The organism is Pseudoalteromonas sp. NSLLW218, assembly GCF_015864775.1.
Classification (GTDB): Bacteria; Pseudomonadota; Gammaproteobacteria; order Enterobacterales; family Alteromonadaceae; genus Pseudoalteromonas.
Genome location: NZ_JADYWO010000005.1, coordinates 173,015 through 368,650 on the forward strand (window position 1 = coordinate 173,015; position 195,636 = coordinate 368,650).

General features: G+C 38.6%; 173 protein-coding genes, 1 tRNA gene and 1 other RNA gene (1 of these 175 running past the window's edge). 99 read left to right on the forward strand and 76 right to left on the reverse strand.

The features are described from left to right. Both hrpB and I6E80_RS09265 read left to right on the forward strand, forming a co-directional pair. Positions 1-1,513: the 3' portion of an ATP-dependent helicase HrpB gene (gene hrpB, locus I6E80_RS09260; RefSeq protein ID WP_197185399.1), read on the forward strand. 914 nt of this gene lie to the left of the window's left edge; 1,513 of the gene's 2,427 nt are visible here — the last part of the coding sequence; the start codon falls outside the window, past its left edge; its stop codon occupies positions 1,511-1,513. Between the two features lie 86 nt (positions 1,514-1,599). Then, positions 1,600-1,944, forward strand: a complete 345-nt coding sequence (locus tag I6E80_RS09265; RefSeq protein WP_182712553.1) for a hypothetical protein — start codon at positions 1,600-1,602, stop codon at positions 1,942-1,944. 98 nt (positions 1,945-2,042) lie between these two features. On the opposite strand, the gene I6E80_RS09270 is transcribed toward I6E80_RS09265, so the two are convergent. Further along, entirely contained in the window at positions 2,043-2,867 is an 825-nt protein-coding gene (locus tag I6E80_RS09270) for an alpha/beta hydrolase (protein ID WP_170072030.1), read from the reverse strand. Between the two features lie 32 nt (positions 2,868-2,899). Next, positions 2,900-3,115 carry a hypothetical protein gene (locus I6E80_RS09275; protein WP_170072031.1) on the reverse strand — a complete coding sequence of 72 codons (216 nt, stop codon included), beginning with the start codon at positions 3,113-3,115 and terminating at the stop codon, positions 2,900-2,902. A gap of 170 nt (positions 3,116-3,285) precedes the next feature. On the opposite strand from I6E80_RS09275, the gene I6E80_RS09280 reads away from it, so the two are divergent. From I6E80_RS09280 to I6E80_RS09295, 4 genes are all read left to right on the forward strand, one after another. After that, entirely contained in the window at positions 3,286-5,193 is a 1,908-nt protein-coding gene (locus tag I6E80_RS09280) for a DUF1800 family protein (RefSeq protein ID WP_197185400.1), read from the forward strand. A gap of 9 nt (positions 5,194-5,202) precedes the next feature. Further along, a complete protein-coding gene (locus tag I6E80_RS09285; protein ID WP_197185401.1) occupies positions 5,203-6,543 on the forward strand; it encodes a DUF1501 domain-containing protein in 1,341 nt (446 codons plus the stop codon). A gap of 108 nt (positions 6,544-6,651) precedes the next feature. After that, entirely contained in the window at positions 6,652-7,365 is a 714-nt protein-coding gene (locus I6E80_RS09290) for a DUF1499 domain-containing protein (protein WP_170072034.1), read from the forward strand. A 147-nt stretch (positions 7,366-7,512) separates the two neighbouring features. Continuing rightward, a complete protein-coding gene (locus I6E80_RS09295) occupies positions 7,513-8,559 on the forward strand; it encodes an NAD(P)-dependent alcohol dehydrogenase (protein WP_197185402.1) in 1,047 nt (348 codons plus the stop codon). A gap of 71 nt (positions 8,560-8,630) precedes the next feature. Here I6E80_RS09295 and I6E80_RS09300 read toward each other — a convergent pair whose 3' ends face one another. Then, the gene (locus I6E80_RS09300; RefSeq protein WP_007581242.1) at positions 8,631-9,836 is read right to left on the reverse strand and encodes an MFS transporter; all 1,206 of its coding nucleotides are present in this window, start codon (positions 9,834-9,836) and stop codon (positions 8,631-8,633) included. 358 nt (positions 9,837-10,194) lie between these two features. Here I6E80_RS09300 and I6E80_RS09305 point away from each other — a divergent pair, with 358 nt between their 5' ends. The 3 genes from I6E80_RS09305 (at position 10,195) to I6E80_RS09315 (ending at position 14,974) form a co-directional block, all read left to right on the forward strand. After that, positions 10,195-11,493 (forward strand): PAS domain-containing methyl-accepting chemotaxis protein, encoded by a 1,299-nt coding sequence (locus tag I6E80_RS09305; protein ID WP_170072037.1) that lies wholly within the window; start codon positions 10,195-10,197, stop codon positions 11,491-11,493. A gap of 133 nt (positions 11,494-11,626) precedes the next feature. Further along, entirely contained in the window at positions 11,627-13,762 is a 2,136-nt protein-coding gene (locus tag I6E80_RS09310) for a TonB-dependent receptor (RefSeq protein WP_197185403.1), read from the forward strand. Between the two features lie 249 nt (positions 13,763-14,011). Then, entirely contained in the window at positions 14,012-14,974 is a 963-nt protein-coding gene (locus I6E80_RS09315; RefSeq protein WP_197185404.1) for a TDT family transporter, read from the forward strand. Positions 14,975-14,976: 2 nt separating this feature from the next. Here I6E80_RS09315 and I6E80_RS09320 read toward each other — a convergent pair whose 3' ends face one another. Beyond that, positions 14,977-15,168, reverse strand: coding sequence for a DUF2986 domain-containing protein (locus I6E80_RS09320; RefSeq protein WP_083707585.1), 192 nt, complete (start codon positions 15,166-15,168; stop codon positions 14,977-14,979). Positions 15,169-15,304: 136 nt separating this feature from the next. Between I6E80_RS09320 and I6E80_RS09325 the strand changes: the two genes are divergently transcribed. Then, the gene (locus I6E80_RS09325) at positions 15,305-16,792 is read left to right on the forward strand and encodes a dipeptidase (RefSeq protein WP_197185405.1); all 1,488 of its coding nucleotides are present in this window, start codon (positions 15,305-15,307) and stop codon (positions 16,790-16,792) included. Between the two features lie 71 nt (positions 16,793-16,863). Here I6E80_RS09325 and I6E80_RS09330 read toward each other — a convergent pair whose 3' ends face one another. Continuing rightward, positions 16,864-17,649 carry a putative porin gene (locus I6E80_RS09330; RefSeq protein WP_197185406.1) on the reverse strand — a complete coding sequence of 262 codons (786 nt, stop codon included), beginning with the start codon at positions 17,647-17,649 and terminating at the stop codon, positions 16,864-16,866. 114 nt (positions 17,650-17,763) lie between these two features. Next, positions 17,764-18,531 (reverse strand): EAL domain-containing protein, encoded by a 768-nt coding sequence (locus tag I6E80_RS09335; protein ID WP_197185407.1) that lies wholly within the window; start codon positions 18,529-18,531, stop codon positions 17,764-17,766. 218 nt (positions 18,532-18,749) lie between these two features. Between I6E80_RS09335 and I6E80_RS09340 the strand changes: the two genes are divergently transcribed. Further along, positions 18,750-18,929, forward strand: a complete 180-nt coding sequence (locus I6E80_RS09340; RefSeq protein ID WP_096793523.1) for a 2TM domain-containing protein — start codon at positions 18,750-18,752, stop codon at positions 18,927-18,929. 434 nt (positions 18,930-19,363) lie between these two features. Here I6E80_RS09340 and I6E80_RS09345 read toward each other — a convergent pair whose 3' ends face one another. The 3 genes from I6E80_RS09345 to I6E80_RS09355 form a co-directional block, all read right to left on the reverse strand. After that, on the reverse strand, positions 19,364-19,801 hold the full coding sequence (locus I6E80_RS09345; protein ID WP_197185408.1) for an OsmC family protein: 438 nt from the start codon (positions 19,799-19,801) through the stop codon (positions 19,364-19,366). 130 nt (positions 19,802-19,931) lie between these two features. Then, positions 19,932-20,066 (reverse strand): DUF2256 domain-containing protein, encoded by a 135-nt coding sequence (locus I6E80_RS09350; RefSeq protein WP_076925416.1) that lies wholly within the window; start codon positions 20,064-20,066, stop codon positions 19,932-19,934. Positions 20,067-20,068: 2 nt separating this feature from the next. Further along, positions 20,069-21,580 (reverse strand): cryptochrome/deoxyribodipyrimidine photo-lyase family protein, encoded by a 1,512-nt coding sequence (locus I6E80_RS09355; RefSeq protein WP_197185409.1) that lies wholly within the window; start codon positions 21,578-21,580, stop codon positions 20,069-20,071. 115 nt (positions 21,581-21,695) lie between these two features. Between I6E80_RS09355 and I6E80_RS09360 the strand changes: the two genes are divergently transcribed. The 6 genes from I6E80_RS09360 (at position 21,696) to I6E80_RS09385 (ending at position 28,715) form a co-directional block, all read left to right on the forward strand. Next, entirely contained in the window at positions 21,696-22,304 is a 609-nt protein-coding gene (locus tag I6E80_RS09360; RefSeq protein ID WP_197185410.1) for a flavin reductase family protein, read from the forward strand. Positions 22,305-22,347: 43 nt separating this feature from the next. After that, on the forward strand, positions 22,348-24,279 hold the full coding sequence (locus I6E80_RS09365; protein ID WP_197185411.1) for a S9 family peptidase: 1,932 nt from the start codon (positions 22,348-22,350) through the stop codon (positions 24,277-24,279). Between the two features lie 75 nt (positions 24,280-24,354). Beyond that, on the forward strand, positions 24,355-26,016 hold the full coding sequence (locus tag I6E80_RS09370; RefSeq protein WP_197185476.1) for a YHYH protein: 1,662 nt from the start codon (positions 24,355-24,357) through the stop codon (positions 26,014-26,016). A 9-nt stretch (positions 26,017-26,025) separates the two neighbouring features. Then, positions 26,026-26,556, forward strand: coding sequence for a hypothetical protein (locus tag I6E80_RS09375; protein WP_197185412.1), 531 nt, complete (start codon positions 26,026-26,028; stop codon positions 26,554-26,556). Then, positions 26,556-28,001 carry an ATP-binding protein gene (locus I6E80_RS09380; RefSeq protein WP_197185413.1) on the forward strand — a complete coding sequence of 482 codons (1,446 nt, stop codon included), beginning with the start codon at positions 26,556-26,558 and terminating at the stop codon, positions 27,999-28,001. The genes I6E80_RS09375 and I6E80_RS09380 overlap by 1 nt, the downstream gene beginning before the upstream one ends. 39 nt (positions 28,002-28,040) lie before the next feature. Continuing rightward, the gene (locus I6E80_RS09385) at positions 28,041-28,715 is read left to right on the forward strand and encodes a response regulator (RefSeq protein WP_076925510.1); all 675 of its coding nucleotides are present in this window, start codon (positions 28,041-28,043) and stop codon (positions 28,713-28,715) included. A 24-nt stretch (positions 28,716-28,739) separates the two neighbouring features. On the opposite strand, the gene I6E80_RS09390 is transcribed toward I6E80_RS09385, so the two are convergent. Next, positions 28,740-29,597, reverse strand: coding sequence for a PA4780 family RIO1-like protein kinase (locus I6E80_RS09390; RefSeq protein ID WP_024604677.1), 858 nt, complete (start codon positions 29,595-29,597; stop codon positions 28,740-28,742). A 311-nt stretch (positions 29,598-29,908) separates the two neighbouring features. On the opposite strand from I6E80_RS09390, the gene I6E80_RS09395 reads away from it, so the two are divergent. Together I6E80_RS09395 and I6E80_RS09400 are read left to right on the forward strand one after the other, a co-directional pair. Further along, positions 29,909-30,184 (forward strand): EF-hand domain-containing protein, encoded by a 276-nt coding sequence (locus tag I6E80_RS09395; RefSeq protein ID WP_076925422.1) that lies wholly within the window; start codon positions 29,909-29,911, stop codon positions 30,182-30,184. Positions 30,185-30,196: 12 nt separating this feature from the next. Continuing rightward, positions 30,197-30,652, forward strand: a complete 456-nt coding sequence (locus tag I6E80_RS09400; protein WP_197185414.1) for a hypothetical protein — start codon at positions 30,197-30,199, stop codon at positions 30,650-30,652. Positions 30,653-30,740: 88 nt separating this feature from the next. Here the strand turns inward: I6E80_RS09400 and I6E80_RS09405 are convergent, their stop codons facing one another. The 5 genes from I6E80_RS09405 to I6E80_RS09425 all read right to left on the reverse strand — a co-directional run bounded on the left by I6E80_RS09405 (position 30,741) and on the right by I6E80_RS09425 (position 37,148). Then, the gene (locus tag I6E80_RS09405; protein WP_197185415.1) at positions 30,741-32,120 is read right to left on the reverse strand and encodes a VCBS repeat-containing protein; all 1,380 of its coding nucleotides are present in this window, start codon (positions 32,118-32,120) and stop codon (positions 30,741-30,743) included. Positions 32,121-32,640: 520 nt separating this feature from the next. Continuing rightward, positions 32,641-34,581: a bifunctional diguanylate cyclase/phosphodiesterase gene (locus tag I6E80_RS09410; protein WP_170072054.1), complete on the reverse strand. Its 1,941-nt coding sequence runs from the start codon at positions 34,579-34,581 to the stop codon at positions 32,641-32,643. Positions 34,582-34,843: 262 nt separating this feature from the next. Beyond that, on the reverse strand, positions 34,844-35,689 hold the full coding sequence (yghU, locus tag I6E80_RS09415) for a glutathione-dependent disulfide-bond oxidoreductase (RefSeq protein ID WP_197185416.1): 846 nt from the start codon (positions 35,687-35,689) through the stop codon (positions 34,844-34,846). Positions 35,690-35,766: 77 nt separating this feature from the next. After that, positions 35,767-36,348 carry a rhomboid family intramembrane serine protease gene (locus I6E80_RS09420; protein ID WP_197185417.1) on the reverse strand — a complete coding sequence of 194 codons (582 nt, stop codon included), beginning with the start codon at positions 36,346-36,348 and terminating at the stop codon, positions 35,767-35,769. A 116-nt stretch (positions 36,349-36,464) separates the two neighbouring features. After that, positions 36,465-37,148, reverse strand: coding sequence for a type 1 glutamine amidotransferase domain-containing protein (locus I6E80_RS09425; RefSeq protein ID WP_165721308.1), 684 nt, complete (start codon positions 37,146-37,148; stop codon positions 36,465-36,467). A gap of 157 nt (positions 37,149-37,305) precedes the next feature. On the opposite strand from I6E80_RS09425, the gene I6E80_RS09430 reads away from it, so the two are divergent. After that, positions 37,306-38,229 carry a LysR family transcriptional regulator gene (locus tag I6E80_RS09430; protein ID WP_197185418.1) on the forward strand — a complete coding sequence of 308 codons (924 nt, stop codon included), beginning with the start codon at positions 37,306-37,308 and terminating at the stop codon, positions 38,227-38,229. A gap of 31 nt (positions 38,230-38,260) precedes the next feature. Here I6E80_RS09430 and I6E80_RS09435 read toward each other — a convergent pair whose 3' ends face one another. The 5 genes from I6E80_RS09435 to I6E80_RS09455 all read right to left on the reverse strand — a co-directional run bounded on the left by I6E80_RS09435 (position 38,261) and on the right by I6E80_RS09455 (position 44,186). Continuing rightward, complete coding sequence (locus I6E80_RS09435) at positions 38,261-38,995, reverse strand: dienelactone hydrolase family protein (protein WP_197185419.1); 735 nt, start codon at positions 38,993-38,995, stop codon at positions 38,261-38,263. Positions 38,996-39,239: 244 nt separating this feature from the next. Continuing rightward, positions 39,240-40,571, reverse strand: a complete 1,332-nt coding sequence (locus I6E80_RS09440) for a glycerophosphodiester phosphodiesterase family protein (protein ID WP_197185420.1) — start codon at positions 40,569-40,571, stop codon at positions 39,240-39,242. A gap of 69 nt (positions 40,572-40,640) precedes the next feature. Beyond that, positions 40,641-41,492, reverse strand: coding sequence for a carboxylate/amino acid/amine transporter (locus tag I6E80_RS09445; protein ID WP_197185421.1), 852 nt, complete (start codon positions 41,490-41,492; stop codon positions 40,641-40,643). A 138-nt stretch (positions 41,493-41,630) separates the two neighbouring features. Continuing rightward, a complete protein-coding gene (locus I6E80_RS09450; RefSeq protein WP_076925433.1) occupies positions 41,631-43,766 on the reverse strand; it encodes a M3 family metallopeptidase in 2,136 nt (711 codons plus the stop codon). Between the two features lie 210 nt (positions 43,767-43,976). Then, a complete protein-coding gene (locus tag I6E80_RS09455; RefSeq protein WP_076925434.1) occupies positions 43,977-44,186 on the reverse strand; it encodes a hypothetical protein in 210 nt (69 codons plus the stop codon). Positions 44,187-44,386: 200 nt separating this feature from the next. Here I6E80_RS09455 and I6E80_RS09460 point away from each other — a divergent pair, with 200 nt between their 5' ends. From I6E80_RS09460 to yegD, 6 genes are all read left to right on the forward strand, one after another. Beyond that, positions 44,387-45,247, forward strand: coding sequence for a mechanosensitive ion channel family protein (locus tag I6E80_RS09460; RefSeq protein ID WP_076925435.1), 861 nt, complete (start codon positions 44,387-44,389; stop codon positions 45,245-45,247). A gap of 433 nt (positions 45,248-45,680) precedes the next feature. Next, positions 45,681-47,945, forward strand: a complete 2,265-nt coding sequence (locus I6E80_RS09465; protein ID WP_076925511.1) for a TonB-dependent receptor — start codon at positions 45,681-45,683, stop codon at positions 47,943-47,945. A 105-nt stretch (positions 47,946-48,050) separates the two neighbouring features. Continuing rightward, on the forward strand, positions 48,051-48,350 hold the full coding sequence (locus I6E80_RS09470; protein WP_007376885.1) for a hypothetical protein: 300 nt from the start codon (positions 48,051-48,053) through the stop codon (positions 48,348-48,350). An 80-nt stretch (positions 48,351-48,430) separates the two neighbouring features. Then, on the forward strand, positions 48,431-49,087 hold the full coding sequence (locus I6E80_RS09475; protein WP_165744092.1) for an HAD family phosphatase: 657 nt from the start codon (positions 48,431-48,433) through the stop codon (positions 49,085-49,087). 33 nt (positions 49,088-49,120) lie between these two features. Next, positions 49,121-49,963 (forward strand): DNA ligase, encoded by an 843-nt coding sequence (locus tag I6E80_RS09480; RefSeq protein WP_197185422.1) that lies wholly within the window; start codon positions 49,121-49,123, stop codon positions 49,961-49,963. A gap of 62 nt (positions 49,964-50,025) precedes the next feature. Continuing rightward, positions 50,026-51,390 carry a molecular chaperone gene (gene yegD, locus I6E80_RS09485; RefSeq protein ID WP_197185423.1) on the forward strand — a complete coding sequence of 455 codons (1,365 nt, stop codon included), beginning with the start codon at positions 50,026-50,028 and terminating at the stop codon, positions 51,388-51,390. Between the two features lie 9 nt (positions 51,391-51,399). Here the strand turns inward: yegD and I6E80_RS09490 are convergent, their stop codons facing one another. The 3 genes from I6E80_RS09490 to I6E80_RS09500 are packed head-to-tail and all read right to left on the reverse strand — an operon-like array spanning position 51,400 to position 53,743. After that, positions 51,400-51,864: a methylglyoxal synthase gene (locus tag I6E80_RS09490; RefSeq protein ID WP_076925439.1), complete on the reverse strand. Its 465-nt coding sequence runs from the start codon at positions 51,862-51,864 to the stop codon at positions 51,400-51,402. 38 nt (positions 51,865-51,902) lie between these two features. Beyond that, on the reverse strand, positions 51,903-52,547 hold the full coding sequence (locus I6E80_RS09495; RefSeq protein WP_170072066.1) for a LysE family translocator: 645 nt from the start codon (positions 52,545-52,547) through the stop codon (positions 51,903-51,905). Beyond that, positions 52,544-53,743 (reverse strand): multidrug effflux MFS transporter, encoded by a 1,200-nt coding sequence (locus I6E80_RS09500; protein ID WP_076925441.1) that lies wholly within the window; start codon positions 53,741-53,743, stop codon positions 52,544-52,546. Before I6E80_RS09500 ends, I6E80_RS09495 begins: the two co-directional genes overlap by 4 nt. 185 nt (positions 53,744-53,928) lie before the next feature. On the opposite strand from I6E80_RS09500, the gene I6E80_RS09505 reads away from it, so the two are divergent. Further along, complete coding sequence (locus I6E80_RS09505; RefSeq protein WP_165744095.1) at positions 53,929-54,402, forward strand: hotdog fold domain-containing protein; 474 nt, start codon at positions 53,929-53,931, stop codon at positions 54,400-54,402. A gap of 21 nt (positions 54,403-54,423) precedes the next feature. On the opposite strand, the gene I6E80_RS09510 is transcribed toward I6E80_RS09505, so the two are convergent. The 12 genes from I6E80_RS09510 to bcsR all read right to left on the reverse strand — a co-directional run bounded on the left by I6E80_RS09510 (position 54,424) and on the right by bcsR (position 74,414). After that, positions 54,424-54,906 (reverse strand): polymer-forming cytoskeletal protein, encoded by a 483-nt coding sequence (locus I6E80_RS09510; RefSeq protein WP_076925442.1) that lies wholly within the window; start codon positions 54,904-54,906, stop codon positions 54,424-54,426. Continuing rightward, positions 54,896-56,059, reverse strand: a complete 1,164-nt coding sequence (locus I6E80_RS09515; protein WP_197185424.1) for a M23 family metallopeptidase — start codon at positions 56,057-56,059, stop codon at positions 54,896-54,898. The genes I6E80_RS09510 and I6E80_RS09515 overlap by 11 nt, the downstream gene beginning before the upstream one ends. Before the next feature lie 144 nt (positions 56,060-56,203). Continuing rightward, on the reverse strand, positions 56,204-57,517 hold the full coding sequence (gene fahA / locus I6E80_RS09520) for a fumarylacetoacetase (protein WP_010555130.1): 1,314 nt from the start codon (positions 57,515-57,517) through the stop codon (positions 56,204-56,206). Positions 57,518-57,653: 136 nt separating this feature from the next. Beyond that, positions 57,654-58,700: a 4-hydroxyphenylpyruvate dioxygenase gene (gene hppD / locus I6E80_RS09525; protein WP_008134701.1), complete on the reverse strand. Its 1,047-nt coding sequence runs from the start codon at positions 58,698-58,700 to the stop codon at positions 57,654-57,656. 303 nt (positions 58,701-59,003) lie between these two features. Further along, positions 59,004-61,751 (reverse strand): metallophosphoesterase, encoded by a 2,748-nt coding sequence (locus I6E80_RS09530; RefSeq protein ID WP_197185425.1) that lies wholly within the window; start codon positions 61,749-61,751, stop codon positions 59,004-59,006. Positions 61,752-61,897: 146 nt separating this feature from the next. Beyond that, positions 61,898-63,391, reverse strand: coding sequence for a peptide MFS transporter (locus I6E80_RS09535; RefSeq protein ID WP_197185426.1), 1,494 nt, complete (start codon positions 63,389-63,391; stop codon positions 61,898-61,900). A gap of 246 nt (positions 63,392-63,637) precedes the next feature. Beyond that, positions 63,638-67,456 (reverse strand): cellulose synthase subunit BcsC-related outer membrane protein, encoded by a 3,819-nt coding sequence (locus I6E80_RS09540; protein WP_197185427.1) that lies wholly within the window; start codon positions 67,454-67,456, stop codon positions 63,638-63,640. Then, positions 67,447-68,577, reverse strand: coding sequence for a cellulose synthase complex periplasmic endoglucanase BcsZ (gene bcsZ / locus I6E80_RS09545; RefSeq protein ID WP_165721317.1), 1,131 nt, complete (start codon positions 68,575-68,577; stop codon positions 67,447-67,449). The genes I6E80_RS09540 and bcsZ overlap by 10 nt, the downstream gene beginning before the upstream one ends. Then, positions 68,577-70,823, reverse strand: a complete 2,247-nt coding sequence (gene bcsB, locus I6E80_RS09550; RefSeq protein WP_197185428.1) for a cellulose biosynthesis cyclic di-GMP-binding regulatory protein BcsB — start codon at positions 70,821-70,823, stop codon at positions 68,577-68,579. Before bcsB ends, bcsZ begins: the two co-directional genes overlap by 1 nt. Further along, entirely contained in the window at positions 70,816-73,485 is a 2,670-nt protein-coding gene (bcsA, locus tag I6E80_RS09555; RefSeq protein ID WP_197185429.1) for a UDP-forming cellulose synthase catalytic subunit, read from the reverse strand. The genes bcsB and bcsA overlap by 8 nt, the downstream gene beginning before the upstream one ends. 1 nt (position 73,486) lies before the next feature. Continuing rightward, positions 73,487-74,203 (reverse strand): cellulose biosynthesis protein BcsQ, encoded by a 717-nt coding sequence (bcsQ, locus tag I6E80_RS09560; protein WP_170072074.1) that lies wholly within the window; start codon positions 74,201-74,203, stop codon positions 73,487-73,489. A 31-nt stretch (positions 74,204-74,234) separates the two neighbouring features. After that, on the reverse strand, positions 74,235-74,414 hold the full coding sequence (gene bcsR / locus I6E80_RS09565; RefSeq protein ID WP_170072212.1) for a BcsR/BcsP family cellulose biosynthesis protein: 180 nt from the start codon (positions 74,412-74,414) through the stop codon (positions 74,235-74,237). A gap of 114 nt (positions 74,415-74,528) precedes the next feature. Here bcsR and bcsE point away from each other — a divergent pair, with 114 nt between their 5' ends. The 3 genes from bcsE (at position 74,529) to tyrR (ending at position 79,652) form a co-directional block, all read left to right on the forward strand. Continuing rightward, positions 74,529-76,151, forward strand: coding sequence for a cellulose biosynthesis protein BcsE (bcsE, locus tag I6E80_RS09570; protein ID WP_197185430.1), 1,623 nt, complete (start codon positions 74,529-74,531; stop codon positions 76,149-76,151). Positions 76,152-76,320: 169 nt separating this feature from the next. Beyond that, entirely contained in the window at positions 76,321-77,901 is a 1,581-nt protein-coding gene (gene bcsG, locus I6E80_RS09575) for a cellulose biosynthesis protein BcsG (protein WP_197185431.1), read from the forward strand. Between the two features lie 194 nt (positions 77,902-78,095). Beyond that, on the forward strand, positions 78,096-79,652 hold the full coding sequence (tyrR, locus tag I6E80_RS09580) for a transcriptional regulator TyrR (protein WP_010555118.1): 1,557 nt from the start codon (positions 78,096-78,098) through the stop codon (positions 79,650-79,652). Between the two features lie 28 nt (positions 79,653-79,680). Here tyrR and I6E80_RS09585 read toward each other — a convergent pair whose 3' ends face one another. Continuing rightward, on the reverse strand, positions 79,681-80,175 hold the full coding sequence (locus I6E80_RS09585; protein WP_165744524.1) for a hypothetical protein: 495 nt from the start codon (positions 80,173-80,175) through the stop codon (positions 79,681-79,683). A gap of 105 nt (positions 80,176-80,280) precedes the next feature. On the opposite strand from I6E80_RS09585, the gene I6E80_RS09590 reads away from it, so the two are divergent. Next, positions 80,281-80,817, forward strand: a complete 537-nt coding sequence (locus I6E80_RS09590; protein WP_024603739.1) for a thioesterase family protein — start codon at positions 80,281-80,283, stop codon at positions 80,815-80,817. Between the two features lie 84 nt (positions 80,818-80,901). Here I6E80_RS09590 and I6E80_RS09595 read toward each other — a convergent pair whose 3' ends face one another. Then, entirely contained in the window at positions 80,902-81,555 is a 654-nt protein-coding gene (locus I6E80_RS09595; protein WP_197185432.1) for an OmpW family protein, read from the reverse strand. Positions 81,556-81,818: 263 nt separating this feature from the next. On the opposite strand from I6E80_RS09595, the gene dapE reads away from it, so the two are divergent. Then, a complete protein-coding gene (dapE, locus tag I6E80_RS09600) occupies positions 81,819-83,003 on the forward strand; it encodes a succinyl-diaminopimelate desuccinylase (RefSeq protein WP_197185433.1) in 1,185 nt (394 codons plus the stop codon). A 46-nt stretch (positions 83,004-83,049) separates the two neighbouring features. Here dapE and I6E80_RS09605 read toward each other — a convergent pair whose 3' ends face one another. Beyond that, positions 83,050-84,756: a lysophospholipid acyltransferase family protein gene (locus tag I6E80_RS09605; RefSeq protein WP_170072078.1), complete on the reverse strand. Its 1,707-nt coding sequence runs from the start codon at positions 84,754-84,756 to the stop codon at positions 83,050-83,052. A gap of 129 nt (positions 84,757-84,885) precedes the next feature. Here I6E80_RS09605 and I6E80_RS09610 point away from each other — a divergent pair, with 129 nt between their 5' ends. Together I6E80_RS09610 and I6E80_RS09615 are read left to right on the forward strand one after the other, a co-directional pair. Beyond that, positions 84,886-85,806: a glyoxylate/hydroxypyruvate reductase A gene (locus I6E80_RS09610; protein ID WP_197185434.1), complete on the forward strand. Its 921-nt coding sequence runs from the start codon at positions 84,886-84,888 to the stop codon at positions 85,804-85,806. Between the two features lie 96 nt (positions 85,807-85,902). Further along, entirely contained in the window at positions 85,903-86,049 is a 147-nt protein-coding gene (locus I6E80_RS09615) for a hypothetical protein (protein ID WP_170072080.1), read from the forward strand. A 204-nt stretch (positions 86,050-86,253) separates the two neighbouring features. On the opposite strand, the gene I6E80_RS09620 is transcribed toward I6E80_RS09615, so the two are convergent. Further along, entirely contained in the window at positions 86,254-86,499 is a 246-nt protein-coding gene (locus I6E80_RS09620) for a hypothetical protein (RefSeq protein ID WP_002958222.1), read from the reverse strand. 106 nt (positions 86,500-86,605) lie between these two features. Next, the gene (locus tag I6E80_RS09625; RefSeq protein ID WP_170072081.1) at positions 86,606-87,049 is read right to left on the reverse strand and encodes a hypothetical protein; all 444 of its coding nucleotides are present in this window, start codon (positions 87,047-87,049) and stop codon (positions 86,606-86,608) included. 113 nt (positions 87,050-87,162) lie between these two features. Here I6E80_RS09625 and I6E80_RS09630 point away from each other — a divergent pair, with 113 nt between their 5' ends. Continuing rightward, on the forward strand, positions 87,163-87,546 hold the full coding sequence (locus I6E80_RS09630) for a response regulator (protein WP_197185435.1): 384 nt from the start codon (positions 87,163-87,165) through the stop codon (positions 87,544-87,546). 75 nt (positions 87,547-87,621) lie between these two features. Here the strand turns inward: I6E80_RS09630 and rpsT are convergent, their stop codons facing one another. After that, complete coding sequence (gene rpsT, locus I6E80_RS09635; protein WP_002958225.1) at positions 87,622-87,882, reverse strand: 30S ribosomal protein S20; 261 nt, start codon at positions 87,880-87,882, stop codon at positions 87,622-87,624. 253 nt (positions 87,883-88,135) lie between these two features. On the opposite strand from rpsT, the gene murJ reads away from it, so the two are divergent. The 13 genes from murJ to I6E80_RS09700 all read left to right on the forward strand — a co-directional run bounded on the left by murJ (position 88,136) and on the right by I6E80_RS09700 (position 103,123). Further along, positions 88,136-89,716 (forward strand): murein biosynthesis integral membrane protein MurJ, encoded by a 1,581-nt coding sequence (gene murJ, locus I6E80_RS09640; RefSeq protein WP_331459335.1) that lies wholly within the window; start codon positions 88,136-88,138, stop codon positions 89,714-89,716. A gap of 84 nt (positions 89,717-89,800) precedes the next feature. Continuing rightward, positions 89,801-90,751 carry a bifunctional riboflavin kinase/FAD synthetase gene (ribF, locus tag I6E80_RS09645; protein WP_076925461.1) on the forward strand — a complete coding sequence of 317 codons (951 nt, stop codon included), beginning with the start codon at positions 89,801-89,803 and terminating at the stop codon, positions 90,749-90,751. A 5-nt stretch (positions 90,752-90,756) separates the two neighbouring features. Further along, a complete protein-coding gene (gene ileS / locus I6E80_RS09650; RefSeq protein WP_170072082.1) occupies positions 90,757-93,585 on the forward strand; it encodes an isoleucine--tRNA ligase in 2,829 nt (942 codons plus the stop codon). Positions 93,586-93,597: 12 nt separating this feature from the next. Then, complete coding sequence (gene lspA / locus I6E80_RS09655; RefSeq protein WP_007376920.1) at positions 93,598-94,098, forward strand: signal peptidase II; 501 nt, start codon at positions 93,598-93,600, stop codon at positions 94,096-94,098. Next, entirely contained in the window at positions 94,095-94,535 is a 441-nt protein-coding gene (gene fkpB / locus I6E80_RS09660; RefSeq protein ID WP_002958231.1) for an FKBP-type peptidyl-prolyl cis-trans isomerase, read from the forward strand. Before lspA ends, fkpB begins: the two co-directional genes overlap by 4 nt. After that, positions 94,535-95,464, forward strand: coding sequence for a 4-hydroxy-3-methylbut-2-enyl diphosphate reductase (ispH, locus tag I6E80_RS09665; RefSeq protein WP_024598447.1), 930 nt, complete (start codon positions 94,535-94,537; stop codon positions 95,462-95,464). Before fkpB ends, ispH begins: the two co-directional genes overlap by 1 nt. Positions 95,465-95,503: 39 nt before the next feature. Beyond that, complete coding sequence (locus I6E80_RS09670; protein WP_170072084.1) at positions 95,504-96,538, forward strand: sensor histidine kinase; 1,035 nt, start codon at positions 95,504-95,506, stop codon at positions 96,536-96,538. Continuing rightward, positions 96,535-97,236, forward strand: coding sequence for a LytTR family DNA-binding domain-containing protein (locus I6E80_RS09675; RefSeq protein ID WP_197185436.1), 702 nt, complete (start codon positions 96,535-96,537; stop codon positions 97,234-97,236). The genes I6E80_RS09670 and I6E80_RS09675 overlap by 4 nt, the downstream gene beginning before the upstream one ends. Before the next feature lie 183 nt (positions 97,237-97,419). After that, positions 97,420-97,980, forward strand: coding sequence for a type IV pilus modification protein PilV (gene pilV, locus I6E80_RS09680; protein WP_170072086.1), 561 nt, complete (start codon positions 97,420-97,422; stop codon positions 97,978-97,980). Position 97,981: 1 nt separating this feature from the next. Beyond that, positions 97,982-98,977 carry a PilW family protein gene (locus tag I6E80_RS09685; RefSeq protein WP_024598443.1) on the forward strand — a complete coding sequence of 332 codons (996 nt, stop codon included), beginning with the start codon at positions 97,982-97,984 and terminating at the stop codon, positions 98,975-98,977. Continuing rightward, entirely contained in the window at positions 98,965-99,468 is a 504-nt protein-coding gene (locus I6E80_RS09690) for a hypothetical protein (RefSeq protein ID WP_024589418.1), read from the forward strand. The genes I6E80_RS09685 and I6E80_RS09690 overlap by 13 nt, the downstream gene beginning before the upstream one ends. A gap of 1 nt (position 99,469) precedes the next feature. Then, entirely contained in the window at positions 99,470-102,697 is a 3,228-nt protein-coding gene (locus I6E80_RS09695) for a pilus assembly protein (protein ID WP_197185437.1), read from the forward strand. Between the two features lie 9 nt (positions 102,698-102,706). Beyond that, a complete protein-coding gene (locus I6E80_RS09700; RefSeq protein ID WP_197185438.1) occupies positions 102,707-103,123 on the forward strand; it encodes a type IV pilin protein in 417 nt (138 codons plus the stop codon). A gap of 6 nt (positions 103,124-103,129) precedes the next feature. Here the strand turns inward: I6E80_RS09700 and I6E80_RS09705 are convergent, their stop codons facing one another. Both I6E80_RS09705 and I6E80_RS09710 read right to left on the reverse strand, forming a co-directional pair. Beyond that, positions 103,130-103,660, reverse strand: a complete 531-nt coding sequence (locus I6E80_RS09705; protein ID WP_024593581.1) for a GspH/FimT family pseudopilin — start codon at positions 103,658-103,660, stop codon at positions 103,130-103,132. Positions 103,661-103,739: 79 nt separating this feature from the next. Continuing rightward, positions 103,740-104,291, reverse strand: coding sequence for a GspH/FimT family pseudopilin (locus I6E80_RS09710; RefSeq protein ID WP_197185439.1), 552 nt, complete (start codon positions 104,289-104,291; stop codon positions 103,740-103,742). Between the two features lie 159 nt (positions 104,292-104,450). On the opposite strand from I6E80_RS09710, the gene glnB reads away from it, so the two are divergent. Beyond that, positions 104,451-104,789 carry a nitrogen regulatory protein P-II gene (gene glnB, locus I6E80_RS09715; RefSeq protein WP_008166582.1) on the forward strand — a complete coding sequence of 113 codons (339 nt, stop codon included), beginning with the start codon at positions 104,451-104,453 and terminating at the stop codon, positions 104,787-104,789. Positions 104,790-104,838: 49 nt separating this feature from the next. Here glnB and I6E80_RS09720 read toward each other — a convergent pair whose 3' ends face one another. After that, the gene (locus I6E80_RS09720; protein ID WP_024598438.1) at positions 104,839-105,603 is read right to left on the reverse strand and encodes an outer membrane protein assembly factor BamD; all 765 of its coding nucleotides are present in this window, start codon (positions 105,601-105,603) and stop codon (positions 104,839-104,841) included. 141 nt (positions 105,604-105,744) lie between these two features. Between I6E80_RS09720 and rluD the strand changes: the two genes are divergently transcribed. From rluD to clpB, 3 genes are all read left to right on the forward strand, one after another. Continuing rightward, positions 105,745-106,722, forward strand: coding sequence for a 23S rRNA pseudouridine(1911/1915/1917) synthase RluD (gene rluD / locus I6E80_RS09725; protein WP_002962209.1), 978 nt, complete (start codon positions 105,745-105,747; stop codon positions 106,720-106,722). Further along, positions 106,722-107,453 carry a peptidoglycan editing factor PgeF gene (pgeF, locus tag I6E80_RS09730; RefSeq protein WP_197185440.1) on the forward strand — a complete coding sequence of 244 codons (732 nt, stop codon included), beginning with the start codon at positions 106,722-106,724 and terminating at the stop codon, positions 107,451-107,453. The genes rluD and pgeF overlap by 1 nt, the downstream gene beginning before the upstream one ends. A gap of 96 nt (positions 107,454-107,549) precedes the next feature. Then, positions 107,550-110,126, forward strand: coding sequence for an ATP-dependent chaperone ClpB (gene clpB, locus I6E80_RS09735; protein WP_197185441.1), 2,577 nt, complete (start codon positions 107,550-107,552; stop codon positions 110,124-110,126). Between the two features lie 52 nt (positions 110,127-110,178). On the opposite strand, the gene I6E80_RS09740 is transcribed toward clpB, so the two are convergent. After that, positions 110,179-111,726, reverse strand: coding sequence for a PAS domain-containing methyl-accepting chemotaxis protein (locus I6E80_RS09740; RefSeq protein WP_197185442.1), 1,548 nt, complete (start codon positions 111,724-111,726; stop codon positions 110,179-110,181). A 587-nt stretch (positions 111,727-112,313) separates the two neighbouring features. Between I6E80_RS09740 and gshA the strand changes: the two genes are divergently transcribed. Then, positions 112,314-113,891 (forward strand): glutamate--cysteine ligase, encoded by a 1,578-nt coding sequence (gshA, locus tag I6E80_RS09745; RefSeq protein ID WP_024598434.1) that lies wholly within the window; start codon positions 112,314-112,316, stop codon positions 113,889-113,891. 145 nt (positions 113,892-114,036) lie between these two features. Then, the gene (locus I6E80_RS09750) at positions 114,037-114,648 is read left to right on the forward strand and encodes a transglycosylase SLT domain-containing protein (protein WP_010554629.1); all 612 of its coding nucleotides are present in this window, start codon (positions 114,037-114,039) and stop codon (positions 114,646-114,648) included. A gap of 48 nt (positions 114,649-114,696) precedes the next feature. Here the strand turns inward: I6E80_RS09750 and I6E80_RS09755 are convergent, their stop codons facing one another. Together I6E80_RS09755 and I6E80_RS09760 are read right to left on the reverse strand one after the other, a co-directional pair. Beyond that, a complete protein-coding gene (locus tag I6E80_RS09755; protein ID WP_024593584.1) occupies positions 114,697-115,965 on the reverse strand; it encodes an HlyC/CorC family transporter in 1,269 nt (422 codons plus the stop codon). Positions 115,966-116,026: 61 nt separating this feature from the next. Continuing rightward, positions 116,027-116,833 (reverse strand): inner membrane protein YpjD, encoded by an 807-nt coding sequence (locus I6E80_RS09760; protein WP_024593585.1) that lies wholly within the window; start codon positions 116,831-116,833, stop codon positions 116,027-116,029. A 253-nt stretch (positions 116,834-117,086) separates the two neighbouring features. Between I6E80_RS09760 and ffh the strand changes: the two genes are divergently transcribed. From ffh to tyrA, 6 genes are all read left to right on the forward strand, one after another. Continuing rightward, entirely contained in the window at positions 117,087-118,466 is a 1,380-nt protein-coding gene (gene ffh, locus I6E80_RS09765; protein WP_076925472.1) for a signal recognition particle protein, read from the forward strand. Between the two features lie 260 nt (positions 118,467-118,726). Next, a complete protein-coding gene (gene rpsP, locus I6E80_RS09770) occupies positions 118,727-118,975 on the forward strand; it encodes a 30S ribosomal protein S16 (RefSeq protein ID WP_002962192.1) in 249 nt (82 codons plus the stop codon). A 17-nt stretch (positions 118,976-118,992) separates the two neighbouring features. Beyond that, positions 118,993-119,529, forward strand: coding sequence for a ribosome maturation factor RimM (rimM, locus tag I6E80_RS09775; protein ID WP_010554631.1), 537 nt, complete (start codon positions 118,993-118,995; stop codon positions 119,527-119,529). Further along, on the forward strand, positions 119,529-120,296 hold the full coding sequence (trmD, locus tag I6E80_RS09780) for a tRNA (guanosine(37)-N1)-methyltransferase TrmD (RefSeq protein ID WP_007581405.1): 768 nt from the start codon (positions 119,529-119,531) through the stop codon (positions 120,294-120,296). The genes rimM and trmD overlap by 1 nt, the downstream gene beginning before the upstream one ends. Positions 120,297-120,329: 33 nt before the next feature. Continuing rightward, positions 120,330-120,689, forward strand: a complete 360-nt coding sequence (gene rplS / locus I6E80_RS09785) for a 50S ribosomal protein L19 (protein WP_007581406.1) — start codon at positions 120,330-120,332, stop codon at positions 120,687-120,689. Positions 120,690-120,931: 242 nt separating this feature from the next. Next, the gene (gene tyrA / locus I6E80_RS09790) at positions 120,932-122,065 is read left to right on the forward strand and encodes a bifunctional chorismate mutase/prephenate dehydrogenase (protein WP_197185443.1); all 1,134 of its coding nucleotides are present in this window, start codon (positions 120,932-120,934) and stop codon (positions 122,063-122,065) included. A gap of 127 nt (positions 122,066-122,192) precedes the next feature. On the opposite strand, the gene I6E80_RS09795 is transcribed toward tyrA, so the two are convergent. After that, the gene (locus tag I6E80_RS09795; protein WP_076925473.1) at positions 122,193-123,350 is read right to left on the reverse strand and encodes a chorismate mutase; all 1,158 of its coding nucleotides are present in this window, start codon (positions 123,348-123,350) and stop codon (positions 122,193-122,195) included. Positions 123,351-123,704: 354 nt separating this feature from the next. On the opposite strand from I6E80_RS09795, the gene I6E80_RS09800 reads away from it, so the two are divergent. Then, positions 123,705-126,719: an EAL domain-containing protein gene (locus tag I6E80_RS09800; RefSeq protein WP_197185444.1), complete on the forward strand. Its 3,015-nt coding sequence runs from the start codon at positions 123,705-123,707 to the stop codon at positions 126,717-126,719. Positions 126,720-126,731: 12 nt separating this feature from the next. Here the strand turns inward: I6E80_RS09800 and I6E80_RS09805 are convergent, their stop codons facing one another. Further along, complete coding sequence (locus I6E80_RS09805) at positions 126,732-127,061, reverse strand: translation initiation factor (RefSeq protein WP_007581414.1); 330 nt, start codon at positions 127,059-127,061, stop codon at positions 126,732-126,734. 135 nt (positions 127,062-127,196) lie between these two features. Between I6E80_RS09805 and I6E80_RS09810 the strand changes: the two genes are divergently transcribed. The 4 genes from I6E80_RS09810 (at position 127,197) to I6E80_RS09825 (ending at position 131,138) form a co-directional block, all read left to right on the forward strand. Continuing rightward, entirely contained in the window at positions 127,197-127,502 is a 306-nt protein-coding gene (locus I6E80_RS09810) for an STAS domain-containing protein (protein WP_024598430.1), read from the forward strand. Continuing rightward, entirely contained in the window at positions 127,502-129,151 is a 1,650-nt protein-coding gene (locus I6E80_RS09815) for a SpoIIE family protein phosphatase (RefSeq protein WP_076925475.1), read from the forward strand. Before I6E80_RS09810 ends, I6E80_RS09815 begins: the two co-directional genes overlap by 1 nt. A 56-nt stretch (positions 129,152-129,207) precedes the next feature. After that, a complete protein-coding gene (locus tag I6E80_RS09820) occupies positions 129,208-129,867 on the forward strand; it encodes a GAF domain-containing protein (protein ID WP_197185445.1) in 660 nt (219 codons plus the stop codon). Between the two features lie 80 nt (positions 129,868-129,947). Continuing rightward, positions 129,948-131,138: an amino acid aminotransferase gene (locus I6E80_RS09825; protein WP_024598427.1), complete on the forward strand. Its 1,191-nt coding sequence runs from the start codon at positions 129,948-129,950 to the stop codon at positions 131,136-131,138. A gap of 72 nt (positions 131,139-131,210) precedes the next feature. Here I6E80_RS09825 and I6E80_RS09830 read toward each other — a convergent pair whose 3' ends face one another. After that, positions 131,211-132,413 carry an aromatic amino acid transport family protein gene (locus I6E80_RS09830; RefSeq protein ID WP_024598426.1) on the reverse strand — a complete coding sequence of 401 codons (1,203 nt, stop codon included), beginning with the start codon at positions 132,411-132,413 and terminating at the stop codon, positions 131,211-131,213. A 215-nt stretch (positions 132,414-132,628) separates the two neighbouring features. Between I6E80_RS09830 and I6E80_RS09835 the strand changes: the two genes are divergently transcribed. Then, positions 132,629-133,522 (forward strand): DMT family transporter, encoded by an 894-nt coding sequence (locus I6E80_RS09835; protein WP_197185446.1) that lies wholly within the window; start codon positions 132,629-132,631, stop codon positions 133,520-133,522. Between the two features lie 5 nt (positions 133,523-133,527). On the opposite strand, the gene I6E80_RS09840 is transcribed toward I6E80_RS09835, so the two are convergent. Further along, on the reverse strand, positions 133,528-134,406 hold the full coding sequence (locus I6E80_RS09840; RefSeq protein ID WP_007581990.1) for an OmpA family protein: 879 nt from the start codon (positions 134,404-134,406) through the stop codon (positions 133,528-133,530). A gap of 202 nt (positions 134,407-134,608) precedes the next feature. On the opposite strand from I6E80_RS09840, the gene rnt reads away from it, so the two are divergent. Beyond that, positions 134,609-135,313: a ribonuclease T gene (gene rnt / locus I6E80_RS09845; RefSeq protein WP_024598424.1), complete on the forward strand. Its 705-nt coding sequence runs from the start codon at positions 134,609-134,611 to the stop codon at positions 135,311-135,313. On the opposite strand, the gene I6E80_RS09850 is transcribed toward rnt, so the two are convergent. Further along, positions 135,297-136,922, reverse strand: a complete 1,626-nt coding sequence (locus I6E80_RS09850) for a DUF342 domain-containing protein (protein ID WP_197185447.1) — start codon at positions 136,920-136,922, stop codon at positions 135,297-135,299. The genes rnt and I6E80_RS09850 overlap by 17 nt on opposite strands. A 263-nt stretch (positions 136,923-137,185) precedes the next feature. Between I6E80_RS09850 and ssrA the strand changes: the two genes are divergently transcribed. Continuing rightward, positions 137,186-137,542: a transfer-messenger RNA gene (gene ssrA / locus I6E80_RS09855) on the forward strand. 104 nt (positions 137,543-137,646) lie between these two features. Here ssrA and I6E80_RS09860 read toward each other — a convergent pair. From I6E80_RS09860 to I6E80_RS09870, 3 genes are all read right to left on the reverse strand, one after another. Then, positions 137,647-138,753 (reverse strand): hypothetical protein, encoded by a 1,107-nt coding sequence (locus tag I6E80_RS09860; protein WP_331459336.1) that lies wholly within the window; start codon positions 138,751-138,753, stop codon positions 137,647-137,649. A gap of 161 nt (positions 138,754-138,914) precedes the next feature. Beyond that, positions 138,915-139,211: a hypothetical protein gene (locus I6E80_RS09865; RefSeq protein ID WP_076925481.1), complete on the reverse strand. Its 297-nt coding sequence runs from the start codon at positions 139,209-139,211 to the stop codon at positions 138,915-138,917. 35 nt (positions 139,212-139,246) lie between these two features. Continuing rightward, on the reverse strand, positions 139,247-140,251 hold the full coding sequence (locus tag I6E80_RS09870) for a YHYH protein (protein WP_197185449.1): 1,005 nt from the start codon (positions 140,249-140,251) through the stop codon (positions 139,247-139,249). Between the two features lie 186 nt (positions 140,252-140,437). Here I6E80_RS09870 and I6E80_RS09875 point away from each other — a divergent pair, with 186 nt between their 5' ends. Then, positions 140,438-141,196: a sulfite exporter TauE/SafE family protein gene (locus tag I6E80_RS09875; protein WP_197185450.1), complete on the forward strand. Its 759-nt coding sequence runs from the start codon at positions 140,438-140,440 to the stop codon at positions 141,194-141,196. A gap of 34 nt (positions 141,197-141,230) precedes the next feature. Here the strand turns inward: I6E80_RS09875 and I6E80_RS09880 are convergent, their stop codons facing one another. The 3 genes from I6E80_RS09880 to mnmC all read right to left on the reverse strand — a co-directional run bounded on the left by I6E80_RS09880 (position 141,231) and on the right by mnmC (position 144,450). Next, the gene (locus I6E80_RS09880; protein ID WP_170072099.1) at positions 141,231-141,866 is read right to left on the reverse strand and encodes an NAD(P)-binding oxidoreductase; all 636 of its coding nucleotides are present in this window, start codon (positions 141,864-141,866) and stop codon (positions 141,231-141,233) included. Between the two features lie 183 nt (positions 141,867-142,049). Next, positions 142,050-142,373, reverse strand: a complete 324-nt coding sequence (locus tag I6E80_RS09885; protein WP_197185451.1) for a hypothetical protein — start codon at positions 142,371-142,373, stop codon at positions 142,050-142,052. A 67-nt stretch (positions 142,374-142,440) separates the two neighbouring features. Next, positions 142,441-144,450, reverse strand: coding sequence for a bifunctional tRNA (5-methylaminomethyl-2-thiouridine)(34)-methyltransferase MnmD/FAD-dependent 5-carboxymethylaminomethyl-2-thiouridine(34) oxidoreductase MnmC (gene mnmC / locus I6E80_RS09890; protein WP_197185452.1), 2,010 nt, complete (start codon positions 144,448-144,450; stop codon positions 142,441-142,443). Positions 144,451-144,627: 177 nt separating this feature from the next. Between mnmC and fabB the strand changes: the two genes are divergently transcribed. Then, positions 144,628-145,839: a beta-ketoacyl-ACP synthase I gene (fabB, locus tag I6E80_RS09895; RefSeq protein ID WP_004335606.1), complete on the forward strand. Its 1,212-nt coding sequence runs from the start codon at positions 144,628-144,630 to the stop codon at positions 145,837-145,839. Positions 145,840-145,942: 103 nt separating this feature from the next. Here fabB and I6E80_RS09900 read toward each other — a convergent pair whose 3' ends face one another. Next, positions 145,943-146,308, reverse strand: a complete 366-nt coding sequence (locus I6E80_RS09900) for a hypothetical protein (RefSeq protein ID WP_024598416.1) — start codon at positions 146,306-146,308, stop codon at positions 145,943-145,945. A 51-nt stretch (positions 146,309-146,359) separates the two neighbouring features. Here I6E80_RS09900 and I6E80_RS09905 point away from each other — a divergent pair, with 51 nt between their 5' ends. Further along, positions 146,360-146,902: a GNAT family N-acetyltransferase gene (locus tag I6E80_RS09905; RefSeq protein WP_197185453.1), complete on the forward strand. Its 543-nt coding sequence runs from the start codon at positions 146,360-146,362 to the stop codon at positions 146,900-146,902. Positions 146,903-146,994: 92 nt separating this feature from the next. After that, entirely contained in the window at positions 146,995-148,668 is a 1,674-nt protein-coding gene (ggt, locus tag I6E80_RS09910) for a gamma-glutamyltransferase (RefSeq protein WP_197185454.1), read from the forward strand. Positions 148,669-148,730: 62 nt separating this feature from the next. Here ggt and I6E80_RS09915 read toward each other — a convergent pair whose 3' ends face one another. From I6E80_RS09915 to I6E80_RS09950, 8 genes are all read right to left on the reverse strand, one after another. Continuing rightward, positions 148,731-149,483, reverse strand: coding sequence for a DUF3379 family protein (locus I6E80_RS09915; protein ID WP_024598413.1), 753 nt, complete (start codon positions 149,481-149,483; stop codon positions 148,731-148,733). After that, positions 149,483-150,040, reverse strand: coding sequence for a sigma-70 family RNA polymerase sigma factor (locus tag I6E80_RS09920; protein ID WP_032827217.1), 558 nt, complete (start codon positions 150,038-150,040; stop codon positions 149,483-149,485). Before I6E80_RS09920 ends, I6E80_RS09915 begins: the two co-directional genes overlap by 1 nt. A 61-nt stretch (positions 150,041-150,101) precedes the next feature. After that, positions 150,102-151,760 (reverse strand): BatD family protein, encoded by a 1,659-nt coding sequence (locus I6E80_RS09925; protein ID WP_197185455.1) that lies wholly within the window; start codon positions 151,758-151,760, stop codon positions 150,102-150,104. Then, a complete protein-coding gene (locus I6E80_RS09930; RefSeq protein ID WP_197185456.1) occupies positions 151,754-153,697 on the reverse strand; it encodes a VWA domain-containing protein in 1,944 nt (647 codons plus the stop codon). Before I6E80_RS09930 ends, I6E80_RS09925 begins: the two co-directional genes overlap by 7 nt. After that, a complete protein-coding gene (locus I6E80_RS09935; protein ID WP_197185457.1) occupies positions 153,697-154,683 on the reverse strand; it encodes a VWA domain-containing protein in 987 nt (328 codons plus the stop codon). The genes I6E80_RS09930 and I6E80_RS09935 overlap by 1 nt, the downstream gene beginning before the upstream one ends. Next, positions 154,676-155,110: a DUF4381 domain-containing protein gene (locus I6E80_RS09940; protein ID WP_197185458.1), complete on the reverse strand. Its 435-nt coding sequence runs from the start codon at positions 155,108-155,110 to the stop codon at positions 154,676-154,678. The genes I6E80_RS09935 and I6E80_RS09940 overlap by 8 nt, the downstream gene beginning before the upstream one ends. A gap of 2 nt (positions 155,111-155,112) precedes the next feature. After that, positions 155,113-156,057 (reverse strand): DUF58 domain-containing protein, encoded by a 945-nt coding sequence (locus I6E80_RS09945; protein ID WP_024598408.1) that lies wholly within the window; start codon positions 156,055-156,057, stop codon positions 155,113-155,115. A 3-nt stretch (positions 156,058-156,060) separates the two neighbouring features. Beyond that, positions 156,061-157,017 carry a MoxR family ATPase gene (locus I6E80_RS09950; RefSeq protein WP_197176719.1) on the reverse strand — a complete coding sequence of 319 codons (957 nt, stop codon included), beginning with the start codon at positions 157,015-157,017 and terminating at the stop codon, positions 156,061-156,063. 306 nt (positions 157,018-157,323) lie between these two features. Between I6E80_RS09950 and fadI the strand changes: the two genes are divergently transcribed. The 3 genes from fadI to I6E80_RS09965 all read left to right on the forward strand — a co-directional run bounded on the left by fadI (position 157,324) and on the right by I6E80_RS09965 (position 161,425). After that, complete coding sequence (gene fadI / locus I6E80_RS09955; RefSeq protein ID WP_004335629.1) at positions 157,324-158,634, forward strand: acetyl-CoA C-acyltransferase FadI; 1,311 nt, start codon at positions 157,324-157,326, stop codon at positions 158,632-158,634. Beyond that, positions 158,634-160,841: a fatty acid oxidation complex subunit alpha FadJ gene (fadJ, locus tag I6E80_RS09960; protein WP_197185459.1), complete on the forward strand. Its 2,208-nt coding sequence runs from the start codon at positions 158,634-158,636 to the stop codon at positions 160,839-160,841. Before fadI ends, fadJ begins: the two co-directional genes overlap by 1 nt. Positions 160,842-160,915: 74 nt before the next feature. Beyond that, a complete protein-coding gene (locus tag I6E80_RS09965) occupies positions 160,916-161,425 on the forward strand; it encodes a GNAT family N-acetyltransferase (RefSeq protein ID WP_197185460.1) in 510 nt (169 codons plus the stop codon). 36 nt (positions 161,426-161,461) lie between these two features. Here I6E80_RS09965 and I6E80_RS09970 read toward each other — a convergent pair whose 3' ends face one another. Next, the gene (locus I6E80_RS09970; RefSeq protein ID WP_024598404.1) at positions 161,462-161,848 is read right to left on the reverse strand and encodes an MmcQ/YjbR family DNA-binding protein; all 387 of its coding nucleotides are present in this window, start codon (positions 161,846-161,848) and stop codon (positions 161,462-161,464) included. A 194-nt stretch (positions 161,849-162,042) separates the two neighbouring features. Between I6E80_RS09970 and yeiP the strand changes: the two genes are divergently transcribed. Both yeiP and I6E80_RS20450 read left to right on the forward strand, forming a co-directional pair. Then, positions 162,043-162,615: an elongation factor P-like protein YeiP gene (gene yeiP, locus I6E80_RS09975; RefSeq protein WP_007580599.1), complete on the forward strand. Its 573-nt coding sequence runs from the start codon at positions 162,043-162,045 to the stop codon at positions 162,613-162,615. Between the two features lie 302 nt (positions 162,616-162,917). Continuing rightward, entirely contained in the window at positions 162,918-163,112 is a 195-nt protein-coding gene (locus I6E80_RS20450; protein WP_231616765.1) for a hypothetical protein, read from the forward strand. Here the strand turns inward: I6E80_RS20450 and I6E80_RS09980 are convergent. Both I6E80_RS09980 and I6E80_RS09985 read right to left on the reverse strand, forming a co-directional pair. Continuing rightward, positions 163,109-165,361 (reverse strand): EAL domain-containing protein, encoded by a 2,253-nt coding sequence (locus I6E80_RS09980; protein WP_024598402.1) that lies wholly within the window; start codon positions 165,359-165,361, stop codon positions 163,109-163,111. The genes I6E80_RS20450 and I6E80_RS09980 overlap by 4 nt on opposite strands. Positions 165,362-165,415: 54 nt before the next feature. Then, a complete protein-coding gene (locus tag I6E80_RS09985) occupies positions 165,416-168,139 on the reverse strand; it encodes an insulinase family protein (RefSeq protein ID WP_197185461.1) in 2,724 nt (907 codons plus the stop codon). Between the two features lie 192 nt (positions 168,140-168,331). On the opposite strand from I6E80_RS09985, the gene sixA reads away from it, so the two are divergent. The 3 genes from sixA to I6E80_RS10000 are packed head-to-tail and all read left to right on the forward strand — an operon-like array spanning position 168,332 to position 169,926. Further along, complete coding sequence (gene sixA / locus I6E80_RS09990) at positions 168,332-168,802, forward strand: phosphohistidine phosphatase SixA (protein ID WP_197185462.1); 471 nt, start codon at positions 168,332-168,334, stop codon at positions 168,800-168,802. 24 nt (positions 168,803-168,826) lie between these two features. Then, complete coding sequence (locus I6E80_RS09995; protein WP_076925499.1) at positions 168,827-169,180, forward strand: RidA family protein; 354 nt, start codon at positions 168,827-168,829, stop codon at positions 169,178-169,180. An 8-nt stretch (positions 169,181-169,188) separates the two neighbouring features. After that, on the forward strand, positions 169,189-169,926 hold the full coding sequence (locus tag I6E80_RS10000) for an SDR family oxidoreductase (protein WP_197185463.1): 738 nt from the start codon (positions 169,189-169,191) through the stop codon (positions 169,924-169,926). A gap of 1 nt (position 169,927) precedes the next feature. Here the strand turns inward: I6E80_RS10000 and I6E80_RS10005 are convergent, their stop codons facing one another. Together I6E80_RS10005 and smrB are read right to left on the reverse strand one after the other, a co-directional pair. Further along, positions 169,928-170,857: an AEC family transporter gene (locus I6E80_RS10005; RefSeq protein ID WP_197185464.1), complete on the reverse strand. Its 930-nt coding sequence runs from the start codon at positions 170,855-170,857 to the stop codon at positions 169,928-169,930. Positions 170,858-170,884: 27 nt separating this feature from the next. Beyond that, positions 170,885-171,442, reverse strand: a complete 558-nt coding sequence (smrB, locus tag I6E80_RS10010; RefSeq protein ID WP_197185465.1) for an endonuclease SmrB — start codon at positions 171,440-171,442, stop codon at positions 170,885-170,887. Between the two features lie 152 nt (positions 171,443-171,594). Here smrB and prmB point away from each other — a divergent pair, with 152 nt between their 5' ends. The 9 genes from prmB to I6E80_RS10055 all read left to right on the forward strand — a co-directional run bounded on the left by prmB (position 171,595) and on the right by I6E80_RS10055 (position 179,269). Continuing rightward, on the forward strand, positions 171,595-172,530 hold the full coding sequence (gene prmB / locus I6E80_RS10015) for a 50S ribosomal protein L3 N(5)-glutamine methyltransferase (protein ID WP_197185466.1): 936 nt from the start codon (positions 171,595-171,597) through the stop codon (positions 172,528-172,530). A 65-nt stretch (positions 172,531-172,595) separates the two neighbouring features. Continuing rightward, positions 172,596-173,693 carry a chorismate synthase gene (aroC, locus tag I6E80_RS10020; RefSeq protein ID WP_197185467.1) on the forward strand — a complete coding sequence of 366 codons (1,098 nt, stop codon included), beginning with the start codon at positions 172,596-172,598 and terminating at the stop codon, positions 173,691-173,693. Positions 173,694-173,813: 120 nt separating this feature from the next. Next, positions 173,814-174,191, forward strand: coding sequence for a DUF4112 domain-containing protein (locus I6E80_RS10025; RefSeq protein WP_170072111.1), 378 nt, complete (start codon positions 173,814-173,816; stop codon positions 174,189-174,191). A 106-nt stretch (positions 174,192-174,297) separates the two neighbouring features. Beyond that, on the forward strand, positions 174,298-174,945 hold the full coding sequence (locus I6E80_RS10030) for a glutathione S-transferase family protein (protein ID WP_197185468.1): 648 nt from the start codon (positions 174,298-174,300) through the stop codon (positions 174,943-174,945). Between the two features lie 62 nt (positions 174,946-175,007). Continuing rightward, complete coding sequence (locus I6E80_RS10035; protein WP_076925504.1) at positions 175,008-175,469, forward strand: zinc-ribbon domain containing protein; 462 nt, start codon at positions 175,008-175,010, stop codon at positions 175,467-175,469. 117 nt (positions 175,470-175,586) lie between these two features. Continuing rightward, a complete protein-coding gene (locus tag I6E80_RS10040; RefSeq protein WP_076925505.1) occupies positions 175,587-176,141 on the forward strand; it encodes an elongation factor P hydroxylase in 555 nt (184 codons plus the stop codon). Then, complete coding sequence (locus tag I6E80_RS10045) at positions 176,131-177,294, forward strand: ATP-NAD kinase family protein (RefSeq protein ID WP_076925506.1); 1,164 nt, start codon at positions 176,131-176,133, stop codon at positions 177,292-177,294. The genes I6E80_RS10040 and I6E80_RS10045 overlap by 11 nt, the downstream gene beginning before the upstream one ends. Beyond that, positions 177,291-177,566 (forward strand): YfcL family protein, encoded by a 276-nt coding sequence (locus I6E80_RS10050; protein WP_002962183.1) that lies wholly within the window; start codon positions 177,291-177,293, stop codon positions 177,564-177,566. Before I6E80_RS10045 ends, I6E80_RS10050 begins: the two co-directional genes overlap by 4 nt. Before the next feature lie 149 nt (positions 177,567-177,715). After that, positions 177,716-179,269, forward strand: a complete 1,554-nt coding sequence (locus I6E80_RS10055; protein ID WP_197185469.1) for an AbgT family transporter — start codon at positions 177,716-177,718, stop codon at positions 179,267-179,269. Positions 179,270-180,171: 902 nt separating this feature from the next. Here the strand turns inward: I6E80_RS10055 and I6E80_RS10060 are convergent. Together I6E80_RS10060 and I6E80_RS10065 are read right to left on the reverse strand one after the other, a co-directional pair. Next, a complete protein-coding gene (locus I6E80_RS10060) occupies positions 180,172-182,025 on the reverse strand; it encodes a DEAD/DEAH box helicase (RefSeq protein ID WP_076924790.1) in 1,854 nt (617 codons plus the stop codon). A 160-nt stretch (positions 182,026-182,185) separates the two neighbouring features. Further along, entirely contained in the window at positions 182,186-182,449 is a 264-nt protein-coding gene (locus tag I6E80_RS10065) for a GrxA family glutaredoxin (protein ID WP_197185470.1), read from the reverse strand. Positions 182,450-182,705: 256 nt separating this feature from the next. Here I6E80_RS10065 and I6E80_RS10070 point away from each other — a divergent pair, with 256 nt between their 5' ends. From I6E80_RS10070 to I6E80_RS10110, 9 genes are all read left to right on the forward strand, one after another. Continuing rightward, entirely contained in the window at positions 182,706-183,743 is a 1,038-nt protein-coding gene (locus I6E80_RS10070; RefSeq protein WP_076924791.1) for a response regulator, read from the forward strand. A gap of 22 nt (positions 183,744-183,765) precedes the next feature. Continuing rightward, entirely contained in the window at positions 183,766-184,377 is a 612-nt protein-coding gene (locus I6E80_RS10075) for an isochorismatase family cysteine hydrolase (protein WP_170072122.1), read from the forward strand. Continuing rightward, complete coding sequence (locus tag I6E80_RS10080) at positions 184,370-187,180, forward strand: PAS domain-containing hybrid sensor histidine kinase/response regulator (RefSeq protein ID WP_197185471.1); 2,811 nt, start codon at positions 184,370-184,372, stop codon at positions 187,178-187,180. The genes I6E80_RS10075 and I6E80_RS10080 overlap by 8 nt, the downstream gene beginning before the upstream one ends. A gap of 688 nt (positions 187,181-187,868) precedes the next feature. Then, complete coding sequence (locus I6E80_RS10085; RefSeq protein ID WP_002958474.1) at positions 187,869-188,159, forward strand: hypothetical protein; 291 nt, start codon at positions 187,869-187,871, stop codon at positions 188,157-188,159. A 426-nt stretch (positions 188,160-188,585) separates the two neighbouring features. Beyond that, a complete protein-coding gene (locus I6E80_RS10090; protein WP_231616766.1) occupies positions 188,586-189,398 on the forward strand; it encodes a bifunctional diguanylate cyclase/phosphodiesterase in 813 nt (270 codons plus the stop codon). Between the two features lie 108 nt (positions 189,399-189,506). Next, entirely contained in the window at positions 189,507-189,881 is a 375-nt protein-coding gene (locus tag I6E80_RS10095; RefSeq protein WP_002958476.1) for an Hpt domain-containing protein, read from the forward strand. Between the two features lie 9 nt (positions 189,882-189,890). After that, complete coding sequence (locus I6E80_RS20610) at positions 189,891-191,288, forward strand: sigma-54 dependent transcriptional regulator (protein WP_024598194.1); 1,398 nt, start codon at positions 189,891-189,893, stop codon at positions 191,286-191,288. 113 nt (positions 191,289-191,401) lie between these two features. Continuing rightward, positions 191,402-191,932 (forward strand): redoxin domain-containing protein, encoded by a 531-nt coding sequence (locus tag I6E80_RS10105; RefSeq protein ID WP_197185472.1) that lies wholly within the window; start codon positions 191,402-191,404, stop codon positions 191,930-191,932. A 229-nt stretch (positions 191,933-192,161) separates the two neighbouring features. Beyond that, entirely contained in the window at positions 192,162-192,608 is a 447-nt protein-coding gene (locus I6E80_RS10110; protein WP_007585496.1) for an Hsp20 family protein, read from the forward strand. A 60-nt stretch (positions 192,609-192,668) separates the two neighbouring features. On the opposite strand, the gene I6E80_RS10115 is transcribed toward I6E80_RS10110, so the two are convergent. Beyond that, positions 192,669-194,225: a cryptochrome/photolyase family protein gene (locus I6E80_RS10115; protein ID WP_197185478.1), complete on the reverse strand. Its 1,557-nt coding sequence runs from the start codon at positions 194,223-194,225 to the stop codon at positions 192,669-192,671. Positions 194,226-194,667: 442 nt separating this feature from the next. After that, positions 194,668-195,129: a globin gene (locus I6E80_RS10120; protein WP_197185473.1), complete on the reverse strand. Its 462-nt coding sequence runs from the start codon at positions 195,127-195,129 to the stop codon at positions 194,668-194,670. Between the two features lie 432 nt (positions 195,130-195,561). Here I6E80_RS10120 and I6E80_RS10125 point away from each other — a divergent pair. Then, positions 195,562-195,635: transfer RNA gene (locus I6E80_RS10125), tRNA-Met, on the forward strand. Position 195,636 lies beyond the last annotated feature (1 nt).

Here is a 195,636-nt window from a genome sequence, read left to right on the forward strand (position 1 = left end):
AAGTATATCGCGCTCGTCTGCTGTGCAGCGTGCTGGGCGTGCGGGGCGAATAGAGCCGGGTATTGTATATAGGCTTGGCTCAAAGCAAACCTTTGAGCGACGTAATAGCCACGACAATCCCGAAATACTCACATCAGACATAAGCCAACTTATGCTTGAGGCAAAGCAGTGGGGAGCCAGTATTGATGAGTTAACCCTACTTGATAAGCCCACGGAGCAACAAGGCGAGCAAGCAAGTAATTTACTTAACATGCTTGAAGCTATTGATAGCAAAGGTAAGCTCACACCGCTTGGCAGTAAAATGTTAGGTTTTGGCGCTGATATTCGTTTGGCGCATATGCTATTAAAAGCACAAATACTTGATGAACAACTCCCTGGTGTTTTTAGGCTCGCTATTTATTTAGTGGCATTACTTGAGAGCCGAGTAAATAGTGCAAACGAGTTGAGTTTAGCGCTGCATAGCCAACAGCAACGTCCGCATCCGGTATTTAAACAACAGTTAAAGTATTGGCAAAGCCGCTTAAAAGTAAAAGACGAAACTAGCGAATTAAATACGCATTATATAAGTTTGCTTGTGGCACTCGCTTACCCCGATCGTATTGCTAAAAAACGCGGTAATGGTTACCTACTTGCCAATGGTGCAGGTGCTGAGTTAAATACCGATTACTGGCACAACGACGACTACCTAGCCATAGCAACTATGGGCGGGCACAAAGGTGGGCGTATATTTGCCGCCACCGCGCTTAACCCATTTGAGCTACAAGAATTTTTACCGCATTTATTTAGTGACCTTACTCGTTGTGAATTTGATGAAAAATCAGCACGTTTTATTCATCAAGATGAAGTAAAGCTTGGTGCTATAACGCTCACTAGCCAGCCTAGTAAACAAAAACTAGATAAGGGCGAGCGTGCTAAAGCGTGGCTTAACTTATTTGCTAAACATGGTTTTGCATTATTTAACGAGCAACCTGATGCGCAGCAATTGCTGATACGTATGAGCTTAGCAAGTAATTTAATGCCCGATAAATTCCCGCAAATAAACGAGCAACAACTTATTCAAAATGCAGCGCAGTGGCTAGGCGTATTTTTAGAAGATATTAAAACGCTCACGCAGCTTAAAAAGTTTAACTACTTTGAAGCATTACAAAACTGTTTTGATTGGCCGCAGCAAACAGCGTTAAAAGCGTTATTACCACTTAGATTAACGGTACCGAGTGGCTCAAATATAAGAATTAATTATCAGCTAGATGGCCCTGCAAAGCTAAGCGTTCGTATGCAAGAAGTTTATGGCTTGACCAGCACGCCTATGCTTGCCAACGGTAAACTGCCACTACTTATGGAGTTGCTATCGCCGGGTAAACGCTCACTGCAACTTACTCAAGATTTAGCGCACTTTTGGGCTAGCAGTTACCGCGATGTGCAAAAGGAAATGAAAGGGCGTTACCCTAAGCATTTTTGGCCGGACGACCCTGCCAACAGCGTTGCAACGAACAGAGTGAAAAGCAAAATGTAGATGTTAGTTACTTAAAGTTATTTGTTTTATTATTGAGCACATTAATATAGTGTACCTATAAAAGAATAATTAATAAGGATATATTTATGAAACGTTTACTTATCGCACTATCAATATTAATGCTCAGTGCATGTGCTAGTACAAAAAGTGATTTTAGGTTTGATGGATCTACGCCTGAATCAACTCAGGCAGGAGTTAATAAAGTTTTAAAGGCATTAAAAACTCAAGATTCAATGCGCTTTTTAGGCGCTTTAATCGCAATTCAGTTTTCTGACGTGCAAAGCGCAGAAGATATAATAGGCGACCCTACCATGATGAATGAAGTGAATTACTTTATTATTGGTAAAAAAATTGATGGCTTAAATTATTATGAAGTACTGGATCTTGCGAGTTCGTCTCCATCAAAAGTTGAATTTTCTGTAGAAGAGTAAAATTATTTTGTTAGTTACAATATAATTTTACGCCAATGATGCAGTGCATTATTGGCGTTTTTATATGAAATTATTTATATTTAACTATTTATACTTAACTATTCGGGATGATAGTTCATTTTTTTAAAAGCGTCGTATACAGCTAAATGTAGTGTTTCAGTGTGATCTAGGTTTTCAAAATAGCCAAATTGCACTTGGCTTTTACTACTCAGAATAGGCGCTACTTTTTTATGTAATTGCTTTGCTAAACCTTCCATTAATTCGCCCTCTTTACCTACTCCAATATAAACCGATTGAGGAAAGGCAGTTGGCTCAAAAGGGCCATTCAGTAATTCATTATCGGCCCACCATAAGCTGGGGCTAATTATTACGTAATGATTAAACATTGCAGGATGATTAAATAAAATTTCGGTGGCTAGTAAACCACCTAACGATTGACCAATTAAAGTACTTGTTGAGTTGGTACGGTATGTTTTATTGATCAGTGGCCGTAGTTCGTCGTTTATAAAACTAATAAACTTTTTTGAGCCACCGTGCGTTGGCAAGTCTTTTAAATCGAGGGCATTATTACTCGGTGATGTAAAATCGTGTTTACGATCGATATTTGCTATACCCACAACAATGGCTTCGGGTATATGGTTTATCCACGGAAAAGAAGCAAATTGTACAAGTCCTGCAATATGAATAAAGTCTTCATCTTTTGAGCCATCGAGTAAGTAAATAACAGGGTAATGCTTATCGCTTGATTGCTCATAACTATTAGGCATGTAAACGTTTATAGTGCGTTGCTGCTCAAGCGTGGTTGATTTAAAGGTAAAGGTTTCACCAATACTAAAAGGTTTTGTTTTAATCGGTTCTGCATGGCTTAATAAGCTAAAAGCTAAACATATTATTGTAAATAAACTTAACACTTTATTTTTCATTAGATTGCCTTTAGTTATTGTTATCACTTAATTTAAACTTCTTTACCGCCATGCTTTTCTGCTAGGTCGTCGAGCTCTGCTGAGGTGTAGTCAAAACCACTTTCGTCGTATTCGTATGTCACTTTTACACTATCGCCGCCATTAAAAAGTCGTGTTTTTACATTGTTAACCGGCCAGTCTTTCAGCTCGTGTAAAAACCGGTTAGCAACTTGTGAAGATTCAAAACAATAGCGAATTTCTGTTTTCATAAATAATAAAGCTCTGGCTGTTTACCCCTGCAGCTGGTGCATTATTAATGGGGCGTTCATGATTCGGTTACAAAAAATAAAGAGTTAAATTGTAAATTTTGTGTTTCAATAAATGCATCAAACTCGGTACACACTAACGTACTTTAATTAACAAATGATGACGACTTTACATGCATTATAAATTTGCTCTTATCGCAAGCTCGGTTTTTATACTAAGCGCTTGCGGTGGTTCAGGCTCCGATGATACGCCAACCGTTAACGGAAATAAAATCCCCATTTTGTCAGTCGCTGATATTCCTAGTGAATTAAGTAAAGGCCAAACAATTGAGCTAACAGCAACAGCCAGTGATAAAGACGGCACTATTACATCGGTTGTATGGCAACAAACGCAAGGGCCTCAACTAATTAATGGACCTCTAGAGGCCGCAACTACCTCAGTAACACTGCTAAATGCGCAAAGTTATAAGCCTGTTGATTATGCTTTTTCGGTAACTGCAACCGATAACGAAGGGGCAAGCAGTGTAAAAACGCTAAGCTTTACTGCACGTAATAATATGGATGACATTAGCGCCGCACGATTACTACACCAAGCAACAATGGGGCCTAAGCTTAGTGAAATACAAAGCGCACAAGGATTAAGCGAGCAGCAATGGCTTGATAAACAAATAGCGCTACCTATTAATTATCACCGTGATTATTTAGTAAAGCTAAATGACGATGACGACTTTAAATACATAAGCCGCATAGACGCATGGTGGAAGGCAGCAATGCAAAGTGACGATCAACTTCGTCAACGTGTTGCATTTGCGTTAAGTGAAATATTAGTAGTGTCGGATGAAAACAGTGCCTTAAGAGGCCAACCTGAGGGCATGATCACTTATTACGATTTGCTACTAAAGCATGCTTTTGGTAATTATCGTGACTTACTCCAAGATGTCACGCTTTCGCCTATTATGGGAACTTATTTAAGCCATTTGGGGAACGAAAAAGCAGACGATGCACTTAATATTCGCCCAGACGAAAATTACGCACGTGAAGTAATGCAATTATTTACTATTGGCCTTGAAGAGCTAAACCTAGATGGTAGCGCCAAGCTTGATGCCCAAGGGAATACTATTGCCACTTACGGGCAGGACGAAATAGAGGGTTTTGCACGCGTATTTACAGGTTGGACGTTTGCCGATAGTGAAACATTTAAGCGTAAAAGTCGTGATTATATTAAGCCAATGGAAGCGTTTGACGAGTACCACTCTAGTAAACAAAAAACCTTACTAAATGGCGAGGTTATACCACAAGGTTATGCAGCAGAAGAGTCATTGCATATAGCGCTTGATAACTTATTTAACCATCAAAATGTTGCGCCGTTTATTAGCAAACAGCTTATTCAGCGATTAATTACGTCAAATCCAACACCTCAATACGTTGAGCGAGTAGCTAATGTATTTATTGATAACGGTGCTGGTGTACGCGGCGATTTAGCGGCGGTAGTAAAGGCTATTTATTTAGATGATGAAGCGCGGCATTTTGGCTCAGTGCTTAATTACCAAGGTAAAATTAAAGAGCCTATTTTAAAGACTGTACAGTTTTGGCGAAACCTCGATGCTAAATCGCCAGCGGGTTATTATAAAACATGGAATTTAATAAATAGCTACGGGCAAGGGCCCATGCAGTCGGCTTCGGTATTTAACTTTTTTAGGCCTGATTATCAAACCGCAGCTTTACGAAATGAAGGTATTGTTGCGCCAGAATTACAAATAGCAAACGATGCAACACTGATTGGCACCATGAACGCGCTTTACGCAAGTTTAGTGTGGAGTACCGCAGAAGCGCACAGTGATTTAAATTCAAATGGTATTTATGTTTATGTTCAAGACGACATGAATGTTTTAGAGAAAAACGGTGTTAGCGCGCTATTAACTCAGTACAACACGCTATATTTTGCAGGCGCAATGAGCAGTGACACACGCCAAGCATTATTTGATTTAGATGCCTATTTTAATGAAGAGCAATACCGTGAACGGGTTTCGTATTTATTATATATGATTGCTATTTCACCTGAATTTAACGTGCAGTATTAGGAGCGCATAATGAGCATTAATAGAAGAGAGTTTTTGTCGTTATGTGTAAAAGGCAGCGTATCGGCCGCCGCGTTAACAAGCCTGCAATTACAAGCGTTAACTGGAGCGACTAATGCTGTTGAACTAGGTGATTACAAAGCATTAGTGTGTGTTTATTTATACGGAGGGAATGATTCGTTAAATATGCTCGTTCCGCTTGAAGGCGAGCAACGTAGTGTTTACGAGCAAAGCAGGCAGAACCTAGCGGTAGAGAGCCCACTTGAGTTAAGTATTAAAAGCCAGTTTGCCGGTGGAGTCGGTATTCACCCTTCACTTGAACCTATACAAAGTGTATTTGAATCTCAAAATTTAGCATTTATAGGCGGGGTAGGTACTTTACTCGCTCCCACGACATTGAGTGACTATAAAAATAAAACAGTAGGCTTACCTAAGCATTTGTTTTCGCATAACGATCAGCAGGCTGCGTGGATGTATGGTAGAGAAAAACAATCACTTAACAGTGGTTGGGGCGCACGACTTTTAGAACGTTTAGAGTTACAAGATGAGTTTGCAGCTAATGTATCACTCGACGGTACTAATCTATGGCAAACGGGAAGTACAACGAGTGCATTTGCGCTTAACAAAAGCGGCATTAGTAATATCAACGCGTTTGGAGGGTATCAACCTCGAAGCGAGCACGTAACCGCTATTATGAATCGCTTACTAGGTAATACAGGGCATCCGTTAAGTACTGCTTATGCTAATGGTTTAACAAGTGCGATAAATAACACTCAAGCAATGAACAGCGCCTTGGAAAGCGCGCCTGCATTTATTACCCCATTTAGCGATAATAGCCTTAGTGAGCAATTCGCAGCAGTCGCGAAAACAATTAGCGTACAGGCAAAATTGAGTACTCAGCGCCAAGTGTTTTTTGTTTCTATGGGGGGGTATGATACGCACGACAACCAATTAACAACGCACCCTGCTTTATTAAATACGTTAGCTCAAGGATTAAGTGAATTTGATAGCGCAATGAAAGAGCTTGATATGGCTGATAAAGTGACTGCGTTTACTATGTCTGATTTTGGTCGCACGTTGACCTCAAATGGCGATGGTACTGACCATGGTTGGGCAGGAAACCAAATAGTAATGGGCGGCGCAGTAAAAGGTGGCAATATATATGGCGAGCTACTAACGCAACATTTGGATGGGCCACAAGATACCGGTGGCGGGCGTTTAATTCCTAGTGTTGCTAATGAGCAGTACTTTGCCACATTAGCCCAGTGGTTTGGTGTGCCAAGCTCTGAGCTTGTTGATATTTTTCCTAATTTAAGTAACTTTGATTACACAACATTGGACTTTTTTGTGTAATTAGTCGCTAATAGTAATCTAAAAGCGCTTGTTAGTAGTATAAGCTACTGGTTAATAGTGCTTATCTGTTTCAATAATAAAAATCACACACAATAAAGGAATTGTAAAATGAAAGTTTTAGTGAGCTTAGTTAGTTTAATCGCTTTTTTACTCGTACTACTGCCAGGGCCTTTGTATAAATTTGGTATTGTAGAATTAGGCGTTGCGTTTACGGGTTTTAAATATGGCGTTTACGCTGGTGGCGCTGCTTTGGTATTACTTATAGTACAAGTGTTATTTATGCGTAAAACATTAACGCTAAGTAGTGGTGTTATTGCACTTGTGTTTTCGGTTGTGGCTATTGCTATGCCACTTAATATGATGAACAAGGCTGAAGGGGTACCGGCAATTCATGACATTTCAACTGATTTAGTTAACCCACCAAAATTTGTAGCAATTGCGCCACTACGTGCAAATGCATCTAACCCAGTAGAATACGCGGGTGAAGAAATAGCAGTGCAGCAACGCAAAGCATACCCTGAACTGGCAACGTTAAGCTTTGCACAATCAAAAGCCGATTTAATGACAGCAAGCGAACAAGCAGTTAAAAACCTTGGTTTTGCTGTAGTAAGTGCAAATACGGCTACAGGTATTGTAGAGGCTACTGATACAACAACATGGTTTGGTTTTAAAGACGATGTGGTCATTCGTATTAAAGATGAAGGCAGCCAACGTTTTGTTGATATTCGTAGTAAGTCGCGTGTAGGGCGCAGTGATTTAGGAAAAAATGCAGAGCGCATTCATTCAATTATTAATGAACTAAATACCTTACTTGAAAAATAAAACGACTTAACCTGTATTAGGTTATTAGTGTACTAAAGCCCAACATTGTTGGGCTTTTTTTGTGCCTATTTTATATTGTCAGGTTCTATTCACGGGCTATGCACTATGCTGTTGATGATTTAAATTTTTAACCACTATGGAGTTATTATGAAAACAGTAGGGTATGCAGCAAAAAGCCAAGGTTCTGAATTAACAGAGTTTTCTTTTGAGCGCCGCGATTTACGAAATAACGATGTAGAAATTGAAATTTTATACTGTGGTGTGTGCCATTCAGATTTACACGCCGTACGAAATGATTGGGGTGGCAGTGACTACCCGTTGGTACCTGGGCATGAAATTGTCGGTAAAGTTATGTCGGTAGGTAGCGACGTTAAAAAGTATAAGCAAGGCGACACGGTTGCTGTTGGTTGTATGGTTGATTCGTGCCAAAGCTGCGACCAATGTGATAATGACGAAGAGCAATTTTGTCGCGAAGGCATGATTGGTACTTACGCAGGTAAAGACCGTATTAGTGGTGAAATGACCCAAGGTGGGTATTCTAAACATGTTGTTGTACGCGAAGAATTCGTACTTTCTGTGCCAAAAAATTTAGACCTTTCTCGCGTAGCACCGCTACTTTGTGCAGGTATTACTACTTACTCGCCACTTCATAAATGGGGCGTAAAAAAAGGTAGCCGTGTTGGTGTTGTCGGTCTAGGCGGACTTGGTCATATGGCCGTTAAAAATGCAGTTGCAATGGGCGCAAGCGTTACGGTAATTGGCCGTAGTGAGTCTAAAAAAGAGGATGCGGTTAAATTAGGTGCTCAGCACTACTTAGTGTCATCTAATGATGACGAAATGAAAGAATCGCAATCTGCCTTTGATGTCATTATAGATACCGTGCCTGTGAAGCATGATTTATCTATATACACACCGCTACTTGACGTAGATGGTACTTTAGTTATTGTTGGCCAAGTTGGTCCTGTAGATGAGCTAAGCACGGTGCCATTATTAATGGGTCGCCGTCGTATTGCAGGCTCACTTATTGGTGGTATTGCAGAAACACAACAAATGCTCGACTTTTGTGGTGAAAACAACGTACTACCTGAGTGCGAAATGATCAACATTGACGAAATTAACACTGCATACGAGCGTATGGAAAAGTCTGACGTACGATACCGTTTTGTTATTGATATGGCATCGTTAAACGCTTAGTTGTAGCGAAAATATAAAGAGAGCCGCTAATTAGCGGCTCTTTTTGTATTTCAAAGTAATCTGAACTCAAGTTAATTAGTAGCTTGCGCTGTTGGTTGCTGTTTATTTAGTTGTAAGTAACTTAGTAGCCACATACCCAAACCACCTAAAAATAATGCAGCTGCTACGTAACCTGTTTGATTAGGTGCAGCACCCTGTGCTATTGCAATTCCACCGACCCAAGGGCCTATAGCATTGGCAGTATTAAATGCGCACTGTACTAAGGCACCAATCATAGCGTGGCCTTCGGGTGCAACGTCCATTAAAAGCGTTTGAATCAGCGTAGCTAAGCCCACACTGCAACCAATAAAGAAGATCACCGCGTAAAGAGCCCAAATATTATGGCTTGCCGTTACATAAGCGAAGGCAAATACAATGGTACATACAAGCGCAAGGCCAGTCGTTTTAATTGCTGATTTATCGGCAGCTTTACCCAGTACATAGTTACCGAGCGTACAACCAATACCAAACATTACCATTGCGATAGAAATAGTATATGGGGCTGTTTTTGTTACCACTAATATGGTGTCGGCAATGTAAGTATAAATACAAAACACCCCGCCAAAGCCAATAATTACAATACCCAAAATAGACCAAACCAGCTTGTTTTTAAGGACGCCAAACTCATTTAGTAAGTTAGAAGGCTTAGCGTTATCAATATTAGGCACCACTTTATAAACAAAAATAAAAGCAATAAATGCAAGCACTGCAGCGCCGGCTAAACAATACCGCCAACTAAGGTTTTGACCCACAAGTGTTACAACAGGCACACCAACAATAGTAGCCACAGTTAAACCCATAAACACCTTTGACATAAAGCTAGCACGTTTACCTTTAGGGGCAATATCAGATGCTAATAAAATAGCCGCGCCAAAATATGCACCATGAGGTAAGCCACTTAAAAATCTAAATATAACCAACTGCTCAAGCGAGGTTGCCATTGCACTGAGCCCATTTGAGACAAACATTAAGCTTATAAAAATGAGCAATGCTTTGCGCTTTCTCATATTAGCAGTTGTTAGCATTAAAATAGGCGCCCCCACTACAACACCAATGGCATAAGCACTAATTGCATAACCACTTTGTGATGGCGTTGAGCCAAATGTTTCGCTAATTAATGGCAGCATAGGCATCATCGAAAATTCAGATAATCCTAAAATAAATGTGCCAAGCGCTAATACGAGTAAAATAGCAGTTCTGTTAAGTTGACTAGATGCCGACGTTACATCTGATGTCATAGATGATCCCTTAGGTTTAATTTAAAAATGAAACTGCACAATAAATTCTGAATAGAAAATATTATATGTATGCTTAAATTTTGGTGTGAGAGGGTAGTCTGTGAGAGCGTTATTTTAAGTTAAAAAAAGTACAGAGTCATGCATAAATTAGTGGTTTTGTTAGGTTTTTAAAATGTTAATTAGAAGAAAACACTACTTAATATTTATAAAATAAAAAAACTATTTATAAAGCAGGTGCCTATAAGGTATTAAATATTAGCAGAAAGGCTATTTAAAGCTTATATTTACAGTATAGTTACATATTGATATCACATTGATTTGCTAATGTTTGTCCTAATTTACTCCTTAAGGTTTTTATATGTTTGGTATTTCTAAAAGAAACGCAAAAATTGAAGAAATGGAGCTTCAATTAATTCAAAAGCAGTCTGTATTATCTGCAATTAATAAGCATGTAGCTTATATAGAATTTACACCTGAAGGAATAATATTAGACGCAAACCAATTGTTTTTAAAAACCATTGGTTACAGTAAAGAGAAAATAATAGGTAAGCATCATCGTATGTTTTGCGAAAGTGAGTATGCCAGCTCACACGAATACAGTAAGTTTTGGCAAGAATTAAAGGCTGGTGACTCTAAAGCAGGAGCGTTTCTAAGATATAAAGCGAATGGCGATAAACTTTGGCTTGAAGCAACTTACTTCCCGGTAGAAGAGCGCGGCGTAGTTACCAAAGTTATTAAAATAGCCTCTGATATTACAAATAGTTACATACAAAGAAAAGCGCAAGAAGCTATTGCAAATGCACTCGACAAAGCTTTAGCCACCATAGAGTTTACCCCAGAGGGTAATATTTTAAGCGCAAATCAAAACTTTTTAACGACAATCGGATATAGCTTAAAAGATATAGTAGGTAAGCATCATAAAATGTTTTGTACGGAAGTATTTTATGAGAAAAATCCACTTTTTTGGAGTGAGTTAGCGCAGGGGCAATTTAAGTCAGGGAAGTTTAAACGTATTGCCGCCGATGGTTCAGAAATTTGGTTAGAAGCAACTTATAACCCAATTTTAGATAGCAAAGGTAATGTAATTAAAATAATTAAGTTTGCGTCGAATATCACTGCCCGTATTAAAAATAATAGTGCTGTAACTGAAGCTGCTGCAATAGCATATGAATCGGCGGTATCTACTGCGCAAACTGCTAAAAAAGGCTCTGAAATATTACAAAGCTCTGTCTCAAACTCCGACGCGATTGTAAGCCAAGTACTTAAATCGGTAGATTTAATTAAAAACCTTAATGAACAATCCGCTGTAATAGGTTCCATTGTTTCTACAATTAGCAGCATTGCCGATCAAACTAATTTACTGGCACTTAATGCCGCAATAGAAGCAGCGCGTGCTGGTGACTATGGCCGAGGTTTTGCCGTAGTAGCTGATGAAGTAAGGCAGCTGGCAGCTAGTACGAGTAGTTCAACTAATGAAATAGCAACGGTTGTTAAAAATAACCAAGAGTTAACCAACGATATATCAAAGCAAATAACGTCAGTTTCAGACTCTTCAGAGCAAGGGCGAGAGCTTATTGCTAATGTGTCAGAAGTTATTAAAGAGATTGAGCGCGGAGCTGATATAGTTTCTCAAACTGTAGCAAAGTTAAATACTTAATTTATTATATGATCTTGTAGATTAAACACACCTAACAACATTCTAAATAGATAAAGTGCGACAATATGTCGCGCTTTTGCTTTTGCAGTTCACACTATAATTACGCCAATTATTACAGTGGCATAAATTAAAAATGGTTTATAAAAGCAAAACTCAAAAAATTTACTTACTTACCCCTGTCGCACTTTTTATTAGTGGTGTCTTATCACCTTTTGCATTTGCCGACGATACGTCTTTAGAAGTTATTGAAGTACACGGACATGCTCAAAATAAACATTTAGCACTGGGCTCGTCAGAATCATTATTAAGTGATTTAGGTGTCGATTTTTCAGCAGCGGGCGGCGTATCTAACCTCCCTGTTTTAAATGGTTTAATGGGCGACAGAGTTAAAGTGTTGATTGATGGCGCAGATGTTACCGCTGCATGCGCTAATCATATGAACCCGCCACTTTCGTATATCTCGGCTAATCAAATTACGTCTTACAATGTGGTAGCAGGCGTATCGCCTGTAAGCGCGGGCGGCGATAATATTGCCGGTGTAATAAGCGTTAATTCTATTTCACCACAGTATAGCGATAGCAATGAATTAGGTTGGCACTCAGGTTATGTGTCAGCAAAGTACAGTAGCGTTGATAACGGACGTAAACTTGGCGTGGGTGCACGTTTAGCAAGTGATACGTTTAGCCTTAATTATCAAGGTTCGTTTAGTGACGCAGATAGCTATGAAGACGGTAACGGCGATGTAGTGCTTGATACATTGTACCGAGCACAAAATCACAGTTTAACCGCAGCTATACGCGATGATAAACAACAATTAGTTATAAAGCTAACCCATCAAAAAATCCCGTATCAGGGATTTGCAAATCAGTATATGGATATGACCGATAACACCAGTTACGGTGCAATAGCTCAATACAAACGCTCCTTTGAAAACAGCGAGCTTGAAGGGCAAGTTAACTGGCATAGCGTAAAGCACGAAATGGGTTTTTTCAGTGAAGAAAAAACAGGCATGATGCCAATGAAAACTGATGCACAAGATATAAGTACGCAGTTAAAATGGCGTATTGCGCTAGATAAAAACAGCAGTATTTTACTCGGCCAAGAATATTACAATTACAGCGTTGATGATTGGTGGCCAGGTATTGAAGGCTCAACCATGATGGGTCCCAACGATTACGTAAATATAAACAACGGTAAACGAGAGCGGATAGCGGCATTTGCAGAATTTGAGAGCCAAGTAAATACAAAGTTATGGTTAAACGCAGGTATACGTATTGAAAGTATTAATACCCACGTTGGAGAGGTTCAATCATACAACGATGGTATGAGTATGATGAGCATGGGCGGTATGGTTATGGATACTTCTATAAATAATGCTGTTGCAGCTAAGACATTTAATGCTGGCGACAGAGATAAAACCGACACCATAGTTGATGCTAACTTATTAATTAACTACCAAATAACAAATTATGATGAGCTGCAATTTGGTCTTGCCCGTAAAAACCGAGCGCCTAATTTATACGAGCGATACAGTTGGGGTGTAAGTACCATGGCTACCACCATGATTGGTTGGTATGGCGATGGTAATGGTTATATTGGTAACCCTGATTTAGACGTTGAAACTGCGCATACAATAAGTGCTACTTATATTAAATCGGCTAAAGATGACCGTTGGCGATTAAGTACCAATGTGTGGTATACCGATGTGAGCGACTATATTGATGCTGATATTGTAAGAAGCTTCAATAGTTATGACTTGGACAACACGGCGCGTAACATTTTTCAGTTCACTAATGTAGATGCCATTTTGTATGGTGCAAAAATAGATTTAACAGCCAACATTTATGAATCTAAGGACTTAGGTAACTGGCAGTTACACGCTAATGTTACTAATACGAGAGGCAAGCGCGACGATACTAACCAGCCGCTTTATCAAATTAAACCACTGCAAACCCAGCTAGGTATTAGCCAGCAAATAGGTCGATTTGAAAATGCATTATCTTGGCAGTGGGTAGATACTAAAAGCCGTGTAGATAATAATCGTTTTGAAAACCAAACAGACAGCTACAGCTTGGTTAATTTAAGCTCTAAAGCCACATGGGATGCATTAACGCTAAGCGCAGAAGTGAGTAATGTGTTTGATGAGTATTACCAGCTCCCTCTAGGTGGTGTAAGTATTGCGGCACTTAAACAAGATAGTAGCAACGGGTTTGAACAACTTGCAGGGCAGGGGCGTTCATTTAATGTAAGTGTTAGCTACGCGTTTTAATTAACGTCATATTCAAATTTAAAATAAAGCAAAAGCCATAACCACGTTATGGCTTTTTTTGCGCTTTAATAACTAATAACTAATAACTAATAACTAATAACTAATACGTAAGCCGTAAACTTATTTTATGAAATGTTTGTACGCAAAAAGCGTTCTATTAAGCACGCTTGTACTAATTTTACAGCGTTATTATAAGGCAATGCTGTAAAAAGCAGTAACTTGTTCATCACCCAATAATTAGGAAATACAGTGTTTAAGCAATTTAAAAATAAAGTGATGGGTGCGCCAACAGCCATGGCCGGTTTAGCTTTGGGTATTGCTAGTATGGGATGGACATGGGAAAACGTTTTTAATTTAAACTCCCAAGGGCAATTTTTGGGAGCGGTACTAGCTGGCGTATTAGTTTTACTTTTGGCTGCTAAGTTTTTACTACACCCTCATTTATTAAAAGCCGATTTAGCACACCCAGTTGCAGGAAGTGTGATCCCTACATTTGCAATGGCTAATCTTGTTATTTCAAACTCAGTTGGGCAATTCAACCCATTAGCTGGTGATATTATGTGGGTTTTAGCTTTTGTGCTGCATCTCACATTTTTGGTGAGCTTTTTATACCAGCGGGCAAAAAAGTTTGATTTTGAAGATATGGCGCCCAGTTGGTTTGTGCCACCAGTGGGGATCATTATTGCAGATGTTACTTTTTCGGGTAATCCGACATTAGCGTGGTTAGCTTATAGTGCGTTAGTTATTGGTATATCAACGTACGCCATAATGCTGCCAATTATGTTTTATCGTTTTTTATTAGCCTTAAAAAGTGACTACAAAATACAGCCAACACTTGCCATTTTAGCGGCGCCTGCCAGTTTAACATTAGCGGGGTATTTTCATATTGTAGCTAATCCATCACTTGTTATAGTGGGCGCATTATTTATATTAGCGATAATAAAAACACTGATTGTTTATGTGTTATTTATAAAGTTATTACGCAGACCTTTTACGCCGAACTACGCTGCTTTTACATTTCCAATGGTTATTGGGGCAACTGCATTATTTAAAATGAAAGACTGGATGCAAAGTATAAACCTCGCAATGCCATATGTAGATACAGTTAATTACTTAGCTACGTTTGAACTTATAGTTGCCACGGCAGTGGTATGTTATGTAAGTGGTCGGTACTTTTGCCACTTTAAATTATCAAAGCAACAGGTAACGTAAAGTTACTCTTGGATTACCTGTGGCTCATTATTTTCTTGCTCAGCTAGCTTTTCGCGCTCAGCTTTTGATACATAACCAGGTTTGTTGCTTTTGTGTAGTTTAGCGTTAGTGCGTTTATCTTTCTTTTGAAATTTAGTGACGATTTTTTTACGACGGTTCACAATTAAATGCCCTGTTAATTTTAAGTCGCGCATTATACAACCACCCTATAAAAGCTGCTATATAAATATTCAGCTTAAGTTACCTGTGTGTTTAGCGTAAAGAGCTATAAGTAAGCGCTTCATAGCGTTATAATTACCGCTCTTAGTTATTAATTAAATGGGAATTGTTTTGAAAAAGTTAGCTTTAGCCAGTATTGCTTTATTTGCGTTTGGTGCTCATGCGCAGTTAAATAAAAATATTGATAGCGTTGCCGATTACGCAGTAAATACCTACCAAAATGCTCAAATACACACACTAACTAACTTAGTGGCTTTTCCGACGGTTAATAAAAGCGACATTACAGCTCCTCAAAATCCCGATTTTATTGGCTTTAAAGCACTGTTAAAAATGAAAGCCGCAGAGCTTGGTTTTGACTATCAAGATTTAGGTTACACCGTATTAATAGGTATGGGCGAGCAAAGCGAAAAAGTAACGGTAGTAACGCACGGCGACGTGCAACCGGCTAATGCCAGCAAATGGAAACAAAGTCCTTTTATTATTGATACGTCTGAGCCAGGTAAATTAGTTGGCCGTGGTACTGAGGACGACAAAGGCGCAATAGCGACAGCGCTTTACGCCATGAAAGCAATTAAAGATAAAGGCATAACGCTTAATAATCGTATTGAGCTAATGATTTATCTTGCTGAGGAGTCTGATTGGGGTCCGCTTACAGAGTTTATGAAAACGTACGAGCAGCCAAAATATGCAGTTACGATTGATGCGTCATACCCTGTAGTCGTTGCTGAGAAAGGCTGGAGTTTAATTGCACCTACTTTTAATGCAACATCACCACAGACGGGTGTGTATGTAAGTGATGTTACTGGCGGTGCATTTAGAAGCCAAATCCCAGAAGATGCAAGCTTAGTTCTGCACAATGCAGACGCGGTACTTATTGATACATTAAAGGCAAAAGCTAAAACATTAGATAAAGTTGAATTTAACTTTAGTGAAAAAAGCAATGGCTTAGCAATAAGTGTTAAAGGTATGTCGGCACATTCATCAGAGCCAGAGTCAGGTATAAATGCCATTGCGTATTTGGCTGAATTATTTAAAGGCGTGGAGCTTGAAAATAATAGCGACGGCGAGCTAATCGACTTTGTAAACCAGTTAATTGGTTTAGACATTCACGGTAAACAATTTGGCGAAATAGCCTATAAGCACGACTTTATGGGCCCGATGACGGTTGCACCAACAGTTATTGAGCGCGATGGTAATGCGCTAACACTTGCTGTAAATGCACGTCGCCCTATGGGTAAAGACGAAGCTGTACTGCAAAAGCAAATTGATGATGCACTCGCGAATTGGCAGGCTGCTAACAATGTAACGCTTGCTAACATAGAAACAATTATTGGCACTCCAATGCTACTAGATGGTGCGCCGCATGCGCAAAAGCTACTTGATATTTTCAAGCATTTTACGGGTGACGAAAAAGCTGACTTTGTATCGATTGGTGGTGGGACTAATGCAAAGCTGTTTGATAACGCGGTATCGTTTGGTCCTTCAATGCCAGGTAAGCGCTACACAGGTCACTCAGAGCATGAATTTATGACACTTGAGCAACTAGAGCTTAATTTGCGTATGTATACAGCGATGATGATAGAGCTGGGTAATATGTAAGTTATAGTTGTTTAGTAAAAGCCGCCTTGTTTGACTGAAGTGACCCCAGTAAGGCGGCTTTTTTGTACTTATTAAAATTGGGCTACAAAGCTAAGGTTGTATACATCGTAGTTATCATTATCAGTGTAATTAGCTGTAAAGTAGTAGCTATCATTGATAAAGTACTTACCTTCAATCACTAAATCAGAATCGTTTGAGCCAATACCGACTGCAACATGTTTATTGAAGTAATAGTTTGCGAGTACATTAAAAACTGAGTCGTCGCCAACATCTAGATAGTCAACATTTATAGCAAAATAGCTGTCATCATAAAGGTGGGCAAAGTAACGTGATGATAGATCCCACGACTCTGTTTCATCATCTGTTTCAACAGTAAAACCAATGTAGTCGGTGTCGTTAATCTCATGATTATACTGAGCTTTAAACAAATAAACTGTATCGCTATATTCATAATCTAACATACGTACAGATACTTTTAGTGAATCAGCAAACAAGTAACCTAAACCAAGCGAATAGTTGTCGGCATCGCCAATGTTAGGTAGTTCAAAAGTTGCAAAAGCATTGCCGTAAAAGCCTTCTCCAAAAATACCTTTCCCACTGTAACCACCTGAATTAAAATAATTTAAGCCTATATTGCTATCTGTATCCAAGTAGCCATAATCATCCCAAACACCAGAGTTTTGCTGTTCCTCAAAGTAATAGTGAGTTGATAGCCCATACACATCATCGCTGTAATAATCAGAATCAATTTTTGCGTAGTTTATAGAGTTAAACCATTGTTTTGATTCTGACTGCTCAGCGTTTGCAGACGCTGTGCAGCTAAGTGTGAGTAAAGTGAGTGGCATTAAAAAGCGCATAAGTATCCCTTCTTATAATTGAGTAAACTTGTTACTAGAATGGGTATTATATTAATGCAGTTTTATAAGGCAATTAAATGATTGTAATAAAGTGTTTGAATATTGTAGATTTTTCTAATTAAAAACGTAGGTTACCTCAGGCAAGTTTTCGAAGCTTGGTTTGGCAAATAAATACCCTTGCATAAGCTCAACACCTGCGTTTTTTAGCCACGTATATTCTTCTACTGTTTCAATTCCTTCAGCCAGTGCGGTAATGTTTAAGTCGCGAAACATATTTAAGCAATGAGTTACTATTAATTGTCGCTTTTTATCGTTGCTTATATCGCGTATTAGCGCCATATCAAGCTTGATAATATCTGTTTGAAAGTCAGCCAGTAGATTTAAACCAGAATAACCTGCACCAAAATCATCGGTAGCTGTTTTAAATCCGAGAGACTGGTAGTAATCAACAACGCGTTTAATATGTGCGGTGTCTTCTATTTTTTCTACTTCAGTAAATTCAAACATAATATTTTGAATTGGAAAGTTATACTTTTTTGCAGCTTCTAGTGTGGTGCGTATACATCGTTCTGGTTTATAAATAGCATTAGGTAAAAAATTAATACTTAGCACTGATGTTATGCCTAGCTTTGAAGCTAGTTGAATGGCTTTAATACGGCAAAGCTGATCAAATGCATAGCGGTTGTCTTCATTCACTTTTGAAATAATTGAATAGGCAGACTCGCCATTTAAACCTCTAACCAGCGCTTCATAGCCGTAAATGAGATTAGTTTTACAGTTTATAATCGGTTGAAAAGCCATAGAAAAATCAAATTCGAGATCGTTAGCGTCAGCACAGTTACTACACGTCACTTTTTCGCAATCTTTTGATTTTTCGCTCATTTAGCTCATCCTCTTATGCATATTTGTTTAGGTTAGTTGAGATTAGATTCTAACACAAATAGATTAAAGTATTGTTTTTTATGTTTTTATACGTAATAAATAACTATGTAATTAAATGAAAAATAATGACTAATGTCAGATCACTTAGTGACATTTGGCAGGTGTGTACGTTGCTTATTAAAATAATAATAGCGACATACATTACTTGGAGAATATAAATGAGCAATACAATTACAATAGGCAAAAAAATTAAAGCATATTTACTTATTTTAACTTTGCTAAGCGTTATAAATTTACTAACTTCGCCTAGTTATATCTGGGTAGTATGGCCAGCGCTTGGGATGGGAATTGGGCTAGTAGTAAGTGCTTTGAGTAGGAATAAACCTAGGGCGTGTTGATTTTTGTGGATTAAAATTTATTCAATCTAGGGGCGATTTAATCGCGGCGTGAGGTTTGTAACCTAGTGGGCTCGATAACTGCTCCTGCTTTATTCTACTGGCTTACATCCATGTAAGAATAAGTAAAAACCGAGCAAAGCTTCCGCGTCCTGCTCACGCCCCTTACCTACATCCATGTAGGCAACAAAGAGTCAATCGTCCCTAGAAAGAACCCAAAGGGCAGCGCATGTTTGGCATCTATGCTGCGTTATCATCTATTAATGGGGAATAACCACACAACATAGGCTCTGCCTAGCCTAAATATCAAGCACACTGCTGTAAATTCAACCACCAAAGAACAACACGCCTTAGAGATACTTCTTTATAATAAAAAAGCCAAGTAAATATTTACTTGGCTTGTTTAGTAAGGGACTGTAATAGTTAAGTCTAAATAGTTAAAATGCTGATTGAAGTGTCGCATCTAGTGATATTTCAGTATTTAAGAGCTTGGAAATAGGACAGTTCTTTTTGGTTTGCTCGCATAAGGCTTGGAACTGCTCACTTTGAATATCATCAATACGCGCTTTTACTTCAAGGGCAATATGCGTCACCGAAAAACCATCATCTACTTCATCAAGGCTTACAGTGGCTTTAGTATCAATTTTGTCTGCAGTAAAGCCTGCATCACCTAATGCAAGCGAAAGCGCCATACTAAAACATGCACTGTGCGCTGCACCTACTAATTCTTCAGGATTTGAGCCTGCCTTATCTTCAAAGCGGGTATTAAAACCGTAAGGTTGTTTGTTAAGCGCGCCACTTTGAGTTGATATACTACCTTTGCCTGTTTTAATGTCGCCAGACCATGTAGAACTTGCCGTTTTTTTAATAGTCATCATCTTCTCCTTGCTTGGGTGTAAGCTTTTCAGGTTAGTTAAGCGTTATTTACAAAATAAACTTATACAAAGCCTTAAAAGCACTAATTACTGATGATGTTGCAAAATAGACGCCAGTTAATTGTTACTCTTATTTATTACGTCTGCAGCGCTCTGAACAGTAAATAACGTTATCCCAGTCGCGTTGCCATTTTTTACGCCACGTAAAAGGTTTATTACAAAGAGGGCATATTTTTTGAGGTAAGTTTAGTTTTTTATGCGTCATGCTTACTTAGTCTTACTGTTGTTTTTATTTTTTACTTGGCTTGTTTTTGGTGTAATTGCTACGTGCCTCCTAAGAATTTTCCCTATGGCGCGTTTAACATCGGCTCGCTCACGATATTGCCATAAGCGTTCGCGTGCTTCTTTTGAAGCAGTGGTTAAATCAAGCATGGGTTCGGGATAATCCTCTCCTAACTTAAAGTCGTTAAAGAGTGCTTCCATTGGAGTTTGCTCCCAAGGCTGATGTAAATATTCAATAGGGAGTTTTTCAAGCTCTGGGCACCACTTTTTAATAAACGAGCCTGTTGGGTCTTGATCTTCTGACTGCTTAATTGGGTTATAGTGCCTAATGGTGTTAATGCCTGTTACCGAGGCTTGCATTTGAATTTGCGGGTAGTGAATTCCGGGCTCAAAATCTAAAAAGTAATTAGCGAGTGGAAAGCTTGCTTGCTGCCAACTTATATTTAAATGATGGGTTACAAAGCTTACAAGCATGGCGCGCATTCTAAAGTTTATATAACCGGTGGCTTTTAAGCAGCGCATGCAAGCGTCAATAATGGGAATACCTGTTTGACCTTGCGCCCAGCGTCCAATATCGTTTTTAACATGTTCATCATCGCGATACGGAAATACGTGATAACCCGAATTAAGGGCTAAAAATTCCATAGAGGATTCGCTTTCAAACTTTTGCATAAAGTGGCAGTGCCAATGCAAGCGCGATACAAACGCAGCAAGTGGGCGCTTCCAGCCTCTTTTATCGGGGTGCTTTGAGTGATATTCATCAATTGCCATTTGATACACTTGCCTAAGGCTAATGTTCCCCCACGCTAAATAAGGCGAAAGCCGAGAGCAATGGGTTTGGCTTAAACTTGGGCTCGATATTCCTTTTTGATAACCTTTACCGCGCTCGGCAAAAAAGCTCTGCATTACTTGGCGTGCATGCAACGGGCCGCCTTGTTGAAAGCTGTCGTGATCTTGCGTGTAAGCGCTTGGCAGCTCAGGTGCTTGGTAGTTATTGAGGGTAATTGTTTTTATACTCTTCCAATTAGGAACAGCAATAGGTGCTTGCATTGTTTGCTGCCAGCGTTCATTCCAATTATTACGATTTTTTTTGCCGCGAATAACCGCGCCTGTTTGCGACTCTAGCCAGTTAATGTGATTATGCTGGCACCAGGCTTTTATTGCCTTATCGCGCTCAAAGGTGTTGTTTAAGCCTATTTCTTGATGACTAAAAATATTTATTATTTCAAACTGTGCCTTTAACGATTCAAGTAAATCGTTCATATTTAAATTAAATATATAAACACAGGCATTAAAACGAGCAAGCTGATTGTTTAACTCAACTATAGATTGATATACAAAACGCCAATGTCGCTCATTGTAATGCGCATCTTCAAGCAGTAATGGCTCAAAGTTATAAAGTAATAGGGTAGGTAAGCCATTACTAAATGCATTTTTTAATGGTTGATGATCGCTAAGACGTAAATCACGTTTAAACCACACGATGTTTATTTTCATATAATTTGTGTATTGCTTTAAATGTAAAATATATTTAGTTTGTTACTAAACTGACGTATCTCATACGTAACTAATTCAAATTACGACTTAGTTTTAGATATTAAAAAGGAAAAACATGTTTTTAGATTTAACTGTAAATAAAGAGCTTAATGTTTATTCGTATTTAGTTGGCGGGATTAGTCCTCGCCCAATTGCATGGATAAGCACATTAAGTAGCGACGGTGTGGCTAATATTGCCCCTTACTCATTTTTTACAGTAGCGAGTTGTAACCCACCAGTATTGAGTGTGACGCAAGTAAATCCACGCGATAAAGCAATCAAAGATACATTAATTAACTTATTAGCGACTAAAGAATGTGTAATTAACATTGTGAGCCATCAGCAGGTTGAAAAAATGAATCAAAGCTGTGCTAATTACCCTAGTGATGAGAGTGAATTTGATGCTGCAAATATAACTAAAATTGATAGCCAAATGGTTGCAGTGCCGAGTGTTGCTGATTCAAAAGTACGCTATGAGTGTAAGCTACGTGAAGTGATTACTATTTCAAGCGAGCCAGGTGGCGGGCAAATGATGCTACTAGATATAGTGGGCATTTGTGTTGACGATGAAGTGTTTGTCGATGGTTATATTGACCCAACACTTTTAGATGCGGTAGGTCGAATGGGTGGGGATTACTATGCAACCACTAAAGACAAGTTTTTGCTTAAAAGGCCACAGTTGTGAAATAATAGTTTACTTAGGAACATAATAACAAAAGGATTTACGAATGTTTAAGTTCATTTTAACTTTGTTAATTGCTTTGCAAAGTTTTGGCTCTGTTGCCACACAAGATAAAAAATTACCTATAGAAGTTTTTGCCGGCTTAAAAGATTTTAGCCAAGTTAAGCTATCCCCCAATGGTAAGAACCTCGCTTTTGTAAGAAACCATCAAGGGACTTTAATCTTAATGGTTAAAAACTTGGAGACGGGGGTTACTACACCAATTATAAACTCAAATAACCATACAGTGTTTTTTGATTGGTATAACTGGGCAAATGATGACGTATTATTGCTTGGTGCTCGTTATATAAAGTATCAATTTGGCGGAGTTAAATATACATCAACGCTTATGTATGCGTATAACTTTAAAAATGATAAAGGCCTTAAATTAGCTTTTAAAGCCAATACAGTACGAGATGAGATCCAGCCACAATATTCAGACCGAATTGTTAGTTTTTTACCTGAAAAAGAAAATAAAATTTTGGTCGAGGGGGATTTTAAAATAGCAAATACCCCAGCAGTTTATGAGTTAGATTTAACCACATTACGTAAGACCCAAATACAAAGGCCACGCAGTAATGTAGTTACTTGGTTTGCCGACAGGCAAGGTAAAGTTCGTATTGCAAAAAAAATGGACGATACGCAATTTACTTACGATTATTTTGATGAGAATAAACAGTCGTGGGAAACTTTATTTGATTATGAGGTTTTTAGTAAGCAAAGTATTTCTATATTAGGGTTTGATAAAGACTCTAATTTTTTATATATCACTGCGTTACATGAAGGACGCGATGCATTATTTAAACTCAATTTAACGACTAAAGCTCGCGAGCTAATTTACAGTAATAGTAAATATGATTTTGATGGGGCTATTTTTTATTCACAACAAACTGGCGAAGTTGCAGGCTTTACTGATTCCCATTTAGATGATGGTATTAAATATTGGGATAAAGACTTAGATAAATTACATCGATCTTTACGCGTATCGCTCCCTAAAGATGAATATAAATTAGACATTGTAAGTACCAGTAAAGATCAGCAAAAATATATACTTTATATCAGTTCAGACAAAACCTCTGGTAGTTATCTATTTGGGGATAGAGTTAAAAAGCAGGTGAGTGCAATCGCTGATGTTTACCCGAAAATAGATGCTTCTGTATACAGAGGAAAAAAACGCATTAGCTATAAGGCAAGAGATGGCTTAAAAATAGAAGGCTATCTAACTCTACCTGTAGAATATAAAGATGGTGATAAGTTACCAACAATTATATTTCCACATGGCGGCCCTATGGCAAGAGACTATGCCAACTTTGATTACTGGACAGCTTTATTAGCCTATAACGGATATGCTGTTTTACAGCCTAACTTCCGTGGTTCAAGCGGCTATGGGTACGACTTTTTAATGCAGTCAATTCAAGGTTTCGGTTTAGCTATGCAAGATGACTTGCAAGACGGTGCAAACTGGTTAATTGACCAAGGGATAGCGCAAGCTGATAACATTTGTATAGGTGGTGCTAGTTATGGTGGTTATGCAGCGTTAATGGCTGTAATTAAGCATCCAGAAACGTTTAAATGTGCGGCTAGCTTTGCTGGAGTCAGTGATTTAGAGTATTTAGTGAGTAAAGCACGATACTTTACAAACAAAAATATTGTTAGAAAGCAGTTTGGAACTGATGATGATTTGCTAGAAGCTAATTCTCCGGTGAATTTTGCTAAAAAAATAACAAGACCAATACTACTTGTGCACGGAACTGATGACAGTGTTGTACCTGTTTATCATAGTAGAGAAATGCAGGATGAACTTGATGATGAAGGAAAAGATGTTACTTATATTGAGCTTGAAGATGGTGACCATTACTTATCTTATCAAGAACACAGAGTTAAAACTCTTCAGGCATTTTTAGACTTTTTTGATAAACATTTGAAAAATAATAAATAGCCAGACTCCAGTTAAATAGCAAAAAGACAACTTAGGTTGTCTTTTTTGATCATAACTTTCCTTAGTTTGTGCACATTGCTTGCACTTTTACTTGTTAACTTTGTTTTATTAAACGTTAAAGTAAAGGTTCAAGCATTGAAAACACTTCTTAAAATAAAAACCTCTGATATAACTAAGCTATTTGCGTTAAGTGCGCTTTGTATCGCTTTAAGCGCATGTAATAGCGATTCAACAAGTACTACAACAGACGGCGATACAGCCAGTAATAGTGCTCCAACGGTTGACGCCGGTATTGACCAAACTGTTAATGCGGGTGATACCGTTTATTTAAGTTCAACAGTTGAAGATGATGGTGAAGTATCGGTTAGTTGGTCACAAACATCAGGCACTACCGTTAGCTTATCTTCAAGTACAGCAACGTCTACAGAGTTTGTTGCCCCAGAGGTATTAACCGATGAAGCACTTGTATTTGAAATCAGTGCAGATGACGGAACAAACGATGTAGTTGTAGATACAATTATAATTAATGTTGTTGCTTCATCAGGCTCTGATAGCGGCGCAGTTGATAATAGTGCAAAACTTACCAGCTGGTTGATCAACAACGATACAACCTCTACTTACATACAAAATAATGGTGCAGTGGTTGAAGATGTTCAATTAGTTGAAGTTGTTAGCGTTACACAAGATGATGCTGACGTTGAATACATGTATGTGCAAACAACTGACATTCCTAAATATGACGTAACGCTTACACAAGACCAAGTAGATGCGTTAAATAACCGTCCGCGTGCAGCTACTGATTTTTATAACGGTGTAACCTCAGCGGCAGTAGGTCAAACTATTTCGTTTGGTGAAGATATTGGCTATAACAGCAGCACTGAAAACTGTGATGACACAGGCGGCGCAGGTTATTGGCCTCCAGGACCAGGTTGCCCAACAGAACAAGCGGTTGAGGCGTATTTTCCGATAACACCTACCGATTTATCTGAGACTGAAACTTGTGAAACAGGTTTAGGCACCGTTGGCTTAATGGTTAATGGCACCAGTATATTTAACTGGGGCGATGGTATGAGTTACGGTAATAATATCTGGTATACATTAGCGCCCATTGCTGAGCAATATGATGTTGATGTGTGTGGCGGGCATGCAGCTAACGGTGAATATCATCATCACTTTTATACGAGTTGCTTAGCTAATCTACTTGAAGATGATGGCGATGCGCATTCACCTATTTATGGGTTTGCAGCTGATGGCTATCCACTTTACGGTCCTTATGAAAGTAACGGCCAACTTGCATTAAGCGGCTGGGAAATGCGTGATTACGGCGCATCTACAAGCGAAGGTGGTTGCGGTACTGAGGGCGAGCGAAGCTGTACTTTAGTAGATCAATATGACGTTAGCCTAGGCACACAAACAAGTGATGCAGGCCCTGCTATTGGTGCAGAAGTGACTACGCTCTCTGGTAATACATTAAATGCTGACGATGGGTATTACTTTGAAGATTATTACTACGCACAAAAAACAGTAACCGGTGCGCAGTTAGATGAGCATAACGGACATAATACAAATGATGGCAAGGGTTATCACTACCATATAACACTTACGTTAGACAGCGATGGTAAATTACAGCCTTCTTTCCCTTATCAAATTGGCCCGCGTTTTAAAGGTCAATTAGCTGATAATTCAATTGGTCGCTGTGATACGGGCGAAACAATGGGTCCACCACCGGGAGTGTAAGGAGTAACTATGCGTTATTTTAAATACGCATTGATCCTAACTTCTGCTGCACTATTGAGCTTTAAGCTCTTTGCGCAGCAGGAAATGATGGATCATAGCCATATGCCTATAGCAGTGCCAAGTGATACGACAATTCCGGCATTAAGCCTTAAGTTATTAAAAGATAGTATGTCGGGTTATAACTTAATTTTAGATACTCAGCGCTATGACTTGTCTGTGCCGCCTGAGGGCGCAATGAACATGCAACAAATGATGAGCGTGACTACAAACGATGATACTGGTTTTTTACAAGGTCATGCTCATTTATATATAAATGGGGTTAAAATACAGCGAATTTACGGACATGCATTGCATTTACCTGCTAACTTATTTAAAAGTGGTATAAATACCGTATCGGTTACTTTAAATAATCATGGTCATATGTATTGGACCGCCCAAGGCAAAAAAATAGTTGCTACATTGTATGTTAACGATCAAACCAAAGAGTTTATAACATACCGATTTGAAAGCTTTCCTAGCAAGGTTGAAAATACGCATTAATGAAAATTCATAATAAACTTTTTTTAATACTATTTAGTTTTACTTTTAGTGTTATTGCAGGGCTGGTGGTACTTATACAGTGGAGTATAGGGCAAGGCGTAATTGATTTTGTTAATGCAAAAGAGGTGAAAGCGCTTGAACCACTTGTTGTGCAACTAGCAAAGCAGTACGAACAGACACCCTCATGGGAACGTGTTGTCGGCAGTGGCGAAAATTTTAGAAAACGTGTTGAAGCGCAGTTAGAAAGTAGCCAATTTTTACCTAGACCCCAAGAAGGGCCTGGTCCGCGTGGGCGAGTGATGCGACGACCGCCGCCAGATCATATGCGTTTAGGAGAGGATCGTCGCCCACCGCCAGAAAATATTGCTCACTACGCTTTGCTTGACGAAAATAAACAGCGATTAGTGGGAAAATACCTCAACGATTTAAAATATATAACAACCCCAATTATAGTTAACGATAAAATAGTAGGTTACTTAGCTGTTTCTAAAAGAGATAGCTTGGTTGATGGCTACGAACTTGATTTTTTACAGCAGCAAACTAACTACTTATGGTTTATTGCTTTAGCTGCGGTACTGCTAACATTACTGGTTACCTTTTTATTATCTCGCCACTTAGTTAGTCCAGTAAAGCAAATTGCTAACGGTATGCATCGCTTAACGCAAGGTAATTACGAGACCAAACTTACGCTTGAGCGAAAAGATGAATTAGGCCAATTAAGCGAAGATTTTAATACCCTTGCATTTACACTCGCCAAAGACGAGCAAGTGCGTAAACGTTGGCTTGCTAATATTTCCCATGAGCTTAGGACGCCAATGAGCATTTTACTCGGTGAGCTTGAAGCTATGCTACTTGGCATACGAGAACCGAACGCAAAAAATATAAGTTCGGCTAACGATGAAGCCTTGCATTTAAAACGCTTAATAGACGACTTGCATATGCTCAATAGCGCAGAGTTAGGAGGTATGCACTACACTATGCAACCTACTGACATGGCGTTATTATTAAATACTATTGAGCAGAAATATCAGGTTGTGCTTGAACAACATGGTATAAAACTTTATCTATTAAATAGCGCTAAACACATAACTGTACAAGCAGACAAAACACGCCTTTTGCAGCTACTCGATAATATTTTAATGAACGCAGTACACTATGCACAATGTACAACTATTTCATTAACGGCTAGCAATATAAGTATTAAAGGGCAAACTTATTTAGAGCTTATAATCGAAGATAATGGCGTAGGTGTAGAGCAGTCGCATTTATCGCATTTATTTGAGTATTTATACCGAGTAGATAGTTCGCGTAATCGCCAAGAGGGCGGTTCTGGCTTAGGTTTATCTATTTGCCAGCATATAGTTAAAGGTCATAAAGGTGAGATAGCTGCAGAAAAAGCCAGTTTAGGCGGCCTAGCTATTATTATTAGATTGCCAACTATTTAGTTTATAAAAATAAAGTTGAGGTTACTTACAGAGATGCCTATGAGTGAACAAATACTGATTGTGGAAGATGAAGTAAAGCTAGCTAACTTAATGAGTGACTTTTTAAGTAGCCATCACTTTATTACTCATCAAATACATCACGGGAATGATGTATTACCTTGGCTTGAAATTAACAGGCCGAGTGTAATTTTGCTAGACATAATGTTACCAGGTCAAAGTGGTATTGAACTGTGTAAAGCAATCAGGCGCTTTTCAAACGTGCCTATTATTATGGTATCGGCAAAGGTAGAAGAAATAGATAGATTACTTGGGCTTGAATTAGGTGCAGATGATTATATTTGTAAGCCGTTTAGTTATGCTGAGCTGGTGGCACGCGTAAAAGCTATTTTAAGGCGATTAAATAACGCAAGTGATGTTACAGAGTCAACAATGAAGCTTGACGAGAGCAGCTACAGCGTAAAATACAAATCAAGCAGTATAGAGCTGACAAACTTTGAATTTCAGCTATTTAAACCTTTGTTTAACAACCCAAATCGTATTTATTCGCGTGATAGTTTGATGGATACTATGTATGCCGATCAGCGTATTGTGAGCCACCGTACTATTGATAGCCATATTAAAAAGTTGCGTAAAAAACTAGATGAAGTGACACAAACTGAAAGTGTTATCCAGTCTGTTTATGGGGTTGGCTACCGATTTGTGCATCCACAGTAAAGTAGAATGAGCTATGACGATGAGTTACTCATCATCGTCAGCATTTTTAATTCGCTCTAAACGGTCAAACTCTTCGTATTCTGCTGCCTGAATTTCATCAAGAATAGAATCTACATCAGCAAGTTCGTCGCTGTCTTCAAATTCACCTGTAAGCGTTGAATTAGGCGTTAAGTTGGCCTCTTCAAATAGTGCCCACATTTCTTTAGCGTATTGAGTTTTTAGTATGCTTGGCGCAAATTCACCATAGTAGCGGCGGATGTTATTTACATCACGTGCAAACATAGCTTGCGCACTGTTATTTGCTGAAGCATTAACTGCCTGCGGTAAATCTATAATTACAGGGCCGTTATTATCTACAAGTACATTAAATTCGGATAAATCACCGTGTATTATACCTGCACAAAGCATAAGCTTAATGTAATGTATCATGAGTTTATACTGCTCAATCGCTTGCTCTTCACTAAAAACGACATGCCCAAGTTGAGGGGCTACGTTACCGTCCTCGTCCGACACAAGTTCCATAAGCAGCACGCCATCAATACAAAAGTAAGTGTCAGGAACACGTACACCTGCGCCAGCTAAACGAGATAACGCATCAACTTCGGCATTTTGCCAAATTTCTTCTTCCAATTGGCGGCCATAGCTAGAGCGTTTACCCATAGCACGCGCTTGGCGTCCACCACGTACTTTTCGGCCTTCTTGGTATTGTGCCGCTTTTTTAAAGCTACGCTTAACCGCGTCTTTATACACTTTCGCACAGCGAATGTGCTCACCACAGCGGACAATAAATACATCGGCTTCTTTACCGCTCATTAGTCGGCTTATAACTTCGTCAATAAGGCCATCATCAACAAGGGGTTGTAGGCGTTTAGGTATTTTCACAGATTGCCTGCTAAGTAGGGTTGGTTATTAATCATTATTTATGAAAGTGCTCTGTATTTGTTTGTTTAATTGGCTCAAGCAGTATATCAGCTTTGAGAATTAAGGGCAGTAACACTACTGCCTGAGAGTAATTAATCGTATTATTTTATTAGCTTATATATTGATTGCAAAGCAATCAACCAGAACTTTTTAAATAAGTATTTAGATTACTATTTTTTATTAAAATAATTTATTACTTCCTCATTATTTGCACATTGTTTGCGTTTTTAAAGCGTAAGCTTAGTTTAATTCTTAAATACGAGGTTATTACTATGAAGCATTTTTCAACTCTTGCCACTGTGGCAATATTATCTATTGCTTTTTCAGCTAATGTAGCTGCTCGAGGCGGTGACAATCCTCCTGAAAAACCTGACTTTTCAGCTATTGATACTGATGGTGATGGCGTAATCAGCTTTGAAGAGTTTAGTGCAAAAAAACCGCCGCACGGCGATGCACAAACAATTTTTGATTCTATAGATGCTGATGGTAATGGTGAAATTAGTGAGCAAGAACTTAGCGAACATAAACCACCTCGTCGTGAACGTTGAAAGGATAATAAAATGATTAATAGTATTAGTGGTAGTTCTGCGAGTTTCATATCGCAACAAAGCAGCCAAGCTTCAAAATTAACAACAGAGCAAAGCGATTTTGTTAAAGAAACGCTTGCAGAGTTTAATGCAGAAAACTTAAGCGCAGAAGACGCGCAAAGTATTCAAGCGGCATTTAAAGAACAAGGTATTGAGCCAACAAAAGAGCTTGCTGATTTAATGAGCGAACTTGAGTTTGATGCTAAAAGTATAGGTGATGCAGGACGAGTGGAAGGTCAAAGACCGCCGCCACCGACACAAAACTCATTAGAATCAGTAGATACAGACGAAGTAGTAAGCTACTTAGATGAGCTATTAACTGAGTATTCAAGCCAGTTGTCAGATGAAGATAAAGAATCAATCCTTGCATCAGTGCAAGAGAAGTTTGGTTTAAGTGAAGGCGATTCACTGCTAAATGTAACTGCTTAGGTGTTATAACTTAGAGTAAAGCTGACTGTTACTCGAAAGTCTTAAGTCCAAAGCCCAACGGTTAATTCTGTTGGGCTTTTTTAATGGCTTAATTTAAACGCGTTTCTATTTTGCTGGTGCCATCTTCTTCGGTAAATTTAAATACAAAATCTTTTTTACCGTCTTGGTTTATATCTACCAAAAGAATATCTTTATTATTCTTAGGCAGCGTTAACTTTAATTTTTTACGCTTATCATTTAGCAGTGAGTCTTGCTCACCATAATAAATATACAGTGTTTTTTTACTGTATTTGTATACTGCATCAATATAGCTGTCGCCGTTAATATCACCTAAATAGAGTGCTGGTTCGGAGTCATCGCCATTCATTCCCACTTCCATTTCTAAATCAAGTTCGATACTCGATTTATTGGCAAATGAGCCATCAGGTTGCTGCTTATAAAGATTCATTTCTACATCTACATCAGTACTGCCGCCGCCTAATGCCATAGACGCAATAGTACCTAAGCCAATATCTAAATCCATTTTTTGTAAATCAATTAAACCATCATTATTAAAATCTGTTTTGAGTAATAACTCGCTAGGGCCTTGTGTTTCAAATAAGGGAATGGGCGTATTACTAAACCCTTTAGCACTTCCTAGGTACAAAGTGTGCGCTATTTTTATATCTAACGAATCCATACCTTGCGTAGGTTTAAACTGCCTAGTTGTAAAATCTAGAAATCCGTCGTTATTAATATCAATAATTTGCTTAATTTTGCGAGTTTCGCCATTGCTTAGCTCGCCTAACTCGATGTTAAAATTAATTGAGGTGAGCTTTTGCTCAAAGCCCTCTGAATTAGCAAGTAGTACATCTGCTCCAAAGTCATTTGAAAAAACCAGGTCGTTTAATCCGTCGTGGTTAAAATCGATAACGACAGGTTTATTGTTAATATTAACTTCTAGAGAAAGCCCTTTTCCTGAAAAGTGGCCTTCATACTTAGGCGTTTGCTTAAATTGGTTAGGCTTAAAGCTGCCATCTTTATTTTGAATGTATAAAGTACTGCTTGCTAACCCAGGAATGAAAATATCACTTAGACCGTCATTGTTAGCATCGAAAACAAAGTCTACTTTTTCAAATTTATCTATTTTTAATTGATTTAGAACCGACTCATAATTAAACAACAGTGTAGGTTTACCAGCTTGGGCTTTGTATACGCCATCGCTTGTTAGTACGAGTGCTTGTTTATTCGTAATGTTAGCAAGTGTTGCCACATCAAACCCGATGGCATTTTTTGGTAAAGCAAGTTCACTACTTAGTGATGTGAGTAAATTGATGGCTTCTAATTGTTTTGATTCTTTATTATATGCAAATAAAATCTCTGAATCGGTTGATACTAATTCATCCGTTGTTTTTATTGCCATTGTTTGAGCTATAGCGCTAATGGGGGTAATTAAAGTGATGAGTGAATAGCAAAGTGGTTTTATCATGCAAATTCCTTTTTTATATTTAGTTGTATCGTTACATTTTTATTATTCACTTATATAAGCAACATCAGCGCACAACTTAACGTAGGGTCTCGCGCTGGTGATTTGCTAATTAGCGTAAATTTAAACGTAATACACTTATGTAAGTTGGTTTATATTTAGCCTACGCTAATAACTATGTATCGGGTGTAAGTAATTGTAAGATTATGTTTTAAGGAGGGCTTGTTGAACTTTCAGGATTGAAATTTGTTCAACCCAAGGAAGATTTAATCGCGGCGTGAGGTTTGTAACCTAATAACAAAGAGTCAATCTCCCCTAGGCAGAGCCATTCGGGCAGCGCATGTTTGGCATTTATGCTACGTTATCGCCTATTTATGGGGAAGTACCACACTACATAGGCTCTGCCTTGCCTAAATACCAAACAGTCTGCTGTAAATTTAACCTCGAAAGATAAACAAGTCCTAATAAGAAAGGTAGCGCAAAACTAATATGGCAGTTAAGCGCTTTTAGCGGGTTTTGGCTGTTAACTACACTGTTTATTTTGCTCATTTAAATAGGCATCTACAAAATTTACTTCCATTGGTTTTGAAAAGTAATAACCTTGCAGGTGAGATACACCAATATTAGTAAGCGTGTTTGCTTGTTCAATAGTTTCAACGCCTTCGGCAACAACCGTAAAATCTAAAGATGAGGCCATTTGTACAATTGCATGAATAATACTTAACCCTCTTTTATCCATATTTTGAATAAAACTTCTGTCTATTTTTACTATATCTACACCAATATCAAGCATGCTTGATAGTGATGAATAGCCAGTTCCAAAATCATCAATTGAAATACAAAAACCTTGTTTTTGTAGTGCTTTAACGGCTGTTAAAAATGTGAGTTTATCCTCGGCAAATACTGATTCGGTAATTTCAATGTGTAGGTTTTTAGGCTCTACTTGGTAATTGTTTACTATTTTTAATACCTTAGTTACAAAATCAGGATCTTGCAGTTGAATAACCGATACGTTCACGCTTACTGCAATTTGGGGTTGTAAATGGCTAAACTTTTTAGCTTGTATGCAGGCTTGATCAATTACCCAAAGGCCTAATTGAGTTATTAAACCGTATTGCTCGGCAATAGTTATAAACTCATCAGGGAAAATATTTTCACCGTCTAATTGCCAGCGTAATAATGATTCGAAAGAGGTTACTTTTGATGTTTTACTATCTACAATTGGTTGAAATACTAGCCTTAAACTATTTTCTTCTATCGCACTGGCTAAGCGTTGACTTAAAAGATACTCTCTTTCTTGTTTTAATTTGAGTGAATCGTTATAAATATTGATATTACCTTTAGCAATGCGTTTTTGGTGATACATAGCAGTATCAGCAGAGCGAATTAAAGTATTTAAATCACTCCCGTGTTCTGGATAAATGGCAATCCCCATCGTTGCTGATATCCACTTTTGATATTTATATGTTTCATGCTCGGCACTAATACTTTTAAGTACTTTATTAGCAAATTCGATAAGCTCAGCTTGATTTTGATAGGTTGCTAAAATTAAAAACTCATCTCCGCCCCATCGACATTTAAAAAGTTGTTGGTTACATATATTACTAATTCTCAGTGCTATTTCTTTTAATACTTTGTCGCCTACTTTATGCCCCAATGAATCATTTATTTGTTTAAAGCCATCTAAATCTACAAATAATAAAGCAAAGGGTTCTTTAGGGTTATCTGCTAGTTGTTTGTTTGCATTTTTTAAAAATGCGGTTCGGTTTAATAAATTTGTGAGTGGATCGGTATTAGACAGGTGGTAAATTTCTTCAGTGCGTTGCTCTACCTTGTTTTCCATTTCATTAAGTAGCTCTCTGTTTTGGTTTTTGAGCTTGATTGCACTGTGTGTAAATGTGGCTGATTTGTAAGATGAAGCAATCATAATGGTGGCAAAAGTTAAACCTAACAGCCCCAATACGTGTTGGTAGTGATTGTTTGAAAGCGTTAGCAAAAAAGAGTAGGGCGCCAATAAAGTAAAACTGTATAAAACAGCGGTAAAACGACTGCCAGAAAGTAAATTTGCAGAGCCACCGGCAAGCGCTGATAAAATAGCAATGGTCGTAGTAACTTCCACCGTAGATGAAGTGCTGTGAAACCAAAGAGCATAGCCACACCAAGATACGGCTGTTGATATACAACCAATAGCAAAGCGATTTAAATAACAATGTGTATTGTAAGGTTGGCTAGAATTTTGATCTTTAAAAAAAAGACCCAAATCAATAATTCGTAAAGTAAGTACGCACATCATTATGCCTAACCATACTATTTTATCGTGGTTTGCTTCCTCATTATTTATATCAAAAGCAAATACCAAAGCAACGCTGACTAATACAGAGACTGCAATTCCGGAAATAGCATTTGAGTATAAAATTTTGAGCGCTTCTTTTCGCTCATTATTACTTAAATTGTTATATGGCATTAATTAAAACCTTTTTCAAAAACAACCCCTAGGGAATTAAGTAAACCATTTAGCAAATTCCACCAATGCAATACTGGTAATACAAAGAGCTTAATAAGCTTTTACGCAGCTAAATAAAACTTTAGTGTAAAAGTAAATATAGTTTACGGAAGGGATAAAAAAAGTTTAAAAAGTAAAAAGGCTCAAAATAAATATTTATTTTGAGCCTTAAAATTATCAAGCAGGTTAAAGTCTTAAGAACTTTACTCGCTGTTCTATAGATTTAACCTTCGAAATCGCTATCGTTATGGCGCTCTGCCATTTGCTCTTCTTCAGGGCCCCATGTGCGATTTACGCGGCGGCCGCGCTTTACAGCAGGGCGATCAGCAACTTGTTTTGCCCAACGAACAACATGAGTGTATGAGGCAACATCTAAAAATTCAGCTGCATCATATAAATCGCCTAAAACAAGCGAGCCATACCAAGGCCAAATTGCAATATCGGCAATTGAGTATTCATCACCTGCCATGTATTCATTTTCGCTTAAATGGCGATTTAACACGTCAAGTTGGCGTTTAGTTTCCATTGTAAAGCGGTCAATAGGGTATTGCATTTTACTTGGTGCGTAGCTATAAAAATGGCCAAACCCACCACCTAAGTAAGGTGCTGAGCCCATTTGCCAAAATAGCCAGTTACGACACTCTGTTTTAGCTTTTAAATCTTTAGGGATGAGTACATCAAATTTTTCAGCCAAATACTGTAAAATAGAACCTGATTCAAAGATGCGAGTAGGTGGCGTGGTTGAATGATCCATTAGCGCTGGGATTTTTGAGTTTGGATTAATATCAACAAAGTCAGATCCAAACTGATCGCCATCACCTATGTTTATTAAATATGCGTCATAGTCTGCATCGGTGCAACCAAGCTGTAAAAGCTCTTCAAACATGATTGTAGCTTTTTGGCCATTAGGTGTCGCAAGAGAATAAAGCTGAAATGCGTGCTCACCAATAGGTAGGGTTTTGTCATGAGTCGCGCCTGCAATTGGGCGGTTAATGCTGGCAAACTTACCGCCACTTTCACTTTCCCACGTCCATACTTTTGGGGGCGTGTATTCGTTTTTATCACTCATAAATAACCTCTGTTAGATGAAATACATATATGGTAAATGTGGCCATAAAAAATTAATTAAAGGCCCTAATATTTAATTTACCGACCTTTTAATTTATCGGCTTTTGCTAATCTATAACCTAAAAACAATCCGCTTAGCGCTCCAAATAAATGGCTTTCAAACGATACATGATAGCGCTGAGGTAAAACACCCCATATAAAACCGCTATAAAGTACAGCCACTACAACAGCAATTATAATTGATTTTAATGAGCGTCTTACTAAGCCGTAGCATAGGATAAAACCCCACAAACCATATATAACACCGCTTAAACCAACATGTATGTTACCGCGCCCAAATGCCCAAACTAACAGCCCACCAACTAGAGCGGTAAAAATAAATACGTTATAAAAACGTTTTACGCTGTACTGGCAAATTAGCCAACTTAACACTACAAATGGGATCATATTACTGGCGAAGTGCCACCAGCTACCATGTAAAAAAGGTGCGCATAGTATGCCAATTAACCCTTGGATACTGCGTGGATATATGCCTAAACCATTTAGGTTTATGTCAGGTAGACTATTAATCACTTGTAGTACGAAGCAAATAACAACAATACTGAAAATTGCGAAGCGGGTACTAGTTAGTAATGACAGTGTGGTTGGCTTGGTTGCCATATAATTACCCTAATTGACTTTAAGAGTTGCCAGTATAGGAATTGTATTTGCTAATGAAAAGCAATTAAAAAAGCACAGCATAAAATGCTGTGCTTAATTTTAATTATTACTCACTATTAACCTAATTTAGTTAATAGTTTTTTGGCTGCTAGTTCAGAGCTTGCTGGGTTTTGGCCGGTAATTACTAAACCATCTACTAGCGCTAATACACCCCAGTCGTCAGTTTTTTGATAATCGCCGCCTTTTTTGATTAGCTCATCTTCAACTAAAAATGGCACGATATCGGTAAGTTGCACTGCAGCTTCTTCAGAGTTAGTAAAACCAGTTACTTTTTTACCCGCTACTAATGCATTGCCATCAGCATCTTTAACATTTAAAAATGCAGCACTTGCATGACATACCGCAGCAACAGGCTTTTGCTCTTTTACAAAGCTTTCGATAAGTGAGATTGAATCAGTGTTGTCAACCAAGTCCCATAATGGACCGTGACCGCCTGGGTAAAATACAGCGTCAAAATCGCTAGATTTTACTTCACTCAACACTTTAGTGTTTGCCATAAGTGTTTGTGCTGCGCTATCGGCGTCGTAACGTTTAGTTGCATCTGTTTGAAAATCAGAAAGTGTACTTGTCGGATCAATTGGTGGTTGACCACCAGCTGGAGACGCTAATGTTACTTCAACGCCTGCATCAACAAATGCATAATAAGGGGCTGCAAATTCTTCTACCCAAAAACCTGTTTTTTCGCCAGTGTTACCAAGTTCTGCGTGAGATGTAAGAACCATAAGTATTTTTTTAGACATTGAATATATTCCTTCTGATGATTTGAATTAGTTTATCTTGCTTACCAATTACTATATGCACTAACAGAGCTTTAAACAACGATGATAAATTTAACTTTATTGGTTTAATAATTGATACAATAAGTGGGTTGAATTTAAAACACGCTACGGAGCACACATGAAGGTGTCGTTTGAGCAGTTAAAGAGCATGGTCGTATTTGCGCAAATTGTAGAGCAAGGCAGTTTAACCGCTGCCGCTAAACAGTTAGGGCTTACGCGAGCCGTAGCAAGTTATCATTTAAAAAAGTTAGAAACTCAGCTTGAAGTTACTTTATTAAATCGATCAACTCGTACCATGGCACTCACTGAGGCGGGCATTGCTTACTATGAACGTTGTAGAATAATTACCGAACAAGCTAATGCGGCTAACCAACAAATAGAAAATATAAAGAGTGAGCCACAAGGTTTACTTAAAATTAGCTGCCCTGTAAATGTGGGAATGCAGCTAATTGTGCCCGCAATAAATACGTTTAAGCGCCAATACCCTAAAATTCAAATAGATTTACAGCTTACTGACGATGTGGTTGATATTATTAAAAATGGGTTCGATTTTGCAATTAGAGGCGTGGCACTTAGCGATTCGAACTTGCAAGCAACCAAGCTTACAACAATGAGTACCTGCATTTGTGGTGCACCAGATTATTTTACACATTTTGGGAAGCCTAAAACCCCTTTAGAATTGGCAGATCATCAATGGGTGGTTTATCAGCTAGGAAGTAAAACCTTAACGCTTTCAAAAGATGGTAAAACACACGATATTACAATGCAAGGCGGGTTAAGTACTAATAACGCAGCTGCACGTACTGCCTTTGTAGAAGCAGGGCATGGCATTGGGCGTATTCCGCTTTACGATGCGTGGCCTAAAGTACAAGCAGGATTACTTGAAATAGTGCTAGCTGATTATAAAAGTAAAGATATAGAGCTTTATGGTGTATTTCCGCCAGGAGCTGCGGGCTCTAAAAAACTACGATTATTTATTGATTACTTAAAAGCCTATTTTGTAAAACAGCATACCGCTTTAGGTATGCTGAAAAGTGTTTAATTATTTCGTTTTTAAAGCATTTATAAAATACTTATAAAGTACGGCTAAATAATGCCACCGCTTGTTGATACATATTAATTGCAAGGGCTGCATCGTATCGCTCACCTTCATCACGCATAAAGGCATGCTGGGCATTAACTTCTTGCCATTGGTAATTAATGCCAGTGCTTACGCATTGCTGGTATATTTTAGTGCGGCCTTCCTTTGGCACATGCGGGTCTTGTTTACCCCATATAAAGTGAATTTCGGCTTGTATATCAGCCATGCGTTCAAATGAGTTGTTTCCAGCTTGTGCAGGCAATGTGTCGCTGTGAATATCAGTCGCGTATAAGCAAAAAGCCGCTTTAATTTCAGGGTTTAGTGCCGCTCTGTAAGCTAAATGCCCTCCAATACATACGCCCATTGCGCCGACGGTGCCTGTGCAATAGCTTTGCAATCTAATGAAGTCGATCATAGTTTGTGTGTCGCTGTCGTGGTGCTCAAGTGGCTTTGCCCACTTGTCGGCATTGCCTTTGTCTTTACCTGTATCATCATAAGCAAGCACAGTGCCTATAGGATTTAACTCATGAAACACTTCCGGTACTAACACGACAAAACCATGGCTTGCTAAAATAGCTGCGCTGCGAGCAATAGGTGCAGTTTGCTGAAATATTTCAGAATAAAAAATAATAGCAGGGAACTGTCCTTGCGCCTGAGGGCGATATACTGTTGTTCGCATTAAACCTGTAGGTGTTGGCAAGTCTGCATTATGTTGTTGAATTATCATAAAAGCGCTCAGTTAAATAAAATTATATATAATGATATGGTAACTGAGCGCGATAAAATAAACGACTTTTGTTGTTGAGTATTTATACCAACCTGCATAAATCTTTGATCAATTTAACGAGTTAAATTTCACTATAACGTCGTTAAAAATTTTTTATTTAGAACAACTAGATAAAAAAATTTTTGCCTAGTTCTAGCGTAATTTTCTTAACGTTAAATAGACCCCATATATAAGCAGATTGGTATTAAATACTTGCAGGCATTTTATTACAACTAGCGTAATAACTTACGGTAGCCGGCCAATCTGAAAATATAGCCATTACCCCCACGTCTTGTGCGAGCACATCAACGACCGTCATCATATCGCCATCGTTATCTATAACATCAGCAATTGATTGATAGTAATAACCACCACCTTCATTAAGCGGACCTGAGCGCTCAAGGCTCCATGCAATAAGCTCTAAACCTGCTGCTTTAGCGTCAATTGCGTATTGTGATGGCACAATATTGCTTTCGTTATCTATTGTTAGCATCATCCAAATTGGAGGGGCTAAAATTTTAACGCCATCAGCCACTAACTCATCCATACCCGGTTGCCATGTTTGTGGGTTACTTGTATCAAATCCGGCTTCACTGTCGCGACCATCTAGGTATACGCTTTTATCTGCAAAGTCAGGGTTAGTGTTAATCCAGTATTTTACGTCACCAAGGTTAAACGATTGCGGATAAACTTTTGAGGCTGGCACGCCCATTTGTGTGTACTCGTCTAGCATTTTTTGCGCATATTGCTCTTGCGTCATTCCATCAAATGGCATGCTTACTTGTGGCGATTTAAGTTCTGGGGTCATTTTTACCCCCATCTCATTAAATAATGCAATGCTTTGCTTATGGGTCATTAATGTACCTTGGGTAGCATATAAATCAGTGCGCCAATTTGGAGTACCATCCATGTAATCAGCAATGGTAGTTGCATTAATGTTTGCACCATCCATTTTACCTTCAAGCGTTAAAAATTCCGCTAAGCTTATATCACTGGTACAGCACTTAGCTGAAGCGGCAATACCATTAGTAGGGTCTGCGGATGTAAAAGGGACACTACATTTAGCTGCAAGTTCAGGAATGGCTAAAATATTAGTTGTGGTGTGTAAGTCGCATTGAGAGTGGCGACAAACAAGCTCTTTGTCGTTTGTAAATGTAACATCGCATTCAACAATGCCTGCGCCCATTCTGGCTGCAGCAATGTAGGCTTCTTTAGTGTGTTCAGGGTATTGCATTGATGCACCGCGATGACCAATAGAAAAGTCAGTACGATAAAAAGGACCTTCTTTGCACGACTCTAATTGTGTTTTTAAAGCGCTGTCGCTCATATCATTAACTAGATAATAAGGGCGAGTGCCTAGTTGAATATCTGGCGCACTACCACTTGGTACTTCTACAATAACAGGCGTAGGTACTTCAATAATCTCAACTTCGGTGTTGGTAACAACGACTTCTTTTTCTACTATTTCTACATCGTCATCGCAGCCTGCAAGCGTGGCTAACAATATACAGCTTGTAAGTAAGGTAATACGCTTCATTGTTTATCCTTAAAAAGTAAAATTTTTACTACCTTAATGATTATTAATGACAATTTAGCTACAAGCTTATTAATTTACTTTTTTATTAATAATTTGATTCACCAATAATGCACCTAACATTATAGCTGCCCCAATACTTAACCTAACTATATCTGCATCTCTATTCCAAATAAGCACGTTAACAATAATCCCAGCTGGGATTAGTAAGTTATTCATGACTGCCAGAGCTCCAACGTTGACGAGTGTTGCGCCTTTATTCCACATAAAGTAACCAAGGCCTGATGCAACGACTCCTAAATAAATCAGTATGCCCCACTGGGTGGAAGTGGTTGGTAATTTGTTTGAGTTACCAAATAACGCATAACAAATTGTGGCAATAATAAGTGCGCCTATAAAAAACCACCCAAATACGGTTTTATCGTCAAGCTGATTGCTATTCATTAATCGTTTGTAGGTAACTTGGCCTACAGCAAAACTTATATTCGCGCCTTGAACAAGTAATAAGCCGATTATAAAATTGCTATTTAGGTTTTCGTAACGAATGGTAATTGCACCGATTACAGCAATAAGCGCGACTATAAAAAAGCGTGGGTTAAAGCGTCTGTTCAATGCATCATTTAGCAAGGTAATGTACAAAGGGGTCATTACTGTAAATAGTAGTACTTCTGGGACGGTTAAAAATAAAAATGAGTGGTAGTAAAAGCTATACATAACACCAAGTTGTATAGCGCCAATCAGCATAAGCTTTAAGGCTAAAGGTTTAGGCGTATGTTTAAGCTTTAAAAATGGTAAAAATACGAGAGTTGCTAGTGTTATGCGAATTAACACACTAAACCAAGCATCAACTTGGCCGGCTAAATACACGCCAATTAAACTAAATGAAAATGCCCAAAGTAAAGTTACTGCAAATAAGTACCGCATAGCCGTCGTCTTTAAATAATTAATGGCAGCAGTTTATCTGTTATAAATTAATGTATAAACAATAAAAGCCCGCAAGCGGGCTTTTATAAAGTCTAAAATTAATAAACTACGTTATTAATTACTCAACTAAGCTATTAATTATTCAACCAAACCACGGCGCTTAAGTAGTGCGTCGGTTGTTGGTTTTTGACCTCTAAACTCAATATAGCTTTGCATTAAGTCGCGGCTGTTACCTTTAGATAGGATTTCTTTACGGAACTTGTCACCATTTTTACGGGTTAAGCCACCATTGTTTTCCATATGTGCAAAGGCATCTGCTGCAAATACTTCAGTCCACAGGTACGCGTAGTAACCTGCTGAATAACCACCTGCAAATGTGTGGCTAAAGAAGTTTGATTTATAACGCGGTGGTACAGGGTAGTATGCAATACCATGCTTTTCTAATGCGTCTTGCTCAAACTTTTGAACGTCAGTAATTTTCTTATCAGAACCAAATGAATGCCATTCCATATCAAGTAGGGCAGCGGCTAAATATTCAGTAGTGCCGTAACCTTGGTTGAATTTTTGCGATTCAAGTACTTTATCAAGTAAAGCTTGTGGAATTGGCTCACCTGTTTTGTAATGTTTCGCATAGTTAGCAAGAACGGTTGGTTCAATCATCCAATCTTCATTTGCTTGTGACGGAAATTCAACAAAGTCACGCGCCGTTGCAGTACCCGCTAGGCTTGGGTATTTTACGTCTGAGAATAAACCGTGTGCAGCATGACCAAATTCATGGAACATAGTAGACACTTCGTCAAACGTCATTAGCGTAGGTTCACCTTCTGCAGGCTTTGGAATGTTTTGCGCATTGTAAATAACAGGTTTAGTGCCTTTTAAGCCACTTTCGCTAACGTATGCGCTCATCCATGCACCACCACGTTTGCCTTCACGTGCATATGGGTCTAAGTAAAATAAACCAATAGCGCTGCCATCAGCGTTAAATACTTCGTATACGGTTACATCTTCATGATAAACAGGAAGGTCTTTACGTTCTTTAAACGTAATACCGTAAAGTTTGTTCATCGCAAAGAATAAACCATCGTGAATAACCGACTGCATTTCAAAGTATGGCTTAACAAGTGCTGGGTCTAAGTTGTACTTTTCTGCACGTACTTTTTCAGCATAAAAAGTCCAATCCCATGGTTTAAGCTCAAAGCTTTCGCCTGAATCGTTAATCACTTTTTGAATAGCAGCCGCTTCAATTTTTGCTTTTTCAACTGCTTTTGGCGCTAGGTCATCAAGGATGCCGTAAACGTTTTCAGTTGTTTGTGCCATACGCGACGTCATTACATAAGAAGCCCAATCTTTATAGCCTAAAAGCTCTGCTTTTTGGGCACGTAGGTTGGTTTCTTTAATAATAATAGGACCGTTGGTTTTTGCTGCGCGGTTTGCAGAGGCTTTAAAAATACGCTCACGTAGATCGCGGTTTTCAAGGCTGCTTAAGATAGGCTGCTGTGTTGTGTTAACAAGCGTGATCATGTAGCCGTCTTTGCCTGCTTTTTTAGCTGAAGCTGCAAGACCGGCAATTTCACCTTCAGAAAGACCTGCTAATTCACTTTTATCTGTAACTACAATAACGTCTTCTTTAAACGATTTTAAAATGTTTTGTGAAAATTCAGTAGATAGCTGAGCTAGTTCTGAGTTAATTTCACGCATTTTAGCTTTTTCAGCGTCGTTTAACTTAGCACCCGCTTTTACAAACTGCTTGTAGTAAAAATCAACTAGGCGTTGATCTTCAGCATTTAATTTATCTTGATTGTCGTAAATTGTTTGTACGCGCTTAAATAACTCGCCATTTAGGTAAATATCATCTGAGTGAGCAGATAGTACCGGCGCCATTTTTTTGCTAATGCGTTGGTATTCGTCATCTGAGATTAAGCCTGATAAATTGAAAAACGCAGCCGATACGCGATTTAATAGCTCGCCTGACAATTCCATTTCAACTAAGGTATTTTTAAATGTTGCAGGAGCAGGGTTGTTAGCAATCGCTTGGACTTGCGCTGTATGCTGCGCAATACCAGCGTCAAAGCCTGCTTCGTAGTCTTTTGTACCAAATTTATCAAACTCTGGTGCCATGTATTGTAATGGGCTTGGCTTAAATAAAACATTGTTTGCGTTCATGTCTTGCACTTGTGCTGCACCTTCTTTTGCCATGTTTTGTGTATCGTTAGATGAACAGGCCGATAATATTAAGGCACTAGCAATAGTAGTGGCGATCAGGGTTTTACGCATAATAACTCCATAAAAAGATTAGCCGGAATAGGCTTTGCGAGTCGAAAAACCTAGTTAACTTATCAAATTTTGGAGTTTATACAATAAAGTTTATCGGTATTAAGGGGGATTTGAACGCAAATTAGCTAATATTTAGCTTTAAGGTAGGTAAAAGTAGCTCTAAAAGTAAACACTTGAGCTACTTAATTAAGCGGTCGAGCCATTGTTTACTTAGTTATATCCAAGTACAAATTTTCTCTCAGAGCCAAAACTGCTAGGTTGTTGTTGGCCAAATTCTTTGTTAATAGTTGCCAAGGCTTGCTCTTGCTCCGCAAGAAGACACAAAATTTTATTTCGATAATCTAGACTACTTTCAAATAAATGTAAGTCTACCTGTGGCTGCAATGTTGCCAACCTTTGATTTAAAGTTAGTTGTGACATAGTGATCTCCAGTGCTTGTACACTATTTATATAGCACTCGGTGCAATAAAGAGTTAATAAATTGTTCATAAAAAGCATATTGAACTTATTAACTTGGCGTTTTAGTTATATTATGACTGCTAAACTTACCCAACACTGAACCGCTTTCACTTTATAGCGATTTTAATTTAAAGCGCTCCTTTGCTTGTTTTGGAAAATAAATGACGTTAGAACACATAAACCAAATTCTTGCCTTTGTTGTATTTAGTTACAGCGATGTACACATTACCGTAGCAAAAATTATTAAAGTGCCTTTAATACTTTTCGCTATTTGGTTTATTGTGACGCGTATTGGCAAGCTAATAACAAAAACATTATTGGCAAAAAAACTAAGCCAAGATGCCGTGCATTTATTTACACGTATCTACTTTATTTTAAGTATCGCAATTTTAATTTTTACATCTTTAGAAGTATTAAGCATACCGCTGACTGCGTTTGCTTTTGTGTCGGGTGCAATAGCCATTGGTGTAGGCTTTGGTGCGCAAAACATAATAAATAACTTTATTAGTGGCTGGATATTGATGTGGGAACGCCCAATACGTATTGGTGACTTTTTAGAGGTAGGGAATGCAAAAGGCGTAGTAGAAACAATTAACACTCGCTCAACGCGTATCCGTCGAAATGACGGCGTACATATGCTTATTCCTAATTCTCAATTGCTCGAAAATACAGTAACAAATTGGACGCTAATAGATGGCAATGCACGCTCATCGGTCAGTGTAGGTGTTGCATACGGTTCAGATGTGATACTGGTTAAAAAGCTTATTCAACAAGTGCTTGACGACCATGAAGCAATATTGGTTAATCCAAAGTCGTCGGTATTATTTGATGACTTTGCTGATAGCTCGCTCGTATTTAATGCTATTTTTTGGGTGTGCGCCGAGTCTGAAACCATGCTTAGAAAAGTGCGCAGTGATATTCGTTTTAGTATTTACGCTGTATTTGAAAAGCATGATGTAGTGATTGCCTTCCCTCAGCGCGACATTCATATCGACGGTGAAATTGCGTTTAAGCGCTCATAATCCAAATACAGTAGCTATTTAAAGTCATTTTTGGATGGCTTTATTTGTATATAAGTAGATGTTTCTATTTTAGGTTAACATGTAAAACAATCCATTCTTCCTACTCCAGTTTATTAAAACCAACAAAGGACATATGTCCGCACTATTAGGTTTTTGCATCTAAATAGTGATAAAAATGCGTAATCTTGTAGTTAAATGTTGCAAAAAAGTTTCTAATTATGTCAATATTTATGCAGTAAAATTATTACAAAATGATATAATCTTAATCGTTCGTTCAGCCTTATAGCATCGTTTTTGTACTCTCGATAATAAGGTCCGCGCGCATGACGCAAGTCGCGAAAAATTGAACGAGCCCGCAACTTACCTTCAAGGTATAAGTAGCGCAACACAAAAAACCGTTGAACAAGAGTGCACAAAAAAGGTTAAACCCAACATGAAAGCAATGAAAAGATCTACGTTAGCCACCCTAATCAATGCAACGTTGTTCTCTGCAGTAGCAGGTACTTCATTTTCTTCTTTAGCCGCTGAAGAAGCAGCTAAAAAAAGTAACCAACTAGAAGTTATTCAGGTAACAGCTCGTAAACGTGTAGAAAACGCTCAAGAAGTACCAGTAGCAGTATCTGCTCTACAAGGTGATAATCTTGATGCATACAGCTCTGCCGGTATGGATATTCGCTTTTTAAATGCGAAAATCCCAAGTTTATCAATTGAATCTTCATTTGGTCGCTCATTCCCACGCTTTTACGTTCGTGGTTTAGGTAATACCGATTTTGATCTGAATGCATCACAACCAGTATCACTTGTTGTTGATGAAGTCGTTCAAGAAAATGCAATTTTAAAAGGCTTCCCAGTATTTGATGTTGAACGCGTAGAAGTATTACGTGGACCGCAGGGAACTTTATTTGGACGTAACACGCCGGCTGGCCTTGTTAAGTTTGATACTGTTAAACCAAGCCAAGAATTTGATGGTTATGGCTCTGTTTCATACGGTAGCCGTGGCGCTGTTGATACAAGTGGTGCTGTAGGTGGTGCTTTAACTGACCGTTTATCTGCTCGTGTTTCATTATTATGGCAAGATAAAGACGATTACATTGATAACCAAGCTCCAGGCTTTGAAGCTAAAGACGAGCAAGGTGGTTACACTGAAAAAGCGGCACGTGTTCAATTTTTATATGAAGGCGATGATTTTACTGCTTTATTAAACTATCACACACGTGATTTAGATGGCTCGCCAATTGCCTTTCGTGCAAATGTAATTAAAACGGGTACTAACGAGCTAGTAGATAACTATGAAAGTGATGTTGTTTATCAAGATGCGGCATCTCGCTCTACTCAACAAGTAGAATCTGAAGGTGCGAGCTTAAAGCTTGAGTGGGAACTTAAAAACCACACAATCACTTCAATTTCTGCATGGGAAAGTGCTGAAATTTATTCTCGCGCTGACATCGACGGCGGTTACGGTGCTTCTTATATTCCTGATTTCATGGGGCCTGGTTTTATCCCTTTCTCTTCAGAAAGTGCTGATGGTATTCCAGATCACGACCAGTTGACGCAAGAGCTACGTTTATCTAGTAACTTTGATGGCGATTTAAATTATCAAGTAGGTGTTTTTTACTTCGATGAAGAACTAACTATTGAAAACTACAGCTACGATACATTCTCAACACCCGATGCTGGTGCTTTAAATGGCTATGTTCGCCAACAGCAAGATACTACAGCTTGGGCTGTATTTGGTTCTGTAGATTATACTTTTTCAGATGACTTAAAAGTAACAGCGGGACTTCGTTACTCTGATGATGATAAAGATTTTGTAGCAGACCGTACACTTAGCCCAATTGGCGGCGGTGCATTACTGGTAGAGCGTGATGTTAGTGACGACCATGTTAGCTGGGATTTATCTGCAAATTATAAAGTAAACGATGATGTTAACTGGTACGGCCGTGTAGCCAATAGCTTCCGCGCACCTAGTTTACAAGGTCGTATTTTGTTTGGTGATGATGTAACAACAGCTGAATCAGAAACTGTAACATCGTACGAAACGGGTATAAAGTCAGACGTGCTAGACGGCCAAGGTCGTGTTAACGCAACTGTGTTTTATTACACTATGGACGACCAACAGCTTACAGCTGTTGGCGGTGGTGCTAACTTTAACCGTTTAGTTAATGCTGATAAAACGACTGGTTATGGTTTTGAGCTAGATACACAGTGGGTATTGAGTGATGAGTTTAATGCAACATTTAACTTAAGCTATAACAAAACAGAAATCAAAGATAACGATTTAGCTGTAGCTGTTTGTGCACAATGTACTGTAACTGACCCAATTAATGCTTCTGGGCTTGCTGTACTTGATGGTAATAGCTTACCGCATGCGCCTGAGTGGATCTCTAACTTTACGCTTCGCTACACTAAAGAACTTGCCGATGGTAACTTCTTCGCAAGCGGTGATATTTCTTATCGCAGTAAAATCAATATGTTCCTTTACGAATCGGTAGAGTTTGAAGGTAAAGAGCTTATTGAAACAGGTTTGCGTACAGGTTACACATGGTCTGAAGGCGATTACGAATACGAAGTAGCTGCTTTTGTTCGTAACTTATTTGACGAGCAACAAGTTATTGGCGCAGTAGATTTCAATAACAATACAGGTATTGTTAACGAAGAGCGTTATGTTGGTGCTGAATTTAAAGTTAACTTCTTCTAAAGATAACCTTAAATTATATTAATTTTTAAAAGCCTGCCTTGTGCAGGCTTTTATGTTTTTATAAAGCTGGTAAAGTAGCGTTAATTAATTTAAAGAGATAAGAAAATGGCTGGATTTTGGAATTACCGTGTAATTTTTTGTGAAGCAACGAAAGACGAAGCAGCGCAATATCAAATACACGAAGTAGAATATAACCTAAATGGTAAAGTAACTAACTGGTCAGAAACTGGCGCAGCCCCTTTTGGTACGACCTTAGATGAATTGAAAGATGACTCAGAACGCTTAAAAACAGCATTTGAAAAACCTGTACTTAAAGTTATGCGTAAAACGCGTGGCTATGAGCTTGTTGATGTTGATACGGGTGAAGAAGCCACTGGTGAGCCACCAGCTGGTCTAACGCAATAACTACAATTTAATAAAGGCGCTTAGGCGCCTTTTTTATTATCAAAATTTAGCTTAGGTTAAATAAGGAATAAGGAATGAGGATGACATTACAGGCAGTATTATTTGATATGGATGGCACATTAGTTGATTCAGAAAGCATGCATTTTGTATGTTGGAGTAAACTACTTAAGCCTTATGGTGTTAGTTATTTAGAAAATGATTTTTGTCAGCGTTTTTCGGGGCGCCCGACTTTAGAAGCTGCAATAGAGATTAAGCAAGAGCATAACTTATCGGTAAGTGCACAGTTTTTAGCGGATGAAAAATACCGCCTATTTGGCGAATATGTAATAACACATTTACCGCCACTCATGCCATTTACAGAGCAAACATTGAAAGCCGTAAAAGCGAGTGGCTTAAAAATGGCGCTAGTAACTGGTAGTGCTAAAAGTGAAGCCATGCCAATACTTAAAGGTTTAGGGTTTTATGAGCTGTTTGACACGGTGGTAACAAAAGATGATGTAACTAATCCTAAACCAGCAGGAGACCCATATTTACTGGCGCTTAAGCAGATAAATATACAAGCTGGCAATGCAATTGCTGTTGAGGATACATTTACCGGCGTTACGGCGGCCAACAACGCCTTGTTACGTGTTGTAGCTATTGCTAATAGCCACACTAAAGATCATGATTTTAGCCAAGCTACTTATAAAATGAGTAACTTAGATGAGTTTTGGCAATGGGCGCAATCTCAACTATAGTTTAAGCCAACTTTTACTTGCTTGGATGCGCCAATGTTTACTTTTAAACATCTGCTTTTAATTGTTGCTGTACTTTTTACGCAATGTATAAGTGCAGCACAACCCTCTGTTTTACTGGCTAAAGTATATGACGAAACTAAACATTATGATGTAAGTAAATATTTAGTCAGTGAAAAATATGATGGTGTCAGAGCTATATGGACTGGCACGCAGTTTGTTACTCGCAAGGGCAATATTATCAATTCGCCAAGTTGGTTTACAGCCACATTGCCAAATGTATGGCTTGATGGTGAGCTATGGACCAAGCGTAAGCACTTTTCTGTGCTTAGTGGCATAGTAAGAACTAAAAAACCTAATAATCATGATTGGCAAACTATTACTTATAAAGTATTTGATATGCCAGATAAAAACTTGCCTTTTAGCACTCGCTATAAAAACTATAATGAGCTCATTACTAGCCTAAACTCGCCGCATATTAGTGTTGTAGTTCAATATAGCTTTACCAATAATGAGCAGCTTACAGAGTATTTTGAAAACATAACTAAACAGGGTGGTGAGGGCGTAATGCTTCATTTGGCTAGTGCTAAGCACAGTAATGGACGGAGCAATTCATTACTAAAATTAAAGCCTTATTTAGATGCTGAAGCGATTGTAGTTGCGCATTTACCAGGTAAAGGCAAGTACCAAGGTATGTTAGGGGCATTAAGAGTAAAAACAGTACAAGGGCAGGTATTTTCTATTGGTACTGGGTTTAGTGATGCACAGCGCGCAGCCCCGCCCGAGATAGGTAGCACTGTAACATATCGATTTCATGGTTTAACAAAAAATGGTTTACCGCGTTTCGCTAGTTTTTTACGTGCCAGAGACAGTTTATAACATTTATAAATTTTACAAAGTGTGCTAAATTGCGCGGCCTTTTTGGTAATGTGTGGTGAAGTATGTTTGTAGGTTTTGATTACGGTAGTTCTAATTGTGCTATGGGTGTAATGAGCGAGGGTAATGTTCAATTAGTACCGCTAGAGCAAGGAAAACATTACCTACCGTCTACACTTTACACTCATCACAGTGCCTTGGTTGTTGACTTTGTTGCTAAGCATTTACACGGCACAGACCATGAACATAACTTTTTAACTCAGCGCGAAGCATTATTAAATACCTTACCGCGTATTAAGTCAGACCTTGATTTACAACCTTCAGATGAAACCCTATTTATTGGTCGTGAAGCGATTAGCGAGTACGTGCAGTTTCCTGAAGAAGGTTACTTTGTTAAGTCCCCTAAATCATTTTTTGGCGCAACAGGTTTAAAGCAAGGTCAAATTAACTTTTTTGAAGATATTGCAACCGCGATGATTTTAAAAATTAAGCAACGTGCTGAGCTCTCTCTAGGTAAAACACTTACGCAAACAGTGATTGGTCGCCCAGTAAACTTTCAGGCTGTGGGTGGTGAGCAATCAAATCAACAAGCGGTCGGTATTTTAGAACGCGCTGCTAAACGTGCTGGTTTTAAAGACGTAGAGTTTTTATATGAGCCACTTGCTGCGGGTATCGATTATGAGAGTGATTTAACTCAGGATCAAAAAGTACTTGTTATTGATATTGGTGGTGGTACAAGTGACTGCTCGTTTGTACAAATGGGCCCAAGCTTTAGAGGCAATAGCCAGCGCGATGGCGATTTTTTATCCCACAGCGGTAAACGTATTGGCGGAAATGATTTAGATATTGCATTGAGCTATCATGGTTTAATGCCGTTATTGGGTTTAGGCAGTACGTTTAAATCGGGTTTGCCTTTGCCTAATCAAGCGTTTTGGCAAGCGTGTAAAATTAACGATGTAAACTTACAAAGCCAATTCTATAGTGAAAGCCATACCCGAGAGCTGAATGCACAATTACGTGATGTAAGTGCGCCAGAGCTTTATAAGCGTTTAATACATTTACAGCAAAACAAGCAAGGCCATCAGTTAGTGCAACAAGGTGAATCGGCTAAAATAGCACTTTCATCTGCAAGTACATTTGATTGTGATTTAAGCTTTTTAGATAGTGGGCTGAATAAAAATGTATCGGTGAGTGACTTAAGTGTTGCCGTTGAGAGTAGTATTAGTCAAATAGTTACTTTAGCAAAACAAGCAATCAGCGACGCTGCAACCACGCCAGACATTATTTACTTAACAGGCGGTAGTGCACAATCACCATTGATCAAAGCAGCCTTAAGTGAGCATTTAGGTGATATAAAAATGGTTAACGGGGATCACTTTGGTAGTGTAACCGCTGGCCTGACTAAATGGGCCAGCATGCTTTATAAGTAGCTTAAAAATTTAAAGATCTATTTGTCGGGTTGCGAGGTATTTTTCGTAATCTGGCAATGTACGCTCAAGCTCTACGTCCATAAGCGGTGAGCTCAATAACATATCGGCGCTTACTTCATTACACGCCACCGGAATATTCCAAACAGCGGCTAAACGTAGCAGTGCTTTAACATCAGGGTCGTGAGGCTGTGATGCTAATGGGTCCCAAAAAAATATTAAAACATGTATTTCATGCTCCGCTATTTTAGCGCCTAGTTGCTGATCGCCGCCCATTGGGCCACTTAAAAGCTGAACTACATCAAGCCCTGTGGTCTTTTGGATTAAATGCCCCGTAGTACCGGTGCCATATAAAGTGTGTTTGCTTAATATGTCTTTGTGCTTTTCACACCATACTTTTAATGCTGCTTTTTTACCGTCGTGTGCAACTAAAGCAATATTCTTTTGCGCGGGAAGAGATTGTGTTTTTTGTTCCATGCTGATTCTTTTTATTAGTTAACCACTGTTTTGGTTAGTTAAAATAATAGATTGATAGCAAGGGCAATAAATACAATGCCGGTGATTCTATCAATCCAAAGTTGGCTATTTGGGTTACGTCTAAAAAACTGTGCAATTTTGTCGCCAAAATAAATATACGTGCAGTCAATCGGAAAAGCAAAAAGAGGGTAAAGTAAGCCAAAAAAAGCGAGCTGAAAAGTAGCAGATGAAAGTGTTGGATCTACAAATTGCGGAATAAATGCAATAAAAAACAGCGCCACTTTAGGGTTCAGTACTTCAGTCATCATGGCCTGAAACATGACGTTACTTTTTTTGCTGGTATTTATATGCGGTTTATCGGTTTGCGTGCCCTCAGATACAAGCTCTTGCTGCTTTAACGTGCCTTTAATCATCACAAGCCCTAAATAACATAAGTATGCTGCGCCTGCATATTGCACTGCGGCATAGGCACTAGGAGAAGCTTTTAGTACTGCGCTTAGGCCTACAACAGCAAACAGCGTATGAACAACCCCACCTAATGCAAAACCAAAAGCACTTTGCATACCAGCGCTTCGTCCATTAGCAAATGTTTGTGCCATCAAAAATGCATTTGATGGCCCAGGCGCTACTGCCATTAAAAAGCTGGCTAATAAAAATGAAACTAAAAAATCAGGATTGATCATTGAGCGCTTTTAGTTGGATGTAAAGTATGTGCTTTTTTACTCATTAAAATAATCCAAAGCGGAACTAGTAATAATAAATGAAAAGCAATTAACCACGGTGTACTTAACCCCAAATATTGGGTTAAAACAACGAGTATACTCGCGCCACTCATTTGCATAGCACCAAGTAATGCAGAGGCTGTGCCTGCTTGTTTAGGAAAGCTAGATAGGGACATACCTGCAGCAGAGCCTAAACTTAAAGCAAACCCTAATGCTGCAATTAAGATAGGTAACATAAGCGCAAATGCTGTTTCTATACCGCTAAGGGCTAGCATTAAAATGCCTGAAAAAACCAGTACACTCACACCGACACGCAAAGCGCGCTGGCTATTTCGTTTAATGTACGTTGGTAATATAAAACTTGCGACAATACTTATTACGGCATTTAACGTAAACCAAAAAGTAAAGTCGGCTACTGTGCCGCCTAAATGCGTAATAAGCCAGCCTGGTGCGAGCGTTACATAAACTAATATAGCCGACATGGCGACCATACAAATTAGACTATTAAACAAAAATATTGGTGTTTTAATAATCGGTGTAAAGCGACGCAAATCTAAAATATGGCCCTGATAATGGCTATCAGCAGGACGGGTCTCTCTAAAAAAGAATAGAGTAACAATAAGGCCTAAAATGGCAAACGCGGTTAAAAACATAAAGTTCATACGCCAGCCAAATTGTACGGTAAGCCAGGCCCCTAAAATAGGTGCCATTGCCGGAATAAAGCACACAATCCCGTTAAGATAAGTGATCATTTGCCCGCTTCGTTCACTACCATATTTGTCACGCACTATCGCAAATGCGACAACAAATGTGGCACACGCTCCAAAACCTTGAAGCGCACGTGCAATCATTAATACTTCAAAAGATGGTGAGTAATAGGCAAGTAATGCTGAGCCTGCATATAAACTAATGCCCACTATAGCCACTGGCTTTCGGCCAAATTTATCAGCTAAAGGACCTGCAATTAATTGGCCTAAACCTACTGTTAGCATAAAAATAGCAACGGTTTGCTGTACTTGTTGTTCTGTTACTGCAAATTGTTCTGCAATAGTAGGAAAAGCGGGTAAGTAAATATCGATTGCCATAGGGCAAAATATAACGAGTAACGCTAAGATAAGTAATAAAGTCATATTAGGTTTAGCGGGCTGTGTTTGCATTGAGTCTCCTTTTGCCGAGTATTTTAGGTGGGCACTCGTAAAAAAGAAAGGGCTTATGGCCCCTGCATAGATTGTCATTATTATTATTTGATTAGATTAAGCTAAAAAGGCAGTATAAATGCGCTTTTTAAAGCTGGTCTGATGTGTTAATTTGAGAAAAGTAACTGTTGATGGAAAAAATAATAATGAGTAATAAATCTGCACTTGTACAAACATGGCATAAATTTAAGCGTCTACCTTTTGGGAATTGGCTTTTTACTAAAGCTGTTTGTTTTAAAGCGCCATACTTTGGTTCGATGAAGCCTTACGTACTTGACCTTCGAGAAGGGCATTGTAGCGCAGTGGTTAAAAATCGTCGCAGCGTTCATAATCATATTGGAACTATTCATGCTATTGCGCAGTGTAACTTAGCTGAGTTGTGTGCGGGTGTGATGGTCGATGCAACAGTGCCAGTTAAAACCCATCGTTGGATCCCAAAAGGGATGACTGTCCGCTACTTAGCAAAAGTAGATACTGACGTGACTGCAATTGCGGAAATTGATTTACCACATAGGTGGATTGATAAAGAGGACTTAGTAGTACCGGTTAAGCTTTATAACACCCGCAATGAACTTGTTTTCACTGCAGATATTACAATGTACATTACTGAAAAAAGGTAACTTACGTTAAGCTGATTTGACTTAGCTTTTATCAGCGGCTTGTTTATTTACAAACGATAAGTCGCTGCCGTCTTCCTTCAACAATGCTTTAACTTCTTTTGCAGGTTTAAGTTCTTTTGAAATTAGTTCAGGCTCTTCTTTTTCAAAACGTTGCTTTAAACTGCCTTCAATTACTGCGCCTGCATCAATACTCAATGTATCGTGAAACACATCGCCATGAACATGCGCACCGCTTTGTACTTTCACTTCACTGGCATTAATTGAGCCAATAACTTTGCCTTTAACAATGACGCTTTTAGCTTCAACAATACCTTCAACAACACCCGTTGAACCAATAACTAAATGCTCCACTTTTATGTCACCATCAATGCGGCCATCAAGTTGTACTTCACCCTGGCTAATTAAAGTGCCTGTAAGGCAGACGTCTTGTGAAATAATAGACGGTGTGTGATTTACTCTTTTTAAATTAGAGCTAACTGTTTTTTGTTTTTTTCTACCAAACACGAGAAAGCGCCTTTGTTATTTTTAGAGGATTGACTTGTTTACCGTTAAGCAATACTTCGTAGTGTAAATGAGTGCCTGTGCTTCTACCTGTGCTGCCCATTAAACCAATTATGTCGTGTTTAGTGATCTGCTGACCTTTTTTCACCTTAATTTTATTTAAGTGTCCAAATCGTGTCACTAAGCCATTTTTATGCTCCAGCTCAATAAAGTTACCATAACCACCATTACGACCGGCACGAAGCACTACAGCGTCTGCTGGCGCAAATATTTCGGTTTTATGCCAACCGGCTAAATCTATTCCTTTATGAAAGGCATGATTGCTATTCATTGGATCTTTTCTGAGGCCAAAGTTGCTTGAAATATAATATTTAGCTTTAGCTAAAGGCAGGGTATTTGGTAGCTCAGTTAAAAAGTTTTCTAAATTATTTAATGCTAATAACTTATCAACGATAGCTAAAAAGTGGCTTGGGATTTTTGTTTCGTTAAATGTATCAAGTGGGCCACCTTGTGCGGTTGTTTGGTCGCTTAAGATTAAATGTTGCTCAAGCGCAGACTCAATCCCTGCACCTTTCACCATAGCTAAAATAGCTTGGTGACGTTCGCTAATTTGGTTATCTAAAAAGTTAAAACTTTGTTCATAGTGATTATTCAAATTGGCAATTCTTGCTGAGAATGGAATTGGAGCTATTAACTGCGCCTGTTTACTTTTTGGATTTTCATCGACTAATGGTTCGTGAAATTCATTGCTGCTTTCATTGATTGGCACGTCAAGATCTGAATCAAGCTTAATAACGTCTTTGCTAATCGAAGCGGGAAGGGACTCTATCATGCTTTGCAGTAGCGCCTGCTTTTGCTCAAGTATTGCAAGTTGTTCTAATTGCGTTGCTTGCAGGGCTTGCTGTTCACTGACTTTTTGTTGCCAAAGTGTTTGCTTGTTTATTTGACTTTGTTCTATATCAGATATTTTATTAGTTTGTGTGTAAACACGAAAGCTCGAAATACTCAGCCAAATAAAAGTGGCTAAAATAAGCGATGCTACAAGAAGTTGAAACCAAGAGGCTAAAACAACATGCTTAACTTCGCCATTTTGGCGAATAAGTAGCTGACGAGCTGGGAAAAATTTATGATAAAAAGACTTTATAAATACTGACATGGCATATAAACACTGGCTATTAACCGAATTAAGATAGCAATTTGAGTTAAAAAAGCTAGAAAAAAATTGTAACTGTTCAAAAATTAATAAAAAAGGGCTGCTTTTAGTAAGCAGCCCTTTTAATAATTATTTTTAATACTCGTATTACTTTGTAGGCAGTACTGTGCTCTCTACAGAGCCAAAACCTATGCGTGCATAGCCTTCTTTTTCACACCAGCCGCGCATAATAACGTTATCGCCATCTTCTAAAAAGCTACGTTGTTCGCCATTGCTTAGCGTAATTTTTTCTTTACCGCCACGAGAAAGCTCAAGTAAAGAACCCGCTTCTTCGTGCGTTGGACCAGACTGAGTGCCCGAACCTAACATGTCACCTGGCATAAAGTTACAGCCATTTACTGTGTGGTGAGTAACCATTTGTGCCACAGTCCAGTAAGAGTGCTTAAAGCTAGATGTTGATACACGCGTTGGGTTATGGCCTTCGCTACGCATTTTTTGCGTTTGGATTTTAACATCCATTTGAATATCAAAAGCACCTTGGTCGCGATTCGCTTTTGACTCTAAATAGTCCATAGGCTGTGGATCGTTTTCATCACGCGTCCAGCTTGTTCTATAAGGCGCTAGCGCTTCGGTTGTAACAATCCAAGGCGATACAGTTGAAGCAAAGTTTTTAGCTAAAAATGGACCAAGCGGTTGGTATTCCCACGCTTGCAAGTCACGTGCTGACCAATCGTTAAATACACAAAAGCCAAATACGTGGTTTTCAGCATTTTCGATAGCGATTGCATCGCCCAGTGCATTGCCTTTACCTAAGTAAATACCCAGCTCTAGTTCGTAATCAAGGCGTTTACAAGGACCGAATGATGGCACTTCTGCATCAGGCGCTTTAGTTTGGCCTTTAGGGCGATGAAATGTTTGACCTGATACGTCAATAGATGAAGAACGACCATGATAACCAATAGGTACCCATTTATAGTTAGGTAGTAATGGGTTATCAGGGCGAAACAAACTACCCACAGCAGTAGCATGATAAATAGAAGTGTAAAAGTCGGTGTAATCGCCGATACGACAAGGCAAAGAAAACTCTATATCAGATTGTGCTACAAGCGTATCGCTAAGCGCTTGTTGGTGCTCAGAGCCTGCTCGTAGTGCTTTTGAAAGCGCTAAACGCAGTGCTGACCAATACTGCCCCCCTAAACCCATAAATGTATTTAGAGTTGCTTCACTTGCTGCATCAGCGGCTGTTTTAGCGTCACCTGTTAAAACATTTAATTTACTCAGTTTTGCTAAATCAATTACTTGGTCACCAATTGCAACACCACCACGAAAGGCCTCATCAGACCCTTTACGGCGAAACTCTGCAAACGGTAAGTTTTGAATAGGGAAGTCGCAATTATCAACATTAGCTGACTCTACCCAGCTGGTTAAATTAATATCGTGGGTTTCGTTAATTAGGCTCATTACATTTCCTTTGGATTTTACTGTATGGCGACAAGGTATAGTTTATTTAATCATACTTGTACTTGGCGCCATACTTTTTAAATATTAAAACGACAAAAAGCAGCGAAGTTCGCTGCTTTTAATTTACTCAAATATTTTATAAAACGCCGCGACGCTCTTGGTCGCGTTCGATTGATTCAAATAATGCTTGGAAGTTACCTTCACCAAAGCCACCATCATCAACGCGTTGGATCATTTCTATAAAGATTGGACCAAATAAGTTTTTAGAGAAAATTTGTAATAAATAACAATTTTCACTTTGGCTATCTACGAGTATCTGGTGCTGACGAATTTTTTCTTTATCTTCAGCAACCCAAGGTACTCGGTCAAAAATAGTATCGTAGTACTCTGGGATAATATCGAGCGTTGCAATTGTTGATTTATCAAGCTTATCAAGAGAACTTACTAGGTCATCTGTTAAAAACGCTAAATGTTGAACGCCTGGGCCGTTGTACTCACCAAGGTATTCATCAATTTGGTTGTTATCGTTACCTTTACCTTCGTTTATTGGAATAGAGAAGGTGCCACAAGGTGATTTTAGTGCATACGAAATAAGCGCTGTTTTTTGACCTTTAATGTCAAAGTAGCGTACTTCAGTAAAACCAAATACGTCTTTATAAAAGTTAGCCCATTTTTCCATGGTGCCTTTATAAACGTTATTGGTTAAATGATCGATTCGGATAAAGCCTTTATCTTCTACAATATTTTGCGTTTCTAAATCTTCAAAATCACTTTCGTAAATAGTACCTTTGTCGCCAAAATTTTCAATAAAGTAAATTAGGCTGTCGCCAATGCCATAAATTGCAGGGTAAGGCATGTTTTTATGTGTTGAATCAGTGGCTGGTTTTGCACCACGCTCTACAGCAGTTTCAAATGCTTTTTGCGCATTCTCAACACGCCAACCCATTGAACAAATAGCAGGACCATGGCTTTTAGCAAATTCTGCAGAAAAACCTTCACGCTCGTTATTCAGTAAAAAATGAATATCGTTTTGGTTGTAATAAACAATGTCTTTACCTTTGAATTTTTTAAGCTTAGAGAAGCCAAAATCAGTAAATACTTTATCCATATAATCAGCATCAGGTGTTGCGTACTCGGTAAATTCAATACCGACTAAACCTAAATAGTTATTTACTTCACTCATTATTATTACTCCCGCAATTAAGCACTGCGATTATGTGTTGTTGTCATATTGCAGTAGATAATCAACCAGATTTTTGATTTGGGGAAGAGGGGGGCACTATTTAGTGTGTAGTGTATGTGTAAATTTTATAGGACGGTTATTATAAAGTTACGTGTTTGTAATACAGTTAAATAAAATGAAGTTATATGGCATAGGATTGAATAGTGGTTTTTATTCTTAATGTGTTGTTTTTAAATAACAAAAAGGAGAGTTCACTTGCGTGAAGCCTCCTTTTAGAATGAACAAGCAAAAGCTTAGTTGTATTTAATTATTTACACTTTTAGAGTTGCTACCAAAGAACTTGTTACGTTGCTCAATCCATTGGTTTGTTTTTATCGCTGGCGCAGCTTGATAGTGACGTTCAATCGTTTGATTTAACACTCGCGTTGGTTGCTCAAAGGACAACTTTTGTTGTGCGCCGCCCATACTTTTAATTTCACCGCGAGTCATAGCACGACCAGCATAGAGTAATGCATTTAAGTAACCAGGTCGGGTTTCGTAGTTGTTATCTGTAAATAACAGGATTGTTTTATCAAGTGCCCATCGACGGTTTATCTCACCTTCTTCTTTAACGCCTTCGAGTTCACCATCTACGTATATTTCAAATACGCCATTTGTTGGTGCGGCATAAAATACAAAGGCAATACGATGCCAGTTACCTGGTTCAGTATCGCCAAAGTATCCACTATTGCTGGTTGCTTCACCGTACCCACCGTCTGGGCTTGCAAATATATCTGCGTCATCTGTATCGTAGTTTTCGGTATCTGCTTGGATTATTGCGCGGTAAATGTCGTTTGTTTCCAATGGCCAGTTTATATCCATAACTATTGTGTAGTCAGACACTAACCCGTCATCCTTAAAATCACCATTTGCAGCTGTGTTTAACGTAATTAATAGGCCTTCTGTTGGAGAGTGACGAGTAAAAGCCATTACACCAGAAGGACCATCAGTTAAATCGGCAATATTAAGATCAGTGGTTGTCTCATAGCGTGTATCTTCTGGGCCCCAACCGTCATTTTCTGGGTCAAAGTAGCTTAAAACAGATGGGCCTGAGTCTGGAGTTAGTGGGTTTGTTGGATCGTCAAAGTTCCAAGTTGTTATATTTGCAACATCTTGGCAAGCATTAAGCTGTGTGTCTGTATCAAGGTGAAGACATTGAGTTGTTCTAAAGCGCGCGTATTGATCAAGTAGCCACCATGCTTCGGCAATTGGCTTTACATCATTAAAAGTAACACTGCTAAAAAATAAATCTGGATTAAGTGCCGCACCTTTAAATAAAGCGACATTATAATTTGTCGTTACTTGAATATCTTCTGGCTTTAACACAAACCAATCGGGTTGGCTGGCAATCATTGTATTTAAATCAGTGCCTGTAACGGTTACTTGATACAGCGAATTAAAGCCAGGTGTGTTTGAAGGCTGTCTTTCAACATAAAATGCTTTGTGAAAATCTTCTTGTGTAACAGTGCCTGGCGTCCATCTTTTTTGTACAAGTTCAGGGTTAAGCAGCGCTGCGTTGATTGAGCTTGAATGTTTAGTTGCAAGTGCTGCTATTTGTGCAACTTCAAAACTACTTGGGTAGTTTTCTGAAATGGCAATTTCTGTATCAGCATCGGGTGCATATCGGCCCATTACTTCATCGATAGCTAGCTTGGTTTCTTCGTCAGGTTCTATAGATGTTCGCGTATCTACATGTTGATAATCGTAACGACTTAGTGCTTTATCTGCAGTATTAAATACTAAATTTAAATCGGTGACTCCGCGAGCATAAAATTCTGGTTGAATGACTAAAGCATTATTTTCAAGCTCTATAAAGTCTTCACCACCATGAGTATGCCCACCAAGCACTAAATCTATACCAGGCACATTGGTTGCTATCTCAACGTCAGTTCCTTTACCTAAGTGGCTTAGCATTATCATGTAATCAACATCACCGCTGTATTGGCTTACAATACTTTGTGCGATTTGTTGCCACTTCCAACTCATTTTAAATTGTTTTATAAAGTCAGGAATAGGGTCATCTTCAATTGGCTCGTCAAGTTCATCCCATGGTACTGACGTCATCCCAAACACACCCAATGTTATGCAGCCAACCTGTACTTTAGCAAAGTCGACACCGCCAAAACTCTTATTTTTTTCTCCCTCAAATCGGGTATTACTTGCAAGTACAATGGCATTATCGTCTTGTGAAAACTCAAGCAGCTTTTCAGGACCCCATGCATAGTCATGATTGCCTAAAACACGTAAATCAAAAGCCATTAGCTTTACGGTTTCATCAGAGGCTAAGCCTTGTGATATTTGCTCTGCAACGGTCCCTTTTTCGTAATCATCACCACCATCGGTAAATAATGTATGCGGAGATTCGCTTAGCGCTTTTTTATAATAAGCTTTAATGCGGCTAAAATATTGTTCCTGATACCCAAAGCGAGAATGCATGTCGGCAACGTGCACAAACCTTACAGATTGCTCTGTTGCATTTGCATCACAGGTTGGGCCAATATCAGAAAACGCGACAGTACGTTGCATTTCTATTGCATAGCTACCTAGTTGGTCTACTTGTGCGCTAACAAAGCCTTGCGATACCGTTGAATTAGTAATACTTGACCAAGAATCGCCGCTCAAACGCGCAATAGTTAATTGGCCGCCTAATACATAGTCGTCAGGTATTTTTATAGTGATTGTCATTGGGCTAGAAAGTTGGAGTGTATTCGGGGTAAGCGTATGTATATCTGAAATGATATTTTTAGCTTGATTATTCTCATCAAGGACTAATTTTTCGTAGGTTATTTCAGTATCGTTAGCCACTATTTCCCCAGGGGCATTGATAGTAAAGTTACCTTCATCTAATGACGTTTGTAAGCCATTAGCATTGGTAATAATTAAGCCACTAGACTCAGGTTCTAAAGGATCATTTGGATTTACTGTAACTTGATCTTCGGCTCCACCACAGGCAGATAAAAAAATAAGGAGAAATGCTATTAGAGTGGCACGTAATAATCTTAATGAATGCATATACTGCTGTCCCTGAGTCTATTGAATAATCAATCAGGACATAATATCAGTTAACGGGGGCAGGGCAAAGTTGAATAAAAAAATTCCCCCATAGAAGCTATGGAGGAATGTTTAGGTTATGTTGTTATATTAAAAATAAACAACAATTAAGAGACTTTCTCTTCTAACCCTTGTTTTTCCCATACTTTAGCTTTAAAGGTCATTAGTACTAAGACAGCACCAACACCAATGCTAAATAATGCAATTTGTAAGTATAAGTTAGGAATTTCAGAAACATTATTCGGATCGAAATTACCAGCAAGTAAACCCGCAATAATATTACCGATTGAGTAAGTTAATACAAATACACCCATCATTTGACCTGTGTAACGTCTAGGCGATAACTTACTTACAGCACTTAACGCTACAGGGCTTAAACAAAGCTCACCCACTGTATGTAAAAAGTACGTAGTAACAAGCCAGTAAGGCGCTACTTTTAGGCCTTCAGCTGCGTAATGAGCCGCCATAAACATAACTAAAAAGCCAGATGCCATGATAATTAAGCCAATTGCACATTTAACGCTGTAGCTAGGTGACACTAAGCTTTTAGATAAGTTAATCCAAAGCGCTGCAAAAAATGGCGATAAAGCAATAATAAACAGTGAGTTTAATGATTGAAACCACGTTGTAGGGATTTCAAAAGTACCAATAAATCGGTCGGTGTAATCACGGGCAAATAGGTTTAATGAAGAACCGGCTTGTTCAAAGCCAGACCAAAAACATGCAGAAGCAATACAGACTAAAAATAGTGCCCACATTCTTTGTTTTTCGGCATCGGTTAATTTACCTGTAAAGTAAATAACACCAAAATAAACAAAAAAGATAATAGTAAATACAATCGCTGTGTAACCTGCAACCACTGTTGGATTGATTACAATTGCGCCGGTCATTGCAGCCGTAGTAACTGCAGCAGCTGCAATTACAAATGCAGCAATACCAATCCATGCACGTGAAGTACCTTTAGGACCTAATGGATTTGCTGGTAAAGAGCTATGCTCTGGTAAGTTATTAAGTGTGAGTTTGTACTGAACTAAACCAATGGCCATACCGACAGCTGCCGCACCAAATGCCCAGTGCCAGCCTACGTTCTCCATAAAGTAACCACATACGTAGTAACCTATTAAAGAACCCATGTTAATACCCATGTAATAAAGAGCGTAACCGCCATCACGACGCTCATCAGTATCACTGTATAGTTGGCCTACCATTGCACTGATATTTGGTTTTAGTAAACCAGTACCTGTTGCTACAAATATTAAGCCAATGAAGAAAGAATAATCATGTGGAATAGCCAAAATAATGTGGCCAATCATAATGATTATACCGCCATACCAAACTGCTTTTTGACCACCAAACAATCTATCAGCTAGCCAACCACCAGGTAAGCCTAAAAAGTATACTGCGCCCGTATACAAACCATAAATTGCAGCAGCTGATGCAACAGTAAAGGCAAGGCCTTCTTCTTGTAAGCTTGCTGTCATGAATAATACGAGCATAGCTCGCATACCGTAATAACTCATTCGTTCCCACATTTCAGTGAAGAACAATGTCGAAAGTCCTTTAGGGTGGCCACACCAACCACTATCTGGAGCTGAACTCATATTTACTTCCTAACTTTAAGAATTGTTGTAATGGCCTTATAATTTTTTGCTTTAGCTATTTTAGAATTTGTAACCACTAAAATGCTCGACCATCAGTATATTATTTGTAGCTAAGATAATGATTTGCTATATGGCAGTAACACCACAAGGTAAGAGACACACCCTTATCCTAGTTACAATTGCGCTCAAGTATACATATACCTTAGTGCTAGGGGAAGTGTTCGCGGTGTATCACCTTATGCCAAGTTAAAACTCAGCATAAGGAACAATAGGGGTGCCTGGAAACTCAAGTGTTCCGTACACAGGATTAAAGTAGTAACGTATATAAAGCTGGCCAAAATTTGGTTCGTAAAAGTCAGAACGATCGATGGCTAAGTAACCACCAAAGAACCAATTCGGCGTTATTCTATACTCAAAACTACCTTCAAGATTATATGAAACACCAGAACTTGTTTCACCTTCAAATACAGGATCAACACCTGTTATTGACTCTCTATCATATGCAGCTATTTGCAAATCGCCATCATTAGGGAAGAAATCAATAGATTGAGTTTTTGTTTGCGAGTAGGAAACACCGGTTTTTAATCGATAAACAAAATCATCGCCCCAACGCGCGTCATAAGTGAGTGGCACAGATAAACCTACATAGTTTTGTGGGCTGTAATAACCACCATGACCCCATGTTTCTTCACTTAAATTATACTTGTATGCCCAATGTAATAAGCTAGCGCCTGCGGTGAATTCACGCTCTTGATTGCTAATTACACGGTAATAAGTACCGCCCATCATACGATAGCGTTGGTTGTCTTTTACATTTTGGCCTTTATATAGGGTAAAGTCGGCGCTTGACCAAAAACCCCATTTTCCGCCTAAGTCGTGTGATACATTAGCCGTTAGGCCTGTAGAGCGTACACCACCCCAAACTTCACCTGTTTTTACATCTTTAAGACCTGCATAAGAAAGTACCGAGCTTGTAACTGGGCGTTTTTCAAGTTCTAGGCTGTATCCAAAATCACCAAAACTGTCTGCGTAATTTACACCCCATACAATATCTTCAATTAAAAAGCCAAGTGGAGTTGTACCTACATCAACACGCCAGTTTTCATTTTGCCAACCAATACCTACATCTACACCACTTTCCTGTGGTGTTACTTCATTGATTGAACAGGTAAAAATACACAGTGCACCTTGTCCATAGCGGCTGCCAGCAAATTGCTCATCAAAGCGCGTTGTTTGTGCGCTAATAGTAGTCGGGTCTACTTTAATAAACCCTTGGCCTTGCCAAAGCGGAAAGTAAGCCTCAATCGGGACTAAGCCCGCACCAAGTGTTGCTTCGCTTTCGGTGCTTGTTTGCCCACTAAAGTTAACACCAATAGCAATGTATGCTTGGTTTTTGTTTTGCTCGTTTATTAGCTCTCTTTTAGCACCGTTTACATACCATTCATCGTTTTCATCTATTTTTGAAAGCGCTCCGTAAAGCTCTTTTTCATTTAATGTACGATTAGGAAATAGGGTTTGCGCGTACCAAGATTGTGCTTGTTCGGTTTCGTTGAATTTGCTGGCTACTTGAGCGCCTAAATAACGTAGTTCTTGATCGTTGGGTGACTTTTCAACAAGTTGCTTAGCTAAGTAAAGTGCATCCCCTGAGTAATTAAACTCATTGAGAGATGACATGATTTGGCGTTGCAAATAACCTTCTTGCGATGTGGTTTGCGTAATCGCTTTTTGCGTAACTTCTTTTGCTTGAAAGTCGTCCCCAAGTTCTATGTATGCATTAGCAATAGCGAGTAGTGCTTGAGGTTCAATGGTTTGTTTATTTTGTACTTTTTGCTGGTACAAAATAACGGCCGCTTCGCGTTGTTCAAGTGCTAAATTTGCATTAATAAGGGCAGTAGTTGTTGCTGGAGTATTTTTATATTTTTGATCCAGCTGGTTAAGCTTAGCGATTAAATCACTACCATTGTAATACTGAGTAATATAGCTATTTTGTAGCTGTACATATTGAGTTGTTTCGTTTTCAGTTGCGCTCTCTGGTAATACGTACTTTTCAAACCATTGCTTCGTTTTATTTTCATCACCTTGCTCTAAAAGCCACTCACCATAAAGTGTATGCCAATAAGCAGAAAGAGAAGGCTCAGCTTCCAGTGCTTTGTTTATAAGTTTTATAGCGTGTTTTTTTTCATTAATTCGATACCAGCTTCGCGATAACTCTGCCTGCATAGCGGGTGTTAAATTTTGTGCTTCTAGGTTGCTTAAATGATAGATTGCAGTGGCTTTATCTTTAGCATCAAGGTGGCGCTCACTTTGTGTCAAAGAGTCATTAAGTTGCAGCTGCTGTTCAAGCGCAATAATGTCTTTATCTCTGGATTTAAATGGAATGTACTGCAAGGTTTTAATAGCACCTTGATAATCATCAAGGGATCGTAAAAAAAGCGCGTGGCTGTAACGAATCTGAGGGTTTAACGGAAATTGCCACAGCACATTATTAAATAAAGCGCGGGCCTCTTCTGTCAGCCCCTTTTGTTGGTATATAAAGGCTAAATCGTAGTATAACCAAGGCTGTTCTGGCGCTATTTCAATAGCGTCTTTTAATACTTTTTCGGCTTGCTCTAAATCTCCCGACTGTGCAAACGTATTTGCCTTTGCACGGTACTGACTGCTTAAAGATACAGAATAAGATTCTTTAATTAGTTTCTTTTGATTAAACGATAAGCTGTTATAAAAAGAGGTTAGGGCTTTTTCATTCTGCTCTAATTCAGCTATTTCAAGTAGGCCTATTAAAGCGCTGCTATTAAGTGGATCACTTCTTAAAACAATTTGATATGTAAGTGCAGCCTGTGAATATTGCCCTTGAGCAAATTGTAATAAACCTTTGTTATATATTACTGTATTAGTTTCTTGTTCTAAGGTGGCTGCTAAATCAAGCTTAAGCTTAGCCGTTTTAAATTCTTTATTATTAATGGCATTTTTAGCTTCGCGTATATAAAGCCAAAGCTTAGCTGTTTTTGCTAATTCTTGTAGTGTTTCACGTTCAGCGAACTCAGTTGTGTACTTTTGTGCACGAGTAAAATATTGATACGACATTTGGTTTTCACCAAGGCGTAAATAGAGTGTGCCAAGGCTTCGCATTATAGCGCCGTCTTGCGGTCGGCCTCTTAAAGCTTTTAAAAGTAAAGGCTCTGCGGCAGCAAGTTTATTTTTCTCAAGTAATTTATCGCCTCTTACCCAAAGTTGATAGGCGGGGTCGGCAAGAAGTGTTTGACGTTTTTTATAATCTTTTAGAAAGTCTTGGTATTGTAATTCACCTTTACTACTAAAAGGATAAAGAGTGAAATAGCGCTGATACTGCTTAACTGTATCATCCGTTAAGGGCATTTCTAGCAAAGCACTAAGCCAAATATATTCTACTTCATTAATAAAAGTAGGGCCTGCACCATATTTACTTAAAATATCAATCGCTTTTTTATCTGTAAGATTACGCCTAAGTAGGTGACGCGCATAAGCAATTTCTATCTGCGCAATACTTGGGTAGCTTTGAGCTAATTTATTATAGCCTTTTTTAACACTTTCCCATTGGGAGCTATCTTGTCCATACCAGCTTAAATGCTCAAGCTCGTAATCTAATGTAGGGTAGACGTTTTTAAAAATATTATTATAGATTTCGCGAGCTTGTTCATAACGACCCGCGCGAGCCAATAATTTAGCTTGCTGAATTGAAGATTTGTCTTTTCCTTCAGTACGCGAAAGGACTTTTAGCTTTTCAACGCACGGAGCTTGTTTGGTAAGCCCATTATCTATTTTACTTAGTAATTGGTTGGCTTTCGCTGATTCGCCATTGGCAAAATCATAACGCGCTACCGCGCACTGTGTTTCTATGCGGGCAGGGGCAATAGCGACTAGCTTTCTCAAGCTATCTTCAACTAGTTTTTTATTTTGCTGTGCTTCACCAATACCTATTTGGCTTAATAACCAATCAACAGATTGCGTATCAATATCGTTGACTGTGTTAGCGCTTAATCCAGAGCTAAGCGCTAATGTGCAAGCGAGGGCAAACCTTAACGGCATTCAGTGCTCCATACTGGTTGTAGCGTCCCATCTGCTGTAATTGAAAAACGCTTATTTAAAGCACTTGTACCAAATAAGTTAAGTACGCTGTCGTAATAACGAGTCTGGGTAAATGATTTATCAATCATTAGTTTTTGCTGGATCGCCATTACTGTAGAATTATCGTTATTAGTCGCTAGTAAAGGTAATAAAGCTGAGTTAAAGCCCAGAGGGCCTCTTTTTTCAGATTTTCCAGATTTAGCAAAAGTATTTAAAGGCACGTAACCACGTTTATTAATTGTTTCTATAAAAGGGTTAAATTGCGCTAATAGCTCTTTTTTATAAGGTGCGTTGTCTGCCATCATACTTGCCCATAAATATACTCTAATAGCGTTGTAACTGCCCAAATCGCTCGTTTTTTTATCGTAATAAAAGCCGTTATTTGCATCAAACATTACCCAGTCAGGGCTAACACCTTGCTTTGCTGTATCTAAAATCAACTTTGCTGAGCCTTCGTGCAGTTGATGCCAAGGCGAGTGTGGATAAAGCTTTTTAAACTGCTGATAAATAAATAACGGTGAGTAGCTTGGGTTTAACTTAAAACGCTCATTATCAAATTCAAAACCAGTAGGGGCGGGTAGTAATGATAAACCTAGGCCCGAAATATAGGCGGTTTCTTCACGCATTATCCGCTTCGCAAGTACGGCTGCTAATATGCTGTAGCGGCGGTCATCCCAAAGAATAGCAGCTTGCGATAAACTGTATGCTATCCATAAGTCAGAATCAGACGCTGGATTTGAATCTAAAATTCCGCCAACATTTTGATTGTTAACACCCCATTGCCATGCCGGTAAACGAGTGCTTAAATCACCTTCTGATAAATGTTCTTGCGTCCAATCAAGCACTAAGTCAAACATTGCTTTGTCATTTGCTACAACAGCAAAAAATAAGGCATAAGATTGGCCTTCAGAGGTTGTGACTTTTTGCTCACTCCCCAAATCAATAACGCGACCATCTTGGCTTATAAAGTTACTTTTAAACGTTTGCCATGCATCCCATGGTTGGCATTGCTCTATTTGTGCATTGGCATTAAAGGTAAATAATGCAATCACGGTAAAAAATACATTAATGAGTGACTTCATTACTTATCTCCTTCAGCTAAGCGCTTGTATGTTAATGCTTGTAGTAATCGCCATATAATAAATGAGATCAGCAGTAGTGTTAAAATAGACAATAGTGCCAGTACAAATGGGTGATCCGATAAATGGAACCAAATTAGGGTATGCACAGGAATGTGACCAACAAAATATTGTTCATCAGTTTTAATTGTCTTAATGCCTTGAGAATTTATGACCGCAGCACTGCCTTTAATTTGCGCAAGAGCTTCTGAACTCATTAACGCATCATCAAGTAGAGTAAAGGCTTTTTGTGATGTTGCACTAAGCGATACAATTGAACGCTCTGAATCAAACGGTGATTGAAAGCCAGTAATAACGGCCATATCACCACTACTTTTTATACTTACTTGGACTTTATCTGTTGTCTGCTCATCGTAAGCACCATTGTATATGGCTTGTTTTATAGCGCGCTGATTATTATCAAGCAGGATATTGGTTTGCGCATCTTCATCTAAGTTATTAGCAATGCTATTAGGTTTGGCGATTACTAAGATGTCTTTATCATCTAAGTTGGCATCTTCGTTTAAATGAGCAACACTTATTCTATGAGCGGGGTAGCCTGTAATAGCACCAAAGTGGCCTGTTAAATTAAACAATACAGATAGTGCTTTAGGTGATGGAACTTCATCTATCAATACTAAAGTTTGTTGTAAGTCTGCGTATTTTGTAAATGGGAATCCGCTGTTTGCAAATACATTTAAATCAGGTAAAGCCATGTAATGATCAAACCCACTTACATCAATGTTAGAGTTTCCATCAATTACCCCGTACTCGCCACCAGGTGGAGCAACGGCACATTCGCCTTTTTTAAGTACTGCAAATCTAAAGTCAAAATTTAACTCATTTCGGCTGGCAAGATTAATACCGTCTAATGAAAAGTCTTCAGCGCTTTGCGTTGTGTCTGTATTAGCAATTAAAGGCAGCAACGTTTTAGCGGTAGTTAACGATGTGTCTTTTTTATCAAGTAAAAAACCACTTATAAATTCTTGGTTTATTAGCATGTTCAAACGTGAATTTAATGTTTCGCTCTCTGGGGTATTACGGTATTGCAAAGTAATAGGAATCCCTTTTTCACGCCAAGTAAATAAATCCGGTGCAAAACGAACATTTAATTTTATAGGGCCGTTGTTAAGACCCTCAGCTTGTAACTGAGTTGGGTAGTCAATAAGCTCGTCAAAGTGCACGGGACGATCGTTTCTTAGCCATCTCGGCGCATCATAAGCTTTACGCAGTGGGAGTTTGTTAATTGCTTCGATGCTTGCACTTCGGCCAGTCATAATTTTATGACCAAATACCAAACCTGTGACCGCTGTTTTTAAGTCTTTTTCATCACGCCCCAAAATTAACAGCATTTTATTGTATCTGTGAATAGGGCTTGAAATTAGCTCAACGGTTGGCTTTTCAACATCTGGGTAATCTTTTAAAAAATCAGGTTTTGAGTCATTAGTAATAAACACCACACTATGCTGCTCTGGTGCTTTATTTAAAACTACTGGAAAGTTAGCGCCACGCCAGTCAGCTTGTGCGCCAAACCAACTAGATAAAGTGGCTGCAGCTTCTATTGCTTGTGTATTAGGTGTGCTTGCAAATACAAAAGGTAAGTTTAGTTTATTGTAATCTTTAGCATCAAAAAATGGTTCTGGTAAATACTCAAGACGGCTATCAATTGCTAACTGTTTTTGATCAAGCGTAATATGGCTAGATTTGTTTATTTCAGTCCAGATTGAGCGGCTAAAGTAATCTTGGCATCGTAAGTCATAGTAACCGACTAACTCAAAGCGGATTTGGTTGTAGTCTTGAATATATTTAGCATTTAGATCTAGGCTGTGACTTACCGTATTTTTTACAACACTTAGTTGTTCATTAATAGGCAATACAGTGACTAGGTTATCGTTAAAGTAAACTTTTAAATGCGATACATTAGCCAGTAATGAAGGTGAGTTAGTGTACGAAAAGTTAAGTTTTAAATTAGTGCTTAACTTGTCGATTCTATTTGTAAAATCGACACGAGAATTGTTATTAACACCGTCGAGTTTATAGTCGTTGAACCCTAACTTTTCAAAACTAAGACGTAAACTAGAGACCTGAGCGCTTTCAGGGTAGCCATTTACGAACATAGTTTTGTCGTGCATAGGCTCGATAGCGAGCACTTTATATGCGCTACTAATAAGTAACAATGTTAGAAATGTATTAAGTAACTTTTTAATCATGATTATTATGCACTATCGGTTTTTTTGGAGTAAATGAATTTATGTAAATGACAGCATTAGTCATAAACTTAATAATTGGTTGTAACGCTCTTGGAGCATGAAATAGTAAATTACTAAAGCCCCGTAAACTGGTTTTTTGCACTTCTTTGAAGCTATACGATGGACGGTCATGTCTAAAGTTATTTTGCCAATCTAACCAAGCATCTGCTCTTGAGAAGGTACATTGTATAAACGCTCTCTGTTTTTCGAGAGATAAATCTTTAAGTGTAAGGCCAATTTGTTTTCTACGCGTATTACATACATAAGTTGTAAACGAAAATTGCTTGTTACCGCGACTCATTAATAATTCAATTTTATCGTTAACGCGGCATAAATGTGCGTGTTCAGTCTCTATGCCTACACCGTTATCTGAATAATCTGTTATTTTTACTTTTAAAGTATGACCATTTGCTAAACGAACGCCGGCAGGAAAGTTTGCCTTAATACGATGCGAGTGCCTCACTTGGCGTGCTTCAGCAGCAACTGCAACAGCAGCACCTAAAATAATAATATTATAAAAAGCCCAACCCATACTTATTATAAGTACACCAACCTGACTTGAGTCACCTAAAAACAGACGTAATACACCCACTATTATTCCAAGTAAGTTAATAAGTAAGAGAATTAAATACGGTTTAGAAATGCCCCAATCGTAATGTTCTTCATCATTTAAACCACCTTTTTCGGTTACGTTAAATTTACCTTTATTAGGATTAAATAAAGCAACGGTAGTGGGTTTTAATATGTACCAAGCAAGTACTGACTCATAGACTTCACCCCAGAAGGAATAACGATACTTGCCTTGAATGCGTGAGTTAGTCGCTTTTATTTGAATTAGTGTTGGCACTACATAGATAAAAATAGCTATAAATGGGGCATAAATTATGTATGCATTAAAATATATTAGCGCTAAAGGTGCTGTTAAAAATACAATACGAGGAATACCCGAAAGGAAGTGCAGCATTGCGTTTATATAGCATAATCGTTGAGGAATGCTTAAACCTTTGCCCATTAATGGGTTATCAAGTCTAAATATTTGCGCCATACCACGCGCCCAGCGAATACGTTGGCCTATATGCGCTGATAAACTGTCGGTGGCAAGGCCTGCTGCTTGTGGAATGTTTATATAAGCTGTTTTATAACCAGCACGCTGCATACGAAGTGCTGTGTGAGCATCTTCCGTTACTGTTTCAAACGCAAAGCCGCCAATATCATCAAGTGCTGCTCGTTTTAATACAGCGCAAGAACCACAAAAGAAGGTTGCATCCCACATGTCGTTGCCGTCTTGAATAAGTCCATAAAACAGCATGTTCTCATTAGGGATTTGGCTGTGGTTGTTAAGGTTTCGCTCAAATGGATCGGCTGAGAAAAAGTGATGAGGTGTTTGCACTAAACACACTTTACTGTCTTTTAAAAACTGCCCCATTGTCATTTGTAAAAATGAGCGAGCAGGGACGTGGTCACAATCAAAAATTGCGATATATTCGCCATCGGTATAACGCATAGCGCTATTCATATTACCGGCTTTAGCATGATTGTTATCCGCACGTGCTAAATAACCCACTCCAATCTCGGCTGCAAAATCTTTAAACTCAGGGCGCTTTCCATCATCTAATATATAAACATTTAACTTGTCTGCAGGCCAATCGATGCTCAGAGCAGCTAGAGTAGTCGGCCTTACAACGCTTAACGGCTCGTTATAAGTTGGGATGTATACATCAACAGTTGGCCATAGGTCAGTGTCTTTAGGTAAAGGGACTGGTTTTCGCTCAAGTGGATTAACTGTTTGGAAAAAGCCTAAAATAAGTACAAGCCAGGCATAAGTTTCAGCAAGTAATAAGCCTGCACCTAGTGCGAGTGCTAGTGGATCGTCCCAATTTAAAGTCTCAGTGTAGCGCCACCATAAGTAACGAGAAGACGTAGTTACTGACAGGGTTATCATAACAATAGTTGCCATTTGGCCTTTTACTCGCTTAAGTGCATACGCAACTAATAAAATAAAGCTTATAAAAACGGCTTGAGCTTCCAAACTAAAAGGAATTGTAATGAATATTGCTAGTAAAAATAAAATAAATGCGAGAATTACATACTTAACTAATTTATTTTGCCATACACGTGCATCAGCCATTGCTTTAAAAGCACTCTTTTTAGGGCCTTTCTTGTTTTTTGATAATAGGCGCTTTAATAATTTACCTAACTTTAAATCAAACCAACGCAATTGCCTTAAAAGATAGCTAACGCCATCGTAAAAATAATTAACTGCATCTTCTTTTACAGAGCTCGGTTTAAGCTGGTTTTTAAAAAACACTAAAAAAATACTTTGTATAACAAAGCGTAATATATTTGAGTAAATATAAGTCCGGTAAGGCAACCTTAAATGAGGGTAGTAGTCATAAAGGGTAAACTCAAAGCTGATTTTATGCTGTTTAATATTTATAAATAGCGAGCTTAAAAGTGTAATAAAAGGCATTAAGAAAGCTTCAATTACATTTACTTTATGTTGATTAAAGTAGCTATGAAACTTAAATAAAATATACCGAACTAACTTATCAGTAAATAAAATGCTCAGCAGCACGTATAAAGTGCTGTGAATAGGGCGCTGATAAAATAGTGTAATACTCATTTTATAAGTTCGCTTTACTAACTAGCCAACCGGCTAGCGTTTCAAAATCATCGTTTGCGACACTATAAGGCGCGCAATTAAGTGCTACATTTCTGTATGCGGTTGACTCTTTGATTACTTCGTCACTGTTGATAAAAAACGGAGCCATAAGCGGAAGCGTTGATTGCCATAGGGAAAATAAGTCAAACTCTAGCGTTGATGCGGAGTTATAGCGGTTAACTAAAAAATAATGCTTCCAAGTTGTATCTGAATTCTTAAGGTTTTGCAGGCGTCTATAAATTAAGCTGTGACAAATGGCGTCACAATTCACTAGTTCAATAACAATATCGTTTTTTTCTAATGGGTAGTAAGAAAGATTAATATGTGAAGGGCAATCAAAAAGTATCCAAGCTTCATCGCTATAATTTAGATTTTTGCATTTATTGACTATTTTAGTAATTTTATCGATGCTGGTGTCATCGCTATCACCAAATGGTAAAAATATAATGCCATCGTTATCTTGGTGAAAATGCGCAAGAGCATCTTCAAAACTAGCTTCATTACTCCAGCCTTTGGTGTATTTCCACGGCAAACCAAAATGTAAACCTAAGTCGCTTTTTGCATCTAGGTCGATAGCAATAACATCAACGTCAGATTTTTTTAGCACGCACGCTAGGTTTGCAACCACAGAGGTACTGCCTAAACCGCCTTTGATACCTTTAATGAAAACTCTTTGCAACGGATGTTTACCTATCGTTAATTGAACTAGCTTACGTATTTAGTTCGTTGTTTATTTCTTTAAGTAATGCATACTTATTAATTGTATTATTATTTTGCTGTTTGTTTACAATTTCTATGTAGTCATCACTCTTACCACCGAAGCGCAGCGCAAGGTTTTCTATGTCACTCGATGTTAACGTTTGTGAGTTTTTAGACGTTAAGCTATTCATCATTACCTTTACAGTTACTTTAATTATTTTGATTAAAAGTGGACAATATTTGGCTATTATATATAGAATAACGGTTAAAACTAGTAAAAAAGTATTTTTTATAGGGCATTTTAAGTGCATAACTTTAACATAGCGGGATTAGAGCCTGCTGCAAAAGAGTTAAAATCGGCTTCAAGTTATGCTGTTTTAGCCCCTTTAGACAATTTTGCAATCGAATTAGCGTTACATTCAATTAACCAAAGTTTGGCTAATGATATATATATAGTTTCTCAAGAGGCTGAATCATTTTTTGATTCTTCTTTTTCTGCATCGTTGAATTATGCTTATGAACATAATCGAGTACATCCTTTTTCGTTGGCCCCAGAAACACAACACTATTCAACTGAGCGAATCAATTCAGGTATTATAAAAGAGATAAGTGCTTATAAACGTCTAAACGAAGCGCTTATTTTTGTTCATTTTAATACAACACAGTTAAACAGTGTTGGCGAAAAAAGCTTAAAACTGATGATGAATGAGTACAACGATTTTGTCCGTCGTACCGGGGCTACATTACTATTTTTAATATCTGGGCCTGATATTGCTAATTACCGCTTTTTAATTAGACGATTAAATAATGTATTTGATGGACTGGTTTTTGTTGATAATGATTCTGCAATGCGAGTTCTTGAATATGATTATTGGCGCCATAGCACGGGCGTTATTGCTGGTGAACATTACCCGTTATTATTAAGTAATAATCAGTTTGTTGTTCAAAAGGGAATAATAAACGAGAGCAAAGCACCTAAAAGTTCAGACTTTTCCGATGAAGATGACGTTTGGCTCGTGAAAAGTGCTGTACCTGAAGGTACTAAATTACCAATGCACTATAAAAGTGTGAAAGATAATAATGACCTATTTAATAAAGGTCCAAAAGTAGAAGCAGCCACATTAATTTTTGCAGTTACGCGCTACACAGATTTAGCACAGTTAGGTAAGCAATGTTTTGAGCTCAGAAAAAACTGTGGGCGCTGGTTAAAACTTGTTATTCAAAATGTAGATGGTGTTATTCGCCATCAAGATGAGTGTTTATTTTTAACCTTGGGTGTAAACCTTATCTTGTATAGCTTTTCAGAGCCTTCTAGGTTGCTCTCACAAATTCAATCTATTCAAGGTTTTCAGTTTTCAAGACCTTTACCTCCCTCTGTTGAAGATGTTTTAAAATACACCGAGAACACTTTTTCGAAAGGTTACCTACCTTTCATTGAGTTTACAAAACAAGTAGAAGTTCATAGTGATTCAGCTGTCAACTTAGGCGTAAGTGGTGTGCTAGTTAAGTTAGAACTACTGCCAAGGATTGACCCAATACACCCTTTGCATTTATTTCATATTAAACGCGAAGGTGATGTATTTAGTATTGCAGATAATACAGTTTATTTATATTTGCATGCTTGTAGAGAGAATGACGTTGATAATGCGATTAAGCATTTGTTTAAATTAAAAACAAGCGATTTTTTTGTACAGCAAAATGTAATTTCTGATCATTTTTACATCCAGCAAGAATGTAAACAATTAAGGCGTTTTTATAAAGGTAAGAGTGTTGTAGATTTCTCGCAAAAACTTGCCGAGAATGATAGCTATAAATTTGCACCTGATATAGCAAACAGCGTTACTGAAAATATTAAAACACCAGAGTTTTCTAACAAAAGCCGTCCAGATGCTAAGCCTTTCATAATGAAATTAAGAGATAACTTATGAGTATGAATCAGCTTCTAATTACCGTGTTTCTTGCTATGGTGCTTGGTGCGGTGCTTTGTGTACTAGGCAAATACATTTTATCTCAAATAACAAAATATTATTATAAGCTTACTTTTAAACATGAAGTACTAGAGCCTTATACACCAAATACAGTAAAAAAGGATAAGAAGTGAAATTATCAGGTTTAGGGGTTTGGAACCTTTATTTTTTAGTTAAGTTTGCTCTGTTTTATTACGGTGCAATTGATTTTAACGTACTTACCAATGCGGCTTTTGCTGCATTGCTTGCGATTAAATTTAAAAAACCATTAATAGAAAAAGTTAAACATCTATTAGGTGGTGTATTTGCAGTTGTATTACTTTACCAAGACTCATGGTTGCCGCCAATAAACAGGTTGACTAAACAAGCTGGTAACGTTCAAGATTTTAGTTTTGGTTACTTTATTGAGTTATTAAGCCGTGTTATTAATATTGATATGTTATTAGCTTTGTTCGTAATTAGTGTGTGTTTTTGGTACACATCGCAATGGATACGTTTTACAACAGTCACTATTGTTGGGCTTTTAGTTGTAGGATGGCAAGGAGATAACTCTCAAACACAATTCGTTAATAATGTCGCTAATCCTGAGCCGGTTACACAAAATCAAAGTACTCCCCAAACACAAGTGATCACTCAGGCATCACAATCTCCTGATCAAAAACTAGCTGATTTTTATCAACAACAAAGCTTATTAATGAGTCACTTTCCAAGCCAGGTAAATGGTGAACTGTTTGATGTTATCATTTTGAACATATGCTCAATGGCTGTTGCTGATTTAAATGCCATTGGTGTAAGTGTTACTGATATGTATAAAGATTTTGATGTAGTGTTTTCAGACTTTAACTCGGCTACATCATACAGCGGACCGGCTGCGGTAAGGTTACTGCGCGCCAGTTGTGGGCAAACTAGTCAAACAGCATTATTTAAAGAGGCACCTGAACAATGCCACTTATTTAAAAACCTAGAGAAACTAGGTTATCAAAATAACGTTGTGATGAATCACGATGGACATTTTGATGAGTTTAAAGGCTTAATAAATAAGTACGGAGGCTTAGATAGCCCACCATTTAATATTGATTCAATGCCAGTGGCGCTTCGAGGATTTGATAATAGCCCTATATACTCTGATGAAGCTGTGCTGGATGGTTGGTTAGAGCAATCTGAGGACTGTAAACCCTGTGCAATGTACTACAACACCACAAGTTTACATGACGGTAATCAGCTAGAGAATCAACCAAGGGTGAATAGTAAAGAGACATACCCAATCAGGCATAAAAACTTGTTTGCTGATATTAACCAGTTTGTAAAAAAATTAGAAAAGCGCGGCCGCAATGTGATGTTGATGATAGTGCCTGAGCATGGCGCTAATTTAAAAGGTGATAAGGTACAATTTGCAGGTTTACGTGAAATCCCTAGTCCTGCAATTGTGTCTGTACCTGTAGCGATTAAATTTATAGGCCCAGACGTACAAAATTATTCGCAAATTGTGGTTGATGATTCAACAAGTTACTTTGCGCTTTCAGAGCTGGTAAGTAAAGCGCTGCAAACTGATGTGTTTGGTGGGAATAACAGTGTTGCTAATTTACTTGAAAACCTACCTAAAGCACCTAAAGTTGCTGAAAATGAAGGCACAATAATGATGTACGTTAATCAACGACCATTTATACAATTAGATGGTGGTGATTGGTCAGCTTATCCACAAGGTAAGTAGTCTCATAATAAGAATTAATAAACAGCACTGGTATAGTTAATTATAAATATCAGTGCTGTTTTTCTTCGTTTAATTACAATCCCACCCTTTGGCTTTAAAAGCTGTTTTGTCCAAAAATGTTTACAATAAACTACCTTCTCAAAGCGACTTAGCGTATTATTCGGCTAATATAGTTTTTCCTTCTTTGAGGATGTATGCGTCTAGATATTCACTGTGCTGATCGAATTGGTATTGCTCAAGAAATCCTTAATATATTAGTTAACTACAGCGTTGATTTAAAAGGAATTGAGGTCGATTCTGTAAATTGTCGTATGTACGTTAGTTTTCCCGAAATTGAATTTGAACAATTCCAAAAAATTATGCCATCGATACGTTTAATCGACGGTGTACATGATGTGCGTACCACTGCATTCTTACCATCTGAGCGTGAACACAACGAATTAAATACTTTACTACGTGCATTGCCTGATGGTGTTATCTCTATTGATGCCAAAGGTTGGGTACGTTTATGTAATGATGCAGCATGTAAAGACTTACAGCTAATTGAAAAAGACGTGATTGGTGCAAATATTAATAACCTGCTTAAAGGCTTTAACTTTACACGCTGGTTAGAAGGTAAAGAAGTACTCGGACAAACCACTCGAGTTGAAGTTGCTGGTGAGGATTTTATTGCAGACATTTTGCCAATTGCAGTTCCTCAAGGCAGTGAAGGTGATGTGCTTGCTGGTGCGGTTATTAATATTAAATCGCAAAGTCGCTTAGGGCAGCAAGTCAGTGCGTTTAGACGTTACGGGCAAGAAAGCTTTGCCACTATTCATAACTTTAGTACGGCAATGCGCCGAGTTGTGCGCGAAGCCCGAAAAATGGCGCAACTAGAAGCCCCTATTTTGATTACTGGTGAAACAGGAACAGGTAAAGAGTTATTAGCTAGAGCGTGCCATTACGCATCTAATCGTTCTGTTAAACCTTTTATTGCTCTGTCGTGTGCTTCTCTTCCTGATGATGTTGCTGAGTCTGAATTATTTGGTTATGCCGGGTACGAAGAAAATGCAGCGCCAAAGCGCGGTGTATTAGAGCAAGCCGATGGTGGAACTGTATTTTTAGATGAAGTTGGCGAAATGTCGACTCAACTACAAACTAAGTTACTGCGTTTTTTACAAGATGGTACGTTTAGAAAAGTAGGCGATGAGAACGAAGTTAAAGTAAATGTACGTATTGTTGCTGCTACTCAAAAAGACTTACCTGCAATGGTACAAGAAGGGGTTTTTAGAGAAGACTTATATTACCGTATAAACGTGCTTACTTTAGAAATAGCGCCACTAAGAGATAGAAAAGCAGATGTAGGACCACTTGCAGAACATTTTATTCAAAAATATGCGCAACAAAATGGTCATGCAATTCCTGTTTTATCACAAGAGTGTTTGAGCTTTTTACAAGAGTATCCGTGGCCAGGAAATGTTCGCCAGCTTGAAAATGCAATTTACCGTGCAGTGTCGTTACTAGATGATAGCGAGCTTCGCGTAGAGCATTTACAGTTACCCACTTTTACTCACGATTTAGGGTATTTAGAGTCTGATTTTGAAGGTTCGTTAGATCAAGCGGTTAAACGTTTTGAAGCGACCTTACTTCGTAAACTCTACCCAGCTTATCCGAGCTCACGCCAGTTAGCTAAGCGATTGGGCCTAAGTCACACCGCTGTAGCTAACAAGTTACGTGATTACGGTATTAACCGAAAAACAGTAAAAGTGTAATTAACATAAAGACATTAAAATATGGGGACTAATTTTTAGTCCCCATATTTTTTGTAACCCCATCAATTGCAATCGTCTCAATACCTTCTTCATTAAAGTTCATTACAATACTGGCGTTATTACGAGTGAAAAAATAGCTACGGCCATTAAGTTCAATAACATAATCGCCTTTTACGGGGTCGCTAAATTGCTGCTTTTTTAAAGTGATCCTATGTTCGCCAATTTGCCATTCAAATTCTTTAATAAACCCATTATTAAATTCTTGCACCCATACTTGGCTGTCATCTTTTGAAAGCGTTATAGCAACTGAATAAGAACTAGGGATCTGCTCCATATTGTAACTTTTAGAGCCAATAATGAATTTTTCAGCTTTTTGTTGCCATTCAAAACCAAATTTAAACTCTTTAACTACACCGGTAGGGTAAGTAACAGAGCCTTTACCTGGTAATGAAAAGTCGGCAAACGCACTATAACTAGGTATTAATAAAGCTAGCGCAGTGATAATTTTTCGTTTTGATTTCATGAGTTATCTTTTTATTATAATAATGATTTAAGATTAAAGTAGAATATTCGTCTTCGCAAGAGGCTATGCTACACTCGAATAAATTTAACTGGTAAGACCTTTTTTGTGAACTTATATATTCGACTTTTATTATTGTTTTTTAAAATTAAACGTAACAAGCAATATCAAAATTTACTTGATACGGTAGATATTGATTACAAAGCTTTACCTACTGATTGTGACATTAATTTACATTTAACAAACTCACGTTACCTTGCGATGATGGACTTATCTCGAACTTGGATGACGGAACGAGTTGGCTTATTAAAGCAAATAATGAAGCGTCGTTGGTTTCCCATTGTTAACGCAACAGCCATAACTTATATCCGCGATATTAAACCTATGCAGCGATATACAATAAGCACCAAGTTAGTGGGCTGGGATCATAAATACTTTTATATTGAGCAAAAGTTTCACTCAGAACGAGGCCTACATGCTATTGCTTATGTACGCGGTGTATTTAAAAGTAAAAAGGGTATTATAAGTATTGAAGAAATGCTTGAGGTTGCTGGTTTTGATGGGCAAACACCTATATTGCCAAGTGAAGTAATGCACTGGAAAGAAATGCTAGAGCAGAAAAAGTTAAGTAACTTACCAAGGTAATTAATACTCTCCAAATGAAAAAAAGGCCTTTCGGCCTTTTAACACACATTGTAATTGGTTAACTACGTACTATTTTTATATGCTTTAAAAGCTGTATCTAACACCGAACATAGCAACAACGGGGTCAAGCTCAACAGTTGATGTAAGTGCTTTTGCACCATTTGCATAAACAGTGGCATCGGTATCAATATCCATAATTGATACCATAGCGTGTAAACCCCAGTTTTTATCAATTTTATAGTTAGCACCTACCTGAGCCATAAAGCCAAACGAATCATCTAGCTTTACTTCTACATCATCTGTTCCCAGCGTCGCTTTAAGTGCTTGAGAAGGTTGCTCATCAAAAAATGCAGTGTAGTTTATGCCTACGCCTATAAAAGGTCTTAGCGCATAGCTGGTATCTAAAAAGTGATATTGCGCAACTAAAGACGGCGGAAGTTGTTTTATATCAGCAATTTTGTTGCCAGCTAAGCCTCCGGCACCATTCACATCGTGTGAAAACGGTGTTGCTGCTATCAGTTCCAACACCCATTGATCGTTAAAAGCATAATCTACTGTGATACCTAGTTGGGTATCTGAATCACCTTTAAGACCCAGTGTCGGCGCCTCATTAATTGCTGAGCTACTGTTATCTGGATTTACGTTAATAGCGCCAACATTTACGCTAAAGTTAGCGTGTGCAGCTGGAGAGATTGCTAATAAAGAGGTTAATAATGCGATGCTAATTTGGGTTTTCATGTTGTTCTCCAAGAACTACTGTTTAATTGGCGCTATTATTACCGAGCAATAAAAATGAAAACCTGTTCTAGATCAAAGTTTAAAAAATATTTTAACCTTGTGAATTGTTTTATTGATTTAGATTAATTTTAGTGTCGTTCTGTCTTTGTAACGATTGACATATATATTCCATTAACAGTCATATGAATGTATTAAGGCTGACATCGCTTAGTCATATACTCACGTTTTAATAAAGGCACATTAAATAATAAAGTGTGTTTACCATGTTTTTAGAAGCATTTGAAAAAAAATCAAAAACAACGGATATTCAAAAAGAAGTTGTAAAGCACTTACAAACACTAATTCGCTTTGAATCAGTAACCCCTAATCAAGCGGGTGCAATTGATTGGCTTGCAGATAAATTGGTGGATTTAGGTTTAAGTTGCGAGCAATTTACTATAAATGGTGTAACTAATTTAGTTGCCTGCATAAAATTCAAAGAAGGCCCATGTGTTGCTTTTTCAGGGCACATTGATGTAGTACCAGCAACAAGTAGCGGTTGGCTAAGTCCTCCTTTTGAAGGGCGAGTGCTAAATGGTGCAATATACGGTAGAGGAGCAGCCGATATGAAAGGTGGTGTTGCTGCTATGTTGAGTGCCACAAAAAAATTAATTGATAGTAAATCAGCTAAAGCAGGGACTCTTTACTGGCTTATCACGTCAGATGAAGAGGGAGAGGCTGAATTTGGCACTCAAGAAATAGTTAATAAGCTTGCCAAGCAAGGTGTTATATTAGATGGCTGTATTGTGGGGGAGCCAACAAGTGTGGCACAAGTTGGTGACACCGTTAAGAATGGCCGTCGTGGTGCGCTTTCAGCTCGGATTTTAGTTACTGGTAAGGCAGGTCATGTAGCTTATCCTCAAAACACACTCAATGCTGCTCATATTGCTGCAAAAATAGTAAATAGCTTGAGTGAACAGACCTGGTTACTCGATGTGGCTAGCTCAAAAACCACACTGCAAGTGACTGGAATTAACATAAATAATGTGGTCGATAATTTAGTGCCAAGTCATTGTGAAATCACATTTAATGTACGTTATAGCCATGGTTACAGTAGCGCAGCAGTTAAAACGCAATTAATGAAGACCCTAAACAAGTTTGCTGAGCATTTTACGATTGAGTGGGAACGCCCATGCGAGCCTTATTACACAAGCCATAATACGGGATGGAGTTTACTTACTCATATTGAGCAGGCTATTTATAAAAACACATCAAGTCACCCATTACTAAGTACAGATGGCGGGACATCAGATGGACGATTTTTTGCCAGCCCCCATACTCAAGTCATTGAATGTGGTGTACGAAACAATACGATTCATCAAGTTAACGAACATGTATCTATTAGTGATTTACTTAAAATTGAAGCTATTTATACAACTTTACTTGAGCAAGTATTTATTAATAATTAAATATAAATAGAGTACTTTATAGATATAAGGACTCACTTTTTATTGGTTATTGTAAATAACGTTTGGCTTTATTTTCTTTTACATTTTCAAGATCGACCAATACCAATCCATCAATACAATTATTGAAATCGGGATCAATACTAAAGCTTAAAAATTGCACTCCACCGGGTTTGCAAAGTTCAGTGTATTGTTTAAATAAAGTAGGGACTTGAGCACCTATATTAGCTAGTACATGTTTTAGCTCTACAAAATCTTCTTTCACGTCATTGCCGCTAAAAAGAGTATTACACTGGGTTAGCTGTAGCTCGGTTAACTTAAACTCATTATTAGGCGTAGCTAATTCAATGCCACTTTTATAATAATGCTGATAATAATAAACGAGCATGGCCTTTGCTTGCTCGGGTAGAGCGTTTGATACACTTACAGCACCAAACAAGTATCTGTACTGTGGATAGTTTTTGATAAAAGCGCCAATGCCATACCATAAATAATCGAGGCTTTTACGTCCCCAATATTTAGGCTGCACAAAGCTGCGACCAAGCTCAATTCCTTGTTGTAGGTAAGGGGCCATATCGTCGGTGTAAGAAAATAAGCTATCAGTATATAAACCTTTGCGGCCGTGCTTTTGTATTATCTCTTGTGCGCAGGCTAATCGATAAGCACCTACCAGTTCTAGTTGCATGGGGTCCCACAGTACAAGGTGCTGGTAATCCATATCGTATTTATCTATATCACGACGTTTACCGCTACCTTCACCTACCGCTCTAAACGCGATTTCTCTCAGGCGCCCTAACTCTCTAAAAATAGGTGAGCTACCTACATACTGGTATAGGTGAATATGCATACCGTCTTGTGTTTTACCAAGTAGTTGGCATTGCTCAATTGCTTTTTTTAGCTCCTTCCGGCACTCGGGAATAGCGATGGGTGTTTGTGTTTTTAGCGGTAGGGCTTTTTTTGTTGTAAGCCTATAAAGTTGTTTACGAATAAGGTTTACAACTTCTTTATCTTTAAGGTTTTCTATTAAGTAAGATTCAGGAGGGATAGAGGCACCAATCTCAAACTCTAAAGATTTTTGGCGTTGCTTAAACATTTCTGTTACTAAGAGCAAACTTGCCAACGGCTTATAAATCATTGATGTGCCATAAAAAAGTGGACTATTTTTGGCTTTAATATAAATAGGTAAGATAGGGCAGTTAGCTTTTTTTGCCATACGTAAAAAACCACTATTCCATTTGCAGTCTTTAATACCTGTTGGCCCTAATCGCGATACTTCTCCTGCCGGAAATATAAGTAATGCACCTTCGTCTTTTAAATGGTTTTGTATATTACTAAGCTCTTGTTTATTGCTCATGCCTGATAAGTTATCTACGGGAAGTAAAAGTGAGTGCATTGGGGTAACCGACATCAACATGCGGTTTGCCACTACTTTTAAATCTTGTCTTACAGTTGAAAGTACTTTAATAAGTGCTAGAGCATCTAATGAACCAATAGGGTGATTTGCAACGATAACAAGTTTACCCTCGTTAGGAATGTGCTCTATCTGCTTAGGTTTATAGCGGGTATCAAAATTGAGTTCATCAAGCACTTGTTCAACAAATTCTAGTCCTTGTAGGTGAGGGTAGGCATCACCAAAAGCAACAAACTCCTGTTCATGCAATAAGTAGCCTAGACCTTTTTTTACTAAACCTTTTACTTTAGGAGAGTTCTCTAGTTGTGGTAAGTTTGCAGCAATTACTTTATCAACACTTATCATATTAACCTCATATTCCGTTTGGCCAATTCGCCATACATGTAAGATTAAAAAAAGGGTGTGACAGTTACTTTGCAGTAGTGTGACTTTTTAAAGTGCAAACTTATAAACAGTGTATTGTTAGGAGAATTTATGTCTGTATTAGTTGCTATTACTGGGCGTGACAACACAAAACTAATGACGAAGTTACAAGAGCGGTTACCAAATAAGCTGATAGAGCAATGGCCTGATTGCAAAAACGCACATGATGTGGATTTTGTACTTGCGTGGAAAGCGCCAGAATCTATGTGGCCACAGCTACCTAACTTAAAGGCTGTGTCGTCATTTGGTGCTGGCGTAGACAGTATCGATTTAACATTACTCGACGAAAGTGTTGAAGTAGTCCGCATTGTTGACAATCAACTAGCTGAAGATATGGCGGAATATGTACTGACACATGTGTTAGCTCAAAAGTTACGTTTAAAAGAGTATTACATTAAACAAACACAGCAAACATGGAAGCCAAAGCGGGCACATAGTAATAAACATGTCGGCATACTTGGGTTTGGTGAATTAGGTAAAGCATGCGCGCAAAAGCTTATAAATAATGGCTTTAAGGTAAGTGCTTGGGCGCAAAGTAATAAAAGCGCAACTAATGTCGAAATTTTTTATGGCGAGGAAGGCCTTAATTGTATGCTTCCTGAGGTTGACTACCTTGTATGTCTATTGCCCCTTACGCAAGCAACGACAGGCATTATTAATCACTCAATGCTCGCTAAGCTACCTTCACATGCTGTTGTTATTAATGTGGCACGTGGTGCTCATGTTGTTGAACAAGACTTACTAAGTGCATTAAATAACGATAGCTTACGCGCAGCTACACTCGACGTATTTGATCAAGAACCTTTAGCGTTGAATCACCCTTACTGGGGGAGCCCCAAAATAACGCTTACACCACATTGCGCGGCGATTTCTGATTTAAATAGTGTTATAGACCAAATAGCCGATAATATTGAACGTTTGAATAAGGGCTTAGCACTCAATAATTCAGTAGATAGAACTAAAGGTTATTAGCTGATAGCTAATTAGTTTAAAAAACAGCTTGTTAACATTTGTAATTTTCATTAGTGTAAAAGGTATTCTCACTAATAAAAATATAAAGAGGGTGTTATGAAATCGAGTCAAAGTGGCGTTAAATTAAGCCTAGTTATTGTTTCAATTATTATACTAGGTGTTTCAGCTTGGTTTAATCAGGCTAACGCTGAAGATAGTCCATCTAAAATACAAACCCAAAGTGAGTTAACAGTAGCGGACTAACTTTACTTACTATGTATTCCTCAGTTTTCGTGCTTCTTCGCATCATTTTTTTTTGCAGCCCACTAGCACTACTTTCACAGTAGTGTTGGCGTGTCGTTTGAAGTTCTAATTTTCACCTTGGTTCAAAGTGCTTTTTAATATTTTTGAATTCTTAATAAAAAAGCCCAGCAATGCTGGGCTATTAAATATTCTAGGGAAAAGTTGTTAACTTTGGGTTACATTAAACTGCCCAAATGTATAAACTTTAAACAAGTAAAAAGTATTGATCAACACTAAACTCATATTTGAAATAACACTCGACGACATAAGATCTAAGCTAAATGATAAGAATAATAAACCACACGCACTAATGGCGGCAACGCGCAGCAGTGTTATCTGGTTAATAAAGAATGCACCTAAACCTAGTGCAAGTAGTGTAGTATTTAAAAGCCAATCTAGCTCGTTTAGCATGGTCGTTTCAATAGTTCAGTTGTTGAAAAAAGGAGCGCCATTATGTTGATCTTTTGCGCACCTTTCAACCAAGTAATTTTAAATTTTCAGATTAGTTTTTTTAATGCTAAAAGTAGCTACCGATTGCTGAAAATAAACCATTATCAGCAATTACTTGATACTTTTGGCAGCTCTGCGGTTTTTGTAAGTCACTGCATAAATAAAGGGACTCACGGCTAGAATCATAGGTGGGGTGTAGGTTTGAATCAATTAAAGTAGCCCCCTTGCCAAAGAATCCGGGCCAGTAAACACTCTCACTTACCATCCCTAATTTTTTATAGGTGAGTAAGGTAGGTTTTGGAAAAGCTAAAATTATTACAGCAACGACAGCGAGTGATATAAACAGTCCTTTTTTTTGCGTTGTTTTTTGGCTTGTATCATTCTTTGCACTGGAATTTAACTCTGCCGGTGAAGGGCGCTGAGTAGAACGCTGTGGTTTTCTTTTTTGCGCTGTTTTTTTTCTAGCCGGTGCTTTACCTAGCAACGATTGTTTATTTGGGGTTTTAGACATAAAGCAAATCTGGCCTTTTTTCCGTAGGTCTCTATAATTAAATGAGTAAATTTATATACTAAGCTAATTATTATGATAACTTAAAGTTAGCTTATAGCCTACGAGGAATAAAGATGAATACGCAGCTATCAATTTTAATTGTAGATGACGTTAGCACAGTGCGTAGTTTTTTGAGCCAAACGCTCATGCACTTAGGGATAGATAACGTAAAGGAAGCATCTACTGCCTCACAATGTATTAGTGAGTGCCAAGCTGCAAATTATAATATCATTTTTTTAGACATTGAATTGCCAGACGGTGATGGTAAAGATTTGATTGCACAAATCAATGAATTAAGCCCAGAGGCAAATGTGGTTATGGTATCTGCACATTCAGGTATTGAGAATGTTAAGGATGCAATTGATAAAGGCGCTAAAGGGTTTGTAGTCAAGCCATTTACACCTAAAAAAATAGCGGCAATGCTTAAGAAGTTTTATCCAGATTTAGAAAATGTCTAATAAAGTAAGTACATTTAAAATTTAAACAAAAAAAAACCGGCAAAAGCCGGTTTTTTATATTCTATCAAAAACAAATTATAGAGCTTTAATCTTAGCTGCTATACGGCTCTTATGACGAGCTGCTTTGTTTTTGTGAATTAGACCCTTAGTTGCGTAACGGTCTAGGATAGGTGTAGCAACAGAAAAAGCTTGCTGTGCAGCTTCTTTATCGCCCGCTTCAATAGCAACAATTACTTTTTTGAAGTAAGTGCGCATCATTGAACGACGGCTTGCGTTGTGCTGACGGTTTTTTTCGCTTGTGATAGCGCGTTTTTTTGCAGACTTGATGTTAGCCAAGGTTTGCTCCTAACAATCTTAAAATAAAGCTTAAATTAAAGGCCGTGGAATATGCCTGTTTCTATCATGGATGTCAATTTAAATTTAACAATCCAAGAAAAACTGCACCATATAACGAGCATCAATTTGCCGCTTTAGCAGTTAATACCGACATTGTAACAAAGCACAGACCCCCAGCCTAGTGCTTTAAAGCGATTTATAAAAAAGACTGTGGCATAATCGCCTATCTTGAGGATTTTTGAGTAGGTTTAAGGTGTCAAAAGGTTTATTTCGCTCCGGTATGATTGTTAGTTGTATGACTATGATATCGCGTATTTTAGGGCTCGTTCGAGATGCGGTCGTTGCCAATTTATTAGGCGCAAGTGCGGCGGCTGATGTTTTTTTATTTGCTAACCGTATTCCTAATTTTTTACGTCGTTTATTTGCAGAAGGCGCCTTTGCACAAGCATTTGTACCCGTGCTGAGTGAAATTAAAGAGCAGCAAGGCGACGACAAGGTCAGGCTTTTTGTGGCACAAGCCGCAGGCACATTAGGAACCATTTTACTGATTGTCACTATTATAGGTGTTGTTGCTTCACCCGTTATTGCAGCATTGTTTGGCACTGGTTGGTTTATAGATTGGTGGCAGGGCGGACCTAATGCCGAAAAGTTTGAACTTGCAAGCTCATTACTTAAATTTACATTCCCATATTTGTTTTTTGTAAGCTTAGTTGCGCTTAGTGGTGCGGTAATGAACGTGTATAACCGTTTTGCTGTTGCTGCATTTACACCAGTTCTACTCAATGTTTCTATCATCACATGTGCAATTTTTTTACATGATAAATTTAGTGTCGGGGCTTATTCTCTCGCAATTGGCGTATTTATTGGTGGCGTTGTACAGCTATTGTTTCAACTTCCATTTTTATACCGTGCAAAAATGTTGGCGCGTCCGCGCTGGGCATGGCAAGACGAAAACGTAAAAAAAGTACGTAAACTTATGCTCCCTGCTTTGTTTGGCGTATCTATTAGCCAAATTAATTTGTTGCTTGATACCATGATTGCTTCATTACTGATGACAGGCTCGATAGCATGGCTTTATTATTCAGACCGTTTAATTGAATTTCCGCTGGGCTTATTTGGTATTGGTATTGCGACAGTTATTTTACCGGCGCTCTCTAAGTTACATAGCAGTAAAAAAAGCAGTGATTTTCAACATACCCTCGACTGGGGAGTGCGTTTTGTTATATTTTTAGGCCTACCAGCAATGATAGGTCTAATGATCATCAGCCCGCTTATTATCACCGTATTGTTCGACCACGGTGCGTTTAAAGAAGACAGTGTTGATCATGTTAAAGCAGTAAGTTTAGGCGTAGTCGCGTATTCAGTAGGGCTTGTAAGCTTTATGCTGATTAAAGTACTTGCTCCTGGCTTTTATGCTCGTCAAGACACAAAAACGCCGGTGCGTATTGGTATTATCACCTTAGTACTGAATATGGTATTTAATATTATGTTGGCTCCTTTCATTGGTTATTTAGGTTTAGCACTCGCTACTTCGCTATCGGCTAGTTGTAATGCGTTTTTGCTGTATAGGCAGCTTAAAAAAGAAAATGTGTATCAGTTTTCATCAATGAGTATGCGCTTTACACTAAAATGTGTTGTTGCAAGTATTGTTATGGGAGCTGTTACATGGTTTGTGAGCAGTTACTATTACTGGGCTACATGGGCTTTTACACAGCAGGTAATATTATTAATGGTATTAGTGGCTTTGGCAGGTATTAGCTACTTTGCAATGCTATTTTTGATGGGCGTTAGACTAAATACGATAAAAAGTGTAGCAATTACTGAATCAAACTAAAAAAAAGATTATAATCGGCAGCTCTGCGGCTTTAATAAATTTTTAGCCGTAATTAATAACTCGCTAAACAAGGCATTAGGTGGCATGGAGTTAATTAGAGGTATACACAATATTCGCCCACACCACTTTGGTTGTGTGTTAACTATTGGTAATTTTGACGGTGTTCATTTAGGCCACGCAGAAGTATTAAAAGGCTTACTTAGTGATGCTAAAGCGCATAGTTTGCCTAGCACTGTAATGCTATTTGAACCCCAGCCACAAGAATTTTTTGCTAAAAACAATGCACCAGCACGGCTAACGCGCTTACGAGATAAGCTACGTTTGCTTCGTGATTTAGGTATTGAGCGAGTTATTTGCATTAGCTTTAATCAGCAATTTGCAAACATGCATGCTGAGCAATTTGTTAATGATATTTTGATTAAAAAGTTAGGTGTTAAAGCGCTCACTGTTGGCGATGATTTTAAGTTTGGGAAGCAGCGCCAAGGTAACTTTGACTTACTTGCTAGCATGGGCAAGCAAGCGGGCATGGACGTAAAAAGCACCGCGAGTTTTCGTCAATTAAATGCTAGAGTAAGCAGCACTTTAATACGAGATGCTTTGGCATCTGGTGACTTAGCAAGTGCTAAAATAATGCTTGGTCACGATTATGCTATTTCTGGGCGTGTTATACACGGCTGGAAAAGAGGACGTGAACTCGGTTTTAGAACGGCAAATATTGCCCTAAAACGCCAAGTGTGTCCTGTCAACGGGGTGTTTGCAGTGCAAGCAACGATTGCAGGAAAACAGATTTTTGGAGTTGCAAATGTAGGTAATAAGCCGACATTTAATGGAACTCGTGCATTATTAGAAGTTCACCTTTTTGATTTTGCACAGGATATTTACGGACAATTTATGCATGTGGAGTTAATAAAAAAACTTCGCAATGAAAAAAAATTCGAGACATTAACACAATTAACGGCGCAAATAGCAACTGATGTTGCTGCCGCTAAGCAGTGTTTTGGTTTAAATCAGGTAGCCGATAGAGACGGAATGTAGGATAAATGAGCGACTATAAACATACTTTGAACTTACCGGAAACACCGTTTCCAATGCGTGGCAATTTGGCACAACGTGAACCAAAAATGCTTAAAGCATGGTATGAAGACGACCTGTACGGTCAAATTCGCAGCGCTAAGAAAGGTAAAAAGACCTTTATTTTGCATGACGGCCCTCCGTATGCAAATGGCGATATCCATTTAGGCCACTCAGTTAATAAAATATTAAAAGACATTATTGTTAAGTCTAAAACATTATCTGACTTTGATTCACCATTAGTACCAGGTTGGGATTGTCATGGTTTACCAATCGAGTTAATGGTTGAGAAAAAAGTAGGCAAGCCGGGCGTAAAAGTAACCGCGAGCGAGTTTCGTGAAAAATGCCGTGCATACGCTAAAAAGCAAGTTGAAGGTCAAAAAGTTGATTTTAAACGTTTAGGCGTATTTGCAGATTGGGATAAGCCTTACTTAACAATGAACTTTGACTTTGAAGCGAATGCAATTCGTGTACTTGGTCGTATTATTGAAAAAGGTCATTTGCATAAAGGTGCTAAGCCTGTGCATTGGTGTACAGATTGTGGTTCTGCATTAGCAGAAGCTGAAGTTGAATACCAAGACAAGCAATCACCAGCGATTGATGTACGTTTTACATTTGTTGATCAAGATGCTGTTGTAAGTGCATTTGATTTGGCTGATGGTCACAAGGGTGAAGGCAGTGTTGGTACTGTTATTTGGACAACAACACCGTGGACGCTTCCAGCAAACCGCGCAGTAGCTGTGCATGCCGATTTAGAATATGCATTGGTGCAGGTTGAAGATGAAGGCGTACAACAACGTCTAATTTTAGGCTCTGAGCTTGTTAAAGATGCAATGGACCGCTTTGGTTTTAATCACTTTCACGTATTAGGTTATGTAAAAGGTGCTGCACTTGAAAACTTAACTGTAGCCCATCCTTTTTATGATTTTGATGTACCCGTGATTGTTGCAGAACACGTAACGACTGACTCAGGTACCGGTGTTGTACATACAGCACCAGGACATGGTCAAGAAGATTTCGTGGCTGGTTTAAATTACAACCTTGAAGTAGCTAACCCTGTTGGCGCTAATGGTGTTTATTTACCAGATACTGAACTTTTTGCAGGTCAGCATGTATTTAAAGCAAATGCGAGCGTAATTGAAGTATTAAAAGAGCACGGTGCATTAATGCATCATCATGCTATAACTCATAGTTACCCACATTGTTGGCGCCATAAAACACCCATTATTTTCCGTGCTACACCACAATGGTTTGTAAGTATGGATCAGGCTAACTTGCGTCAAGATTCTTTAAAAGAAATTAAAAACACGCAGTGGTTGCCAGAGTGGGGCGAAAGCCGTATTTCAAACATGGTTGAAAGCCGCCCAGATTGGTGTATATCTCGCCAACGTACTTGGGGTGTACCAATTGCATTGTTTGCTGATAAAGATACCGGTGCACTTCATCCAAATACTCAAGAGCTAATTGAGCAAGCGGCACAGCTAGTTGAAAAATCAGGTATTCAGGCATGGTACGATTTAGAACCTGCTACATTACTTGGTGAAGAAGATGCCAAGCAATACATGAAAGTGCAAGATACGCTAGATGTATGGTTTGACTCAGGTGTTTCACACGCATGTGTTGTAGACGCACGTGAAGACTTGGTTGGTCCAGCTGATTTATACCTTGAAGGTTCTGATCAACACCGTGGTTGGTTTATGTCATCAATGATGACATCAGTGGCTATTAATGGTCATGCGCCATACCGCCAAGTATTGACCCATGGTTTTACTGTTGATGAAAACGGCCGCAAAATGTCTAAGTCTCTAGGCAATGTTATTTCACCACAAAATGTGATGAATAAACTAGGCGCCGATATTCTTCGTTTATGGGTTGCCTCTACCGATTACACGGCAGAAATGACTGTGTCGGATGAAATATTTAAGCGCTCTGCCGATCGCTACCGCCGTATTCGTAACACGAGCCGTTACTTACTAGCTAACCTAAATGGTTTTGATCCAAAAACAGATCAAGTGGCTATTGATGACATGGTTGAGCTTGATAAGTGGATTGTTGGTCGTGCTGCTCAGTTGCAAGACGAAATTTTAGCCGCATACGATAGCTACCAAATGCTATTAGTAACGCAAAAGCTAATGAACTTTTGTACAGGTGAGCTTGGTTCGTTCTATTTAGACGTAATTAAAGATCGTCAGTACACAGCTAAGAGTGACAGCCATGCACGTCGTTCTTGTCAAACAGCGCTTTATCATATTGCAGAAGCAATGACGCGTTGGATGGCACCTATTATGAGCTTTACCGCACAAGAAATTTGGGAAGCTTTACCGGGTGAGCGTAGTGACTACGTATTTACATCTGTTTGGTACGATGGTTTACAAGCGCCAACAAATAGCCAATTTAGTAACGATGACTGGTTAGAGATTTTAACAGTTCGCGACGAAGTAAACCGCTTATTAGAAGCTGCACGTAAAGAAGAAGTCATTGGTGCAACGCTTCAAGCAACGGTTAATTTATTTACTGGTAAAGAGCTTGCCGCTAAATTAAATGCGCTTGGTGATGAACTGCGTTTTGTATTATTAACATCTGCCGTAAATGTTTCTGAAGTTGATAGTCAGCCAGCTGATACACAAGCTACCGAAATTGAAGGTTTGTTCATTAGTGTTGCTGCAACAGATGCTGCTAAATGTGAGCGTTGTTGGCATTACAGTGAAGATGTAGGTGTTAATCCTGCTCATCCTGAAATTTGTGGTCGTTGTGTAAGTAATGTTGACGGCGAAGGCGAAAAGCGTCAATTCGCTTAGGAGTTATTCTTAGTGAGCAAACTAGCCCAAAAAAGTGGTTTAGTGTGGCTTTGGTTGAGTCTATTACTATTAGTAATAGACTTTGCCAGTAAAACACTTGTTGTAGGGACTATGGCTTATCAAGAGTCGATAAACTTACTCCCTGTTTTTAGTATTACTTATGTGCATAACTATGGTGCTGCTTATAGCTTTTTAAGTGAAGCGGGTGGTTGGCAGCGTTGGTTTTTAAGTGCGATTGCCATTGCTATTAGTGCTTTACTTGTGTGGTGGCTAAAACGCTTACCTGCAACAAACAAAGTACTATGCGGTGCTTATGCACTGGTACTTGCAGGCGCTATTGGTAATTTATACGATCGTATTGCGTATGGTTATGTAATCGACTTTATTCACGTATTTTATAAAGACTCACATTTTCCGGTATTCAATATTGCTGATTGCGCTATTTGTATTGGCGCAGCGTTATTGTTATTTGACGCCTTTACCGGCGAGAGTCCGAAGGAGCATAAAGCATGAGCCAAGCTGTAATTGGTGAAAACTCGCAAGTTATTTTCCATTTTTCTATTAAATTAGAAGATGGCTCTGCCGCTGATTCTACCAAGGTGCACAACAAACCTGCTAAATTAACAATGGGCGATGGCAGCTTAACGGCAAACTTCGAAAAGTGTTTATTAGGTTTAACTGCAGGCGAAAGTAAAACGTTTGAATTAGAACCTGAAGATGCTTTTGGTCAGCCAAATCCAGATAATATTTACTACGTTGACCGCAGTAAATTTGGCCCAGAAACACCAGCCAAAGTAGGTGCAATTATTGCGTTTACTCAACCTGATGGCACTGAGCTTCCAGGTTTAGTTCGCGAAGTGCAAGGTGAGTCGGTAACGATTGATTTTAATCACCCTTTATCTGGTCAGCGTTTAACGTTTGAAGTTGATATTATTGAGGTGGAAGGTTAATGGAAATATTACTAGCTAATCCTCGCGGTTTTTGCGCTGGTGTTGACCGTGCTATTAGTATTGTTGAGCGCGCTCTAGATATTTTTGAAAAGCCAATTTATGTGCGCCATGAAGTAGTACATAACCGCTATGTGGTTGATGGACTAAAAAGTCGTGGTGCGGTATTTGTTGAAGAGCTTGATCAAGTACCTGACGACAGCATTGTTATTTTTAGCGCACATGGCGTATCGCAAGCTGTTCGTTCTGAGGCAAAACGTCGTGATTTAAAAGTATTTGATGCAACGTGTCCGCTTGTAACTAAAGTACATATGGAAGTTACACGTGCGAGTCGTAAAGGTATTGAGTGTATTTTAATTGGACACCATGGCCACCCTGAAGTAGAGGGAACAATGGGACAATATGATAACTCAGCCGGTGGCATTTATCTTGTTGAAACCGTTGATGATGTTGTTGCGCTTAATGTAAAAAATGCTGAAAATCTTTTTTATTGCAGCCAAACAACACTCTCAGTTGATGACACCGCAGATGTTATTGATGCACTACGCAATAAGTTTCCATCAATTGATGGACCGCGTAAAGATGACATTTGTTATGCAACGCAAAATCGTCAAGACGCTGTTCGTGACTTAGCTGATAAAGTTGATGTGCTATTAGTTGTTGGCGCTAAAAATAGCTCTAACTCTAATCGCTTACGTGAACTTGCAGATAAAATGGGCACAGTTGCTTATTTAATTGATGATGCAACTGATGTACAAGAACAATGGGTTTCGGGTTCTAAAGCTGTAGGCGTAACTGCGGGTGCATCTGCGCCAGAAGTACTCGTACAACAAGTTATAAGCCGATTAAAAGAACTTGGTGGTACGCAAGTTGTTGAAAACCCGGGCGAGATAGAGAATATCGTTTTTGCTGTTCCTGTAGAGCTACGTTAATTTAAATATATTAAACATTTAGATTAAAGGAGAGTCGTTATGAGCAAGTCACTTCAAAATGATGGTTTGCTTTTTTCGGCTCTTTTTAATGAGCGAGGCGTACTAGCTTCGCTTATTGTTTCTCAAGTTATTGCTATTGTTTTAGCTTTTGCACCCAATGTAGAAGGAGATATTTGGCTTCGGCTTGGGATCATTAGCTTGTTTATGCATTTAATTGTTTTATTCGGTACCTCTTCTTTATATTTTTGTAGAGCTTTTTTACAAAAACGTACTCAAACTTTTCAGTTAAGTATATTTTTTGCCTCTTTTTTATTATCTACCTGTATTTTTAGTATTTTATTTTCTCATTTTGCTTTTGATATAGATGATACAAATAACCTAATTTATTTCACACTTCGCAATTGTATTATAGTGGCTTTACTGGCTGCTTTATTCGTCCAGTTTCTATTAATTCATTTTGAAAAAGAGCAACAAACTAAAGCACTCTCTCGTGCAGAACTTGATGCCTTACAAGCTAGAATACGTCCTCATTTTTTATATAACAGTTTAAACACTGCTGCAGAGCTTACCCATCATGATGCAGATGCGGCAGAGCAAGCCATTTTAGCTTTAGCCGCCTTATCGCAGGCTGCAATGCACTCTGGAAAAAATGTATCTCTTGAAGATGAAATAACGCTGAGCAAGCAATATATCGCACTTGAAACATGGCGGTTTGGTAATCGCTTAAGAGTTGATTGGCAAATACCCAATGCACTGCCGGCATTGAGTATTCCTTGCTTAACCCTGCAGCCATTAATTGAAAATGCAGTATGCCATGGTGTTGAAACAAGTGAGCATGGTGCAGAAATAAAAGTAGAGCTACATATCACTACCGGCTATATAACTATGATTGTTTCTAACCCTATAACAATTTCTAACGCACAAACTAGGCCTAATAACGGAATGGCGCTTGAAAACATTCGCCAGCGATTAAATATTTATTATAAAAATAAAGCGCAGCTAACAATTACTAATAAAAATGATGTGTTTAGGGTCAAGGTCGTTATCCCTAAGCTAATTGAGGGCAGTGTATGAATGTACTCATTGTTGATGATGAACCTCTTGCGAGATCTCGCTTAATCCGTTTGTTAGCACACGATAAAAGTATAGTTGTACAAGGTGAGGCAAGTAATGGTAATGAAGCCCTAGTACTTGCTAAAAAGCAAACGCCAGATTTGATTTTTTTAGATGTTGATATGCCCGGTATGAATGGTTTACAAGTTGCGAATGAGCTCAATAGTTTAACTCTACCGCCCGCTATTGTTTTTATAACTGCCCACCCTGAGCATGCTTTTGATGCACTACAATTAAGCGCTGCAGGTTATTTAGTTAAACCTATTTCAGAGCAATCATTGCAAAAGGTGCTTAAGCAAGTTGGGCGTTTAAATAAAGTACATATTCAAAAACAAAAAAATGTAAAAGTGTCTTATCAATTAGCGGGTACTCTACGTAGTGTTGATATAAATGATGTTTTGTACTTTAGTGCAGAAGAAAAATATACCAAAATGATATTCTCGGGTGGAGAAGCTTTGCTTGAGCAAAGTCTAAAGCAATTAGAGCTGCAATATCCCACATATGTTTTGCGAATTCATCGCAATACAGTAGTTAATAAACAAAAAGTAATTGCTTTGCATTCAAAAGGGAGTGGGCATCATGTGATTGAACTGCAAGGGTGCAGCGAGTTATTACCTGTGAGCCGCCGCGAGCTTAAATTAGTTAAAAATACGCTTTAGACTTATTTTGCAATTAAGTTGCCTCTGACTTAAATGCATTTACGCTTAATTACTACTGTTTTGTTGAATGAGTCGATTTAATTAACCGTTTATCAACAAATATAACCGCTTGTCTTAGTCCTCATTGATTCCTAAAATAAATAGCATAAACTTATAATCAGATAATTTTTATTTGGTTTTACTATGCAGTCATCTCAAACAAAAGTGCAAAGAGGCTTCACTCTAATTGAAGTGTTAATTGCATTTATTATTCTTAGTTTTGGCCTGTTAGGCGCAGTTGCCTTGCAAGCAAAAGCAAAGCAAGCAAGCTTTGATTCTATGCAGCGAGCTGCTGCAGTTGCACTTGGTAATGATATTGTGCAGCGTATTCGTGCCAACGATACCCCTCAAATAGCGGGACTATATACACAGACATTTGATAGTGAAACTGCTACTACAACCTCGCAGGCGTGCTTTACAAACACTTGTAGCGCAGCGCAAGTTGCGGCGTTAGATCTTGAGCAGTGGAAAAGAGCTATAAGAGCTCGAGAAAATACGGGAACTTTAGATGGTGCTACCGTATGTATTGCACCTACCGCAGTTGCTGGTTCGGGTGGTAAAGCATTTAATTTAGAAGTAATTGTTTCGTGGGAAGGTCGACAAGAGTTTAATGCAAATGATGCTACTGGCGCTATAAAGTGTGGAACGGCTGACAAAAAGCGCCGCTTAGTTGTTTTAACTAGTTATATTTACCTTAGGAGCTAACATGAAGCAAAAAGGTTTTACACTTGTAGAAATGATGATTTCATTATTTATTGGTGGATTAATACTAGGTGGCGTTATGTTTACCTATATAGGAATGAAAGTAACCACTAAAGATACGATGACTATTGGTGAGCTTCAAGAATCAGGGCGCCTTGCAATTAACATTATGCAACGTGATATTGAACAAATTGGCTTTTGGGGAACTTATTATGACGATTCGTTCACCGCAATAAACACAGATACACTAGCAAACCCTGGAACAGACTGTTTTGAAGGATTAAATAATGGGAGTTTCCCTGATTTTGCTACAGCTAGTAATTTTAGAACTATTTACGCAAAGGTTGCTGGCGAATCAAAAGAGCTTAACTGTCTAAATAATCCGATTAAAAGCACTGATATTATTCAATTAAAATTTTTACAAGGCAAGAGTTTAACAGTTAGTGCAGTAACTAATGAGACTCAGGCCGATGAAAACTACTTTGTAGCTGAGCAAGAGAAAGCTCAATTTTTCCGTGGAACGGTTAACGCTGCAACTCTTAATGTTAATGCAACTGTTTGGCCTTATAGCCATCATGTTTATTATCTATCAGAACAAACTTATAAAGTTAATAATAAGAATTTAACTGTACCTGCATTAATGAGAAAGCGCCTGGTTGCTGGAAATATCAACACAGAAACTATTATGGAAGGTGTTGAGAACATGCGGTTTGTTTTTGGTCTTGATACTAACAGTGACAATCGTGTAGATACCTACCGAAGTATTCAAGATATGAAGCATACAGATTGGGAAAATCGTAAAGGTATTTTAACTGTTCAGGTATTTTTATTAATACGCGCATTGCAGCCAGACCCAGGAGTTAAAATTAAAAACCAAACTTATACATTAGGTGAAGATGAAGATAAGCGTGTATTAACATTTACCGATAATTTCAGACGTACTGTATTTACTACTACTATTCGATTAAATAATGTTGGATCAAATTTATGGCGTATTTAAAACAATCACAAAAAAAACAGCAAGGTGTAGTTCTAATTACAGCTTTAATAATGGTTATTGCAGTGACCGGTATTGCTGTGACACTTATGAGCAGTAGTAGTATTGATATTAAAATTACCAATGCAGCACAAGAGCGCGAAGTAGCCGAAAATGAACTCATTGGTGAAGTGCAGCGCATGATCTCTGATGAGGCAAATCAAGGCGCTAATAATCAGTTCTTCCTGACTCCAGATGAAGTAACTGCAATCGCGGATGGTGATGACAAAGGTATGGTGATTGCAAATCATGCAGATATGCAAAGCAAAATGACTAACCTGAACAAGGGGGCGCTAGATTTAGAATGTCCTCGACGCTTTAATTTTACAGCTGGTATATCGTGTAATATGTTACAGGTTGCGACCACAATAGAATATGGATCTAAAAGTAAGCATGAACTAACTATTGTTACAGGTATAGCACAAGAAATGGCCAGCGTAAGCAAGGGGATTTAAGATGAAATTTAAATTAAACAAAGTGTTAGCCTCTTTGCTTGGCTTAACAATAAGTATGTCGGTATTCGCTGAGGATATTGAGCTTTATGTAAATCATGATGTGGATGTTGAAGAAAAACCCCGAGTATTACTGATTTTTGATACTTCAGGAAGCATGGCTTTTTCATCTTCAAGTGGTGGTAACTGTGGTTTTAATAATTTCTTAAACTTATATAATTTATGTATTGATAGCCGTCTTGCCGCTGCGCAATTCGCTATGAATAAAGTTATTACCGATAACGAAGATACTATCGATTTTGGTTTAATGCGCTTTAAAAGCACAACCGGTGGTTATATTGTTAATGGTGTCGGTAGCGATTCATCCGTTGTACGTTCGTCGGTTGCATCTTTACCTGCAGATGGTGGAACCCCGCTTACTGAGACTCTATGGGAAGCTTATTTATATATTACAGGACAAAAAGTTCAATATGGCTTAGAGGCCACAATTCTTGAACGAGATACGAGTGTCGAGTTAAGAACTGGAAGCGAGTATACCGAAACAGAGTGTGACTGGGTTTGGAGAGGGCGGAGATCTGGATGGGTGTATGAATGTGAAAATATAGTGACAAATGACTATGAATACACTTATATTTCACCTTTTGAGGATAGTGAAGCTGAGGCTATACGCTGTGATAACTCGATAAATATCATTTACATGACAGATGGCGACCCATCTGGCGATAATGATAGTGACAGCCAAATTAGTGCAGAGCATGAGAAATACTTTGGGGAAGGACTAAACTGGAATACAGATAGTTACTACAGCAGCTATCTTCACCAAATGGCTAAAATTATCCACGGAACAAGTGATACAACAGTTGATTTATACCCATCGACCCCTGATATTCACGAAACTGGCCGCTTATATACTATCGGATTTGGCTCTGGTATGACTGCGAGCGGACAAGAACTTTTACGCAGAGCTGCTTCTTTAGGTGGTGGTGAAAACTTACCCGCAAGTACGCCCGATGAGCTTTCTGAATCATTAAACAGTGCAATTTCTCGTATTCGTGAAGTAAATGATAGCTTTTCATCTCCGTCCGTTGCTAGTAACAACGTAGATCAAACTCGTAGCCGGGATGCTATTTACTTTGCAATGTTTTATCCAGAGACAAATACTCGTTGGGGCGGTAACTTAAAAAAGTTAAAGGTATCGGGTAGTAATATAGTTGATTCAACAGGCAATGTAGCGCTTGATTCTAATGGTTTGATAGACACTGATGCAAAAACATTTTGGCTTCCTGCTGGTAAGTCAGCAGATGGTAACTTAGTAGCACAAGGTGGCGTTAATTCTCAACTAAGCACCTTAACAGGAACCAACGCAGAAGAACGAAGAACACTATATACAGATAAACAAGGCGATATTGTACGATTTACTACATCGATTGTTAGTGACATTCTTGATTTAATTATCAATAACCCAATTAGCTTATCTAGCTCAGATATAAAGTGGGCTATGGGTATTGATGTTGATGATGAAGATAATGATAATGATTCCACCGATCAAAGAGATGATATTTTTGGTGATCCTCTCCACTCAAAGCCCGTAGCGCTTGATTACGGTAATGATGATATTCGTATTCTTATTGGTACCAATGCTGGCTTTTTACACATGTTTAAAGACGATGATACTAATAATGAAGTTTCTGAGAGCTGGGCATTTATACCCTCAGATCTGTACAGCATTATTCAACCGCTGCGCAACAAAGAAACGGGTAAAAAATATGGTATGGATGGTCCAATCAGCGTTTATTTCAATAATAAAAACTTAAATAGCGATGGTTTAAACGACGGTATTATTGATGCGAGTGGCGACGATAAAGTGTGGGCTTTTGCGGGGATGCGTCGCGGTGGTAAAAATTACTACGGACTTGATATAACAAACCCGAACATACCAAAAAAATTATGGGACACTCCAATCGAAGGTGGTAAAGGTGATTTTAAAGAGCTTGCACAAACCTGGTCAAAGCCACAAATAGCCTACATTAAAGCCTTTGGGGATAAACCCTTATTAGTTTTTGGTGCAGGATACGATAACAACAAAGATGCAGTTATTAAAAGTGAAGATAATATAGGGCGAGGTATCTATATTGTTGAAGCCGAAACAGGTAAAAGGGTGTGGGCATTAACACCGGATATTAATGGCTTTAAAGGTAAGCACAGTATTGCGGCTAATATAACGACACTCGACTCAGATTATGATGGATATATAGACCGAATTTATGCGGCAGATACAGGTGGAGATATTTGGCGTATAGATATGCCTGGTAGTAATACTAGCGAGTTTAGCCACTTTAAATTAGCTGAGCTTGGTAGTAATAAAGCAACTGAGGACCGACGCTTTTTCTATAAACCACTCGTAGCACGCACAATTTATAGTAAAGTAAGCGAGTCAACAGTTAATGGTAGTACCGTTATAACTCGCTTAGATACACCATATGATGCGATAGTTATTGGCAGTGGTAATCGCTCAAAACCAACTGGCACCAATGAAAAAGATCAATTGTTTATGATCAGAGATGAAAATACGGTTACTAAATCGTATAAAACGAATGCTCCAGATACTATTGTACCTGCTGATTTGATGCAAATGAACTCAGATCCATTTGGCAATGCTCTAGATGACGTTGATGATTTTGTTGATTTGGAAGTCGATTTAGCTAAATTTAATGGTTGGAGATATGAGTTAGGAGCGGGTGAAAAGTCATTAGCTGCTGCTACCGTAGTTGGAGGTGTTGCTTATTTTACAAGCTTCACTCCTGCATCAGATACATCGACTGAAAATCAATGTTCGCTAAGTGGTGGTGGTGGTTCTTTATACGCTTTTCACTTACATTACGGTACTAAGGTGTATGACGACCTTAAATTTACAACCAGCTATGATGTACCAGATACACCTCAGTTATACTTTGGTGAAAGCCCTTCATGTGTAGATGGTAATGGCGATGGTAAATGTGATGACGACCCAACAGTTGACGTAATACAAGAAAGTCAGTTTTATTTAATTGGGCCGGGTATTAAGGGTGAAAATGCGGAAAATCCAATGAAACCTGTAGAAATAAAAGGTCCTGGTTTAACTGTCGTTGATGGTAAAGTTGTGTTAGTTAATGACGATGCTGTAGGATTTGGCTTTAAAACCCAACAAACATATATCTATAAACGTGAAGAAAATGACGAAGTTAATAATTAAGGAAATTAAATGAAAAAACAACACGGGTTTACCTTAATTGAGCTGATGATAGCCGTTGCTATCGTCGGCATACTCGCTTCAATTGCGCTGCCTAACTATACTGAATATGTAAAGCGTGCTTCGCGCGCTGAAGCTGCTGCAGCATTATTAGATGCTGCAAACAAGGAGGAGCAGTATTTTGTCGATAATAGGGAATATACAGAGACATTTACTGATTTAGGATTGCAAAGTAAAACCGAAAATGGCCATTTTGAACTATCTATAAGTGTAGTCGATAGCAATACCTTCACTATTACAGCTAAACCTATAGACGGTGTTGTAAAAGGCGATAATGATTGTAAAGAGCTTACAATTACTGACACAGGCCTCAAAGGTGCAAAAGGGTCTAAAGGAGACTCAGATGTTGACTATTGCTGGGGTCGATAGCCAAGATTACTTCTTCTGACACTTATCAGTTGATTTGATGCGAATTCTACCTGTTTGACTTACAGATAAAGCCAATCCTTCGAGATTGGCTTTATTGCTATTGGGGCAATATATAAAAGTTCCATTCTGAAAACCATTTAAAGAGCCATCTGGACGAAATGTAATGGCGTTGCGCGGATACTCTAAAGTATCAGCATCATGAACATCCTCGAAAGTGCTTAAGAGCAACTCATCATCATCTAGAGTCGTTGATTTATCTTTGTCGATAAATAGTGACATTTGACCATCCCACTCATCCTTTGTACATTGACTGCCTTTTAGTGCGCAAAGCGTGACGTAGGTACCATTTTCAATTGCGTAAAGGCGGCCATAATTTATATTTCGGTGTAGTAGATTCACATGGTTATCTAATCGGTTTTTAGCCAAGAAGTCTGGATAAAACCACATCGATAATTGACTGATTACACTGACAACAGCAATCGAAACCATTAATTCAAGAAGTGTCACTCCCTTGTTTTTTGATATTGATAATCTCATCCTTGAAGACCTGAGTTAATAAATGATTAACTCAGTCTAGTAAATGATACAAATATGACAAGATGAATTTGTATGTTTTTTAATCGCAAGTCTGAGCTGTATCACCAGTATAAAAAGAAGTACCAGATTGAGATACTGTTAAAGCTTTGTTATTTTCATTATCATTATTAGGGCAATAGATAAAGTCCCCAGGATTTGTTGTAATACGACCACTAGTATTAAAACGAAGATTTGTCTCGTCACCACTATAACTAAGGCTATCAGTTGCAGGAATATCCTCTATAACTCTCAGCAAGGCATCGTTAGCTACGTTATAACTTCCATTGTTATCAGCATCAACAAAAACAACAATGATTTTATTCGTGTCCCATTCTTGTTGACATTCAAATTCATCATTGGCTTGTTTAATAGCGCCTTCTTGTGCGGGACATAGAATTACTATTTCATCTGTACTTGCTGCTTGAGAGCGAGCATAAGTAATGCTTCTTTTTAATTCCAACAAAAAATTCTCAGCTCTATTTTCTTCTAGCATATCGCTGCTATTCCAGATAGCAATGGATGCAATGATCCCAACGATAGCAACGGTTACCATGAGTTCTAAAAGAGTGAATCCGTTTTGTTTGTTTTTCATATTAATCTCATTTACTGCTAGTCATTTAAGTATCGCTATTTTATACAATAAATTATACCATGATCGGTTGTTTTATCACCGTAATTCAATCGCTTTGTTTGCTATGAGCATCATGATTGTCTAAAATCGAGACAACTGGAGCTTTCAAAAGTAATTAATATGAAAAAAATAGAAGCAATTATCAAACCTTTTAAGTTAGATGATGTGCGTGAAGCACTGTCTGACGTGGGTATTACAGGTATGACGGTAAGCGAAGTTAAAGGCTTTGGACGTCAAAAAGGTCATACTGAGCTATACCGTGGCGCAGAATATATGGTGGATTTTTTACCTAAGGTTAAACTTGATATTGTATTGACTGATGAAAATGTAGATCGTGCAATTGAAGTTATTGTAAAAACGGCGCAAACAGGAAAAATCGGTGATGGTAAAATATTTGTCACTGATGTTGAGCGTGTAATACGTATTCGTACTGCTGAGGAAGATGAAGAAGCGATTTAAGCTTGTTTTTCTATGTAGTAAAAAGGCGCTTAGTAAGCGCCTTTTTTATTTATTTAGTTCTTTTATTTAGTCTTCTTGTTTGCTTTGCGTGCTCACTAAGCTCAGTTAAGCCTAATTGATTATAACTTTTTTCCATCATTTCAAGCGCTGGATCTAAGTAACTGCTTTGTGAGTAATGTTCAACAACAAATTTACCTCTATTAGCAGCAGCTAAATAAGCTTCACGTTCGTAATAGTAAGTTGCTACTTTTAATTCATAACGTGCCATACGGTTTAAAAGCCATACTAAACGACGCTTAGCTTCAGGTGCGTAATCACTTTTCGGAAAGCGTTTTACTAGTGTTGATAAATCGGTAAATGCAACACGAGTACGGTTAGCATCACGGTCTGCTCTATCTACACCAAAGTATTCTTGGAACGCATTTTTATCAGCTTTAATGTTTACTAAACCACGCATGTAATACATGTAATCTAGGTCTTTATGGTTTGGATTTAAGCGAATAAAGCGGTCAATGGTTGCAAGTGCTTGTTCAGTATTACCTGATTGGTAATGTGCATACACTAAGTCCATTTGTACTTGTTTAGAGAATGGCCCAAACGGGTAGCGAGAGTCTATTGCACTCAAAAGTTCGATTGCACGAGCATATAGGCCAGAATCTAGTGTTTCTTTTGCATCTTCATATAAAGCGTGTGCAGATTTATTCGGTACACGTTGAATGTCTTCTTGGTCTGGAGCAGACGAACAAGCGCCTAAACTAAGTACAGAAACTGAAAAAACAATGGCAAATGCACGTTTCCCTATTTTATTTATCATTTTATTTGTTACCTTCGATGTCTTCGGCTAGGCCAAGTCGGTAAAACCGAGTAAACTATGCGTATTATATTATGCTTTTATTAAAAGCGATTCTAACCCAGTCGAGCAAAGCTTGCACTGGTAAATTGGGTAAAGTTACTAATGTCAGAGCAAATTTCTCTTCAAGCCGACGTTCCAACCGAATTAGGTGGTAAACGTCTAGACCAAGTATTAGCACAATTGTTCCCTGATTATTCACGTTCTCGTATAAAAACGTGGATATTGGATGATAAAATCACCGTAGACGGTGAAATTTTCAACACACCACGCGAAAAGCTACTAGGTGGTGAAGTTGTAAGTGTTGAAACAACAATTGAAGCACCACGCGAATACGAAGCACAAGATATCAAATTAAACATTGTTTATGAAGACGATGATATTTTGGTAATTAATAAACCAATGGGCCTAGTGGTTCACCCTGGTGCGGGCAATCCTAATGGAACAGTGCTAAACGCATTACTACATTACTACCCTGAAATAATTAACGTGCCACGCGCAGGTATTGTGCATCGTTTAGATAAAGACACGACCGGTTTAATGGTTGTAGCTAAAACGATTCCAGCACAAACGCATTTAGTAACAGCGCTACAAAAGCGTGAAAACTTCACGCGTGAATATGAAGCACTGTGTAATGGCACTATGACCGCAGGTGGTATGGTTGAAAAAGCAATTGGCCGCCATCCGACTCAGCGTACTCATATGGCAGTACATGAACTGGGTAAACCGGCAATTACACATTACCGTGTTGCTGAAAAATTCCGTGCTCATACTCGTTTACGTCTGCGCTTGGAAACAGGTCGTACTCACCAGATTCGTGTGCATATGGCACATTTAAATCACCCGCTAATTGGCGATCAATCTTATGGCGGCCGTCCGCGTCCACCTAAAGGTGCAACACCTGAGTTATTTGAGTTACTTCGTAGCTTTAGACGCCAAGCACTACATGCTGTAAAATTGAGTATTGCGCACCCAATCACCGGTGAAATGATGACATGGCAAGCACCTATCCCAGACGACATGGTCGCGATGACACATGCACTACGTGAAGATACTAAAGCTAATCCTGATATCGATAGATAATGTACTTATTGTCAGCGACATGGCAAAACCTTCATAAAGTAGGAACGTTAAGTACTACTTGTGGAGGTGGTGTTTCAAAAATCCCATTTAAAAGTTTTAATTTGGGATTCCATGTTGGTGATAATCAAAATCATGTATCAAAAAACCGCTCACTATTAACCAAACACTTACCTAAACCTGCCGTGTGGCTAAGTCAAGTTCATAGCTCTAATGTTGTTATTGTTGATGAGCATTTTGATTTTGATGAGTTACACAATGCTGATGCGCTTTATACTCAGTTATTAAATCAGCCTTTGGCTATAATGACTGCCGATTGCTTGCCTATTTTATTAGTGAGTGATGATGAAAAGGAAGTTGCAGCTATACATGGCGGCTGGCGAGGGCTTGAGCAGGGAATTATTAAAAATACTTTAGAATGTTTTAGCTCAAAGTATGAAAACATAAGTGCGTGGCTAGGGCCTGCAATTGGGCCAACTCAATTTGAGGTTGGGGCTGAAGTGCTTGAGTTATTTCAAAAAAGGTCTTCTTCATTTATTCAAGCATTTACACCACAAGCTAATGGCAAATATCTTGCTGATATTTATGGTATTGCGCGTACTTTCCTTACCCAGCAAGGCGTTAAAAATATTACAGGCGGCGACTATTGTACAGTCTCTCAAAGTGACTTATTTTTTTCTTATCGACGGGATGGACAAACCGGACGTATGGCAAGTTTGATCTGGCGCAAGTAATTAGTATCTTTAATCATTATATTTCCCCCTACACCTTGAACAAACACCTAAACATACCCATTAATTAAGCAATTAGATTATTTAATAGGTAACACCATGCGTTTAGATAGATTTACAAGTAAATTTCAATCTGCGCTCTCTGATGCGCAATCGCTAGCCCTTGGCCGCGATCATCAATTTATTGAACCCGTACATTTAATGTATTCACTACTAAAGCAAAGTGGCTCTAGTGTACGTGCATTATTTGCACAAACGGGTGTCAGCGCTGACGAACTCAACACCAAGCTTTCACAAGAAATAGAAAAATTATTTAAAGTCGAAGGTGTCGGTGGTGACGTTCAGCTATCAAATAATATGGCTTCACTTATTAATCTATGTGATAAGTACGCGCAAAAACGCAAAGACAAATATATTTCAAGTGAATTATTTGTACTGGCGGCATGCGATGATAAAGGTCCACTTGGCGATATATTTAGGTCGTTAAATATTACCTCGACCAAAATTGAAACTGCAATTAAAGCGATTCGCGGCGGCCAAAAAGTTGATGACCCAAATGCCGAAGAAACACGTCAAGCGCTTGAAAAGTTCACGATTGATCTAACTGAGCGAGCAGAGCAAGGTAAGCTTGACCCCGTTATTGGTCGCGATGACGAAATTCGCCGCACGATTCAGGTATTACAACGCCGTACTAAAAATAACCCTGTATTAATCGGTGAACCGGGTGTTGGTAAAACAGCAATCGCTGAGGGGTTAGCACAGCGTATTATTAATGGTGAAGTACCTGAAGGATTAAAAAATAAACGCGTACTATCACTTGATTTAGGTGCGTTAGTTGCGGGTGCTAAATATCGTGGCGAATTTGAAGAACGTCTAAAATCAGTATTAAACGAATTGGCTAAAGAAGAAGGCCAAGTCATTTTATTTATTGATGAAATACATACTATTGTGGGTGCAGGAAAAAGTGATGGCGCAATGGATGCAGGCAATATGTTAAAGCCAGCATTAGCACGCGGTGAATTACACTGCGTTGGCGCAACCACGCTTGATGAATATCGTAAATACATAGAGAAAGACGCAGCTCTTGAGCGTCGATTTCAAAAGGTACTTATTGAAGAGCCATCGGTTGAAGATACCATCGCAATATTGCGAGGCCTAAAAGAGCGATATGAGCTACATCATTCAGTAGAAATTACTGATCCCGCGATTGTTGCTGCGGCGCAGTTATCCCACCGTTATATTAGCGATCGTCAGTTACCTGATAAAGCGATTGATTTAATAGACGAAGCAGGCTCTTCAATTCGATTACAAATTGATTCAAAACCAGAATCGTTAGATAAGCTTGAACGCCGTATTATCCAACTTAAGTTAGAAGATAACGCGCTAGCGAAAGAAAAAGACGAAGCAAGTCAAAAACGTCGAGCTGAAATGCAAGAATTGATCACCGACCTTGACGGCCAATACCGCGAGCTAGACGAGATATGGAATGCTGAAAAAGCATCACTTCAAGGCACGCAAGTAATTAAAGCCGAGCTTGAACAAGCAAGATTAGATTTAGATGTAGCGCGAAGAGCAAGTGATTTACAGCGTATGTCAGAGCTGCAATATGGGCGAATTCCAGAGCTTGAACGAAAACTTGATTTAGCCTCACAAGCCGAAATGCAAGAAATGACCCTGCTTAAAAACCAAGTAGGTGAGGATGAAATTGCTGAAATACTGTCTCGCTGGACCGGTATCCCTGTTGCAAGAATGCTACAAGGTGAACGTGAAAAGCTACTGCAAATGGAAGATAAGTTACACAGTAAAGTAATAGGGCAAGATGAGGCGGTTGTTGCTGTTTCTAACGCAATACGCCGCTCGCGTGCCGGGCTTGCTGATCCGAATCGTCCTATTGGCTCTTTCTTGTTTTTAGGCCCAACAGGTGTGGGTAAAACAGAGCTGACAAAAGCATTGGCTGGTTTTATGTTTGATACCGAAGATGCCATGGTGCGTATCGACATGTCTGAATTTATGGAAAAACATTCAGTTGCACGTTTAGTGGGGGCACCTCCAGGTTACGTGGGTTACGAAGAGGGCGGTTATTTAACCGAGGCCGTACGTCGTAAGCCTTACTCTGTTATATTGCTTGATGAAATAGAAAAAGCACATCCTGATGTGTTTAATATTTTACTGCAAGTATTAGATGATGGTCGATTAACTGACGGACAAGGTAGAACGGTTGATTTTAAAAATACCGTTATTATCATGACCTCAAACTTAGGCTCAGATATTATCCAAGAGCAAGCGGGTAATAATGACTATACGACCCTTAAAGCTAAAGTAATGGAAGTATTAATTAATGAGTTTAGGCCTGAGTTTATTAACCGTATAGACGAGACGGTCGTGTTCCACCCATTAGCTAACGAGCACATAAAAGAAATAGCTGATATTCAGTTAATGAAATTACGTGAGCGTTTAACAGAGATGGGGTATCTGCTTGAAATAAGTGATGCGGCTCTTGAGCGAATTGCAGAAAGTGGGTTTGATCCTGTCTACGGTGCACGTCCGCTTAAGCGGGCTATTCAACAAACGATTGAAAACCCGTTGGCCCAAAAGCTACTTAATGGAGACTACATACCTGGTTGCGTGATTGTTATCGACGCAAATGACGACGGCTTGGTATTTACTAAGCGTTAATTACAAATAATTAAAGTCAAAAGCCGCTAAAATAGCGGCTTTTTTATGTTTGTTAAACTTTAAAAGTTAGTAATAAATCGTTCACTCTACGTGAGCCTTCAACAAGCTCAGCTGCACCTTTTGCCACATTAAAGCTTAAGCTTAAGTTGTTATCTCCAAAGTCTTTAATTTGCGAAACATTATTACTAATGTCGTTACTAACCATTTGTTGCTCTTCTGCAGCGGATGATATTTGTATTGCCAAGTGAGATATTTCACTGATTTGGATAAAAATCCCCTCTAATTCAACTTGGGTTTTATCGGTTGTCAAAACACAGTTATCGGCTTGTGCTTTAGTGCTTTGCATTACTTTGGACCAGCTAAATAAAGTGTCTTGTATTTCTTTAATAGAGCTATGGATTTGTGTCGTAGCATTTTGAGTGCGTGACGAAAGAGTCCTTACCTCATCGGCGACTACAGCAAAGCCTCGACCATGCTCTCCCGCTCTAGCTGCTTCAATAGCTGCATTAAGGGCAAGTAAGTTAGTTTGATCGGCAATTCCCTCTATTTCACTCATTACCTTACCAATCTTATCTGCTTCAGAGGCTAAGCTGGTGGCTGTGGTTGCAGCCTTTTCTACTTGAAAAGCTAAATCAGATACCATTTTACTATTATCTGCAATATGGTCTTTTATTTCAGAGCAACTTTGGTGGGTGTTATTCACTTTATCAGCTGTTTGGGCGGTATTAACAGATATTTCACCAATGGTAGAGCTCATTTGAGTCATCGCTGATGCAATTTGTTCTAAACGCTCACCTTGCGAAGAAATGCCTTTTTCAGTAAGCGTAGATTGTTTATCTAGATCAGTCGCAATGCCATTAAAGCTTAATGTAGAGTCTTTCATACGGCCAAGAACCGTGCGCAACTTTGCGCTTAGCATTTGCTCTCTATAATCACTTACGCTATGCGGTGTGTGGCCGCTGTAAATATAGCGAGAGATTGAATCGGCTTGCGCTTTTTGTTCGCGTAATATTTTAGGGGTAATAATCAGTTCGTCATAATTTAGCACAATAACTAAAGCGCAAATAAATAGGCTAATTGCAGCGATAGTAATTGACCCAGCAACAGCAGTAAAAATTAGCCAAAATAATAGGCATATGAATGTGATGCTTTGTCTTATCGCCGTGTGTTCTCGCAGATTAAATGATGATTTGTTGGTATTTATTTTGTTGTAAAGAACGTGTGCACGTTGTTTAAGTTGAGAGCTCGCTTTGGTTCTTACTGATTGATAACCAACAAGTCGGCTATGCTCAAAAATGGGTGTTACAAAGGCATCTACCCAATAATAACGGCCATCTTTACAGCGGTTTTTAACCATACCACGCCACGAGTGTTCTTTTTTTAATGTTGCCCACATTTCTTCAAAAGCAGCTTTTGGCATATCAGGGTGACGAACAATATTATGATGCTGACCGATAAGCTCTTGTGCGCTATATCCTGCCACAGAGCAAAACTCTTGATTGACGTATGTTATTACACCTTTGAGGTCGGTAGTAGAAACAAGCTCTTGTGACTCATCAAAGTATACTTCTTCATTTTTTAAGCTTTTATCATTGTGCATTATGTTTATTATCATCCTTTATTGTTGCTGTCATTATATTGGTTACACACTACAAAGCAAAAAATAGCGTCATTCCTTGTATGCTCATAAGGCAAATAATTGCGTTTATTGATCTAGATCAAATTTAAATGTCGGATAGCTAAATTGAGCTCATTTTAAACAAGTTCCGGTCTATTATTTTAGGCTTATATTTTGCGTATTTAATTTATACTTAAATACGCATTTAAAGCATTTGTATAATGCCCAGAGCAATGGCAATATTACGACTTAATATAATGATGTTGGTCATATCAAACGCATGTATAGAGTGGGTAAATAATTATTAACTTAGAAAAATTATATTGTTCTTAGCAATTTATACCAGTTGCATTAAATAAGGATCTATTATAGCGCTAAGAAAATAGCACAATAGTAAGGCGAAAATTATGACATATAGTTGTTCTATATGAATAATTTTTAACGCAGTGAGTGCGCTATTTAATGCGATAGAATGATCATATTTTCAATAAAATTGGTATTTATCTTGAGTCTAAGTAATTAGCCCCCATAACCTTATGATTAAGCCACGTGGCCCGAGGAAAGATTTTTTGACAACACATGATTTAGCTAACGCACTTGAAGCGTTATCAGTAAATGAGCACCAACATGCAGTTAAAGGCATTAAACGTGGCATAGAGCGAGAGTCGCTAAGAATACAAGATAATGGCGCTATATCACCTCAAGGTCACCCAAAAGGTGTGGGCAGTGCGTTAACTAACGGCCATATCACAACTGATTTTTCTGAGTCTTTACTTGAATTTATTACTCCAGTTAGTGAATCGTCAACGCAAACGCTTAAGCAATTAAAAGACCTTCAAAAGTTCACTCTAGAAAAAATGGGTGATGAACTGCTTTGGCCTATTAGCATGCCGTGTTTTATTGAGCACCAAGACGATATAGTGCTAGCTCAATTTGGTAGTTCAAATACAGGCCAAATGAAAACACTATACCGTGAAGGATTAAAAAATCGTTACGGTAGTATGATGCAAGCAATTGCGGGTGTTCACTTTAATATTTCATTTCCAGATACGCTTTGGCAGTCACTTCATTCGTTACAAAAAAGCAATGCAAACCTTCAAGATTTTATCTCAGAAGGTTATTTAGCGCTTATTCGTAACTTTAAACGCGAACTATGGCTAATAAGTTATATGTTTGGCGCATCGCCAGCATTGTGTAACTCATTTTTGCAAGGGCGAAAAACCGACTTACCATTTAAAAAACTAGGTAAAGGCACGCTTTACTTAGAAGTTGGTACAGCACTGCGTTTAGGTAATTTAGGCTATACAAATAGCGCGCAGTCGTCACTACGCGTAATGTATAACTCGTTAGATGAATATGTAGCGGGCCTTAAAAAAGCAATCAACACACCATCAGAAATTTATGGTGATCTTGATGACTACAAGAGTGAAAACCCTAAGCAGTTAAATAAAAATATTCTGCAGATTGAAAACGAATTTTACTCGCCAATTCGTCCTAAGCGTAATGCAAAAAGTGGTGAAACGCCAACGGATGCATTGCTTCGAGCTGGCATTGAATACGTAGAAATTCGCGCATTAGACGTAAACCCGTTTAGTGAAGTTGGTATTGATATTGAACAAATTCACTTTTTAGATGTGTTTTTAACGTATTGTTTATTAAAAGATTCAGCTCCAATGGATTGGAAAGAACAAGCGCGTAGTACTGAAAATCTCGACACAGTAGTAAACCAAGGTCGAGAAGAAGGGCTAATGCTTAACTTTAATAACACACAGCGTAGTCTTCAGTCGTGGGGCGATGAAATATTTACCCAGCTTACTGATGTCGCTAAATGGATGGATAATGCTTATGGTGTTAACTATTACTCGGATACTATAAAGCGCATGGCAACGTGGATACATAATCCAGAGCTTACTTACTCTGGACGTTACGTGTCACAGTTAAAAGAGTCTGGTTTAGACAACGGGCATTTTGCACTAGCATTGGCTAGTAAATATAAGCAAAGCCACGCCGATACAGGCTACAGCGAGTTTTTAAAACCTTGGCTGGAACAACAAGTAGTAGAGTCTAACGAAGCACAAGCTGCAATTGAGCAGGCAGATACCCAGTCATTTACCGCGTTTTTAGATGCGTATTTTGACGGTAAATAACCTTGATATTTAGCAAAATTTAAGCAAAAAAAACGCAGCCCAAGTTGGCTGCGTAAATATATTCAGGGATGAATTAATGCTGTACTGCTGCATTCATTGAGTCAGACCCACACTTTTTAAAAAAGTTCTGTGAGATCTTAGAAAAATGAAAAAAAATGCAATTATCCTATCTCTCGCCATTACTTTAGCCGGTTGTGCTACAGCGCCTCCAAAGCAACCTAACGATTTATGTAAAATCTTTGAAGAAAAGCCAGATTGGTATTTCGACGCAAAAGATGCACAAGAAAAATGGGGTTCTCCCAAGCATGTACTCATGAGTATGATGTACCAAGAAAGCTCATTTAAGCATGATGCCGCTCCGCCAATGGAGTACTTCTTATGGATAATTCCTACCGGTCGCGCAAGTGATGCCTATGGTTACTCGCAAGCTAAAACACCAACATGGTCTGATTATATTCGTGAAACAGGCAACAACGGTGCTGATAGAGACGACTTTGACGATGCAATCGACTTTATGGCGTGGTTTGTTTATAAAACGCATAAAGTAAATAAAATATCTAAATGGGATGCTTACGCACAATACCTTAATTATCATGAAGGTTGGGGTGGGTATAAGCGTGGCACGTACAAAAAGAAAAAGTGGCTAATGGGTGTTGCGAACAAAGTTAAGCACAGAGCTAGCCGTTATGGTGCGCAATTAAAACACTGCGAAGAAGAGCTTGATAAAGGTTGGTTTGAACGTCTTATATTTGGCTAGATAGTTATTAATGGATATAAAAAAGGAGCCAATTGGCTCCTTTTTTATTTAGCGAGAACGCTTATTTGGCAGTATCTTCACTTGTTTTATCATGTTTTCTTTTACTTCGAGTACTTCAATAGGATATCCCGCGATACGCAAACTAATATTTGCATCAGGAATATTCTCCAAGTATTCAACAATTAAACCACTCAGAGTTTTAGGTCCATCTAGCGGAAAATCCCAGCCCATTTCTTTATTTAAATCGCGTACGTTAGCGCCGCCATCCACAATACATGAGCCATCAGTTTGTGTTTCTACTTCTTCGCTTGGCGTACGAGTTTGCGTAGTTGTAAAATCGCCAACAACTTCTTCTAAAATATCTTCTAGGGTCACTAGGCCTTGGATGTCGCCATACTCATCTACCACTAAGCCTATGCGTTCTTTAGATTGCTGAAACTTTAATAGCTGAGTATTTAGTGATGTTCCTTCAGGGATAAAGTAAATTTCACGTACAGCGCGTAGCAAAGAAGGTTTATCAAATTGCTCTTTTGTAAGTAGACGAAGCGCATCACGTGAGTGAATAAAACCTACTGCATCATCTATGTTATCGCGATACAACAACACGCGAGTATGTTGTGCATGGGTAAGTTGGCGACTAATTAGTTTCCAATCGTCATTAATATCAATGGCCACAATTTCGTTTCGTGGGATCATAATATCTTCAACGGTAACTTGTTCTAAATCTAAAATTGAAGTCAGCATACTTTGATGACGAGCAGGAATAAGTGCACCGGACTCATTGAGTACTGTTTTTAATTCTTCTTTACTCATGCTGTGTTCGTCGATTTGAGCGGCACTAATACCAAATAACCGCAGTATACCGTTTGTCATCCAGTTAATAACCACAACAAAAGGGAAGAGAATTTTTAGTAATCCCTTAAGTATTATTGAACTTGGAAAAGCAACTTTTTCAGGGTAGAGGGCAGCAAGGGTTTTAGGTGTTACTTCTGCAAATATAAGCACAACTAGAGTTAACACACCCGTTGCTATAGCAATACCTAGGTCACCGTAAAGGCGAATACCTATAATGGTTGCAACTTGGGCTGCTGCTATATTGACAAGATTATTACCGATTAAAATTAAACCGATGAGCCTATCTGGACGGCTAAGTAATTTACTGACTCGTTTAGCTGCACGATGATCCTCTTTAGCGAGGTGTCGCAGGCGTATACGATTGATTGACATAATTCCGGTTTCTGAACCAGAAAAATAAGCAGAAAAAAGCACCAAAAAACCTAAAATGATAAATAGGGTACTTGTCGATATGTCGTCCAACGATGGATCCTTTTCTTATAAATCAATGCGTATTAAGCTAGAGTGAGCAAGCAGAGTCAAGTTAAAACTTATTTAGTATCACTTCTTGTATGAAACGGCTGCCAAAATAAGCGAGTGTGAGGACAAATGCAGCGACCATGATTGTAATAACCACCGGTTTACCGCGCCAACCCTTTTTCATATGCCCGATAGCTACAACGGCAAAAATAGCCCACGCAACTAACGATAATATTGTTTTATGAATGAACTCTTTAGCGAACATTCCATCAAGAAATACAAACCCTGAAAGTAATGCAAATGTGAGTAATATAGTGCCTAAATTAAGAAGTTGGTAAAGCTGGCGCTCCACAACCATTAAAGGCGGAAGGTGGCTGTGCACAATTGCTAAATCTTTACGTTTTAAACGTTTATCAATAAAATAAAACTGTACACCATATAAAGTAGCAATAATTAAAATACAGTAGGCTAACAAAGATAAGGAGATGTGCGTTACTAAACCCACCTCAATATTAATACTTTGTAATAAAATATGATGAGGAATAAATAAACTGGCAATGGTTAGTAAGGCACCAAAACCATAAACAACGGGCAACAATAAAGTCGCAGGGAATTTTAGTGAGACAGCCGTCACCGAAACTACAATCACCCAGCAGGTCAAAAGAGCGACGTTTACGATACTTAAATCTTGACCGTCGGCTCTAAAAACAGAGTTAACTAACAGCAGCATATGCGCCACTATAGCAACCGTGCTTAAAATAACGGTTACTTTTTGGCTAGGGCCTTGTTGATGAAACAGGCGTGAAAGCACGTGAGACGTTGCTAACACATAAAATAAACTGGCAATAATAGTTAAACTAATAATCAGCATTGTGCTTGGGCCACTTAATTTGAGACAAAATAATCCTTGTTGTTATATAGCCATTGTATTTTATAGCAAAGCAAATGCATAGACCTTAAAAAAAGAAACTCAACAAGGTGCACTTGAACACTATATTGTAAGGCGCCATATACGGTATACTACTTTTAATTGAAACTTAATAAGTCAATCTAGGTTAATTGAAAAATCAAATTAACCGTAAAATTTAAATGGATTGATATAAACGTCTTATCGGAACCGTTACATGTTTGAGAACCTCCAAGAACGATTAGGTAAAACCTTAAAAAATATCAGTGGCCGTGGCCGTCTGACGGAAGACAACATAAAAGACACACTTCGCGAAGTGCGTATGGCATTTTTAGAAGCCGATGTGGCATTGCCTGTTGTTCGCGAGTTTGTAAAACAAGTTAAAGAACGTGCAGTTGGGGTTGAAGTTACAAAAAGCTTAAGCCCGGGCCAAGTATTTATAAAAATAGTGCGTGAAGAACTAGAAAAAGCAATGGGTGAGGCTAATGAAGAGCTAAGTCTAAATGCGCAACCGCCAGCCGTTGTAATGGTAGCGGGTCTACAAGGTGCGGGTAAAACCACCAGTGTAGCTAAGCTTGCTAAGTTTTTAAAAGAGCGAAAAAAGAAATCAGTACTTGTAGTAAGTGCCGATGTTTATCGTCCTGCGGCTATTAAACAGCTAGAAACGCTTGCAGCAGAAGTTGATGTTGATTTTTTCCCAAGTGATATTTCGCAAAAACCAGTTGATATTGCAACCGCTGCAATTTCACATGCTAAAAAGAAATTTATAGATGTAGTACTTGTTGATACTGCAGGTCGTCTACATGTTGATAGCAACATGATGGATGAAATTAAAGATCTTCATAAAGCAATCAATCCAATTGAAACCTTGTTCGTTGTTGATGCAATGACAGGTCAAGATGCTGCGAATACAGCTAAAGCATTCGACGAAGCATTACCACTTACCGGTGTTATATTAACAAAAACCGATGGTGATGCACGTGGTGGCGCAGCTTTATCGATTCGTCATATCACTGGCAAGCCTATTAAGTTTATGGGTGTGGGTGAGCGCACTGACGCACTTGAACCTTTCCACCCAGACCGCATAGCGTCACGTATTTTAGGCATGGGTGACGTACTTTCATTAATCGAAGAAGTCGAAATGAAAGTCGACAAAGAGCAAGCTGCTCGAGTTGCTGAAAAAGTATTTAAAGGCGCAGGTTTTACCCTTGACGACTTTGCTGATCAATTAAAGCAAATGAAGAATATGGGTGGCATGATGTCAATGCTTGATAAGCTCCCTGGTATGTCTAACTTACCAGATGCTGTTAAAGGTCAAATGGGTGATAAAACATTTATCCAAATGGAAGCTATTATTAGCTCTATGACTAAAAAAGAGCGCGCACGCCCAGAAATCATTAAAGGTTCGCGTAAAAAACGCATCGCAGCAGGCTCAGGTACGCAAGTACAAGAGATCAATAAGTTGCTTAAGCAGTTTACGCAAATGCAAAAAATGATGAAAAAAATGAAAGGTAAAGGCGGCATGACTAAAATGATGCGCGGTATGAAAGGCATGTTACCACCTGGAATGATGGGCGGCGGCGGTCCTAAATTTTAAAAAGTACCATTAAGTTACTTTTTAAAATAATAGCGAATCATATTTAAAGGAGCAAATAGCTCCTTTTTTGTTGAATAAATTATGCATGTAATACACCTTTAACTCTTATTTGTCGTTGAGATCACGGTTTAACCTACTAAACTGCCTTTTTGGTTCACTTCTTACTTGCGTTATTGCCAAAAACTCGTACAATTCCCCAGCTCCCCATTCTGGGGAGTAAATCTTATTAATGAAAACAGTCAATCTTTATAGAGGACGGTATGGTAACTATTCGTTTGCAACGTGGTGGCGCTAAAAAACGCCCTTTCTATCAAATTGTGGTTGCGGATAGCCGTTTCTCGCGTGACGGTCGCTTCATCGAGAAAGTAGGCTTTTTTAACCCAATTGCTTCAGGTCAAGAAGAAAAAATTCGTTTAGATTTACCACGTGTTGAACACTGGGTAGGTCAGGGCGCATCTCTTTCAGATCGCGTAGCTAAGTTAGTAAAAGACGCTCGTAAAGCGGCTTAATAGGCGTAAGTGTAACCATGAGTCAAGAGAACACCTCATCAATAATTGTCGTAGGAAAGCTCGGTGCCCCATATGGTATAAAGGGCTGGCTTAAGGTACATTCATTTACTGATGATCCCGTAGGGATCTTCGATTTCAGCCCGTGGTTGATAGGGCAGCAAGGTAAATGGCAGTCCTTAGAAGTGGTCGACTGGCGTCGCCACAACAAAGGCTTTATCGCTAAATTTGCGCAGGTAAACGACCGAGACGAAGCAATGGCTTATACCCATGCTGAAATCTCAATGGATGCAGCGCATTTACCAGAACTCCCGCAAGGTGAGTTCTATTGGCGAGATCTCATTGGCATGTCTGTTGTAACCGATAAAGGTTATAGCTTAGGCATTGTTGATGACCTGATGGAGACAGGATCAAATGACGTACTGGTTGTTAAAGCAAACAGTAAAGACGCATTTGGTCAAGCTGAGCGTTTGATTCCTTTTTTAACTGATTCAGTTATTAAAGAAGTCAAATACGACGCAAGAGAAATTACCGTAGACTGGGATCCTGGTTTTTAATGACGCAAACTAGTTCATTATGGGTAGGGGTGATAAGCCTTTTTCCAGACATGTTTGACGCTATTACAGACCAAGGTGTTACCGGTCGCGCAGTAAAAAATGGCTTAATTGATTTTAACTGCTGGAATCCGCGAGACTACGCTTTAGATAAGCATAGAACCGTAGATGACCGTCCTTACGGGGGCGGACCTGGTATGTTAATGATGGTTGAGCCATTAAAAAAAGCGATTGCCGAAGCTAAAAAAGCAGCTGGTGATGGTGCTAAAGTAATTTATATGTCCCCGCAAGGGCGCAAACTTGATCAGCAAGGTGCTAGCGAACTCGCTAACTCTAAAAAACTGATTTTGATTGCCGGTCGCTATGAAGGTATAGATGAGAGAATAATAGAATCATATGTTGACGAAGAATGGTCAATTGGTGATTTTATTTTGAGTGGTGGCGAACTACCTGCCATGACATTAATTGACGCAGTAGCGCGATTAGTGCCAGGTGTGTTAGGTCATAACCAGTCAGCGGAACAAGATTCATTTTCGGATGGCTTGTTAGATTGTCCACACTATACACGACCAGAAACATTGGACGACAAACAGGTTCCTGCTGTATTACTCAGTGGCAACCACCAAGAGATAGCAAAATGGCGGCTTATGCAGTCATTAGGCAGAACTTGGTTACGACGTCCTGACTTGTTGCATAACCTAGCTCTGACTGAGGAGCAAGCGGTATTACTCGCGAAATTTCAGCAAGAGTACCAAAAAGCTTGTGGCTAGAAGACAGTTACACCTAGGAAAGTGAGAAACATAATGGCAAAAGTAAACCAAAATATTATTAAAGCGCTTGAAGATGAGCAGCTTAAAACAGACGTACCTGCATTTGGCCCTGGTGATACAGTGGTTGTACAGGTAAAAGTAAAAGAAGGTGCTAAAGAGCGTCTACAGGCCTTTGAAGGTGTTGTAATCGCTAAGCGTAATCGTGGTCTTCACTCAGCATTCACAGTTCGTAAAATCTCGAACGGTGAAGGCGTTGAGCGTGTATTCCAAACGCACAGCCCTCTTATTGATAGCGTAACAGTTAAGCGTCGCGGTGCAGTTCGCCGTGCTAAGCTTTACTATCTACGTGAGCGTTCTGGTAAATCTGCACGTATTAGAGAAAAACTTAACTAATACGCGCTGTTTATCAACGCAAAAAAACGGGTTGCATCCTTCGGGTTGCAACCCGTTTTGGTTTTAGAATATTATTTTCTCAATTCTCAATTCTCAATTCTCAATTCTCAATTCCTCATTAGTAAAATTTCCGCTTTAGCCTTTTCTCAGTTAGCTGATCCTGTTAGTATTTATCGTATTGATTAGTTTACTTTTATGTAAATTTATATTTACGTTATTTGGTTTTTTAAGGTGGGACGAACGTGGCTGACATAAGTGATTTAGCACAGCTAAGAGAAGGTATAGATGAATGCGATGCACAACTTGTTGCCTTACTCGCTAAACGCAATGGTATTACGCAAAAAATTGGTGAGATAAAACAACAAACAGGTGCGCCTTTACATGCACCTGTCCGTGAAGCAGAGCTATTAGCGGCAAGACGACAAGAAGCAATAAATCAAAATGTAAGCCCAGATCTCGTTGAAGATATACTAAGACGTATGATGCGAGAAGCCTATCAAAACCAACAAGCGAAACTTGCATGCGCAGCGCCAGAGCTTTCGCCAATTGTAATTGTGGGTGGTCAAGGTGCCATGGGGCAGTTATTTGCACAGCAGTTTATTCGCTCAGGTTACGAAGTTAAAATTTTAGATAAAGATCAGCAAAACGATGCTAAAAGTATTTTAAAAGGTGCCAAGCTGGTAATGATTAGCGTACCTATTAATGCATTAGACGCTGTCGCTGCTAAGTTACCTAAACTAGATGAAGACTGTTTACTTGTAGATATTACATCGGTAAAGCAATCGCCTATTAAAGCATTAAAAGCTGCGCACAGTGGCCCTGTGGTTGGTTTACATCCAATGTTTGGGCCCGATATATCACATTGGGTAAAACAAACAGTTGTTGTATGTGAAGGGCGAGAGCACCAAGCGGCAAAAGGTTTATTACAGCAGTTACAAGTATGGGGTTGCCAGCTTGTTGAGCTTGATGCTAAAAAACATGATGAAGCAATGCAAATTATTCAAGTAATGCGCCATTTAACGACATTTGTGTACGGACAGTTTTTAGCAAAACAAAGTCATACGCTAGAAGAGTTGCGCAGTTGCTCGTCACCTATATATCAATTAGAGTTGATGATGGTCGGGCGTTTGTTTGCACAGTCGCCTGAGCTGTACTCAGATATTATGCTCGCACAATTTGATGATGTAGAGAACCTACTTGCACAGTACCAAGATACCTTTGCAAGTACATTAGCTAAATTAAAAGCGGGAGATAAAGCCGCGCTTATTGATTCTTTTGCTGAAGCTAAAGTTTACTTTTCTGACTCTACAGAACACTTTTTAACGCAAAGTCGAAGCTTATTAAATAAAGCGAATGATTCAAAAGTTTTAGATTAATATTTGTTATACCGTTTGCTTAAGTATGGGGACTTAATTCGTTAAATTACTCAAATACTTATACAGATTGGTACTGGTTAACTAAAAAGGGCCAATATTGGCCCTTTTTGATTTGTAAAATTGCTTATTAAGTATTAACGCTTACGGCCTGCAATGACTCGCTTTGGTAGCATCCTAAAATACGTACATATTGGGTGTGCTCTTTAAGCTCTTCTAGCGCTTCTTTTACTTGGCTTTCGGCTAAGTTTGCTTCTAGGTCAACATAAAAAACTTCTTCCCACGGATTACCTGGAGTAGGGCGAGATTCAAGTTTTACTAAATTAATCTTGTGCTGTTTAAAAATCATTAGCGCATCGGCTAGTGAGCCCGCTTGCTGTTTTGTCGACATGATCAAACTAGTTTTAGTTGGAATTTGGTTAGATACTTGTAGAGGCTTACGTGCAACAACAATAAAGCGGCTATGGTTTTCGCTTTGATTAGCTAGGTTTGATTTAATAACCTCAAGCCCTACGTTTTTCCCCGCTTGTGCAGAGCCAATTGCTGCACTATTTGGTGTGCTTAATGCCGATTGTAGTGCGCTTGATGTTGAGTCACATGTTTCATGTTGTAAGTCACCTAAGCCCTGTAAAAAACGGCTGCACTGCGCAAATGGTTGTGGGTGTGCAAATATTTTTGTTAGTTGGCTAAGTTCTGTTTCTGGATTTGCGAGCAAGCAGTGCTCTACACTGTGAGTTACCTCACCAACAATTGATACTTGTGCGTGCTGTAATAAGTCAAACACCTCGTTAATACTACCAGAGCTTGTGTTTTCAATGGGTAACAAGCCAAAGTCAGCTTGGCCGTTTTCTACTTTACCTGTTATTTCATCAAACGATGTACAGCCAATTTCAACTAATTTACCCGGGCGGCGGCTAAAATATTTATGACATGCTAGTTGGCTATAAGAACCCTGACCACCTAAGTAAGTGACACGGTGTGTTTCACTGAGGGCATCTGGATTCAGATTTTTTTGTAACATTGCTTGTTGGTGTAAAACAGAGTCTTCCAAAATAGTTTGGAAAACATTATTTACGTAGTAAGCATCTAAACCTAGTGATTTACCATAACCAATCAGTTTTTCTAAAAGTGCTAGTTCGCGAGCTTCATCGCGAATTGGTTTGTTGTTAGCAATTTTGTACTCAACCACACCATGGCTAATGCGGCGGCGTTTAGCTAATAACACGAGTAAATCAGAGTCTATTTCATTTATATCGTGTCTTAGGGTATTTAAAACATCATTTGTCATTTTGGTATCCTCATTCCAAAAGTAAGCTGTTATTACACAGCAAAAACAAAAAAGCCTCCCGGTTGGGAGGCTTTACTATTCGATTGATTTTATCTCACAAACAGGGAAGCCTCTCCTATATAAAGAAGCTAAAAAACGAAAAAAAAGTGCGAGAGATAAATATTTTCATGCGGTTAATGTATGGAGAGTTGCTAACAATGTCAATAAAGATCTAAATAAGCTTAGGGTACTATTTATTTCTCTATATTAGTTTTTATAGAAAGTTTACAAATAATTTATAAATATGAATCTGGATCTGGTATATTTCGTTAACTGGTTCAAATAATAACAATTATTAATAATTAAGGTTGACCCGTGGTTTACAGACGCCCTCCATCGCGTTTTGGATTGAATTCTTTAAGTGTAAAACTATCGCTACTCATATCCGCTATTTGCCTAATAGCAGGGGTGTGTGCGGCTGCCTTAATGCTTAAATCTGAAGAGAAACAACTTGTTTTTGAAGAACATGAGATTTTAAAAAGCTCGACAGACTTATTAGTGAAGCAATTTAATGAGCGCATTAAAACAAAAATAAATATTGCGCAGCAAGCTAATAACGTAGTAACACAGCAACTTTTCCAACCCAATTCACCAATTAATTTAAGCAACAAATCACAGTTACAGTTTAATAGCGACGGTACGATTCGAAGTGCCTCGGCTGATGGCTTATCAGCAGCATTTTTACCGCAGCAAAATTACTCTCCTTTTTATAAACGCCTATTTAATGATTCTGAGATGCTGTGGCGTATAATATCTCCTACACTGGTACACGACTTTTTTAACTTTTATCTCATTACAGATGATGATTTTATTCGTGTTTCTCCTCCAAACTGGGCACTGAACGCACCAGCTGATTTTAGAGCGACGAATGGCTCAACTTATAAATCGATTAAGAGCACGCTTGAAACAGTAAGAGAGCCTGCATGGTCAAAAGTCTACTACGATACAGTATGGCGCAAGTGGGTTATTAGCCTACTAGTACCTGTTTATGTTGATAATGAGTTTTTAGGTGTGACGGGGAGCGATATTTCCCTCAACAAACTTATTTCGTTTTTACCTGTTGGTGATAAAGAAAAACACCTACTTGTGTTTGATAGCAAAGGGCAATTGTTGGCACACCCAGACTTAAATCCGACCTTACTAGCTGACTATGGTAGTGATAATAAAGCACTCGCTACTAACGAATTTGTAAACCCAGCGCTGCAGTCGATTATTGACGATGTTATTGCAGTGAAGTTACCTGAATACGCAAATTCATTTGAAAAAAATGACGAAGCTCATATTATCAATATTCGTAAGATTGATGACTTAGATTGGTACATAGGGGTATATAAAAAGCGTTCATCTACGTTATCTGCATTACAAGATTTAAAACTGAAGTTCTTCGGTCTCTTTATTTTATACGCAATATTAGTTGCCTTATTGCTGCATCAAGCGCTTTATCAACTAGTCCTTCGCCGTTTACATACTTTGGTTTATGCAGTTACAAGTTTTGGCAAAGGTCAATTAACTACAGAATTTCCACCAGAAAACAAAGATGAGATTGGCACGCTTAATGGCTCATTTAGAGACATGACGGTAGAAATTCGCAAACTTATCGATGGCTTAAACCAGAGAATTACAGAAAAAGAAATTGCTGAAAAAGCAGCTAACCGTTTATCTAAAGCGGTCGCATTCTCGGGCACTGGCGTTGTGATCACCGATGAGAATTTTGTAATTGAATACGTAAATCCAAAAATGCTAGAAATGACAGGCTACCCAGAAAGCCATTTCAACAGAGCGCCATTACTGAATATTATTGCCTCAGAGATGTCTATTTTAGTTGAAGATATAGACATAGATTTACGCAGCCGTAATTATTGGCGCGGTGATACATTAATCCAAGGCTTGAATAAAGAGCCAATTTGGGTATCTCTAAGTGTTTCACCAATTCGTGAAGAGGGCGGTGAAATAACCAGTTACGTAGCATCAGCACAAGACATTTCGTTTGTAAAAGAAAGCCAGCGTAAAATGGAGCAACTTGCTTACTTTGACACCCTTACTGGTCTTGCCAACAGAACGTTCTTTAGAATGCAATTACGCAAATCAATGGCATTAGCTGAACGTGGGCACTATGCGTTTGCATTGTTTTACTTTGATTTAGACGAATTTAAACGTATTAACGATACATTAGGCCACGATGCAGGCGATCAATTATTAATTGAAGTGGCAAACAGACTTAAAAAACGTTTACGAGCCGAGGATACCATAGCACGCCTAGGTGGTGATGAATTTGCAGTGTTGCTCAGTGGTATAGAAAGCCAAGCTCACGCGACTGATGTTGCCAATACAATTCAAAAAACGCTAAATGTACCTATTAAACTAGGTAGCAATGAAGTTATTGTGAGCGCGAGTATTGGTATTACAATGGCTCCGTACGATAGCCTGGAAGAAGATCAGTTATTAAAACATGCTGACTTAGCAATGTATGAGGCAAAAGCTAAAGGGCGTAATACATTCCATTTTTATAGCCAAGAATTAAACGCAGCTGCTAATGAGCGTTTATTTATTGAAAATGAGCTACGTATAGGACTAAAAGAAAAACAGTTTGTAGTTTACTACCAACCTCAAGTTGATAGTCGTACTCATCAGGTAGTCGGCTATGAAGCGTTATTAAGATGGTTCCACCCAACTGAAGGCGCAATCCCTCCAGATAAATTTATTCCTATTGCAGAAGCGACAGGCCTTATAGTTGAATTGGGCGAATGGGTGCTTCAAGAGTCTTGTGATTTTGCCGTAAGATTAACAAAGCAAGGCTTAGAAAATAATATATCGATAAACTTATCTGCTCGTCAGTTTAAAGACTCAAGCTTAGTCTCAACACTGAGTAAAATGATAATTAGGACGGGTGTTTCGGCTAAGCGCCTTCATTTAGAGCTTACCGAAAGTATGCTAATGGGAAATGTAGAAGCTGCAATTACACAACTTCACGAGCTTAAAGCTTTAGGTATATCTATTTCTATTGATGATTTTGGTACTGGTTATTCGTCGCTCAGTTACTTAAAACGATTCCCGGTTGATATATTGAAAATTGACCGTTCATTTGTAAAAGATATCCCTGAGGATACAAATGATATGGAAATCACTGCAGCTATTATTGCCATGGCGCAAAAGTTAAAGCTAGACGTTGTTGCCGAAGGAGTTGAGACAATAGAGCAGATGCAGTTTCTACAAAATAATAATTGCTTCATTGTACAAGGCTATTATTTTAGTAAACCCATAGCGGAGCACGAACTACCAAAGTTGTATGAAAGGTTAACTGAGCTCTCAAATAGCGAAGTAAGTAGTTAATAAAATTGCGGGTTAACCACCCGCAATTTTAACTTTAAATTTTAACGCTTCTAAAATGGCTTTTAGTTTATCGCGGTCATCACCTTGCACTTCAATAATACCTTCTTTTACTGCGCCGCCTTGGCCCATTTTGCTTTTTATAGTTTTAGCTAACTTTTTTAAATCGTGATCTTTTGGATCAATGCCTACAACTAACATTACGCCTTTGCCTTTACGCCCTTTTGTTTGACGTTCGATGCGAATAAAACCATCTTTAAAAAGCTTAGCTTCTAACTCTTTTTCTGGTTTTGGCTGGTCAATGCGACCCGTACTTGTTGAATATACTAAGTGACTATCACTCATACCTTACCTTTATGGATAAAAATTAATTAAATATTGGCGTAAATGATAGCAAATTTGAAGTTGTGTGTTTTTCTTTTTGCTAAATACTTTTAACAGGTTATATTTAGTTCAAAGGAAATATTATTGGAGTTTAATATGAGTTTAACTAAGAATGAATCAGTCGATGGCACTACATTAACAATACAAATCAAAGGTAAATTTGACTTTAATTTAGTGCAATCTTTTCGCCAAGCTTATGCTCAAATGAGTGAAAAAATTGTAAAGGTTATTATTGATTTAAGAGAGACTGACTACATGGATAGCTCAGCACTTGGCATGTTACTTAACATGAAAAAAACCATTGATAGCCAAGTAAAAACTATCGAAATAAGCAATTGCCAACCACAGCTTAGAAAAATTCTACAAATTTCACGTTTTGATAAAAAGTTTGATATTAGCTAATGATACATGTGTTAATTGTAGATGATCAGGCGCTCAATCGCATTTTACTCAGTAAAATGCTTGAGCAAGAAGGTTATAAAATATCAGTGGCTTATAACGGACTAGATGCGCTTAATGTACTTAAAAGAGAGCCAATAGACGTTGTTTTGCTCGATGTTTTAATGCCTGTAATGGATGGTTTTGAAGCCGCTGAAAAAATAAAGCAGCAGTATAGTGAAGTTTACTTACCAATTATTTTTATAACCTCCTTAGAAGATCAAGCAAGTTTTGAGCACTGCCTCGAGGTAGGCGGTGATGACTTTATTCATAAACCATTTGAAAAAGTTATTCTGCATGCAAAAATTAAAGCACATATTCGCACCAGAGAGCTGAGTAAAAAAGCTAACCAGCAAAAAAAATTGCTTGAATATCATCATAATCAAATTGAACGTGAACACGAAATAATTGAACATATTTTTAATAACTCATTAGAAAATCAAGGTAAGTTTAAAGAGTATTTAGATTTTAATTTATCACCTGCCTCTATGTTTAACGGCGATATGTTTTTAGTAGCGCAAAGTCCTATCGGTAATTTGTATTGCATGTTGGGCGATTTTACGGGTCACGGCCTAGCTGCGGCTATAGGTGCATTACCAACTTCTCGTGTGTTTTATACTATGGTACAAAAAGGTATGGCGGTTAACGATATTGCCAGCGAGCTAAATACACTACTGTACAACCTCCTACCTGGGCATATGTTTTGTGCTGCAACCATTATAGAGCTTAGTGCATCAGGTAAAAGTGTTTCTGCATGGATGGGCGGCCTGCCAGATGCGTACCTAATAGATAAAGACGGTAATGTAAAACAAACATTAGAATCGCAGCATATGGCGCTGGGGATTTTAGATGAACAAGAGTTTGAATATGAAGTTATTCATTTTGAAACAAATAGTAATACACGGCTAGTATTAGCAACCGACGGTATTATAGAAACAGCAAACAAAGAGGATATATTTTTTGGGGAAGAGCGATTTTTACAAACCTTAAAAAGTAAATCGATGATTAGTAGTGAAGACATAGTTGCTAACGTTACTAAGTTTGCCGATGGCACTAAACAGCAAGATGATTTAAGCATTGTTTTACTAAACTGCCTGCCTTTAATTCCTGAGGAACAAGAGCGGGAAGCCTTTTCTACTTTAGCCTTTAATTTATCTTTGAGCTTAAACTCAGAGCAAATAAAAAAAACTGATCCAGTGTACGACGTCGTCAATATTTTAAGCAGTGTTGAGGGGTTAAATACTCATCGCTCTAATATATTTTTACTGTTGTCTGAGGCGTATAACAACGCGCTTGATCATGGTGTATTAGGACTTAATTCAGAAATTAAAAAACAAGAAGACGGCTTTTTTCGATATTACGAGTTGAGAGAGGCAGCCCTTGCTAAACTTACAGATGCCATGATTATTATTGATATGCGCTATTGCCCCGACACGCTCAGTTTATATTTTATTATTTGTGATTCAGGCCGAGGGTTTAGTAGTAAGCACGATGAGTTGGCAAAGGCTAATAACGAATTTGGCAGAGGGGTGTCTTTATTAGAAGAAATAGCCGAAAAAGTCACTTATAACGCCAGTGGTAACCAAGTTGAAATGTGCTACAAGTTGAGCTAGCTCTGTAAAAATATCCATGCTATTATTCTCGAAACTTTAGATGTATGGATGGCCAAATGATTTCTTCTTACTTAAAACAAGCACAACTTAGTGCTAATCCAGCTTTGATTTCAACAGAGCTTGAAAAGCTTGATCTACATTTAGCAAACACTGCTTTGTCTGATGTGTGTTGGGAGTATCAAATACCTGAGCTTGGCGAGGGCGGTGCATGTAGTCTATTTGGCTACTTACAAGATGAGCCATTCAAATTAACTGACTATCTTAAAAATGATGAGCAAACACAGTTCAAGCTAGCTAATTTACAAAGTATTGTAAGCTACATTGAGCAGCAAACAGGCGTTGATTGGTATGGTATTTATCAATCAACTAATACCCCTGAAGGTAAGCAACTATTAAAGCTGGCTTATCATGGTGCGCCTAGTCGTCCGTTGTTTCCGTTAACGCAAGCATTTGCGGCTGGCAGTAACAACGTACAGGTTGCGCTATCTCACAAGGGCCGCATTATTAATAACGTTGAAGCGTATTTATCACAAGGTGGTGAATACTACACATGCGATCCTAAAGTTAAATCAGAAACCTGCCTACCTTTATTTAATGCACAAAATGAATGCGTTGGTATTGTAGATGCAGAAGCCTTTAAAAATGATTTTTTTGATGAAAAGACGCTTGCCGTTTTAATTGCATGTTGTATTAAAATTCCTCACTTTCTAGTGTAAATAACGCTAGTCAATATGATGTGCTTTTATGTTAAGCTTAGCTTAACAGCTAACCCCTAAATAACGATAAGAGATAGCCAATGTTCTCAGTATTAAAACCATTACCAACAGATCCTATTCTTGGCCTTATGGCGGCCTATAAACAAGATACAAACCCTAATAAAATTGATTTAGGTGTAGGTGTCTACAAAGATGAGCAAGGCAATACACCGGTTCTTAAAGCGGTAAAAAAAGCTGAAGCGTTTCGTCTTGAAAACGAAATGAGCAAATCTTACATTGGTTTAGCGGGTAATTTAGATTACTGCCAAAAAATGGAGCAGTTACTATTAGGTGAACACCAAGCATTACTAGCTAACCGCGTACGTACCGCGCAAGCTCCTGGTGGTACGGGGGCACTTCGTGTTGCGGCTGAATTTATTAAGCGTTGCAATAAAGACGCGACTGTTTGGGTAACTAACCCAACATGGGCTAACCACATTAGCTTGTTTGAAGCTGCAGGCTTAACAGTAAAAGAATACCCATATTACGATTACGAAAATAAAGATTTACTGTTTGATGAAATGATCAACACACTTAAACAAGTGCCTAAAGGTGATGTGGTTTTAGTGCATGCATGTTGTCATAATCCAAGCGGTATGGATTTAAATGAAACACAGTGGAATACGGTTGCCGAACTTGCAAAAGAAGTTGGCTTTACACCACTTGTTGATATTGCATACCAAGGCTTTGGTGCTTCACTTGAAGAAGATGCACGTGGCTTACGTATTTTAGCCGATGCAGTAGAAGAGCTGATTATTTGTTCTTCATGCTCTAAAAACTTTGGCTTATACCGCGAGCGTATTGGTGCATGTTCACTAATTGCAAAAGACAGCGCAACAGCAGATATTTCAAACTCTGTAATGCTAAGCGTTGTACGTAGTATTTACTCAATGCCGCCAGCGCATGGTGCTGACATTGTTAATACTATTTTAAGCAGTACTGAGCTTACACAATTATGGCACTCTGAGCTTGATGAAATGCGTAGCCGCATAAATGGCTTACGTAGCTTAATTAAAGAAAGCTTAGCAACTAAAGATATTGCTCAAGATTTCTCGTTTATCGAGCGCCAAAACGGTATGTTTTCTTTCTTAGGTATTAATAAAGAGCAAATTGCTCGCCTACAAAAAGAATACGGCATTTACATTGTTGGCTCTAGCCGCGTAAATGTTGCAGGTGTTAGTCATTCAAATATTGAATACTTTTCAAATGCTGTAGCTGACGTTTGTAAATAAACGCAGTTAATATAAAAAACCGCACACCTGATGATGTGCGGTTTTTTATTATCTAAATTAAAACAAAAAACTTTAACCAATAGCAGGAATAAGCCCCACCATTTGCATAAACTGTGCAGCAATAATAGTTATGCCACATATAGCTGCTATACCAAGCCCAACATTCCCACTTTTTACTTTATAGCCTGTTTTATTTGATGTTGTACGCTGTTTATAAACCATTGCTACAGGCAAAAATATAGCCAGCACGACAAGTGCTATTGCAGCGTAACCTAAAGCCATAATAAAGCCTTGAGGGTAAAATAGCGCAAAGCCAAGTGGCGGAATAAACGTAATTAAGGCCGTTTTTATTCGATCCGTTTTATTGTCACCTTTTTTAAATGCATCAGCAAAAAAATCAAATAACCCTAAACTCACCCCTAAAAATGATGTCGCCAGTGCTAAATCAGCAAATAACTTAACGGCCGTTGCCACACTTGGGTTATGCGCAATGCTTGCCACGCTAGATACAAACCCATTAAGCCCTTGGCTGTTGAGTAAATCAGCTTGACTCATAATACCTTGGCTAAGTAGTTGCCAAAAAATATAAATAACTAAAGGTAGGGCGGCTCCAGCAATCATTACTTTGCGCAGTACTTTTATTTCAACACCAACATATTTAACAATTGAAGGAATAGATCCATGAAAGCCAAACGAAGTAAATATAACCGGTATAGCCGAAAGGATTAATCCTTGCTCTACGGGCATCTCTAATAAGTGCTTACCTTGCACATAAGGGGTAAGCATGTAAAACAAGCTAGCTAATACAACAATTTTTATTGTAAATAACACTCTATTTAATTTATCTACCTTGCTAGTGCCTAGCGTTACCACACTAGCAATAATAACAGCGAGGATCACAGAGCCAAACTGTGGGGCTATATTTACATCAAAGCCTATATTTATACGCGCTTGAAGTTGTGCACCACCACCTGCAATATAAGCAGCGCATAAAGCATAAAATAAAAAAACCATCGAAAAATTCGCAATATATTGTCCGCGTTTTCCAAGCCATAATTTAGCCAATGTATTTAACGTTGCATCGCGTGGTGCATATTGGTGTAGCTCTAACATGAGTAGTGCGGTGTAGGTCATTAGTAACCAGCTAGCAATTATTAATGCAAGTGCAGTACTAAACCCAAGCCCGGCAGATGCAATTGGCAATGCCAACATACCCGCACCAATAGTGGTGCCTGCAACAATTAACATGCTTCCAGTTGTTTTATTTTTAAGCACTTAATTACCTTAATTATTATTAATATTGATGCACCATATAACTAGTTGCTCAAATCTCAAATAGTTTTGTAATAAAAGAGCGGTATTAAAATGTAACTTACAATTTACAACTGTATTTATTAAGGACTTTAGTGTTTAAAAAGTACTAAAACACAGTAGTGAGCGTATAATTTATTCTTTGTTTTATTGATTCATATAAAGCGTAGGGATGGCACGTGCCAGTTAAAGTATCGTATTTTTTAATGGTTCTTATATGGTCCACTACACCACTGGGTATCGTGTGGAGTAGTGACACCGTATCGCCAACACTTGCAGTGTTAATGCGGATGCTGGTGGGGCTATTTTTAGGCGGGTTAATTGTTGCTATTACAAATATTAGAGTGCCTTGGAGCAAAAATGCATGCTTACTTTATTTTTATTCGAGTATAGGTATTTTTGGCGGTATGTTGTTGAGCTATATGGCAGCTAAAACAGTCCCTTCGGGTATTATTTCGCTTATGTTTGGCCTTGCTCCTATTTTGTCAGTGTTGCTTGCTCAGCAATTATTAAATGAACCTAAATTTAGCCCGATTAAATTAGTTGCGTTAGCGTGCGCCTTAATTGGCTTATATTTCGTTAGTTATAACCAAGTACAAAACTCGCAAACTCAAGGGCTCGGGTTATTTTATGTGTTTATGGCTGTCTGCTTTTTTAGTTTAAGTGGTGTGATGATCAAGCGCGTGAAAATTGCGATTCATCCTATGGCAACAACATTTGGCGCATTGGTTTTTGTAACCCCACTCTTTTTTATTGCTTGGTGGTTATTAGATGGTGAATTGCATATACAAAACTGGAGTGCAAAATCATTGTGGGCTATTGGTTATCTAGGAATATTTGGATCTTTAGTAGGGGCTTTGGCGTATTTTCATGTGCTGCAAAACCTAAATGCAAGCACGGTATCACTTACTACACTTATAACTCCTAGCTTTGCGTTAGGCTTGGGGGCTTGGCTAAATAATGAGTCATTAAGCCAAGAACTAATAATTGGTGCGGTTATTATTTTAATTAGTCTAGGTTTTTTCCAATTTGGTGATAAGTTTTTAAAGCGAAAGAAAGTAAACACAAATTAGCTTTACTACATTTTCTCTATTTGAATAATTAAACGACGGTTTTTGTCTCGGCTTAAAATGTTATCGTTATTATCAACAAAGCGTTTTTCGCCCAAACCGGTTGTTTGTACTTTGGCTTCATCAACACCCAAGCTCACCATGTAATCTTTTATAGTTTTGGCGCGCTTGCGCGATAAATCTAAGTTATTCCAGCGTCCGCCATAACTATCGGTGTATGAGTCAATACTAATGGACTCTATGCTTGCATCATTTTTTAAATACTCAGCAATCTTATCAAGACGTTGTTGCGAGGATTTAGTTAATTTACTGCTGTTAGATTGATAGTTCATTACAGTAAACGAAATATCTTCAAAGCTGTAAGGGAGTAGCTCATCGCGGCATTGTAAAAAAGCCCAGTAAGCTTGTTTAAAGTTTACGCTCGATATACCAACGGCAATTTTATCGGCACTGTTTTGCCAGTCTTGATAATAAAAAGTAGGGTAGTAGCCTTTTTCAAGCTCGGTAAGCATTTCCCATGCGGTTTTATTGCCTAGCTCGCCATCAAACTTTTTAAGTAATTTCATATTTGCAATATCGCGAGCGGGCAATCCTGCACGCCATGTAGGTGGCACTGCTTTTAAACCTGCAATTGCGTAGTTATCTGGGCGTACAACCATATCTAAATTAAATGTTAAGTTTTTATTTTTACTTGCAGAAGCTTTAAATATAGCTTCACCGTAATAAGGAACCTCATGATTTAATTGGCATTGTAAGCGCGTTGTTTTAACTACTTCCCAGTTGGAGTTGTCTTGGGTTGCTGTGTATTGGCGCATAGCAGCTTGCGAGTGAGTACTGTAAAGCACTGCACTTATACTAAGGCTAATAAATAACAACTTATACTTCATGGTGCTCTCCAGCTATCCGGGAATGCCAATAATTTGGCAAATTTACGACTGCAATGATTAGTTTGTTCTCTACGTAACTAACTTATAAGTTAAAGCAAGTTATGTGCCTACAATTTTAAAGCAATAAATACTTAAATCCCCTAGCCTAGGGGGCATCAATTTTGACATAATAGTCAGCTTACACGTATAAACAAAGAAGACTATGGCAAATACTGAGCAAACACCTTTCGCAAAACGCTTTCGTGGATTTTTTCCTGTTGTTATTGATGTTGAAACTGCAGGTTTTAACAAAGAAACAGATGCCTTGTTAGAAATAGCAGCCTCTGTTTTAAAAATGGATGACGAAGGACTGCTCAGCATAGATCATACTGTTCATTTTCATGTTCAGCCATTCGAAGGCGCTAATATAGAGCAAGCAGCCATCGACTTTAACGGTATAGACCCGTTTTCACCATTACGTGGCGCAGTACCTGAAGACGAAGTCATTAAAGAAATATGTAAAGTAGTACGCAAAGCGCAAAAGGCTGCTGGGTGCCAACGTTCAGTTATTGTGGCACATAATGCCGCATTCGATCATGGCTTTTTAAATGCAGCAATAGAGCGTAATAACATTAAGCGTACGCCATTTCACCCGTTTGTAAGCTTTGATACAACATCTTTAGCGGGTTTAGCGTTAGGGCAAACTGTATTAGCAAAAGCATGTAGAGCGGCTGGTATCGAGTTTGATAACAGCCAAGCGCACTCAGCGCTTTACGACACAGAACGTACAGCTGAGCTTTATTGTTTAATAGTAAACCGCTGGCAGCAATTAGGTGGTTGGCCATTAGCGCCGCTAGATGATGGCGACGCTGATGCCGAAGTTGACACTGAAACAAAAAATGACGAAGAAACTAAAACGTCTGAGTAATTTTACCCTCAGTTAGCTTAACTAGGTGGGGCGGGTAAATACGCGAAAATTGTTTAGAATCTTTCGCTATTTTAAGTTCCACACCAGGGTGCATTAATTCATTTACTTTTAAACGACTACTGGCAAGTAATTGCACTATTTTTTGCTTAATAAGTAGTTTTTGACGATGAATATGCGCAGAGCGTATTTTTATATGCTTTTCATTTTCAGTTATTTTATTCATGAATTGCTGGCGCTGAGCAGCACTCGCAATTTTACTCGCTTTTTCACGAGCCTGTTGTAAAGCTGTTACTTTAGTCGCAAGTATTTTTTCAAAATCGGTGATTTGTGTTTGCTTTTGGCGAAGCTCAAACCAGAGTTGCGCTAAAAATACGCGTGTTTTAGTACCGGCTGGCGCGCCTAATTCACCCGTTTCAATGCGCATAGCATCTAAAATATTACCGCCAATAATTTTACCTCGCGGGTCATTTGCTTTGCCTACACGTATTAATCGCCTAGCACTTAAATCACAATGTAGAGCTTGGCGTTCAATAAATAAATCTTGTTCGGATTTAATATTGCAGTACTGGGCATAACCAATCGAAATAGTTCGCTGAGAGGTTATAGAGCATGTAAATGCTTCCTCGCCTTCACGTTTTCGGCCAATTGCGCCAAGCATAATGGTTACGGCACTTTTACTTTCAACAGTTCCTGATTCTACAAAACCAAGTACCGTAATATCACCGTTGGCTTTTACACGCATGCCGTCTTTAATATCGCCAGTAATAATTACGCTACCATCAAAATCAACGTGGCCGGTGCTTACATCTACGTTATCAAAGCATAAAACATCATCTACACGCATACCACGGGGTAGGGCAACGGGCACGCCTTTGCAGTCGGCAATAAGCATATTAGGATTATTAGGATCTACCTTTGTACCTTCGAAAGGCTGGAGTTGGTGATCTTTACCTGGTTTTGCACTAATTGAATCGCCAAATACCGTATAGCCTTCTTCTCCAGGGGTCGCTGCAATACGCTGCATTAAGGGAGTGCCAGGTTTTACGGTGATAATAGCGCCAAGGTTTTTCATATCAACCTTACCGCCTTCTTTAGCTTGTGGGCTAAGTACTCGGTCTTGAGCTGTTGAGCATAAACGTACAAATTTGGCATCGCTGCCTTCTTTTGGATTGCGCCCATGTGCAATTATGGCACTGTAAGAGCTTCCTGCTGGTTGCTCAAACTGCTGGCCTAAAAAGGTATCAAGCGCACGAGGGCTTATTCCTTTTTTAACACCTGCATCAGCAAGTGCTTTTTGCGCGCCTTCCATAGACAAAAGTGCGCCACCTTTAGCGGTAGTTAATGTTGCTTCTGCGACCATGTTTTTTTCATCAATATTAATGACAAGCGACGCATCTACAGCTCTAGCAACGACAAGCGATACTTCCTGATAATTTTTAGTTGGCGCAAAAAGCTTTCCAATATTGGCAATGACAGCTTCGTACTCACTAAACTCAGATTGCTCTAGCATTTGCGTTAACTGAGTACTTGTAACAGGAAAACCACTATCAATAGGGTGACTTTCTAAAGAGACAAACCCTGTACTTTTATCAAATGAAAAAACCGACATTTATTAATTCCCTACTCTATGCCTGTTATTATTTTTATTTTTTACAACTAAAGGTTTAGAAATAGCAAAAACCTTAACTCCTCATTTGAACACAGGTTAAACACATTGTTAAGTAAATGTTTATATAGGCTTGCATAAACTAAATTTTGGTTACTTAACACGCGATTGGCACATACAATTAAAATAAAGCGTTACTAGGCCTTGAGTATCAGTACTTTACTCAGTTATACTGTTTGCACGCTCTGAATTGAGTTACTAATTCAGGGGCTGATTAGGATTCGACGGAATTCAAGAAGCCCAAGGTGCATGTCGAGGTGCGGTTTGCCTCGTTAAACAGCCGCAACCTAAAGTAATCGCAAACGACGATAACTACTCTCTAGCAGCTTAGGCTGGCTAGCGCTCCTTCCATGTATTCTTGTGGACTGGATTTTGGAGTGTCACCCTAACACCTGATCGCGACGGAAACCCTGGCCGGGGTTGAAGCGCTAAAACTAAGCGGCCTCGCCTTTATTTACCGTGTTTGTCCGGGACTTAAAGGTTAATTAAATGACAATACTAAACATGTAGTACCGACGGTCGAGGCTTTTCGGACGGGGGTTCAAATCCCCCCAGCTCCACCAATAAAGGTTTTTGAAATCGTTATTCGAAAACCATAAGAAACCCGCAAATTTGTTAATCCAAATTTGCGGGTTTTTTTATGGAATTTATAAAGTAAAAATAAAGTTTAAGAAAGTCTTATTGCACGTAGCTTCATTTTTATTGCAATCACAAGCAGGCTAAATAACGACAGCATACTTATTAACAACGTTAGATTAAGTATTGGGTTGCTTGGCTCATCGGTACTGACCGGAGAGCTGTTTATAGTTTGCGAGTTTTGATGTTGCCTAATATAGCTTTGGCTGATCCAATCTACCGCGTTTATCCATTGTACTTTGGCGGGGTCAGTATTGTTTAGCATCCCTATTGCGTGCTTATCGTTATCTAAGCTTTTTGAAAGTTGTATCAGTTGCTGCCAAAATTCATTTTTAGGGCCTAGGTCGTCTATCTCTTGCAGGTGCTGTTGTAATTTGTCACCCCCCATCGTTTTTATATCAGCTTGCCCGGTAGTTTGCGCGTAGCTATTTATTAGCGATGAAAAGCGTCTAAAGTACTCATTACTTTTTTGCTGTGTAGGGTTAGCTGTTCGCTCGTTTGTTACTTTTTGTGCTGGTTGATTTAGGCTATTTTGATCAATCAAATATTGTTTATAATTTTGGTAACTTAAGTTGTTTGTAGTTGTGTTATTTGTAGTTCCGTTATTTAGAATGCCAAAGTTGTTTTTCAGTGCATTAACACTGATCACTACGCCTATTAAGGTAATAATACAAAGTGCGCTATAGCAAAAGTACAATGCGCTTTTTAAAGTGTTACGCAGTAGTTTATATTTATTATAACTTTGCTTAATAGCTGCAGCTGTATTTGGGGCTTTGCCCGTATCTAGGCGTTCACTTTGTATTGAGATACTTTTGCCTTCAGTACTTTCACTAATGTGTTTATCTGTATTTTTACTGTGCTCAGTGAGTGCTATTTGATTATTTTGAGATTGAGAGATTACAGTAATTAGTTGAGGTTCTACTTTAGTAATCAAACCTAGCTTTTTAAGTGAGGATTCTGTTTTAACAGCATCAATACTCGATAAGTCTTTTTTTAAAGCGTAAGCTTTTCCATCAAATAACTGAACAACAATATTATGAGGAATATTAAGAAGTTGGCTGAGTTGTTCTTGGGCAGAGGTAAGGTCAGTATTTTGATATAACTGACCATTAAAAACAATTTTAAATGTGGCGCTCACGTTGGTACCTTGCTTGTGTAATTCCATTTTTGGAATTTTATTTTTATTATTTGATACACAAAGTTAATTTAACAGATAAAGGTGATGCTTTCTAATAATTTGTAATTAAAAAAGCCTTAACAAACAGCGTTAAGGCTTTGGCGTGTAGCTGTTATTTTACTTTATAGTTTAGCGAGTGATTTAACTGATTGCTTTTGAGCACTTGCTGGTTGGGTTGCTTTGTCTATTAATGTTTCAAGTGGCTTATTTCGAACGCACATAAGTACTTTGTTCATCGCTTGGCATGTGCCTGTCGCTTTTTTATCATGGCTTGTGTAGCTGCAATCTTCATTAATGGCTTTTGCTTCACATGCTTCCCAAGGCGCATTTGAACCGTGGCCTGCATGACTTAGGGCTGAGCATGAAGTAGCAAGTAAAAAGCCAGTTGTTAGTGCTTTTATTACGTTAAATATTTTCATTAGTATCTCAGTTAATTATTTAGCCAGAATGCGACTTATCTTGCGGTAGCACCTTTTAAGCAACCAATAAACATGTTTTCAGATACATCGGCTGCGTGGTAGTGGTAACCGCGTGTATCGTCGGTGTGGCCTCTACATTCGTCTAAATCAGTGGGTTCTAATCCATCTTCGTTAAGCATGCCAAATATACCAAATCCATCGAGTGCATAACCCATCATGGCGGCATGACCGTCTGATTGAATTTGTGTTTGGCTACAACCTGCTTCACCGTGGTAGTGATAACCTGCTACTAAGTTAATATGCCCAGCGCAATCATCAAAAGCGGCAATAGTGTATGCGCCTAAAATAGCATCAACAGGGGCGGGTGCAGCAAGTACAACACCATTGAGAGCAACACCCACATTGGCGTTACCAATACTGCTATTTTGAGTGGTTGCAACAGGCGTTATTGGAATTAAAAATGACTCTGATATACCGCCATCCACATAATCAATAGAGCATTCTACGCAGTGGTTTTGGTATTGTTCTTCTACGTTTGGGCGTGCAGCGCCATCACACGATTCTTGTGTGTCGGTTACATTTACAAGGCCTGTACCTTCGTCGTATAGCTGCCAATGACTATCGTTATATAATGTTGGTAGATTTAAAATAAAGTCGCCGGTTATATCGTAAACCTCACCGGTGCCATCAAACCAAATACCAGCTTCGTCAGCTGTTGACGTGATATTTCGAGGGCAAAATACACCAATCTCGTAATTTGAAGGCGCACCTGCTATATCAATTTTATAGCATGACGCTTCATCGCCGTTACTTAGCGTACATGTTTGAGTGGTAATTGATGAAATGAGCGCATCGCTTTCAAAGTTAAAAGGGTCGACTTCTACAACAAAATCGGTTGAAGTATCTGTTGTAGTTCCCTCATCGGTGGTTGTTTCAGTTACAACTGTACTTTCAGCATCGCTACCGTTACAGGCGGCTAAACTCAGTGTAAGTATGCACACTGCAAGTGGTGTTAAAATTGGTGTGTTAAATCTTTTCATCAAAAATATCCGGTAATGAAGTTGAATGTATAATATTTGTTAAACGTGCAAACAAAGTGCAAAAACAACGCAACATAGTACATAGCCTGAGATAGAGGCTGATAAAGTGGCTATAAATGTGTGTAGTACCTTTTTTATTATTTAAATACTGCGACTTAAAAGTATTTAAATAGGCAATGGAGTTTTATGGATTTTTTATTTCCCGACAGCATGTCTTTATTTTTGTTTTTATTGTTAATAATCACCGCTGGCTTTACTTCTTTTGTATCTGCTGCATTTGGTGCTGGTGGTGGGTTAATGCTGCTTGTTGTTATGGCGTCGTTTATGCCAATGGCAGTTGTTGTGCCTGTGCATGGTTTAGTACAGCTTGGCTCTAATGCAAATAGGTTTTTACTCAGCTTTAAGCATATTGATAAAAGCATGTTTGTATATTTTGCGTTAGGCGGCTTAGTAGGGGCGGGGTTATCAAGTTTTGTAATTGATGATATATCGCTTGATGCCATGAAGTTAGTGGTCGCTATTTTTGTTATTTACTTACTGTGGGGTAAAACGCCACCTATAAAATTAACCTCTAAGGTGTGGCGTATGGTCGCCGGTGGAATAACTACTTTTATTTCTATGTTTGTCGGGGCAAGTGGCCCATTAGTTGGTAGCTGTTTATATATAAATAATTACGAAAAGTTAAAATTTACGGCAACGTTTTCGAGCATTATGAGTGTGCAGCATTTATTAAAAGCGATAATTTATGGCGCTGTTGGTTTTAGTTTTTGGCAATGGATACCGCTTGTAATCGCTATGGTAATAAGTGGCGCTGTAGGAACTTGGTTAGGAATTAAATTACTTAAAAGTATGTCTGGGGATAAATTTAAGCGTATTTTTAGAGTCGTTTTAACGTTATTAACCCTGCAGCTTGGTTGGCAGGGTGTAAAAGTATTACTCCACTAGTAAAAGTGGAGTAATCGTCGTTAAATAATAACGTTTATTTTACAGCTGCTTTGATTGGCTTGTCGCCGTCGAACAACTTAAAAATGCGGTTACTAATAAATGAGTTGGTCGCAATATGTAATAATGCATTAGCTACGTTTTCGCGGCTAATTTTAGCTTCTGAACGATCGCTTGGTTGCTGCGTAGTTACTTGCATTGAAGCGCTATCGTCAGTCAAAGTACCTGGGCGAACAATGGTATAATTTAAACCACTATTTATTAGGTGCTCATCAGCCATGTGCTTAGCAACTAAGTAAGGTTTTAAATCACCTTGAATCGAATCTGGATCGTCTGCACCAATTGAACTGACCATAATAAAGTGGTTAACGCCGTGCTCTTTAGCGAATGTAGCTGCTTTTGTTGCAGCCCATAAATCAATGAGTACAGTTTTATCATCGCCTGTACTTCCACCAGAACCAGCAGCAAAAATCACTTGGTCACAGCCTTTCATTGCATCACCAAAATCACCTTCAAGATCTTGCTCAACAATAGTTAAAAAAGAGCTGTTTAAATCGCTTAACTTATTTTTGTCGCGCACTAATGCCACAACATTTTGCTCATTTTCTAAAAGTAGCTCAGTTGCCATTTTACCTATTTGTCCGCTTGCGCCAATAATTAGGGTCTTACTCATAATTAACTCCTTCCAATAAATAGTAAAAGTAATGTGCTTACAAACAGACCTTGGGGTAGGGGATTATTTTTAAAGGGTAAAAAAGAGTTTGAATGAGCTAATTTCAAAAAATACTTTAATTAAAATGCGATGCTTAACTGAGTATTAAAATTAGCTGCTTTGGGTGTGTTTTTTTAGACCTTTTTATTCAACCATTATACTCACTTCGGTCACATAACTACGGCGGTATAGACTAATACGTACTTTACGTTCTTGGTAATTATAAAACAAAGTGCGATATGTATTATTGCCATTTGTTTTTAAAGGTTCACCCAATTTTTGATGATAAAAGCGAGTGATATCAGAAATTGAATCTGTTAAATAACCAGTGCGTACCATTGGGTATTCGCTTGCTACGTCCATCGTTGTAACAAATTCTTCAGGAAGTGGGATTTCAGTGACGTTTTGGCTGAGTGCGTTAAACGATAGAGTGCATAGCAATATTATTAAAAATGCTAAAGTTTTCATTAGAGTCCTTTGAGTAATAAATTCCTTTTATTGGTACTTATTTTACCTCAATAAGCTCCGATGTCATTTAAATTTTATTACGAATTAAATCTCGCACTATAAACCGTGCAGGGTGAATCGCTTGGCTTACACGTTCGCTTAATGGCCGGGGTTCGTTATTTAAACAACTTACGAGGTGGTCTGCACTTAACGGTGCGCTACACAACGCGCGTGCGCCAAAACCGGTAAAAATATGCAGGCCTTGTTGTGGTTTATTAAGTTGCTCATATTGGTAGCGTTTACCTAAACGTAGATTAGCAAAAGCCATTATATAATCACTTTGCTCGCACCATTGCCCTGCCATTGGCAGGTGATCTATAAATGTGCAGCGAACAGCCGCTTTTGCCGAGGTTATATTGCCGAGGGTGGAGGCAAATTCACTTTGCTTATAAAAGCTAAGTAGTTGCTCTTGGTTTAATTGGTTGTCGATCGCTGTAACTTGGCGGCTTTTAGTGTTTTTTTCAAACGTGGCACCCATACAGTGATGATCTAAATAAGCCGGTGTAAAATATCCTTTATGGCATAGCACTGTTTTAAGTTTGCGTGATTGCTCACTTGCCTCAATATGTGAAACCTGACCGCGTACGCCCACTATAGGTAGCGCTTTTGTTTGCTCAAATGCATCGCTGTGCTCACCTGCACAAATAACTACATCGCTAAACGGGCCTAATTGCTCATCATTCGTTAATAAAAACCAACCGCTATCAGTTTTTTTAAGCTGCTTTATATTGCAGTTAAATACGCTTATGAATGGGTTTATGCTATTTGCAGCGCTTAGCATAGCGTTTACTAATTGCGGCGGGTTAATCCAGCCGCCTTGTTCAAAATACACACCTGAATAACCTGTCGTTACGCCGGCTATTTCATCGCCTTGCTCTGCGGTTACGTTACGCATTAGCTGCGTTGGCCACAGTTGCTTTTGTGCTAAGTTTTCGTGCTTATCAGCTAGAGGTTTTTTCACTGCGTGTTGTAATACGCCGCACCAATCATAATCAAAACTAAAACCACTGCTAAGTAAGTTGTTATATAGGCGTTTGGCGTATAAAAAGCTATGTGCAAACAATTCACTGTGCGGCGAGTTTTTAGCCTGTAGGTGAGGGTAAATAGCGCCTTGCACATTGTGCGATGCCCCCATTGCAGGCTTTTCATCTTGGCAGAATAAGTGGCTGGTTATGCCTCGTTTAGCCAAGCTGTATAAAATACAGCTACTGGCAATACCACCGCCAATGACCGCTACGTTTTTTAAAGTGCTGCTATCTTGATTAAAATAAGCGGGGGGTGATTGAGCGTTATTAACATGTTTAAGTTGGCCAATAAGGATATCTTCTCTTTGATTAAAATCTTTGGCTTTTTTAGTGCTAAAGCCAGCCTCTATTAATCCTCGTTGAACAAAGTCAGCGGCAGTAAAAGTCGATAAGGTTGCATTAGCTCTTGATATATCAGCCATGGAGTTAAATAAACTTTGCTGCCACATATCAGGATTTTTACTTGGCTCAAGCCCATTTAAATACCAAGCATCAACAATACCTGTTTGTGGATAGCTCATTGCTTTTATTGATTCAAGCGCATCACCAAAGTATAAATCGAGAACAACACTGCCATTATTAAATTCGAGCCGGTGGCATCCTTCTAAATTAATTGGGTAGTTTACTGTTAGTTGCTCACTAAAATAATTTAAGGCAGGCCAAGCGGTTAATGCTTGTTTTAAGTCAGTTAATGTTAAGGGATACTTTTCAAACGAAATATAGTGTAGGCGTTTTACGCTTTTTTCACATTCATTTTGAACTTGCATCCGCTCAAGGTGGTCTTTAAAGCGTTGCCACGTATTTAAAAAGTTTAAACCGGTGCCAAAATCGGTTTCGGCAATAACAAAATGTGATTGGTCATGATTTTGTAATCGTGCATCTATATTATTTTGCTCATAGTACACATAATGCGATTGAGCTAAGCCATCGTCATTAGAAAAATAAATATCACCGGAGTTATTAGTCAAAGGTGTACCTAAATTATTAATGTGACTATGTGCGTTTTTAATCATAATTTTTAAATTTATAGATATATTTTTAATTATTTTACGGGTTTTCTTTGTAATAGTCTGGCGTTATTTATAAGCTAGCAGTTCAGAGTACAAGTGTACGCTAGAAAGCTGACCACTTAGGTGATTAAATTCGCGTAAAATAGAATGCAATTAAGTATTAAGCTAAGGGAATTACCCATGAGAAGAGCTGTAATTACAGGTATCGGTGTTGTATCAAGCATTGGTAACAACAAAGAAGAAGTATTAGAATCGTTAAAAACGGGCAAAAGCGGTATCGCTTTTAACCAAGAATTTGCCGATTATAAGTTACGTAGTAACGTATCGGGTAAAATTGATATTGACGTTAAAGCACATGTTGACCGCAAAGCAATGCGCTTTATGGGCGATGCTGCTGCATATTCTTATATTTCGATGACTCAAGCAATTGAAGACTCAGGTTTGTCTGACGACCAAGTATCAAATGAGCGCACGGGTATTATTGTTGGTTCTGGTGGTGGTTCGTCGAAATGGCAGGTAGAAGCTGCTGATATTTTACGTGAAAAAGGCGTAAAACGTGTAGGGCCTTATATGGTGCCACGCACTATGGCGAGCACTACATCTGCTTGTTTAGCAACACCCTTTAAAATTAAAGGTGTTAACTATTCAATTAGCTCTGCATGTGCAACATCTGCACATTGTATTGGTAATGCAGTAGAACAAATTCAATTAGGTAAGCAAGATGTTGTTTTTGCTGGTGGCGGTGAAGAACTGCACTGGACATTGGCAATGGAATTTGACGCTATGGGCGCACTTTCTACTAAGTACAACGAAACACCAGAAAAAGCATCTCGTACATACGATGCAAATCGCGATGGTTTTGTTATATCTGGCGGCGGCGGTATTGTTGTAGTTGAAGAACTTGAACATGCACTTGCACGTGGCGCGCATATTTACGCTGAAATTGTTGGCTACGGTGCAACATCAGATGGCTACGACATGGTTGCTCCATCTGGCGAAGGTGCAGCACGTTGTATGCGCCAAGCTATGCAAGATGTAGATAGCATTGATTACCTAAATACGCACGGCACATCAACGCCTGTAGGCGATGTTAAAGAGCTAGGTGCGATTCAAGAAGTGTTTGGTGGTAAGTCACCAATGATCAGCGCAACTAAAGCAATGACGGGTCATGCCCTCGGTGCTGCAGGTGTTCACGAAGCTATCTTCTCATTATTGATGCTAGAGCACAGCTTTGTAGCGCCTTCAATTAATATTGATGAGCTAGATGAGCAAGCGACAGGTTTAGATATTATTACTGAGCGTCGTGACGTTGAACTAAATACTGTTATGTCTAATAGCTTTGGCTTTGGTGGCACAAACGCGACTTTAGTTATGAGTAAGTACAAAGGTTAGTTTGAGTTTATAAGCCCTAAATGTGTAAACACATATCAGGGCTAAATAGCTTAAAACAAAAAAGGAAAGCCGAGGCTTTCCTTTTTTATTATCGAAAGTTAAATTAACCTTCGTTATGTTCTTTACGCGCTTGCTCAATTTCGTCAGCAATTTCTTGCGCTTTCTGCTTAGTTTTTTCAGTTAACTCGCCAGCAGTTTCTTTGCTTTTAATCCATGCATCAACCGCAATCTCTTTGCCGTCGTCGTACATGTCTAAGCCCATTGCTTTACTTTGCTCTAATAGCTCGTTTAAAGACTCATCATTTTTAAGATCGTTAGTTGTCTCTTTAACGTCGTTCCATGCATCACCAAGCTTTTCTTGCATTTGTGCGCTTTTATCTTTTGCATCTTCTTTTACTTCGTTGGCATCTTCACAACCAGTTAATGTAATTAAAGTGCCTAATAAAGCTAAACCTGCTAATTTATTCATGTGCTATCTCCTTTAGAGACTGATAATTAATTCGAGGCAGACTATACAACAATGAAAATGAACGCCCCCGTAACAAAACGATTAAATTTTAAATTAATGAGTGAGCACGATTGGCCTCAATTATTTGAACTCGACCAAGACCCCGCCGTAATGCAGTATTTAACGCGAGGTGTGCCTACCTCTTTAGATCAAATAAAAAATGAGGGAGTGCCTCGTATGCTCGCATATCGAAATGAGCTAAAAGGCTGGGGGCTGTGGAGTATCGCTATAAAGCAAAGCAATACATTTATTGGCTGGGTATTAATAAGACCTATGGATTTCTTTAGTGATGCACCAAATTACAGCGATATTGAAATAGGTTGGCGCTTTAAAAAAGCGAGTTGGGGGCATGGTTATGCAACCGAGGCAGCTTTAGCATTATGTGATGAACTTATTAAGCAAGATGACGTTAAAGCGATAAGCGCAACGGCACTAAAAGATAATACAGCGTCTATAACAATAATGAAAAAGTTAGGCCTGCAATTTATAAAAAATTATACACATTCAGATGAGCAAGGCGACTTACCCGCGGTACTTTATTCAAAAAACGTTTGAAGATGATTAAATATCAACAGCATAAAGATTGACCTGTCCTTAAGTGACGTGCATTAATATGGGCAACAAAAATAATAAATTAAGGATGTTGTATGGGATTGTTTTTTTCACCACGTAAATTAATCGTCAAAAGTGTGCTGGTTTTACAGTTCACTACTTTTAGTGTTTTGGCGCAGCCTTTAGCGCAAAGCGCGGTCGCAATGCCTGACTCGTTCAGTGCCGATGCTGCTAAAAGTATATTAGAGCAAGGCGGTAATGCTGTTGATGCGGCTATTACGGCACAATTTGTACTTGCAGTGACGCTTCCTGAAGCCGGAAATATTGGCGGCGGGGGGTTTATGCTTATTCAAAAAGATGGCAAAGGCGATTTTATAGATTATCGTGAAACAGCGCCTACAGCGGCTCATCGTGATATGTATTTAGATGAGCAAGGTAATGTTATTGCAAACAAATCAATATATGGCATTCACGCAAGCGGTGTACCTGGCAGTGTAGCGGGTATGTGGCTTGCCCATCAAAAGCACGGGACTTTAAAGTGGGAAGCACTAGTACAGCCTGCTGTAACGTTGGCTGAGCAAGGGTTTGTTGTTCCGCCTAAGTTAGCAAAAGGTGTTAGCCGTTATATTGCCCATCTAAAAGAGCAAAAAATAAATGTAAACTTTGAAAAATATTTTGCTGATGTAAAAGCCAATAAAGTCTTTAAGCAACCAGAGTTAGCGGCTACGCTAAAGCGTATTCGTGATAACGGCCAAGATGGATTTTATAAAGGCGAAACTGCAAACATTATTGCTAAATTTATGCACCAGCATGGTGGTATTATTAATCAAGATGATTTAAAAAATTATACAGCTAAATCACGTACCCCCATTAAAGCAAGTTGGAATGGTTATGAAGTACTTACTTCACCACCGCCGAGTTCAGGTGGTATTGCTATTTTACAGTGGCTCAAAATGTATGAGTTACAAAAACCAGATGCAGGCTTAGCGCATAACTCTACTCAGTATGTGCACTTACTTTCTGAAATAGGTAAACGTGTATTTGCAGATAGAGCAGAGTATTTAGGCGATCCTGACTTTTTTGATGTACCAGTAAACGCGTTAACTAATATTAACTACCTTAAAGAGCGCAGTAATGGCATTTCGTTAACCGCTATCTCTACTACCGAAAATATTAAACCGGGCCTTAAAGAAAGTGAGCAAACTACGCACTTTTCAATCGTTGATAAAATGGGTAACGCTGTAGCAAATACCACCACAATAAACTTAGGGTTTGGTAGCGGTGTAGTTGTTGAAGGTGCGGGATTTATTTTAAATGATGAAATGGACGACTTTAGCGCCAAACCAGGCGTTATGAATGTGTTTGGCGCAATAGGCGGTAAAGCTAATGAAATACAGCCACACAAGCGTATGTTGAGTTCTATGACTCCCACAATACTACTTAAAGACAACACCGTTAAAATGGTGACAGGTTCGCCTGGTGGTACAACCATTATTAGCTCTGTGTACGAATCTATCTTAAATGCGGTAGAGTTTGATATGACTGCAGAGCAGGTTGTAAATAGTCCCCGTTTTCATCATCAACTGTGGCCTAAAAATATAATTAGAACGCACATAGGCTTAGCCGATGGTGTAAAAGCAGAACTTATAAAGATGGGTTACACCATAGATGAGAATCACTTTGGTGATTTACACGTTATTATTAATAAAGAGGGTCAATTAGATGCCGCTTCTGAAGCTACAGGGCGTGGTAAATCAATCGTTTTTTAGATTCGATGAAGAAAAAATTGATAATAAATAAGCCGCCTAGTATGTACTAAGCGGCATATCTGCTATAACCAGCGTATAGCGCCAGTAACGCGTTCGTTATAAGTATTTAGAGGTGCTCCAACACTTGCCACTAAAATAGTATCTGCTTGTGAGCCTCGGTTAATATGACCTTCGAAGCGCTCATCTTTGAAATTATCATCGCCAAAACCAAATGATTTATTTTCAGAGGGTACTATAAATACCGTCATAGGACCAAAGTCAGACTCAAATATCAAATGCAGTCCTTTTTCGCCTTTAAAATCACAAAACATAGCGTACGTTACATCGCCTGGAAGTTCATCAATGTGACCACCTAAAACAGCTAATTTATCGTTAACGCTTTGCAGGCTAATGGGCTCTTTTTTATCAAGCGCATTAATTTCGTAGTACACATGGGCAAGCGCATGCTCACCTGCTTCGTGTGCAATATTTTGCTCTGTACTAAAAAAGAAGGCACTAATCGCCACTACAAAAGACGCTGCTAACGCAAGGTGTACGCGATCAAACTTAAAACGCGATCGAGCATCAACCACGTTTTTACCTGTAGCTTGTTCTTCTTGGAGTGCTTTTTCTTTTAACGATGTGTTTAAAAGAATGCGGTCTGCAAGGTTTTCAGGTACAGGTATATCTAAAGAATCTTGTAAAAATTTATCAAAATCTTTCATATCGTTAATAAAACTTTGTCGCTCTGGGTTATTGTCAGCAAACTCCATAAGCTCCTTGTCAATGTCGTTTGGCTGCGCAATAGTGCGGCGACGAAACTCAAGTTCATCCATTATTTTGATGCCCCTTTAAGTTGTTCATCATCACGGCTTAAAGCCTCTTTAAGTTGATTTCGGGCACGGTATAAACGAGTCATTACCGTGTTTTTATTTAAATTAAGTATGCCTGCAATCTCTTCACCAGAGCAGCCCATTACAACTTGCAGTAATAATGGCTCTCGGTATTCATCAGATAGCAGTGCAATCTGTCGTTGGATAACCGTTTGCTCCATTTCATCATCTAATGAATGGCTGGTTTCATCAACAAGCGTATCGTTTTCTACGTCGCTGTAATCAAACTGTTTACGTTCAAATCGGCGTGCGTTTTCTCTTCGTAATATAGTAAGCAGCCAGGGTTTAGCTGCCTTTTGATCAAGTAAAGAGTCGAGTGAACGCCATGCGCGTAAAAACGTTTCCTGTACTAAATCATCTGCTATGTGCGGATCACGGCATAACCAATAAGCAAAGCGATAAAGCTCTTTATTGTAAACGTGGACCAAGGCTTCATAACGCTTTTGTTTCTCTGCCATATCGATTAAGACCTGATTGTTTGATTTTTTCTTTCCAAGCATAAGCACTTTTTTAATTAAAAATTATTAGTTATTGCAAAAAAAGACCTGAGTATCGTAGTTATTAATCATAAAGGTCTTTTAATACAGCTTGTTGCGACTTTGATGCTTGAGTTTGATAGTTCTCAAGAATTTTAATAATAGCATTAAGATCCGTGTTTGCGCCTTTATTACTGTAAAGTTGTGCCTGCAATTGGCTAATGAGACCATTAAGCTCGCTGCTGTTTACGCGGATGCAGAGCTCATCAATCGCGCCAACATTTTTATGGGTCACCTTTACAGAAAAGTTATTTAATGCGGTGTAAAAGGCTTTCACATCGTGTGTTTTGGCTAATGCTTTAAGCTCATTTAAGCTTGGCTGAGAAGTACCACGGGTATTTAGCTGTAATTTTTCAGTCGTATTTTTAGTAGAACGGCTTATTAAGTAAAAAATTACAGTAGCAATCCATAAAATATACCCTAAAGCGGCAACAACTATTAACCAAAGAGGAGTATCACTTTTAGTTTCAATAGGTTGTGTACCAGTTGCTTCATTCGAAATATTTTCAATAGCAGGTAAATTATTTGTGCTGGGTTGTGGGTTTGCTATGGCTGTATTAGGCGCGGTAGTACTTGGCGTTACTGTAATAGTACGCTTTGGTAATGTAGCTACGCTAATACGGTTCATTTTAGTATTAAACCAAGGCAGCTTTATTTCAGGTAAAGTGTAAGTACCTGGCTTTTGCGGCAGTAATGCATACGATGCAGTTTGCTGCGATACAACTCGCCCGTCACGTACTGCATTGTTATTTTCTTTTTTATCTGGGTAGCTGCGTATGCCATCAATGGTAGGCATAGAGATTTCAGGTAATTGCTCTTTTGTAACCCCAAGCGCGGTAAGCGTAATAGTACGTGTTATAGGTGTACCTACTTCTACGGTGTTGTCATTAGGTTGCCATTCTTCATCAAGATTAACCAGCTCGCTTGGTAACCATGCGCCCTTGTAATCACCCGGAATTGGTTTTATTTCTATTTGCTGATCGTCGCCAAGAGCTGACACTTCTAACTGACGATAATTTTGTTGTACACGTCCTTGAAAAGCGGGGCCTGCAATAGTATACGCACCACTTTTTTGTGGCTGAATCAAATACTCGCGAGTAATAACAAGGTAGCGTTTACCATCAACAAGCTCATAGCTCTCAGTTTGCTTACCTAATTGGGTTAGTTGAGCATCTTCCATACTTGGTGTGCTTAAGCTGCCATCAAGCAGTTCTTTGGCAAGGTAAAGCTTAATAGTGTAAACACCGGCTTCTTGGACAAATAGTGAATTACTTGAGAGCGACGTTTTTAAAAATATTTCGTTATTTTTATCTGCATCAACTGAGCGTTTTGCCACTTTTAATTTAATAGGCTGTGAGGTTAACCCTGCAACGTTAAATGCAGGAATTGTGTAATTGCCCTCTGCACGGGTCATTAATTTAACTGACCACGTGGTTTGTTTATTAATGCTGCCATTAATAATGTTGGTACGAGAGCTTAAGCTAGTAGGCCCTACAACAAAGTCTTTTAACAGCGATGAGGTGTCTGGTTGCTCGCCTTTAACTGTATCGTCCACCGATATATTAAGCATAAAAAATTCACCCGCTAAAACAGGGTTTTTATCTACGCTGGCTTCTAATTTGGTGGCAGCCCACGAAGGCATCGCACTTAATAGCAATAAACAGCAAAATAATCGCATTACCATGATTTTTCGACTCCTGTAGGGCGACGTTTATATTGTCTTTTTTGGGCTTCTAATTGCATTTTATTCCGTAATAAAATAGCCGGATCGTCCGGGACTTTTCTCAGTAGTTGATTAAGCTGTTGTGCTTTTTCTTTTTCTTCATTAGTGAGCTCACTTGCTTGGGCTTGCATGGCTTGTTGCTGAGCATTTTGTTTTTGCTCATCAGTGGCAGGTTGCTCATTCATTGCTTGTGGCTTACTTTGTTGCTGCTCGTCTTCTTTAGGCTGGTCAGCGTCTTTATTTTTCCCTTGCTCACTTTGTGGCTGAGCTTGCATATCAGGTTCATTTTGCTTGTCTGATTGCTCGCCTGGCTCACCTTGTTGATCTTTTGATTGTTCAGACTCTTTATCTGATTCTTTATCAGATTTTTCATCGCTTTGGTTTTGACTCTCGTTTTCGCCTTTTTCAGAATCGCTTTTATCACCATTTTGTTGCTGATCCTGTTTTGACTCATCAGAATTTTGCCCTTGGTTTTGCTCATCTTTTTTCTGGCTATCATCTTGGTCTTGAGAGTCGTCGCCGTCGCTTTGCTTATCTTGCTGGTTTTGTTGCTCTTGTTGATTTAGTAATTGTTCAACTAAAGCTTGGTTATCAGCGGCTTGTGTAAAGTCGTCTTGTAAGGTTTGGGCTTGTTTGTAAGCTTCAATTGCTTCCTCAAGCTTGCCAGCTTTGGCGAGAGCATTACCGTAGTTGTATAAACCGCTAGCCGACTTATCACTACTAAACTCACTAAGTGCAGCATCAAAATTACCTTGCTGGTAAAGCGCAGCGCCTTTTAACTCACTCGATTGAGCCTGTGTTGCTGCATCGTATTCTTTATTATTGTAAGCCTCTAATGCACGCTGATCTGCATTTTGCAAAAGAGTGGGGAGCTCTACGGCATACGCATTTTGCTGCGGTAAAAAGCCAAAAGCTAAAAATGCGCCTAACAAGGCAGCGCGTCTAAATAAATACAAGCCAAATGGCAGTAATAACAAGAGTCCGTATATACCTGCATCTATTCGCCAAAGCGCATGGCTTTGTTTTTCGTCTTTCAATAATTCACTCTGTGCATTTGGAGCAAACGTATTTATGTCGTTATTGCTAGGTTGGTAACTAGCAAATTTACCACCACTGCTCGATGCTAAATTTTTAAGCTGACTGGCATTAAGTGTAGGTACTACAATTTGGCCGTATCTGTCTTTCAAAAAACCACCTTCAGGTAACTTAATTGGAGCGCCTTGAGCTGTGCCTACGCCATATATATTTAATCTATATTGGGTGTTACTGGTAAAGCTACTTACGTCGCTTTGTTCTTGTTGGTCAATACCGTCGGTCACTAAAATAATGTCGCCATCAATATAACCCGCTTGCGTTAATAGCTCTTTGGCCATATCAAGACCGGCTAAAACGTTTGAGCCTTTGTCTGGCATTATTTCAGGGCTTAAGCTTGGAATTAAATTACTAAGTGTTGTGGCGTCATTTGTTAGCGGCGATATTATGTAGGCCGTGCCTGCGTAAGCTACAAGCGCGGTATCACCTTCTTTAAACAGCTCAATCATATCAAGCGCTTTAAAGCGTGATTGCATTAAACGATTTGGTAAAATATCGGTGCTGTACATTGAGTACGACATATCCATAACAATTACACGGGCACTTTTACTTTGAAATACAGGAACTTGTTTTTTCTCAAAGCTAGGCCCTGCACTAAATAAAATGCCAAGGCTGCAAAACAAAGCAACTAACCAAAGTGGCTGGCTGGCTTTAGTGTTTGCTTCGCTCATTATAAATTGTGCCAAATGCGGTGCAATTAGCTGCTCACTAGTCGTTTTTTTATGCTTAATTAAGGCGACAAAAAATAATGCCATAGCAGGTATGAGTAACCATAAAAGAGCAGGGCGAATAAATTCAAAATCCATTAGTTTGGCTCCTTTAATGCGCGCAGTGTACTAAGCATTACTTTTAAGCTAATAAGTAAAATAGCGATAAGTAACGGGTAGTAAAATAATGAGCTTTGTGGGCGAAATGTTTGTTCATCAGCGCTAATAGGCTCAAGTTTATCAAGCTCTGCGTAAATTTGTTGAAGGCCTGCTACATCTTTAGCTCTAAAGTATAACCCGCCAGTTTGCTCGGCAATCTTTTTAAGTAAGCTTTCATCTAAATTACTGCCACTAGAGCCACCCATATTAAAGAGACTAAAGCCGCGCGGATTATCTGAGCCAACACCAATGGTGTACACTTTAATCCCTTCTTCGCGAGCTAGCAGTAGGGCATCTTCTGGGTTTAAATTACCAGCGGTATTTTGTCCGTCGGTTAATAGCACCACAATACGGTTACTTTCATCTTTATTGGCAAAGCGTTTTACCGAAAGACCCAATGCATCACCAATGGCTGTTGCGCGTCCCACTAAACCAATTTGCGCTTCACTGAGCATTTTACTTACTGTTTTAACGTCGCGCGTGAGCGGGGTTTGTAAAAACGCGGTATCGCCAAATAATATCAGCCCAAGCCTGTCACCTTGGCGCTGCTCTATAAAGTCACTAAGTACGGCTTTTACCATGGTAAGGCGGTCAACATATTGGCCGTTGTAAGCCATGTCTTGTTCGGTCATCGAGCCTGATAAGTCAACTGCTAACATTATATCGCGGCCTTCGTTTGGCAATGAGATTGGCTCATCTAACCATGTTGGATTAGCAGCGGCAGTAACAAGTAATAACCAAATTACCCACTCAAAAGGATTTAAACGTCGTGCATGTGGCTCAATGCTTTGGCTGGTTAAATTGTGCTTTGCAAAACTGGGTATACGTAAACGCGTGCTGGCATTACTTGCAGCGGGTTTTAATAGTAAAAGTAATAAAGGCAAAGGTAGTAATAAAAATAACCATGGCCAGCTAAATTCAAACATTTACTGACTCCTTTATTTTAAACTGCTTAATACCTTGGCGAAATTTATTGCACAGTGTTGTATCTTTTTGGCTGGGGTTATACAAGCTTAGTATTTCTTGTTCGCTAAAGCTTAAACCGGTAAGCGTAGTAAGTGTTGTGCACCATTTAGAGGTAGATTGCGCAGCAAGGTGCTTGTCGTAATATTCAATCACTAAACGTTTTAAAATAATATGCAGTTGCTGAGGGCTTTGCTCACTTTGGCTTAATTGTATTGCGTAGCGTTTAGGCTTTTTAAATTTATGTTTTTTGTAAAATATATAAATAGCTGCGCACAGTGCTAAAAACAGCAGTGTAATAATAACCCACCAAGCAGGGGCGAGTGGCCACCAATTAACTTGGCTTGGCGCTATTATATCGTGCAGGCCATCGAGTGGATTGGTTTGCATGGTTATTTTCTCACTAATTGCAGCTCAAGCGGTGTTGCTGCATTGAATGATATTAAATTAAGACCCGATTTAGTTAAGCGATTAAAGCGCGTACTAAATGCTTGCTCAGCATTTTTAGCAAAGCGTTCTCTAAAGTTGTTATCCATTAATGGTAGGGCAAAGTCTTGACCATTTGCATTAACGGTGACAGCTTGCTTAAACGCAGGTAACTGATGCTCAAACGGATCGCTTATGTGGCAACCAATAAGCTCGCAGTGACGGCTTAATATTTCGAGCTGCTTAAAGCTGGCATCATCGAGAGCGTTAAAATCAGACACCAAATACACTAAGCTGCCTGGTTTTGCTAAATGATTAAGGCGCTTTAGGTTATCGCTAAAGTTGTTAGTGGCTGTTTTATCAATATTGTTGAGCGCTTGCTGGTGGTTGTCGCATAAATTATGACAAAGCTTAAGCACGGCTTTTTCACGGGCGCTGGGCTTTAGCTCCAAATGCGAGTGCTGATTAAACACAATACCGCCAATTCTGTCGCCGCGCTGACACGCCGACCATGCAACAAGGGCGCTTATGTGCGCCGCTTGCACCGACTTTAATAGTAACTTTGAGCCAAACAGCATTGAGTTTGAAAAATCAGTAAATACAAACACAGGGCGCTCTTTTTCTTCTTGAAAGAGCTTTGTGTGAGTCTCGCCGGTACGCGCAGTGACTCGCCAATCAATAGATCGAATATCGTCACCTTGCTGATAATGTCGCACTTCGGCAAATTCCATTCCTCGGCCTTTGTGCGGTGCAAGGTATTGCCCTGTTAAGGTATTTTTTATTTTTACCTTAGGGGCAAGTTCAAGCAATTGCGCTTTGGCTTTGTAATACATCAGCTCTTTGAGTGCTAAATTAACACCGTGGCTATGGCTCTGTTTGAGCCATGCTTGGGATTCTAATTGTTTTTGCATAACTTATGGTACGGCTACAAGTTCAACTATACGGCTTATTACTTGATCTTTAGTAATGCCATCGGCTTGGGCTTCGTAACTTAAAATAATGCGATGACGCAGTACGTTATGCACAACAGCTTGAATGTCGTCAGGTGCTACAAAGTCGCGGCTTTGAAGCCATGCATGAGCACGAGCACATTTATCAAGTGCTATTGTTGCACGCGGACTTGCACCAAACTCAATCCAGCTACCTAGTTGCGCATCTAATTTAGCGCCTTCACGGGTGGCAATAATAAGTTGTACTAGGTATTGCTCAAGCGGCTCAGCTAAATAAAGGCCTAGTATTTCTTTTCGCGCTGCGAATAAATCGCTTTGACTAATTTTTTGCAATACCGGCTGTTGCTCGTTAAGTGCTTCGCCGCGCGTTAAACGCAGTATATCAAGCTCATGCTCTGCGCCAGGGTAACCAATACTTAGGTGCAGTAAAAAACGATCCAGCTGTGCTTCTGGTAACGGGTAAGTCCCTTCTTGCTCTAGCGGGTTTTGTGTAGCCATAACTAAAAACAGCTCGCTAAGCGGATAGGTGTTTTTACCTACGGTAACTTGGCGTTCAGCCATTGCTTCTAATAATGCTGATTGTACTTTGGCTGGTGCGCGGTTAATTTCGTCAGCTAAAATTAGGTTATGAAAAAGAGGGCCTTTTTCAAATACAAACTCACTAGTTTGTTGGCGGTAAATATCGGTACCTGTTACATCAGCAGGTAATAAGTCTGGCGTAAACTGTACACGCTGAAACGAGCCTTCAATGCCTTTTGCAAGTGCATTAACTGCACGTGTTTTTGCAAGACCAGGGGGGCCTTCTACTAATAAATGACCATCAGCTAAAATTGCAATAAGTAGCGCTTGAGTAAGCTCTGGCTGGCCAATAATTTGTGTATCTAAGTACGTTTTTAATTGTGAAAATGCGTTAGCTGCCATAATAAGTGGACTGTCCTCGTCAGCTGGGTTTGTACCTAATAGTGTTAGGTGATAAATACAGACCTATTTATAAGGTTTATAATTGGGTAACTCAAGAGTTAGACTTTATTTTTTAAAATAGTTCGTTATTTTTTAACGATTTTTAGCGTACCACAAAACTTTGTAAATGCGTCTAAAAAAGCCTATTGTGATAGTCGTAATTAAACACTGTTTATATAAATTTGTGTTTTTCTATTGGCTTTAGCACACGGGTTGTTTAGAATCGAGGAAAACAAACAGGTCAGACCTGTCAGCGGGAGAGCATAAATGTCTGAGCAAAACATACTAAAAACACCAAAGGGCGACCGTATTGCCATAGTTAGCGGCTTACGTACACCTTTTGCAAAGCAAGCAACAGCGTTTCACCATGTACCTGCACTTGATATGGGTAAGTTGGTGGTTAACGAAATGCTTGAGAGATTAAATTTCAACAAATCAGAAATTGATCAACTTGTATTTGGTCAAGTAGTACAAATGCCAGAAGCGCCAAATATTGCACGTGAAATTGTATTGGGCACAGGTATGCCAGTATCGGTTGATGCATATTCTGTATCGCGCGCATGTGCTACCAGCTTTCAGGCAATTGCCAATGTAGCTGAGTCTATTATGGCGGGATCTGTAAGCGTAGGTATTGCAGGCGGCGCAGATTCGTCATCAGTACTGCCAATTGGTGTTAGTAAAAAGCTAGCAGGCAGCTTAGTTGATTTAAATAAAGCGCGTACGCTTGGTCAACGCTTAAAAATATTTTCAAAACTACGTTTAAAAGACTTATTACCAGTGCCACCTGCAGTTGCAGAGTACTCAACAGGCCTTTCGATGGGGCAAACTGCTGAGCAAATGGCTAAAACACATAATATTAGCCGTGAAGATCAAGATGCATTAGCGCATCGTTCTCACTCACTTGCAACGCAAGCATGGGCTGATGGAAAGTTAAAAGATGAAGTTATGACGGCGCATTTACCGCCATATAAAAGCTTTATTTCAGAAGATAACAACATTCGTAAAAATTCAACGGTTGAAGGCTACGCAAAGCTTAAACCGGTGTTTGACCGTCAGCACGGTACTGTTACCGCAGCAAATGCAACACCATTAACTGATGGTGCAGCGGCCGTACTTATGATGAGCGAAAGCAAAGCAAAAGCACTTGGCTACGAAATACTAGGTTACGTACGTAGCTTTGCATTTTCGGCAATTGGCGTAGAAAAAGACATGTTAATGGGCCCTGCTCATTCAACGCCTATTGCACTAGATAGAGCGGGTATTACGCTTGCTGATTTAGATTTAATTGAAATGCACGAAGCGTTTGCATCGCAAACACTTGCCAATATGAAAATGTTTGCTTCAGACAAATTTGCACAAGAGCATTTAGGTCGCAGCAAAGCAATTGGCGAAATTAACATGGATAAGTTTAACGTTAACGGCGGCTCTTTAGCATATGGTCACCCATTTGCAGCAACAGGTGCACGCTTAATTACGCAAAGCTTACACGAGCTTAAACGTCGTGGTGGCGGTTTAGCATTAACAACAGCGTGTGCTGCTGGTGGTTTAGGTGCAGCCTTTGTATTGGAGAGCGCGTAATGACAGATTCAGTATTTAATTTAGCGGTAGATGAAAACAAAATCGCCATTGTGACTATTGATGTACCGGGTGAGAAAATGAATACCCTGCGCAGTAGTTTTGCCGACGACTTAAAAGCGTTATTAGAAGACGCTAAATCGCAAAACGTAAAAGGCATGGTATTTATAAGCGGAAAAAGCGATAACTTTATTGCAGGCGCCGATGTAAAAATGCTTGATAGCGTTCAAAAGCGTGAAGATGCTTTAGCGATTAGCGAGCTATGTCATCAAGCGTTTTTTGATATGACAAAACTGCCATACACAACAGTAAGTGCCATTCATGGCGCTGCATTAGGTGGTGGTTTAGAGTTTGCTTTAGCGTGTGATTACCGTATTGGTACCGACAGCGATTTAACAAAAATTGGCTTACCTGAAGTACAACTTGGCTTATTACCAGGTGGTGGCGGTTCGCAGCGTTTAACTAAAATTGTAGGTATTCAAAAAGCACTAGAGTGGATGCTAACAGGTAAGCAAATTCGTCCTAAGCAAGCTAAAAAAGCAGGCGTGCTTGATGATTGTGTACCGCATAGTGTGCTGTTAAAAGTTGCAAAAGAGTTTGCGACTAAGAAAAAGCCACAAGCAAAAGAGCCAAAGCTCGATAACATCAGTAAATTATTAGAATCAAACCCGTTTGGTCGTAACTTTATCTTTAAAAAAGCTAAAGAAAACGTACTTAAAAAAACGGGCGGGCATTACCCAGCACCACTAGCTATTATTAAAGCAGTGCGAGCTAGTGTAGAGCTTGATGAGCTAAAAGCGTATAAAACAGAAGCTGAAAGCTTTGCAACACTTGTAATGAGTGATGAATCTAAAGCGCTTCGCGGTATTTTCTTTGCAACCACTGAAATGAAAAAAGAGTGGCGCAATGATGACGCACCAGCAATTAGCAAAACCGCTGTTTTAGGTGGTGGACTAATGGGCGCTGGCATTGCGCACGTAAGTGCTGTTAAAGCTAAAGTACCGGTACGTATTAAAGATGTAGCAGAGCAGGGCATTAGTAATGCAATGAGCTACACCTATAAAATTTTAGATAAACGCCTTAAACGTCGTATTATGTCTAAAGCTGATGTGCAGTTAACAATGAACCGCATTACAGGCACAACTGACTACAGTGGCTTTAAACACATTGATTTAGTAATCGAAGCGGTGTTTGAAGATCTTGCACTTAAGCAAGGTATGGTTGCAGACGTAGAGCAGCAATGCCAAGCAAATACAATTTTTGCAAGTAACACGTCATCATTACCAATATCGCAAATTGCAGCGCAGGCAGCACGTCCTGAAAATGTAATTGGCTTGCACTACTTCTCGCCTGTAGAAAAAATGCCATTAGTGGAAATTATTCCACACGAAGGTACATCTCAAGAGACCATTGCCCGCGTTGTTAGCTTTGCACGTAAGCAAGGTAAAACGCCAATTGTTGTAAAAGACATGGCCGGTTTTTATGTGAACCGTATTTTAGCGCCTTACTTAAACGAAGCCGCTAATTTGATGCTTGCGGGTGAGCCAATTGAAAAGATTGATGCAGCCCTTGTTGAGTTTGGCTTTCCAGTAGGACCGCTGGCTCTACTTGATGAAGTAGGTATTGATATTGGCTCTAAAATTGCCCCTATTCTTGAAAAAGAATTAGGTGAGCGATTTAAAGGCCCTGATGCATTTATGCGTATGATTGATTCAAAACGCCTTGGCCGTAAGTCTGGTCGTGGTTTTTATGAATACGATAAAAAAGGCAAAAAGGTTGATGAGTCAGTTTACGAACTATTGGGTGTTACCCCGGCTCCACGTTTAAACAAGAGCGAAATTGCTAAGCGTTGTGTGTCGCAAATGCTTAACGAAGCAGTACGCTGTTTAGATGATGGCATTATTGCCAGCCCACGTGATGGCGACATTGGTGCAATATTCGGTATTGGTTTCCCACCATTTTTAGGTGGCCCATTTAGCTATATGGATAAATTAGGCGCAAGTAAAATAAGCTCTGATATGTCTACATTGGCTAACAATAACGCTAACTTTGAGCCGTGTGAATCACTGGTAACAATGGCAAGCTCTGGTGCTACTTTTTATAACACAAAGCCTGTTGAGGTTGTAGCTCCTGAAGTACAAAGCACTGAGCCACAAGAGCAAAGTGTAATTGAGCCTGAAGTTACTAAAGAGATTGAAACGAAAGAATAAAGTTTCTGCTATCTAAAAAAAACCGCATTTAAATGCGGTTTTTTTATAGTTTTTATAAATAAATGAGGAGCTTAATGACGTTATTTACACAAAGATTGAGCATGTACCAAATAGAAGAGTCTGATTGGCCTCTTTTTCTAGCGCTTCATCGCGACCCTCAAGTCCTTAAGTATTGTTTTGATATGCCAATGGAGTCACTGGTAAGAAACCGCTTTGAGATACGCTTGCCTAAGTGGAATGCTACATCACGGCATCCACTGTGTTTACTCATTATTAATAATCAAACAAAACAACCTGTGGGTGTTACAGGTTTTGCCTATGACGGAGAAACCGCAGAGCTTGGTTATTTATTATTGCCAGAGTATTTTAATAAAGGCTACGCGACAGAATCCCTAAGAGCTGTGATTGACTGGGCTTGGAAAGAATGTGGTATTAGGCAGTTTAAAGCAGTCGTAACGCGTGGCAATATTGGTTCTGAAAGGGTGCTTAGTAAGTGCGGCTTAACCCATACCGATACACTTTTTAAAGTGCATACAATAGGCGAAAAGTTATACGACGATTTAATTTATACGCTTAAGGTGTAGGGTTTTAATGGGCTAGTAGCCTAGCCCAAAATGTGTTTACAAGTGAAGTAAAATAGCTTGTCGGTCTTTTTCTGGCATGTTTTCTACGACTAAATTAAATGAGTTATCAATCATTCTCTCAATTTCACCTTGTGCAATTGTGCCGTCTAAAATTACTGTATTCCATAAGCGTTTATTCATATGGTAACCTGGGATCACTGCCGGGAAAATATCACGCAATGATATTGCTTCGTCAGGATCGCACTTTAAGTTAAGCCACCAAATAACTTCACCATCATCATTAGTTTCACCGTCATTGCCAATAGCAAGAGTCGCAAACATTTTATGATTCACTTTATATACATCAACCTCTTGCGCAAATGGTTTTGTAACCTGAACAAGTGGTTTTTTAACTAAATACTCATGTACTTTTTTCTGGTCCATGATCCATTCCTTGAAGTCATACTCGGTAAAGCTACAATAGCAGTTTTTTTCACATTTGATTATATGTATTTTAGTATAAATTAAAATTTTATAAGCTAATACAACATGTAGCGTAAAACCAACGTAATTTTAGTTGAACAAAATCCAGTTCGTGGTATGTTTCTGGCAATCAAAAAAATAATAGGAATTCACACATGCCAAAGGCGAGTGATGTTAAAAAAGGTACTGCTATTGACTTCAATGGCCGCGTTTTAGTTGTAAAAGATATAGTGCGCTCTGTGCCGCAAGGACGTGCTGGTGGTAGTTTATACCGTATGCGTTTATACGATGTGGTAACCGGTGGTAAAGTTGACGAAACATTCAAAGACAGTGACATGCTAACGCTGGCTGATTTAACACGCCGTGAAGTAATGCTATCGTACATTGATGGCGACGAGTATGTGTTCATGGATAATGAAGATTACACGCCTTACAACTTAAGCAAAGATGCTATTAGCGAAGAAATTTTATTTGTTAACGAAGAAACGCAAGGCGTACACGTAATTGTTATTGATGGCGCGCCAGTAGGGCTTGATTTACCGTCAAGTGTTGAACTTGTTGTTGAAGAAACAGACCCTTCTATTAAAGGTGCATCTGCGAGTGCTCGTTCAAAACCTGCACGTATGTCTACTGGCTTAAATATTTCTGTGCCAGAGCATATTTCAACAGGTGATCGTATTCGTATTAATACTGTTGAACACAAATTTATGGGTCGTGCTGAAAAGTAACTTGTAATACCAACCTGCATAAATCTTTGATCAATTTAACGAATTAAATTGCACTATAACGTCGTTAAAAGTTTTTTATTTAGAACAACTAGATATAAAAACTTTTGCCTAGCTCTAGCGTAATTTTCTTAACGTTAAATAGACCCCATATATAAGCAGATTGGTATAAATTATAATTTTAAAAGCCGAATCTGTGTTTAACAGGTTCGGCTTTTTTGTGCGTGGGGGATTTGTTGCTTTAAATTTAATCACGTTAGCGTTAAAATAAGCGCCGTATTTTTGAGCAACTCTAAGAGGTGACTTTGTTTCTATTTTTACTAAGCATTACATTTATAGCTTTAATGTATTTAGAAGCCATTAAAAAAGGTATGCCAATTAAGCGATGGCTTATTTTAGGCGGTTTACTTGGGCCTGTGGCCTGGTGCTTGTTTAATCTACATTATCGTCGTGCTTTAGTTAGAAATATAGGAGTAAATGCATGTATATGGCGCCCTTAATTTATCGACGCTACTTTTTTATTTTTTCTAATTAAGCTTGGAGCTGCTTTAGTTTGTTGCTGCCTTAAAAACTCAGTAAATTCACTTTTTGATAGTGGCTTAGAATAGTAATAACCTTGTACTGTTTCGCAATTAAGCTTTTTAAGTATATCAATTTGATGAGCTTGTTCTACACCTTCAGCAACAACATGCAAATCAAGGTTATGCGCAATAGTGACTATTGAGTCGACCATATTACGCCCACGTTCGTTGGTCATGTCATCTATAAATGCTTTATCTACTTTAAGTGTATTAAGCGGAAATTGCTTTAAATACGCTAATGATGAATAACCAGTACCAAAATCATCCATTGCTAAATGAATACCTCGGGCACTTAACGAACGCATAATTGCAATGGCTTCTTTAGGGTCGTCCATTACTGTACCTTCTGTTATTTCAAGCTCTAAAAAGTAAGAAGGTAATTCGTTTTTTTGCAAAATAACGTCAATACGAGAGGTTAAATCGGGGAGGCTGAATTGCTTTGCTGATAAGTTAACAGCTACTCGACCGCTAAATAAACCGCTATCTAGCCATTCTTTTACGTCTCTGCAGGCTTTGTTTAATACCACTTCACCAATTTCAATTATTTGGCCAGTTTCCTCGGCTATAGGTATAAACACGCCCGGGCTAATAATACCTTTTTTAGGCGTAATAAAGCGTACTAATGCTTCCATTCCGGTTAGCTTACCTGTGCGAATATTCATTTTTGGTTGGTAGTACACTTCAAAATGATCTTCTTTTAAACCAAAGCGCATGAGGTTTTCTATTTGCAGTCGTTTAACGGCTTGGCGGTTCATCGTGTCGTTAAAAAATAGGTAGCTATTACCTTTCTTTTTAGCATGATACATCGCGGTATCTGCATTCTTTAAGAGCAGTTCAGGCGTATTGCCGTCTTCTGGAAATAATACAATACCCACACTTGAGGTGATTGCTAGTTCGTGGCCAGCCATTTTAAATGGTGTAGCAATGGCCGCTAAAAACTGTTTTGCCATGCGTGTAATTACATGAATGTCGTTAGTGTCAGACATTACTAGAGCAAACTCATCGCCGCCTAAACGATAAAATACATCATTCTCGCGGGTTAGTTTATTTAAGCGCATTGCTAGTTTAGCTAATAAGCTGTCACCTAGCTGATGGCCTAATGAGTCGTTTATTTTTTTAAAGTTATCTAAATCGAACACAAGCAATGCGTGGTGCGAGTTAAGTTTTACTAGTTTATGTAAGTCGGTAAAAAATAAATTTCGGTTAGGGAGACTGGTTGTGCGATCTCGATTCGATAAATTATGTAACTGTGACTCGGCTTTTTTACGCTCTGTTAAATCGGAATAAACCACTACATAGTTGGTTATTTGATTTTGATCGTTTTTAATTTCATCTATCGATATTTCTATAGGCAATAAAATGCGTTCACTATTACGAAGTTTTACTTCTTGTTGAATATGTTCGCGCTCTTTTACTATTTCAATAATTTTGTTTGTATAGCTTGGCTCGTACCCAGATAGATTAAAATCTTTTCCTAAGTATTGCTCGCGTACGCCACCAAACAAGGTTAAAAAGCTAGGGTTTATATCAACCAGTTTAAAGTTTTTATCGTAAATTGCTAAGGCATCAGTGAGCGACTCAACACATTTAGCAAACAGGTTTAAGCGCTCTTCAGTTGATTTTAGCTGTGATATATCACGAACTGTACCTGTCATTCTTAGAGGTGATAAGTTAGCGTCTTTTTCAATTATTTTTCCGCGATCGAGTACCCAGTGCCAACGTCCAAATGTATCTTTGATCCGGTAAGTAGCTTCAAAAAAAGCAGACTGCTGCGCAAAGTGTACCTTTAATAAGTGCTCAACGTTATTAATATCGTGAGGGTGAATAAGGCCTTTATTTGGCGGAAACCCCATTAAGGTAGTTGAATCCATTAAGTACTTATCGTTAATACGAATAACTTCGCCTGTTTTTATGTTCCAGTCCCAAAGCGTATCGCCACTACCTTCTACAGTACTTTTAAGGCGTTTTTCAGAAAGGCGGAGCTGGCGACGTGATCGTCTAAGTTTGTGGATCACAAATAACAGGTAGGGCAAAGCAAGCGCTATAATGGCGCTTGCTAGTATAAGTATATTGTCGGAGTTGTAATTAAATGATGACTCAAAGGCAAAAAGCTCAAATGAGTAAGCAAGTACTACAAGCATGCTTAGTTTTATTATTATTTTTATCATTTTTTTATTACTTCTAATTTACAAATGATAATTTAAAACAAGCTAAACCTAGTGTCAAAGAGATTGAGAGTAAACGGGCATATTTTGAGATTTATTGACTTTTGCCGAGCTTAAAAGCTCATATCTTGGTCTATTATCATCAAATAGGCTTAGTGCATAAACTTTAAGTTCTTTTAGGGTTAGCGCATTTAAGGCATCTAAAAGTCGCTGCTGCATATGAAATTCATGATCTCTATTGCCTATAGCAAGCCATAACCTTTGTGAGCGCAGGCGCAGGTTTTTATCTTTTTCTGCAATATGAGTACTAAGGCCGTGTTTTTGCTGTTGCCAATCGTTTTCATCAAGTGCATCAATGTTATCAAGGTAGTTTTTAATAAAGCTGTTATGACGATGCAATAAAGTTTTTGCATCAAACTTAGGTGACTGCACATAAAACGCTATTCCTGCACGCGTATTAAATGGTGCATAACCTGCGCCTACTAAGTAGCCTAGCTGCTGTGTAGTTCGTAATTCATTAAAGTAATCTTGATTAATTAAATGATTTAACGCCATCATTTTTACTTTTTCGGCCACGCAATCCGTTTGCGCTTGATAGTAAATAACCATTGCATGGTCGCTACAAGGAAGTTCTAACTCGTAGCGAGTTACTTTTTTAATTTCAAAAAGAGGGCGTCTTAAATCTTCAATTATGGCTGCGTTTTTTAAGTGATCTGCGACCTTTTTTTGAAAGGCTATTGCATCACTTTGCTGCCAGTTACCATGTAAAAATGATTCAACATGTAGTGCTTTAAAAAAGTCTGTTCTAAACTCATTAAATTGCTGAAAACAGGTGTTTTTTAATGCTGATGCAAGCTCCCCTGGTTGTGGGTTCCAAGGCATTATTTTTGCGCCTAAAATGCTAAACAACTCACTCACAGGTTTGTTTTGGTTACTATTGCGCCAATGCCTTACAAGTTGTTTTTTATATTCAGCAAAGCGTTTTGCACAAATTTCTACATTAAATAAAGCATCTATTAATTGATCAACTAGCTCTAACTGGCTAGATGAAAGCCCCGCAGTATGTAAAGTTAACCCACCTTGATGCGAAGTTAAGTGGTAGCTAAGTCCTGCAAGTTCTGCTGGATAAAATTGCTCGCCCACGCTATCCATAAATAAATCGGTAAATAAGCGGGTGAGTGCCATATGTTTTACGTCTTTTACAGCAAAATCAGAATCCATTGCTAAATAAAAATGGCCTTTAGCAACACGAAATGTGTTGTCTTGTTTAAACCAAAAGTCAAAACCAGGTTCTTTTACTAATAACTCGGGTTTTGTTTGTGGTTTTACGACATCAAATAACACCACTTCTTTTGTTAAATAAGGATTAGCTGTAGGTAGCAGCATTTCGCTCAACGGTTTATTTATCTCGCTAAGGGCATCAAGCCAACTAGGTGAAATATGTTCTACTTTGTAGGGTGTGTTGTACCATGCCGTTTTATGTTCAGGCTCTACATCTGGATGTATAAGTACGATGCGCATATTATGTGGTGTTAACCACTGCATGGCCATTTCGTGGGTTGCTTTTTTAAAGCCTTCCATTAAATAGTCGCCTTGCACGTAATTTGCTTCATCGTAATGCTGCATATTAATGCTTAAATTACTGACCCAATCAATTAAGCGTGACTTTTCTTGGTTATCGAATGCTATTTGTAATAGATTTTTTTTATCTTGGTATAAGCGCGGTAATTTTTCGGTGTTATGGTTAATTAAACAAATATATTCAAACACCATTTCAATAATATCTTCAAAGTATTCAATACCCTCATCGGTAAGCGCTAAGCTAATATTAAAATCTTTGAAGTTGCTGCCATTTATACCACCGCCAGCTGAAAGCGCGTTTATCCAGCCTTGCTCTTTTAAAATAGAATAAAGAGAACCCGCGCCTTCATAGCCAAGTAAATGAGCAATAAAGCTTACTGTTTTATGGCGATAAAAGTCGTCAATATTAGGCATAGCAAAACTTATGATAAGTTTTTGCATATGCTTATGCGGCTCAATATGAAGTATTTTTCCTATGTCTTGTTTGCGATAAAGTGGCTCACTGATCTCTGGCTTTTTAAGGCTTTTATTGCCGTTAATTGCGCCAAAGTAAGTTTGAGTCCAGCTTTGTAGTGTATCTAGTGTTTCGTTTGCGCAAATAACTAAAGTCATCCACTGAGCTTGGTACTGGCTATTAAAAAAGTCACGAAGCTCATCACTAATACAGCGCTCTCTGTCAGCTAATGTTTGTAAGTTACCTACAGAGAATTTAGCAAATGGATGAGCTGGATTTACCGTTTCTTTGTGGGCTTGATAAATACGGCGACCATCGTCTTTTATTTTTAACTTAAACTCGGCTTCAATCGCGTTGCGTTCTTTTTCTGTTTCGGCTGAATTTAAAAGAGGGGCAATAAAAAAGCGGCTAAATTGGGTAAGCGCTTGTTCAAATTCTTGATTGTTAATATCAAAAAAGTAACAGGTATGCTCAGTGCCGGTCCACGCATTGGTGTTGCCGCCAGCTTGCGAAACAAAATTATTAAAACTACCTGAATCTGGATATTGGTCAGTACCTAAAAAAAGCATGTGCTCTAGAAAGTGTGCTAGGCCTTGTCTATCAAGAGGGTCGTCAAAATGTCCGGCGTTAACTGCCATTGATGCTGCAGCTTTTGTAGAATCTTTATCTTGCACTAATAGTACTTTTAGACCATTGTCCAGTGTAAACGCGCGGTATGCTCTGTTATCATTGCGGCTGATATTCAAATGATGCTCCTGAAACTAAACGTTTACTTGTTAACAACAGATGATGGCTTCAGGAAAGCGAAATACAGCTTAAAGATTTACCTGAATCTCATGAAAGAACTATTTTAGAAATAAATAGGTTTATGTTGTTAATATAGCTGACAAACGGGCAAACTGGCTACTGTTTTATATTCTTTAATCGGTTGATTTTTTATGAAAACAATCCTAATAATGCGCCACGGCGAAGCAACACCAATGCAGGCTGATGATGCAGGTAGAAATTTAACCCAAGCAGGGCATGATGAAGCTGAAAAAATGGGCCTTTGGCTCAGTAAAGCATATTGTCCTGATGCACTGTTAGTTAGTCCTTACATTCGTGCACAGCAGACAGCTGCAGGTGTGGCTAAAAATAATGTATTTAAATTTAGCGAAACCACATCTGATATTATTCCCGAAGGTAAACCACAAATTGCAGCCGACTACCTCGAAACGCTTATAGCAGCACACCCTAAGTGCAATACTTGGCTTATAGTAGCGCACATGCCTATTGTCAGTTATTTAGTAGACCAATTAAGCCCAGGTAACATGCCTATTTTTAATACTGGGGCCGTTGCAGTAATCAATTACGATGAGCAAACCCAGCGTAGTAGTTATTTAAGTATAAATGCCCCAGAGAACGTTTAAATACAAATAATTGAGTAAAGTAAAATGACGATAGAACGCTTACAAACAGGTGCGCGTATGAGCCGCATAGTAAAACACAACGGCACTGTGTATTTATGTGGGCAAGTATGCGCCGACGCGCAAAAAGGTATTAAAGAACAAACTCAAACCATGCTCGATAAAGTAGAGGCGTTACTTGATGAGGCAGGGAGTTCAAAAGAACATATGCTTAGCGCAACTATTTACGTAAAAAGCATGGAATACTTTGCTGATATGAATGCGGTATGGGATGCATGGGTAACCGAGGGGTATGCACCTGCACGTGCTTGTGTGGAAGCTAAAATGGCACGTGATGCTCTGCTAGTTGAAATTTCAGTCGTTGCAGCTTTAAAAGAATAATAGCTTTAATGACTCGCTCCCCCGTTGTACTTATCACCGGCTCTAGTCGAGGTATTGGCGCTGCAACAGCATTATATTTTGCTCAGCATGGTTATAATGTTTGCATTAATTATAAAGCAGATTTAGCTAATGCAATGTCGGTTGCAGAAAAAGTAAAGCAATTAGGCGTTGAGGTTGAAGTAATTCAGGGCGACGTATCACTAGAGGCTGACGTTTTAGCTTTATTTATGCATATAGATAAGGTCTTTGGTCGACTTGATGTACTAATAAATAACGCCGGTATTTTAAAGCCACAAATGCCTTTGTTAGATATGAGTGCTGAGCGCATAAACGAAGTTTTGACTACAAACATTACCAGTGCTTTTTTATGTAGTCGTGAGGCACTAAAGCGAATGGAAAATGGCGGCAGTATTGTTAATGTGTCCTCTGCGGCTGCTAAAACGGGCTCTCCTAATGAGTACATTGATTATGCAGCATCTAAAGGTGCAATGGACACATTTACTATTGGCTTAGCAAAAGAAGTAGCAAGTAAAGGTATTCGTGTTAACTCGGTTAGACCTGGGCTCATCTACACAGATATGCATAGCGATGGTGGCGAAAAAGACCGAGTCGATCGGCTTAAAAGTAAATTACCCCTTGGTAGAGGCGGTACACCCGAAGAAGTGGCTGCAGCAATTTATTTTTTAGCTTCAGAGCACGCTTCTTTTACAACGGGTAGTTTTGTTGATGTAGCCGGCGGTTTGTAGGCTAAATTAATAAAGCTAGCCAAAACGTAAAACTAATAACACTTAAGATGGTAGACAATACCACAGCCCCAGCAAGAGTAGCTTCATGCTGCTTTATTTGACTCGCAATAAGATAAGCATTTACACCTACAGGGGACGCACTTAAAAGTACCAATACGTTAAGTATTTGCGTGTCTAGTTTGAATACATAAGTACCTACCAATAAAACTAGCGCAGGCAATAAAAATATTTTTAAAATTGATGCTATTAAGGCCGGTTGCCAATTTGCTGCTATTTTATAAAAAGCCAAATTTGCACCAAGTACAAATAACGCACAGGCAATTGCTGGTTTAGCTAATAGCTCTAAACTATTTGCCAAGTCTGTGAACAGTGTTACTCCTAATATGTTTAATATAAGCCCGCACCCGATACTCAGTACTATTGGGTTTAACACCATACTTTTCCCAAAGTGCGACCACGAAAATTTATCGCTACTGCCTTTAGCCCCTATTAAAAAAGTAAGTGCAAATAACAATGTGCTATGAAAAGTAATAATCATAAACGCAATTGCTATCATCTCTTTGCCAAGCGATGCAATAACAATAGGAATACCCACTAACACCATATTTGAATAGCTAGAAGCAAGTCCAAATACACCGTGTTGTTGGTAATTTTTTAAATGCTTTTTACTTAAATAAAAGCGGTCAATTAAAATACCGACCCCAAATACACTCAGAACAGGTATGTAAAAGCTCAAAAATGCAAAAAGGCTAATGCTTTGCTGTAAGTTAATTTGCGACATATTTAATAATAAAAAAGCAGGCAAACTAATATAAAAAGTGAACTTACTCAGGCCTGCAATATGCTGCTTTTCGAAAAATTTTAATCGGGAACAGCTATAACCTAGCCCAACTATGAAAATGAGCGGAAAAATAATTGAAAAAATATGCACGTAGTTACATCCTAGTAATAGCTAAAGTTAGCGTCTAAATTCATCACTTTGCGGTAAGTTAATTAGTATAAGTACTGCACCTCTACCACCATATTCGAGAGGAGCTTGATGCATTGCTATTACGTCTGGGTGCTGTACTAAGTATTGAGGCACTTTGTGCTTTAGTACGCCGCCGCCAATACCGTGCACCACACATGCACAATAGTAATGCTGCTTTTTACATTCGTGAATGAGTCCAGCGAGTTCATCTTTAGCAAGCTCTTTATTTAAACCATGTAAATCTAGCGTCAAATCGGGTGTAAAGTCACCACGGCGAAGCTGTTTAGCTAAAAAGCTGTCTTGGCCTGGTTTTACATATTTAACCGTGCCGTGGGTGTCTATATCGGGAATATAAACGTCTGAGAAGAAAAATTCAGATTGAGCCTGCTTTTTTTGCTGGGCAAATTGCTTAGCTTGTGACACCTTAGGCTTTGTATCAAAACGATGAGTATCTTGTTTAAATACCTTGGCGCCTGTGATCGTTTGACGAAATAAGCTTATGTCGTCATTGCTTAGGGACGAATGTGATGGAGTGTCTTTTTTCATAACTATTACCTAAACAAAAAAACGTAAAAACGCAGCGCAAAAGGCGGTACAATACTTAAATGAGGGGCAATTGTAATTTGCCCAGCGCAGATAGGCAATGCAATCGTCTTAAAGACTCAAAACAGTCAGTAAGCTAATACAGGTAAAAATATATGAGCGATTTACAAATAGAAGAAGCAACACTCGAAGAAGCCGTTGCAGAACTGTCAACTTTACATGACTGGTTACGTTGGACTACAAGCCAATTTGCAAGTAGTAGTATATTTTTTGGACACGGTACAGATAACGCATGGGATGAAGCTGTAAGCTTATTACTGCCTGCGCTTAGCTTGCCTGTTGATGCGCCAAAAGAATTAATGCACGCGCGTTTAACAAGCACAGAAAAAAACCGACTTGCGGGTCTTATTGCAGAACGTATTAACGACTGCACACCAGTACCTTACTTAACAAACATTGCATGGTTTGCGGGTATGCCATTTTATGTGGATGAACGTGTACTTATACCTCGCTCACCGTTTGCTGAGCTTATCAGTAATCGCTTTACACCTTGGCTTGAAGAGCCACAATCGGTTAACCGCATATTAGATTTATGTACGGGGTCGGGTTGTATCGCAGTTGCACTTGCGCAAGCTTTTGAGGAAGCACAAGTTGATGCGGTAGATATATCGTATGAAGCACTTGAAGTGACAGATATTAACATTAACGATTACATGTTAACTGACCGTGTGTTACCCATTCAGTCTGATGTATTTAGCGGTGTACCAGGTCAAAAATACGACCTAATAGTAGCAAACCCACCGTATGTTGATGCAGAAGATATGGCTGACTTGCCACGTGAATTTCATCATGAGCCAGAGCTTGGACTTGCATCAGGCCACGATGGTTTAGACGTAACGCGTACTATCTTAAGTGAAGCGAGTGAGCATCTAACTGATAACGGTTTGTTATTTGTAGAAGTTGGCAACTCTATGGTACATATGGATGCACTGTATCCGGGCGCACCGTTTGAATGGATTGAATTTGAACAAGGCGGCTTAGGTGTATTTGTAATTAGCAAAAAGCAGCTAGATGAGTATTTTTCAAAATAAGTAAAAAAATGAATAGCCAAGCCTTGTGCTTGGCTATCGGTAGTCATTAGGAATGAGGAAAGTTAATGGCAGGTAATAGCATTGGACAGTTATTTAAAGTGTCCACCTTTGGTGAGAGCCACGGCGTTGCATTAGGCGGCGTTGTTGATGGTACTCCCGCAGGTCTTGAAATCACAGAGGCCGACTTACAAATTGATTTAGATCGCCGAAAACCAGGCCAAAGCCGTTATACAACGCAGCGCCGCGAAAGCGATCAAATAAAAATATTAGCAGGCGTTTTTGAAGGTAAAACCACAGGTACCAGCATTGGTTTATTAATTGAAAACACCGATCAACGCTCGCAAGATTACGGCAAAATTAAAGATGTATTTCGCCCAGGCCATGGCGATTACACGTATTGGCATAAGTACGGCTTGCGCGACTATCGTGGTGGCGGCCGTTCGTCTGCACGTGAAACCGCAATACGCGTAGCGGCAGGCGCTATCGCTAAAAAATACTTAAAGCAATTTCATGGTATTGAAGTTAAAGCATGCTTAAGCCAGCTAGGTCCTATTAAGGCGGAAACGTTTGATTGGGACGAAGTTGAAAATAACTTATTCTTCTTCCCTGATGCAAGTAAGCTTGAAGCGCTTGACGAATATATGCGTGACCTTAAAAAGCAAGGTGACTCAGTTGGCGCTAAAGTAAAAGTAGTGGCAAGCAACGTACCGGTAGGTCTTGGTGAGCCAGTATTTGACCGCCTTGACGCCGAGCTTGCACACTCATTAATGAGTATTAACGCAGTTAAAGGCGTGGAAATTGGTGATGGTTTTGATGTGGTTGAGCAAAAAGGCTCAGAGCATCGCGACGAGCTAACTCCTGAAGGTTTTACATCAAATCATGCAGGTGGCGTACTTGCGGGTATTTCGACAGGGCAAGATATTATTGCTTCTATTGCGCTAAAGCCAACGTCGAGCATTACTATTCCGGGTAACAGTATTAATACAAGCAACGAAGCGGTAGAGATGATCACTAAAGGTCGTCACGATCCGTGTGTGGGTATTCGCGCAATCCCGATTGCTGAGGCAATGATGGCTATTACATTAATGGACCATTTACTGCGTCAACGCGGACAAAATCCATATGTAAATCACGAACACGGGCCAATTAACGGCTCTGTGTAAAGATTTATAATTATAAAAAAACGCGGACTACCGCGTTTTTTTATGTCTGTAATTTAGTTTGAAGCCTTTCAGGAGTTGTTCAAGTAAGCCCTATATACTGCAAGAAGGAGGGTAGTAATCATGAACGATAATATTAATGAACACTCACAAATAAAAGCCCAAGCTGCAATAGCCCGCTTAGAGCGATTCAGTAAGTTAACTGATAGCAGCATTGGCATACCTTTTACTAAATTTAATATAGGGTTGGAGGCTGTAATTGGTTTAATTCCCGTTATAGGTGATGCCGCAGGGCTAATTTTATCAAGTTATGTGCTTATAGAAGCGCAGCGTTTAGGGGTGAGTAAACGTATAAAGACTAAGATGATTATCAATATGCTCATTGACTTTGTGGGCGGCTTAGTACCATTTTTTGGCGATATATTTGATGCATTTTTTAAAGCCAATACGCGTAATACTCGACTATTAAAAAAACATTTAAATATGCAGTTAAGTGAGTAATTCATAGCTTTAAGTAACAGTTAGCAAAGAGACTTTAAACAAAATGTTGTTGGTTGTTTAATCACCTAGTAAGGTAGAAGCGTCTATTCATTTTGGTATCTACAATATGCAATTATTTATCGGTAATAAAAACTACTCTAGCTGGTCATTACGCGCATGGTATTTAATGAGTAAATTTGATGTTGAGTTTAGTGAAAACCAGCTAGTACTCGACACCCCCGACTTTTACAATGAACTAAAAAAGACCTTTGCTTTGCAAAAAGTCCCAGCGTTAATTGATGGCGATTTACAGGTATGGGATTCGCTAGCAATTTGTGAATATATTAACGATGCTTACTTGTCAGGCGCTGCATGGCCAAAATATATTACCCAAAGAGCTAAAGCGCGTGCGCTAAGTGCTGAAATGCATTCAGGCTTTATGGCACTGCGTAACGAAATGCCAATGAATATAAGAGCAACCCGTAAAATAGAACTATCGAGCGAAGCACTAAAAGACATAGCCCGTATAGACGAGATATTTGCACAGCAACAAGATGTGTTTCCAAATGAGTGGTTTTTTGGTGATTTTAGCATTGCTGATGCCATGTATGTGCCTGTTGTACTGCGCTTAAAAACCTATCAAATTACGTTATCGCCAGAGGCGCAGCAATATTGTGATTTTGTGATGCATTGCCCCGTATTGCAAACTTGGATTACTCAGGCATTAACCGAGACCGATATTGTAGAATGTGATGAAGCAGGCACGCCAGCATAACTATTGCTTTTATGTGATTTACTTTTTAGTATTAAAACCATAATTTTAAAGTAGGCGAGCTGATGTACCTCAACCATCCTAGGTATGGCGATAAACCAATTATTACCAATACATCTTCGACTATTGAAGCAATTGAGAATGCGCACTGGCGTTACTCGAGCCTTAAATACTTCCCTAATACGGTAATATTGGCTGATATAAAAAAGCAAAACTATGCTATTTATCCTCGGGCACTTTATGTTGATATTGAAGAGAAGTGCGGGACTTGCTCTAAGGCATTTATTTTTTTTGCTCAAGAGCAGCAATATTGGTTTGAGGTACTTGGTTTTTGGGTCGATTCACACTGTACTCATTGCTTTGAATGCCGTAAGCATGCCAGATATATACTTACTCTTCGTAAACGATACGATATGTTAACTAGCTTAGCCAATAAAACCTCAAGTGAAAAAACACAGCGTAAAGAACTTGCCAATACGCTTTACTGTTTAGGTATTATTAAAAATATCAATAAAGTGAAAGATTAGTCCGCTTATATTTTACTATCACGCCTTATTTTTACTTTAGTTGTAAAAGCCCGTACAATTCGTCTCGTTTTTACTGCGCAAAATAGCGCTGCAACCGAGAAAAATTAGCCTAATTTTATGCATCAAATAGCTGATCTAATTTCAATTTTTGAACGCACTTTTTATCAAAGTCATAATACATGTCTGATAAAAGGTGATTTTGAACCTGTGTATTTACCAGCAACAGAGCACGTGCCATATCACCAAGTTGTATTTGCGCATGGTTTTTATGCGAGTGCATTACATGAGCTAGCACACTGGCTGGTGGCCGGTGATGCACGTCGTTTATTAGAAGATTACGGCTATTGGTATTGTCCTGATGGGCGCGACAAACAAAAACAAGCTGAGTTTGAAAACGTAGAAGTAAAGCCCCAAGCTATTGAGTGGTTATTAAGCACCGCAGCAGGGTTTAATTTTAATGTGTCGGTGGATAATTTAAACGGTGAGCAAACGTGTCGGTTTGATTTTCAGCAGCGAGTACATGCACGGGTATTATCGCTAATCGAAAATGGTTTTAACTCCCGTACAGAGTCACTTTTAAGAGCACTCTGTGATTTTTACAATACACCGTGGCCATTAACAGCGCAGCAATTTAATTGGCAACATCCAAAGGAGCTTTGTAATGGCGTTTAAATTAGGTTTAATTGTAAACCCAGTAGCGGGTTTAGGCGGAACAGTTGCCTTAAAAGGTAGTGATGGCGCGCACACAGCCGCGAAAGCAATCGAATTAGGTGCAGAACCCAAAGCAAATAGCCGCACAAAAGCAGCACTTGAAGTGCTATTGCCTTATAAAGAACGTTTAACCATTTACACCGTTAACGGTGACATGGGTGAGCAAACAGCAAAAGCTTTGGGCTTTAAGGTAGAGGTTGTATACAACTCTGCAGTAATAACAACCCCAGATGACACAGAACAAGCAGCAAAAGTACTTAAAGACTTTGGTGTTGATTTAGTTTTATTTGCTGGAGGCGACGGTACAGCGCGTAATATTTGCCATGCAATCGAGGATACTATTCCCGTACTTGGTATTCCCGCAGGTTGTAAAATTCATTCTGGTGTTTACGCTATTACGCCAAAGGCTGCAGGGCGCGTAGTTGAAATGCTGGTTAAGGGTGAGTTAGTTACCTTAGCCGATGCAGATGTAATGGATATAGATGAAGATGCTTTTAGACAAGGCACAGTAAAGGCCAAACGCTACGGCGAAATGCAAACACCTAGCGAAGTACGTTATATGCAAGCGGTTAAAAATGGCGGTAAAGAAACCGACGAACTCGTTCTTGCCGACATTGCAGCGCATGTTGTGTCGCAAATGGATGAAGACACATTTTATATAATGGGTAGCGGCTCAACTGTTGAAGCCATAATGGAAGAAATGGGGCTTGAGAATACGTTACTTGGTGTTGACTTAATAAAAGATCAAACCTTAGTTGCTCAAGATTTAACGGCTAAGCAACTATTTGAGCTTACTCATGAGCAAAGTACTAAGTTAGTTATTACGCTCATTGGCGGGCAAGGGCACATATTTGGCCGTGGTAACCAGCAATTGAGTCCTGCGCTTATACGTGCAATTGGCAAAGAAAATATTATTGTAGTAGCAACAAAAACAAAACTACAAGCGCTTAATGGTCGTCCCCTTATTTGTGATACAGGCGATGGCGAATTAGATGATGAATTAACCGGTTATATTAAAGTAACCACCGGATTTAACGACCATATTATGTATGCAGTAGGGCACCACAACATTGAAAATACAGGTGCTTTGCAAAACCAGGAGATTAATAAATGAGTTTAGTGAACTATATCGATGCAGCCCAGCAGTACTTCGATGATTTAGTAATAAAAGCAACTGACGATGAGTTATTTGCAGGCGGCTATTTACGAGGTCATTTTGATCTTGCAGTTGGTTATGCCGAAGTAGAAAAGCTGACAATCAGTATAGATGAGCTAAACGAAACTGTAGAGCAAAGCTTAGTTAAAGCATATCGTAACGGTGAGCTTAATGAAGAAGATAAAACATTAGTTGCTCGTCTATGGGAAGAAGTTAAAGCACTCGCTTAACACCTTTTTTAGCACAATATAAAAACACGATTTGTTTATCACTATCGTGTTTTTTTGTGCCCGAAACTTTAAAAGCAGATTTTTATGTTAATTTACTGTTTTGTTTATATGCGATATTGTTACTAAAATAAATTTTAGGAACAATAAGAATGAATAATAATCAAGACGCTTTACCTTCAGGGGTTGTAGCGCGTTTTTTAAATTTTGTTGAGCGAGTAGGAAATAAGCTTCCTGATCCAGCCGTAATATTTCTATTTGCAATGTTATTAATTTGGTTTTTGTCGTGGTGGTTTTCAAGCGTGAGTTTTGATGCAATAGACCCACGTACCGGTGAAGCGATTATTATTAATAATATGCTGGCAAGTGATTCGCTTGCTACCTTTTTATCCTCTATGGTAAAAACCTTTACTGGCTTCGCTCCCTTAGGTGTTGTTTTAGTAGCTATGTTAGGTGTCGGTGTTGCAGAGCATTCGGGCTTTATTAATACCGGCCTTAAGTTAATGCTTAAAGTTACTCCTAAAAAACTATTAACGCCTTCAATCATTTTAGTGGCCATTGTGAGCCATACCGCTACTGACGCAGGTTATGTATTAGTTATTCCACTTGCAGGTGTTATATTTTATGCTGCAGGACGCCATCCTCTTGCGGGTATTGCAGCTGCATTTGCAGGAGTCAGTGGTGGTTTTGGGGCTAACTTTATTCCATCGGGTATCGATCCATTACTACAAAGCTTTACCCAAAGTGCGGCGCAAATAATTAATCCTACAATAGCAATTAACCCGTTAAATAACTGGGCATTTGCTTCCGCATCTAGCTTATTTATTGTGGCATTAGGCTGGTACATTACCGATAAAATTATTGAACCACGTTTACAAAAAACAGCGGTTGATGGTGCTAAAGAGGATTTACCTGTATTTGAAGATGCACGTAGTGATGAAAAACGTGCCTTTTATATAGCCAGTACCGTGATGATTGCAGGACTTGCGTTATTAGCATTTGTCTCTGCTCCAGACGATTCTGCAATGCGCAGTAGTGACGGATCCCTTACTAATTTTAGCTCTCCTTTAATGCAATCAATTGTCCCACTAATATTTTTACTTTTTTGGATCCCGGGCACTGTATATGGTTTTACGGTAGGTACCTTTAAAACTTCAAAAGATATGATTGATGCTATGAGTAAAGCGATGAGCGGCATGGCATATTATATAGTCATGGCGTTTTTCTGTTCGCTATTTATTGCTGCATTTAGTAAATCAAATTTAGGTGCACTGCTCGCAATTGAAGGTGCGCAGTTATTAAAGGCGATGGAATTGCCAAGTGCAGTAACGGTTGTAGGCATTATCTTTTTAACTGGCTTTGTTAACTTGTTTGTAGGTTCAAGTTCAGCAAAATGGGCGTTACTTGGCCCCATTTTTGTGCCGATGTTAATGCAACTTGGTATTTCGCCAGACTTAACTCAAGCCGCTTATCGTGTAGGTGACTCAAGTTCTAATATTATTACACCGTTAATGCCATACTTCCCATTAGTGGTGGTGTACTGTCAAAAGTATGTCAAAGGCACAGGTATAGGCACTTTAATTGCTATTATGCTACCGTACTCAATCGCCTTTATGATTGGCTGGAGTATCTTTTTATTAGGTTACTGGGCACTTGGTATTCCTTTAGGTTTAGATGCAAGCTACATTTATCCAGCATTGCCTTAACCTAAACATTTAAAAACCTCACTCACTTGAGTGAGGTTTTTAAATAAAAGTCCTGTAATGTAAAAGTAAGTTTAAGTTACCTTTCTAAATCTCTCACTATATAGCCAAATAAGCTGGCCTCACCAACAATATACACATAATCATTTTTATTGTTCATTATTGTAGACTTATCGTCATACCACCTAAAATCATGAATCTTATTCGTTCTAGGGTCTTTGAAGTATAAACGAGTACAACTATCTTCATACTCAGTGCCACACTCTTGTACATCGGTCAGGATGTATTCTTTATACCAATAGTCGCCTTGCGTGTAGTAAGCCCATAATTTAATAGGATCAGAGATAAAAACATAGAGTATTCCAAAGATTAATAAAGGGGATAATGGGTACATGAAAATGGATGCTAATTTTATTTTAGTATCTGAGAAATTGTATTTAAGTGATTCTCTATATTTACTGCAGCGTTTATATTTATTGAAAATAAGTATATTTAAATAGATAAATAGTGCACAACAGATAATAGGGAGGGTTATAAAGAAAACAACGTCGTATAGTTCATTTGAGATGAATGGTGGATCTGTAAAGTCCATTAAAATAGGAAGAGTGATGCATAATAAAATGGGGAGTATTATTGCTACAAGGAGCAAGTTGTCGTAAATCTTTTTCAATTTTTAATTCGTCCGTGAACTATAGCCTTTGTCTAGTTTACAGAATTTTTGTTATTTTAAAAATCAGAGAAATGTATTTATAGGCATTAAGTAACCCGAACTCAGGCTAAAAAAACTATCCCTAGCTGCTATTGAATTGACGCGAAAGTTTATCTTTTTTCATTGTAGCAACAACTTAAAAACAAAAAAACCTTGTCACTTTCGTGGCAAGGTTTTTTTATTAAAGAGTCGTTGCTTATTTAGCTGTGAAGCTTACTGGGCGACGTTCTTTACGAGGACCGGTACGCTTATCACCGCGTGCGCTGTCATCTTTGTTAAAGCTGCGTTTTTTGTCACCAGCTGGGCGCTCAGAGCGCTCGCCGCGTGGTTCAGCAGGACCTTGATCTTGTGTAATTGTTAAGCCCATAGGACGTTTACATATAAACACTTTTTGGAAATGATCAAGTACATCTTTAGGCATGTTTTGCGGTAATTGAACCGTACTGTGATTGTCGTGTAAACGAATATCACCAATAAACTTGCTTGAGATGTCAGCTTCGTTAGCGATAGCGCCAACAATATTTTTAACCTGAACACCATGTTCACGACCTACTTCGATACGGTAAGTATCCATAGGACCTGCATCACGGCTGTTACGTTCGCGAGGTTTACGCTCAGCGCGCTCACCACCACGTTCGCCGCCACGCTCGTTACGACGTCCACGATCACCGCGATCGTTGCGGTCATTACGTGGGTTACGGTCGTTACGCTCGTTACGTTCACGAGGTTGAATCTTAACTTCTTCAACTTTAATTGGAGACTGTTGCTGTGCTAAACACAGTAACGCACCCGCTAAGCTTTCAAGAGGAAGTTCAAGCTTTTCAGCCATGTTAGTAGCTACTTCATTGAAGAACGTGATGTCTTTGTTTTCAAGCGCAATAGTTAATTTTGCTTGTAACGCTTCGATACGTTTTTCTTCAACGATTTTTGCAGTTGGTAATTCAACTTGTGCAATTTCAGACTTCGTATGACGAATGATATTTTTAAGTAAATAACGTTCGTTATGTTTTACGAATAAAATTGCTTTACCAGTACGACCAGCACGACCTGTACGGCCAATACGGTGAACGTAGGCTTCAGAATCTTGTGGGATATCGTAGTTGATAACTAAGCTTAAGCGGTCAACATCTAGACCACGAGCAGCAACGTCTGTTGCGATAACAACATTTAGCATGCCGCTTTTTAAGCGTTCTACAGTGCGTTCACGTGCTTGCTGGTTCATGTCACCATTAAGTGGAGCTGCAGAGAAACCTTCGCGCTCTAATAACTCAGCAAGTTGTACTGTATCGTTACGCGTACGTACGAAAACAATAGCACCTTCATACTGTTCAGCTTCTAAGAAGCGAACAATCGCTTTATTTTTATGTACGCTTGCATTCCAAAACACTTGCTCAACAGATGATACTGTAGAGTTACGCGCAGAAATATGAACCTGTTCAGGATTGTTCATATATTTGCTACTGATGTTTTGAATTTGCTTAGGCATAGTCGCAGAGAAAAGACATGTTTGCTTTTCGCGCGGTGTTTTTTCCATGATGCTTTCTACATCATCGATAAAGCCCATACGTAACATTTCATCGGCTTCATCAAGTACAAGTGCTTGTAGAGCATCAAACTTGATAGTGCCACGGTTAATGTGATCGATTAAACGACCTGGAGTTGCAACAATAACCTGAGCGCCACGACGAAGTGCGCTTAATTGGATACTGTAGCTTTGGCCACCATATAGTGCCAATACTTCAATACCACGAACATGTTTAGCATATTGTTCGAATGCCTCAGCAACTTGGATCGCAAGCTCACGTGTTGGTGTGAGTACAAGGATCTGTGGCTGTTTCACAGACGGGTCAATATTATTTAGTAATGGCAGTGCAAATGCTGCGGTTTTACCTGTACCCGTTTGAGCTAGTCCCAGTACGTCCTTTCTTTCTAGCAATAACGGTATACATTGAGCTTGGATTTCAGATGGTGTCTTGTAACCCAACTCTTCAACTGCCTTCAAAATTGCAGGAGAAAGATTTAGAGATTCAAACGTGACTGGTTCTGACATTAATACGCCTCAACGAATTTAAAGAGGCGCGCATTATATAGGATTCGCGAGGCAAATGCTTGTATAAATTGAAACTAATTTGTATGTGTTTGATGTTGGTCGAAATTTAACCAGTCTAATTTGAGCTTTATTAAACTGGTTAACAAATTTGATACAAAGCTTACTTATACAAGCCTAGGTTTTCTTTTGCGTAAGCTTCAAATTCGGTAAACCCACCAATGTGTGTTTGATCTACAAAAATTTGTGGAACTGTTGGGCAAGGCTTACCCGCTGACTTTTCAAGATCGGCTTTACTTATACCTTCCTTAACTATATCGATGTAACGAAATTTAAAGTCATCACGTTCATTTGATAGTTGCTCAGCCACATCTTTCGCACGAACACAAAATGGACAGCCTTCACGGCCAAAAATTACAGTTAGCATAGTTTTCTCCTCAATTTGATTAATATCAGTTTAAATGATTAAAAAATTATTTAAAGCGAAAAAAATCGATTGCACCATTCTAATAAAATCATAAATCATATTATGCATAGCAATATGATTTGCAAAATGCGAATGAGGAACTAAAGCGCGCCTGTCTAATACTTAAGTCTATGAATGCAAGTGTGTTTACAAGAATTAATTTGTGGCACACAACTTGATGATATAGAGCCATACATTGGGTTAACAAGAGTACTTTATGAATATTAATAGTCACGTTTTAGAAATTATCCAAGGGATAATAGGTAAATATTGTGAAACCCAAAATCGAAATTTCTCTATTACCTTAATCAATAAGCTGCAATGTAACTACGTCTGTTTGCAAATTCCGATTGAGCATATGATTGCGCAATGCGAAGAGTTTCTTATACCGGCGCTGGCTTCTACAAAAGAGAGCTTTTTACTTACGCTTGAAGCAAATATCCAAGGGATTAGTTTTCATTACCAAATTGATGATTCTGAACAAGTAAATATATTCGATTTCCACGGACTTTTAGCTACAAAAGAATCAGTTAGTTTAGCGCTTGATATTACCCAGAATGTAGACGTTTTAACTGATTGTGAGGCGTTACTTAAAAGCTGCTTAAAAATGTCGGCCAATACTCATAACCGTTTTGGTTTAAATTTTAAATTATTTAATAGTAACTTTAGAGAGTCGGTACAGCTAGAAGATTTACGCCACCTTAGTGGTAACGCGTTAATAGATAGGTTGAATAGTGACAGTTTAAATACACACATAAAGTTGTGCACAATTAACGACATTAATGAGTTAAGTCAAGCTCATAAATTATCTAAAAAAATATTGGGTTGGCCATTTTTTGATACTGATTTAATTACTATTTTAACAACATTTCACACGCAAACACGTTTGTCGGTATTGGTTGCGGATGACAGCTTACCGAGCCAAATTGCTACAAAGGTAATGCTTGAAATGCTGGGCTGTTTAGTAACATGTGCAGAAAATGGTGCTAGCGCTTTGACCCTCGCCCAGAATGAATCATTTGACTTACTGCTTTTAGATGAGCGCATGCCAGGAATGTTTGGTAGTGATGTTGCGCAGCAATTAGTTAGGGAAAATACTCCTAACAACAACACACCTAAAGTTATTTTAACAGGGCTAACAGGGGATGATGAAATAGCTGGGTTATTTGAAAAAGGAATAACTCACTATTTACAAAAACCAGTGACAAAAGCAGTACTTGAGAAGTTTATTAAACCTTGGCAGATAGCATCTTAAATTGATTAATAAGGAGAGGGCTATGGATGATTTATCTACAACAGCACTTGTTTTAATTGGATTTCAAAATGACTATTTTTCCCCAAAAGGTATTTTATATGACGTGGTTGAGGAATCATCAAGAATTACTGGTGTTGTAGAAAATACAGTCTCTTTATTAACTTCTTGTGCAAAGCATTTTGCTTTAGTTGTTAATACACCTATTCATTTTACGCAAAATTACAGTGAGCTGAAAAACCCGATTGGTATATTAAAAGTTATTGCCGATGTAGGTGCATTCAAAGCTGGCTCCTATGGCGCTCAAACAATAGAGCAGCTAGACCCCTTTAATAATATTATAGAAGTTGTACCTGGAAAAAGAGGTTTAAATGCTTTTACACATACTGCTTTGGCCAGCAAATTAAAAAAACATGGCGTAACCAATATAATCTTAGCGGGTACTGTGACTTCTATCTGTATTGATTCAACTGCACGCACCGCTGTGGAGCTGGGTTTTAATGTTGCCATTTTAAGCGACTGCACATCGAGTCGCACTCCTTTTGAACAAACATTTTACTGTGAAGAGGTTTTCCCCCTTTATGCAAGTGTTTGTGAGAGTGATACTTTTATAAAGCATTGGAGAGGGCATGGATAAAAATGATGAACTACAAGTGCAAATCCAGTATGCGCTGGTTGAAAAACTGTCCAATAGTAATCGACGTCAGGCAAAGTTATTAGCTATTTTAGATGAGTGTATTTTTGAGTGCGATAAGCATTTAAATTTCACTTATATTAATGAAGCTTGGGAGAAGAAACTAGGTTATTCAAACGATTCATTAATTGGCTCTAACATTACTAAACTAATGAATTGTGAAGATATTATGCACTTTGTCGCATACAGTTGTTGTCTGCTTGAAGGCAAGCAGGCTCCCAGTGTAGAAATACAAATAAAAAATAGTCTTGGACTCATGAACTGGTTTGAGCTGAGATTAGTTTATGATGAGAAAAGCGGTTTTATAGGCTCGTTCTATGACATACAACGCCATAAAGATTCTCAATTTTTGCTAACCCAACAACAAAAATATGTAAAACGTTTATCGCTCGTAGCGAGCCATACAAATAACTTAGTAATTATTACAGATAAATTTGGTGTAATTGAGTGGGTTAACAAAAGTTTTGAAGTACTTACAGGTTTCACCTGTGATGAGGTTGTAGGCACTAGCCCAGGCCAATTGTTACAAGGGCCAAAGACATGTGAAAAAAGCCGTAAGGTTATGTCTCACGCTGTAAGAAATGGGCTTCCTTTTCAAGTTGAAACTATAAATTACGATAAAAATGGTAACGTTTATTGGGTTGCTATTGATGCAAACCCGGTGCGAGATCATGAAGGCCAAGTAAAGCATTTTATCGCTATAGAAACGAATATTACGCAACGAGTTAAAGCTGAACAAGCAATGGCAGAGATAGAATATAACTACCACTCTGTCGTAGATAATATTCCTGATATTGTTTTACGCCTTGATACATTTGGCAATTTACTATTTATAAATCAAGCATGGCAACGGGTCCTGCAAAGCAATGTAAATGAGAGCCTTGGCTTGCCTATAATTAAGTTTATAGCAAAAGAAGATGTAGAAAAAATTAGTAGTACTTTGCTTGATTATAACCAAGGTAAGCGTGATATACGTCGCTTTGATATACGTTTAATTAACGCACAAGGTATAAATAATTGGGTTGAAATTACTCTCACTCCAATTGTGGGTGGCTATGAAAGTGATTTATCATCTATTGCTGCAACACTTGTTGATATACAGGAACGTATAGAAAGCGAGCAAATATTACTTGAAGCTAAACATCAGGCAGAAACATTAGCTGAGTCAAAAAGCCGATTTATGGCAAATATTAGTCATGAAATTCGCACCCCATTAAATGCTGTGATTGGCTCTGCAGATATTTTGCATCATACCGGTTTAACTTCTGAGCAAATGCGTTATACACAAATGATTAAAACAAGCTCTGATGCACTACTGAGTGTATTGGACGATGTATTAACGTATTCGCGTTTTGAAGCGCAAGCCATAACACTCGATAATCAGCCATTTAGTATTGATACGTGTATCGAAGAAGCGATCGATATCATTACTCAAAGCGCTTTGCAAAAAAGGCTTGAGGTTATTTTTGATTTTTATCCTGATGTCCCCGCTCAAGTAATTGGTGATCATGCACGTGTAAGGCAAATAGTTATAAATTTATTAGCCAATGCGATTAAGTTTACTCAGCATGGCGTAATAACGGTCACTGTTAGGTGCACTCACATCAAAGGTAATAATTTAAATCTTCATTTATCTGTGAAAGACACCGGAATGGGGATTGCAAAAAATAAAATTGAAAGTATGTTTATGCCTTTTATTCAATCCGATAATTCAATTACTCGAAAACATGGCGGCAGTGGCTTGGGGCTTGCGATATGTAAGCAAATCTGTGATGTGGTAGGAGGAGATATTTCAGTTAGTTCTGAGCTCAATAAAGGGAGTGAGTTTATCGTCAATTATCCATTACAAATAGACACAACCGATTCAATATTAAGAGAAGGGTTTGCAGCACGAAGTAAAAAACCAAAAGTATGGATTATAGGTAGTAACCAAGTCCTAAAAATAGCGCTGGAACACACGCTCACACGGTATTCTATTGCATTTGAACACTATGAAATATGTCCAAAAATACCCGAATACAATAACTTTCCAGATGCAATAGTATTAACTAACCCACAAATATTAACCCAAACACGTGAGCGTATAAACACATATAACTCACTTAATTCACCGTGTTTACTCCTCATAGATTTACAAGGTGAAAGCTTATTACCGCAAAATATTAACGACAGAGAGCTTAGGCTAAATGGCCCATTTAAAGTTTCCCATGTACCGCGAGCAATTAGTTTATTGGAAGAGCAGTTATTTCATTTAGATATTATATTTACTAATCGCGAACAAAAAGATGCCTTAGAAAGCCCTCCAGGGTTAACTCAGTTGAATGGGGTCAATGTACTGGTTGCTGAAGATAATACTAATAATCAAATAGTAATAAGGGAATTTTTAGAACAAAAAGGTTGCCGGGTACATATTGCTAGCGATGGGCAAGAGGCAATAACTAAGGCGAAAAACGATAAAATTGATATTATTTTTATGGACATACAAATGCCAATACTTGATGGAATTTCAGCAACTAAAGCAATCAGGGAATTAGGTATAGAAACTCCTATAATAGCACTCACAGCTAATGCTATTCATGGTGATAAAGAGCGATTTATAGAAGCGGGGATGGATGATTATTTAGCTAAACCAATAGTAAGTGAAACGCTTTATCTATTACTTGATACATATGCACCAGAGCACGTTGTTGAACCTAAAGATTTAAAGCTAACTCGTTTAGCGCAAGTGTGGGAAAAGCTGGGTTGAGCAATCGAAAGCTAGGGTCTGTTGAACTTTTAGGGTTGAATTTACAGCAGTCTGTTTGGTATTTAGGCAAGGCAGAGCCTATGCAGTACTCCCCATAAATGTGCGATAACGTAGTATGAATGCCAAACAGGCGCTGCCCAAAGGGTTCTTCCTAGGGGCTACTTACTCCTTGTTGCTTACATGGATGTAGATAAGGGGCGTGAGCAGGATGCGGAAGCTTTGCTCGGTTTTACTTATTATTACATGGATGTAAGCCCGTAGAATAACGCAGGAGTAGTTATCGAGCCGACCAGGTTACAAACCTCACGCCGCGATTAATCCGCCTCTAGTTTGAACAAATTTTAATTCGCAAAGATCAACAGGCCTTAATATAAAAAGTAGGTTTTGTAGTATAAAACTTGATAAATAGAGAAGTTAAACTAGTATTTTGAGCGTAGTTTGTAATTTTTTATTAGTATTTAATGGTTTCTTTTTAGGTTTTTCAATTTGATTCGCAAATTGCAATTCAAAATAAAAATAAGATGTTCCGAACTGCTTTTAAGTTCTGGGTATGGCTTATTAATTTATTTTAAAGGATTAATTTTATTGGTTATTTTATTTTTTTATAAATTATTGTTTGGTTGGCATGGCTTTCGCAACAAGTTAGATATCAAACCGAGATGAATTAGTTAAATTTAAGGGGTGCAATATGCAAACAAACACAAAAGCTAAACAACAACCTAAAGGTAACAACTGGGTACTTACACCTGAAATTATGGTTTTGTCCATTTTGCTTGTTGCTACTTTAGTTATCGGTATAACAGTTTTACGTGGCAGCGCTTCTTTAGAGCCGTTAGCGGATATACAGCCTATTACTTTTACACAAGCTGATGTTGAAAATGCACAGTCTATGAGTAATACATTTGATTCGCAAAATATAAATTACGCACAAAACGTAACAGCATCCAAAAACGAAAATAACGACACTCTTTCAAACTAGAGACTTTTGCGCAGGTAACAATTTATTGTTGCCTGCGTTTTTTTATATTTCTTACTGTCATTTTCAATTTTCGTTCCTACTTATAAAATTAGCTATATGTTTTTAAATTTAGATTGTATGTAACCTAGCCTATTTTATTGAATCTTCTCTTGTGCATACCTTCAATGATTAACTCCAATTTTTAGTCAATTATAACCAACTTCCACCTTCTTACTTGTTAGGCTTAAATAAACGCTCATCTATCAATTTAGTTGCATTGCAAACTGAATTGCAAAATGCAAATAACAGTAAAAAATTTTAAGACTAAACTCAAAAAATGTAACCAATTGAATTAATTGTGTTTTACTTTGTGTTTTATTTTTGAAAAGTGGTCTGTAACTTGCTGTTAACTATACAAGTCACTAAGGGTGAAAATCGGAGCAGATCATGAATGCATTTAAATACCTAGAATCAGAAAGTCCAGTTAACCTCGCAAGATGGCATGAGTTAGAAAGAATCATGACTGATGCAATGCAAAATAATTATTTTAAAATGGTTTATCAACCGCTTGTATCGTTAGGGACTGGAAAGTTGGTCGGCTTTGAGTCATTAGTAAGATGCCAATCACCGCGTTTTGGAGTTGTAGGCCCTGATGAATTTATACCTCATGTAGAGCAATCGGGAATGATTTTAGAATTAGGTGACTGGATTTTTGAGCAGTGTTTATCCGATTTAAAACATATGCGACATTTTGGTATGACAGACATTTCTGTTTCTTTGAATATTTCACCGGTACAAATTTTAGATGGTGATGTTTTTTCAAAAGTAATGTACTTGCTTGAGAAGTATCAAATACCACCACAGGCTATCAAAGTAGAATTAACGGAAACAGCGCTAATCCATAGCCCTGAAAAAATAGCTAAAGCATTTGAAAACTTCCATAAAGAAGGCGTAAAAGTGTGGATAGATGATTTTGGCACCGGGTACGCGTCTTTAGGTCTGCTTCGTCAATTTAATATTGACGGATTAAAAATTGATCGCAGTTTTGTTAGTGGGATTTCAACTAATAATGAAGACTTTACGCTATGCAGCGCAATAATTGCAATGGCTCAGCGATTGGGTTTACAAACCGTAGCAGAAGGAATTGAAGAGAATGAGCAATTACAAATATTAGAGCAACTTGGTTGTGATATCGCTCAAGGATATTTGCTCGATAAGCCACAAACATTAACCAAAAGTATTGATACCTGGGCTCTTTAACTGTTTATATTCATTTTGATTTGCAAAATGCAAAAAACAAATTACTCTTAAACTACAACCCCTACATGTTATTAGTGTACGAAGCTTAAACTTACACAAAGGTTATCTATGCCTATATCAGAGCAGTTTATCGATAAAAGTATTACCGAACTAAATGTATTAACCCAACTTGAAAAGGATGTTGGAATAAACGTTTTAGCTCGACTGATAAACTTATTTATCGATGAATTAGTTACTATGGCGAACCAATTAGATACGGCAATTACTCGTGAAGATATTATAAAAATTAAAGAAGTGATGCATGTTTTAAAAAACTCGGCTGCTTTATATGGAGCTGCTCCTCTGGCTGCATTGGCAACACAGTTACACGATTCACCACCACCAACTACAGAAGAAAACTTGCACGCAGCACTTGTTATTAAGCATAACTTGGATAAAACCCGGGATGCGTATCAAATAATGAGTAATAGTATAGCTATCTAGGAGAAAGCCGTGTCAGATACGATAAATAAAGGCCTCGTTTACATCGTTGAGGATAGCATTGCAAGTGGTGCTTTGTACGCAAGTCAGCTTGAGCAAGCAGGTTTCGAATGTAAGCATTTCGCTGATGGCTATTCTGCTTTGGTTGGTATTAAAGAAAAAATGCCTGCGGTTATAGTACAAGATGTATGCTTGCCTGATATAAGTGGGCTAGAAGTTTTACAATTTGTAAATAAACAAAAAAATCCAGCCAATGTAGTCATGATCACCTCTAATAGCTCTATTGATATTGCTGTGGAAGCTATGCGTTTAGGTGGCTTTGATTTTTTAGAAAAACCCTTCACAAGTCAACGACTTATTAGTTCAGTTGAAAGTGCGTTCACCCCTAAAGAGCAAATCAAAGTGCAACCCTTGGTTGAAAGCAGCGATAAAAACCAAGATTTTGTTGGTGAATCTCTCTCAATGAAAACTGTCTTTAGGTTGCTAGATAGCGCCGCGAGAAGCAAAGCATGTGTATTTATTACAGGTGAAAGTGGAACAGGTAAAGAAGTTTGTGCGCAGACCCTTCATGATGCGAGTCCCCGAAATAAAGGACCATTTATCGCTATAAATTGTGCTGCGATCCCTGCAGAGTTATTTGAATCAGAATTTTTTGGTCATGTTAAAGGGGCATTTAGTGGTGCGCTAAGCGATCGAAAAGGCGCTGTTGAGGTAGCTAACGGTGGAACGTTATTTTTAGATGAGTTATGTGAAATGGAGCTTAACTTACAAGCTAAGTTATTACGCTTTTTACAGACAGGCATATTTAACAAGGTTGGTAGTAGTGAAGTATTACACAGCGATGTTCGCTTAGTATGTGCAACAAACAGAAACCCAATAATAGAGGTTGCGGAAGGGCGCTTTAGAGAAGATTTATATTATCGTTTAAATGTTATCCCCGTAAAGCTACCGCCTTTAAGAGAGCGCGGAAATGATATATTACTGTTGGCTGAGTATATCTTAAAACAGAAAAGCGATAGTAACGCTAAGCATTTCATTGGCTTTTCTGATGAAGTTAAAGCGCTTTTTTGTAACTATGATTGGCCAGGAAATATACGCGAACTGCAAAATGTAATTGAAAATACAGTCGTTATTAATGATGGCGATGTAATTGAAAGGGACATGTTACCAAATTCATTTGGTCTAGGTGCTGTAAAGCACTCGAGCTCATTTAAGTCAATTCACAATATAAACGAGCAGAGTGTTCAATTATCTCCTATGTCTGTTCACGACATAGAACCTCTATGGCAAGTTGAGAAAAGGGCGATTGAAGATGCAATTAAAAGCTGCGAAGACAATATTCCTCTTGCTGCTGCTTATTTAGGGGTAAGTGCATCTACCATTTATAGAAAAATAAAAGGGTGGTCTTAAAGTCATAATTGATTTTTAATTACACTTTTCAGGTTGAATTAATAAAAGTTACCCTAAGCTCTATGGGTAAGAGCAAATTAATTTTTAATCTGAAACAGTAAAAGGAGATCGCAATGAGTAACACTAGTTTAAAACCTGCGGATATTATGCCATCACTAGTAGTGAGTGATGTTGACGAGAAAAAGATAGATTTAGTCGACAGAATAAGTGATTCCCCATGGAAAATGATTGTTGTTTATCGAGGCCAGCACTGCCCTAAATGTACTGCGCAACTCAACGAACTTGCTAAAGTACATAAGAATTTTAAAGAAGCAGGAGTTGAAGTCGTTGCTGTAAGTGGTGATAGTCATGAACAGCTTAATAAGCATCTTGAAAAGATAGATATTAACTTCCCGATTTACTATGGTTTAACAATCGAACAAATGACTGATTTAGGGCTACATATTAGCGAGCCTCGCAGTGATGCAGAAACTGACCATCCATTTGCTGAACCAGGAATTTATGTGCTTAATGAAAAAAATCAGCTTCAAATGGTCGATATATCAAACAGTCCATTTGTTCGTCCTGATTTAGAACAACTGCTAGGTGGGATTAAGTTTTCAAGAGAAAACGACTATCCAATCCGGGGCACATTTATTAAATAGTATTCATTCTACATGGTTTCAAAAAAGGCACTCTTCAGTGCCTTTTTTATTTATTTTTAATAAATTTACTTGAAAACAATTTTACCGTCCATATATAGTTAAGTAGGACGCCTGATGGGTCCTAAATTAAACTTAAACAATTGAAATTTATATTATTAATTGAAATTTGCTTGAGCTTGTTCAATAGAAAAGCACATGCAAAATATCGCTTAAATATGAGGATATTATTATGCGTACAGTAGACTTATCACCACTTTATCGTTCATTTATCGGCTTCGAACATTTAGCATCACTTATGGATGCGGCGGCTAATACAGACAAGCAGCCGAGTTTTCCTCCTTACAATATAGAAGCACTCGATAAAGACAAATACAGAATCACTATGGCCGTTGCTGGTTTTAGTGATAGTGAATTGACCATTGAGTCAGAAAACAACACGTTAAAAGTTGCAGGTATTAAAGCTAACAAAGATGAAAATAATGAACGTAAGTTTATTCATCAAGGTATAGCAGAGCGTAACTTTGAACGTAAATTTCAGCTTGGAGACCATGTAAAAGTACTTGGTGCCGATTTAGCTAACGGCTTATTGAGCATAGAGTTACAGCGTGAAATTCCTGAAGCACTTAAACCACGTAAAATAGAAATTGGTAATAGCAATCTAATAGAAGGTAAATAATCTTCTAAAGTACATATTCCCCTGATTATTTAGCCGCCTCGTTTGAGGCGGTTTTTTTGTTTAAAGCGCTTCTAAATTATTAAGGTAGTAGATTGCTTGTTGCAGCGTTTGTTCTTGAAGTGTTTTATCTTGTTTATCCCAGTTTTTATATACCATACCAATACGTGGGTTCTTCTCTAGCCTGTCTCTGTGTCTATTCATGAAATGCCAATACAAGCTATTTAGCGGGCAGGCTTTATCTCCTACTTTTTGTTTAACATCGTACTGACAGCTTTTGCAGTAATCGCTCATTTTATTAATGTAGTTACCGCTTGCAGCATAAGGCTTTGTTGCAATTATTCCATCATCGGCAAACTGACTCATGCCTCGGGTGTTAGGCATTTCTACCCATTCTATGGCATCTATATAAACACCTAGGTACCAGTTATCTACGTCATCAGGGTTTATTCCTGTGAGCATACAAAAGTTACCAATAACCATTAGGCGCTGAATATGATGAGCATAAGCGGTTTCAAGGCTTTGCTTGAGTGAGTGGCTTAAACAATTCATTTTTGTAGAGCTGTTCCAAAAATAAGATGGCAGTTTATTTTTGGCTTGTAATTGATTTTTAACTGCGTAGTCGGGCATGTTAATCCAATAAATGGCACGTACATACTCTCTCCAGCCTAATATTTGCCTAGTAAAACCCTCTACTTGCGAGAGGGATATTTCATTGGGCCTTTGTTCGTATTCGCTTACTACACGTTTGATTACATACAGCGGGTGGAGTATTTTTGCGTTTAGGGCAAACGATAAACGGCTATGGTACAGGCTGGTATTGTTTTTACTTTGATCTGTCATCGCATCTTGAAAGTGGCCAAAGCGACTAAGTAAGTGCTCACAAAAGTATTCAAGAGATTCAATCGCTTGTTTACGCGTTGTTGGCCACTCCAGTGAATGTTGATTTATTTCACCTAAATAAGCGACTTTGTGTTTGTTTAAACGAGAAATAATGCTGCTAACATCAGTATTGAATAACTTAGGTTTCGGGATATCTGCTAAGTCTTTTTTGGAAAATTTATTACGATTATTACTATCAAAATTCCATTTGCCACCGGTTGGCTTTGCATCATCAATTAATATATTAAATTCTTTACGCATAGCACGATAAAAGTGCTCCATTGTTACATGCTTGTTTTTTGTAAAGCGTTTTTTTATATCGGTGAACGGTAATAAAAAGTGTTCAGTATCTGTAGCAATTACATTTAATGAGCTATCACTTTTAAACTTAGCTAATTGAGACTTAAGCCTAAACTCGTCAGGGTATTGATATTCGATAGAGTCGCATTGGTATTTATCGGCAACTCGTTTGAGTAATTCAATTAAGTCTTTGTCATCATCGGTATCATCAAGTGTTAAATGCAAAACATTGAAACCGGCCGTGGTTAATGCAGTTGCGAAGTTTTCCATAGCATTAAAAAAAGCACACAGTTTTTGAATGTGATGTTTAACGTAGTCGGTTTCTTGTTTTAGTTCAGCGATCAGATAAAGCGTGTCGACGTCTTTTTGTTTGTACCATGAATGAGATGGGTTTAACTGATCGCCTAGTATTAGTCTGAGTGTTTTGCGATTGGTCATAGTAAAGCCAAATTTTTTTATACGGACATATTTCATGAAACGATCGTTTTACTATTTAACGGTGAGTGAATGGGAGCTACAAAATACTTTACTTTAAAAATGTGCTGATTTTAATACTGGGAATTAGCTGTTTTTCTTGTTTGGTCAACAACCTTGTCTAAAAACCCAAAGTTGGGAAATTTAAAAGTAATGAGAGCCTGTATTAAGTTTAGAGTCACTTATAAAGCTGATTTGTCGAGCAAGCTAATAGTAATAAGAAAGTTGCGTTTAATAGCGGGTTAGTAAAATAAATGTAGGTGATAGGAAACCAATATATTGTGTCGTTAGCAGCAGAGCTTAACCGATTATCAAATCAATAAAAACGCGTTGGACGATGGTGTTGAAATGCGCTTGATGTGAGGGGGTTAAATAAGTAATTTAACCACTTTTAAGGCTTATATATTTAAAGTTTATTACTTTGCTTTTGTAGCATTTTTTGTTGTAACGAAACCACATTAGATACATTAAATAAAACATTGCCTGCAAAGCTTTCAAAATATCTGAGCGCTTTTTTCCAAGCAAGTTGGCTCTCAGCATTAAAGTGTTTACCAAGGTGCTCCTTAAGAGTTTCGTAAAAAGTGTCAGATAAAATTGCAATGTCACCTTGTGAAACACTGCTGTTTTTTAGGTACATTAAATGATGTGCTAAAAAAGGAGCTACCGATGCCGGCTTATCTAAATGTTTAACAATTCGTTCTAGCACACAAAAAAGGGTAAAACTCTTTTCGTTAAATTGTAAGGCTGTTGGGTAATTCATCTCAATGCTAGATTCAGCTAATTTACTGTGAAATCGAGCCGTGAATGCATGAAAGTTTGGCTTAATAATTGTTAAGTTATTTAACAATGCTGATTGTTGTTGATTCATTTTTTATCTCTCTGCAGTGAGTAATAACTATTATTATCAAGTGGCATAAAATTGATTATAGCGGGCAGTTAAAATTCTGCACGTTTTTTTAGTGTTAAAGTATGGGTTTTAGTTATATCAATTTATTTTCTGGTAAATTGCAAGCATGTAGGAGGCTATGCAGTTGCAAGAGTTCAGTTGGTTTGATTCTCACTCAAAAATAGTAAGCTGCAATATTTAGCATTTTGACGATGAACATTTTATAAAACTGACTGATTACTTATGTTACTAACACATACATTAAATTAGCATCTTGACGAATTGGAAATTTTATAAACTAATTGCGTATTATAGTTGCTAATTAGCCCACACATCCTTATAATAGCGGCCATTGTTTAGCATGTTGTAAAACAGCTAACAGCGATATTAAATTTAAGGTTTGATATCTATTGGCGCGGGATGGAGCAGTCTGGTAGCTCGTCGGGCTCATAACCCGAAGGTCGTCGGTTCAAATCCGGCTCCCGCAAC

Coding starts and splice junctions, on each gene's coding strand:
- I6E80_RS09265 (WP_182712553.1), top strand. CDS start 1,600: ATGAAACGTTTACTTATCGCACTATCAATATTAATGCTCAGTGCATGT.
- I6E80_RS09270 (WP_170072030.1), bottom strand. CDS start 2,867: ATGAAAAATAAAGTGTTAAGTTTATTTACAATAATATGTTTAGCTTTT.
- I6E80_RS09275 (WP_170072031.1), bottom strand. CDS start 3,115: ATGAAAACAGAAATTCGCTATTGTTTTGAATCTTCACAAGTTGCTAAC.
- I6E80_RS09280 (WP_197185400.1), top strand. CDS start 3,286: ATGCATTATAAATTTGCTCTTATCGCAAGCTCGGTTTTTATACTAAGC.
- I6E80_RS09285 (WP_197185401.1), top strand. CDS start 5,203: ATGAGCATTAATAGAAGAGAGTTTTTGTCGTTATGTGTAAAAGGCAGC.
- I6E80_RS09290 (WP_170072034.1), top strand. CDS start 6,652: ATGAAAGTTTTAGTGAGCTTAGTTAGTTTAATCGCTTTTTTACTCGTA.
- I6E80_RS09295 (WP_197185402.1), top strand. CDS start 7,513: ATGAAAACAGTAGGGTATGCAGCAAAAAGCCAAGGTTCTGAATTAACA.
- I6E80_RS09300 (WP_007581242.1), bottom strand. CDS start 9,836: ATGACATCAGATGTAACGTCGGCATCTAGTCAACTTAACAGAACTGCT.
- I6E80_RS09305 (WP_170072037.1), top strand. CDS start 10,195: ATGTTTGGTATTTCTAAAAGAAACGCAAAAATTGAAGAAATGGAGCTT.
- I6E80_RS09310 (WP_197185403.1), top strand. CDS start 11,627: ATGGTTTATAAAAGCAAAACTCAAAAAATTTACTTACTTACCCCTGTC.
- I6E80_RS09320 (WP_083707585.1), bottom strand. CDS start 15,168: ATGCGCGACTTAAAATTAACAGGGCATTTAATTGTGAACCGTCGTAAA.
- I6E80_RS09330 (WP_197185406.1), bottom strand. CDS start 17,649: ATGCGCTTTTTAATGCCACTCACTTTACTCACACTTAGCTGCACAGCG.
- I6E80_RS09335 (WP_197185407.1), bottom strand. CDS start 18,531: ATGAGCGAAAAATCAAAAGATTGCGAAAAAGTGACGTGTAGTAACTGT.
- I6E80_RS09340 (WP_096793523.1), top strand. CDS start 18,750: ATGAGCAATACAATTACAATAGGCAAAAAAATTAAAGCATATTTACTT.
- I6E80_RS09345 (WP_197185408.1), bottom strand. CDS start 19,801: ATGACTATTAAAAAAACGGCAAGTTCTACATGGTCTGGCGACATTAAA.
- I6E80_RS09350 (WP_076925416.1), bottom strand. CDS start 20,066: ATGACGCATAAAAAACTAAACTTACCTCAAAAAATATGCCCTCTTTGT.
- I6E80_RS09355 (WP_197185409.1), bottom strand. CDS start 21,580: ATGAAAATAAACATCGTGTGGTTTAAACGTGATTTACGTCTTAGCGAT.
- I6E80_RS09360 (WP_197185410.1), top strand. CDS start 21,696: ATGTTTTTAGATTTAACTGTAAATAAAGAGCTTAATGTTTATTCGTAT.
- I6E80_RS09365 (WP_197185411.1), top strand. CDS start 22,348: ATGTTTAAGTTCATTTTAACTTTGTTAATTGCTTTGCAAAGTTTTGGC.
- I6E80_RS09375 (WP_197185412.1), top strand. CDS start 26,026: ATGCGTTATTTTAAATACGCATTGATCCTAACTTCTGCTGCACTATTG.
- I6E80_RS09380 (WP_197185413.1), top strand. CDS start 26,556: ATGAAAATTCATAATAAACTTTTTTTAATACTATTTAGTTTTACTTTT.
- I6E80_RS09385 (WP_076925510.1), top strand. CDS start 28,041: ATGAGTGAACAAATACTGATTGTGGAAGATGAAGTAAAGCTAGCTAAC.
- I6E80_RS09395 (WP_076925422.1), top strand. CDS start 29,909: ATGAAGCATTTTTCAACTCTTGCCACTGTGGCAATATTATCTATTGCT.
- I6E80_RS09400 (WP_197185414.1), top strand. CDS start 30,197: ATGATTAATAGTATTAGTGGTAGTTCTGCGAGTTTCATATCGCAACAA.
- I6E80_RS09405 (WP_197185415.1), bottom strand. CDS start 32,120: ATGATAAAACCACTTTGCTATTCACTCATCACTTTAATTACCCCCATT.
- I6E80_RS09410 (WP_170072054.1), bottom strand. CDS start 34,581: ATGCCATATAACAATTTAAGTAATAATGAGCGAAAAGAAGCGCTCAAA.
- yghU (WP_197185416.1), bottom strand. CDS start 35,689: ATGAGTGATAAAAACGAATACACGCCCCCAAAAGTATGGACGTGGGAA.
- I6E80_RS09420 (WP_197185417.1), bottom strand. CDS start 36,348: ATGGCAACCAAGCCAACCACACTGTCATTACTAACTAGTACCCGCTTC.
- I6E80_RS09425 (WP_165721308.1), bottom strand. CDS start 37,148: ATGTCTAAAAAAATACTTATGGTTCTTACATCTCACGCAGAACTTGGT.
- I6E80_RS09430 (WP_197185418.1), top strand. CDS start 37,306: ATGAAGGTGTCGTTTGAGCAGTTAAAGAGCATGGTCGTATTTGCGCAA.
- I6E80_RS09435 (WP_197185419.1), bottom strand. CDS start 38,995: ATGATAATTCAACAACATAATGCAGACTTGCCAACACCTACAGGTTTA.
- I6E80_RS09440 (WP_197185420.1), bottom strand. CDS start 40,571: ATGAAGCGTATTACCTTACTTACAAGCTGTATATTGTTAGCCACGCTT.
- I6E80_RS09445 (WP_197185421.1), bottom strand. CDS start 41,492: ATGCGGTACTTATTTGCAGTAACTTTACTTTGGGCATTTTCATTTAGT.
- I6E80_RS09450 (WP_076925433.1), bottom strand. CDS start 43,766: ATGCGTAAAACCCTGATCGCCACTACTATTGCTAGTGCCTTAATATTA.
- I6E80_RS09455 (WP_076925434.1), bottom strand. CDS start 44,186: ATGTCACAACTAACTTTAAATCAAAGGTTGGCAACATTGCAGCCACAG.
- I6E80_RS09460 (WP_076925435.1), top strand. CDS start 44,387: ATGACGTTAGAACACATAAACCAAATTCTTGCCTTTGTTGTATTTAGT.
- I6E80_RS09465 (WP_076925511.1), top strand. CDS start 45,681: ATGAAAGCAATGAAAAGATCTACGTTAGCCACCCTAATCAATGCAACG.
- I6E80_RS09470 (WP_007376885.1), top strand. CDS start 48,051: ATGGCTGGATTTTGGAATTACCGTGTAATTTTTTGTGAAGCAACGAAA.
- I6E80_RS09475 (WP_165744092.1), top strand. CDS start 48,431: ATGACATTACAGGCAGTATTATTTGATATGGATGGCACATTAGTTGAT.
- I6E80_RS09480 (WP_197185422.1), top strand. CDS start 49,121: ATGTTTACTTTTAAACATCTGCTTTTAATTGTTGCTGTACTTTTTACG.
- yegD (WP_197185423.1), top strand. CDS start 50,026: ATGTTTGTAGGTTTTGATTACGGTAGTTCTAATTGTGCTATGGGTGTA.
- I6E80_RS09490 (WP_076925439.1), bottom strand. CDS start 51,864: ATGGAACAAAAAACACAATCTCTTCCCGCGCAAAAGAATATTGCTTTA.
- I6E80_RS09495 (WP_170072066.1), bottom strand. CDS start 52,547: ATGATCAATCCTGATTTTTTAGTTTCATTTTTATTAGCCAGCTTTTTA.
- I6E80_RS09500 (WP_076925441.1), bottom strand. CDS start 53,743: ATGCAAACACAGCCCGCTAAACCTAATATGACTTTATTACTTATCTTA.
- I6E80_RS09505 (WP_165744095.1), top strand. CDS start 53,929: ATGAGTAATAAATCTGCACTTGTACAAACATGGCATAAATTTAAGCGT.
- I6E80_RS09515 (WP_197185424.1), bottom strand. CDS start 56,059: ATGTCAGTATTTATAAAGTCTTTTTATCATAAATTTTTCCCAGCTCGT.
- fahA (WP_010555130.1), bottom strand. CDS start 57,517: ATGAGCCTAATTAACGAAACCCACGATATTAATTTAACCAGCTGGGTA.
- hppD (WP_008134701.1), bottom strand. CDS start 58,700: ATGAGTGAAGTAAATAACTATTTAGGTTTAGTCGGTATTGAATTTACC.
- I6E80_RS09530 (WP_197185425.1), bottom strand. CDS start 61,751: ATGCATTCATTAAGATTATTACGTGCCACTCTAATAGCATTTCTCCTT.
- I6E80_RS09535 (WP_197185426.1), bottom strand. CDS start 63,391: ATGAGTTCAGCTCCAGATAGTGGTTGGTGTGGCCACCCTAAAGGACTT.
- I6E80_RS09540 (WP_197185427.1), bottom strand. CDS start 67,456: ATGCCGTTAAGGTTTGCCCTCGCTTGCACATTAGCGCTTAGCTCTGGA.
- bcsZ (WP_165721317.1), bottom strand. CDS start 68,577: ATGAAGTCACTCATTAATGTATTTTTTACCGTGATTGCATTATTTACC.
- bcsB (WP_197185428.1), bottom strand. CDS start 70,823: ATGATTAAAAAGTTACTTAATACATTTCTAACATTGTTACTTATTAGT.
- bcsA (WP_197185429.1), bottom strand. CDS start 73,485: ATGAGTATTACACTATTTTATCAGCGCCCTATTCACAGCACTTTATAC.
- bcsR (WP_170072212.1), bottom strand. CDS start 74,414: ATGAATAGCTTAACGTCTAAAAACTCACAAACGTTAACATCGAGTGAC.
- tyrR (WP_010555118.1), top strand. CDS start 78,096: ATGCGTCTAGATATTCACTGTGCTGATCGAATTGGTATTGCTCAAGAA.
- I6E80_RS09585 (WP_165744524.1), bottom strand. CDS start 80,175: ATGAAATCAAAACGAAAAATTATCACTGCGCTAGCTTTATTAATACCT.
- I6E80_RS09595 (WP_197185432.1), bottom strand. CDS start 81,555: ATGAAAACCCAAATTAGCATCGCATTATTAACCTCTTTATTAGCAATC.
- dapE (WP_197185433.1), top strand. CDS start 81,819: ATGTTTTTAGAAGCATTTGAAAAAAAATCAAAAACAACGGATATTCAA.
- I6E80_RS09605 (WP_170072078.1), bottom strand. CDS start 84,756: ATGATAAGTGTTGATAAAGTAATTGCTGCAAACTTACCACAACTAGAG.
- I6E80_RS09610 (WP_197185434.1), top strand. CDS start 84,886: ATGTCTGTATTAGTTGCTATTACTGGGCGTGACAACACAAAACTAATG.
- I6E80_RS09615 (WP_170072080.1), top strand. CDS start 85,903: ATGAAATCGAGTCAAAGTGGCGTTAAATTAAGCCTAGTTATTGTTTCA.
- I6E80_RS09620 (WP_002958222.1), bottom strand. CDS start 86,499: ATGCTAAACGAGCTAGATTGGCTTTTAAATACTACACTACTTGCACTA.
- I6E80_RS09625 (WP_170072081.1), bottom strand. CDS start 87,049: ATGTCTAAAACCCCAAATAAACAATCGTTGCTAGGTAAAGCACCGGCT.
- I6E80_RS09630 (WP_197185435.1), top strand. CDS start 87,163: ATGAATACGCAGCTATCAATTTTAATTGTAGATGACGTTAGCACAGTG.
- ribF (WP_076925461.1), top strand. CDS start 89,801: ATGGAGTTAATTAGAGGTATACACAATATTCGCCCACACCACTTTGGT.
- ileS (WP_170072082.1), top strand. CDS start 90,757: ATGAGCGACTATAAACATACTTTGAACTTACCGGAAACACCGTTTCCA.
- fkpB (WP_002958231.1), top strand. CDS start 94,095: ATGAGCCAAGCTGTAATTGGTGAAAACTCGCAAGTTATTTTCCATTTT.
- ispH (WP_024598447.1), top strand. CDS start 94,535: ATGGAAATATTACTAGCTAATCCTCGCGGTTTTTGCGCTGGTGTTGAC.
- I6E80_RS09670 (WP_170072084.1), top strand. CDS start 95,504: ATGAGCAAGTCACTTCAAAATGATGGTTTGCTTTTTTCGGCTCTTTTT.
- I6E80_RS09675 (WP_197185436.1), top strand. CDS start 96,535: ATGAATGTACTCATTGTTGATGATGAACCTCTTGCGAGATCTCGCTTA.
- pilV (WP_170072086.1), top strand. CDS start 97,420: ATGCAGTCATCTCAAACAAAAGTGCAAAGAGGCTTCACTCTAATTGAA.
- I6E80_RS09685 (WP_024598443.1), top strand. CDS start 97,982: ATGAAGCAAAAAGGTTTTACACTTGTAGAAATGATGATTTCATTATTT.
- I6E80_RS09690 (WP_024589418.1), top strand. CDS start 98,965: ATGGCGTATTTAAAACAATCACAAAAAAAACAGCAAGGTGTAGTTCTA.
- I6E80_RS09695 (WP_197185437.1), top strand. CDS start 99,470: ATGAAATTTAAATTAAACAAAGTGTTAGCCTCTTTGCTTGGCTTAACA.
- I6E80_RS09700 (WP_197185438.1), top strand. CDS start 102,707: ATGAAAAAACAACACGGGTTTACCTTAATTGAGCTGATGATAGCCGTT.
- I6E80_RS09705 (WP_024593581.1), bottom strand. CDS start 103,660: ATGAGATTATCAATATCAAAAAACAAGGGAGTGACACTTCTTGAATTA.
- I6E80_RS09710 (WP_197185439.1), bottom strand. CDS start 104,291: ATGAAAAACAAACAAAACGGATTCACTCTTTTAGAACTCATGGTAACC.
- glnB (WP_008166582.1), top strand. CDS start 104,451: ATGAAAAAAATAGAAGCAATTATCAAACCTTTTAAGTTAGATGATGTG.
- I6E80_RS09720 (WP_024598438.1), bottom strand. CDS start 105,603: ATGATAAATAAAATAGGGAAACGTGCATTTGCCATTGTTTTTTCAGTT.
- rluD (WP_002962209.1), top strand. CDS start 105,745: ATGTCAGAGCAAATTTCTCTTCAAGCCGACGTTCCAACCGAATTAGGT.
- pgeF (WP_197185440.1), top strand. CDS start 106,722: ATGTACTTATTGTCAGCGACATGGCAAAACCTTCATAAAGTAGGAACG.
- clpB (WP_197185441.1), top strand. CDS start 107,550: ATGCGTTTAGATAGATTTACAAGTAAATTTCAATCTGCGCTCTCTGAT.
- I6E80_RS09740 (WP_197185442.1), bottom strand. CDS start 111,726: ATGCACAATGATAAAAGCTTAAAAAATGAAGAAGTATACTTTGATGAG.
- I6E80_RS09750 (WP_010554629.1), top strand. CDS start 114,037: ATGAAAAAAAATGCAATTATCCTATCTCTCGCCATTACTTTAGCCGGT.
- I6E80_RS09760 (WP_024593585.1), bottom strand. CDS start 116,833: ATGCTGATTATTAGTTTAACTATTATTGCCAGTTTATTTTATGTGTTA.
- ffh (WP_076925472.1), top strand. CDS start 117,087: ATGTTTGAGAACCTCCAAGAACGATTAGGTAAAACCTTAAAAAATATC.
- rpsP (WP_002962192.1), top strand. CDS start 118,727: ATGGTAACTATTCGTTTGCAACGTGGTGGCGCTAAAAAACGCCCTTTC.
- rimM (WP_010554631.1), top strand. CDS start 118,993: ATGAGTCAAGAGAACACCTCATCAATAATTGTCGTAGGAAAGCTCGGT.
- trmD (WP_007581405.1), top strand. CDS start 119,529: ATGACGCAAACTAGTTCATTATGGGTAGGGGTGATAAGCCTTTTTCCA.
- rplS (WP_007581406.1), top strand. CDS start 120,330: ATGGCAAAAGTAAACCAAAATATTATTAAAGCGCTTGAAGATGAGCAG.
- I6E80_RS09795 (WP_076925473.1), bottom strand. CDS start 123,350: ATGACAAATGATGTTTTAAATACCCTAAGACACGATATAAATGAAATA.
- I6E80_RS09805 (WP_007581414.1), bottom strand. CDS start 127,061: ATGAGTGATAGTCACTTAGTATATTCAACAAGTACGGGTCGCATTGAC.
- I6E80_RS09810 (WP_024598430.1), top strand. CDS start 127,197: ATGAGTTTAACTAAGAATGAATCAGTCGATGGCACTACATTAACAATA.
- I6E80_RS09815 (WP_076925475.1), top strand. CDS start 127,502: ATGATACATGTGTTAATTGTAGATGATCAGGCGCTCAATCGCATTTTA.
- I6E80_RS09820 (WP_197185445.1), top strand. CDS start 129,208: ATGATTTCTTCTTACTTAAAACAAGCACAACTTAGTGCTAATCCAGCT.
- I6E80_RS09825 (WP_024598427.1), top strand. CDS start 129,948: ATGTTCTCAGTATTAAAACCATTACCAACAGATCCTATTCTTGGCCTT.
- I6E80_RS09840 (WP_007581990.1), bottom strand. CDS start 134,406: ATGAAGTATAAGTTGTTATTTATTAGCCTTAGTATAAGTGCAGTGCTT.
- rnt (WP_024598424.1), top strand. CDS start 134,609: ATGGCAAATACTGAGCAAACACCTTTCGCAAAACGCTTTCGTGGATTT.
- I6E80_RS09850 (WP_197185447.1), bottom strand. CDS start 136,922: ATGTCGGTTTTTTCATTTGATAAAAGTACAGGGTTTGTCTCTTTAGAA.
- I6E80_RS09865 (WP_076925481.1), bottom strand. CDS start 139,211: ATGAAAATATTTAACGTAATAAAAGCACTAACAACTGGCTTTTTACTT.
- I6E80_RS09870 (WP_197185449.1), bottom strand. CDS start 140,251: ATGAAAAGATTTAACACACCAATTTTAACACCACTTGCAGTGTGCATA.
- I6E80_RS09875 (WP_197185450.1), top strand. CDS start 140,438: ATGGATTTTTTATTTCCCGACAGCATGTCTTTATTTTTGTTTTTATTG.
- I6E80_RS09880 (WP_170072099.1), bottom strand. CDS start 141,866: ATGAGTAAGACCCTAATTATTGGCGCAAGCGGACAAATAGGTAAAATG.
- I6E80_RS09885 (WP_197185451.1), bottom strand. CDS start 142,373: ATGAAAACTTTAGCATTTTTAATAATATTGCTATGCACTCTATCGTTT.
- mnmC (WP_197185452.1), bottom strand. CDS start 144,450: ATGATTAAAAACGCACATAGTCACATTAATAATTTAGGTACACCTTTG.
- fabB (WP_004335606.1), top strand. CDS start 144,628: ATGAGAAGAGCTGTAATTACAGGTATCGGTGTTGTATCAAGCATTGGT.
- I6E80_RS09900 (WP_024598416.1), bottom strand. CDS start 146,308: ATGAATAAATTAGCAGGTTTAGCTTTATTAGGCACTTTAATTACATTA.
- I6E80_RS09905 (WP_197185453.1), top strand. CDS start 146,360: ATGAAAATGAACGCCCCCGTAACAAAACGATTAAATTTTAAATTAATG.
- ggt (WP_197185454.1), top strand. CDS start 146,995: ATGGGATTGTTTTTTTCACCACGTAAATTAATCGTCAAAAGTGTGCTG.
- I6E80_RS09915 (WP_024598413.1), bottom strand. CDS start 149,483: ATGGATGAACTTGAGTTTCGTCGCCGCACTATTGCGCAGCCAAACGAC.
- I6E80_RS09920 (WP_032827217.1), bottom strand. CDS start 150,040: ATGCTTGGAAAGAAAAAATCAAACAATCAGGTCTTAATCGATATGGCA.
- I6E80_RS09925 (WP_197185455.1), bottom strand. CDS start 151,760: ATGGTAATGCGATTATTTTGCTGTTTATTGCTATTAAGTGCGATGCCT.
- I6E80_RS09930 (WP_197185456.1), bottom strand. CDS start 153,697: ATGGATTTTGAATTTATTCGCCCTGCTCTTTTATGGTTACTCATACCT.
- I6E80_RS09935 (WP_197185457.1), bottom strand. CDS start 154,683: ATGTTTGAATTTAGCTGGCCATGGTTATTTTTATTACTACCTTTGCCT.
- I6E80_RS09940 (WP_197185458.1), bottom strand. CDS start 155,110: ATGCAAACCAATCCACTCGATGGCCTGCACGATATAATAGCGCCAAGC.
- I6E80_RS09945 (WP_024598408.1), bottom strand. CDS start 156,057: ATGCAAAAACAATTAGAATCCCAAGCATGGCTCAAACAGAGCCATAGC.
- I6E80_RS09950 (WP_197176719.1), bottom strand. CDS start 157,017: ATGGCAGCTAACGCATTTTCACAATTAAAAACGTACTTAGATACACAA.
- fadI (WP_004335629.1), top strand. CDS start 157,324: ATGTCTGAGCAAAACATACTAAAAACACCAAAGGGCGACCGTATTGCC.
- fadJ (WP_197185459.1), top strand. CDS start 158,634: ATGACAGATTCAGTATTTAATTTAGCGGTAGATGAAAACAAAATCGCC.
- I6E80_RS09965 (WP_197185460.1), top strand. CDS start 160,916: ATGACGTTATTTACACAAAGATTGAGCATGTACCAAATAGAAGAGTCT.
- I6E80_RS09970 (WP_024598404.1), bottom strand. CDS start 161,848: ATGGACCAGAAAAAAGTACATGAGTATTTAGTTAAAAAACCACTTGTT.
- yeiP (WP_007580599.1), top strand. CDS start 162,043: ATGCCAAAGGCGAGTGATGTTAAAAAAGGTACTGCTATTGACTTCAAT.
- I6E80_RS09980 (WP_024598402.1), bottom strand. CDS start 165,361: ATGATAAAAATAATAATAAAACTAAGCATGCTTGTAGTACTTGCTTAC.
- sixA (WP_197185462.1), top strand. CDS start 168,332: ATGAAAACAATCCTAATAATGCGCCACGGCGAAGCAACACCAATGCAG.
- I6E80_RS09995 (WP_076925499.1), top strand. CDS start 168,827: ATGACGATAGAACGCTTACAAACAGGTGCGCGTATGAGCCGCATAGTA.
- I6E80_RS10000 (WP_197185463.1), top strand. CDS start 169,189: ATGACTCGCTCCCCCGTTGTACTTATCACCGGCTCTAGTCGAGGTATT.
- smrB (WP_197185465.1), bottom strand. CDS start 171,442: ATGAAAAAAGACACTCCATCACATTCGTCCCTAAGCAATGACGACATA.
- prmB (WP_197185466.1), top strand. CDS start 171,595: ATGAGCGATTTACAAATAGAAGAAGCAACACTCGAAGAAGCCGTTGCA.
- aroC (WP_197185467.1), top strand. CDS start 172,596: ATGGCAGGTAATAGCATTGGACAGTTATTTAAAGTGTCCACCTTTGGT.
- I6E80_RS10025 (WP_170072111.1), top strand. CDS start 173,814: ATGAACGATAATATTAATGAACACTCACAAATAAAAGCCCAAGCTGCA.
- I6E80_RS10030 (WP_197185468.1), top strand. CDS start 174,298: ATGCAATTATTTATCGGTAATAAAAACTACTCTAGCTGGTCATTACGC.
- I6E80_RS10035 (WP_076925504.1), top strand. CDS start 175,008: ATGTACCTCAACCATCCTAGGTATGGCGATAAACCAATTATTACCAAT.
- I6E80_RS10040 (WP_076925505.1), top strand. CDS start 175,587: ATGCATCAAATAGCTGATCTAATTTCAATTTTTGAACGCACTTTTTAT.
- I6E80_RS10045 (WP_076925506.1), top strand. CDS start 176,131: ATGGCGTTTAAATTAGGTTTAATTGTAAACCCAGTAGCGGGTTTAGGC.
- I6E80_RS10050 (WP_002962183.1), top strand. CDS start 177,291: ATGAGTTTAGTGAACTATATCGATGCAGCCCAGCAGTACTTCGATGAT.
- I6E80_RS10055 (WP_197185469.1), top strand. CDS start 177,716: ATGAATAATAATCAAGACGCTTTACCTTCAGGGGTTGTAGCGCGTTTT.
- I6E80_RS10060 (WP_076924790.1), bottom strand. CDS start 182,025: ATGTCAGAACCAGTCACGTTTGAATCTCTAAATCTTTCTCCTGCAATT.
- I6E80_RS10065 (WP_197185470.1), bottom strand. CDS start 182,449: ATGCTAACTGTAATTTTTGGCCGTGAAGGCTGTCCATTTTGTGTTCGT.
- I6E80_RS10070 (WP_076924791.1), top strand. CDS start 182,706: ATGAATATTAATAGTCACGTTTTAGAAATTATCCAAGGGATAATAGGT.
- I6E80_RS10075 (WP_170072122.1), top strand. CDS start 183,766: ATGGATGATTTATCTACAACAGCACTTGTTTTAATTGGATTTCAAAAT.
- I6E80_RS10080 (WP_197185471.1), top strand. CDS start 184,370: ATGGATAAAAATGATGAACTACAAGTGCAAATCCAGTATGCGCTGGTT.
- I6E80_RS10085 (WP_002958474.1), top strand. CDS start 187,869: ATGCAAACAAACACAAAAGCTAAACAACAACCTAAAGGTAACAACTGG.
- I6E80_RS10090 (WP_231616766.1), top strand. CDS start 188,586: ATGAATGCATTTAAATACCTAGAATCAGAAAGTCCAGTTAACCTCGCA.
- I6E80_RS10095 (WP_002958476.1), top strand. CDS start 189,507: ATGCCTATATCAGAGCAGTTTATCGATAAAAGTATTACCGAACTAAAT.
- I6E80_RS10105 (WP_197185472.1), top strand. CDS start 191,402: ATGAGTAACACTAGTTTAAAACCTGCGGATATTATGCCATCACTAGTA.
- I6E80_RS10110 (WP_007585496.1), top strand. CDS start 192,162: ATGCGTACAGTAGACTTATCACCACTTTATCGTTCATTTATCGGCTTC.
- I6E80_RS10115 (WP_197185478.1), bottom strand. CDS start 194,225: ATGACCAATCGCAAAACACTCAGACTAATACTAGGCGATCAGTTAAAC.
- I6E80_RS10120 (WP_197185473.1), bottom strand. CDS start 195,129: ATGAATCAACAACAATCAGCATTGTTAAATAACTTAACAATTATTAAG.